The sequence below is a fragment of the Robinsoniella sp. KNHs210 genome (assembly GCF_000686105.1).
GTDB lineage: Bacteria > Bacillota > Clostridia > Lachnospirales > Lachnospiraceae > Robinsoniella > Robinsoniella peoriensis.
Window position 1 is genome coordinate 1,441,788 of sequence record NZ_JMLZ01000001.1, and the last position, 230,686, is coordinate 1,672,473.

Annotated in this window: 185 protein-coding genes, 1 pseudogene and 1 riboswitch (1 of these 187 running past the window's edge); of the genes and pseudogenes, 136 read left to right on the top strand and 50 right to left on the bottom strand. The window is 41.5% G+C overall.

Going from position 1 to position 230,686, the window contains the following annotated elements; all coding sequences use genetic code 11:
• Positions 1-707, top strand: partial view of a helix-turn-helix transcriptional regulator gene (locus CD03_RS0105585; protein ID WP_027292783.1) — the 3' portion only. Its footprint begins 208 nt before the window's first position; 707 of the gene's 915 nt are visible here — the last part of the coding sequence; the start codon falls outside the window, past its left edge; it ends in the stop codon at positions 705-707.
• 71 nt (positions 708-778) lie between these two features.
• Positions 779-2,227 carry a serine hydrolase domain-containing protein gene (locus CD03_RS0105590; RefSeq protein WP_027292784.1) on the top strand — a complete coding sequence of 483 codons (1,449 nt, stop codon included), beginning with the start codon at positions 779-781 and terminating at the stop codon, positions 2,225-2,227.
• A 99-nt stretch (positions 2,228-2,326) separates the two neighbouring features.
• On the opposite strand, the gene CD03_RS0105595 is transcribed toward CD03_RS0105590, so the two are convergent.
• Positions 2,327-3,037 carry a FadR/GntR family transcriptional regulator gene (locus CD03_RS0105595; RefSeq protein ID WP_027292785.1) on the bottom strand — a complete coding sequence of 237 codons (711 nt, stop codon included), beginning with the start codon at positions 3,035-3,037 and terminating at the stop codon, positions 2,327-2,329.
• A gap of 379 nt (positions 3,038-3,416) precedes the next feature.
• Here CD03_RS0105595 and CD03_RS0105600 point away from each other — a divergent pair, with 379 nt between their 5' ends.
• From CD03_RS0105600 to CD03_RS0105615, 4 genes are all read left to right on the top strand, one after another.
• Positions 3,417-4,766, top strand: coding sequence for a GntP family permease (locus tag CD03_RS0105600; protein ID WP_242849048.1), 1,350 nt, complete (start codon positions 3,417-3,419; stop codon positions 4,764-4,766).
• Positions 4,767-4,925: 159 nt separating this feature from the next.
• Entirely contained in the window at positions 4,926-5,990 is a 1,065-nt protein-coding gene (locus CD03_RS0105605; protein ID WP_027292787.1) for a uroporphyrinogen decarboxylase family protein, read from the top strand.
• A 92-nt stretch (positions 5,991-6,082) separates the two neighbouring features.
• A complete protein-coding gene (dgoD, locus tag CD03_RS0105610; RefSeq protein ID WP_027292788.1) occupies positions 6,083-7,231 on the top strand; it encodes a galactonate dehydratase in 1,149 nt (382 codons plus the stop codon).
• A 15-nt stretch (positions 7,232-7,246) separates the two neighbouring features.
• Positions 7,247-8,029 (top strand): HpcH/HpaI aldolase family protein, encoded by a 783-nt coding sequence (locus CD03_RS0105615; RefSeq protein ID WP_242849061.1) that lies wholly within the window; start codon positions 7,247-7,249, stop codon positions 8,027-8,029.
• A gap of 130 nt (positions 8,030-8,159) precedes the next feature.
• Here CD03_RS0105615 and CD03_RS32570 read toward each other — a convergent pair whose 3' ends face one another.
• Positions 8,160-9,410, bottom strand: coding sequence for a family 43 glycosylhydrolase (locus tag CD03_RS32570; protein ID WP_044288932.1), 1,251 nt, complete (start codon positions 9,408-9,410; stop codon positions 8,160-8,162).
• Positions 9,411-9,757: 347 nt separating this feature from the next.
• On the opposite strand from CD03_RS32570, the gene CD03_RS0105625 reads away from it, so the two are divergent.
• From CD03_RS0105625 to CD03_RS0105660, 7 genes are all read left to right on the top strand, one after another.
• A complete protein-coding gene (locus CD03_RS0105625) occupies positions 9,758-10,768 on the top strand; it encodes a LacI family DNA-binding transcriptional regulator (RefSeq protein WP_027292790.1) in 1,011 nt (336 codons plus the stop codon).
• 188 nt (positions 10,769-10,956) lie between these two features.
• Positions 10,957-12,651: an ABC transporter substrate-binding protein gene (locus tag CD03_RS0105630; protein ID WP_027292791.1), complete on the top strand. Its 1,695-nt coding sequence runs from the start codon at positions 10,957-10,959 to the stop codon at positions 12,649-12,651.
• Positions 12,652-12,794: 143 nt separating this feature from the next.
• Positions 12,795-13,670, top strand: coding sequence for a carbohydrate ABC transporter permease (locus tag CD03_RS32575; RefSeq protein ID WP_027292792.1), 876 nt, complete (start codon positions 12,795-12,797; stop codon positions 13,668-13,670).
• A 1-nt stretch (position 13,671) separates the two neighbouring features.
• Complete coding sequence (locus tag CD03_RS0105640; protein ID WP_027292793.1) at positions 13,672-14,508, top strand: carbohydrate ABC transporter permease; 837 nt, start codon at positions 13,672-13,674, stop codon at positions 14,506-14,508.
• A 5-nt stretch (positions 14,509-14,513) separates the two neighbouring features.
• The gene (locus tag CD03_RS0105645) at positions 14,514-15,833 is read left to right on the top strand and encodes an MFS transporter (RefSeq protein WP_027292794.1); all 1,320 of its coding nucleotides are present in this window, start codon (positions 14,514-14,516) and stop codon (positions 15,831-15,833) included.
• Positions 15,834-16,002: 169 nt separating this feature from the next.
• Complete coding sequence (locus tag CD03_RS0105655) at positions 16,003-17,739, top strand: alpha-L-rhamnosidase-related protein (protein WP_242849049.1); 1,737 nt, start codon at positions 16,003-16,005, stop codon at positions 17,737-17,739.
• Between the two features lie 48 nt (positions 17,740-17,787).
• A complete protein-coding gene (locus CD03_RS0105660; RefSeq protein ID WP_027292796.1) occupies positions 17,788-20,226 on the top strand; it encodes a beta-mannosidase in 2,439 nt (812 codons plus the stop codon).
• A gap of 186 nt (positions 20,227-20,412) precedes the next feature.
• Here the strand turns inward: CD03_RS0105660 and CD03_RS0105665 are convergent, their stop codons facing one another.
• Positions 20,413-21,948 (bottom strand): glycoside hydrolase family 43 protein, encoded by a 1,536-nt coding sequence (locus CD03_RS0105665; protein ID WP_027292797.1) that lies wholly within the window; start codon positions 21,946-21,948, stop codon positions 20,413-20,415.
• A gap of 209 nt (positions 21,949-22,157) precedes the next feature.
• Between CD03_RS0105665 and CD03_RS0105670 the strand changes: the two genes are divergently transcribed.
• From CD03_RS0105670 to CD03_RS0105680, 3 genes are all read left to right on the top strand, one after another.
• The gene (locus CD03_RS0105670; RefSeq protein WP_027292798.1) at positions 22,158-23,168 is read left to right on the top strand and encodes a LacI family DNA-binding transcriptional regulator; all 1,011 of its coding nucleotides are present in this window, start codon (positions 22,158-22,160) and stop codon (positions 23,166-23,168) included.
• Positions 23,169-23,270: 102 nt separating this feature from the next.
• Positions 23,271-26,345 carry a hypothetical protein gene (locus CD03_RS0105675; protein ID WP_027292799.1) on the top strand — a complete coding sequence of 1,025 codons (3,075 nt, stop codon included), beginning with the start codon at positions 23,271-23,273 and terminating at the stop codon, positions 26,343-26,345.
• Between the two features lie 102 nt (positions 26,346-26,447).
• Positions 26,448-28,931, top strand: coding sequence for an alpha-L-rhamnosidase-related protein (locus CD03_RS0105680; protein WP_027292800.1), 2,484 nt, complete (start codon positions 26,448-26,450; stop codon positions 28,929-28,931).
• A 17-nt stretch (positions 28,932-28,948) separates the two neighbouring features.
• Here CD03_RS0105680 and CD03_RS0105685 read toward each other — a convergent pair whose 3' ends face one another.
• Complete coding sequence (locus tag CD03_RS0105685) at positions 28,949-29,830, bottom strand: AraC family transcriptional regulator (protein WP_027292801.1); 882 nt, start codon at positions 29,828-29,830, stop codon at positions 28,949-28,951.
• Between the two features lies 1 nt (position 29,831).
• Positions 29,832-29,900, bottom strand: a pseudogene (locus CD03_RS39855) (DUF6783 domain-containing protein); the annotation flags it as partial.
• Positions 29,901-30,200: 300 nt separating this feature from the next.
• On the opposite strand from CD03_RS39855, the gene CD03_RS0105690 reads away from it, so the two are divergent.
• From CD03_RS0105690 to CD03_RS0105740, 11 genes are all read left to right on the top strand, one after another.
• Positions 30,201-31,565: an MATE family efflux transporter gene (locus CD03_RS0105690; protein ID WP_242849050.1), complete on the top strand. Its 1,365-nt coding sequence runs from the start codon at positions 30,201-30,203 to the stop codon at positions 31,563-31,565.
• A 127-nt stretch (positions 31,566-31,692) separates the two neighbouring features.
• Complete coding sequence (locus CD03_RS0105695; protein ID WP_027292803.1) at positions 31,693-32,544, top strand: ABC transporter ATP-binding protein; 852 nt, start codon at positions 31,693-31,695, stop codon at positions 32,542-32,544.
• Between the two features lies 1 nt (position 32,545).
• On the top strand, positions 32,546-33,196 hold the full coding sequence (locus CD03_RS0105700) for an ABC-2 transporter permease (RefSeq protein ID WP_027292804.1): 651 nt from the start codon (positions 32,546-32,548) through the stop codon (positions 33,194-33,196).
• A 518-nt stretch (positions 33,197-33,714) separates the two neighbouring features.
• A complete protein-coding gene (locus CD03_RS0105705) occupies positions 33,715-35,205 on the top strand; it encodes a sugar ABC transporter ATP-binding protein (protein ID WP_044289174.1) in 1,491 nt (496 codons plus the stop codon).
• Between the two features lie 18 nt (positions 35,206-35,223).
• Positions 35,224-36,183: an ABC transporter permease gene (locus CD03_RS0105710; RefSeq protein ID WP_027292806.1), complete on the top strand. Its 960-nt coding sequence runs from the start codon at positions 35,224-35,226 to the stop codon at positions 36,181-36,183.
• A 16-nt stretch (positions 36,184-36,199) separates the two neighbouring features.
• Complete coding sequence (locus CD03_RS0105715) at positions 36,200-37,378, top strand: sugar ABC transporter substrate-binding protein (protein WP_027292807.1); 1,179 nt, start codon at positions 36,200-36,202, stop codon at positions 37,376-37,378.
• A 31-nt stretch (positions 37,379-37,409) separates the two neighbouring features.
• Positions 37,410-38,384 carry an ABC transporter permease gene (locus CD03_RS0105720; protein ID WP_027292808.1) on the top strand — a complete coding sequence of 325 codons (975 nt, stop codon included), beginning with the start codon at positions 37,410-37,412 and terminating at the stop codon, positions 38,382-38,384.
• Positions 38,385-38,451: 67 nt separating this feature from the next.
• Entirely contained in the window at positions 38,452-39,972 is a 1,521-nt protein-coding gene (locus CD03_RS0105725) for a response regulator transcription factor (RefSeq protein WP_027292809.1), read from the top strand.
• Between the two features lie 4 nt (positions 39,973-39,976).
• Entirely contained in the window at positions 39,977-41,731 is a 1,755-nt protein-coding gene (locus tag CD03_RS0105730; RefSeq protein WP_081820133.1) for a sensor histidine kinase, read from the top strand.
• On the top strand, positions 41,724-44,429 hold the full coding sequence (locus tag CD03_RS32580) for an alpha-L-rhamnosidase (RefSeq protein ID WP_052377692.1): 2,706 nt from the start codon (positions 41,724-41,726) through the stop codon (positions 44,427-44,429). The genes CD03_RS0105730 and CD03_RS32580 overlap by 8 nt, the downstream gene beginning before the upstream one ends.
• 18 nt (positions 44,430-44,447) lie before the next feature.
• Entirely contained in the window at positions 44,448-45,593 is a 1,146-nt protein-coding gene (locus tag CD03_RS0105740) for a glycerate kinase family protein (protein ID WP_242849051.1), read from the top strand.
• Position 45,594: 1 nt separating this feature from the next.
• Here CD03_RS0105740 and CD03_RS0105745 read toward each other — a convergent pair whose 3' ends face one another.
• A complete protein-coding gene (locus tag CD03_RS0105745) occupies positions 45,595-46,485 on the bottom strand; it encodes an AraC family transcriptional regulator (protein ID WP_027292812.1) in 891 nt (296 codons plus the stop codon).
• Positions 46,486-46,710: 225 nt separating this feature from the next.
• Between CD03_RS0105745 and CD03_RS0105750 the strand changes: the two genes are divergently transcribed.
• The 3 genes from CD03_RS0105750 (at position 46,711) to CD03_RS0105760 (ending at position 50,512) form a co-directional block, all read left to right on the top strand.
• On the top strand, positions 46,711-47,925 hold the full coding sequence (locus tag CD03_RS0105750) for a uroporphyrinogen decarboxylase family protein (protein ID WP_242849052.1): 1,215 nt from the start codon (positions 46,711-46,713) through the stop codon (positions 47,923-47,925).
• A gap of 97 nt (positions 47,926-48,022) precedes the next feature.
• The gene (locus tag CD03_RS0105755; RefSeq protein ID WP_027292814.1) at positions 48,023-48,463 is read left to right on the top strand and encodes a hypothetical protein; all 441 of its coding nucleotides are present in this window, start codon (positions 48,023-48,025) and stop codon (positions 48,461-48,463) included.
• Positions 48,464-48,499: 36 nt separating this feature from the next.
• Positions 48,500-50,512: a KUP/HAK/KT family potassium transporter gene (locus CD03_RS0105760; RefSeq protein ID WP_027292815.1), complete on the top strand. Its 2,013-nt coding sequence runs from the start codon at positions 48,500-48,502 to the stop codon at positions 50,510-50,512.
• Positions 50,513-50,629: 117 nt separating this feature from the next.
• Here the strand turns inward: CD03_RS0105760 and CD03_RS0105765 are convergent, their stop codons facing one another.
• Positions 50,630-51,520, bottom strand: a complete 891-nt coding sequence (locus CD03_RS0105765; protein WP_027292816.1) for a helix-turn-helix domain-containing protein — start codon at positions 51,518-51,520, stop codon at positions 50,630-50,632.
• A 239-nt stretch (positions 51,521-51,759) separates the two neighbouring features.
• Here CD03_RS0105765 and CD03_RS38510 point away from each other — a divergent pair, with 239 nt between their 5' ends.
• Positions 51,760-54,630 (top strand): cobalamin-dependent protein, encoded by a 2,871-nt coding sequence (locus tag CD03_RS38510; protein ID WP_330377154.1) that lies wholly within the window; start codon positions 51,760-51,762, stop codon positions 54,628-54,630.
• A gap of 29 nt (positions 54,631-54,659) precedes the next feature.
• Here CD03_RS38510 and CD03_RS0105780 read toward each other — a convergent pair whose 3' ends face one another.
• Positions 54,660-55,508 carry a helix-turn-helix transcriptional regulator gene (locus tag CD03_RS0105780; protein ID WP_027292817.1) on the bottom strand — a complete coding sequence of 283 codons (849 nt, stop codon included), beginning with the start codon at positions 55,506-55,508 and terminating at the stop codon, positions 54,660-54,662.
• Between the two features lie 265 nt (positions 55,509-55,773).
• On the opposite strand from CD03_RS0105780, the gene CD03_RS0105785 reads away from it, so the two are divergent.
• Positions 55,774-57,249, top strand: a complete 1,476-nt coding sequence (locus CD03_RS0105785) for an alpha-L-fucosidase (protein WP_027292818.1) — start codon at positions 55,774-55,776, stop codon at positions 57,247-57,249.
• Positions 57,250-57,975: 726 nt separating this feature from the next.
• Here the strand turns inward: CD03_RS0105785 and CD03_RS38805 are convergent.
• On the bottom strand, positions 57,976-58,098 hold the full coding sequence (locus CD03_RS38805) for a hypothetical protein (RefSeq protein WP_255348041.1): 123 nt from the start codon (positions 58,096-58,098) through the stop codon (positions 57,976-57,978).
• A gap of 152 nt (positions 58,099-58,250) precedes the next feature.
• Here CD03_RS38805 and CD03_RS0105800 point away from each other — a divergent pair, with 152 nt between their 5' ends.
• The 15 genes from CD03_RS0105800 to CD03_RS0105865 all read left to right on the top strand — a co-directional run bounded on the left by CD03_RS0105800 (position 58,251) and on the right by CD03_RS0105865 (position 75,576).
• Positions 58,251-58,682, top strand: a complete 432-nt coding sequence (locus CD03_RS0105800; protein ID WP_027292820.1) for a hypothetical protein — start codon at positions 58,251-58,253, stop codon at positions 58,680-58,682.
• Between the two features lie 308 nt (positions 58,683-58,990).
• The gene (locus CD03_RS0105805) at positions 58,991-60,802 is read left to right on the top strand and encodes a sensor histidine kinase (protein ID WP_027292821.1); all 1,812 of its coding nucleotides are present in this window, start codon (positions 58,991-58,993) and stop codon (positions 60,800-60,802) included.
• A complete protein-coding gene (locus tag CD03_RS0105810) occupies positions 60,780-62,015 on the top strand; it encodes a response regulator transcription factor (RefSeq protein WP_027292822.1) in 1,236 nt (411 codons plus the stop codon). Before CD03_RS0105805 ends, CD03_RS0105810 begins: the two co-directional genes overlap by 23 nt.
• Positions 62,016-62,129: 114 nt before the next feature.
• Positions 62,130-62,486: a winged helix-turn-helix transcriptional regulator gene (locus tag CD03_RS0105815; RefSeq protein WP_027292823.1), complete on the top strand. Its 357-nt coding sequence runs from the start codon at positions 62,130-62,132 to the stop codon at positions 62,484-62,486.
• A gap of 73 nt (positions 62,487-62,559) precedes the next feature.
• A complete protein-coding gene (locus tag CD03_RS0105820; RefSeq protein ID WP_027292824.1) occupies positions 62,560-62,979 on the top strand; it encodes a pyridoxamine 5'-phosphate oxidase family protein in 420 nt (139 codons plus the stop codon).
• A 306-nt stretch (positions 62,980-63,285) separates the two neighbouring features.
• Positions 63,286-65,127: an extracellular solute-binding protein gene (locus CD03_RS0105825; protein ID WP_027292825.1), complete on the top strand. Its 1,842-nt coding sequence runs from the start codon at positions 63,286-63,288 to the stop codon at positions 65,125-65,127.
• A gap of 22 nt (positions 65,128-65,149) precedes the next feature.
• The gene (locus CD03_RS0105830; protein ID WP_242849053.1) at positions 65,150-66,082 is read left to right on the top strand and encodes an ABC transporter permease subunit; all 933 of its coding nucleotides are present in this window, start codon (positions 65,150-65,152) and stop codon (positions 66,080-66,082) included.
• A gap of 121 nt (positions 66,083-66,203) precedes the next feature.
• Complete coding sequence (locus CD03_RS0105835; protein ID WP_052377693.1) at positions 66,204-67,121, top strand: carbohydrate ABC transporter permease; 918 nt, start codon at positions 66,204-66,206, stop codon at positions 67,119-67,121.
• A 42-nt stretch (positions 67,122-67,163) separates the two neighbouring features.
• On the top strand, positions 67,164-69,617 hold the full coding sequence (locus CD03_RS0105840; protein ID WP_027292828.1) for a glycoside hydrolase family 95 protein: 2,454 nt from the start codon (positions 67,164-67,166) through the stop codon (positions 69,615-69,617).
• A 74-nt stretch (positions 69,618-69,691) separates the two neighbouring features.
• Positions 69,692-72,100 (top strand): beta-mannosidase, encoded by a 2,409-nt coding sequence (locus CD03_RS0105845; RefSeq protein WP_027292829.1) that lies wholly within the window; start codon positions 69,692-69,694, stop codon positions 72,098-72,100.
• On the top strand, positions 72,084-72,212 hold the full coding sequence (locus CD03_RS38810; RefSeq protein ID WP_255348066.1) for a hypothetical protein: 129 nt from the start codon (positions 72,084-72,086) through the stop codon (positions 72,210-72,212). The genes CD03_RS0105845 and CD03_RS38810 overlap by 17 nt, the downstream gene beginning before the upstream one ends.
• Before the next feature lie 232 nt (positions 72,213-72,444).
• Positions 72,445-73,296, top strand: a complete 852-nt coding sequence (locus CD03_RS0105850) for a TraX family protein (protein WP_027292830.1) — start codon at positions 72,445-72,447, stop codon at positions 73,294-73,296.
• 12 nt (positions 73,297-73,308) lie between these two features.
• Positions 73,309-73,677 (top strand): BlaI/MecI/CopY family transcriptional regulator, encoded by a 369-nt coding sequence (locus tag CD03_RS0105855; RefSeq protein ID WP_027292831.1) that lies wholly within the window; start codon positions 73,309-73,311, stop codon positions 73,675-73,677.
• Positions 73,622-75,253 carry a M56 family metallopeptidase gene (locus CD03_RS0105860; RefSeq protein ID WP_197041632.1) on the top strand — a complete coding sequence of 544 codons (1,632 nt, stop codon included), beginning with the start codon at positions 73,622-73,624 and terminating at the stop codon, positions 75,251-75,253. Before CD03_RS0105855 ends, CD03_RS0105860 begins: the two co-directional genes overlap by 56 nt.
• 113 nt (positions 75,254-75,366) lie before the next feature.
• On the top strand, positions 75,367-75,576 hold the full coding sequence (locus CD03_RS0105865) for a hypothetical protein (protein ID WP_027292833.1): 210 nt from the start codon (positions 75,367-75,369) through the stop codon (positions 75,574-75,576).
• Between the two features lie 230 nt (positions 75,577-75,806).
• Here CD03_RS0105865 and CD03_RS0105870 read toward each other — a convergent pair whose 3' ends face one another.
• The gene (locus CD03_RS0105870; RefSeq protein WP_027292834.1) at positions 75,807-76,910 is read right to left on the bottom strand and encodes a uroporphyrinogen decarboxylase family protein; all 1,104 of its coding nucleotides are present in this window, start codon (positions 76,908-76,910) and stop codon (positions 75,807-75,809) included.
• A 125-nt stretch (positions 76,911-77,035) separates the two neighbouring features.
• Here CD03_RS0105870 and CD03_RS0105875 point away from each other — a divergent pair, with 125 nt between their 5' ends.
• On the top strand, positions 77,036-77,839 hold the full coding sequence (locus tag CD03_RS0105875; RefSeq protein ID WP_027292835.1) for a helix-turn-helix domain-containing protein: 804 nt from the start codon (positions 77,036-77,038) through the stop codon (positions 77,837-77,839).
• Positions 77,840-77,904: 65 nt separating this feature from the next.
• Here the strand turns inward: CD03_RS0105875 and CD03_RS0105880 are convergent, their stop codons facing one another.
• The 6 genes from CD03_RS0105880 to CD03_RS0105905 all read right to left on the bottom strand — a co-directional run bounded on the left by CD03_RS0105880 (position 77,905) and on the right by CD03_RS0105905 (position 85,278).
• Positions 77,905-78,507 (bottom strand): response regulator transcription factor, encoded by a 603-nt coding sequence (locus tag CD03_RS0105880; RefSeq protein WP_027292836.1) that lies wholly within the window; start codon positions 78,505-78,507, stop codon positions 77,905-77,907.
• Positions 78,485-80,050 (bottom strand): hypothetical protein, encoded by a 1,566-nt coding sequence (locus CD03_RS0105885; RefSeq protein WP_027292837.1) that lies wholly within the window; start codon positions 80,048-80,050, stop codon positions 78,485-78,487. Before CD03_RS0105885 ends, CD03_RS0105880 begins: the two co-directional genes overlap by 23 nt.
• A 70-nt stretch (positions 80,051-80,120) precedes the next feature.
• On the bottom strand, positions 80,121-82,229 hold the full coding sequence (locus CD03_RS32590; protein ID WP_044288934.1) for an FtsX-like permease family protein: 2,109 nt from the start codon (positions 82,227-82,229) through the stop codon (positions 80,121-80,123).
• A 12-nt stretch (positions 82,230-82,241) separates the two neighbouring features.
• Positions 82,242-82,988, bottom strand: a complete 747-nt coding sequence (locus CD03_RS0105895; protein WP_027292838.1) for an ABC transporter ATP-binding protein — start codon at positions 82,986-82,988, stop codon at positions 82,242-82,244.
• 184 nt (positions 82,989-83,172) lie between these two features.
• The gene (locus CD03_RS0105900) at positions 83,173-84,351 is read right to left on the bottom strand and encodes a Gfo/Idh/MocA family protein (protein ID WP_027292839.1); all 1,179 of its coding nucleotides are present in this window, start codon (positions 84,349-84,351) and stop codon (positions 83,173-83,175) included.
• Positions 84,352-84,363: 12 nt separating this feature from the next.
• Entirely contained in the window at positions 84,364-85,278 is a 915-nt protein-coding gene (locus tag CD03_RS0105905; protein WP_027292840.1) for a sugar phosphate isomerase/epimerase family protein, read from the bottom strand.
• 408 nt (positions 85,279-85,686) lie between these two features.
• Between CD03_RS0105905 and CD03_RS0105910 the strand changes: the two genes are divergently transcribed.
• The 6 genes from CD03_RS0105910 (at position 85,687) to CD03_RS0105935 (ending at position 93,062) form a co-directional block, all read left to right on the top strand.
• Positions 85,687-86,502, top strand: a complete 816-nt coding sequence (locus CD03_RS0105910; RefSeq protein ID WP_027292841.1) for a sugar phosphate isomerase/epimerase family protein — start codon at positions 85,687-85,689, stop codon at positions 86,500-86,502.
• 29 nt (positions 86,503-86,531) lie between these two features.
• Positions 86,532-87,692 carry a substrate-binding domain-containing protein gene (locus tag CD03_RS0105915; RefSeq protein WP_027292842.1) on the top strand — a complete coding sequence of 387 codons (1,161 nt, stop codon included), beginning with the start codon at positions 86,532-86,534 and terminating at the stop codon, positions 87,690-87,692.
• A 117-nt stretch (positions 87,693-87,809) separates the two neighbouring features.
• Positions 87,810-89,315: a sugar ABC transporter ATP-binding protein gene (locus CD03_RS0105920; RefSeq protein ID WP_027292843.1), complete on the top strand. Its 1,506-nt coding sequence runs from the start codon at positions 87,810-87,812 to the stop codon at positions 89,313-89,315.
• Positions 89,293-90,258 (top strand): ABC transporter permease, encoded by a 966-nt coding sequence (locus tag CD03_RS0105925; protein WP_027292844.1) that lies wholly within the window; start codon positions 89,293-89,295, stop codon positions 90,256-90,258. Before CD03_RS0105920 ends, CD03_RS0105925 begins: the two co-directional genes overlap by 23 nt.
• Positions 90,259-90,315: 57 nt before the next feature.
• Positions 90,316-91,491, top strand: coding sequence for a Gfo/Idh/MocA family protein (locus CD03_RS0105930; protein ID WP_027292845.1), 1,176 nt, complete (start codon positions 90,316-90,318; stop codon positions 91,489-91,491).
• A 593-nt stretch (positions 91,492-92,084) separates the two neighbouring features.
• Complete coding sequence (locus CD03_RS0105935; RefSeq protein WP_027292846.1) at positions 92,085-93,062, top strand: Rpn family recombination-promoting nuclease/putative transposase; 978 nt, start codon at positions 92,085-92,087, stop codon at positions 93,060-93,062.
• A gap of 161 nt (positions 93,063-93,223) precedes the next feature.
• Here the strand turns inward: CD03_RS0105935 and CD03_RS0105940 are convergent, their stop codons facing one another.
• Complete coding sequence (locus tag CD03_RS0105940; protein WP_027292847.1) at positions 93,224-95,257, bottom strand: LacI family DNA-binding transcriptional regulator; 2,034 nt, start codon at positions 95,255-95,257, stop codon at positions 93,224-93,226.
• A gap of 137 nt (positions 95,258-95,394) precedes the next feature.
• A complete protein-coding gene (locus tag CD03_RS0105945) occupies positions 95,395-96,909 on the bottom strand; it encodes a xylulokinase (RefSeq protein WP_027292848.1) in 1,515 nt (504 codons plus the stop codon).
• Positions 96,910-97,330: 421 nt separating this feature from the next.
• Between CD03_RS0105945 and CD03_RS0105950 the strand changes: the two genes are divergently transcribed.
• From CD03_RS0105950 to CD03_RS0105995, 10 genes are all read left to right on the top strand, one after another.
• A complete protein-coding gene (locus CD03_RS0105950) occupies positions 97,331-100,126 on the top strand; it encodes an alpha-L-rhamnosidase (protein WP_027292849.1) in 2,796 nt (931 codons plus the stop codon).
• A gap of 15 nt (positions 100,127-100,141) precedes the next feature.
• On the top strand, positions 100,142-101,290 hold the full coding sequence (locus CD03_RS0105955; protein ID WP_027292850.1) for a sugar ABC transporter substrate-binding protein: 1,149 nt from the start codon (positions 100,142-100,144) through the stop codon (positions 101,288-101,290).
• 104 nt (positions 101,291-101,394) lie between these two features.
• The gene (locus CD03_RS0105960) at positions 101,395-102,885 is read left to right on the top strand and encodes a sugar ABC transporter ATP-binding protein (protein ID WP_156042792.1); all 1,491 of its coding nucleotides are present in this window, start codon (positions 101,395-101,397) and stop codon (positions 102,883-102,885) included.
• A gap of 1 nt (position 102,886) precedes the next feature.
• The gene (locus CD03_RS0105965) at positions 102,887-103,840 is read left to right on the top strand and encodes an ABC transporter permease (protein ID WP_027292852.1); all 954 of its coding nucleotides are present in this window, start codon (positions 102,887-102,889) and stop codon (positions 103,838-103,840) included.
• A gap of 14 nt (positions 103,841-103,854) precedes the next feature.
• Complete coding sequence (locus CD03_RS0105970; RefSeq protein WP_027292853.1) at positions 103,855-104,814, top strand: glycoside hydrolase family 88 protein; 960 nt, start codon at positions 103,855-103,857, stop codon at positions 104,812-104,814.
• A gap of 16 nt (positions 104,815-104,830) precedes the next feature.
• Entirely contained in the window at positions 104,831-105,907 is a 1,077-nt protein-coding gene (locus CD03_RS0105975) for a LacI family DNA-binding transcriptional regulator (protein WP_027292854.1), read from the top strand.
• Positions 105,908-105,953: 46 nt separating this feature from the next.
• Entirely contained in the window at positions 105,954-106,943 is a 990-nt protein-coding gene (locus CD03_RS0105980) for an aldo/keto reductase (protein WP_027292855.1), read from the top strand.
• A gap of 11 nt (positions 106,944-106,954) precedes the next feature.
• Positions 106,955-107,812 carry a glycyl-radical enzyme activating protein gene (locus CD03_RS32595; protein ID WP_044288936.1) on the top strand — a complete coding sequence of 286 codons (858 nt, stop codon included), beginning with the start codon at positions 106,955-106,957 and terminating at the stop codon, positions 107,810-107,812.
• A gap of 157 nt (positions 107,813-107,969) precedes the next feature.
• Entirely contained in the window at positions 107,970-110,048 is a 2,079-nt protein-coding gene (locus CD03_RS0105990) for a pyruvate formate lyase family protein (RefSeq protein ID WP_027292856.1), read from the top strand.
• A 129-nt stretch (positions 110,049-110,177) separates the two neighbouring features.
• Positions 110,178-111,170 (top strand): SMP-30/gluconolactonase/LRE family protein, encoded by a 993-nt coding sequence (locus tag CD03_RS0105995; RefSeq protein ID WP_027292857.1) that lies wholly within the window; start codon positions 110,178-110,180, stop codon positions 111,168-111,170.
• A 188-nt stretch (positions 111,171-111,358) separates the two neighbouring features.
• On the opposite strand, the gene deoC is transcribed toward CD03_RS0105995, so the two are convergent.
• Positions 111,359-112,054 carry a deoxyribose-phosphate aldolase gene (gene deoC / locus CD03_RS0106000; RefSeq protein WP_027292858.1) on the bottom strand — a complete coding sequence of 232 codons (696 nt, stop codon included), beginning with the start codon at positions 112,052-112,054 and terminating at the stop codon, positions 111,359-111,361.
• Positions 112,055-112,088: 34 nt separating this feature from the next.
• Positions 112,089-113,123 (bottom strand): zinc-dependent alcohol dehydrogenase, encoded by a 1,035-nt coding sequence (locus tag CD03_RS0106005; RefSeq protein ID WP_027292859.1) that lies wholly within the window; start codon positions 113,121-113,123, stop codon positions 112,089-112,091.
• Positions 113,124-113,289: 166 nt separating this feature from the next.
• Between CD03_RS0106005 and CD03_RS0106010 the strand changes: the two genes are divergently transcribed.
• The 16 genes from CD03_RS0106010 (at position 113,290) to CD03_RS32605 (ending at position 131,318) form a co-directional block, all read left to right on the top strand.
• Positions 113,290-114,042, top strand: coding sequence for a GntR family transcriptional regulator (locus tag CD03_RS0106010; protein ID WP_027292860.1), 753 nt, complete (start codon positions 113,290-113,292; stop codon positions 114,040-114,042).
• A 341-nt stretch (positions 114,043-114,383) separates the two neighbouring features.
• Positions 114,384-115,070 (top strand): TetR/AcrR family transcriptional regulator, encoded by a 687-nt coding sequence (locus CD03_RS32600; RefSeq protein WP_044288937.1) that lies wholly within the window; start codon positions 114,384-114,386, stop codon positions 115,068-115,070.
• Entirely contained in the window at positions 115,063-117,381 is a 2,319-nt protein-coding gene (locus tag CD03_RS0106025) for an ABC transporter permease (RefSeq protein ID WP_027292861.1), read from the top strand. Before CD03_RS32600 ends, CD03_RS0106025 begins: the two co-directional genes overlap by 8 nt.
• A 3-nt stretch (positions 117,382-117,384) precedes the next feature.
• Complete coding sequence (locus CD03_RS0106030) at positions 117,385-118,152, top strand: ABC transporter ATP-binding protein (protein WP_027292862.1); 768 nt, start codon at positions 117,385-117,387, stop codon at positions 118,150-118,152.
• Positions 118,153-118,316: 164 nt separating this feature from the next.
• Complete coding sequence (locus CD03_RS0106035) at positions 118,317-119,201, top strand: AraC family transcriptional regulator (RefSeq protein WP_027292863.1); 885 nt, start codon at positions 118,317-118,319, stop codon at positions 119,199-119,201.
• Positions 119,198-119,656, top strand: coding sequence for a GyrI-like domain-containing protein (locus CD03_RS0106040; RefSeq protein ID WP_027292864.1), 459 nt, complete (start codon positions 119,198-119,200; stop codon positions 119,654-119,656). Before CD03_RS0106035 ends, CD03_RS0106040 begins: the two co-directional genes overlap by 4 nt.
• Position 119,657: 1 nt before the next feature.
• Complete coding sequence (locus CD03_RS0106045; RefSeq protein ID WP_027292865.1) at positions 119,658-120,617, top strand: ABC transporter ATP-binding protein; 960 nt, start codon at positions 119,658-119,660, stop codon at positions 120,615-120,617.
• On the top strand, positions 120,611-121,360 hold the full coding sequence (locus tag CD03_RS0106050) for an ABC transporter permease (protein WP_027292866.1): 750 nt from the start codon (positions 120,611-120,613) through the stop codon (positions 121,358-121,360). Before CD03_RS0106045 ends, CD03_RS0106050 begins: the two co-directional genes overlap by 7 nt.
• A 164-nt stretch (positions 121,361-121,524) precedes the next feature.
• A complete protein-coding gene (locus CD03_RS0106055; protein WP_027292867.1) occupies positions 121,525-122,583 on the top strand; it encodes a GGDEF domain-containing protein in 1,059 nt (352 codons plus the stop codon).
• 333 nt (positions 122,584-122,916) lie between these two features.
• Positions 122,917-123,474, top strand: coding sequence for a GNAT family N-acetyltransferase (locus CD03_RS0106065; protein ID WP_027292868.1), 558 nt, complete (start codon positions 122,917-122,919; stop codon positions 123,472-123,474).
• Between the two features lie 154 nt (positions 123,475-123,628).
• Positions 123,629-124,432, top strand: a complete 804-nt coding sequence (locus CD03_RS0106070; RefSeq protein ID WP_027292869.1) for a response regulator transcription factor — start codon at positions 123,629-123,631, stop codon at positions 124,430-124,432.
• Positions 124,425-126,239, top strand: a complete 1,815-nt coding sequence (locus CD03_RS0106075; RefSeq protein WP_027292870.1) for a sensor histidine kinase — start codon at positions 124,425-124,427, stop codon at positions 126,237-126,239. Before CD03_RS0106070 ends, CD03_RS0106075 begins: the two co-directional genes overlap by 8 nt.
• A gap of 180 nt (positions 126,240-126,419) precedes the next feature.
• Complete coding sequence (locus CD03_RS0106080; protein WP_027292871.1) at positions 126,420-127,328, top strand: carbohydrate ABC transporter permease; 909 nt, start codon at positions 126,420-126,422, stop codon at positions 127,326-127,328.
• Positions 127,329-127,340: 12 nt separating this feature from the next.
• Complete coding sequence (locus tag CD03_RS0106085; protein ID WP_027292872.1) at positions 127,341-128,156, top strand: carbohydrate ABC transporter permease; 816 nt, start codon at positions 127,341-127,343, stop codon at positions 128,154-128,156.
• Between the two features lie 101 nt (positions 128,157-128,257).
• Entirely contained in the window at positions 128,258-129,784 is a 1,527-nt protein-coding gene (locus CD03_RS0106090; RefSeq protein ID WP_027292873.1) for an ABC transporter substrate-binding protein, read from the top strand.
• A 31-nt stretch (positions 129,785-129,815) separates the two neighbouring features.
• Positions 129,816-131,318 (top strand): sulfatase family protein, encoded by a 1,503-nt coding sequence (locus tag CD03_RS32605; protein ID WP_052377694.1) that lies wholly within the window; start codon positions 129,816-129,818, stop codon positions 131,316-131,318.
• A gap of 60 nt (positions 131,319-131,378) precedes the next feature.
• Here the strand turns inward: CD03_RS32605 and CD03_RS0106100 are convergent, their stop codons facing one another.
• Together CD03_RS0106100 and CD03_RS0106105 are read right to left on the bottom strand one after the other, a co-directional pair.
• Positions 131,379-132,671 (bottom strand): hypothetical protein, encoded by a 1,293-nt coding sequence (locus tag CD03_RS0106100; RefSeq protein WP_052377695.1) that lies wholly within the window; start codon positions 132,669-132,671, stop codon positions 131,379-131,381.
• Positions 132,672-132,746: 75 nt separating this feature from the next.
• Entirely contained in the window at positions 132,747-133,499 is a 753-nt protein-coding gene (locus tag CD03_RS0106105) for an AraC family transcriptional regulator (RefSeq protein ID WP_027292875.1), read from the bottom strand.
• A 426-nt stretch (positions 133,500-133,925) separates the two neighbouring features.
• On the opposite strand from CD03_RS0106105, the gene CD03_RS0106110 reads away from it, so the two are divergent.
• Genes CD03_RS0106110 through CD03_RS32610 form a run of 3 tightly spaced genes read left to right on the top strand, consistent with a single transcriptional unit; the run spans position 133,926 to position 137,102 of the window.
• Positions 133,926-135,335: an ABC transporter substrate-binding protein gene (locus tag CD03_RS0106110; RefSeq protein ID WP_027292876.1), complete on the top strand. Its 1,410-nt coding sequence runs from the start codon at positions 133,926-133,928 to the stop codon at positions 135,333-135,335.
• A 56-nt stretch (positions 135,336-135,391) separates the two neighbouring features.
• Entirely contained in the window at positions 135,392-136,264 is an 873-nt protein-coding gene (locus CD03_RS0106115; protein ID WP_160295798.1) for a carbohydrate ABC transporter permease, read from the top strand.
• A 13-nt stretch (positions 136,265-136,277) separates the two neighbouring features.
• On the top strand, positions 136,278-137,102 hold the full coding sequence (locus CD03_RS32610; RefSeq protein WP_052377697.1) for a carbohydrate ABC transporter permease: 825 nt from the start codon (positions 136,278-136,280) through the stop codon (positions 137,100-137,102).
• A 125-nt stretch (positions 137,103-137,227) separates the two neighbouring features.
• Here CD03_RS32610 and CD03_RS0106125 read toward each other — a convergent pair whose 3' ends face one another.
• Together CD03_RS0106125 and CD03_RS0106130 are read right to left on the bottom strand one after the other, a co-directional pair.
• A complete protein-coding gene (locus tag CD03_RS0106125) occupies positions 137,228-138,241 on the bottom strand; it encodes an IS3 family transposase (protein ID WP_027292091.1) in 1,014 nt (337 codons plus the stop codon).
• 11 nt (positions 138,242-138,252) lie between these two features.
• Positions 138,253-138,672 carry an HTH domain-containing protein gene (locus tag CD03_RS0106130; protein WP_027292090.1) on the bottom strand — a complete coding sequence of 140 codons (420 nt, stop codon included), beginning with the start codon at positions 138,670-138,672 and terminating at the stop codon, positions 138,253-138,255.
• A gap of 279 nt (positions 138,673-138,951) precedes the next feature.
• Here CD03_RS0106130 and CD03_RS0106135 point away from each other — a divergent pair, with 279 nt between their 5' ends.
• The 3 genes from CD03_RS0106135 (at position 138,952) to CD03_RS0106145 (ending at position 143,611) form a co-directional block, all read left to right on the top strand.
• A complete protein-coding gene (locus CD03_RS0106135; protein WP_027292878.1) occupies positions 138,952-140,742 on the top strand; it encodes a sensor histidine kinase in 1,791 nt (596 codons plus the stop codon).
• A 74-nt stretch (positions 140,743-140,816) separates the two neighbouring features.
• Positions 140,817-141,887, top strand: coding sequence for a response regulator transcription factor (locus tag CD03_RS35835; RefSeq protein ID WP_052377698.1), 1,071 nt, complete (start codon positions 140,817-140,819; stop codon positions 141,885-141,887).
• A gap of 191 nt (positions 141,888-142,078) precedes the next feature.
• Positions 142,079-143,611: an alpha-L-fucosidase gene (locus tag CD03_RS0106145; protein WP_044288940.1), complete on the top strand. Its 1,533-nt coding sequence runs from the start codon at positions 142,079-142,081 to the stop codon at positions 143,609-143,611.
• 154 nt (positions 143,612-143,765) lie between these two features.
• Here the strand turns inward: CD03_RS0106145 and CD03_RS39860 are convergent, their stop codons facing one another.
• The 3 genes from CD03_RS39860 to CD03_RS0106155 all read right to left on the bottom strand — a co-directional run bounded on the left by CD03_RS39860 (position 143,766) and on the right by CD03_RS0106155 (position 145,057).
• Positions 143,766-143,846, bottom strand: a complete 81-nt coding sequence (locus CD03_RS39860) for an FMN-binding protein (RefSeq protein ID WP_081820138.1) — start codon at positions 143,844-143,846, stop codon at positions 143,766-143,768.
• 41 nt (positions 143,847-143,887) lie between these two features.
• Positions 143,888-144,505: a TetR/AcrR family transcriptional regulator gene (locus tag CD03_RS0106150; RefSeq protein WP_027292880.1), complete on the bottom strand. Its 618-nt coding sequence runs from the start codon at positions 144,503-144,505 to the stop codon at positions 143,888-143,890.
• 300 nt (positions 144,506-144,805) lie between these two features.
• Positions 144,806-145,057: a hypothetical protein gene (locus CD03_RS0106155; RefSeq protein WP_027292881.1), complete on the bottom strand. Its 252-nt coding sequence runs from the start codon at positions 145,055-145,057 to the stop codon at positions 144,806-144,808.
• 310 nt (positions 145,058-145,367) lie between these two features.
• Here CD03_RS0106155 and CD03_RS0106160 point away from each other — a divergent pair, with 310 nt between their 5' ends.
• Positions 145,368-147,107, top strand: coding sequence for an ABC transporter ATP-binding protein (locus CD03_RS0106160; RefSeq protein WP_027292882.1), 1,740 nt, complete (start codon positions 145,368-145,370; stop codon positions 147,105-147,107).
• Positions 147,104-148,891, top strand: coding sequence for an ABC transporter ATP-binding protein (locus CD03_RS0106165; protein WP_027292883.1), 1,788 nt, complete (start codon positions 147,104-147,106; stop codon positions 148,889-148,891). Before CD03_RS0106160 ends, CD03_RS0106165 begins: the two co-directional genes overlap by 4 nt.
• A gap of 278 nt (positions 148,892-149,169) precedes the next feature.
• Here the strand turns inward: CD03_RS0106165 and CD03_RS0106170 are convergent, their stop codons facing one another.
• Positions 149,170-150,057: an AraC family transcriptional regulator gene (locus CD03_RS0106170; RefSeq protein ID WP_138003843.1), complete on the bottom strand. Its 888-nt coding sequence runs from the start codon at positions 150,055-150,057 to the stop codon at positions 149,170-149,172.
• A gap of 153 nt (positions 150,058-150,210) precedes the next feature.
• Between CD03_RS0106170 and CD03_RS0106175 the strand changes: the two genes are divergently transcribed.
• The 3 genes from CD03_RS0106175 to CD03_RS0106185 all read left to right on the top strand — a co-directional run bounded on the left by CD03_RS0106175 (position 150,211) and on the right by CD03_RS0106185 (position 156,508).
• Positions 150,211-153,018 carry a glycoside hydrolase family 3 protein gene (locus CD03_RS0106175; RefSeq protein WP_027292885.1) on the top strand — a complete coding sequence of 936 codons (2,808 nt, stop codon included), beginning with the start codon at positions 150,211-150,213 and terminating at the stop codon, positions 153,016-153,018.
• A gap of 201 nt (positions 153,019-153,219) precedes the next feature.
• Positions 153,220-155,595: a glycoside hydrolase gene (locus CD03_RS0106180; protein WP_027292886.1), complete on the top strand. Its 2,376-nt coding sequence runs from the start codon at positions 153,220-153,222 to the stop codon at positions 155,593-155,595.
• A gap of 223 nt (positions 155,596-155,818) precedes the next feature.
• The gene (locus tag CD03_RS0106185; RefSeq protein ID WP_044288943.1) at positions 155,819-156,508 is read left to right on the top strand and encodes an AlkZ-related protein; all 690 of its coding nucleotides are present in this window, start codon (positions 155,819-155,821) and stop codon (positions 156,506-156,508) included.
• A 91-nt stretch (positions 156,509-156,599) separates the two neighbouring features.
• On the opposite strand, the gene CD03_RS0106190 is transcribed toward CD03_RS0106185, so the two are convergent.
• Together CD03_RS0106190 and CD03_RS0106195 are read right to left on the bottom strand one after the other, a co-directional pair.
• Positions 156,600-158,432, bottom strand: coding sequence for an ABC transporter ATP-binding protein (locus CD03_RS0106190; protein ID WP_027292888.1), 1,833 nt, complete (start codon positions 158,430-158,432; stop codon positions 156,600-156,602).
• A complete protein-coding gene (locus CD03_RS0106195) occupies positions 158,429-160,165 on the bottom strand; it encodes an ABC transporter ATP-binding protein (RefSeq protein ID WP_027292889.1) in 1,737 nt (578 codons plus the stop codon). The genes CD03_RS0106190 and CD03_RS0106195 overlap by 4 nt, the downstream gene beginning before the upstream one ends.
• A 214-nt stretch (positions 160,166-160,379) precedes the next feature.
• Between CD03_RS0106195 and CD03_RS0106200 the strand changes: the two genes are divergently transcribed.
• The 13 genes from CD03_RS0106200 (at position 160,380) to CD03_RS0106255 (ending at position 174,163) form a co-directional block, all read left to right on the top strand.
• The gene (locus CD03_RS0106200) at positions 160,380-161,180 is read left to right on the top strand and encodes a MerR family transcriptional regulator (RefSeq protein WP_027292890.1); all 801 of its coding nucleotides are present in this window, start codon (positions 160,380-160,382) and stop codon (positions 161,178-161,180) included.
• A gap of 82 nt (positions 161,181-161,262) precedes the next feature.
• Complete coding sequence (locus CD03_RS0106205) at positions 161,263-161,742, top strand: helix-turn-helix domain-containing protein (RefSeq protein ID WP_027292891.1); 480 nt, start codon at positions 161,263-161,265, stop codon at positions 161,740-161,742.
• A 74-nt stretch (positions 161,743-161,816) separates the two neighbouring features.
• Positions 161,817-162,854, top strand: coding sequence for a LacI family DNA-binding transcriptional regulator (locus CD03_RS0106210; protein WP_027292892.1), 1,038 nt, complete (start codon positions 161,817-161,819; stop codon positions 162,852-162,854).
• A 419-nt stretch (positions 162,855-163,273) separates the two neighbouring features.
• Complete coding sequence (locus tag CD03_RS0106215; protein WP_027292893.1) at positions 163,274-164,317, top strand: NAD(P)-dependent alcohol dehydrogenase; 1,044 nt, start codon at positions 163,274-163,276, stop codon at positions 164,315-164,317.
• Between the two features lie 228 nt (positions 164,318-164,545).
• Entirely contained in the window at positions 164,546-165,688 is a 1,143-nt protein-coding gene (locus CD03_RS0106220; protein ID WP_027292894.1) for an aldo/keto reductase, read from the top strand.
• Between the two features lie 473 nt (positions 165,689-166,161).
• A complete protein-coding gene (locus CD03_RS0106225; RefSeq protein WP_027292895.1) occupies positions 166,162-167,076 on the top strand; it encodes a helix-turn-helix transcriptional regulator in 915 nt (304 codons plus the stop codon).
• Between the two features lie 3 nt (positions 167,077-167,079).
• On the top strand, positions 167,080-167,673 hold the full coding sequence (locus CD03_RS0106230) for a uracil-DNA glycosylase family protein (RefSeq protein WP_027292896.1): 594 nt from the start codon (positions 167,080-167,082) through the stop codon (positions 167,671-167,673).
• 358 nt (positions 167,674-168,031) lie between these two features.
• Entirely contained in the window at positions 168,032-169,300 is a 1,269-nt protein-coding gene (locus CD03_RS0106235; protein ID WP_242849054.1) for an alkaline ceramidase, read from the top strand.
• A 99-nt stretch (positions 169,301-169,399) separates the two neighbouring features.
• On the top strand, positions 169,400-169,630 hold the full coding sequence (locus CD03_RS39865) for a DUF6783 domain-containing protein (RefSeq protein ID WP_081820139.1): 231 nt from the start codon (positions 169,400-169,402) through the stop codon (positions 169,628-169,630).
• Between the two features lie 5 nt (positions 169,631-169,635).
• Positions 169,636-170,301 (top strand): response regulator transcription factor, encoded by a 666-nt coding sequence (locus CD03_RS0106240; RefSeq protein WP_027292898.1) that lies wholly within the window; start codon positions 169,636-169,638, stop codon positions 170,299-170,301.
• Positions 170,298-171,296, top strand: a complete 999-nt coding sequence (locus CD03_RS0106245) for a sensor histidine kinase (protein WP_027292899.1) — start codon at positions 170,298-170,300, stop codon at positions 171,294-171,296. Before CD03_RS0106240 ends, CD03_RS0106245 begins: the two co-directional genes overlap by 4 nt.
• 91 nt (positions 171,297-171,387) lie before the next feature.
• Positions 171,388-172,155 carry an ABC transporter ATP-binding protein gene (locus CD03_RS0106250; RefSeq protein WP_027292900.1) on the top strand — a complete coding sequence of 256 codons (768 nt, stop codon included), beginning with the start codon at positions 171,388-171,390 and terminating at the stop codon, positions 172,153-172,155.
• A complete protein-coding gene (locus CD03_RS0106255; RefSeq protein WP_027292901.1) occupies positions 172,145-174,163 on the top strand; it encodes an ABC transporter permease in 2,019 nt (672 codons plus the stop codon). Before CD03_RS0106250 ends, CD03_RS0106255 begins: the two co-directional genes overlap by 11 nt.
• 182 nt (positions 174,164-174,345) lie before the next feature.
• Here the strand turns inward: CD03_RS0106255 and CD03_RS0106260 are convergent, their stop codons facing one another.
• The 3 genes from CD03_RS0106260 to CD03_RS0106270 all read right to left on the bottom strand — a co-directional run bounded on the left by CD03_RS0106260 (position 174,346) and on the right by CD03_RS0106270 (position 177,244).
• On the bottom strand, positions 174,346-174,840 hold the full coding sequence (locus CD03_RS0106260; RefSeq protein WP_027292902.1) for a DUF2798 domain-containing protein: 495 nt from the start codon (positions 174,838-174,840) through the stop codon (positions 174,346-174,348).
• Between the two features lie 173 nt (positions 174,841-175,013).
• Positions 175,014-176,345 carry an MATE family efflux transporter gene (locus tag CD03_RS32620; RefSeq protein WP_044288945.1) on the bottom strand — a complete coding sequence of 444 codons (1,332 nt, stop codon included), beginning with the start codon at positions 176,343-176,345 and terminating at the stop codon, positions 175,014-175,016.
• 77 nt (positions 176,346-176,422) lie between these two features.
• The gene (locus CD03_RS0106270) at positions 176,423-177,244 is read right to left on the bottom strand and encodes a MerR family transcriptional regulator (protein ID WP_242849055.1); all 822 of its coding nucleotides are present in this window, start codon (positions 177,242-177,244) and stop codon (positions 176,423-176,425) included.
• 336 nt (positions 177,245-177,580) lie between these two features.
• On the opposite strand from CD03_RS0106270, the gene licT reads away from it, so the two are divergent.
• The 5 genes from licT (at position 177,581) to ptsP (ending at position 183,941) form a co-directional block, all read left to right on the top strand.
• Complete coding sequence (gene licT, locus CD03_RS0106275; protein WP_027292904.1) at positions 177,581-178,426, top strand: BglG family transcription antiterminator LicT; 846 nt, start codon at positions 177,581-177,583, stop codon at positions 178,424-178,426.
• Between the two features lie 87 nt (positions 178,427-178,513).
• On the top strand, positions 178,514-180,508 hold the full coding sequence (locus CD03_RS0106280; protein ID WP_027292905.1) for a beta-glucoside-specific PTS transporter subunit IIABC: 1,995 nt from the start codon (positions 178,514-178,516) through the stop codon (positions 180,506-180,508).
• Between the two features lie 11 nt (positions 180,509-180,519).
• The gene (locus CD03_RS0106285; RefSeq protein WP_027292906.1) at positions 180,520-181,971 is read left to right on the top strand and encodes a 6-phospho-beta-glucosidase; all 1,452 of its coding nucleotides are present in this window, start codon (positions 180,520-180,522) and stop codon (positions 181,969-181,971) included.
• A complete protein-coding gene (locus tag CD03_RS0106290; protein WP_027292907.1) occupies positions 181,958-182,215 on the top strand; it encodes an HPr family phosphocarrier protein in 258 nt (85 codons plus the stop codon). Before CD03_RS0106285 ends, CD03_RS0106290 begins: the two co-directional genes overlap by 14 nt.
• 103 nt (positions 182,216-182,318) lie before the next feature.
• Positions 182,319-183,941 carry a phosphoenolpyruvate--protein phosphotransferase gene (gene ptsP / locus CD03_RS0106295; protein ID WP_027292908.1) on the top strand — a complete coding sequence of 541 codons (1,623 nt, stop codon included), beginning with the start codon at positions 182,319-182,321 and terminating at the stop codon, positions 183,939-183,941.
• A 168-nt stretch (positions 183,942-184,109) separates the two neighbouring features.
• Here the strand turns inward: ptsP and CD03_RS0106300 are convergent, their stop codons facing one another.
• Positions 184,110-184,451, bottom strand: coding sequence for a YmaF family protein (locus CD03_RS0106300; RefSeq protein ID WP_081820141.1), 342 nt, complete (start codon positions 184,449-184,451; stop codon positions 184,110-184,112).
• A 322-nt stretch (positions 184,452-184,773) separates the two neighbouring features.
• Between CD03_RS0106300 and CD03_RS0106305 the strand changes: the two genes are divergently transcribed.
• The 15 genes from CD03_RS0106305 (at position 184,774) to CD03_RS32630 (ending at position 195,821) form a co-directional block, all read left to right on the top strand.
• A complete protein-coding gene (locus CD03_RS0106305; RefSeq protein ID WP_027292910.1) occupies positions 184,774-185,103 on the top strand; it encodes a hypothetical protein in 330 nt (109 codons plus the stop codon).
• A gap of 99 nt (positions 185,104-185,202) precedes the next feature.
• Entirely contained in the window at positions 185,203-185,577 is a 375-nt protein-coding gene (locus CD03_RS0106310; protein ID WP_141728593.1) for a GntR family transcriptional regulator, read from the top strand.
• 20 nt (positions 185,578-185,597) lie between these two features.
• Positions 185,598-186,458, top strand: a complete 861-nt coding sequence (locus tag CD03_RS0106315; protein WP_027292912.1) for an ABC transporter ATP-binding protein — start codon at positions 185,598-185,600, stop codon at positions 186,456-186,458.
• Positions 186,455-187,090 carry an ABC-2 transporter permease gene (locus tag CD03_RS0106320; protein ID WP_027292913.1) on the top strand — a complete coding sequence of 212 codons (636 nt, stop codon included), beginning with the start codon at positions 186,455-186,457 and terminating at the stop codon, positions 187,088-187,090. The genes CD03_RS0106315 and CD03_RS0106320 overlap by 4 nt, the downstream gene beginning before the upstream one ends.
• A gap of 155 nt (positions 187,091-187,245) precedes the next feature.
• Complete coding sequence (locus tag CD03_RS0106325; protein WP_027292914.1) at positions 187,246-187,869, top strand: DUF4317 family protein; 624 nt, start codon at positions 187,246-187,248, stop codon at positions 187,867-187,869.
• 50 nt (positions 187,870-187,919) lie between these two features.
• Positions 187,920-188,034: riboswitch (FMN riboswitch) on the top strand.
• A gap of 207 nt (positions 188,035-188,241) precedes the next feature.
• Entirely contained in the window at positions 188,242-189,354 is a 1,113-nt protein-coding gene (ribD, locus tag CD03_RS0106330; protein ID WP_027292915.1) for a bifunctional diaminohydroxyphosphoribosylaminopyrimidine deaminase/5-amino-6-(5-phosphoribosylamino)uracil reductase RibD, read from the top strand.
• Positions 189,336-189,977 carry a riboflavin synthase gene (locus tag CD03_RS0106335; protein WP_027292916.1) on the top strand — a complete coding sequence of 214 codons (642 nt, stop codon included), beginning with the start codon at positions 189,336-189,338 and terminating at the stop codon, positions 189,975-189,977. The genes ribD and CD03_RS0106335 overlap by 19 nt, the downstream gene beginning before the upstream one ends.
• Positions 189,978-189,988: 11 nt before the next feature.
• Positions 189,989-191,197: a bifunctional 3,4-dihydroxy-2-butanone-4-phosphate synthase/GTP cyclohydrolase II gene (locus CD03_RS0106340; RefSeq protein ID WP_027292917.1), complete on the top strand. Its 1,209-nt coding sequence runs from the start codon at positions 189,989-189,991 to the stop codon at positions 191,195-191,197.
• The gene (ribH, locus tag CD03_RS0106345; protein WP_027292918.1) at positions 191,198-191,659 is read left to right on the top strand and encodes a 6,7-dimethyl-8-ribityllumazine synthase; all 462 of its coding nucleotides are present in this window, start codon (positions 191,198-191,200) and stop codon (positions 191,657-191,659) included. It begins immediately after the preceding gene.
• 200 nt (positions 191,660-191,859) lie between these two features.
• Positions 191,860-192,399 carry a methylated-DNA--[protein]-cysteine S-methyltransferase gene (locus tag CD03_RS0106350; protein ID WP_027292919.1) on the top strand — a complete coding sequence of 180 codons (540 nt, stop codon included), beginning with the start codon at positions 191,860-191,862 and terminating at the stop codon, positions 192,397-192,399.
• Between the two features lie 163 nt (positions 192,400-192,562).
• The gene (locus CD03_RS0106355) at positions 192,563-192,886 is read left to right on the top strand and encodes a PadR family transcriptional regulator (protein ID WP_027292920.1); all 324 of its coding nucleotides are present in this window, start codon (positions 192,563-192,565) and stop codon (positions 192,884-192,886) included.
• A 2-nt stretch (positions 192,887-192,888) separates the two neighbouring features.
• The gene (locus CD03_RS0106360) at positions 192,889-193,233 is read left to right on the top strand and encodes a DUF1048 domain-containing protein (RefSeq protein ID WP_027292921.1); all 345 of its coding nucleotides are present in this window, start codon (positions 192,889-192,891) and stop codon (positions 193,231-193,233) included.
• 2 nt (positions 193,234-193,235) lie between these two features.
• Positions 193,236-193,574: a DUF1048 domain-containing protein gene (locus CD03_RS0106365; RefSeq protein WP_027292922.1), complete on the top strand. Its 339-nt coding sequence runs from the start codon at positions 193,236-193,238 to the stop codon at positions 193,572-193,574.
• A 77-nt stretch (positions 193,575-193,651) separates the two neighbouring features.
• Entirely contained in the window at positions 193,652-194,857 is a 1,206-nt protein-coding gene (locus CD03_RS35840; RefSeq protein WP_052377699.1) for a helix-turn-helix transcriptional regulator, read from the top strand.
• 367 nt (positions 194,858-195,224) lie between these two features.
• Positions 195,225-195,821, top strand: a complete 597-nt coding sequence (locus CD03_RS32630; RefSeq protein ID WP_197041640.1) for a sugar O-acetyltransferase — start codon at positions 195,225-195,227, stop codon at positions 195,819-195,821.
• Positions 195,822-195,840: 19 nt separating this feature from the next.
• Here the strand turns inward: CD03_RS32630 and CD03_RS0106380 are convergent, their stop codons facing one another.
• Together CD03_RS0106380 and CD03_RS0106385 are read right to left on the bottom strand one after the other, a co-directional pair.
• Positions 195,841-196,899: a tyrosine-type recombinase/integrase gene (locus CD03_RS0106380; protein WP_027292923.1), complete on the bottom strand. Its 1,059-nt coding sequence runs from the start codon at positions 196,897-196,899 to the stop codon at positions 195,841-195,843.
• Between the two features lie 144 nt (positions 196,900-197,043).
• On the bottom strand, positions 197,044-198,003 hold the full coding sequence (locus CD03_RS0106385) for a tRNA dihydrouridine synthase (RefSeq protein WP_027292924.1): 960 nt from the start codon (positions 198,001-198,003) through the stop codon (positions 197,044-197,046).
• A gap of 372 nt (positions 198,004-198,375) precedes the next feature.
• Here CD03_RS0106385 and CD03_RS0106390 point away from each other — a divergent pair, with 372 nt between their 5' ends.
• The 4 genes from CD03_RS0106390 (at position 198,376) to CD03_RS0106405 (ending at position 203,524) form a co-directional block, all read left to right on the top strand.
• Positions 198,376-199,134 carry a GntR family transcriptional regulator gene (locus tag CD03_RS0106390; RefSeq protein ID WP_044288947.1) on the top strand — a complete coding sequence of 253 codons (759 nt, stop codon included), beginning with the start codon at positions 198,376-198,378 and terminating at the stop codon, positions 199,132-199,134.
• Positions 199,135-199,218: 84 nt separating this feature from the next.
• Complete coding sequence (locus tag CD03_RS0106395) at positions 199,219-200,601, top strand: NCS2 family permease (RefSeq protein ID WP_242849056.1); 1,383 nt, start codon at positions 199,219-199,221, stop codon at positions 200,599-200,601.
• Positions 200,602-200,616: 15 nt separating this feature from the next.
• Entirely contained in the window at positions 200,617-202,380 is a 1,764-nt protein-coding gene (gene ade, locus CD03_RS0106400) for an adenine deaminase (RefSeq protein ID WP_027292927.1), read from the top strand.
• A 256-nt stretch (positions 202,381-202,636) separates the two neighbouring features.
• Positions 202,637-203,524, top strand: coding sequence for an aldose 1-epimerase family protein (locus CD03_RS0106405; protein ID WP_027292928.1), 888 nt, complete (start codon positions 202,637-202,639; stop codon positions 203,522-203,524).
• Between the two features lie 19 nt (positions 203,525-203,543).
• Here the strand turns inward: CD03_RS0106405 and CD03_RS0106410 are convergent, their stop codons facing one another.
• Positions 203,544-204,287, bottom strand: coding sequence for an EFR1 family ferrodoxin (locus CD03_RS0106410; RefSeq protein WP_027292929.1), 744 nt, complete (start codon positions 204,285-204,287; stop codon positions 203,544-203,546).
• A 270-nt stretch (positions 204,288-204,557) separates the two neighbouring features.
• On the opposite strand from CD03_RS0106410, the gene CD03_RS0106415 reads away from it, so the two are divergent.
• Both CD03_RS0106415 and CD03_RS0106420 read left to right on the top strand, forming a co-directional pair.
• Positions 204,558-205,100: a TetR/AcrR family transcriptional regulator gene (locus CD03_RS0106415; RefSeq protein ID WP_027292930.1), complete on the top strand. Its 543-nt coding sequence runs from the start codon at positions 204,558-204,560 to the stop codon at positions 205,098-205,100.
• 344 nt (positions 205,101-205,444) lie between these two features.
• Positions 205,445-206,275: a C40 family peptidase gene (locus tag CD03_RS0106420; RefSeq protein ID WP_197041633.1), complete on the top strand. Its 831-nt coding sequence runs from the start codon at positions 205,445-205,447 to the stop codon at positions 206,273-206,275.
• Positions 206,276-206,924: 649 nt separating this feature from the next.
• Here the strand turns inward: CD03_RS0106420 and CD03_RS0106425 are convergent.
• Complete coding sequence (locus CD03_RS0106425; RefSeq protein WP_027292932.1) at positions 206,925-207,920, bottom strand: choloylglycine hydrolase family protein; 996 nt, start codon at positions 207,918-207,920, stop codon at positions 206,925-206,927.
• A gap of 189 nt (positions 207,921-208,109) precedes the next feature.
• Between CD03_RS0106425 and CD03_RS0106430 the strand changes: the two genes are divergently transcribed.
• From CD03_RS0106430 to uvrA, 5 genes are all read left to right on the top strand, one after another.
• Positions 208,110-208,826 carry a PadR family transcriptional regulator gene (locus CD03_RS0106430; RefSeq protein WP_027292933.1) on the top strand — a complete coding sequence of 239 codons (717 nt, stop codon included), beginning with the start codon at positions 208,110-208,112 and terminating at the stop codon, positions 208,824-208,826.
• Between the two features lie 105 nt (positions 208,827-208,931).
• Entirely contained in the window at positions 208,932-209,690 is a 759-nt protein-coding gene (locus CD03_RS0106435) for an ABC transporter ATP-binding protein (RefSeq protein WP_027292934.1), read from the top strand.
• Between the two features lie 2 nt (positions 209,691-209,692).
• Positions 209,693-210,433, top strand: a complete 741-nt coding sequence (locus tag CD03_RS32635) for an ABC transporter permease (protein ID WP_027292935.1) — start codon at positions 209,693-209,695, stop codon at positions 210,431-210,433.
• Positions 210,433-211,449, top strand: coding sequence for an ABC transporter permease (locus CD03_RS32640; RefSeq protein WP_044288948.1), 1,017 nt, complete (start codon positions 210,433-210,435; stop codon positions 211,447-211,449). The genes CD03_RS32635 and CD03_RS32640 overlap by 1 nt, the downstream gene beginning before the upstream one ends.
• 114 nt (positions 211,450-211,563) lie before the next feature.
• Positions 211,564-215,268 carry an excinuclease ABC subunit UvrA gene (gene uvrA, locus CD03_RS32645; protein WP_027292936.1) on the top strand — a complete coding sequence of 1,235 codons (3,705 nt, stop codon included), beginning with the start codon at positions 211,564-211,566 and terminating at the stop codon, positions 215,266-215,268.
• A gap of 118 nt (positions 215,269-215,386) precedes the next feature.
• Here the strand turns inward: uvrA and CD03_RS0106455 are convergent, their stop codons facing one another.
• The 3 genes from CD03_RS0106455 to CD03_RS0106465 all read right to left on the bottom strand — a co-directional run bounded on the left by CD03_RS0106455 (position 215,387) and on the right by CD03_RS0106465 (position 218,599).
• Positions 215,387-215,962: a DUF1349 domain-containing protein gene (locus tag CD03_RS0106455; RefSeq protein WP_027292937.1), complete on the bottom strand. Its 576-nt coding sequence runs from the start codon at positions 215,960-215,962 to the stop codon at positions 215,387-215,389.
• Between the two features lie 314 nt (positions 215,963-216,276).
• The gene (locus CD03_RS0106460; protein ID WP_027292938.1) at positions 216,277-217,638 is read right to left on the bottom strand and encodes an MFS transporter; all 1,362 of its coding nucleotides are present in this window, start codon (positions 217,636-217,638) and stop codon (positions 216,277-216,279) included.
• A 1-nt stretch (position 217,639) separates the two neighbouring features.
• Positions 217,640-218,599: a nucleoside hydrolase gene (locus CD03_RS0106465; RefSeq protein WP_138002123.1), complete on the bottom strand. Its 960-nt coding sequence runs from the start codon at positions 218,597-218,599 to the stop codon at positions 217,640-217,642.
• Between the two features lie 182 nt (positions 218,600-218,781).
• Here CD03_RS0106465 and CD03_RS0106470 point away from each other — a divergent pair, with 182 nt between their 5' ends.
• Positions 218,782-219,462 (top strand): cyclic nucleotide-binding domain-containing protein, encoded by a 681-nt coding sequence (locus CD03_RS0106470; RefSeq protein ID WP_027292940.1) that lies wholly within the window; start codon positions 218,782-218,784, stop codon positions 219,460-219,462.
• A 108-nt stretch (positions 219,463-219,570) separates the two neighbouring features.
• Here CD03_RS0106470 and mmsB read toward each other — a convergent pair whose 3' ends face one another.
• The 9 genes from mmsB to CD03_RS0106515 form a co-directional block, all read right to left on the bottom strand.
• On the bottom strand, positions 219,571-220,728 hold the full coding sequence (mmsB, locus tag CD03_RS0106475; RefSeq protein ID WP_027292941.1) for a multiple monosaccharide ABC transporter permease: 1,158 nt from the start codon (positions 220,726-220,728) through the stop codon (positions 219,571-219,573).
• 3 nt (positions 220,729-220,731) lie between these two features.
• Positions 220,732-222,270: a multiple monosaccharide ABC transporter ATP-binding protein gene (gene mmsA, locus CD03_RS0106480; protein ID WP_027292942.1), complete on the bottom strand. Its 1,539-nt coding sequence runs from the start codon at positions 222,268-222,270 to the stop codon at positions 220,732-220,734.
• Positions 222,271-222,351: 81 nt separating this feature from the next.
• Positions 222,352-223,548, bottom strand: a complete 1,197-nt coding sequence (chvE, locus tag CD03_RS0106485) for a multiple monosaccharide ABC transporter substrate-binding protein (protein ID WP_027292943.1) — start codon at positions 223,546-223,548, stop codon at positions 222,352-222,354.
• A 148-nt stretch (positions 223,549-223,696) separates the two neighbouring features.
• Entirely contained in the window at positions 223,697-224,740 is a 1,044-nt protein-coding gene (locus CD03_RS0106490; RefSeq protein ID WP_027292944.1) for a substrate-binding domain-containing protein, read from the bottom strand.
• Positions 224,737-226,335, bottom strand: a complete 1,599-nt coding sequence (locus tag CD03_RS0106495; RefSeq protein WP_027292945.1) for a response regulator — start codon at positions 226,333-226,335, stop codon at positions 224,737-224,739. The genes CD03_RS0106490 and CD03_RS0106495 overlap by 4 nt, the downstream gene beginning before the upstream one ends.
• A 186-nt stretch (positions 226,336-226,521) precedes the next feature.
• Complete coding sequence (locus CD03_RS0106500; protein WP_044288951.1) at positions 226,522-228,030, bottom strand: sensor histidine kinase; 1,509 nt, start codon at positions 228,028-228,030, stop codon at positions 226,522-226,524.
• Entirely contained in the window at positions 227,984-229,006 is a 1,023-nt protein-coding gene (locus CD03_RS0106505; RefSeq protein ID WP_027292947.1) for a sugar ABC transporter substrate-binding protein, read from the bottom strand. Before CD03_RS0106505 ends, CD03_RS0106500 begins: the two co-directional genes overlap by 47 nt.
• A 135-nt stretch (positions 229,007-229,141) precedes the next feature.
• Positions 229,142-229,552, bottom strand: a complete 411-nt coding sequence (locus CD03_RS32650; RefSeq protein ID WP_052377700.1) for a rubrerythrin family protein — start codon at positions 229,550-229,552, stop codon at positions 229,142-229,144.
• Between the two features lie 82 nt (positions 229,553-229,634).
• Positions 229,635-230,684 (bottom strand): uroporphyrinogen decarboxylase family protein, encoded by a 1,050-nt coding sequence (locus tag CD03_RS0106515; protein ID WP_027292948.1) that lies wholly within the window; start codon positions 230,682-230,684, stop codon positions 229,635-229,637.
• Positions 230,685-230,686: the final 2 nt, after the last annotated feature.

Consider the following 230,686-nt stretch of genomic DNA (forward strand, 5'->3'; position numbering starts at 1 on the left):
CATTATTCTCTAAAGAAGAACAACAGAATATATATCAGGGATTGCAGATTTTACAGGCTTCCAAATATCCGAATGCCGAAACGGCACTCAGCAAAATTGGCTCTATTTTTAGAAATGTTTTAGAACCAGAATGGTTGGAAGTCGATTTTTCATTTTGGGGTAGTGATGAAAAGCAAAAAGTGGGTATATCAGAATTGCAGCATGCCATCATCAACAAGCACATGATAACATTTGAATATATTAATAATGAAATACAAAAATCAAAGAGGGCTGTGGAGCCGTTGCGGTTAGTGTTTAAATCACACGCATGGTATATTGTGGGATTCTGCCAGGGCAAGCGGGATATACGCATTTTTCGTCTGTCAAGAATGAAACATATCCGTGTAACACCAGAAGTCTTTGAACGTGATCTGCCTACGGACTATTTATTTGCATATAGTTATAAAGAGAAAATCAATATACCTGCTATAAAATTAAAGTGTTACTCGGAAATAGTCGGGAGGGTATATGATGATTTTCTAGTTCCAGAAAACGAAGTTTTAGCATGTACAGATGGCAGCTATATGATAACGGTTCAGAACGAATTGGATAATTGGTTATTTGACCGCTTGCTGTCGTATGGGAAATATGTTGAAGTCATTGAGCCGGAAGAAGCCCGGACTATGATCAAAGAAAAGGCTCTGGAGATAGCAGGACTATATGATTGAATTGGGGCAAGTTGACACTAAGTGAAAAGGTGATACCATTATTAACGGTATTTTACCCAACGGGAGAGTATATGAAAAAGGCAATTGTTCTTATATTAACAATACTAATCTTATTTTCTGGTTTTACAACACTGGGTTATGCAGCGCCAGACGCACAGTCTGCGGAAATACAAGCGTTGCTGGATGATGCCTGCCGTATATCAGGTGTGCCGGGAATGTCACTATCAATACGGGCGGATGATGAAGTGTCCTACTTTTCTTCCGGGTATGCAGACCGTGAAAATAAAGTGTCTGCGAGCGAAAATACACTATATGAGCTGGCATCGGTCAGTAAGGCTTTCACAGGTATGGGTATTCTGCTGCTGGAAGAACAAGGGTTGCTGTCAATGTCGGACCCTGTCCAAAAATATTTACCTTGGTTTACGTTAAAGTATGAAGGAAGGATTGTTGATATGGAGAGCCTTACACTCAATCACTTTCTTCACCATACCAGCGGCCTGGTTAATATCAGGCACACACAGCTTATCCCCCAGGGCAATACGCCGGATATGCTGCGAAGGACGGTGGAAAAGCTTGCAGATGCTGAATTGGCGTTTCCACCAGGCAATCAGTATGATTATGGCACTGTGAATTATGATATATTGGGTTTAGTGATTGAGACGGTGTCGGGACAACGCTATGAAGACTTTATGAAGGAAAAGGTATTGAAGCCGTTAGGTCTTAACCAGACGTATATGTATCAGGAGGATGCCAGGGCCACCGGACAGCTGGCACAGGGCTACCGTTCCTCCTTTTTTATGACTTTTCCATATAATGCGCCGGATTATGCCGGGAATAAACCCGCCGGCTACATCATTTCCTGTACGAAAGATATGTCTCGCTGGATGGACATACAGATGGGAATTGTGCAGGATATACCCGCAATATTCCACAGGATTATCGAAAAATCACATCAGGGTGACCGGTCTGTTCCCGCTGTCGACGGTATGTATTATGCAGCGGGCTGGTCGGTAAATGCCGAACAATCAATTATAGAGCACCAGGGGGTTAATCCCAACTTCACAACGGAAGCAGCCATCCTGCCAGACGAACGGACAGCCATTTGCTTGCTGACCAATGGTGTAAATACCAATATCAGCCTGGTGCTTAAAGTTAAAGATATATTGGACGGCAATCTAACGCAGTTTTATGAAATCGGCGGAACACAGTTTATGGACATTGTTTTGTCCGCGGTCACAATTACTTTTATCATATTAGCGGCTCTGTTCTTCCTCTTGGGATTGCGAAGAAAGAAATCGAATGAGCGTCAGCCTATGATAAAAAAGACAATCCTCGTAATAGCTGTTTTGCTGACCATAGCGATTGTCCTGTGTATGATATGTCTGGTACTCGATTGGTCAACGATACTTGTCTGGCAAACTTATAGCGTCCTTACCGCTTTGATTTCATCAGCTTTATTGAGCGCAAGTATTGCATGGTTTGTGTACATGCACCGCTACCATGCCACGCCGGGAAAATAAGTATATAGCCACCATGAGGAAGTATTTCAATTTAGAATCTTTTCATTTAAAAACACTATGGGATAGCTGCAGACGAATCTGTACTATTCCATAGTGTTTTTAGATGTTGTGATTGTCTTTTATCTCTAACTGCATATAATGCAAATTCGTGCTCAAATGCTCCACCATAGCTTTCGAAGCCGCCTGCTCGTCATGGTTAAGGATGGCGTCTACGATTTTTCTGTGGGTTTTGATCGTCTCATCTTTTAAAATACGCCGGGTAAGGGTCGTTATAAAATCAATACCGCTGCGGTCGATGATTGGGATAATGCTCTGCAGCACAATATTTCTGCTGGCACGTGCGATGCTGGCATGAAAAGCAATATCCGTTTCGGTATGATCTTTGTTGTTTTTGATTAATTGTTCTATTTTTAAACAAAGGTCACTTATTTCTCGCAGATCAGATTCGTCAGCATTGCGGGCGGCAAGCGCCGACATCTGTGGTTCTATCAGCATTCTTACGGAGATCAGATCCATTGCCAGTTGTTTTTTGTCTTTTACAAACGTAAAGCCAAGCGGATCATCTACAACACCGGGTTCCTGGCAGACAAATGTTCCGGAACCGCGCCGTATTTCCACAATGTTTCTGGATACCAGGATTTTGACCGCTTCCCGGATTGTACTGCGGCCTACCTTTAAACTTTCCGCCAACTGGAATTCGTTGGGCAGCTTTTCACCTGATTTGATCTTATTCGTTATAATTAATTCAATAATTGCATCGGAAACTTTTTCTGCCAATGGTTTATCGGCTATATTTTCAAATTCATACATAAGTAGCTTCTCCAAACTGATTTCATTAGATTATATATTATTGTTAAATTAGGAATTGATAAGCAAAGGTTAAGTTCAATTGCATTTATTGTATCATGTTTTTTTTGATTCAACAATTAGATAATTTGGAGTTTTAGAATGAAAGAACATCATGATGCACAAACTCCCATACGAAATACTATATATATATTTTAAATAGTCAAAATATATAAAAAAGCCCATTGACAAATCATTTCATTGTTGATATTATATAGTAAATACATCAGACGTCTGATGACATGACGTATATGAAAGGAGGGAAGCGCAACTACAATATATGGTGTTATAATATTCCTGATAAAAAAAGAAAAAGGGTTTTACAAAAGAATGGAGGAGAAGTATGTTTGAGAATTTGTTACAGAATCCCGTATATATGCTGGGGATAGTTGCGGCAGCAGTAATTATTTTAATTGTATTGGTTATGAAGTTTAAGGTAAATGCATTTGTAAGTTTATTGATCGTGAGTGTACTGAGTGCATTTGCAGCCGGAATGACTCCGGGAGATACGCTGGCTTCCATTACCGGGGGGATGGGAAGCACGCTGGGCGGAATTACGATTATTGTTGCATTGGGGGCAATGTTAGGTGCAATGCTGGAGGTATCCGGCGGAGCTAAGGTAATGGCGAATACTTTGATTAAGACCTTTGGAATTAACAAGGCGCCATTGGCGCTGGTTGCGGTTGGTATAATTGTAGGAACACCGGTTTTTCTGGATGTGGCGTTTATCATTTTGATTCCGGTGGTTTATTCTCTGGCAAAGCAGACGAAGAAGTCGGTGTTGTTCTTCTCGCTGCCGCTGCTTGCAGGACTGGCAGTAGGCCATACTTTGATCCCGCCCACACCGGGACCTGTAACGGTTGCAAATATCGTAGGTGCGGATCTTGGAAGCGTTATTATGATGGGATTTGTAGTTGGGATACCGGCAGCAATCTGCGGCGGAATTTTCTATTCAAAATTTATTGCGAAACGAATTAATGTAAATCCACCTGAAGTTCCGGAAGTAGCAGTGGAAGACGAGCGGAAACTTCCATCGTTTGGTATTGTGGTATTGAATATTTCCCTTCCATTAATATTAATCGTAATCAGAACGGTCTGTGATCTGGTTTTACCGGAAGAAAATTCATTAAGAGTTGTGTTGAACTTTATCGGTGCACCGGAAATAGCGCTGTTGATATCTGTTCTGTTTTCATTTTTAACTTTGGGACTCCAGCGGGGAATTTCCAAATCAGTTATTGAAGAAGTATGTTCCAAAGCACTTGGTCCGGCAGGTATTATTCTTGCGGTAACCGGAGCGGGAGGTGTATTCAAACAGGTATTGATTGACAGCGGAATAGGAACAAGCCTGGCAGATATGATGTCACAGGCAAGTATCAGCCCCATTTTTATGGCATATTTAATAGCTACTATAATGAGAATTTCGGTTGGATCTGCAACGGTTTCCATGACTACGGCAGCGGGAATAATGGCGCCAGTCATTGTTGCAACAGGCACAAATCCCACTCTGATTGTAATGGCAATTGGATGTGGAGCAATCAACTTTGTGCATTTTAATGACAGCGGATTCTGGCTGATCAGCAAATATTCCGGCACTAATGAAAAAGAAACATTGAAGACATGGTCAGCAATGGCTACCATTATTGGTATTACAGGAATTATCATTGTAATGATCCTATCCATATTTATAAAATAGTAAATTAGTTATATGGTGCGGGCAGAATAAAAGCGGATGGTTTCAGAAAATAATATTCCGTTATAAATGCAGATCTAACAGTGAATTGATGGAAAAAGGCTATGAAGTTTAAGGAAAATAATAACCTGTAATGAATTGTGGAAAAGATCGGAGGAATATATGAATTCTTATGAACGAGTAATGGCGGTATGTAAACACGAAAAACCGGACGTGGTTCCGGTAGGACCCTTCCTGGGAAATCACGCAGCGAAGATTTGTAAAGTGCCGCTGAGTAAATACTATACGGACGGAAAGGTAATGGGCGAGGTTTTGTACAAAGCCTGGGAGGAATATGGCTATGATATTATTTTCGCCCACTCAGACGGTTATTACATCTCCGAAGGTATGGGGGTGGAGACTAGAAAGGAAGGCGATGACCTTCCCATTGTAACAAAGCATGGGATAAGTTCCCTTTTAGAGGGGGGAAAGATTAAAGTACCGGATCCATATCGGGATGGCAGAATGACTGTTTATCTGGAGGCAATTGCTTATCTAAAATCCAAACTAGGAGGCAAAGTTGCGATTAGGGGAACCGGAACGGGAATGTTTTCTCTGGTTTCCCACATATACGGCATACAGGAGCTGCTTCTGGACATGGCTGAAATGCAATATGCAGACGAAGATGAAGATGCAAAAGAAATGGAAAAATGCTTTCATGAATTAATGGAAACCTGTACGGAAACCCTGATCCGTTTCACTACGGCAGAGCTGGAAGCGGGCGCCAATATTATTCATCTTGGAGATTCCCTGGCATCTCTGGATGTGGTTTCGCCGCAAATCTTCCGGACATATATCTATCCGTATCTGAACAAATTTTTTACCAGGATGAAGCCGCAGTTTGAGCAGCATAATGCATTCGGACTGCTTCACATCTGCGGAAATAATACGGCAGTTCTGGATGATTATGCATCAACAGGTGCCGATATTTATGAGGTGGATTATAAAGTGGACCTTCTGGAATGCAAACAGAAAATCGGGGATCGGATCATACTGATGGGAAATGTAAACCCGGTAGAGCTTCTGCAGGATGATGAAGAAAAAGTAAAAGAACTCTGCAGAAGATGTCTGGACGTGGGAACTGCCGGAGGAGGATTTATCCTGGGAACAGGCTGCGAAACGGCGATCAATACCCCTAAGGAAAACCTGAAGCGGATGGTACAGGAAGCCCATAATTACCGTTATTAAAATATAGCTCCCGGCTTTTCGTATACCAATGAATGGGCACCCGGAAAAGAAAATGACTAAATCATATGAACTACAAAGAAAGGATACAGCAAATGAAGATTACAAATATCAAACTATATAAGGTACAGCCCAGATGGCTTTTTCTAAAGGTTGAAACGGATGAGGGAATCTGCGGATGGGGGGAGCCGGTAATTGAGGGCAGGGCGGAGTCTGTAAAGGCCTGCGTGGAAGAAATGAAAACCTATTTAATTGGCAGTGACCCAAGGAGAATAGAAGATATCTGGCAGGTGCTTTACCGCGGCGGATTTTATAGAGGCGGTCCCATTTTATCCAGTGCAATTTCCGGAATCGAACAGGCTTTGTGGGATATAAAAGGAAAATATTACAATATGCCCGTCTATGAATTTTTAGGTGGCATATGCCGGGATCATGTTGATGTGTACTGCTGGATTGGAGGCGATCGCCCGTCTGATGTAGGAATGGAGGCAAAAAGGCAGCAAGATCTGGGCTTTAAATCAATTAAAATGAATGCAACGGAGGAAGTGGCATATATCGACAGTTTCGCCAAGGTAGATGCAGTGTGTGAGCGTGTGGCGGCTATCCGTGAGAAGTGCGGGAAATATTTTGGCATTGCTGTGGACTTTCACGGCAGGGTACATAAAAGTATGGCGAAAATGTTGGTCCAGGAACTGAATCAGTTTCATCTGATGTTCATTGAAGAACCGGTTCTGTGCGAAAATTATGAAGCGCTGCGGGAAATTGCTAAATACACGGCATCCCCAATAGCCACTGGTGAACGTTTGTTTACCAGATGGGATTTCAAGAAGATCTTTGAACAGGGGGTTGTAGATATCATACAGCCGGATTTGTCCCATGCCGGAGGTATTCTGGAATGCCGGAAGATATCAGCCATGGCGGAAGCCTATGATGTAGCGGTAGCACCCCACTGTCCCCTGGGACCCATTGCGCTGGCATCCTGTCTGCAGATGGATGCCTGCACGCCCAACGCTTTTATTCAGGAACAGAGCCTTGGAATACATTATAATCAGGGAAGTGATCTGTTGGATTATCTGGCTGATCCGAAGGTATTTGAGTACCGGAATGGAGTGGTTCAGATTCCATCTAAACCGGGGCTTGGAATTGAAATAAACGAAACCTACGTAGAAAAAATGGCAGAGACCGGTCATGACTGGAAGAACCCGGTATGGCGAAACAGCGATGGAACCGTGGCGGAATGGTAGAAAGGATGTGTTTTGATGGAAATGTGCTCCAGAGTTATTAAGGACTTTAAAGATAAAATTGCGAATGGACCGGTGCTCGGACCGTTTTGCAAAACCCTTGATCCTTCCTTCATTGAAATATTGGGATACAGCGGATTTGATTTTTGCATTCTGGATATGGAACATGGTCCGGCGTCAAGTTCAAATCTTGCTGATTTAATCCGGGCGTGTAATGTAACCGGGATTCTGCCGGTAGTAAGAGTGCCTGAGGTATCCGAGCAGGCAATCGGCAAGGCACTGGATCTTGGTGCCGGCGCAGTTCAGATTCCCCAGATCAGCAATGCCTTCCAGGCGAAAAAAGCTATTGAATTAGCCAGATTTTATCCCAAGGGTCAAAGGGGGGTTTGCAGATTTGTGAGAGCCGCACATTATTCAGCCATGCCCAGGGAAGAATACTTTGAAACATCAAATGAAATCCTGGTTACTCTTCAGATTGAAGGTGTAGAAGCAATCCAGAGTCTGGAAGAGATCATGGAAGTGGAAGGAATCGATATTATTTTTATTGGCCCTTACGACCTTTCCCAATCACTGGGGGTTCCGGGGCAGATAGACCATCCCAGGGTATTGGAATATATGAATACCATTGTGGATATGGGTAAGCGCAAAAATATTCAGATCGGCACGTTCGTAGATACGAGAAACGGTATGAACAGATGGATTGCCCAGGGAGTAAAGTATATTTCTTATTCTGTGGATGTGGGCATTTTTATGGATGCATGTAAAGATCTGGTAGGAGATTTTAAGGCGGCGAAGATTTGAGCATTACCGCGTTTTTATCGTTATATTTTGCCGGTAGATGGAGAAGTACCTTTTTGTGTTAAGAACTTCAGCTGATATATTGAAATTAGTTGGAATCTTAAAACAAAAAGGTACACTTTGTTGTGTTCTATTATGCGCGAAATGCAAATTCTTTTATTTCCATTAACCTTCTGTCTAAATCATTTCCACGGAATGTAAGATAAAGGGTTTTGACTCCTGTTACCGGAATTAAATTGCAGGAGAAGGACTGCCATGCATCCCATCTCCCTGTTGGCTGTACAAGACAGGAGCCAATGAGCTCATCATCCGCCCATATTTCAACGGTTCCCCCGTTTATGCGGGCAGCAGCAGTAATAGTAAAGGAATGGGGTGTTTCAAATGAAAAATAGCGGTAAGCAGCCCAGGAACCATTGCAGATATGAGTTAGGATTTCACCGCTGCCGTTACCGTCAGGACACAGGTATGGGCCATTTCTTATCTGGCAGGCAAGGGAAGCAGGATAAGTTCCTTTCGCTTTTAGCGGATTAGATGCACCTTGTGAAGTCATGGGGACTTCCGGGATTCTGCCGTTTTCATCAAAATAAATCTTTTCGATACACATTCTACGGTTGAATTTAGAGTTCTGGGATGAACGGTGGTAGAACACATACCATTGATCTTGGAATTCTGCAATACATCCGTGATTATTCCAGGTTTGGGGATCGCAGTAAATATTGTCGATAATCACGCCTCCTTTTTGAAAAGGGCCCAGGGGAGAGCGGGAAACGGCATATGACATACAGGTTGCACGGCCTCTGGCGGTATCGGTATACACCAGGTAATAAAGCCCGTTCCGCTTGCGCATACTGGCGCCTTCATGAAAACCATGGCGTTTTTCATCAATCAGGCAGGTATTTAAAGAAGACAGATCCAAAGACCTCATGTCTGGGTTCAGCCTGGCGCCTGACAGCTGGAACTGTCCCCAATAGTAGTAAGCGCTGCCATCATCATTGATAAAAACGGAAGGATCGATGCCGGAACCGTCTGCATAAGGAATCGGTACGGGATTTGTAAACGGTCCGCAGGGAGTATCAGACACAGCCACGCCTTCATAAGCGTTGGTCATACAAAAATAAAGATAATACTTTCCGTCTTTACAGATACAGTCCGGGGCATACATCAGGGAGCCTTCTTTTGCCCAGGGGATATCGCTGCTTTGCAGACAGATGCCGTGGTCTGTCCAGTGGAGGAGATCATTCGTTGAAAATACGTGCAGCACATCGCTGCAGTATGTAGTTTCGCCGCTGATGTCATAAGAACCATAGAGATACATGCGGCCGTCCGGCATAAGGCGGGCTTCCCCGTCGGGTACAAAATGTGTTAGAGGGAGTATAGGATTCATAAAATCAATTCCTTTCTTTTTATATCCGCTACACGAATAGCGAAAAAATAGTATCTTCACAATAACATATAAAATTGGCAGATGTCAATGATCTGTTTATAGAAATAAGTGTGAAAAAAAGGGATGAAGATTTAAAATATACTCGGGTAAATTATTTAGCAATTATGTATTGACAAAAACGCATTACTCTGATAATATCTACTTATACAAAAAGATCAAATTCGATAATATTTCACATAGAATTTTAAAATAACAATACATAATATACAAAAATACCAACAGGGAATGATTTTATCATTCCATTTATTTAAAAAAATAATTTACCCGAGTAAATAGGAGATGAGTGTATGAAAGCAACCAGATCAGATGTGGCAAAGCTGGCAGGAGTTTCAACAGCTACGGTATCAAATGCTTTAAGTAATCCGGAAAAGGTAAAAGACGAAACCGTTAAGAAAGTACTCGAAGCGGTTAAGGCACTGGATTACAGGCCGGATATGATAGCGAGAAGCATGTCCACAAAAAAGACAATGCAGATAGGAATTGTATTAGAGAATATATCAAATCCATTTTTTGGAGATATTGTCAGGGGGTTCGAAAGTGCGGCGAATGAAAAAAATTACTTTGTAAATATTTGTACCGGTTTTAATAAACTGGATGAATATTTTGACAACTTTATTACAAGAAGGCTGGATGGGGTATTTGTAACGGCAATACCTTATAAGTTCAATATGGATAAGCTGTACCATCTGGTTGACAATGGGATTAAAGTATTGGTCAGCGGCAACGTAGGAGCAGATTTCAGGAAAGTTTCTTCTATAGAAAATGACCATATGGCTGCGATGCATGAGGCAATGGAATATCTGTACAGCCTGGGACACAGGGATATTGCTTATTTGAGCGGACTTGGAAGAAATCTTCCCTATGATTTAAGAAGTATCGGTTACCGTCAGATGGTGGAACGTTTGGGACTCCCCTGCGGGGAAGATTTATTGTTTGATGGAAAGTATCCATATTCCACGGACATGACGGACGGTTATTATTACGCTAATGAATTGATGAAATCCGGCAGGAAATTTACAGCTGTGATCTGTGTCAATGATCTGATGTCCCTTGGTGCAATTAAAGCATTTAAGGAAAAAGGGTACCGGGTTCCGGAAGATGTGTCAGTTATGGGATTTGATGGGATTACTTATGGAGAATACTGGGAACCCTCTTTAACAACAATGAATCTGGATAAAGTGAAATTTGGTGAAAAAGCTTTTGAATTACTGTATTCGAATATTTCAAAAGGGAATACAGGATATTTTGAAAACAAGCTAAGCCTTATTAAGAGAATGTCAACTGCAAAATGCAGATGATATATAATGCGTGTGTAAGATCGGTGAAAGGAGGTAAAAAAACTGCTTCCCTCTGATAGGAACCGGTGGAACGATAGCCTAAAGGAAAACAGTGGATAAATTATAACATAGATACGAAAAACACGCAATGCATTCCATATAAAATTATAACAATATTAAAAAATCAACAATTAAAGGAGCGAAGTCATATGAAAAAGAGAAATAAAATGGTAGCATGCCTTTTGGCAGCAACAATGATTTTTTCAAGCTTTTTAACCGGCTGCAGCGCAAACGGAGGAGCAGGGGATACACAGAAAGAAACGTCAAAAGAATCCGCGGCAGGAAGTGAATCCGCAGCTTCTGATAAAAAGGATACAGAGAATGGCAGCGAGGGAACAACGAATGGAAGCGCATCTGACGCATCCGATGCTGGCTGGGATACCTCAAAAGAAGATACGATTACCTTAGCGGTTATTAATAATTTCTATACTGCCGGCGAGAAGAAGCTTGCAGAAGAATACATGAAGCTTCATCCGGAAACGAAAGTAGTTGTGGATGTTATATCTGACAATGATTCATACATAACAAAGATGATGACGGCAATGAGCGATGACAGAGAAAATGCACCGGATATTGTACATGGTAACTTCCTGGCTGCTGCAGTTGCAAATAATAGTGCTGATATTGCAGTGGATAAGGGGTATCTGATCGATATGACAGATATGCTGGACGAGGTAAATCCTTACAATGACGGCAAAAAAGTAAGAGAGGCTTTTGATGAAGATGATTTCTTGATTTCCATTAATTCATCCGGCGGCAGGCATCTGACATATCTTCCGTTTGATAAAATCGGTGTTGCATTTTATTACAATAAGACAATCTTTGACAAACTGGGATTATCCGTGCCCACAAGTTATGAGAATCTGATTGAAATCTGCGGAAAATTAAAAGATGCAGGTTATGATGTTCCGATTACAGCAGGAAATGAAAGCGGATGGCTGATCAATTCAATGGCTGATTCATATTACCGCACTACAGAAAATGAGTTTTTAGTTCAGCCTGGTGATGCAATCTGGGATGAAAATCTTATGAAAGCGAATATAGATTTCAAATTTGATGAAAATAATCTTGACTGCGATGCAAACGTAGTAGGCAGTGCAGAGAGACAGGCAAAATATGCAACAGAAAACGGCATTAACACAGAAGGCAACAAGAAAGTCTGGAGTGAATTCCAGAAACTGGCGCAGTATTTCCCGACAAACTGGATTGCAGCAGATGGTTCTCAGATTATTACAGATTTTGAATCACAGGTTTCCCCAATCTTATTTAATGGAAGCTGGAATGCAGGGCTGATTTTAAGTGACGTAAACCAATTGCCGGAAGATATGCAGTTTGAATGGGCAACTTTCCAGCTGCCATCATTTGAAAAAGCTCCGGAGGGCTTCAGCCAGACAATCAGAGGCCTTTACAGCCTTGGAAATGCTATCAGTATTGTTCCTAACAAAGATGATGACCATATGGCACGTGTTAAAGATTTCTACAAATTCTGGTATTCACCGGATCAGGCAAAATTATGTTTTGAAGAAACTCTTGCCAATGGAAACTATGTACAGGGACCATGCGTTGTAAAAGGTGTGGAATTAAGTCCGGAATTAACATCTAAATTAGAAGGTTTTATTGCTACCGGTGTCAGCCGCGGCGCTCAGTGGGTAACCGGGCAGGACATGGTAACACAGGCTGACAAGCCAAAATACAATGATTTAATTCTTCAGTTCTCAGAAGGAAGTCTCGATGTAGACAGCTTCCTGGAACAGATGGATCCTATATACCGGAATTACTACAAAGATGTAGTAGACAGAGCCGGTTATGACTTAGATCCTAAGACAGCAGATACTGCAAAATAAAGGAAAGCAGGAAAGGGTGATGGTAAGGAATTGCCTTCACCCTTTTCCAATTGCACATTGCAGCCATGTTGCAATACTGCAAATATAAGTGGTGTGAAAATGCTTTCCTGTCACACTGCTCAATCATAAACGAGGAGGACCCTATGAATAAATCTCTGAAAATGAAATTATTGCCATATTTGTTTATTGCACCAACCTTTATATTGCTGGCGGTTTTTTCTTATTTTTCTATTGGTAATGCATTTTATACGTCATTTACAGATTCTACGTTCGGAATTTCATCAAATTTGGTGGGATTTGAAAATTATATTGCAGCATTTAAAGATGAGATGTTCTTAACATCATTCAAAAACCAGGCAATTATCACCGTTGCAGCCGTTTTCTGCAGTGTATTTTTCCCGCTGCTGGCTGCAGAACTGTTATTTTTTATTAAAAGATCAAAGGTAGCAAATATTATTAAGACAGCATTTGTAGTTCCCATGTTAGTTCCTTCTATTGTTACAATTTTGATATGGAAATACCTTTATAATCCGAACTTCGGTTTTAACTCGATTTTAAAAGCCTTTGGTATGAATGGTCTTGCTCATAACTGGCTAAATGATAAATCTACGGCGCTTTTGTGTATCATTCTCGTTGGTTTTCCATTTGTATCCGGCATGTACTTTTTAATTTTCCATTCCGGATTGAATATGATAGGCGAAGAACTATACGAAGCAGCAATTGTTGACGGGGCAACCCAGTTTAATGTGGTGAAAGATATTCATCTGCCAAATGTAAAACCATACATGAAAATTGTGGTTACACTTTCCTTAATCGGAAGCCTGTCCGGATTTGGACTGGTTGCTGCCACCACAGGCGGCGGTCCAGGATATGCAACGATGATACCCGCCATGCAGATGTATAAAATTGCATTTGGTGATGGAAAGTTTGGATATGCTTCTGCACTAGGAGTAATTTTATTTATCGTAATTATAATTTTAACTTTGCTCACCAGAAGATTCTTGAAGGAGGAAGATTAGTATGCACAGTAAAAGAAAAATCGGAGTCGGGTACGTGATCAGCAGACTGCTTATTATTGCGTTGTTGATTATAACCTTCTTTCCCTTCGTTATGCTTATAAATATGTCGCTGAAACCCAATGTTATGATTGCAAATGATTTTCTGGGGCTTCCAAGAGAAATATATTGGGTCAATTTTGTAAAGGCATTTAAATTTGTATTCCGGCCTATTTTAAATTCCCTTTATGTATGCGGTATTTCCCTGGTATTAATCATTGTGATAGTAGCCATGTCCGGCTATGCCTTTGGAAGGATGAAGTTTAAAGGGAAGAATATTTTATTTTCCTTACTAATGGCTGTAATGATGGTTCCTTATACCTTGTTGATCATCCCTAATTATAATATTATTAAAAATCTCCATATTTTGAATACCTACTGGGGACTGATTATTCCTTATGTGGCGGGACAGCAGGTCTTTGGTATTATTCTGGCAGAGGCATTTTTTAAGGGACTGCCCAATGATATTTTTGAGGCTGCAAAGATAGACGGTGCCAGCGAGATTTATGCATTTGCCAAGGTTGCGGTGCCGTTGTCGAAGCCAATCCTGATTACAGTCGGGATTACATCGGTGGTTGCCATGTACAATGACTATATCTGGCCGACCATTGCCATGACCGGCGGAGATGAAGTGAAGACCTTCTGCCAGATCGTATTTAATAATGCGGCGGGCAAGGGAACTAACGATATGGGATTAATAGCAGCAGCATTTATAATAGGTACCATTCCGTTATTGATCGCAACATCCAGCTGCCTGAAATATTATATTCAGGGTATGATGGGTGGAGCTGTAAAAGGCTGATTGCCATGGATCATGATGTCAGGAAAAAGGGAATGTTTGCCCAGGTACGGTCCTTTAATGGGAATCAGAAGAAGTTTATGGTTTCCCAGATTGTGGGATCTGTGTATAACAGTATCGTATCCGGAGTTCTCATGACCGGATTCCTGCTCTACACAGGGGTGCCAGCCGCAGGGGTCGGCGTAATTCTGTCAATTCCCCTGTTGGCAAATGTACTCCAGGTACCTTTTGGGAAGATATGGGATTTTTTCCGCAATTCCAAGCAGGCGATTAACCGGATGGTTCTGCTTGCCAGATTATTAATATTATCCATTGTCTTTATTCCCCTGCTGGTGTCGGAGGGATCTCAATGGATGATGGGTGTCCAGGTAGAATTTCGGATTGCAGCGGTATCGGTGATTTTATTTTTTGCATATATTTTTGCATCCAGCTCCGGGATACGTTTAAACTACTGGATGGTAAATTCTATCCAGCCGGATATACAGGGTACATTTTTTGCATTCCGGGATAGGATCGTGGTGGGATTAACGACGCTGATTTCCTTTGGTGCAAGTACCTGTATTGATACACTGCAGCAAAAATCCAATGAATATATTGGTTTTGCAATTATCTTTTTTATTGCGGCTGTAATCGCGGTAATCGATTATATTGTAATCAGGAAAATTCATTATGAGGAACAGCTGGATGGGCAGTCCCGGATATCGCTGAAGCAGTGTGTCCGGATATTTCATGAAGATAAAAGATTTCTGCATTTTCTGATTTATATGTTTTTGCTTAGTTTCTCCATGAATATGGCAAATCCCTATTATAACGCCTACATGCTGGAAGAACTGCATTTAAATTATACAAATATTTTCATGCTGACAACCCTTCAGGTAGGAGTTCAGATTGCAGTTTCCTCGGGCTGGGGAAGGATCGCGCAGCATATTCCCTGGAAGAATATCCTGACGATTGTCACACTGGTTCTGGGAATCCAGTTTTTATTCTGGCCATTGGTTACGCCGGATTCCATTGGTTTAATTCTGGTCATCTTTATTACCAGCGGATTAATCGCTACAGGACTGGCAACGGCACAGTTTATGCTTCCTTATCACTATGTCAGACCGCACAATGCTATTCGGTATCTCAGCATTAATACGGCGCTTAGTGCATGCGGTGGATTTTTGGGAAGCCTTACAGGATCGAAAATCATATCGCTATTTAAAAATATGGACTTAAAAATTGGTACGGTTTCCATTGGATCTATGCAGATGAATATGATTATTTCCGGTTTGCTGATTCTGGGAACGGTATGTTACGCAAGATTAAAAATGAGGGATGAATCGTGAGGCCAGAAAACTGCAGACGGCAATACTTTTAAGAAGTGTTTATGGTTTTGGGTACCGGGTGATTCAGGAGATTCAGGCTGGAAAAAAATAAGCAATAGAAAGGAAGCCACGATGAGTTTTTTCAGCCATTTAATGTGTGGCAGTATTACAGGCATGCCTGTAATAGGAAATGGGTATAAATATGATCGAAAACAAAGGACAGAATAATAATATTTTCCGCATACTGGATAACAGTATTCTGGAGGATTGTGAAGAAGATAATAGAAAAAGGGTGTATATGACGCCCAGGAAAATACTGTGGGAATCGCAGGGAAATAAATGCCAGGTGGAGAACAGTTCTGCTTTGCTGGAAAACCGTTCTCCACAGATTTCCCTGGTTCCGGTAAATCCATGTATTTTAAAAAATAAGGGAGAAAGTGCCGGCATCCTTTTGGACTTTGGCGTTGAAATCCATGGCGGGATTTCCCTGCTGGTATGGAAAGCAAGCCTGACGCAGGGAATGCGGGTCAGAGTTCGTTTTGGAGAATCCGCCATGGAAGCCATGAGTGATATCGGGGGCGAAACCAATGCTACCAATGACCATGCAAACCGGGATATGATCGTTGAAGTACGGGATATGAGCATGAACCGCATTGGAGAAACGGGATTTCGCTTCGTTCGGATTGATTTACTTGATGAAGGAGAACTGGAAATTAAAACGGTGAAGTCTATCTTAATCTATAAAGATATTCCCTATAAGGGAAGCTTTTCCTGCAGTGACGAGATGTTGAACCGCATTTGGGATACCGGGGCATATACCGTACATTTGAATATGCAGAATTACATATGGGATGGAATTAAAAGGGACCGCCTGGTCTGGGTGGGAGATATGCATCCCGAAGTTACGACTATACAATCTGTATTCGGATATGATGAGAGTGTGCCAAAAAGCCTGGATTTTGTCCGGGAAGAGACACCCCTGCCGGGCTGGATGAATGGTTTTCCGGCATATTCCATGTGGTGGATCATTATACAGCATGACTGGTTTGTTCACACCGGTGATCTGGCATACTTGAAAACACAGAGGGAATATCTGAAGGGGCTGTACAGACAGCTGTCAGACGGCATTGATGAAAATGGCAAAGACAATACGCCGGAAGTACGGTTTGTTGACTGGCCGTCTTTCCAGAACCAGCCGGTTGTAGATGCGGGGCTGCAGGCGCTGCATGCTATGGCAACTCAGAAATTGCAGGAAATATTCACGGTTCTGGGAGAAGAAGAGTTGGTCCGCCAGTGTGAGGAAGATCTGAAGAAACTGGCATCATTTGATGCAGATTATAAGGATGCAAAACAGGCAGCGGCACTTTTGGTCATGGCGGGACTAAAAGATCCGGTGACGGTAAATGATCAGCTGTTAAAGGTTGGCGGAGCAAAGGGAATGTCTACTTTTATGGGGTATTATATTCTTACCGCCCGTGCAATGGCAGGAGATATCATAGGGTGTCTGGAATGTATCCGGGAATACTGGGGCGGTATGTTATCCCTGGGAGCAACTACTTTCTGGGAGGATTTTAATATAGACTGGCTGGAGAATGCAGCGCCTATTGACCGGATAGCAGAAGACGGGACAGAAGTTAATGTACACGGCACATACGGGGGGCACTGTTATGTGGGCTACCGTCACAGCCTCTGTCATGGCTGGGCATCGGGAGTAACTCCGTGGCTGATGGAAAATGTGCTGGGAATCCAGATTCTGGAGCCGGGCTGTAAAAAGGTAGCGGTAAAACCAAATCTGGGAGATCTGAGCTGGGCAAAGGGAAAATATCCAACCCCATATGGAGAGATCCAGGTAACTTGTATAATCCGCTCGGATGGAACTATGGATGTCCAGGTGGAGGCACCGGAAGAAATTGAAATCATTCAATAAACGGGAAAGGCAGTATTGCAGACAGCCTGCAATATAAAGGGTATCCGTATGATAACACAGAAGCTGAACGAAAACTGGTTTTTGCAGATCATGGACAGACGGGACAGGATTCCCGCCTCCGTACCCGGGTCTGTCTACAATGACCTGCTTTCTGCAGGCCAGATGGAAGATCCGTTCTGGCGGGATAACGAAATACAGGCTCTTAAAATAATGGAAAATGATTTTATTTACAGCTGTGAATTTTCAGTTACAGACGACTTATTGAAAGCAGATGCCAATATGCTGCATTTTGACGGAATTGATACTATTGCGGATATCATGCTGAATGGAAGCCACCTGGGACATGCCAGGAATATGCACAGAATCTGGGAGTATGATGTGACCGGGATATTAAAAAAAGACGGAAATCTGCTCACTGTGCATATCTATTCTCCCACCAAATTCATTAAAAAGTGTATGGAGGAAGTCATTACTTTAGGTACGCCGGATTGTATGGAAGGTTTTCCCCAGATTCGAAAAGCCCATTGTATGTTCGGATGGGATTGGGGTCCCAGGCTTCCGGATGCGGGAATCTGGAGAGAGGTATCCGTAATCGGGATATCCCGTGGGAAAATTGACAGCGTGTATATTACACAGGTACCGGAAAACGGCGGTGTGAGGCTGGACTATGAGGTGGAACTGGCAAAACTTCTGGAACATAAAGAAGTGGAATTCACTTATGAGGTTCATATTACAGATCCCAATGGGAAAAAGACTTCATATACCCAATCGCCGAAAGAATCGTTCATAGAAGACCCCATGCTCTGGTGGCCGAACGGTTTTGGCAGTCAGCCGTTGTATACCCTGGAAGTGGTTTTATCGGCAGAGGGCTGTATAGTTGACTCATGGAAGCGCAGAATCGGTCTGCGGACTATGGGAATTCAGAGGAAAAAGGATGAGTTTGGAGAAAGCTTTGCCCACGAGGTGAACGGTATTACAATCTTTGCTATGGGGGCAGACTACATTCCGGAAGATAATATTTTTTCCAGAATAACGAAAGAGCGTACCCGGAAATTACTGGAACAGTGTGTTGCTGCTAACTTTAACTGTATTCGTGTGTGGGGTGGCGGTTATTATCCGGATGATTATTTTTTTGATATCTGCGATGAGTTGGGACTGATTGTCTGGATGGATTTTATGTATGCCTGTGCAGTGTACGAGCTGACGGATGATTTTGATGAAAATATCCGTGGGGAGATTGAAGAGAATGTAAAACGTATCCGTCATCATGCATCACTTGGGCTCTGGTGCGGAAACAATGAAATGGAAATGTTCGTAGATGCCGGGGACTGTGTGAATTCCCCAAAACAAAAGGCTGATTATATTAAAATGTATGAATATATTTTCCCTCAGATTATGAAGAAGTGTGATCCAAATACCTTCTATTGGCCGGCAAGCCCCTCTTCCGGAGGCAGCTTTGATTTCCCTAACGACCCGGACCGGGGTGATGTGCATTATTGGGATGTGTGGCACGGTGGAAAACCATTTTCGGAATATCGAAAGTTTTACTTCCGCTATGCCAGTGAATTCGGATTCCAGTCATTCCCCTGTGCCAAGACGGTGGAAAGCTTTACCTTGCCTGAGGACCGCAATATTTTCTCCTATGTAATGGAAAAGCACCAGAGGAATAATTCTGCAAATGGGAAAATTATGAATTATCTGTCCCAGACTTTTTTGTATCCAAAAGAGTTTCCCGTTCTGCTATATGCCTCCCAGCTGCTGCAGGCAGAAGCAATCCGTTACGGGGTGGAGCATTTCAGAAGAAACAGGGGAAGATGTATGGGCGCAGTCTACTGGCAGTTGAATGACTGCTGGCCGGTAGCATCCTGGTCATCGGTTGATTATTTCGGACGGTGGAAGGCGCTTCACTATGCGGCGAAAAGGTTTTTTGCTCCGGTTCTGCTGTCCTGCCAGGAAGAGGGATTTTTAACACAGAGTGCGAATATTAACGAAGAACCAAAAGAATATGAGAAGAGTATCCGGTTCAATGTCTCAAATGAAACCCTTACGGAGAAAAAACTGACTGTTGTATGGTCTGTGAGAGACGCCCTGGCTAATGTATGCAGAGAAGAGGCACTGGAACTGGTAGTTCCGGCTATGGACAGTGTATGGTGTGAAAAGATTCTCTTGCCGGATGTAAATATTTATGAGGAATATGTCAGCTATGAACTTTTGGAAGAGGGAAAAAGCGTGTCTTCCTCCAGTGTTATTTTTTCCGTGCCCAAGTATTTCCAATACAGGGATCCGAAGCTTTCCTGCCAGGTACAGGGGGATGAAATTATCGTGACGGCGTCAGCCTATGCGAAAAGCGTAGAGATCAGAAACAAAGAAGAAGATCTGATTTTATCGGATAATTACTTTGATATGGATGCAGGTATGAAAAAAGTCAGGATAATCAGCGGGGTACCGGATCAAATGGAGCTTAGAAGCGTCTATGATATCAGGTGACACCCTGTTGCCTGTTGTCTGAAAGCAACCCGGCGTACGCATCCTGGGGAATAAGAAATCCACATTCAGAAGATGCGGCTGGCTGCATCTTCTGAATGTGGCATGCTCCGATTAACCGGCTCATATTTCTAATCCGTGTATTTGCTTTGTATAATAGTGCAGCCTGTTCCGGTTTTAATTATGATGTTATGATTCCGGTTTGAAATGACAGGTGAAGGAGTTAAAGTGCCCGGTACCGGACTCGGTAAACATACCCAGATAGGTGCCTACAAAGGTTAAGGAATAAGTTCCTTCCGAGCAAAGGCCGGCAGTCATACCCTGACCCAGTGTTGTATAGGCAGAACCGTCCGTACTATATAGAAATGTATAATAGTTTCGGTCTGCGATGATTTTCAGATAAATTTGTCTAAAATCTTCTTCTATGGGCCGTGATGTGATGGCTTCCATATCATGTACCTGCCTTCGCAGGCATAGCTGAAAGCTGGTGTCTGATCTCTCCAGGTAGAGGTCATAGTGGTAGGAATCATTATAATAGGCTGTAATACCGGTTCTTTGTCCCGGAATGAAGTGATTTAAGACAACACACTCTGCCTCGGTACAGAATTCTTTTTGCCGGATTCCAAGAAAAGCCGGACTTTTTGTATGGGTTGAAAGTGAGACACCTTTTTGATCCTTCATTTCCAGATACTGTCCGCCTGCATGGATCTGATAATCTAAGAGGTCTGGATTTCTGATAAAATTGTACTGCAGATTTATCATATTGTCCCGGAAATAGTCTGTAAATACAGTTGTTTCCGGAAGCTGCGGGGATGTGATGGGTCCGTCCATGGAGTAATCTATGGTTCCGTTTGTACCAATTACGGGCCAGCCCTCGTCATCCCAATAAAGAGGAGTGAGGAAAGTTTCACGGCCCAGATTATGCAGAGAAGGGCCTAGCTGGCGGATTCCAAGACAAACCATCCACCAGTTGCCGGCGGGGTCAGTAACCATATGGCCGTGTCCGACGCACTGAATGGAGGAATCAGAATCTTTATGGGACAGAACGGGATTGCGGGGACAGCTTTCATAAGGACCATAAATGTCTTTGCTGCGCAGGATCGTTACCATGTGTCCGTAGCCGGTTCCGCCTTCTGCCATAAGCAGATAATACCAGCCGTCTTTCCGGAATATATGGGGACCTTCCGGTGCGATACCGCCGTTGCCTCTGGAAATCAGCCGGCTATCCGTAAGCATTTCCCCTGTCCGGATATCAATTTCACAGAGATAAATGCCGTGGGTTCCCCCAATTAGTGCAGAGGTAGTGAAATAAACATGTCCGTCTTCAAAGAAAAGCGAAGGGTCGATGCCACCTTGTTTTACAAAGACAGGATCAGACCAGGGGCCTTTCATGTCGCTGGCTGTTACGATAAAATTCCCGCCGTTGGAGACATTGGTGACAGTCACATAGAAAAGCCCATTTTCAAAGCACAGAGAGGGGGCATAGATTCCTCCGCTGGCATTGTCGGGGATGGGGACATAGGATGTCCGGTGCAGAAGGTCCAGCTGGGAGTCCCGGTCCAGACAGTAACTGATTAACTGCCAGTTTACCAGGTCTCTGCTGTGGTAGACTGGGATTGCAGGAAAATATTCAAAGGAAGAAGTTACCACATAGTAGTCTTCCCCGACTCTGCAGATGCTTGGATCCGGGTTAAACCCTTTTATAATAGGATTTTGATAGTTCATAGGATTTGTCCTTTCCTGTTACTGTTATACGTGTAGCGATTTTTAAAAACATAGCATATCCATAAGAGAAAGTCAATATAAAAACGAAAAAATTCTTTTGATAGTTTACTTGACGCATCCAAATCTCTCTTTTATAATAAAATAATAACGACACGTATAGCTGAAAAATCAGTGATGAATTCCGTCACATAAGTAAAGGATAAAAACCCATGAAAGTAACCAGGTCAGATGTAGCAAAAGCAGCGGGGGTAGCACCGGCAACCGTATCATATGTATTGAATAATTCCAGGCAGATTTCTGAAAAGACCAGGAAGAAAGTTATGGATGCCGTTAACGAGTTAAATTATCAGCCGGATTTAATTGCCAGGGGGCTGGTGACGAACCAGACGATGCAGCTAGCTCTGATTTTAAGTGATATCGGCAATCCTTTTTATGGAGAAATTGCCAGGGCATTTGAACAGAGTGCTTTAGAAAAAGGATACTTTGTAAGTATCTGTTCCGGTGAAGGGAATCTGGACCACTATTTGGAGAATCTGGTGCGGCGGCACGTGGACGGAGCTGTAATATTTGCAAATCCCACTCATTATCAGATGGAGAATGTAAGGAAGCTGGTTGACAATGATATTAAAGTTGTAATCAGTGGAAACCAGGTGCCTGACCAGATTGCATCGATTGAGAATGATTACATTTCGGGAATGGAGCAGGCGCTTACCCACCTGTCAAAATACGGGCATAGAAGGATTGCCTACTTCAGCTGTTTTGGAAACCAGTCACGATACGATACCAGAATCGATGGTTTTATAAGTGCAGCAGAAAAACTTGGACTGCATCAATCCGATATTCTGTTAGTAGAAGGAAAACCCCCATATCATTCCGATCTGGAAACCGGTAAGGAAATGGCACAGGAAATTATACGCAGGGGAATGCCGGTGACAGCGGCTGTTTGTACAAATGATCTAATGGCTATGGGTGCCATTCAGGAATTCCATCAGGCTGGTATTAAAGTACCGGAGGATATATCCATAATTGGCTGTGATGATATTATGCTTGCTTCAGCCATGATTCCTGCATTAACAACCATAGGAATTGATAAAGAAAAGCTTGGAAGGGGTGCTTTTGCATTATTATACCGTCAGATAAAAAGCGGAGAAATTAAACATGAAAAAGTGACTGTGGAGTTAAAGGTACGCAGTACTACATCTAAGCCGGCAGTCAGATAGACCGCCGGGCAGTACCTGACAGATGAAGATTAGAAACATATTATTTTTTTAACCAAACAGCTACACGAGTAGCGAATAATGAAATCCAGAGGGGAGAAAGCTATGACAATCAAAGAGAAACAGAACTTATTTTCAAACCCACCCGCAGAATTCCGGGGAAAGCCGTTTTGGGCGTGGAACGGAAAGCTTGAGGAACAGGAGCTTTTACGTCAGATCGATATTATGAAAGAAATGGGATTTGGCGGATATTTTATGCATTCCAGAACAGGGTTGGAGACGGAATATCTGGGAAAAGAATGGTTTGAACTTACCAATGCATGTGCCGGTTACGGAGAGAAACAGGGAATGGAGTCCTGGCTCTATGATGAGGACCGATGGCCATCGGGCAGTGCGGGGGGTATGGTGACAAAAGATGAAGCTTACCGTGCCATGTTCCTGGATATGGTGGTAGTAACAGACCGTGATGCTCATAAGCATATGGATATGTATCACTTAGAGAAATCGTCTGGCGAACCGGATACCGTCATTCGTTTTGCCTGCAGATTAACGGAATTAGGTTACAGGGAAGAGAGAATTCTAACGGATGGAGAATTGCCATTATCAGGGGAAGCTGAGGTGATTTTTCGCATCAGGTATTCAGAATGTAAAGATGTGTATAATGGTTTTACCTACCTGAACACAATGGATAAGGCAAGTGTAGAACGTTACCTGGATGTGACCCACAACGCATATGCCAGATCCTGTGAAGGCCGTTTGGGATCATCAATAGCCGGAATTTTCACGGATGAACCCCACAGAGGCGCTTTATTTTCTACTTTTTCCGAAGGACGGGAAAATGCAGTTCCTTTTACACCGGGGTTATTTGAAGAATTCCAGAAAAGGTTTGGTTATGATTTAAAAGAACATCTCTTAGAATTGTTCCTGATCCGGGGGGAAAACCGGATACGGAAGGTTTCCAGAGACTATATCGAACTTTGCCAGGAACTGTTCCTGGAGAACTTTGCAATACCAATGCAGCGCTGGTGTCAGGAGCATCAGCTTAAATTCACCGGACATGTGCTTCATGAAGATTCTCTGACCACACAGACTGTTATGCAGGGATCACTGATGCGCTTTTATGAATATATGGATTATCCCGGGGTTGATGTGCTTACGGAAGAGAATGAATGCTGGTGGATTGTAAAACAGGTAGTGTCGGTGGCTCGCCAGCTGGATAAAAAATGGGTCCTGTCTGAACTGTATGGCTGTACAGGCTGGCAGATGGACTTTGAGGCCTATAAAAATACAGGAGACTGGCAGGCGCTGTTTGGCATCAATCTAAGATGCCCTCATTTATCCTGGTATACCATGAAAGGGGAAGCGAAGAGGGATTTTCCAGCCAGTATCTTCCATCAATCCGCCTGGTATGAAGAGTATCATTATCTGGAAGACTATTATTCCAGAATCCATGCAGTGTTATCAGAAGGAGAGCCGGATCAGGAACTATTGGTGTTAAATCCCATTGAAAGCGTGTGGGCAAGGGCTTATTCCGGTGCTTTTTCCGGTCTGGAACCCAGAGATACGGAGATATTGAAATTAGAAGAACAATACCAACAGGTCTTCCATACTTTAGTGAAGAGCAGAATAGACTTTGATTATGGAGAAGAAGATATCTTATCCCGTCATGGCAGGGTAGAAGATGGCAGGCTGATTGTTGGAAGATGTGCTTACAAAAAAGTCCTGGTTGCAGGAATGGAGATAATCCGTTCATCCACAATTCAGCTGTTAGAAGAATTTGTAAAGCAGGGAGGAACGGTTATTTTTGCCGGTGACGTGCCGGGATATGTAGACACGGTGCTTTCTGACAGGGCCAAAAAGCTTGCAGAGTCTGCCATTACCGTACCATTTCAAAGCGAAGATATTGCAGGGCAATGCAGAAGCGGAAATGAAATCGGCATACAGGGTGAAGGAGAAGAGTACATCTTTGCACAGGTGCGGCTGGATGGCTTCAGTAAGACTGTTATGCTGCTCAATGTGAACCGTAAGAAAGGATTCCGGAATCTGACAATTTGTCTGGGTAAGGGAGAATCAGCTGAATTATGGGATGTAAGAACAGGGATGGTTTCAATACCGGAACAGTACCATAAGGACGGGAAGATTTTTGTTAAGACAGATATAGAAAAAGGAGAAGAAAAGCTGTACATCCTGACTTCAAGTAAGAGAGATCTGCCGGAAGAAAAACAGAAGGATGTAAAATTGGATCGGATTTTATTAGAAAACAATAAGTTTTCCTATAAATTGGGAGAAGCAAATATTTGTGTGCTGGACATGGTATCTATAGAGACAGAAGCAGGTGATGTAATTCCATATATGGAGGTTCTGAAAGCAGATCAGGAATTGCGGGATATCTATGGTGTTCCTCATCGGGGCGGCGAAATGCTGCAACCCTGGTATGAAAATAAAAATGGCGGTGCCGACGGAGCTCTTGGTAGGATCAGACTCTGTTATACATTTGAAGCAGACTATATACCGGACAGTTTAACAGTTGCCGTGGAAGATCTGGAACATATATCCGGGATGAAAATAAACGGCCAGCCTGTTTTTACAAAATCTGTCGGAAAGTGGCTGGATATCTGTTTTGATAAAATTCATATTCCCGGTTCACTCCTTCAGACAGGGAAAAATCAAATAACAATGGAATATGATTATTACAGAATCTGCGGCGTGGAAGCAGTTTATCTGCTTGGGGAATTTGGTGTCAGGACGGATAGCAAGGGAGCATTTGCAAAGCTGACGGCATTGCCGGATAAGCTTCTCATTGGTGATATCACCAGCCAGGGACTGCCGTTCTACAGCGGTTGCCTTTCTTATTATATTGAAGGTACGGATGAAAAATACATGCAGGTAAAGATACCGAAGTGGGAAGGCGCATGCCTCAAGTGCATAGGAAAAGAGGAGAAAACCATTGCATTTGCTCCTTATGAAGCAGATATCCACAGTTTAAAGGAGATTCAGCTGTATCTGACCAGGAGAAATACTTTTGGTCCCCTTCATCAGCTGCCGGCTAAATCCATTGCCTACGGCCCGGATAATTTCCTGACCAGAGGCAATGAATGGTCGGATGCCTACGTTCTCTATCCTCAGGGAATTATGGAATCCCCTGAATTTTACCTGATATCTGAAGATGGAACTAAATAAAGGTATGGTATAAAATATATGATTGAGCATTTATGATTGAAAATACACATTGATAATGCATGATTGGAAATGCGTTATGGAATTTGATAAAGGAGAAGTGATATGGAAGAAATATTTAAAGCGGCGAAACAGATATTTATAAAAGGTATGGAGCAGCAAGCAAACACATATGCCTGCTTTTCCAAAACTTTTGAAGTTAATGATATTCAGGAGGATCTGATTCTTCTGATCAGTGCGCACGTCTCCTACCGGGCATATATAAATGGAACATTTATTAGCCATGGGCCGGCACCGGCTCCGTTTGGATATCTGAGGGCAGACAGGATCAAGATAAACGGACAGGTCAAACTTGGGAGGAACCGTCTGTCTGTGGAAGTCATGGGATATGCGCCCAGAGAGAATAATTATGCGACTTTTGAAAGCTCCTGCCTGTGTGCAGAAATATATCAGGGAAGTGAGATCGTAATTTATACGGACAAATTATGGGAGTGTAATATTTTTGAACAGAAGTATCTGAAGACGGAAACACTGTCCTTTGGAAGGAGGGTGCCGCTGGAATGGTATAGGCTGGATCATGGCTATGGCAGATGGAGGGCAGATGGTATCAGCGGCGGGCTGGTATGTGAAGAGTTAGACCGTCCCTGTACCTTTTTGGAAAGGGGCGTATCCCTGCCGGAATTCAAAATAGATGATTCACCTGTTTTCTCAATGGCTGTCAGTATGATGAAAGGAACCGGTGAGGGTCCGGCAGTAGATTGGTGGGAATCGGAAACATATTATGGCAGTGTAGGTACTAATGATCTGTGCAGGCCCTCTGCAGAATGCAGCGCACTAAAAAATACAGCATTTGACGGGACTATTTTCATAGAAGACAATTTTGACAAACAAGGTGCTGTTGTCCTTAGTGATTATACGGCGCCGGCAGGGCTGGAATTTGCATTTGAAGAAGCGGAAACAGGTTTTATCGGGATTATATTTGAAAGCAAGGAGCCTGTTCAGGTGGATATTCTCTTCAATGATTATCTTACGGAAGACGGCGGGGTTCCGGCAAAAGCAGATAGTGTCAACAGAGTAATCCGGCTGCAGACAAAAGGGGGAGAATATGCATTTGAAGGGTTTGAAGCGCATTTTTTAAAGCATGTAAAGCTGATTGTAACGGGTGGAAATACGTTCACTGTGAAGAAGCTGTATCTGCGTTCATATCGCCATCCGGATCAGTACCGTGCAGATTTTCGCTGTGATGATGATCTGCTAAACCGCATTTACCAGTCCGGAAGACAGACCTTACTGACCAATTCCCTGGGATTTTTCCTGGATTCACCGGAAAGAGAACGTGCAGGATGGGCAGGAGACAGCTATTGGACCGGTAGAGCTGCGCAGGTGCTGCTGTCTGACGTAAAAATAGAACGAGCCATGCTGGAAGATTTTCTGCTGGCTGAACCTACTAAGATGATGCCCTATTCCTTCCCTAGCTGCTGCTGTGGCGGTGACCGGCAGGAAGAAGTGATGATGCCAACCTGGAATATGTTTGTTCTTCTGGAGCTTACGGATTATTACAGACGTACAAAGGATGATGAGCTTCGGGAAAAATATAAAGCCCGTGTCTATGGCTGGATGAATGCCATTACAGATTATGAAAACGAAATGGGATTATTGGAAGATCTCCCAGGCTCCCTTTTCCTGGACTGGTCCGCTTCAAATCAGGAGGACTATAACAGACCGATATCCACAGCAATTAATGCATTCTATGCATTTTTGCTAAAACGTACTGGAGAATTGTATGAGGAAGTACGGTTTTTGGAAAAAGCAGAACGGGTTTATAGGACCTTAAGGGAGAAGTATGAAAGCATAAAGGCTGCCAGACATGAAGTATTCACCATGTATCCTTATATTGCCGATTCACTTTATACAGAAAACAATCAGCTTAAAGAGAAGAAATTTTACAGTGAAGCCGCCCAGTATTATTATTTCTGGAGCGGTATGCTGGATGAAAAACGTGCACCTGAGCTTGCAAAGAGCATTCTATCCCAGCTTGGCCCTGCACCGTCAGAATTTCGCGGTACCGCCCATTTATCCCTGGGTAATGCGGGGATCTTCTTCGGTTATATGCTGCGGTTTGAGGTTCTGAGTATGCTGGGAGAATTCCAGCAGCTGAAAAAAGATCTTATGTATCTGGGAAATTATATGGTGTCAAGAGACCCTCATACGTTCTGGGAGACTTTAGGTGGAACAGACAGCAGAAATCATGGATTTGGGGCGCATTTAGCTGTAGTCTGCGTAAGAGATTTCCTGGGAATAGAAATTCCGGACCGGGTAGAAAAAAAGGTAAAAATAACACCGCATCCCAGTGGACTGAAATGGGCAAAGGGCGGTTATAAAACGGTTGACGGACCGGTACAGGTACAGTGGTACCAGAACAAAACAGAGTTCCGGCTGATTGCAACCATTCCACAGGATTACCAGGCAGAGATTACGCTTCCGAAAGAATTGATGTATGCAGAAAAAGTCCGGGTAAATGAAATCCTGCAGGATATGGAACAGATTGTAACCGTAAAAGGGAACGTCTCAATCTGTATACCACTGTAGAATGTATAAACCTGACACTATTTTCTGCTGCGGTATTCCGTGGGAGAGCAACCCATAAATTTACGGAATACTTTTGAAAAGTAGTTGGAATCTGCAAAACCCACCAGAAATGCTGCCTCTGTAATGGAACAATTGAAATTCATCAAATGGGGAAGACTCTTTTCAATGCGGTATCGCAGTAAATAATCAAACAGGGATTCATGCATGTGTTTTTTAAATAGCCTGCAGCATTCGCTTTTACAAAGATGTATGGATCCCGCAATATCTTCCAGGGTGATTTTGGCCGGGTAGTTATCCTGTACAAAAGAAAGAATGATTTTCAAACGGTCCAGATTCTTTTCGTTAATGTAATTATCATGTAATAAATCAGAATAATGTTCTAAAATGATAAGCCACAGCTGATGCAAAATTAACTGAATCTGCATTTCAAAAAAATCCCCTTTTTGGCGGCTGTGCTGATGAATTTGGATAAGTGCTTCAATCACATCATGATGCCACGCTTCCTGCAGGTCAAGGCAGATGGAAGATAGCTTTTGGTTTTGCAGCAGCGGGGCTACGTACTTTGTGTGGAGCAGGCTTTTTTCATATCCGTAAATCAGCTTGGGGTCAAAGGTGAGGGAGATATAATGACAGTCTTGCCCATCTTTCATGTATCCCGTATGTAAAGTATTTGCGTTGCCAAACAGGGCCTGCCCTGACTTTAAATGAAATTCTGATTGATTAATCCGGTAAAGCATTTCTCCTGAAACTACCAGGGTGAATTCTATTTCCGGATGCCAGTGCCACATAAATGATCCCGCTTCGTAGCGGGATAAGATCTCGTCACTTACCAGAACGGGAAAAGGAAAATTTCCATGTTCTTTCATTTCTTTTTGATCTTGGTTAATCTGTATCTGCATTCTAAGCCTCTTTATATTCCTGGAAATTCATTCCCGTCATCTGCACATCCCACGTTGCGGCATATTTACCATAAAGTTAGATCACGCAGCCGTTTGCTCTGCTCGATCTCCATCCGATACAAATTTTACAAACTGTGATGTACATTTTTCAGAAAGCAATTTTAACGCCCTCTTGTAATTGAGATGGTTTTTGTGTCTGCCTTTTCATTACCATTATAATAAATTCATGGATATAGTCAATAGTTCATTTTCTCAATATATTCCTTGTCTGTCCTATGATCGTCAAGGTTGTTTTTTTACATTCCTTTATAATAAATTCATAACAGATCTGAGAAATCAATTATTATGAAAGGGTTTAGGGGATGAGAAAATGACAGTGAAAAATAAAATGAAAAGCGTAATAAAAATGAATAAAAAGTGTGCGGATAAAGTAAATGATCCTCAATTATTTAAAATGTCACTTCCAATCTTTATTGAATTGATGCTGCAACTGCTGGTGGGGAACATAGACCAGGTAATGATGAGCCGGTATTCCCAGAATGCTGTGGCAGCGATCGTAAATGCCAATCAGGTAATGAACCTGGTAATCATTTTTCTAAACATGGTCAGCATGGCTGCGGCAGTGATATTATCCAGGTACCTGGGTGCTAAGGACGATGATAATGCTTCCAGAACCTGCATGTTATCGCTAGGTTTCATTAGCGTGATCAGTACGGTAATTACAGTAATTATTCTTTTTGTCAATAAGCCAATTTTTTCTTTAATGAAAATACAGCGGGAAATCATGGGTGAGGCCAGGCTGTACCTGATGATTGTCGGAGGTTTTATTCTGATTCAGGGGTTATATCTGAATTTTGCGGCAATCCTCCGCGCGTATACATTAATGAAGGAGGTCATGTATGTATCAGTGGCAATGAATCTGCTTAATATTGCAGGAAATGCCGTTTTAATTAACGGATTGTTCGGTATGCCGGTGATGGGACTTGCAGGTGCTGCAATCTCCACGGTTATCAGCAAAATCATTGGCCTGCTGATACTTATATGGATTTTCAGAAATAAGATCCGTCTGTCTTTTGGGGCAGGGCTGTTAAGGCCTTTCCCTTCCGGTTTATTAGGAAATATGTGTAAGATTGCAGTTCCCTCCGGGGCGGAATGCCTGTCCTATCAAATGTCGCAGCTTTGCATACTGGGCATTATCAATACCTTTGGAACTGTGGTAACGGCGGCAAAGGGTTATTGCAGTATTCTGGCTAATTTCTCTTATCTGTATGCTCTGGCGCTGTCACAGGCAACTCAGATCCTCACAGGTTATCTATGTGGGCAGAAACGCATGAATGAAATAAAGAAAAGAGTATTTTCTACAATGAGAGTTTGTATAGTCATATGTTTTTGCGGAACCTTTTTACTTTTTATTAACAGTGATCTGGTTCTTCGAATCTTCACAGATAACACCGAGATTCTCCAACTGGGAAAAAAGATCCTGTTTCTGGAATTCTTTTTGGAATTTGGAAGATCCATCAATAATATTCTGACCAGAAGTCTGATTGCTGTTGGTGATGTAAAGACACCAATGATCGTGGGGATTACCGGTCAGTGGATGATTGCATTTACCCTGTCATATGTGTTTGGAAAGGAACTGGGACTGGGTCTTCCTGGGGTATGGATTGCCATGGCACTGGATGAATGTATCCGTGCACTTATATATGTAATCCGGTTTGGGAAAAAGAGGTGGTAGAGATTACCGTTTAAGGACATTGAGATACCAATTACGGACATTTCGGCACAATGGACATTTTTGAGGTAAGATTTCTTCATAAAGTACATAACAGAAAAACAACAGGCTATATGAGGAGGTAATTATTGTGAAAGATGCATTGTGCGTAACGAATTTGTCAAAATCATTTGAAGATTTTACACTACAAAATATCAGCTTTTCGATTCCAACAGGCTCTGTAATGGGGCTGATTGGAAAAAATGGTTCCGGTAAAACCACAACCATTAAATTAATCCTGAATTTACTGAAATGCCAGACGGGTTCTGTATCTGTATTAGGAATGGACCACATAAAGCAGGAACAGGAATTCAAAGAGCGCATAGGTGTGGTTTTTGATTCCCACTTTTTTGTAGACGAGTGGAAAATGTCAGATGTGGAAAAGTCAATGGGTATGTTTTATAAAAACTGGAACAGGAAAATATTTTACCGGTATCTGAGTGATTTTAACATTGGTAAAAACAAACGTGTAAAAGAGCTGTCAAAGGGAATGCAGATGAAACTCATGTTAGCCTGCTCCTTTTCCCACAAGGCTGAACTTTTGATTCTGGATGAACCCACCAGCGGGCTGGATCCTGTATCCAGGGATGAGCTTCTGGATATCTTAGCGGATTATACGGAGGATCAAAATCACAGTGTACTGTTTTCAACACATATAACACCGGATCTGAATAAAATTGCAGACAGCATTACGTTCATTAACAATGGCAAACTGTTGTATACCGGAGAAAAAGAAGATTTTACAGAGATGTACCTGATAGTTTCCGGTGACAAAGGACAATTAACTAAGGATATCAAGTCCCTTCTTTTAAGTACAAAAATATCTGGAGATCACTTTGAAGGGCTGGTCAGAGCAGATCATCTGTCAGAAGTATCCCATTTAAAGAACAGGCATGCAGACATTGATGACATTATCGTATTTATGGATAAAGGAGACTTTTAATATGGATAAGATTTATAAAGCTTCAAAACTGGATTTCATGCTGATACGCTATTATTTAAAATCAATCTGTTTCACGGTCTGTATTCCCTTTGTTTTTGTATTAGTCTACCGCTCCCTGATAACGGGTATATCATTTGCAATGTTTATGATGGCAATGTCATCTATTTACACCTTTACCGTAGCGGAAAAAAATGATATGCACCGACTCTATGGTACGTTACCCATTTCAACTGCTGAACTGGTATGCGGGAAATATCTGCATCTGTTCTTGCTGGGTGCAATTTCATTGGTGATATCCAGTATTGTGCAGCCCTTGATTTTAATTTCACTGGGAGTGGCCACATCGATTTCAGAGGTGCTTGTGGCTGCCCTCATAGGAAGCATCCTTTTTATTACTTATACAGCATTTCAAATTCCGGGCTATTACAAATTTGGACCTATTAAAGGAAGAGTTTTTATGTATATACCTGTTGTAGGGGTTCTTCTTACCATGTTTGTACTGGAAAAAGCAAATTTAAAAAGTATGGAAATCTTGGATGCCATCGGTCAGAATAAGTTAATTCTTCCCTGCTTCATTTTGATTTATATAGTACTGATTATTGGGATTTCTATAATGTCTTCTAGTAAAATTGTAAAGAATAAGGAATGGTAGGTGAATCATATGGGAACCGTTTTGTTGATAGGGGCGCTTCTGGTATTTGTGGCAGTACCAAGGAGAAGGAGATATCGTGATTATTATGAGTGGAAAAAGAAGAATAGATAGAAAGGTTTCATAAATCAGTTGCTCATCCTAGCTGCTCATTGAAAGTGTCTATAAATCGGGATATAATCAGTATAAAATTATATTATGGAAAAAGGAGCATTAGATATGGAGGAATATATTGCACAACAGGTACATAAAACATGCTTGTGAAGAGATAATTGTAAATGCGATTATGTTTAGTTATAATTATATTCAGAGTATATATTAACAATTTTAAAAGAACTTGCAGAATAGTAATACTTATTCTTCAAGTTCTTTTTATTGTAAAAGGATTGAACCCAAAATAAAAGCTTTCTCCCTTCTGAGGCCAGGTTCTGCATGATATTCTATTATCAGAAATGAAACAACCAATACGTATTGTAAATAAGTAATTTCAATTTAAAGAAAAGGAGAAAATGCAATTGGACATGGAAGTGCTTTTAGAAGTGAAAAATATCCATAAGTCCTTTGGACCTACGAAAGCGCTCACAGATGTTTCTTTCCAATTAAAAGCTGGAGAGGTGAGAGGTTTGATTGGAGAAAATGGATCGGGTAAATCTACGGTTTCTTCTATTATTTCAGGAATGCAGAAGGCAGATCAGGGCGAAATGATATATCAAGGTGCGCCTTATGTTCCGGAAAACGTAATTGATGCAAGTCAAAAAGGGGTTTGTATGATCGTTCAGGAACAGAGTACGGTGGAAAATATATCCGTGGCGGCAAATATTTTTTTGGGAAAAGAGGATTTATTTTCTAACAAAGGATTTGTAGATGTCAGGAAGATGGAATCTGAAGCTGGTAAAGCATTGCAGAAGATTGGTGCAGATCACATATCGCCCCGGGAACTAACGAAGTATCTTAGCTTTGAAGACCGAAAGCTTATGGAGATTGCAAGGGCATTTTATATGAATCCCAAGGTACTGATCGTGGATGAAACGACCACTGCGCTATCCAGAATGGGAAGGGATATTTTATATAAATTAATGAGGACACTTTGTGTGGGAGGCGGTTCCGTAATTTTTATATCTCATGATATCGAAGAGGTGATTGATAAAAGCGATGCGGTAACTGTGCTAAGAGATGGGATTCTTACAGCAACTCTGGATAAGCAGGAATTTTCAGAAGACAGAATCCGAAATCTGATGGTGGGAAGAGAAATCAAAGATGATTATTATCGAATGGATATGGAATGCAAGTATAGTGATGAAGTAGTCTTAAGAGCGCAGCATGTCTCTTGTGGAATATTAAAAGATATTTCTTTAGAGCTTCATGCAGGTGAGATCTTAGGGGTTGGAGGTTTGACGGAATGTGGGATGCATGACCTGGGTAAGCTCTTATTTGGTGTAATGAGGCCGGAAAGCGGAAGGGTTTTGTATAAGGAAAATACAGAGGTCCGAAATCCCGGCATTGCAATACGAAATCACATTGGCTATATGTCAAAAAACAGAGATAAAGAAGCGCTGATGACAGCGTCCAGCATAGAAGATAACATTTGTGTCTCAGCGTATGACTATATCAGTAACATTTTTTATATCCCAAGAAAAAAAGAAAAATCGTTTGCAATGAAATGGGCAGAAGAAATGAATGTAAAGATGCACTCCACTGCTTCTAATGTCAGCAGCTTAAGCGGAGGTAACAAGCAGAAAGTCGTTTTAGCCAAATGGATGGCAAATGAAACAGAGTTATTTATTATGGACTGCCCTACCAGGGGAATTGATGTAGGAGTTAAAGCAGCAATATACCGGCTCATGGAAAAAATAAAAAAAGAAGGGAAGGCAATTCTGATGATTTCAGAGGAATTACCAGAACTTTTGGGAATGAGTGACCGCATTCTGATTTTGAAAGATGGAAAATTGTCAGGGGAATTTCGCAGGAATGACAAATTTACGGAGCAGATCCTGATAGGATCCATGATTTAGAAGAAGGAGGCTATGAATGTGAAAAGTATTACAGGTGTTTTTAAACAGGAAGATGCAGATTTCCGCCAGTATTTTGTGACATTCGTTCCGGTGATAGTGCTTATTTTGATAACAATATTTTTTCAGGCAGTAAGTCAGGGCAGACTATTGTCGGGCAAAAATATCAATGCATTGTTAAACTCGATGTTTTCCATTGTATTGGGGGCGGCAGGCGTATCGTTTCTAATGGCGCAGGGGAACCTGGACTTTTCCCTGGGAGGAATTGTAGGGCTGACCGCAGTTTTGTCAGGCTATGCAGCTCAGTTAAATCCAATTCTGGCAATTGCAGCGGGTATTGCAGCCGGCGCGCTTTGCGGGTGTGTAAATGGCATCATTCATAGTAAGTTTGGAGTATCCTCCATAATTACTACTCTGTCTACAGCTTATATATTCAGAGGAATACAGTGTACGCTCATCACCAGTGGCTCTGTGGGACTTCCGGCATCTATGATGAAACTGGAAAATACTGCATTGAAGGTAGTGCTGATTGCTATTTTTCTGGTGGGAGGTGCCATTCTTTATACAAGAACAAGGTTTGGAAAGTATTGTAAAGCAATTGGTTCAAGAGAGGAAGCATCTTTTCAGTCTGGAATAAGGATTTCCAAAATGAAAATCGGGTGTTTTATACTTACAGGAAGTATTGCAGGATTAGTTGGATTTTTTTATCTGGTTAGAGCAGCATCTGCTTCAGCCAATACAGGAGCAGGGTTTGAATTTGACGTGCTACTGGCATTATTGCTGGGAGGTATGCCAATTTCCGGCGGAGCAGGTGCCAGGTTCCGCAGTGTACTGCTGGGAAGTCTGATTATGGCAATTTTATCAAATGGAATGATCTTATGGGGATTAGACTCAGTGCTGCAGCAATTTATCAGAGGAATTATTTTCCTGGTATCTGTGTCTATTTCGTTTGATCGCAGAAATGTAACTGTGATAGAATAAATTTGGAGGATGAAAGATGAAGAAGAAAGTTGTTTCATTATTATTAACAGTTTGTATGATGACAGTGTTATTGACAGGATGCGTAGGAGAAAGTGAAGAAAATGCAAAAGCAGAGACGACAGAAGAGAGTGCAAAAGGAACGGAAAAAGCAGGGGAATTTACTATCGGGATGCGTTTTCCAATGGCAATCGACCAGATGCAGCAGCAGACAATGGATAATGTAACGGAACTTGTTGAGACGGCAGGTGGGAGTCTTCTGGTAGAAAATGCGGCATTAACACCGGAAGGAAACATTCAGGCATATGAAAGGCTGATTGCAGCAGGAGTAGACGGGCTGGCTGTAATTCCGGCTGCAGATTCAGTACTCCCCCGAATCAAAGAAATGTGTGAGGAAGCACAGATTCCCTGGAGCATTTATTATCGTAGTATTATGGATGAAAATATAAAGTCAGAAATTGAAGCTTCGCCATATTATCTGGGAAATACATATGAAGATGAATATCAGGCAGGATATACCTTGACAAAAAAAATGGGAGAATCAGGATGTAAAAATATTGTATTATTTTCTACGGCGCTGGGAGATACCACAGGAGAACAAAGAGAGTCCGGGATGAATGATGCATGCGCAGAATACGATATGAAGGTTGTGAATGAATTTCGTGCAGTTGCTCAGGCTAGCGATGCTACACAGTCTATGGAAAGTGTTTTAACCACCCATCCGGAAGTTGATGGAATATTTATTTCAGCGGGTACATTAACTCCTGGCATTTTGCCGGCATTAACCAGTCTGTTAGATGAATATAACCGCAAAGACATTAAGATTACCATAATAGATTTCCCACAGGGATTACAGGATGCATTTGCAGAGGGGTATATGCTGGCAGCATGCGGAGGGCATAATGTAACCGATCCGTTATTTTCTGCAAGCCTCGTTATTAATAAAATAAAAGAAACACCGCTGTTTGACAAGTCAGAGTCTATTCGCATTAATCAGATGATTCTGGAAAGCGAAGAGGACGTGGTGAATTATTTTAAATATTGTGAAAATGGAATTTCAACATATACCCCAGATGAGGCGAAAGAGATGTTTTTTAAATTTGACAATAAAGACATTACATCTGAATCATTTAAAAAGACTGCAGAAGAGTATAATATTGATACTGTTGTAGAGCGGCATAAAGAACTTGTTAAATAGGCTGGACACTCTGGAAAGGAACTTACATATTATGAATAGAAAAGTAAAAGGCATTTGCCTCACACTATTTTTACCCCTGGGAATTTACATTCTATTTCTGATTTTTTCACCCGGGCGGTTTGGTAGTTTATCAGTATTACGGGCAATTTTTATCCAGTCTTTTATACCGCTGCTCTGTGCTTTTGGTATGGTATTCGGACGTTCTATGCGAATGCTGGATCTTAGCATTGGAGCCAGAATCATAGCTGCAAGTATGGCGGGGGGAATTGTTGCAATGAAGTACCATACCGGTCTTGCAGGCCTCATAATCGTGACGATAGCAGTTAGTATTGTATTAGGAATTATATGTGGACTGGTATTTAAATATTTTAAAATTCCTTCTATTGTGGTGTCTCTGGTTATTGCTATGATATTTGAAGTAATCGGTGCAAAAGTAACCGGCGGACAGGGTTTTTTGAAACTGGATAAGGATCTGACAATTTTAGGAGGAATGCCGTATAATCTGATTGTTGTAATTATAGCAGCTATTTTGTTCTATTTAGTTTATTATAAAACAAAGTTTTGTTATAATGTTAGAGCGATCAGTGGAGATGAACTGATCGCCAAAGGTAATGGAATAAATGTGCCAAGAACAAAATTCCTGGCATATGTAATTGGTAGTTTTTTTATAGGAATTGCCGCAATTGTACAGATTAGCTATGCTTCTTCCATGTCTGCAAAGTTGAGCATGGAGAGTTTATCTATGGCATTTAAACCGCTTATGGCAATGATTATTGGGGTACAGCTTCAGAATTATGTTGGTATTCCTTTTGGTATATTTATAGGTTCATTTATGATATCAACCCTGTTTTCTGGTTTAGTGGCATTGGGCTTTCCTGCTCCGTCACAGGATATTGCGCTGGGAATATTCCTGGTAATTGTCATATCCATATCTACGAATACGCAAAAACTGTCAATGATATGGGAACGAGTGTTCAGAAAAAGAAACCAGCTGGAACATATTTGAAAATCAATAATGCGATTGCTACTAAGCACAAATTATGAAAACTTAGTTGAAAAAGAGGAGGATACTTGTGGAACAGTTAAAAGTAATGATTGTGGACGACGATATGCTGTCAGTAGATTATATAAAGAATCTGATTCAATGGGAAACTTATGGATTTGAAGTATCCCAGACAGCTTATAATGGAAAACAAGCTTTAAAATTATTTGACAAGTGTCCGGTTCAGCTGCTGATCACGGATATTAGTATGCCTCTTATGGATGGAATTGAACTGATCCGGGAGGTAAAGAAGCAATATCCAGAAACCAGAACAATTTTGCTGACAGCATACAGTGAATTTGAATATGCCAGAGCCGCAGTAACAGCAGGAGTTGACTATTATATTATTAAGGACGAGATGACTAAGGAAGTGCTGGCACAGAAACTGGCTTCCATAAAAAAGACAATTGGTAATATAAAACATATCTCCGGTATCCTTTTTCAAAAAGCATTGATTGATTTTTTTACAGAAGGGGAGGACTTTGTAGCGGAGAGATATCAGAATCAGGAAATCCTGTCTTTTTTTAGCCAGTCATATCCATGTATTCTTCTGGAACAAAATGAAGCGTGGAGATCGTGGGATGAAGGGGAAAACCATCTGGATACGTCAATGGCCGAGATCCTGAAAATTATTTTGGAAGAAATCGGGAATAATAACCTTATGCAGTATGGCATATTACCTTTTCACCAGATCTTGCTGTTTTTCAGACCGGATGGATCAGGTTATGATTATAAGCAATACCAGAGAATTATTCAAATGAGTAGTCGTTTGGTTGATCTCCTAAGAGAAGATAAAAAAGTTTTTACCGCTTATTATATGTATTTACCTGTTTCAGTAACTTATATCAATAAATTTATTAAGAACCGGTTAGACAGCTATGCTTTTCTTCATGGGTGTAAAAAAGCTTATTGCATGGAGGAATGCACGGTGACAGAGTCCCGGGAAGGAAAATCAGTTAGAGAAGAACAGGTAAAAAAGTATTTGGATGAACAGGATGAGAAAGGATTTTATTTATATGTGGAGGAGTGCCTGGCAGTACAATCCGTTGGTATAAGTATGATTTTTAAAAATCTGCAAGAGTTTATGCGTATACTGGATAAAATACTGCAGAGTGACGGTTTGGAACAGGCAGACGTATTTGAAACAAAGAGCCTGTATGATATTAAAGAGATCAGAAAGTGGATACAGGATGGATTTTCCCGTCTACTGCGAAGGCGGGGAAGCATGGGGGTTCGCTGGGAGGTCAGCGAGGCTATGCGCTATGTGAGGAAACACTATCAAAGGGAGGATCTTGCAATTTCTGAGCTGGCAGGCCATGTGGGAATCAGTAACAGCCGGCTGAGTGTTCTATTTAAACAGGATACGGGAATAACAATCAACCAGTTTATTACCGGGATACGTATTGAAAGGGCTAAGGAATTATTGCTTCAGGGTAATTATAAAGTATATGAAGTAGCGGAACAGGTGGGATATGTGACCAGTCAGTATTTGAGTAAGATTTTTTATCGGGAAACAGGCTGCTATCCGGCGGAATATAAGCGAAAGGGCTGAATAAATGTCGAAATTACAGAAGAGAGCAGTTCGAATGGTGATATGGATGTATCTGGCAGTACTGATAATCGGTACATTTTTTTCATACCTGATGATATTCAAGCCGCTGAAAAAAGAAGCAATTGAAAGATATCAGGCGCAGAATAATTATGTGTTGGAAGAAATGGATTCAAATCTAAAAATCATTGAGGAGTATGCAAACAGCATTGCCTATGCAAAGGAACTTACGAATGAATTGGAATGCTATGAGAAGGATAGCGCCAACAAGAACTATGAGTATGATTTAAGCAATACCTTAAATACGCTGGTCTATGTAAAATCAGGAGTAAGAAGCATTGCTTTACATAGTTTTGAAGCACCGGTTGTATATTCCCTGATACCTCCATCAGAAGCAGAGCAGGAAGTTCTTACAGGCAAATGGTATGAGGAACTCAGGGAGAGGAAAAGGGGCGGCGGATTTTCTCAGGGATTTTATGTCAAACAAGAGAATTCAAAAACCGTAAAGGTACTGGCTTACGGCAGGAATTTCCGGGTGCATGGACAGCGATTTACTGTAACAATTTTTCTGGACTATACAGAACTTTTTGGAAAAATAGAACGGTTCCGGGGACGGGAATTTGATAACTCGGCATGGCTGACATCCCAGAGGGAACCTCTTTTTCCAGAGCAGAATCATAAAGGGCAGGAACAGTTAGAAGAACTGATTGCTACTGGGCAGGAGGTTGTAGAAACATCCAAAGGGGTCTGCTATATTCGTCATATTTATCAGTATCCTTATATTTCTGTAGCTTTTGTTTCAGAAAAGAGGTTATATGGTGTTTTCTCTGAATATATCAGCATGATTTTTCTGTTTCTGGCAGCATTTTTTCTGGCTTCACTTATCGGTATATTGCTGATGATACGAAAAATTACGCGTCCTGTCTCTGATCTGTCACAAGTAATGTCAGAGGCGGTTAATCAGGATCTCAATGTCCAGCTTAATGTGGATTCTGATGACGAAATAGGAGATTTAAGCAGGATCTTCAATAATATGATGGTAGATTTAAAGGATTATGTGGAAAGACTGGTCGAAAAAGAAAAGAGAGAGCAGGAGATGCGCTTTGGACTTTTGGCAAGCCAGATAGATCCACACTTTGTGTGTAATACGCTCAATACAGTGAATTACCTTGCAAAACAGAAGCGGGATGAGGATGTGATTGTTGTCAGTACTGCACTTTCAAATATATTGCGGGACAGATTGAGGCTGAAAGATTTTCAGATATATGATACGGTGAAGCAGGAGGTTCTGACGGTACAGAGGTATCTGAAAATTCAGGAATACCGATATGGAAAAAAGGTAGAGGTCAGTTGGAATGTGAGCCAGGAAGTGAAGGAATGTAACATACCTAAAAATCTGATACAGCCTCTGATAGAAAATTCTCTGTTTCACGGATTAGCAGATGAAGATACAGGAGAAATTGAAGGATACATAAAAATAGATATATATCAACGGGATAATGACCTTTTGATTCGTGTAACGGACAGCGGAAGAGGGATGACCCCTTCCAAAGTACAGAAACTTAGGGCAGAGCAGGCTGATACTTTCTTAAAAGGCAGAGGAATCGGCATATCGGGAATACGGGAAAGACTAAAGATTTTATATCACGACAAATATGCATTCAGTATCGAAAGTACAATAGGCAGGGGGACTGCAGTGCAGATAGAGATTTTAAATGTGTGTAAATCAGAGGAACTTATGGAGGTGGATAGTATTGAATAGTACAATGAGAATTGTAAATACCTATGTGGAGTACAGGGAGAATCCTTTGGGAATTGATGTAGAGAAACCCAGATTTTCCTGGATACTGGAAGATGAAAGACGCGACAGCTTCCAGGAAGCTTATCAGATTCAAACAGCAGCAGATGATGAATTCGGGCATATATTATGGGATACCGGAAGGATTCATTCAAGCGATTCTATACAGATACCCTATGGTGGAGAACCTATGAAATCCAGAAAACGGTACTATTATCGCATTAAGGTATGGAATCATAAGTGGGAGGAAAGCGAATGGAGTAAAACGGCATGGTGGGAAACCGCTTTTATGGATTACCGGGAGTGGAATGCAGACTGGATAACACCGGAATATGATTTTCAAGCACCTAAAAGCGCCTGCCCCGTCATGCGTACTGAGTTTCAACTAACAAAAAAAGTAAAGGAAGCCAGGGTATATGTAACTGCAAAAGGGGTATATGAACTTCGCTTAAATGGAAATAAAGTTGGTGAGGATTTTCTTACTCCAGGATGGACTTCTTATAATAAACGGATTTTATATCAGACTTATGATGTAACAAAAATGCTTCAAACAGGAAATAACGCAATTGGTGCAGTGATTGGAAGCGGATGGTATAAAGGGGAACTTGGATGGAGATCCAGAAGAAATCTGTATGGTGGTAGGGAAGCTTTGATACTGGAACTTCACATCATTTATGAAGATGGGACTTCTCAGGAAATTCTAAGCGGACCAGACTGGACTTCTTCTTACCGGGGACCGATTCTTTATGCAGAAAATTATCATGGGGAGACATATGATGCGAGGCTTGAAATGCCGTGGGATATTTCCGGGATTGAGAGGGAAGCATGGTTTGGAGTACGACCAATGGGTAGAATGCCAAAAGATATACTAAGGGCACAGGAATGTGAGTGTGTGAAAATCCGGGAGATCCTCAGACCAAAGGCACTATTCCGTACCCCCAACGGAGAAACTATACTGGATATGGGACAAAACATGACAGGCTGGATACGTTTTCGAGTGAGTGGGAAGCCTGGCAGCAGGGTAGTTTTAACCCATGCGGAAATTCTGGATACGGATGGAAATTTCTATGTTGATAACTTAAAGGGAGCTAAGCAGAGGATAGAATATGTCTTAAAGGGCAAAGGAACAGAAGTATTCCAGCCTCACTTTACATTTCAGGGTTTTCGTTATGTTATGATAGAAGAATTTCCAGGTGAACCTCAGATAGAACAATTTGAAGGCCTGGTTTTATATTCAGATATGGAACGGACTGGATTTTTTTCCTGCTCAGATACACTATTAAATAAGCTTTATGAAAATGTGCTGTGGAGCCAGAAAGGCAATTTTTTAGATATTCCAACGGACTGTCCTCAGAGATGTGAACGTCTGGGATGGACAGCAGATATACAAATATTTGCAGCAACGGCTGCAATGAATATGAAAATTCCGCTTTTTTTAACGAAATGGCTCCGTGATCTGGCTGCAGAACAATTCGAGAGTGGCGGAGTACCCTGGGTGGTTCCTGATATTTACGATGATACTTATGCTTATGATCTCGCCGGATATACCGGTCAAAGTGAGCAGGTAGCTGCTGCATGGGGAGATGCGGCTACAATATGTCCCTGGACACTGTATCAGCATTATGGAGATATCCGTATTTTACAGGAACAATATGACAGTATGAAAAAATATGTTGATTACATATACCATCAGGGCGACAATCCCTTTTGTTGGGATACTGGACATCAGTTGGGAGACTGGGTGGCGCTTGATGCACCTTATGGCAGCTTTGTAGGTGCAACGGATACGGCCTTTGTTGCTACAGCCTATTATGCTTATTCCACCCGCATTCTGTATCAGGCGGCTGAAATAATTGGAAACCTGAAAGATGCAAGAGATTATCGTCAGTTATATGAGAAGATACGGAGTGAATTTCAAAATAAATATGTGAGGAAAGATGGCAGCCTGAGTGTAAAAACACAGACGGCAATTGTTCTGGCACTTCATTTCCAGTTAGTGCAGAACGAATTCAGGCAAGGCCTGGCAGATGAATTGGCAGCCTGGCTGGAAAGAACTAATTATGATCTGATAACGGGATTTGTAGGTACACCTTATATCTGTCATGTGCTCACTGCATATGGACATGCAGCTACTGCGTATCGTTTGCTTTTGAAACAAGATTATCCGTCTTGGCTTTATCAGGTTACAAAGGGAGCCACTACGGTTTGGGAACATCTGGATGGTCTAAAACCGGATGGCACTTTATGGAATCCGAGAATGAATTCTTTTAATCACTATGCATATGGTTCTGTAGCCGAATGGCTTTATAAAGGTGTTACAGGAATTAGTATTGGTGAGCATGGAGCAGGATACAGACATTTTCAGTTTGCACCTGAAATAGGAGGTGGTATCAACTGGGCAGAGACTGTTTTAACAACGATGTATGGAGAAATACGGGCATTCTGGCGACGATGTGAAGATAAAATAGACTTCCATTTGAAGGTTCCTGTAAATACAACAGCACAAATCATACTTCCGGTAAGTCAATTGGAAAGTATCAGGGAATCAGGGAAGAGGCCGGAGCTTGGAAATGGCATACACCATATTAAAACAGAAGGCGCTCAAATTTATATCTATGTTGGTTCAGGGAATTATAATTTTGAGTGTATGGAAACTAAGTAGGCAAGGGCAGGTAGAAAAATGAGTTTTAATTTGAAGAAATGTATTGTTATCCCCGACTCATTTAAAGGGACAATGACATCTATGGAAGTGTGCCGGATTATGGAGCGTGCAATCAGAAAACATTTTCCAAACTGCCTGATACACAGTATTCCGGTAGCTGACGGAGGTGAAGGGACAGTAGAATGTTTTGTGGCAGCGCTTGAGATGGAAAGGATAAAAAAGGAAGTTACAGGACCTTATGGAGAAAGACTGACTGCGGCTTATGCCGTAAAGGATACCATTGCAGTAATAGAAACTGCCAGTGTGGCAGGGCTGCCATATGCGGAGAGTATTGGCCATCTGTCTCCCAGAGAAGGAATGACCTATGGTCTGGGAGAGCTGATCAGGGATGCTGTGGGACGGGGATGTAAAACTATTATTTTAGGGCTTGGAGGAAGTTGTACCAATGACGGAGGAACCGGGATGGCACTGGCTGCAGGCGTAGTATTTTATGATAGCCATGGAAGGGAATTTACTCCCCGTCCCGATACGCTATGCAGGATTGCCGGTATAAACACGGAAAAAGCAGAAGAGCTTTTGGCAGGCTGTACAGTTATAGGTATGTGCGATATTGATAATCCCATGTACGGAGAATCTGGAGCGGCTTACATATTTGCTCCGCAGAAAGGAGCAGATTCGGCGGATGTCAGAATTTTAAACGAGAATCTCATAATATTGGGTCAGGTACTGGAAAAACATACTGGAAAGCAAATTGCACAAATGAAAGGAAGCGGTGCGGCAGGTGCCCTGGGAGCAGGGATACTGGGATTTTTAGGAGGAAAACTAGAATCCGGAATAGATACGGTTCTGGATCAGATTGAATATGAAAAAATGTTACAGGGGGCTGACATGGTTTTCACAGGAGAAGGAAGATTTGATAGTCAGAGTCTAAGAGGAAAAGTCATTGCCGGAACATCGAAGAGAGCAGGTGCATGCCAGGTCCCTGTTACGGCTGTGGTTGGCTCTATAGAGCCGGATACGGAAAAAGCATATTCCATGGGCGTTACATCCGTATTTTCCATAAACCAGAAAGCCGAAGATTTTCAAACCTCAAAATATTCCAGTAAAGAAAATCTGCATAAAACAATGGATAACCTGATGCGCTTTTACAAATCTGCAAGATAAGTTACAGCTTTAACAACACCTGCGTTTTCTTCCGATATGCGCTGGGCGAAATCCCAATGTATCTGGTGAAATATTTATTATAGTGGGAATGGTCATAGAACCCTAATGTGTGGGCGATTTCTGTGACAGGAGCATCCGTCAGAAGCAGGCGGATGCTTTTTTCAAGTTTGCATTCAATAATATAATTACTCAATGTGGAGCCGCTGATTTTTTTGACAATGCGGTTGATCTGCTGGGGATGCAGCATCAGGGTGTCAGAAATCAGAGAGATAATATCACCGCTCTGTTCATAAATATGTTCATTAATCAGCTCAGTTATCCGAATGATCCGTTCGTCAAGCTCATCTTTTTGAAAAGAATGGGATTGATAAAAGTTATCGCATAAAAGCAGTAGGATATTAAACAGACAGTTGAACTCATATAAATCAGATAGTTCTCCAGTTATCATTTTTTTTCCAAAATAAGCAGTAAAGAAGGCATCTGCAATAGACATGGTGTTTTCTTCTAATTCCAGATGGAGCGGAGCAGAAGAAGAATTTCCATGTTTTAATAAAAAATATTGCATCGTAGAGCAATGCAGCGATGCTGATGATAATTCATGAAACAACAATTTTGGCAGCAGATAGATATTTTTAACATGCCAGTTTTGTACCTGGGAAATGGCATGGGTTGAGCCTATGGGGATGAAGTAAATGCTCCCACGCTTCAGAGGATATACCCCATGGGAGGTGTGGTGTAAAGCACTCCCGTGGGTAGTGATGCCGATTTCAACAAATTCATGGGAATGTTCTCCCAGCCGCTCTGAATTCTCAAAAGAATAATCTTCTGAGAATATAGGGAGCGATGTGTAGTTATGTATATAATTTGTAGTTAAAATATTTTCACTTTTCATAATTGAATTATATATATATTACCATAAAAAATCAATAGTTATCATTAAAAATAAAATGAAAAGGCATTATTTTACACAAAGAAATACTTCATTTACAAGCAATTCAAATCCTTCTTTATTATAATAGAGTAAGATATCCCGAGACATGAGCAGAGAGGTATCTTACCCTCGCGGCAGCAGCCAGATGTCCCGCAAGCGCGCCCATTTGACTTGTTGTTCGCGGAAATGAAAAAGGAGAAAAATAATATGACGGCTGCGGAACGTATGTTTAAAACACTGAATTTTGAGAAAATGGATGGGGGAGGGGCTTTTGCGGAAACCTTCTTTCCCTGGGACTTAAGTGTAGACCGGTGGGTGCAGGAAGGGCTCCCGGAAAAATTCACTTCCTCGTATTTATATCCTATGCCCAAGGAGCGTTATATGAGGTATTTTAATGACTTAATGACAGAACACGTTTATGAATATGAGCAGTTTCTGGGATATGACGGAGTAAAAAGAATGTCATTTTGCATTCCGTTTAAAGGCTTTGACGAGAAGATTCTGGAGGATAATGATGAATATATTCTGAAAATGGATGAAGATGGCTGGCAGAGAGCTTATTATAAAAAGCGCTCTCTGGTAAAAGAGATTAAACCGGTTGTGGATGGGGAAGAGGCCTGGGAGCGGTTAAAAGAAAATACTTTGCGGGAAATTGAAAAATACTGTACGGACGAAAATCTTCAGCGTACATATGGCAAATACAAAGAGGGGCATGAACGGGGAGACTTTTCTATCCGGTTCCGGGCTTCCGGATTTTTCTGGACACCCCGGGAACTGATGGGTGTGGAAGAACAGCTAATGGCATTTTATGAAATGCCTGAATTACTCCACGAGATCAATGACTTTATTCTGAAAATATATTTACACTTTTTTGATAAGATTTTTGACATCATTAAACCGGACGTTCTCTTATTTCCTGAGGATTTGAGCGGTGCAAACGGGCCGATGATATCACCTGGAATGTTTGACGAATTTGTAGGTTCCTATTATGAAAAATTAATTCCGTTTTTGAAGAAAAAAGGAGTAAAAAATGTATTCGTAGATACCGATGGTGATTTCCGGCAATTAATTCCTAATTTCAGAAAAGCAGGTGTGGATGGATTTCTGCCAATGGATGTTAATGCAGGAATGGATATCGTGAAGGTCAGAGAAGAGTTTCCGGACATCAAATTTATCGGGGCATACAATAAATTAGTGATCGCAGAGGGAGAAGAAGCAATCGACCGTGAATTTCAGCGGCTGCTTCCGGTAATCCGCCAGGGAGGATATGTGCCTGGAGCGGATCATCAGGTGGCACCTTCTACTTCTTTTCAAAATTATATGTACTATATAAAAAGATTAAAGGAAGTGATGCAGCAGGCTGGGGCTGACAGTAAAAAAGTAAGTGAAAGCTGCGGGTGAATTGCAGGATAATAATGAAGGTTGACACCAGGCTCTATTTGTGCTAATATGCCGATGAAATGAATATATTACATGCAAACATAGTAAGGGAGAAAAAATGAAAAATAATATCTGGTCAATTATTTTATTGATTGCATTGTTTTTATGCCTCCCCGTTCTTTTTTATAGCAATAAGCCTAAGCAGCCCGACAGCATAAATCAAAAGCTGAATTCTCAGGAGTCAGTAGTTATCGGTATGAATCATGCAATACAACAGCTGGATACGCCGGATTTTCAAAAAGCTGAGACTATATTTAGGACCTGTTCAGTGGGAAATGAGGGGAAAAGTATTCAGGAGGTTTTAAGAAGCCAGAATCTTTATTTAAGAGGGCTTTGTGCACTGCTTTTCTATACACTCTTTTTATTTGTATTTGGAGGTGTCTGGGGCAGGCCTTATGTTTTTTTATGCAATTGTTTTCAATTGATGGAAAAATATATGTTGATGATACGAACGAACCATCGAAAGGATGGAAAAAAAAGAACCCTTTCTTTTAGCTGATTCATTCAAAAGCAGTAAAGAGAAAGGGTGAATAATATGAGAAAACAGGAGAGTTCTGCGAAAATTCCTGTAAGTCTTGGCGCAGTTTTAATATCGATTGGAGTGGTTTACGGGGACATCGGGACTTCACCGATGTATGTAATGAAATCAATTATATATGGCAACGGAGGTTTGGCACATGTGGATGAGGAACTGATTCTGGGTTCATTGTCCCTGGTCATCTGGACGGTCATACTGCTGACTACGGTGAAGTACGTATTGATTGCCATGCAGGCGGATAATCATGGTGAGGGAGGAATTTTCTCTCTTTACAGCCTGGTGAAAAAATATGGAAAGTGGCTGATTGTACCGGCAATGATTGGTGGAGCTGCCCTGCTGGCAGATGGTGTGCTTACGCCGGCAGTTACGGTAACTACGGCTATTGAAGGACTTCGCAGTATTCCGGCGATGCATTCCTTATTGGGGAGCGGTCAAAATAAAATCGTAGTGATAACGCTGATTATCATTGCCGGTTTATTTCTGGTTCAAAAGGCGGGAACCAGCTCGATAGGTAAAGCATTTGGACCGGTTATGACGATTTGGTTTTTCTTTCTGGCAGCGGCAGGTATTCTAAATATTTCCGGCAATCCATTAATTTTTCGTGCACTTAACCCCCTGTGGGCTGTGAAAATTCTGATCAGTCCGGCTAATCATATGGGGTTTATGATTTTGGGAAGCGTTTTCCTTGCAACCACAGGAGCGGAAGCACTGTACTCGGATATGGGGCATGTTGGAAAAGACAATATCTATATAAGCTGGCCATTTGTAAAAATATGCCTGATACTGAATTATCTTGGACAGGGAGCATGGCTCATGGGAAATCAGAAGCAGAGTGCATTATACAGCATTCCCGATATGAATCCCTTTTTCCAGATGCTTCCGGAAGGAGTTCGTCCTCTGGCTGTTTTACTGGGAGCGATGGCTGCAATTATTGCTTCCCAGGCGTTGATCACAGGTTCATTTACCCTGGTATCCGAGGCAAGCCGGCTGGACTTGATGCCCCATATGCAGATATCTTATCCGTCTAAGACAAAAGGACAGCTTTTTATTCCGCTTGTCAATATGGTAATATGGTTTTTTTGTTCCATTGTCGTGTTATATTTTCAAACCAGCGAACACATGGAAGCGGCATACGGGCTGGCAATTACACTTACGATGCTGATGACAACGCTGTTGCTGTTTATTTATTTAAAAGATGAAAAGAAACAGAAGATTCCTGCATTTATTTTCCTGGTATTTTTTGGTGGTCTGGAAGGGACATTTTTTATATCCAGTCTCAGCAAATTTTCCAGGGGCGGATATGTAGCACTTTTAATAGCCCTGCTTTTGTTTGGTATTATGCTGGTATGGCATCGTGGAACTGCAATAGAAGCGTCTCAGGCGGTATGCTTTAATATCCGTGATTATCTGAAACAGTTGGGAAAACTCCGTCAGGATGTGGAATACCCAATGCAGACAGATAATCTGGTCTATATTACAAAGGAACCGGAAATGGAGGAACTGGATCGTGATATTTTATATTCCATTCTGGATAGAAAGCCTAAGAGAGCCCAGGCTTATTGGTTTGTGACGATTAAAGTAACAGATGAACCGTATACCCGTGAGTATAAGGTAGAAAATTTTGGAACCGATTATATATTTAGGGTTCAGTTAAGACTGGGATTCAAGGTTGATCAGAGAGTAAATGTATACCTGAGACAGATCGTAGAAGAATTAATTACAAGTGGAGAGCTTCCTTCCCAGCAAAGAGAATATTCAGTATATGAGCCTGGTGAGGTAGGCGATTTTGAGTTTTGCCTGATACGGAAACTATTAGTTCCGGAAAGTGATATTACAGCTTCGGGCAGAGCGGCAGTATCTTTAAAATATGCGATTCGCCACATTGCAGGATCTCCGGCACGGTGGTACGGGCTGGAAAATGCATCTCTGATGATTGAATATGTTCCGCTGTTTATTAAAATGAAAACTTTACGGCCGTTAAAACGGTTAACAGAGGAGACAGGAAAATAAAAATAAGTTAAAATTGAAACAAATATAGTTATACAATGAGAAACGGGCAAAGAAGAGGATCAATACTGTTCTTTGCCTCTTTTTATGGTTGTAAATTTTGCTGCATACGGGCTTTGGCTAATCCAATAACCCCTTACCCTCTTTATACCGTTTCCGCTCATCTCCCGGAGCATATCCGGTGTATTTCCGGAAAAGGCGGTAAAAATTAGACATATTGGAAAACCCACAGTCTTCAGCAATGTCTAAGATGCCTTCGTCAGATGTGCGCAGCATTTCCCTTGCTTTTTGAATGCGCATTTCGATTAAAAATTCCTGAAACTGCATATTCGTCACTTTACGGAAATAGGAAGAAAAATAATTTGGACTCATGCAGGAAATCCCGGCCACATCCTCCAGTTTTATTTTTTCACAATAATGTCTTTTGATATACTGAAAGGATTTTTCCAGCCTTTTCATGGCCTCTTTTTTTCCACCCAGTAATTCTCCTGAGGCATAAGAACGCTCACAGTTTCTGTACAATATGGTGAGAATTTTCAAGATATCGGATTTGATCATTAAAGCATACCCAACTTCCCGCTCCGTGTATTCCCGGTTAATCTCGTTCATAATATGGATAATCTCTCTGGCATATGGAAGAGTTCCGGGAATTTTATTTTGAAAATTACTGCCGCGTTCCACAAAAGGCAATAAATAATCATAGTCAAAAATGCTGGTCCGATCTGCAATAAAATCAGAACCAAAAATCAAGACAAGCAATGTCATTTCCTCACTTAATACTTCCCATCCATGGGCTTCAATATGGTTAAATAAGATAATTTCTCCTTTTTCCACTTCGTACTGTTTGCCATTTACAAAATATCTGGCATGCCCATCTAAAATATAAGTGATCTCAAAAAAGTTATGCCAATGATATACCTCTGGTTTTTTAAAAGAATGCTGCTCAATATAAGTCCTTACTTCAAAAGGTTCCGCCTTATTTAATATAGTTGTATCCTGTGTAATGATCATCCGCAAATACCTCTCCGCAAAATTAATTCTCGCTGTTATCTGTATCTATTATAACGCTAATAATAAGATTTGTCTCATAATATTATTATCTGATCCATCGTAAGATAGTACATTCCCATCATAATAAAACAGAGGTTATTTTTACGTTTTCTATATAAAATAAAATGGTAAAAATTAACCAAGAGACTTGTGAAATAAAGTTTACAAAACTCATTGCGAACATGTTTAGGAGGTAGAACATGATTATAATTGGTGAAAAACTAAATGGGTCCATACCAGCGGTAGCAAAAGCAATTGCATCGAGAGATGCACAGTTAATCAAAGAGCGTGCAAAATTACAGGCCGATGCGGGGGCTGACTTTTTAGATGTATGTGCTTCTGTAGAAGAAGAGGAAGAGATAGAGACACTTCGCTGGATGATCGAACAGGTTCAGGAAGTAACGGACACACCGATTTGCGTTGATAGTCCAAGTGCGAAATCCTGTATTGGTGCACTGCCTTTTTGCAAGAGACCCGGATTGCTGAACTCCGTATCACTGGAAGGAGATAAGATTGATACTATATTTCCACTAATTGCAGATACAAATTGGGAATGTGTAGCTTTGCTTTGTGACAATGAAGGGATTCCGGATTCCGTAGAACGCCGCATGAAGGTATTTCATGGAATTATGGAAAAAGCCAGGGAATACGGGATTGATCCTTCCAGATTACATATAGATCCTCTGGTTGTAACCCTTTCTACAGATGAAACAGCATTACAGGTTTTTGCCAAATGCTGCAGATTAATAAAAGAGGAATATCCGGATATCCATATTACCAGCGGGTTGAGTAACATTTCCTATGGATTGCCCGTTCGTAAAAATATCAATCAGGCTTTTATGGTGCTGGCCATGAATGCGGGAATGGACAGCGCCATTGTAGATCCGACCAATAAAAATATGATCGGCATGATTTATGCGACTACAGCGCTGCTGGGGAAAGATGAGTTTTGCCTGAATTATATAAAAGAATTTCAGGAGAAGAAAGAAACAGGAGTAGATATCAATGAGTTAACAAAGGACATGATTCCGGAAATGAAAGATGTCTTTTTGGCAACACAGCATGGTAAAAATAAGGAGATTGGAAGCCTTGTACAAAGCGCGCTGGCTGCTGGGTGTGATCCGGTTGATGTATTAAATGATGGCATGATTGGGGCTATGGCTGTGGTAGGGGACCACTTTAAAAAAGAAATTATATTCGTACCCCAGATGCTGTCTGCTGCCAGAGCCATGAAAGCGGGCGTAGAAGTTTTAAAGCCTCATCTGGCGACCGGAGGCGCAGGAAGTGCGGGAAAAATGATTCTGGGAACGGTGGCAGGTGATTTGCATGATATCGGTAAAAACCTGGTTGGTATGATGATTGAAAGTGCCGGATTCGAAGTAATCGATCTGGGTGTTGATGTACCAATTGAAGTTTTTATCAAAGAGATTGAAGAGCATCCCGATGTGACTATTGTTGGTTTATCCGCGCTTTTAACCACAACAATGCCATCGCTGCGCAATACGGTAGCAGCATTAAATAATGCTCCGTTTCGAAGCCGGATTAAGATTATGGTGGGCGGTGCGCCTATTTCACAGGCATTTGCTGATGAAATCGGAGCGGATGCTTATACAGCAGATGCTGCAGAAGCAGCTGACAAAGCAAAAGAGTTGGCAAAAGCTGGAACTGGTTCGGTACCAGTCTCTAGAACGGCAGTTATAAAAAGCATTGCAGGAGAAGATGGCTCAGTGACAGCTGGAGCTGAGAGCGTTGAAGCTGAGAGATTTAAAACTGAGAGTGTTGGAGCTGAGAGTGTTGGAGCAGAAAGAGTTGAAGCTGAGAAAGAGAATGTCTTGCCCCAACTGGTTGGTATAAAGTTCACCGGAGTCAGCCCGGCAGTATCCGGTATCCCCTACAAAGAAAATATGGATGCAGTAAAAGAAAAGTTCACAAATTACTGGAAGCATAGAAATATAGGACGACCGCTTATGTGTGTCATAGCCAGAAAGCCGGAAATGGAAGCGTTTTCTGATGGAACTCCGGTAGAAGGCGGTTATCTGGATCAGATTTGCCAGGGTAAATATTATAATATGCCGGAAGAACTTAAGTGGAAGGATATGGAGGATAAATATCAAAATCCGGAGCAGATTGTAGCCCGTTACCGCTATTTCTGTGAAACACATGATTTTCTGGGCGAAAGTTTTCCTAATTTGAATGTGGACTTTGGTCCCGGTTCGCTGGCGGCTTATCTTGGTTCCGACATTGGATTCAAAGAAGACACGGTTTGGTTCAAGCCCTGTCTGGACAGTTGGGATGGTGTATCCCAATTTAATTTTGACCCGGAAAATGAGTGGTACAAAAAACATATTAAACTGGTAACAAGATGCCGTGAACTGGCTGGTGATGATTTTTATGTAGATATGCCCGATCTGATGGAGAATATTGATGTACTGGCTTCCTTGCGGGGAGCACAGGAGATTTTGTTCGATATGTTAGATGAGCCAGAGACTATCGGTGAACGCATTGGTGAAATTACGAATCTTTATTATGACTATTACAATCGATTTTACGATGTAATTAAAGATGAAAAGGGTGGTAATGCTTATACAGTATTCCAGATATGGGGACCCGGACGTACGGTAAAACTGCAGTGCGATTTTTCCGCTATGATGTCACCGGATGACTTCCGACAATATATTCAGCCATCTCTTAAGGCACAGGCTGATCAGGCAGACTATGTTCTGTACCATCTAGATGGTCCCGCTGCAATCAAGCATCTGGATGCACTTATGGAAATTGAAGGAATAGATGCACTACAATGGACAAGCGGCGATGCCGGACCGGATGGCACCTTACCGGATTGGGATGTCATTTACGATAAGGCAATCGCTGCAGGTAAATCCATCTGGGTGAAAGTATATTCCGGAAACTTCGAAGACTGGATTAAAAACGTAGACCGCCTGGTTCAGAAATACGGCTCTCACAGCCTGTTCCTGCTTTTCCCGGAAATGTCACGCAGGCAGGCGGATACACTTTTACAATATGCAGAAGAACATTGGAAGGATGTTCCGGGAACATTTTACGTTCGCTGATTTTCTAGTTAAATGAAAAACCTCCATTTTTATAAATGGGGGTTTTTGTCCGCTTTCCGATATTGTGAAGTAGTCATATGAAATTCTTTTTTAAAACAATTACAGAAATATTCTGCCGATGAAAAGCCTACTTTTTCAGCGATGGAAGCAGTAGAATCTGTGGTATTGCGAAGGAGAATACAGGCTGCATTTAGTTTTGCCCGCACCCGAAGTTCCTGGAAAGTTGTATGATAATGTTCCTTTAATAACCGCTGCAATTGCCTTATACTCAAACCCACCATATCCGCCAGTGATTCAGGTGTGATATCAGCGTAATAAGAGAGAAATGCCCGTTCAATCATCAGATACTTTTTTTCATCCGGCTGAATATCCGGTATTTCAGAGTGTGAGGTATAGCATGGAGAATAATCCCTTGCAAGGCGTATTAAAAATTCTGCGGCAAGATGAGGAAGAAGCAATTGGCTGCCGGTTGATTTTTGCTGTTCTTCTTCAAAAAGCCTGTCCAGTGCATTCCTGGTTTCGTAAGAAAGATTTCCAAACCAAAAGTTCTGTCCGATAAGAGTCAGGAGCAGAGGATCTTTTTCAGGAACCTGTTTTTGGCTTACGGTATAGTAGACTCCGATTTCATGCATGGTATCCGTTGAATCCGGTATTTGTTCATGGGAAACACCCGGTCCGGTCAAATAAAAGTCTCCGGCAGCCAGCTGATAGGTTTCTGAATCAATATGAACCAAACCCCGTCCCTGTGTTATGGCATGCAATTCATAGCTGTCACTGCTGTGAACGTGCATGGGCATATAGGGCATTGGGCCGGAAGTTAGCGAGAGTACATGGAATTGGGTATTACCAAGGGAAAAGTGGATATTGACATCCCCCATAAGAGCCTCCTTAATGCAGATGGCGGGAATGAATGTTCAAACACGCTCTAGCCTGCGTTAATATAACAATAAATCTATTCTAATACAAAAGACGCTGGAAGGAAAGACAAATAGTTTTCTAAAATTGACACCTTATTGTAAAATGACGACATTATATCTCAGAACATGCCGTTCATTTCCCTGTTAATTATTTTGAAATTTACTATAATGAAGCTATCAAAACAGTAATTAAATGTTGTTTTTATTTGTAAATAAGGAGGATAAAATGTACGATTTAAAACCATATTTAGAGGAAATTGATAAAGTAATTGCCCGGGGACCATTTGCGGACAGCTGGGATTCACTGCAACACTATCAGGTGCCGGACTGGTACCGTAAAGCCAAGTTTGGAATTTTTATTCATTGGGGCGTTTACAGTGTTCCGGCATTTGGAAGCGAATGGTATTCCAGAAATATGTATATACAGGGAAGCCCGGAATTTGAACATCATGTAAGGACATATGGAGCACATAAGGATTTTGGTTATAAAGACTTTATTCCGATGTTTGATGCACCGAAGTTTGATCCGGAAGCATGGGCAGATTTATTCCAAAAAGCGGGAGCGAAGTATGTGGTACCGGTGGCGGAGCATCATGACGGATTCCAGATGTATAAAAGTGAGATTTCTCATTGGAATGCTTTTGAAATGGGACCTCACAGAGATATTTTAGGTGAACTGGACCATTCATTTAAAGAGAGAAACATGGAAACCGGAGCTTCCTCACATCGGATTGAGCACTGGTTTTTCATGGGACGTGGAAAAGAATTTGACAGTGATATCAAAGAACCCATGGAGCGGGGCGATTTCTACTGGCCTGCAATGCCGGAAAGAGACCATTACGATCTGTACAGTCAACCGGAACCTACAGAAGAATTTTTACAGGACTGGCTTTGCCGTACCTGTGAAATTATTGATCAGTATCATCCGAAGATTCTATACTTTGACTGGTGGATTCAGCATCACACGGCGAAACCCTATTTGAAAAAATTGGCGGCCTATTATTATAACAGAGCAGCTCAGTGGGGAGAAGAGGTTGTAATCAATTACAAACATGATGCATATATGTTTGGCAGTGCGGTAGTGGATATCGAAAGAGGACAGTTTGCGGAAATGAAACCGTATTTCTGGCAGACGGATACAGCAATTGCGTTAAATTCCTGGTGCTATACGGAAAATAATGAGTTCCGTCCAGCGGAAGATTTAATTTGTGACCTGGTTGACATTGTGAGTAAAAACGGATGCCTGCTTTTAAACGTAGGACCGAAAGCAGATGGATCGATTTCGCCGGAGGATACCAAAATATTACTTGAAATTGGAGAATGGCTGAAGGTGAACGGAGAAGCAATATATGATACCGGTGTGTGGAGAAAATATGGGGAAGGTCCTACGGAAATAGTGGAAGGACAATTCTCGGATAGTATTAAGAAGAACTTCACCCACGAAGATATCCGCTATACGGTAAATGGCAGTTATCTGTATGCAACCGCATTAAAATGCAGCCCGGATGGGAATTATACCTTAAAGGCACTGGGCATCCAGGATGCCTCCAGACAGGCAAACTTTCATGGAATTGTTTTAGATGCAGATGTTTTAGGATTCGAAGAAAAACCAGAATGGGTACGGGATGAAAACGGTCTGCATATTCATGTGAACACTGTACAGAGCCTCAAACCTGTTGTATTTAAAATTAGAATCGATTAAATTTGGGTTTAGCTGAGTAAGGACGCTTTGTAGATGTAGGTAGTGTACGGAAAGAGAAGGGGGCGAACCAGGACATTGGTTTGGAAGGCTTACCGCAGAACTGGCATTTTCTAACCTTCCCGGAGAACTTTTTGGCGGCACGCGGGCATTCGCTCCGAAATCCTGATGCATTTCGCAGCTCACTGCCCGCTTACAATCCGATGGGAGCCAGTCGAATTGTATCCGCCAAAAAGCACTCCGGGAAGGTAAGTAAATGCTCAGCTCTGCTATACGCCTCCCAAACCAATGTCCTGGTCCGCCCCCTTCTCTTTCCGAGATAGCATTCGTTGATACAAAGCTGGTTTTCTCAGCATGATGGGACCCCGGGGTTGTGGCATGCCGGACGCAACTGGCATAAAGCAACTGATCTTGAGAACGAATTTGTTTTTCATTCTGTAACCAGAAAAAGGAGCAAACTTTCATCTTCTTTTACGCAAACAGCCGAAACATACTACGCAGCATCCAATAAAGAACAGCCTGCCACAGCCCAGGGGTTCCAACCTGCTGAGAAAACCAGCTTTGTATCAACAAATGCTATCTCGGAAATATGGGTGTGTGAAACTGGTATGGGCGGAGGAAGCGTAGAGCAGAGCTGAGTATTTACTTACCTTTCCGGAGTGTTTTTTGGCGGATAGTATTCGACTGGCTCCCATCGGATACTAAGCGGGTACTGAACCAAGAAATGCATCAGGATTTCTCGGTGAATACCCGCGTGCCGCCAAAAAGCGCTTCGAAAAGGTTAGAAAATACCAGTTCTGCGGCCAGCTGACGGAGCCCATGCCAGTTTCCCACACCCATCTTTCCGTACACTACCTACATCTACAAAGCGTCCCCTTCCTCAGCAAAACCCAAATATACATACCATACCATGTATATTTATGGCTCATATGGTAATCATAGGTATTGCAGGACAGGCCAATTTGTGCCTGATGTAAAATGTACGGAAAGGCAGATGGAATATTATGAATGCAAATGCAGAGTTATTAAATTTTATTTATCAGAATTCGGGAATGGGCGTGGATACGCTAAATCAGCTGCTTGATATTGTGGAAAGTGATGCGTTTCGCAAGCAGATCGAGAGCCAGTTAAAAGGATACCGGGAATTCAATGAAAAGTCGAAAGCAATGCTGAATGAGAACGGATACAATGAAAAAGATATCAGTGCTTTTCAGAAAATGACATCCAATGTTATGATTAATGTCAAAACAATGACAGATAAATCAAACAGCCATATCGCGGAAATGATGCTGACAGGAAGTAACATGGGCATTATAGATGCAATTAAGAGCATCAAAAAATATGAGCATGATGCAGAAAAAGATATTGTTTCACTGATGAAAAAACTTTTGGATTTTGAAGAAAAAAATGTAGAGAAGTTAAAAGAGTTTTTATAATTAAAAATAGAATTGACGTAAATCGATAAGCCGGAAATTTGTACATTGAGTAAACTTTTACAAATTTCCGGCTTTTCCTTTGTCTATTCATAGGAGGCCATTTTCTGTCCGGAGTGAAAGGCTGCGCTACGCGAATAAAGTAGAAAATACAGAAAATTAAAGGAAAAGCAAGCTTTGTTTTGACAATAAAATACCCCTATGCTATCATAAATTTTATAGACATCCTGCATCTATCCGTGGGTCTGTCGGCACATAAGCGGTCAGACACGTTCCGGTGCAGGAAATGGTTACTATTGAGGGTGGGGTAAGTGAAGATTAAGGATAAGACAGCGGGAAAAAACAGCTTTTTTAACAAGATATTTCTGGTGTATGCGTTGATTACCATCATATCCAGTTTTGTCTTGTTTCTGATATTAACAGAAAATCTGATAACGATTAAGAAGGATCAGGCGTTGGAGATGAGTGGACAGGTCATCGAATCGGTTGATTCTTTTTTGCAGTCTAAAATTGTAGATGAAAAATCTATATATCAAAAATTATACAGAGATGATGAGAAGTGGGCTCATCTGATTGAAGAGATTATCAATGAAGAACGGCAGGATTATTATACGGAGCACTTACAGGAAGTCCAGAAAAATATCACACAGACGGTATATGCCGTAGATAACCAATTTAACGGCACTTTTTTGTATGGAAAAAATACTGGGAAGATATTGCAGTTTGGGTCATTTCAAAACTCGGGGGAATATCAATTTTTTGTGAATACGGTCCATGATTTTGCATATCTGGAAGAGTCAAAGACAAAACTGGTATCCGCACGGAATGAATATACAGGTAATAATTCTTTTTCTATTTTTATTTTTGACCCGATCCGTGATCCTGCAAATTTTGCAACTAAAATCGGGACGATGGCTATGTGTTTTAATGCCAAGAATATTCGCAATTGTTACCGGAGATTTGATAAATATATCAAGGGAAGTGTTTGGGTGATGGATGAAAATGGAGGTCTGATATATGATTCGTCGTCAGAATATCAATTAGAAGGAGCATTTCCCCAAATGGATCTGCTGATTGAAAGGGACAGCACTTTATCCGGTAAGGATATGATCTATAATTCTGTTTATAACAGTGAGGGCGGCTATTATGTGATCAATCCCATTCCTATGGCGGCGATTATGGATGATGTCAGGGTCTTGCAGTACAATATTTTCAAAGTTATGATTCTGGTGCTTTTATGCGCCGCACTTTTGAATTTTATCAGTACAAAGTTTTTTGCCAACCGGGTGAGGGCCATTAAGGAAACCATGGATCAGGTGAAACAGGGGAAGCTTACTAACTTTAAGAAACAGCGCAGATACCGTGATGAAGTGGGATATATACACTCGGAACTGATTGAGATGTGCTCCGTGTTGGATGCCCACATTAAGAAAGAGTATGTCTATCAGCTTCGTCAGAAGGAGATGGAACTCTATGCTCTGCAGGCGCAGATTGATCCGCATTTCTTATATAATTCACTGGAGGCAATTCGGATGAACCTGTATATGAAGGGCGAAGAAGAAGCAGGAAAAATGATTTGGATTCTCTCTGATATGTTCCGGAATATTATGAAAAAAGATGTGGTGGTAACAAACAGGGATGAAATGAATTATGTAAAATCTTACCTGGAGCTATATCGGTTCCGTCTGGGGGACCGCATGGAGTATGAGATAGAAGTCCATGAGGAGGTTTATCGCTATGCTACCATTAAGCATATTTTACAGCCTATATTAGAAAATGCACTGGTACATGGAATACAGGATGTAGGCACGGAGGAACATCCCTCCAGAATAAAAATACTGGCAGAGAAACAAGGGGAAGATATTGTATTTACCATTTCTGACAGCGGAAGTGGAATTGAAACTGAAAGGCTGCAGGAAATCCGGGAGAACCTGGAAAAGGATGAGCTGTTTCAGAAATCCATCGGAATCTATAACGTAAATAACAGGCTGCGGATTGTATACGGAGACGATTATATGCTGCAGATTTTCAGCAAGGAAATGGAAGGTACAGAAGTAATATTAAAAATAAAAGCAATGAAGAAAAAGGAGTTGGAGAGTTATGTACGGGATATTAATTGTTGATGATGAGCCAATGATCTGCGAGGGACTGAAAGCATTTGCTGACAGATGGGACTATTCTTTTGAAACGGTGCTGACTGCACGCAATGGGGAAGAAGCCCTCGCGGTCATAGCGAAAGAGTCACCCCAGATTCTCATTACCGATATCCGGATGCCGAAAATGGATGGTGTGGAGCTGCTGCAAAGAATCCGGGAGTTAAAAATGGACATCCATGTTATCGTACTAAGCGGATATGATGATTTTGAGTATGTGCGGGCAATGGCGGTTCTGGGAATTGAAAATTATCTTTTAAAACCTGTCAGTCATGAAGAACTGGGACAGACATTAAAAATTGTGATCAAGCATCTGGATCAGGAACGCAACCTGAAAATGAAAGCCCAGCTGGACATTAATCTCATCCGTGAAAATATAATCAACCGCTGGATGTATGGATCCATTGGAGAAAATGAACTTCAGGAAAGAGCGGATTTTTTGGAACTGGATTTAGAAGCAGCGTCTTATCAGCCCTGTATTCTGCGTCTTCTTGGAAAAGATATGAAACGGGAGATCGAGCTTAAAAATCAAATACACCGTATTTGTGTTTCTATTTTGTCTGAAAGATGTGTCTGTTATTATTCGCGTAATTACGATGGGGATACCATAGTGGTCTTCTGCCGGAATGAGGAAGAAAAAGACCAGTTACCTATCATACAGGCAATTAACCAATGTGTGGAAATGGTATTAAATGAACTGCAGGTTAAATTGTATGTATTGCTGGGAAGTCCGGCTGAAGATTACTGGAAGGTGGCAGACAGCTTTGCAAAAGCAGTGGCTGGAGGCATTTATCTGGATAAAATTCCGAATGGGTCAGCTGGGGATGACCCGGAAGAAAGCAGCAACTCTTCACCGTTTTCCCTGCGATTGGCAAATTATGTGCTGGAGCATTATGAGGAAGATCTGTCCCTGAAATCCCTGGCTCAGCATTTCCGGGGCAATGCAGCCTATATCGGCCAGATCTTCAAAAGAGACATCGGCAGATCGTTTTCCGATTACTTAAAAGAAATCCGGATTGAAAAAGCAAAAGAGCTTTTGAAAAAGGGAAATAGCAGTGCGAAAGAAATATCCGCCAAAGTTGGTTTTCAGAATACTACATACTTTTGTGCTGTATTTAAAAAAGAGACAGGGGTTAGTCCCGCAGAGTATAAGAAAATATTTGGAGAAAATGCCCGTTTGTAAGGACTGGTACATCATTGCGTAATTAACAGTGAATTTAACAATGAATTTAACAATCCTCTGGCTTTATCCATTCAGATAAGAAACCGGAAAATAATTATACAGGAGGGATGCAGCGTGAAAATACGAGGTGAGTATACATGTCCGTTAGAAATGACACATGATATCATAAAAGGAAAATGGAAGCCCATTATTTTGTGGCAGCTTAGTAAAGGCGGATTTTCACTATCCAATCTAAAAAAATCCATTCAGGGGGTCAGTCAAAAAATGCTCGTACAGCATCTGAATGAGCTTTTAGAGTATGGGCTGATAGACAAAACAATAAATGACGGTTACCCGCTAAAATCAAACTACTTTCTTACAGAGCGTGGGAAAAAGATTTTTGAAGCAGTATCAATTATGCAAAGCGTGGGAATAGAAATGATGATAGAAGATCATCGGGAGGATTTTTTGAAAGCACAAGGATTTTTATAGTTACAAAAAAGTGACTGATTTACGATTCTCCATGTCTCACTTATAATAAGGGTAAAAATAAGGAGGTGCTAAAGTGAAAGATCCGGTAAAAACAATTGGAAATTTAATTGATAAGCAAAGCGTTTCATTTATAAGTTCTGTGGATGAATCTGGCTGTCCCAATACGAAAGCCATGTTACCGCCACGAAAAAGAGAGGGAATCAAAGTGTTCTATTTTACAACGAATACTTCATCCATGAGGGTGGGGCAGTATAAGAACAATCCTCAGGCATGCATATATTTTTGCGATAAAAGATTCTTTAGGGGCATTATGCTGACTGGCACAATGGAGGTTCTGGAAGACCGTGAACACAAAGAGCTGATATGGCAGGAAGGTGATACCATGTATTACTCAAAAGGTGTGACTGACCCGGATTACTGTGTATTGCGTTTTACTGCCAGACAGGGCAGATATTATAGTAATTTCAGCTCAGAAACATTTGAAATTGAATAATTTTTGTATAAAAGTCTCTGTATCGCCTAACGGCAGGACAGAGACTTTTTTGTTTATAATATGCTGGGTATGAGCGCAAAAACACTATAAAATATATACGATATTCCTAACAATAATTTTTGTAACAATATATAATTATTTAAATTGTATATAAAAATAATATGTTCTATGATATTTATAGTAAATAAATGCATGGCACTGCAAGGTTAGACAAAACGCATGTCTTGATGCATATTCTGGATTTTGGCCAATCAGAAGGAGTGTATTTACCGGGAAAATAAAAGATAAAAAGGTGGAGGTAAGTGGATGAAAAGAAGAATGAAATCTGTCGTAAGTATTTTGTTGGCAGCAGCTATGGTTTCAACTATGGCAGGATGTGGAGGCGAACAGGAGTCTGGAGCAGATGCCGGAAAAAAAGTGGATACGGGTGGGAATGCAGATTCCTCGGAAAAAGGGAACGATGATGTGGTGACTTTGAAGATGTTCATACGGAATCAGTCCAAATACACAGGATTGCAAGAGGATCCCGTGGCAAAATATATCGAAGATAAATTGGGAATAAGAATTGAGCTGACCGTAGACTCAAGTCTTGGAAATACAACGGCACAAACAAGTACCTTTAATGAACTTCTGGCGACGAAGCTGGCAAGTAACGATCTGGATGATATTATGGATTTTGGTTCACCTGCGGGAAATCCGGAGATTCTAAATAATCTAAACAGGGCAGTGGAAGCCGGGATGATTATTCCATTAGATGATCTGGCAGCTAATACAGAGCATATCGGAAAAGATCCAAGGCTTACCATTCGAAATGAATACCGCAGAGACCATATGTATCAGGACGGACATTTTTACAGCCTGGGCGGCTGGGGCGGAATGGGACTGGATCAATTGCCCGGAAGTGCCAACTGGGTGCGCTGGGATTTATACAAAGAGATGGGATATCCGGATATTAAGACAGATGAAGAGTTTCTGGATATGTTAAAAGAAATGCAGGATAACAATCCACAGACGCCGGCAGGTGAAAAGATCTATGCTCTGGGCGGGGGTTTTGCGGATCCGCAGGGGATGGGCGATGGATTTGTCAACCGGGATTATCCTCTCTCCAAAGGTTACGAACCTATCGAAGGAAATTATGCAGTATATTTGAACCATGGGACGAAACAGGTAGAGGCACCATTATTAGATCCTGACAGTTTTTTCTGGAAAGGTGTAGACTTCTACTATAAAGCTAATCAGATGGGATTGATTGATCCGGGTGCGGTGACCATGAGCAGTTCCGAGTACAAAGAAAAAACGGACAAGGGCGGTTATCTTGCTGCTTTAAACGGCTGGCAGGTCATGAATAAAGAAGCACTTTTAGATGGTTTGGGTATGAAAGATTCCGGATATATGCCGATTAAGATGCTGGATGATGTGCAGTCTATGTCGATTTACTGGGAATCAGTTGTGGGTGGAAATGAATTTGCGATTACCAGTAAGTGCAAATATCCGGAGAAAGCAATGGAATTTCTGGACTGGTGCTTCTCGGAAGAAGGATCCCGCATGATTACGCAGGGAGCAGAAGGCATGGCATATGAAGTAAAGGACGGTATTCCCACGGTTACCGATCAATACGTAGCAGATAATCAGGGCGGCGTGGTAGATATGGCGGAAACATACGGAAAGTGGAAATATGCCGGAATTAATGCCTTCCAGCACATCGATGTAGATTCTGACGGCAATTATATCCAACCTGAACAGACGCCGAATCTGGATAATTATACAGCGGTAAAGAAAGATGCCCTGGCATTCTACGGAGCGGACAGTTTTACGGATTATTTTAAAAATTATAAAACCAGAAGCGGTGAAAAGCTTCCAAATGTGATCTGGTCTACCTACACCAGCGGTATCGGCTCCAAACCGGATGATATCAAACAAAAGTATGCCCAGATTAATGAATATATGTATAAAGCAGTATTTAAGCTTGTTTATGCAAAAGATGAAAATGAATTTCAGACTTTAAAGCAGGAAACCATGGATAAGGTTGCAGGAATGGGTGTAGATGATGTAGTGAAATGGTACACGGACCGTTTTGACCAGCTGCACAAAGATCTGGATCCCATGATCGACAAAGCTATGACTGCTTATAAAATAGATTTAAAATAATAAGGCGAAAGGAGGTAGTTGTTTGAAAAATTTAATATGTAATGTCAGCGGCAGAAATGGCGCTACAAAGCGGAAGCTCTTGCTGATCAGCCTGCCCTTTATTATGTTTATATCGGCATTTTGCTATGCCCCTCTGGCAGGCTGGATTATTTCTTTTTTTAAATACTATCCGGGAATTCCCCTGAATAAGCTGGAATTTGTAGGTCTGCAAAATTTCAGGATGTTTTTCAGCAATGGAGAACAGGTATTAAACGTAGTGAGGAATACATTTGTACTCAGCGGGCTGATTATTATTACATTGCCGGTACCGGCATGTTTTGCAATTTTATTAAATGAACTTTCCACCAGGCGGTTAAAAAAGGTGGTGCAGACATTTTCCACCATACCATATTTTATTTCATATGTATTGTTGTATCTGGCTTTTGTGACGATTCTTTCTCCTTCAGATGGAATGCTAAATACACTGCTGTATGAAAAACTGCATCTTATTGACCAGCCGTTAAATGTACTTACCAATCCCAAAACGGCATGGACAGTGCAGACCTGTACTTATTTATTTAAAAATATGGGTTACAGTGCCATTTTATATCTATCGGCAATAGCCAGTATCGATACCCAGCTGTATGAAGCAGCTGAAGTAGATGGTGCAGGCAGATTCCAGCGGATGCTTCACATTACGGTTCCCGGGCTGGTCTCTACTTTCGTTGTATTATTGGTTCTGGGACTTGGAAATGTGCTCTCGGGAGCAGGATTTGAACAGTATTATGTCTTCGGAAATGCCATGGTATTGGATAAGCTGGAAGTAATTGATACCTATACTTATAAAATGGGAATTGTACAGGGAAATTATTCCTTTGGTACTGCAATGAGTATGATGAAATCGCTGTTAAGTGTTGGGTTATTGCTGTTTTCTAACTCTATCGTGAAGCGTATTCGGGGCAGTTCTATCTTTTAAGATCACACTGCTTATTTAGGAATATCGTAAACCGGTTTGCGATATTCATGGGTTAAAAGTTGAAAGAAAATTGCTAAGTAGAAAGGAAGCCACACTGTGATTCTTTCAACTTGATTTATTTGTGGCAGTATTGCAGCAAGGCCTGCAATATGCAATGGGTGCAATAATGAAAAAAAAGATGACTGTATTCGATGTTATCAATATTATATTTATGCTTCTTGTGCTGATAGTCTGCATCTATCCCTTTTACTGCCTGTTAATCAGTTCATTCAGCGATCCCAAGCAGGCAGAAGGGTGGTTTTTCATATTTCCCACCAATGTATCGCTGAACAGTTACCGGGAAATCTTTGGCAATAACAGGATACTGCAGCCAATTGTGATTTCCCTGTCAAGAGCAGTAATTGGAACCGTGATCACGCTGGTGTGCTGCAGCATGTTTGCCTATCTGGTAACCCAGAAAGAGCTGCCATACCGCAAAGGAATCTATAAATTTGTTGTAGTTACCATGTATCTGAATGCAGGAATGATCCCCTGGGTAATCACCATGGTAACTTATGGATTGAAAAATAATTTCTTTGTGTATGTAATACCTACTGCCATGTCAGCGTTTTACATTATACTAATCAAAACATATATTGAAGGAATTCCGGCAGAACTGGAAGAGTCTGCAAGAATGGATGGGGCAGGATTTTTTACCACCTTCTTTAAAATAATTCTTCCGGTATCAACCCCGATTCTCGGCGCGGTAGCAATGTTCAGTGCGGTTGCCCAGTGGAATTCCTGGTATGATAACCTGATGCTGGTGCAGGATAACGGTTTAAAGACACTGCAGCTGATGCTGTATCAGGTAATTCAAAACATGAACGTAGTTATGAATGACCCAAAGACGGCAGGAACGGCAATGGTAATGAACCGCCCGTCTATTCTGTCGGTACGTTCCGCTATTGCAATGCTCACCATCATTCCTGTCCTGGCAGTATATCCGTTTATGCAAAGGTATTTTACAAAAGGAATTATGATGGGAGCAGTGAAAGGCTAATACAGCATCGCAGGCGGATCCCGCTATAAAGGGGGTTTAAGGTTGAAAGAAAATTACGATGCAGAAAGGACGCCACGATGTGATTCTTTCAATCTGTTTGATTGTGGCAGTATTGCAGCTTGCCTGCAATATGCAATGGGAATAAATATGAATAACAGAGATATATTATGGTATCGGCAGCCGGCAAAGAAGTGGATTGAGGCGCTGCCCCTGGGAAATGGCAGAATAGGGGCTATGGTATATGGAGGCGGGCTTTCGGAGCGGATCCAGATTGATGAATCTACGTTCTGGTCAGGAGAGCCTTCTTCGGAAAACAACCGTCCTGGTACAAAAGAGCTGTTAGGTCAGATACGGCAGGTTTTATTAAATAAGGAATATGAAAAGGCAGATCATCTTGGCAGAAATCTAACCGGTAATAAAAATAATTATGGAACCAATATGCCTGTGGGGGAATTAGAATTAGACCTGTGTATGGAGGGGGATGAATGTAAGTCGTCTGATTTACGAAGAAGCCTGGATATCAGTGCCGGTATTGCAAATACAGAATTTACTATTCATAACAATCCATTTGTCCGGGAAGTATTCGTATCCGGTCCCCACCAGATCGTATTGATGAAGTTTTATTCCTGGCAAAAAGTAAATTTTCAGATTAAAATCCGTTATGACGGAATCGGAAATAATACCGGAATAACAGGAATAGAAGATGAGGATTACCTGATTAACGGGGATGCATTGGAAGACCTCCACAGTGATGGAAAATGCGGTGTTCATTTAAACGGCAGAATCCGTGTCCTGACCGATGGGAAATCCAGATATGAATCCGGGTGTATTGTAATAGATCAGGCGACGGCAATAGAGCTGCGGATGGGGCTGGCAACCAATATGTTTATGGATGACGCGGATCATATGGTAAAAGAACAGCTGAATGCAGTGCAGAGCCAAACTTATGAAGAGCTAAAGGAAATCCATATTCGTGACGTGAAGGATCGGTATCGTAGAATGGATATCCGGTTGGAGGGCGGGAAAGAAACAGCTGTGGCAGAGAGAAAAACCGCAGGAATGGCAGAACCAGATACAGCCGCTCCTTGGAATCTTCCTACCGATGAAAGAATCGAACAGGCAGCAGCAGGTGCAAGTGACCCTGATCTGTATGCCCTCATGTTCCAATACGGAAGATATCTGCTGATCGCTTCCTCCAGGGAAGACGCACCGCTTCCCACTCATATGGGTGGTATCTGGAATGATAATATTTACAATCGGATAGACTGTACCCAGGACATGCATATTGACATGAATATACAGATGCAGTACTGGCTGGCAGGTGCCTGCAACCTTACGGAAGCATACTGGCCGCTGTTTCACTGGCTGGAGCAGACGCTGGTCCCCTCCGGCAAAAAGACAGCCAGGGAAGCATATGGGGCGAAGGGCTGGACTGCCCATGTAACGTCAAACCCCTGGGGTTTCACTTCACTTGGCTGGTCTTATAACTGGGGTGTTTTCTCCTTTGGGGGTGCGTGGACAGCCGTACTGTTATGGGATTATTACGAGTTTACAAAAGACAGGGCATTCCTGAAAGATTTCGCGTATCCGATTCTGGAAGGTGCAGCTCAGTTTGCAGTGGATTATTTATATTTTGATGAAGTTACTGGCTGGTATATGACAGGACCCTCCTATTCTCCGGAAAATCAATTCTCCATAGATGGTAAAAACTATTTTCTGTCCCTGTCCACCACCTGCGATGTAGTGCTGGTCAGGGAGATTCTGGAAATTGCAAGAAAGGCTTCAAAGGAACTGGAGAGCGCCGACCTGGAATTGGTGGGGCGCATAGATCAAATATTGCCAAAGCTTCCGCCTTATCAAATCGGAAAAAAAGGGCAGATTCAGGAATGGATGGAAGATTTTGAAGAACCGATTCCAAATCACAGGCATACTTCCCATCTGCTGGGGCTGTATCCATTTCATCAGATTGATGCCCGGACAGACCAGGATTTAAAGCATGCGGCTCAGAAGACATTAGAGCTGCGGTATAAAAATTTTGAAATCACATCCTGGGGAATGGCGATGCTTGTGGGATATCATGCCAGAATGAACGATGGGGAACAGGCTTGGAAAATACTGAATGATACGGTTAAGAGACTGGTAAAACCTAATCTGGCATCGGTTATGAGCGATGAGACATCCATGTGGTGCGGTACCTGGGAACTTGATGGAAATACCGGAATTACAGCAGGGATCGGTGAGATGCTGTTACAGAGCTTTGAAGATCAGGTAGTAGTTCTGCCGGCACTTCCGGCGGATTGGAAGCATGGGCATTTGAAAGGCAGCCGTATCAGAGGCGGACATACCGCAGATGTTGAATGGGAAAATGGAAAGCTCATATCATTTCAGATAATGGGAGCGTGCAGTGATAAAAAGAGAATCCGCTATGGTGAAAAAGAGATGGAGGTCCAGCTGCAGGAGGGCATTTGGGCAATATTAGATCAGTTGAAGGATTAGGGCATGTCTGAAAAATCATTGCATCTATCTGCACGTCCCACTTTGCGGGTTAGATCTGAACAGGAGAACTCAAAATGATAGAATTAAATTTAAATGGAACCTGGGAAATGAGAGCCAGGGGAGAAGAAAGATGGATTCCTGCAGTGGTACCCGGATCCGTATATGAAGATCTGCTGCGGGAAGGAGAGATACAGGATCCCTTTTACCGGGATCATGAAGCGGGAGCCAAAGCAGTTTCCGAAAAAGATTACGATTACAGGCGCAGGTTTCTGGTGAGTCCTGAATTGTTAAGCATGGACAGTATCCAGCTGGAATGTCAGGGGATTGATACCATTGCAGACATTCATATCAATGGAATATTGGTGCGGCATTGTGAAAATATGCATATGGTGCTGGAAGCAGAGGTAAAAGCAGCGTTAAGAATGGGAGAAAATGAAATTACCGTATCCTTTACCTCACCTTACAGACAAATCGAGAACATAAAAGCAAAACATCCTTATATGGACCTGGACCGTCACCTCTTCCAGGCAAAAATGCAGATGAGAAAAGCAGCCTGTATGTTTGGATGGGACTGGGGACCTGAACTTGCAGATATGGGAATCTGGCGTCCGATTTCCCTCAAAGGATACCGGGCTGGCAGGATTCAGGAACTGCAGATACGACAGAACCACCGGTTTGGAAAAGTAGAATTGGTTTGTGATATAGAATGGGAGACCTTTTTGCCGGATACGAAGTGCGGGATCAGTATTTTATCCCCGGAGGGCGAAGTGCTCTGTGAAGAGGCAGCTGTTGATGGACACCTGACCTGTATGATAGAAAATCCCCGGCTTTGGTGGTGCATTAATTACGGAGAACAGCCGCGCTATATCGTATGTGCAAAGCTGTGGCATGAAAATGAAATCGTTCATATGCTGGAAAAGAAAATAGGACTGCGTACCCTGACAGTGAAACAGGAAAAAGACTGCTTTGGTGAAACATTTCATTTTGTAATCAATGATGTTGAAGTCTTTGCAAAGGGCGCAGACTACATACCGGAAGACAGCCTGTTTGGAAGAATACGGGAAGAAAAATCACGGCAGCTCATTGACAGCTGTATAAAAGCAAACTTTAACATGATTCGAATCTGGGGCGGAGGAGTATACCCCGCAGAAGCATTTCTGGATTATTGCGATCAGACCGGTATAATGGTATGGCAGGATTTTATGTTTGCCAATATCGTTACTATCTGGGAAGGAGATGAACGGGCAAATATGGAGGCAGAGGTAGTTCAGCTTACCAGAAGACTGCGGCATCATCCCTGTATTGCATTGCTTTGCGGAAATAATGAAACGGAGCTGATGGTCTGGGACACGATGGAACAGAAGTATAAAGATATGTATGTACAACAGTTTGAAGTGGATATGAAAGCCCTGGTCTCAAAAGAAGCACCGGATATCTTCTATTGGTCCAGTTCTCCGTCTTCTTCCGGAAGTATGCAGGACGTGGAAAATATGGATATAGGGGATACCCATGACTGGAACGTCTGGCATGGACAGAAACCATTTACGTATTTCCGGACAACTTTTCCCCGCTTTAACTCTGAATTTGGATTGCAGTCCTTTCCCTGCATGAAGACAATCGAAAGCTTTACCTTACCGGAAGACAGAAATATATTTTCTTATGTGATGGAGGGCCATCAGAAGAGTAAAAACGGAAATGAAGTGATAAATGCTTATATTGCACAGTATTTTAAATTTCCAAAAGACTTTGCATCCTTTGTTTATCTGTCACAGATGATTCAGCTGGAGGGCATTCGTTATGGGGTGGAGCACTGGCGGAGAAACCGTAATGACTGCCGCTGCATGGGGGCGTTATTCTGGCAGATCAATGACTGCTGGCCGGTTGCCTCCTGGGCAAGTATCGACTGCTTCGGAAGATGGAAGGCACTGCAATATGGAGCGAAGCGATTCTTTGAGCCGGTACTTGCCTCTGCCTGTGAAGAGGGGACAAAAGTAGAACTCCATCTTACGAATGAGACACTGGTGAAGGTACAGGGAACTTTAAAGTGGCAGCTGCGCCACGTGGAGCGGGGGCTTATCAAAGAAGGGGAGTTTCTGTGTTCGGTAGAAAGGCTGCATTCTGAGTGTATCAAAGTAATAGATTTTCAGGAGGAATTGCAGCAAGAGGAAGATTACCGCAGATATTATGCAGCATATGTCTTTACCATGGAGGAGAAAACAATTGGAAGCGGAACAGTCATCTTTAAGCCTGCAAAACATTTTGATTTCCAAAAGCCAGAGATTCACTGTGAAAAGCTGGACGGAAATACCTACCGGATTACCGCAGGGCAGTTCTGCAAATTTGTAGAAATCAGTTTTCAGGAGGATTTGTTGCTAAGTGACAACTATTTTGATCTGGTTCCGGGTATGGAGAAGATCATCACGACAGATAGACAGACCCGGGAAATACCGGTGATTACCAGTCTGTATGACAGCTATGATTAAGCTGTCCGTTAATATTATGCCTGAATTTGAACACGGATATAATGATTTTTCAGCCATATTTATTCCCATTTTGCAGGCAAGCCTGCAATACTGCCACAATCAAACAGGTTGAAAGAATCGCATAGTGGCATCCTTTCTGTATCGTAATTTTCTTTCACACTTTATTTTCTGAAGATATCTTTCCATTCTATTTCTTATCTTAATCTCAAGCCGTTTAACAGATCGTGACTAAGAACGTATCTGTCAGACGGCTTATCTGGTACAGTACACAGAAATGATATTTTATACTTGAAAAGATTTTCTTGACATTCTTATTAGACAAATGTATAATTCAAATAAGACAATTGTCTAATAAGAAAGAAGGTGTAAATATAAATACAAGAAAAATAAAAATAATTGCGGTACTTGCTATGCTGACCGATCATTTAATCTGTCAGTACTATGGTCCTGATTTTTTCTGTATCAGGGATGTGGTAAGAGGAAACCTGTATGATTTCTTTGGAAGCTTTCCGGCAATAGAGGGAATAGCAATTAGATGTATTCAGGCACTGGCTTATTCAGTGGGAATCATCGGCAGAATGGCGGCAGTCCTGTTTTTCTTTCTGCTGGCAAATGGATTTCAACACACGAAAGATGTAAGAAAATATATCGGAAGGCTCCTGTTTTTCGGTGTGCTTGCTCAAATACCATATACGTTATTTGGTGAAGGCCATCTGATACCAATAACCGAAATGCGGTTTAACATTATGTTCACTATGGCAGTGGCTTTATTCGCTCTCTGGTGCAGCCGGCGCCTAAAATCCAGGCCGGTAATTGCCGCAATGGTGGTTCTGTTCCTTACATGGGTTACAGTAAAACTGGATCTGGAATATTCTTACCAGTGTGTTGCATATGTGTTTTTCTTCTATTACAGCAGGAATTTGAGCAAAGCAAAACGGGGTACTATCGGCGTTCTGCTAGCAGCAGGACTTCAGCTTTGGCGTTTCCAAAGTTTTCTATTTGATTTTGATATCCGGATGGTTACTACAATCGGAATGTACATAGCAGGGCATTGTCTTGCGGTTTTGCTAACTTTAAAGTACAATGGAGAAAAAGGAAAACAATCCAAAGCATTTCAATATTTCTTTTACGGATTTTATCCCGGACATCTTCTGGTGCTGGGATTGATACAGATGATGCTTTATCGAGTTGGTTAGGAGGATACAGACATGAAAAAATTACCGGATGCGGAATTTGAAGTTATGAAACAGGTGTGGGAATGTGAACAGCCGGTCACGGCTCCCATGCTAATGGAAAGAATGGAGGAAAAAGGCTGGAAGGCACAGACGCTGATCAGCCTGTTGATCCGACTGACAGAACGGGGGTTTCTAAGAAGTGAGAAAAGAGGCAGGGAGCGGATATACTGGACCCAGATTCAAAGAGACGAATATCTGGCATTTGAAACCCAGAACTTTGTAGAAACCCATCACAGTAATTCTATCAGCAGCTTGATGGCATCGCTGTATGATGGGGGAAAGCTTGATGACAACAGTATTGGGGAACTGGAGGCATGGCTGGCCGATTTGGAAAAGAGGTGAAACTTACCGGATGTTTGATTTATTAATTTCTCTTATCATTTCTTCTGTTTTAATGACTGCAGCAGCGGGGATATTATTAATTGTATTGCGTAATGACCTGCTGCAGTGGGTAGCTCCTTCCGGGCGGGCACTTTTATGGATGGTTTTAATCACCGGATTGTTATTTCCTATGAAGCCTGTTGTATTTACTCCCATGGTGGAAGTAAAAGCGCCGGAATTTTTACAGAGTACATCCGTATTTAAGTCTGCAGAAGCTTTTACGCAGGATCGGGGGGCAGAAAAAGAAAACTATACATCTGGGGGAGTCACAACTCAGACCGGTTCATCTTTGGATTATGGGGTGCTTCTGTTCTGGGGAATCGTTGTGGTCTGGATATCAGGAGTGATGGTGGTGACAGTCCGGGGGCTTGGGAAATGGGTTTCTTTTCGGAACATGCAACGCAGATGGTGCCAGGAAATTAACGATCCATGGATGGATAAATGCCTGGAAGCAGCAGGCAGGCCCCTTGGTATAAAAAAATGCCGGAAGATATACCGTTGTCCTTTTGTGGAAACGGCTTTGCTTACCGGTCTTATTCACCCTGTTATTCTGGTACCGGAGAAAAACTATACCGAATTGGAAACAATTTTGATTTTACGCCATGAACTGGCACATTATATGAGATGGGATCTGTGGGGGAGAACAATTGCGGCTCTGGCATCAGCCTTACATTGGTTCAATCCTGCCGTTCGTTGGATATGCAGGGAATATATGCATCAATGTGAACTTGCATGTGATACACTTGTTTTAAATCAGGCAGATAAAGGACTGCGGTTTCAATATGCGTCGATTCTTATTGGTGCGGCAAGGACACCGGTCAAAAAATATCCCGTGTCGGTAGGTTTTCGCCTATCGGGGAATTTAGTTCATATGAAAGAACGTATCCGTGAGACTACAGAACATCTGCCCAAGAAGAAAGGAATACTGCCAGTCGCTGTTTTATGCAGTCTGGTACTGTGCTCCGGATCTGTTATGGCACTTGCACAGGACAAAGAGGGAGCAGATATTTTTCCGTACCAATCCATATCAGGAGGTATCGCAATCGTCTCTGATATAATGGGTGGTATCCAATCAGAAGCATATCCGGATACAGATTCTGATCCGGTAAAAGTACCCGAGGGTTATAAAGAGGTGAATGCAAATGTGGATGATGAAGGGATAACCTATCGTCTGGTTGCTGCCTTGTATGAGCAGGAAGGTATGGATATCCGCAATGATAAAATGGCAATCCGAATGAATAACGAGGATCTGGCATTGATAGATCCCAATGAGAAAATTCCGGTCAGCCCCATGACAGGAGGGACGCCGCCCTGGCTGGTAAAGGCGTATGTAAATGGCCGGGATGTTTGGGAGCTTATAAAGTACGGGTCAGATATGTCCGAAATAAAACAGAAGATCAGCAATGCTCTGATGGAAGCAGTAGGCGGAGACTATGACAGTAAAGAAGCGTTCAGTAAAGCAGCGAGAGAAAAAATTACCCAGAAGATAGGAAATTTAGGAGATTTTGTAGAATTAGATATTTTGAACCAAGAATAATAAAAAAGGCAATAAATTTGTATGAGTTTTCAGTAAAAATACTAGACAAAATCCTCATTTGGAACTAATATATTCATATAGAATAAATAAGTGAATTTGAGGAGGATAATACTATGGCAAGAGGACAAAGAAAATCAATTGATGATCAAATCGAAGTATTGGATGGACAGATTGAAAAAGCGCAGGCGAAACTGGATGAACTTTTGAGTAAAAGAGAAGAACTGGAAGGCAAGAAGAGAGAAGAAGCGCTGGGTTATCTCTATGATATGATCCAGGAAAGCGGAAAATCCATCGAAGATATTATGATGATGATTACGGATTAGTACTACATTGCATCTTATAATTAGGTTTGTCTGAGTAAGGGACGCTTTGTAGATAGAGATGGTGCCCGGAAAACTTTAAGTAACGTTTCAAGTAAGGTTAAGCAGTGCTTCATACAGGCACTGCTTTATTTGTGTAAAAAAGTGACACAAGTGACAGAGCCGCAGACTATGAAGAAATTTCTTCTTGAGTCTGAGGCTCTTTCTTTAACCGGTATGGATTAGAAATAGCCTTATTTATAATACCCATAATCATGTGCAGCCTGGTACATGGCAATGATATTCTCTACGGGTGTATTATCCTGGATGGCATGTGTGGGGGCAAAATGATATCCTCTGCATCCCATCATAATATCCAGGGTTTCTTTGCAGACGTTTGTTACATCCTCACAGGACCCATAAGCAAGGGGGCCGGCGGTGGAGATACATCCTCTGAAATTAAGCCTGCCTCCAAAATGTTCCTTTAAATATTGGGGAGACATATTTACGGCTTCGGGCTGCAGGGTATCCACTCCTTTGATTCCGATTTCTACAAAATCTTCATATACCCAGCTTGATGATCCACAGGTATGAATCAGGGAGGGAATGTGGTAGGAGTCAGCCAGGTCCGCAAATTGCCTGTGGATTGGTTTTAATACTTCCCGGTAAAGTTCCAGGCTGATCATAGGGCCGATCTGTGTTCCCAGATCTTCACCCATCCAGAGAAAGTCAATCTGCCCCTTACATGCATGGAGCAGACGGTCTAACATTTTTAACTGAAAATCAGCACGTCGGCGGATCAGTGACATGGCAGCTTCGTCTTGGTCCAGCAGATGGCAGAGGATATCTTCTACGCCCATAATGCGGCCGTTAGAATTAATGATATCCGGCATACCGGCATGTCCTGTGAACAGTGCAAATTGATTACCGTAAGATTTTGCCAGCTCACATGCCGCCTCATAATCAAAACAATCCGGATCCGGTACCGGAAAATTCTCAAAAGCTTCATCACAGGCATCTTTTAATGGAAAATCACAGAAATCCCAATATCCGCCGGTGTCATGTTCCACCCAGCGCATGATGCTGCCTTCCAGTTGGTCGACCCTTCTGTTGTCTGGGACAGAGAATAATTCGGGTCCGGTATAGGGTGCCTGGATGGGACGGTAGTCTACACCTAATATCTGGAGAAGGGTTTCGTCATCGCATCCGTCAATGCCCAGAGCCTTTTTTAATCTTTCATGAACTGCAGGGTTTGCATCGTATCCGATGGTAACCCGGTCTGTTTTTTCATATTGAAAAGTGCGTTTTACTCTTTCCTTAGCGGTCATGGATTCTTTTCCTTTTTGAATTTTATACATAAGCACACTCCTTTGTATTTCTTTTTATGAAATTATGATATAATAGAATCGAATCAGTTACAATGCAGTAAAAGACCAAAAAATAAAAGAAATGACTCATATATATAAAACATGGGAGGTTAGAAATGAAGCTGAAAATGAATGTAATTAATCTATATCAGTGTGACAGCGGGTTTGAAACATCACGCAGGGTATTTGATTACCATTATATGCTCTATGTTCACAGAGGAAAAGGGCGGTATGTCATAGGAAATAAAACCTGTCCTGCAATTATGGGGGACTTATTTTATGTGCCCCCGGGTGTGGGAAATACAATTTTAGCGGATGTGGAAGATCCCTTTTTATTATCCGGTATCGAATTTGTATTGCAGGATCAATCGCCGGAAAACAGAATGGCACTGGCAGGACTTTGTCATAAGACGAATATTCTGAAAAATAGTTTTTTAGTGGAAACGATTCAGCAAATGGTAAAGGAGTATCACATCGGGCGTATGTATTCCAGCCAGATTTGCAGCAGCCTGTTAGGATCTCTGGTTATGAAACTGCTTCAGTCACAGGTTATGGGAGGTCAGGAGCAGGATCAGATGAAGGGCCAGATCCTGGATTATATTGTGGAACATATGCAGGAGGGTATCACTCATCAGGAATTATCTGCTGTTTTCGCCTGCCATAAAAGCACGATTAACCGGATATTAACTGCCTCCACCGGAATGAGCCTTAAAAATTATCTGATTGATCTGCGCCTGAAAAAGGCCGGGGAACTGTTAAAATACAGTAATAAATCCATGAGTGAAATTGCAGAGCTCTGCGGGTACCAGAGCAGTATATTTTTCTCGCGGCAGTTTAAACAGAAAATGGGGGTAACCCCTTTGCATTTTCGCAATTGCAGCGGTAATACGCCTGTGGGAATAATAACAGATACCAAATAAAAAGCAGTAATAATTGAGAAAGCGTCAGAGATCGGGCAAATCCCAATATCTGACGCTTTCTGGTTTCAAACAGGAGGAATATATCCGTGCTGCAGCCCCTTTGCAATTGCCTCCACAGAAGAGGAGACCTGTAATTTATCAAATATATGCTGCAAATGATTGGAAACGGTACGTTCACTTATAAAAAGATGGTATGCTATCTCTTTTCGTTTCAAGCCTTCTGCCATCAGTTGAAGCACCTCTTTTTCGCTGTCGGTCAATTCCTCGATATAAGAATCTGTATTTGGAAAATAAGTATTTCCCAAAGTAATGATCTGGAGTATACGCAGCAGTTCATCCGGAGAAACCGTTTTGCTGATAAATCCTTTTGCACCTAATTTACGTGCTTCTCTCCGGTAAACAGGCAGATCATACCCGGAGAGCATCACCAGTTTCTGCTGTGGAAATTCTTTTAAAATGCGCCTGGAAAGTGACAGTCCGTCTTCACTGCTGAGATGGTTCAGATTGATATCCATAAGGATGATATCCGGATTCAGCCGTATAATATCATCCCGGATATGTCTGGTATCCCGGATAGATGAAAAGGACTCTATGCCATCCTGGCCTTCTAAGGCGATTTCAAGGCTTTTGGCAAACAGGATATGGTCATCGACTAACAAAACTTTCATAAGAATGTTCTCCTTTCATAGGCATGGTTATATGAACCGATATCCCCCGGGGAGTGTTATCCTGAATCTTCATTTCACCGCACAAGGAAAGTGTCTGTTCCTGAATGGAGGAGATCCCTTTGTGATCGGATGTGGGAGAAAGCAAAATGGTATCTGCGCAGGAAGTGCCGTTGTCACTGACACACAGATGAATAGTTCCTTTGTCCTGGGACAATGTAACCCACATATAGTTTCCTTTGGAATGCTTATATACATTGGTGGCAAGCTCTTTTATAAATCGGTATATGATCAGGTGATAGGGTTCGACTAAAAATAAATCGTCCGGGCATGTAAAGGTGGTGATAATGGTACGGTAAGGAAATGACCTGCCCGTTTCTTCGATCAGGTTCTGATAATTTTCCTTCAAAGTCAATGACTTTACGAGCGCCGGATGATAGTCCTGCATTTGTTTCCGGATATTTCCGTTTAGTTCATCCAGAGTACTTAAAATGAGCTTCTGCACTTTTGGATCACCGGATTTACTCATCAGATTCTTAAGGGATAAGACATCCTGCAGCACCTCATCATGAAGGTAGTTGGAGAAATCAGCTTTTAACTGTTCTTCCCGCCGAATCTGTTCCAGTACTTTATTGTAGGAACCGGGATGGAGAAAGGAAAACTTCTGTATACGGAAATTCTGCTCCAGCATAATATTACACAAAAATACCAGCCAGATGAACAGATTAATGATAAGAAAATATCCCCGGAAGCTGAATTTCAATAAATAGGAAATGAGTATAACGGCTAAAGCAAAAAACAAGAACATAATCCATGCCTGTTTTTTATGAAATACAGATGATAAAGGAGTACTTTTCGACTTTTTAAACGATATGGCATGAATGTTAAAAAAGAACAGAAGTACAATCAGGTAAACACCAAAATTCTCAAGATGCCCCGGCACCTTAGCCGTGAGGATGCAGTATAATGCAAAACTTCCAAAGATCAGGAAAAACGAGGTAAGTATAGATTTACGCTCATTTTTCCAGACAAAACCCATCCGCTTGTGATGCTTGATCAGGATCAGGAAAAAACAAAAAACAGTGATGAGAAATTGAATTCCGAACATAAATGCAAATACCCGGGGAGAGATAAAAAGCCCGATAATGGATCCAATACAGGTAAAAAACATCAGTATTCCGGTAAAACGTTTATATTGATATCCGGTATCCTGAAAAAAGAATACCAGAGTAAATCTGGCTGAAGCGCATAGAATAACAGGACCCAAAGCGGTCAGTGCCACAGCGCCTGCCCGGGAAGGGTCCAGTGTAAACACAATGTACCAGCAATTTAAAGCAAGCAATCCACAGAACAGATTCAGCATCTTGTTATTTTTAAGGTTGCAGGTAACAATATAGGAGATATCAAGCAGTATCAGCGTTGAAATAAGATATGGAACTAAGCTTGTGGACTCGGATAATCGGCCCGGCCCGGTAATGTTTGCGATATATAACATGGTAATCAGGTGATTTGCTAAAAACAGCAATTTGATTTTTCTAGGTTTCATTCTTTATATCTCCATTTTTATATTCAGACACGCTCCAGAGCAGATTAAAACAGTATCAAACGAAACAATTTTAATTAGGACTTTGGGGAGCATGATGCACAGAACTGCTGAAAATAATCTTATAGCACGTTCTTTTGGTGATCATATAGTAAATCAGGTATATGGCGGCAGTCACTCCTACGGAGACTGCAACAGGTAAATATTGAATCAGTGTATCTCCCAATAAATTCTGCATCAATCCCCGCTTATAAACAAGCAGAGCAAATAAACTGTCTGTTAATCCAATTATAAAAGGGATGCTAAAAAAAGTGAACACCTGATTTCTGATTATTATCTTAATTTTTTTGCTGCTGTAGCCCATTTTCTTTAAAATATCCAAGTCTTCTCTGGAATCAGTTATGGCTGAGACGTTATTAAAGTACAAAATGCTTCCTGTAGCGATGAAAAATAAAACCACCAGAAATCCGATCAGAAGAAAAGTTGAGCTGTTCAGGGTAAGTAATTCTTGAATCCGATGGGAATTACCCTGAAGATAAGGGCTGTTATCTGTGATTTTTTCCATGGCTGTATAGATAGACTCATTATTTTTTAATCCCGGACCATTTAGGCTTAACACAGTAGTCCTGGGATATGTCATCTTAACAAGCCGGTTATAAGCTTCATCGCTGATAATCAAAGTGCCGATACTGTTGGCAAAAGAAATGGGATTGGCCAGGGTAGTACTTTTCACTTTCAGATTCAGGGGGCCTTTATCGGTGAGCAGCGGATATACGCAGCCGGTTTCATCGGAACCATCTGCATTGGGTTCGTATTTCACCAGGATGCACTGGGTTTCTGTAAGAGGAAGTAAACCTTCCAGAGAATCAGATCTGCCCTGGGCAGTCATTAACTGCTCATAAGAGGATGCAGAAATACATTCAAATCCGGGCACTCTTGTGAGTTTTTCGTTATTTGCATCTCCTTTTGCACTGCCAATCTGATATTCTATGGGAAGTACGCTGGCGTCGGAGGTTACTTTTATAATGTCTGTAAGTGTATGTGTAACGCCGGAAGAATCCATATTGTCCAGAAGGGAGTGATTTGATTCAAGGGAGTAATTTGTCGCAAGGGTCTGATTTGATTCAAGGGACTGACTTTCCGCAAGGATGTGTTTGACTGCCGGGATCTGCTCCGTATTTTCCACCCGGAATTCAATCTCGGAAGGTGCAATGCGGGAAACAGCTGCAATGGGATAGTATAATGTAAGTGCCATCACTCCCGTAATAGTCAGGGTAGCGGCGGAAAAAAGAGTCAGCATTATGATGGTTCTGGCATTGCTTCGAATACGGTAAATAAAATTCGGGATAGTAATAATGCGCACTTCCGTATAAAAGCGTTTGCTGCGCCTGGTAAGAGACATAAAGCAGGGCAGGAAAGAATTGATAAAAAATATGGTTCCGAATGTTACAAGCAAGAGGGTCAGCATACCGATTGGAGTGAATCCGGCAGTAATCCACAGGGAATCTTTTCCCTGTAAAATATTTAATGCTAAAAAGTATCCGGATAAAATCATCAAAAGTCCCAAAATGGAAGGAACGATCCGGGTTTTCATATTCTTTTCTGCATGTTTCTCCAGGCGTATCAGGTTCAAAAGTGAAGTCTGCCGGATTACTTTTCCATTTGAAAGAAACATTGCAGAAATAACGGCGAGGACAAATATAGCTGTCTGGACTATAGCCCCAGGGTTAAAAAGTATCATTTTTTCATCTGATAAAGACAGATTCAAAAGTGCAGTAATAAAGGCAACGACACCTTTGTGCAAGAATCCGCCGGCCAGAACGCCGATGATCAGTGAAGCCGTACAAATAAAAAAGTTCTCCAGGGCTAACAGGCGCATGATAGCTGATTTTCGGTATCCCAGCAATGCATAGATGCCAAGCTCTCTGGTCCTTCGACGCAGAAAAAATCCATTAGAGTAAGTCATGTAGAAGACAACAAATGCCATAAGAAAAACAGAAACCGTACGGCACATCATTTCCACTCTTCCATCAGAAGAGATTTTTTCCAGCATTACGTCATTCATAGAAAAAGAGGTAAAAGCAAAAAAGATCGTTATTACTAAAGATGCTGATATCAGATATAGTGTGTAAAAGGAAAAGTTCTTTTTCAGATTTTTTATAGCTATCAAAATAATATTCATAAGGTTCTCCTGTCATGCATGATTTATCCGGGTGGTTTCTTCCATGATGGTTCCATAGAAGTCATTTCGGCTGATGCCATGATTCCAAAGTGTTTTCAGTATGCAGCCATCTTTAAAAAAGAGGATTCGTTTTGCATAACTTGCAGCAAATGCATCGTGGGTTACCATTAAGATCGTGGTTCCCAGATCTTTGTTTGCTTCGTACAGAGTATCCAGAAGCTCTGCTGCGGAACCGGAGTCTAAGGCACCGGTGGGTTCATCGGCAAATAATATGCTTGGATTTTTAATAACAGCCCTGGCGGCTGCGGCACGCTGTCTCTGCCCGCCAGAAAGCTCACCTGGATATTTGTCAAGCTGGGAAGCAATGCCAAACCGTTTGGCAAGCCTGAGGACATTGCTTTCGATTTCCCCAGGGGACATTTTCTTCAGGGTCAGCGGAACTGCTATATTTTCCCTGATCGTGAGACTGTCCAATAAAAAGTATTCCTGAAAAATAAAGCCTAAATGATCCCGGCGGAAATCAGCGGATTTCCGGTCTGATAAACTGTTTAAAAGAATACCATTGATGATGATCTCTCCGCTTGTAGGAGTGTCTATTGTGGATAATACGTTTAATAAAGTGGTTTTTCCAGATCCTGACGCTCCCATAATACCGATAAATTCTCCGGATTCAGCCTGGAATGAAATATGGTCCAGCCCCGGACGTTGGTTTTTCTGGTATATCTTCGTAACTTCATTTGCAGATAACAAAATACTCATAATAAAATCTCCTTTTAGAATTGGTATATGAGACAGTATAGAAAAGGGAGAGGAGGATTGCATGAGTAATTTGCGCAGGGTTATGAAAATATAATGCAGATGAGACCGTATGAAGCGCGGGTGTCTTTAACTGAAATATAAGAATTAAGCCAGGGTACTGCTTAAAAAACAGTACCCTGGCTATTTAATTTTCCGCTACCTCTTTTACCTTCGTCCATAGCCTTGTCTTAGCTGATTCTAATATGGCGTCTGAGATCAGCTCAATGGCGTAGCCATCCCGGAAATTAGGGCTGACTTCCTGGTCCTGCATGATGGCTTTGCAAAAATCATAACATTCTATAATTTTTGTTTCCGTATAACCAATGCCAAGTGCCGGAATTGGCCACAATCCTTCGCCATAGGGATGGCAGGGGCCCGTGTAAACAGTGCGGAAACCACGTCTGTCATCCCCGTCCTTAGCAAAGCATACCTGAAGTTCGTCTCTCCGTTCATAATTAAAGCAGATAGATCCTTCAGAGCCGTGTATTTCAAATGTAATATAATTATTCCTACCCCAGGCATTTCTGGTGGCTTCGATCGTACCAAATGCACCATTGGCACACTCAGCCATAAAACAGCATTGGTCATCTACATCTACTGACTGACGGATGCTGTCTGCACCTCCTTTTGTATTGCCGAGGCTGTCAGACATACCGGATTGTACCGGTCGTTCAGGAATGTAGGTAGCAGTCCTGGCATTCACACTGGTAAATTCTCCAACGAGATACCGGAGCATATCTACAACATGGGTTCCGATATCACCTAAGGTACCGCTGCCACAGATGTCTTTTTGAAAGCGCCAGGAAAGAGGTGAATCCGGATCAGCTGACCAGTCCTGCAGGTAGGTGCCACGGAAATCTAAAATTTTACCAATTGCTCCTTCTTCAATATATTTTTTAGCCAGCTGTACCGCAGGAGTTCTTCGATAATTAAATGCGACCATGGTTTTTACGTGATTATTTTTCGCTGCAAGATACATTTCTTTAGCCTGGCTGGTGGTCAGTGACAGGGGTTTTTCACAGAGAATATGTTTTCCGGATCGGGCAGCAGCGATTGCGATTTCAGCATGCACATTGTTGGGTGTGCAGATATCCACCACATCAATATCCGGGTCATTGATGATATCGTGCCAGTCAGTAGTATAGGATGCAAATGCAAATTTTTCTGCTGCGTCACGGGCAGCAGCTTCATTGATGTCTGCTATCGTTTTTTTGAAAGGGATAGCAGGTGCAGGCCAGAAGAACATAGGCATTCCGGCATAAGCTACAGAGTGGGCTTTTGCCATAAAGCCTGCTCCGATTAATCCGATATTTAAAGTTTTCATAGATCGTCCTCCTTAAATGATGAACTGACGCATATAGCGGTAACTAAGTTTCAGGGAATCGATGATTTTTTCCTTTGATCCTTCAAATGCTTTGTCTTCAATTTCGATGCAGGAACAGCCGTCATATCCTATGTCGGTCAGAGCAGATACATATTTACCCCAGTCCACATCCCCAAGCCCGGGAAGCTTTGGTGACATATATTCAAGAGGGTATGCCATAATACCTGTATCCTTTAATTTCTCCGGATAGATTTTAATGTCTTTATAATGTACATGAAAAATTTTCTCCCGGAATTCATAAAGCGGTCTCAGATAATCAATACCCTGCCAGATAAAGTGTGAGGGATCGTAATTAAGTCCAAAATGTCTGCTGGGTATCAGAGAAAATACTTTCCGCCAGATTGCAGGAGTAGTCATGAGATTCTGTCCGCCCGGCCATTCATCAGGACCAAAAAGCATGGGGCAGTTCTCAATTGCTATTTTCACGTCGTGTTTTTCAGCCAGCTCTATAATTGGCTTCCAAACCTTCTGAAATTCAGTAAGATTTTCTTCTATAGTCTTTGTCTGCATTCTTCCGATAAAAGTTGTAATCATAGGTACGCCGAGTCTGGGTGCGGCACAAATCATATTTTTTAAATGTTTAATATAGCAGTTTCTTTTTTCTGGATTTTCCGTAAGCATATTGGGATAATAAGCCAGGGCGGAGATTTCTATGTTTTTTTCGGTACAGTAAGCTTTGATTTCCTGGATTTTTCTTTCGTTCAGATTTTCGATATCAATATGGGTTACGCCGGCGTAGCGCCTGGATGCTTTTTCCACAGGCCAGCAGGCAACTTCCAGGCATTCATAACCAATGGAAACAGCAGTGTCTACCACTTCTTTAAAATCTTCCTGATCTAATATAGCAGTTACAAATCCTAATTTCATAGCAGTAATCCTTTCTTTTAAATGGGAGTATTCATTGAGATTCCACGAAGAGAATCTTGTGATCAGTGACCATACAAAAAAAATATTTGCGCAAATTTTACTACAAATCCATCATAAACCGAAATACCTCTCTTTGTCAATGATAAAAACCAGTTAATCATAGAAAAAATAGATGGTTCAGAAAAATAAGAGAAAAGGAATAACAGGGGAGATAATAAAAATACACAAAAATAAAGGTGGGATCCCCCTATTTTCGATACTTTATTTGAGGAAAATATACAAAGTGATGATTTAGCAAGAGAAAAAAGAGAAATAATATTGACAATGCACAAAAGATAAGTTAATATAAAACCACAAAACAAATTTGCGCAAATAAATAAAAATTTAGCGAAAAAGGAGAGGTTTATTATGAAACTAGGATACATGACAAATGCTTTTGGTCCATTGACAGGTGATGGAGGCGGCGTTACCAGCATGAAAGATGTAGGTTACGTGACAATGTGTGATGATGAAGATGCGATTTCTAAAATTGCAGCCAGAGGATACCAATACATAGAAATATTTGAGGGCAATATACGCGCTTACAAAGATAATCCCGGTAAGTTCCTGGATATCTGCAGGAAATATGGTGTATCTGTTTTAGGCGTGTACGCAGGATGCCATTTTATTTATGAGGACGCGCTGGAAGACGAATTGTATAAATTAAAAGAGGTAACTTCCATTGCTAGTCAGCTGGGAGCCAGGCATATCGTACTGGGAGGCGGATCTATACACGGTTCGGGCATCAAGGAAGAAGATTATCCCAGATTGGCAAAAGGGATTGATCAGGCTGCTGAAATTATTTCAGAATACGGTTTAATCCCCAGCTATCATCCGCATTTGGGCTCACTGGCGGAAAAACCGGATCAGATCCATAAATTATTTTCCTTAACGGATATTTCTTTCTGCCCGGATATTGCGCACTTGGCAGCAGGCGGGTCTGATGCCCTTCAAATGATAAAGCAGTATTATGACAGAATTAAATATGTACATCTTAAAGATTTGAATTCAGCCGGTGAGTTTGTACCATTAGGAAAAGGACGCATCAATCTGGAAGAAATTATTTCCTATTTAAAGGATAAGGGGTATGAGGGCGACTGGCTCGTAGAGATTGACGGGTATTCCGGAGATCCCTGTGAAGCTTGTGAAACATCTTATGAATATTTAAAAGGAAAGCTACTGTAATCACAGAAAGTACGAGGTAGAAAGATAAGATGAAGAAGAAAATATTAAGTGTATTATTATCCGCAGTTATGGTTTGTTCTTTGGCAGCCTGCAGCACCACAACCGATACAGTGACAACAACAGAGGGAAATAAGGAAACAGCCGCAGGATCTTCTATACAGTCAGAGGATAATAAAACGGCCGCAGCCGGAGAAATCCTTTCCACGGGCCCTAACGGAGAGAGTGCTACTCCAGCCAGCGAATTGACGCTGACGGAGGAAGAAATTGCAAAAGTGAAGGAAGGCAAATATACAGCTGCCATTTCTTTTCACTATGGTGGAAATGACTGGTCTACTTCACAGCTTAAAGGTTTGACGGAGCGGTTTGCAGAGCTTGGTATTGAAATCGTTGCTACAACAGATGCTAATTTCTCCGCAGAACAACAGGTGGCTGATATTGAAACCATTATGGCAAAAAGCCCGGATGTTCTCGTAAGTATTCCAACAGATGCCACAGCGACTGCGGATGCTTTCCAGCGTGTTGCCGATGCCGGTACGAAACTGGTATTTATGGATAATGTGCCGAAAGGTTTTAAGGCAGGGGAAAATTATGTGGGAAGTGTTTCGGCAGATAACTACGGAAATGGAGTAATAGCAGCAGATTTAATCGGAGAGGCATTAAATGGCGAAGGAAAAATTGGTGTTGTCTATTATGATGTGGATTTTTTTGTGACAAATCAGAGGCTGGAAGCATTTGAGAAAACCATGAAAGAAAAATATCCCAATATAGAGATTGTATCCAAAATGGGATTCCAGGATGAAAATGGCTGTGATGCGGTAGCGGATGCCATGCTGACACAGAATCCGGATATACAGGCTATTTTTGCTCATTGGGATATCCCTTGTGAAGGTGTGCTGTCGGCATTGCGTGCAGCAGGCAGGGATGATATTCTCCTGGCTACCATTGATCTGGGAAATAATGTGGCAAAAGAGATAGCAGCAGGCAAAATTTTAGGTCTTGGTGCACAGCTTCCATATGATCAGGGTGTGGCGGAAGCTAATATGGCGGCTTATGCATTACTGGGTAAAGAAGTGCCTGCTTATGTGGCGGTTCCGGCAAAAAGAGTAGATCATTCTAATATACTTCAGGCATATGAAGATGTATATCATGTACCTGCACCGGATTTTTTAAAGGATGCATACAAGGAATAGTCATTTCGGCGGCTATAGCGGGAATGAATTTTTAAATATGCTATAAGCCGCTTTGACAGAAACAGTTAATTTTCACAGGACGCATGAAAGGTGCCTGTGATATACATGGAGGTCAATATGAGTCAATATGTATTAGAACTAAAAGGGATAAAAAAGTCCTTTGGAGCCGTATCGGTCCTAAAGGGGGTGGACTTCTCTCTTACAAAAGGAGAGGTACATGCTCTGGTGGGAGGGAATGGTGCCGGTAAATCTACGCTGATGAAGATTATGACAGGCGTCTACACCAGGGACGATGGGGAGATCTATATAGATGACAGACAGGTAATGATTCACAGCACCCATGATGCGAAGGATAACGGGATTGCCATGATTTTTCAGGAACTGTCACTGGTGCAGACAATGACAGTGGCGGAAAATATATTTCTGGGAGAGGAAGTAACCAGACATGGCATCCGGGATACCGCCTATATGAATAAAAAAGCCAAGGAAGTTCTGGATGAGCTGGGGATTGCTGCAGATCCTGATGTTCCGGTCAATAAACTCAGCGTGGGGATGAGCCAGATGATTGAAATTGCCAAAGCAGTTTCCAAGCAGGCACGTATACTGGTTTTGGATGAACCAACAGCAGCGCTTTCTGATTCTGAGACGGCAGAATTATTCAAGATGATAGGGGATTTGAAAGAAAAAGGGGTATCCATGGTATATATTTCCCATCGAATGAATGAGATTATGCAGATAGCCGATTCCATTACCATATTAAGGGACGGTGTCAATGTGGATAACGATGCAGTCTGTAATCTGACCCTGGATGATATTATTGCACACATGATCGGCGGGGCAGGTGTGAATAAAAAGTTCGATTGGATAGAGCGCAAATATGATAAAAAGGGTGCGGATATTCTTACGGTTCAGCATCTGAATATTAACAGTAAGCTTCAGGATATTTCCTTCTCCCTTAAAAAAGGTGAAATCCTGGGTTTTGCCGGACTTATGGGAAGCGGAAGGACTGAAATCCTGGAAACTTTGTTTGGCGTCAGAAAAAAAGAAAGCGGTACGGTTTTGTTAAATGGAAAGGTAATCGAAGTGAAGAGTACCAGGGATGCTGTTAAAGCGGGGTTTGCCCTGATCCCGGAAGACAGGCGGAAACAGGGGCTGGTGCTGATTCATTCTGTTAAGGAAAATGCTATTTTGCCCATCGTAACGAAACTGAGAAAGAAGAAGATTCTGGTTGATGAAAAAGCAGCAGACGAAATGGTTGCAAAGAACATTGAGCAGCTGAATATTATCACGGATGGTATACAGAAGAGAATTAATCTGCTGTCCGGTGGAAATCAGCAAAAAGTTGTAATTGCCAAATGGCTGAATATGAATCCTCAGATCATGATGTTGGATGAACCCACAGCCGGTGTGGATATTGGAGCGAAGACGGAAATTATTGAACTGATCCGTAATTTTGCTGATGAGGGTAAGGGAGTAATTTTCGTGTCCTCGGAATTGACAGAGCTGATGGCGGTCTGTGACCGTATTATAATCCTGTATGATGGAAGGATTACGGGAGAAATAGAACGTAAAGAGATAAAAGCAGAGGAGGAGTTACAGTATGCAATCCAAAAAGGGGAATAGACTTGGGAATTTGCAGTGGGATAAGTATATGGTTTACATTATCTTTGTTGCCGTATTTATTGTATTCAGCGTAACGCTGGGAAATAAAGGGTTTTTAGGTGCGAATAACCTATTGAACGTACTAAGGCAGACGGCAATGATATCCGTAATGGCAGTTGCCTGTACCTTTGTTATGGCTGCGGGACAGATTGATTTGACGGTTGGAGCAGTTGCGGCAATGACAGCAATGATCGTGTCATTGATCCTGAAGAGTACCAACTCCATTTTACTCGCTTTGGCAGCCGGACTTGGATTCGGATGCCTGGTAGGTCTGGTAAACGGTATATTAATCACAAAACTTCGTCTGCCGGCATTTTTGGCGACGATGGGTATGATGCAGGTAGTAAGGGGAAGCGCAATGTGGATAACGGATACGGCGGCAGTTCCCATTGAAAATACAGGATTTAATTTTATCTTTGGAGTGGGAAATATCGCCGGCATTCCGGTTTTGATTTTATGGACGGTTTTATTTTACATAATCGGCATTCTGATATTTAACAAAACAGCGTTTGGACGCCATACACTTGCGACAGGAGGTAATGAAGTTTCGGCAGGGTACAGTGGAATTAATACCGTAAAAGTGAAGATCACCGCTTTTATTATGTCAGGTGCATTTGCAGCATTTGCGGGAATCATGTATGCAGCGCGTCTACAGGCAGGCCGTTATTCTTATGGAGACGGGGACGAGATGTCTGTCATTGCTGCAGTAGTACTGGGCGGAACCTCTATGTCAGGCGGCACAGGATCCGTAATCGGTGCATTATTTGGATCTATTTTAATGGGACTTATTAACAACGCATTGATTCTGGCTGGACTTAGCAGCGCACAGCAGACAATTGTCAAAGGGGCAATCATTGTTGTTGCGGTTGCACTCAGTAATCTGGCGCAGAAGAAAAAGAACTGACAATGATAAGGATAAAAATTGAGCGTTCAAACACATTGAACAGAGAGGAAAATGACAATGAAAAAATTAAATGTAGGTTTAATCGGAGCAGGATTTATGGGAAAAGCACACGTAGTGGGGTATTCAAATTTGCCAAAACTATTTTGGCCGGCACCGGCAATGCCTGTTATGAAAACAATTTGTGATATTGAACCGGAAATTGCTGCGGATGCAAAAGAAAGATTTGGTTTTGAAAAATGGTGTTCCGATTACCGGGAAATTATTCAGGATCCGGAAATAGATGTTGTAAGTATCTGTACGCCAAACAATGCCCATGCAGAAATCGCCATTGCTGCTCTGAAGGCAGGGAAACATGTGATCTGTGAAAAGCCTATTGCTTCTACTTTGGAAGATGCAGAAAAAATGGCAAATGCAGCAGAAGAAGCGGCGAAACAGGGGATTATCAGCATGAATGCGTATCAGTACCGCCGGGTGCCTGCCCTTGTACTTGCGAAAAAGTTCATCGATGAGGGTTCTCTTGGCAGGATATTGAATGTACGATGTACTTATCTGCAAAGCTGGTCTGCGGATCCTTCCTCACCGTTGTCCTGGAGATTTCAGAAAAAAGTGGCCGGAGCAGGTACTCTGGGAGATATTGCATCCCATGTAATCGATATCGCGCAGTATCTGGCAGGAGATATTGATGAAGTAGTGTCTATGATGCAGACTTATATTACTGAAAGGCCGGTACAGGAAGGGGGAACGGACCTTCTGGGAACAGTCAAGATGGATTCCAATGCAAAGAAAGAGGCGGTGGATGTAGATGATGAAGACTCATTTCTGGTTCGTTTCAAGAGCGGTGCAGTGGGAAGCATTGAAGCCACCAGAAATGCATGGGGAAGGAACAATTTTATTACTGTGGAACTTCATGGAACACTTGGCAGCGTATGTTTTAATTATGAGAGGCTTAATGAACTGCAGGTTTGCTGGGCAAACGATCCCGATGACAGGCGTGGATTTAAAACTATTTATACGGGTCCCGCGCATTTTTATGGAGATGCAACCTGGAATATTCCGGGCATGAATATCGGCTATGGAGAGCTGAAGGCGATTGAAATGTTTGACTTTGTAAGTGCTATTGTAAACGGAGAGCAGCCTTCTACCAGATTTTCCGTGGGATATGGAGTTGAGAAAGTTTGTGCAGCGGTAGCAAAATCTGCGGGCAGCAGGCAGTGGGAGAAGGTGCAGGAATAAGCGCTGAAATAAGGGCAGGATTATGAATAAGTAATGGGATAATTATTTAATGCCGGAGGATTTAATGATAAAGAAGGCGGGATAGGTTATGTACGGGTGAGTGTACATGATCTATTTCGTTTTTCGCGTTTTCTGATGACATATGCGCCAATACAGGCGAACAGTTTATAAGGGAACAACTATTCATATTATATTTGGGTTTAACTAAGTAAAAACGTTTTGTGTTTTGGGAGCGTATGGTAATGAACAAGTGCAGAATGTTCCTTGTTCTTTGAGCAGATCAAGGCTTTAACCAGACTATTCATTTTAAAATACGCAGAAAGAATGATTGCTGTATACGGACAAAATATAACATATTATTTATAAAAAATCTATTGAGAAAATGTTGCAATTAAAAATAAAAATAGAACTTGAAATAATGATATAAGTGTTGTATAATGTAAAAAAGAAATACAGAGATACATTTCAAAAACACTTCTACTTCAAAAATTCTTAAGGCTCATCACTAATCTGGTACATTTTCAGTACAGTTTCCCTTTAGATTTGATTATTAATTTTTGTGTCTTTGTATTCGGAATGAATAGGAGGAATTTATGACACAAGAAAAAGATATCGCAGCAAAAATATTTCTGGGCAAGCCGGAACACTTCGCAGACTTATATAACGGAGCGTGTTTTAACGGAAATCAAATCATACACGCCGAAGATTTGGTTCCGCTGGACTCAGCACAGGAATATCTGCCGGGTAAAACGGATGCCGCTAAAAGGTCAGTACGTAGAAACCGTGACATCATTAAGAAAGCAACTCTTGGGGCAGATTTTCTAATTCTTGCCTGTGAAAACCAGGAGCATGTTCATTATGCAATGGTAATTCGTAATATGCTGTATGATGCTATGAATTATGCAGACCAGGTAAAGCAATTACAAAGAAACTATAAACAAACAGGGAAATATGGAACTGCAGAAGAATTCTTATCAGGCATGAAGAAAAAGGATAAGCTGCATCCGGTTTTTACATTGGTGGTATACTTTGGAGAAAAACCCTGGGATGGCAGCCTGAATTTACACGATATGCTTCATTTGTCCGGTGATCTGGAGAAGTTCCTTCCATATTTGCCGAACTATAAATTAAATGTTTTGGATGTAAAACGGATAGCGCATCTGGAATATTTTCAAACAGACTTAAGAGAAGTATTTGGCATTATAAAATATGCTGATGACAAGTGCCAAATGAAAGCCCATGTGGAGAAGAACAGGATCAGATACAGTAAGTTGCTTCGGGAAACGATAGAGATAATTTTTATCTTATTGGGTGAAGATTCAAAGATGGAAGAGATAATAGAACAGGCGCAGGTAAATGATAAGGAGGAATACGATATGTGTAAAGCATTTGAAGATATGAGAAGTGAAGGCCGAATGGAAGGGCGTGTGGAAGGTCGGGTGGAAGGAGAACGGATGTTTGCAGAGCTGACGTTACATTTAATAAATGATAACCGAACCATAGATTTGAAAAAAGCGGTAACGGATAAAGATATAAGAGAAAATCTATATCAGGAATACAGTTTGGCATAACAGTATATCCCTTGAAATGGATATTACTGAGGCTGTAAAGCCCTCTGGCTATGCATGATATGAGCACCGGTTTCCGGTGCTCTGCTTGGGTTTAGGACAGCATCACTTACTCACCTGACCCCAAATTATTCATAATGTTTTGCTAAAAGTGCGCTGCAAGGCTACTCTTTCGAAAAAATATAATTAGGATTTTCCTTCAGTGCCAGCTTTAATGCAGAAGAAGGCTCCGCTTTGAACACCTTCTTCCAGGATTTTAAAAGGTTTTCCGGTGTGACAACAATTGGTTCAATGCCGATAAAAGAAGGTGTCTTTTTATGAAGCAGAGCGTTGGCGGCTGCCATGGCGATTGCCTGTCCCTGCTCATAGGAACATTGGGCGCTGATCATTTTGATCATCCCTCCTTTTGCCAGATTCTGAGCGATAGAATAATCCAGATCTCCGGTTACGATGGCGATGTCCGTGCGTTCCATCTGGGTTAAGGCAGCCATTGCTTCCATAGCAGGCCCTTCCCATGAAACATAGAGTGCTTCGATTTCAGGATGCCGTTTTACCAGATCCAGTGTTTGCTTAAATACGTCTTCTTCGGAGCAAAATGCAATCGTACCGCAGACCTGGAGATCGGGATATTCTTCGGTTATTACCTGTTCGGCTGCCCGGTCTCTCTGGTTGGTAGCGTAAAAATTGGCGCCGTGTTTGATAAATGCCAGCTTTGTGAATCCGTGCTTTTGCATATATTCGCCCAGACCGTGTCCCATATTGCGTCCGTGAGAGTGCTCGTTGACAGAAACACAGCAGACATAATCATCCGGTGTCAGTCCATCCGGGACATTGGTAATTAAAATCAGCCGGGAAGAGCTATGGGGAATATTTTGAAAGGCATGGGCAGTTTTTTCATTATCTGTCGGTATGGCGATCAGAATATCGGGTTCCAAAAGCTTAAGGCTTTCCAGTTGTCTGCATTGCAGTTCCGGGTTAAAGTGGGCATCAGTAATCGCTATGATAGAAATGCCCAGATTGTCAAAGATATCACGGATTCCTTTCTGGTGCAGCTCCATCCATGCTTTGCCGGCATAGTGGAAAGAAATAGCAGCTGTGTAATTTTTCTCCCGCAGGGTCTGTTCTTCGGAAGGCGTCAGAGCCAGGGATTCAATAGTTTCTGCTTTTTCCCCGAAAGGTCCCCGTCCAATGCCGCAGGTGGAATCTCTGACGTTTAACTTGGAGGGAATGACTATTTTTCTGCAGGGCAGCAATGTAGGGGAATTAATGCGCTCGATCAGTGCACTAACTGCCAAATTTGCGATTTCAGCAGTATTCTGCTCTACCGTTGTAAGGGGGGGATTATGCAGTGCCGCCCAATCAAACTCATTAAATACCACCAGGGAAACATCATTCGGGCAGCTGATATTGTGCGAATCCATATAGTGCAGCAATGGAAGCAGAATAGAATAATTTGCTGCCAGTATGGCAGTGGGTGCATCATATCCTGTAAAAAGCTGGTTCAGCACATTATATATATCCTGTGAGTTGTGCAGATTGGTCACGATATATTTGGAGTTCGCATCGATTCCGTACTTCTGCAGCGCCTGCATAAATCCCATCAGCCTTTTTGGTGAACGGTCCTGGGAAGATCCCAGATAAGCGATTTGTTCGTGCCCGTTTTTAATTAAATGTCTGGTTGCCTTATATCCCCCATCACAGCTGTCAGATACAATAGTGTCCGCTTTATAATTTTCCAGTTCTCTGCCCAGAATTACAACAGGGAAATTTACATGGTTCAAAAAGGATTCCTGAATGGTTTCTTCTTCATCAGGAAAGACAATGGCACCTGCGGCTTCCGGTGCATTAGTTAAGTAACGGTTAATAATATCCAATCTGTTTGGATCGTATGAGTACTCAAAGGATAGCAGAGAATAGGGCGTATTTTTTAAAAGCGCTTCTGCCTGTTTCTCAATCTGCTGTTGAAAGTTACTTTTCCTGTTAGATTTCAGGAAGAGGACATATTTGGCATCCGTTGAGGACTGAGTAAGAGATTTGTTCTTCTTGATAACGAAATTAGGCGGATGATCCAGCTCCTGGATTGCTTTTTCCACCCGTTCAACAAGTTCCGGACTGACGAAACGGGTCTTGTTTACAACATGGGATACGGTAGAGGTGGATACACCGGCCATTTTAGCGATGTCTGTTATTGTTGCCATAGCAGTAGCTCCAATTCTTTAAATTTTATGTAAGCATCTGTGATTCCTGTTTACTTTATTATAAAATAGGAGAGCAAGGCTTGTCAATGAAATTTGCGCAAATTTTATCGAACCATTGTATTGTATCAAATATATATTTACATTTTCTGAAATACATTTTTTAAAGCTTCATAGCAATCGTTAAATAATTCTTTCGCAGGCAGGTATTCAGTTACTGCCTGTTCATCCGGCATGTGCACCGATCGGATTTCAAGAAATCGGCCAATGGCACTGAAGTTTTCGAAAATACCGGCACCTACCCCGGCATTTACCGCTGCGCCCATAGCACCTGCTTCGTCCAAAAGTGCAGGTACTGTTATCTGCGTATTAAAGACATCTGCCATCATTTGGCGCCAGACGGCTCCTTTGGCTCCGCCGCCAAGAACCATTATCTGAGAGACCGGAGTCTGCAGCCGGAGTACATCCAGTATGAGGGACAGGTTCATGGTAATTCCCTCCAGTACACTGCGGCAGATATCGTTTCTGGTGGTTTCCGGTTTTATCCCAATCCAGGCGCCTTTCGCCCGGGCATCCCATCGGGGAGCACGCTCGCCCAGAAGATAGGGCAGGAAGATCAGATTGTTGGAGCCGATTGGACTTTTGCTGATCTCTCTGTTAATAAAATCATAAGCAGAGATTTGGGCTGATTCAGCATCTTCAGACTCCTTTTGACAGATGACGGATTTCAGCCAGCTGTAGGATCCTCCGGCATACTGCATTGTTCCATTAGGGGCATACATACCCGGAACCATATGTGCCCAGGTGACTGTGCGCATTTGCTCATCATACAGGGGGGCGTCTGAAGTAGTGGTGATCCATGCGGAAGTTCCCAGACAGCAAAATGTCTTTCCAGGCGAAATAGAACCGGCACCCACATTGGTGGCAACACCGTCCCCCGCTCCGATTATCACCGGAGTCCCGGCGGACAGGCCCGTTAGAAGCGCCGCCTTTGCAGTTACGCCACCCGCACAGAACGTGGAAGGTTTGGGGTCAGGCAGCTTATCAATGGGTATTTCTGCATAGGATAAGAGTTTCTCCGACCAGGAAAATGTTTTAATATCAAAAAAGCCGCAGCTGTTTGCGTCTGAGTAGTCGGTGCAGAAGGTACCGGTCAGTTGAAAGACAATGTAGTCCTTCGCATTCAGGATTTTATAAGTCTGATTATAAATTTCGGGTTCATGGTCTCTGATCCACATAAGCTTCTGAATGCCATAGGAGGCAGTGTTTGGGTGCCCTACGATCTGATAATAGTCCTTCTGGCTGATCTTGCTTTCTACTGCTTTGGATTGGGATACGGCACGCTGGTCGGCCCAGATGATAGAAGGGCGAAGCGGTTGTCCGTACCTGTCCACACAGAGGCAGCCCATCATCTGGCCGCTGAAGCTGACAGCCTTAATCTGTTCCGGTGCAATTCCGGTCACTGCAATAAGTTCCCGGGTACTGCGGCAGACGGCCTGCCACCAGTCATCTGCATTCTGTTCAACCCATGTGTCATTAAAATAGTGAGTATTGTAAGTGACAATCCGGCTTTTTTCAAGTGTTCCGTCCGTACAGAATAGCGTAGCTTTATTTCCGGAAGTGCCTAAATCATGTGCCAGCAGATATTGTTTCATATAAAGTCCCCCATTTCTATTTTGTTAGAATATAATGTAACTATGTAGGTACATTATAAAACGAAACAATGGAGATAGTCAATCATAAAAATATTGAAAACGAAATAAATTTTATATATTTTTAAAAACCATTTTTTGCTAATGTTACAACATTGGTTATTTAGAAAACGGTTATTTATTTGTTAAATATGCACAAAAATAGCATGTATAAAAATTATGAAAACGACAAAGATAACAAAAATATTTGACAAACAACAAAAAAGGGAATAATATGATGACATAATAAAAAAACGATTGCATGAGAGAAACAAGAAATAGTTGGAGTTATCCCATCGATTCTCAGCGGCATGTATCAGTAAACTAGTATTTCTTTTTTTTGAATTAAAAGAAAACGATTTTATGATGTACACACGAAGAGGCGATGGAAGATAAATATACTTCAGATATGACAGGCATGCTTGAAGGAAGTGAAGGAATGAATATAAGAGATTTAAGATGCAGCGGTAAACGGCGTCCGCTTCAGGCAGATCCCCGAAATATCACTTTCAGCTGGAATTTAACAGCTAAAGAAAATGGGCAGATACAGACTGGGTATGAAATTTGGCTTGGGCAGGGGGAAACGACTCTTTGGGAATCCGGCAGGAGAACCGGCAGCCAGTGTCTGTATATTCCTTATGAGGGACCAGAATTGAATTACGGGGAGCGTTATGAATGGAAAGTACGGGTTTGGGATAAGGAAAATAAATCCGGTGGCTGGAGTAATCCTGCATGGTTTGAAACCGATTTGGGAGAAGAAAACTGGAAAGCCCTGTGGATTGGATTTGATAAGGTAGTGGGAGAACCCTTTGACAGGGAAAAGCCTTTTTACTGCGCAGATGACTTTCAGTCACAGAAAAATGAATATTATCTGCCTCCGGTTCCCTTCCTGAGGAAGGAATTTATGGTTTCTGGAGGGAAGAAAGTAAGAGCAGCCAGGCTATATGTAAGTGCATTGGGAGTGATAGAGGCTGAGATAAATGGAAGAAAGGTTACAGAGGATGCTTTTATCCCCGGATTCTCTGATTACCGGAAGACCGTGTATACCAGAGCTTATCCGGCAGAGGATTACATAGAGGCAGGCGGTAATGCGATTGGTATCAGGCTGGCAGACGGATGGTATGCAGGTTATATGGGGCTGAATAACCGGGAGTGGTACGGTTCCAAGCCAAGGGTATCCGCAGAACTGCATATTCGTTATGAGGACGGAAGCAGCGATGTCATAAGAACTGATGGCAGCTGGAAGGCTTCCTACGGACCGATTAGAGAGGCTGATATTTTTCAGGGAGAAACTTATGATGCAAATTTAGAACAGGAAGGCTGGTCTTTGGCAGGATTTCAGGATGGGGAATGGGAGCAAGCAGAGACGGGGGCTGAAGTAAATCCCCGAAAACTGCCGCATCCAGGGCCTCCGGTGACAGTACATTGCCATATTATTCCAGAAATTATTAGGTATAAATATGATAAAATTCTTTTAAAGTTTCCTCAGTATGTATGCGGCGTATGCGCCTGTACCGTTACGGGAACTAAAGGCAGCCGATTTACACTGCGTCATGCGGAAATGCTGGATGAACATGGAAAGCTTCATCTGGAAGGAAACCGGTCAGCCAGATGTGAGGATACCTATATATTAAAGGGTGAGGGAAAGGAACATTTCCGTCCGGTATTTACCTATCATGGATTTCGATACGCGGAGATTACGGTGGAGGGGCAGGTAGAGTTTTTATCAATAGAAGGCATTCAAATAGGAAGTGCTCTGCCGGACCCAACCAGATTTCACTGTTCGGATCAAACGGCTAATCAGGTATTTGAAATGGTGCGGATCACGGAGAAGGCAAATATGTTTGAAATTCCCACGGACTGCACAGCCCGGGACGAAAGGCTTGGCTGGGGAATGGAGGGAAACCATTTCATGTATGCCATGGCTTATCTGAATGACCAAAGTGAAGCCATACATAAATGGTGCCGGGATATTTTTGACGGGCAGCGGGCGGACGGGGCATTGGAAGCCATTGCTCCTGCTGTTGTAATGAAGGATATTGAGCCCTTTATTGGTGATCTTCAGTCTAACCACGGACTTTATATGGTACATGCTTTATATAAAATATATGGAGATCTGGATGCAGTCAGGCATTACATAGAGCCCCTGAAGAGATACTTTGAATTTCTGGAGAAGAACAGTGATCGCTATCTGCGCTACGCCACAAGCTGTGACTGGCTGGGGATTTTAGAGGAAACAGATCATTCGGACACGAACCACGGATATGGAGAATGCTCATCCCTGATGTTGGGAACAGCCCACTATGCAGTGGCGGCAGATATGATGGCAGAACTGTGCGGGGCTGTGAAAGATGAAGCGGAAACTGCCTACCGCCTTCTGCATAAAAACATTATAAAAGCATACCAGAAAAACTTCATCGAACGCAGCGGCATGCTGCGCAGGGGGAAACAGGGGGACTATCTGATGGCGCTTTATGGGGATATGATACCCCGGGGAGCATTGCCAAGGGTGTTGGCTTATTTTAGAAAACAGCTGTTAAAATCCGGGTATATCCGGTGGTTCGGAGGAACTCCGACCACGCCATATTTTCTCAAAACTCTCAAAAAATATGGAATGAATGACCTGGCTAACCAGTTTCTCACAGCCACGACCTATCCAAGTATTGGTTATATGCACAAAATGGGATTCGATACGATCTGGGAGCGGTGGGATGCAGTTTTTGAAGACGGCACGATACATCCACAGGTTATGAATGCTATTTCCCATGAAGGGTATGCGGCAGTAGGTGATTATTTTATATCCGGGCTTGCCGGAATTGAGGCAGTGGAGCCAGGATTCAAGAAGATTTTATTCGAACCCGGCATATCCACGGAAATTACGTCAGCAAGCGCCAGGTATCAGAGCATTTACGGTGAGATTGCTGTGAACTGGGAGTGGAAACATGGAATATTCTCCATGAAGTGTCAGGTACCAGTTAACACACAGGCGGTAATACATCTGCCGAAAGGCAGCAAAAATCCCGGATTTAATTCCGGAAAGCCGGACAGCATGCAGCAGGAAGGAAACAGAATAAGGATCTGGATTTCCTCGGGTGTCTATGAACTGAAGGCAGAGCTTATGAACCTGCAGGATTATTATACACGACAGTGTATTAATAATAGAGAACTATTTATAAATTAAACGGAGGTAAGGAATATGAAGAAAAAAATGGTAAGCATGGTACTTTGTATGGCAATGGCAGTTTCTTTACTGGCTGGATGCAGCGGTGGGAATGCAAAGGAAACATCAGCAACGGAGACAAAATCGGCAGATACAAAAGCAGCAGAAACGAAAGCGGCAGAGACAAAAGGGGAAGCAGAAACGGATGCAGCGTCTGAGGCTGGTGGCACTGAAGTGGCTGATACGCAGCAGGAAGCTGGGAAGAGCTACAACATCGGCTATTGCAACCAGCAGTTAAAGGAAGATTTCTTCATCACAGTGGAAGCAGGGCTTAAAAAAGCTTGCGAAGACTTAGGCTATGAGTACAACCTGGCAAATACAGACCGGGATTCCTCCAAGATGAAGACGGGGATTGACAGTCTGGTAACGATGGGCGCGGATATTATCGTAGATTTTAACTGCCTTCCCGAACAGGGAGCAGCCAGCAGTGAACAGCTGGAGGCGGAAGGTATCCCAATGCTTTCGGTAGATTCCGATTACGGTGATGTTGCTTATTTCTTTGGTGTAAACAATTACGATGCAGGTGTGGCTTTAGGAGAAGGCCTGAGTGCTTATGTGGACAGCAGATTCGGCGGAAAACTGGACTATATTGTGTGCCTGTATGACTCCCAGGCAGGTGATGCGGTAAAAGCACGCTGTGACGGTGCGGCAGAAACACTGGCTAAGGCATACAGTGTCAGTGAAGATAATATCGTATGGCTGGATTCCATGGCAGATGATACGAAGACAAAGACTATGACCCAGGACTGGCTGGATTCTCATCCCGATGCTGAAAAGGTTGCTTTTGTAGGACAGAATGATGACCGTGGATATGCCATCACACAGGCTGTTGAAGTCAGCGGAAGAATAGAAAACTGTATCATCGGTTCTCACAATGCTGATCCGGCATCTGTTGAAAACTTACAGAAAGCAAAAGATGATCCCGATGCTAACCCATGGGTAGTAACGGTTTCCTATGAATCCTTTAATTATGGTAAACAGATTGCTGCATATGCAACGGACATCCTGAATGGAAAATGCGCGGATGAAAAGGAAAGATATGCAAAGACAACTGTGGTTACTACAGATAACGTAGATGATTATGTGGCTGAAAGAGATGCAGCACAGTCAGAATTTACAAAGTAAAATAATCCGGCTGGAGAGGAAGGGCGGGGGGATGTTCTCCCCCCTTGCAACTGAGAAATAAGAGACATGCTTCAGAGTAAATTTGGTAAAGCGGGTGATTAGTGGTGGAAAAAATTTTAGAAATGAAACAGATCTATAAAGCGTTTCCCGGTGTTGTGGCGGTGGACAAGGTAGATTTGGATCTGTATAAGGGTGAAGTATTGGCACTCATGGGAGAAAATGGTGCTGGAAAATCAACGCTGATAAAAATCCTTTCCGGCATGTACAGTGCAGATGAAGGGGAGATCATTATCGAAGGGCAGTCCCACAGGGGATTTGACACAAAGGAAGCTATTGACCTGGGAATTGCAGTCATCTACCAGGAGTTGAACTATTTGGACGACCTGTCTGTGGCTGAGAATATTATGCTGGGACAGGTTCCGGTAAAGGGGTCCCTAAGGAGAGTAGACTACCAGGCGCTCTATGCCGGCGTCAAAAATATTATGGAAGACGTAGGGCTGGGACACAGAAAGCCCACTGATATGGTCAGCCGCCTGTCGGTAGCGGAAAAACAGCTGATTGAAATTGCAAGGGCATTTTCACATCATGTAAAGGTACTGGTGATGGATGAACCCACTTCTGCATTAAATGACACAGAGACAAAGAGGCTCTTTCAGCTGATTCGTAAAATAAAGGCGAAAGGCGTGGGGATTATCTATATTTCCCATCGCATGGATGAATTGTTTGAGATAGCAGACCGCATTGAAATTATGAGGGATGGTAAATATGTAACAGCGCTGAAGGTAGAAGACACAAACACCGATGAAGTGGTTTCCCATATGGTAGGAAGGGAAATCAAAGATATGTATCCGGGGCGTTCCTGTGATATTGGAAATGTGGTATTTGAAGTTAAAAATCTGAAAACCAGATTCTTAAAAAATATTGAATTTCATGTAAAAAGCGGAGAAGTAGTGGGATTTTTCGGATTGATGGGGGCAGGCCGTTCTGAAGTGGCAAGGTGCATTTACGGAGCCCAGACTCCGGACTCCATTGAGCTTATTATGGATGGAAAACCCATTGAAAATAAAACCCCTCTGGATTCCCTGAACCATAAGATTTCTTATGTGCCTGCTGAGCGAAAGACCGAGGGTGTCAACCTGATTATGTCAGTAAAAGAGAATATTACCCTTTCTGACATTTCGGGACTTATAAGGAAGAAAAAACTGGACCTGAGGTATGAAAAAGAGATTGCATCCGGATGGAAAGAAAAACTCAGCATCAAAACTCCCAGCATTGAAACAACGTCGGCAAGCCTCTCGGGAGGAAACCAGCAGAAAATAGTCATTGCAAAAGCACTGAATACGTCGCCGGAGTTCATGCTGTTAAACGAGCCTACAAGAGGAATTGATGTAGGAGCCAAGGTAGAAATTTATGACTTAATTAATGGACTGTGCAAAGATGGAAAGGCTGTACTTATGATTTCTTCTGAGCTTCCGGAAATCATGGCAATGAGCGACAGAATTTATGTAATGTGCGAGGGCAGGATTACAGGAGAAGTACAGAAACAGGATTTTAGCCAGGAACATCTTTTGAAATTAGCGATCGGAGAGTGTTGATATGAATAAAGTAAAAAATCTTTTTAAAAATGCCAGCGGTGAACTTAGCGCATTGATCATGCTTCTTATTCTGTGGATTATTTTTGCCATTGGTTCCAGGTATTTTCTTACATTCAGAAATGTTATGAATATTGGTTCTTATATGTCAATTATGGGTACTATGGCGGCCGGCCTTACCGTAGCCATGCTGCTTGCAGGACTGGATGTCTCCCAGTATTCCTTGGCTGCACTTGGGGGAATGGTTCTGGGAATGTGCTATGAAGCTGGACTAAATCCCGTGCTCTGCATCCTGATTACTCTGGTTGTGGGGGTTGCAGGCGGAAGCTTCAATGCATTTATAATTACGGTAATGAAAGTAAACCCCATTATCTGTACGATGGGTACCTCCTTTATTTTCCGTGGGATTGCCTATCTGCTAACCAATGGGCGTTACATACGGCTGGATAACGATGTATTTGATTTTATTGGAAACGGAAAAATCATTGGTGTTCCTGTTTGCCTGATTATAATGGTATTGGCATATCTGTTGATCTGGTATGTATTGAAATACACGAAGTTTGGACGCTCCGTATTCGCGGTAGGCGGCAACATCCAGGTTGCAAAGCTGGCAGGCATTAATACCAACTCTATTCGTTTTCGATGCCATATCCTTGCAGGTGTTACTGCTGTCATGGGCGGTATTATCACGGTAACACAGGCTTCTTCCTGTATGCCGAGCCAGGGATACGGTAATGATATGAACGGTATCTCAGCAGTTATTCTGGGCGGAATCTCCATGGCGGGCGGACGCGGTAATGTCTGGGGAACACTTCTTGGTGTGGCGATTCTCTCTACTTTAGTAAATGGCATGACTCTGGTTGGGCTTCAGGCTTACTGGCAGCAGGTGGTACAGGGCATGGTACTGGTAGTGGCTGTATTTATCGATGCTATGAGAACATCCAAGAGAAATAACTAAAGGAGTCGCCGGATATGATGGGAGAGGTAATGATGAATGTAAAACAGGCAATGTTCTGTATGACAAGGCAGTGTTGGGAGCAGGGGATTTTTGCCCAGGCTATGCTGGAAACCGGTGACTATGAAAACCTTGAACTGGTGGCATACGATATCGTACTCAGACAGAGCACAGACGGTAGACTATGTAATGTAGAGAATACCCCTGCGGTAACGGACAGCAGCTTTTGCGTTCCTGCCATCCTGGCAATGGGCAATCGGACCAATAATGAGGAATATAAGAAAGCAGCGGTTAAAAATATCCGTTATCTTTTAAATGAAGCGCCCAGAAGCCGGGACGGAACACTGTTCCATATGCAGGGGAGCCAGGAAGTATGGGCGGATTCAGCAGCTTTCACCCCCTATGCACTGGCACTGGGAGGTTTTTATAAGGAAGCCTGTAATCAAATGCTTGGTATATTGCAAAAACTTTACGTTCCGGGTAAAAGGCTTTATAATCATATATGGGATGAGAACGAAAGAGCTTTTAAACGTCCACTCGCGTGGGGGGTTGGCAATGGTTGGATTCTGACCGGTCTGCTGCGGCTGCTTTTATGCCTGCCGGAGAAATTCAGGAAAGAAAAAGAGGTTCTGCAGGAACGGTTTACAGAACTGCTTGACAGTATTCTTTCTTATATGACAGAGGACGGAAAATTCCATGATATATTAGACAGCCCCGAGACGTTTTTTGAGACAGAGGTCTGCGCTATGACGGCATACAGTATCTTCCTGGCATACCGGAAGGGACTGGTGGAAAAGGCATACCTTACCAAGGCGTTCGTGATCAGAAAGTATGTATGGAGTATGGCAGGTGCAGACGGACTTGTTCAGGGATGTGCAAGCTCACCGGATTTTATCTATCCGGGAACCTCTGTGGAGGGTCAGGCGCATACGCTTATGATGGAAAAGGCTTTTTCTGATCTCACAAAAACGGAGTAAAGGTTAGGTGAGGAAAATGAAAGCAGAACGATTACAGAGTGACAAAGTAACAATCAGTGATGTGGCAAAACTGGCAGGTGTGGTACCAAGTACGGTATCACATGTACTTAACGGGACGGCGCCTATTTCCGCCGCTACAAAGGAGAGGGTACTACGTGCCGTAGAGGAACTTAATTATTCCCCCAATGCTCTGGCAAGAGCGCTCAGGCAGAAACGGACCCGTCTGATTGGTGTGGTGATGCAGGATGTTTCCAGTGAATTTTATGCACACTGTGCAGCCAGTATGCTGGAGGAGGCCAGAAAAGATAAATCCGTAGTACTGCTGTGTGACGCCGCATTTGATAAAAATAATAAAAAAGATGGAGTTGCCGCATTGATTGAGCGCAGGGTAGACGGACTCATTTTCATAGGCGGCGGTAATGATGAAGATATCATTCAGGAAGTACAAAAAGCAAATATACCATTAATTTTAGGCGACAGAAAGCACGAAAAGCTACATTGTGTCCAATTTGACAATGAAACGACGGTGAACCATCTTGTTCACGCATTGCACGATTCCGGTTACCGGCGGTTTGTATATCTGGGTGAGACCATAGATATCCAGACGAACCTGCTGGACCGTTACCAGGGATTTCAAAAAGGCCTGGAGGAATGTAAAATTCCCGAGGAAAAGGTGCAGGTGATTCTGGACAGAGGATTAGAGACACTGAAAATACAGAAGAGCCATGAGGTCTACGAAAAGTATTTTAAAGATTATAAAACAATTAAAGAAGAACCGACAGTAGTCATTACATCCAATGATCTGATTGCGCAGGGATTTATCACGGCAGTACTGCAAAACGGGTGCAGAGTGCCCCAGGATATTGCGGTGGTGGGATTTGATAACAATGTGGCATCGGAGTACTTCTATCCGGCGCTTACCACAGTAGATCAGGATGAAAAGGCATTTGGACAGAAGTGTTATGCCGCTTTAAAGGATTTAATTAACGGTAAAAAATTGAAAAAAGAACCTATGATGCCACAGAAAATAGTAGTGAGGGAATCCGCTGCTATTGCAGATGACGTCTTAATGAAATATCAGGGAGACATCTAAGTAATTATAAAAACGCGCTTGTCCGAAGTGTGCAGGAGGTATAAAAATGATTTGTTCAGACAGATATCAGAATATGGCATATGGCAAATGCGGCAGCAGCGGATTGTACCTTTCAAAATTTGCCATTGGATTATGGAATAGTTTTGGCGGAACCTCTTCCTATGAAAAAGGGAGAGAAATACTTCTGACAGCTTTTAACGAGGGAATTACCCATATTGACGGAGCGAATAACTACGGACCGCCTCCCGGAACTGCAGAAGAATTCCTGGGCAAAATCCTGAAAGGGGATTTAAAGGGATACCGTGATGAACTGATTATTACAACTAAGGCCGGCTATGAAATGTGGTCAGGCCCATATGGCAACTGGGGTTCCAGAAAATCTCTGATGGCCAGTCTGGATCAGAGTTTAAAGCGGATGAATCTGGAATATGTGGATATATTTTACCACCACAGACGGGATGTTAATACACCAATGGAAGAAACGATGGATGCCCTGGCTGATATAGTAAGGCAGGGTAAAGCCCTCTATGTGGGAGTTTCCAACTATGCTCCCCGGGAACTGGAAGAAGCATGCGAAATATTGGGAAAAAGGGGAATTCATCTGCTGATTCATCAATTCCGTTATAATATGCTGAGCCGGGAACCGGAAAATGAACTGTTTGAAACCATGAAAAAGAAGGGTATTGGATCTATCGCATTCTGCCCCCTGGAACAGGGACTTCTCACAGAAAAGTATCTGGATGGAATTCCGGAGGCGTCCAGAGTAAGAGATGAAAACAGTTGGTATTTCCATGAGGAGGATATTACCAAAAAACGTATAGAGAAAATCCGTCTGCTGAGCGGTCTTGCCCATGAAAGAGGCCAGAATCTGGCACAAATGGCTCTGGCGTGGAATCTGCGTGAAGGGGGCGTGGACAGTGTAATATTGGGAGCCAGCCGTAAGGAGCAGATTCTGGAAAATGTAAAGTCCCTTCAGAATGCTTCTTTTGACAGGGAAGAACTGAACCGAATTGAGCAGATTTTAGGAGATGAATAATTCACAGGAAGATGGAACAAAAAGGATTGGTATTTGATATAAAGGAATTTGCTGTTTATGACGGTCCGGGAATCCGTACCACTGTATTTTTAAAAGGTTGTCCGTTACGGTGCCAGTGGTGCCACAATCCGGAGGGACTCAGCTTTCATAGAGAATTGATGGTCAGTAAGAATGGATGCCTGCATTGCGGCAGATGTGAAAAAAGCTGTATTTATGGAGGATATAAAAACTGCCGGCTGTGCGGAAAGTGCATTTTGGCATGTCCCTTACGCCTGCGGAAAATATGCGGTCAGGAATATACATCCCAAGAGTTAGTCCAAAGGCTTAAAAAGGACGAAGAATTTTTAAAGAAAAACAATGGAGGCGTAACTTTTTCCGGAGGGGAAGCTTTTGCTCAGCCATCTTTTTTAAAGGAAGTATTATTGAAGCTGCCGGATATGCATAAAGCAGTGGAGACCAGCGGATACTGCAGCCCCGTGCTGTTTCGGGAACTCACAGACCTGCTGGAGTTGGTTATTATGGATATCAAGCTGGCTGACGAGGAATTACATAGAATCTATACTGGAGTCTCCAACAGACAGATTTTAGAAAATCTGGCTTACCTGAAGCAGGGGAAAAAGCCTTTTATCATAAGGGTTCCCCTGATACCAGGAGTGAATGATACAGATGATAATCTAAGGCATACGGCAGAGCTGCTGGCAGATGCCAGGGGTCTGGAGCGGGTGGAACTTCTGCCTTACCATACTACAGCCGGTGCAAAGTATGGCATGGTGGGAAGAGAGTACCGGCCTGCGTTTGATACCATGGGAAACATACATGAGAATGTAGGTATTTTTCAAGATCACGGCATTCCATGCCGGGTTTTATGAGGAGGAAGTTTGAATCAAAAGCGTTTCAAACTACTTATTAATGCATACCGCAGACTTGTCAGTGGTATGCAGGGGTATAGGTTTGAAAGAAAAATCGTTTCAAACTACTAATTAAGGAATAGCACAAGCAAGCTTGCGCTATTGAGGGGGTATAAACATGAATCAGAGAATAAATCAATTACTGGATTATTACATCCGTGATAAATCCCATCACCGGTACCGAAAACCCGGACCGGAGGATCCTTATACACTGGCTGGGCAATTTGAAAAAGAAGGTTTATCAGATGTGCAAAGAAGCATAAGGCGTCTGCAATATATATTGGAACAGGAAACGCCTGTAGTATTCAGGGAAGATAAAATTGTCCTGATGCGTACCGTAACCGGACTGCCCGAGCTGTATACCAGCAAGGAATGGAATGCGATCAAAGAAATCCACTATATTCATGAGCAGGGAAAGATCTGTAATATAAACCCCGATTACAGCAGTTTAATAGATGCCGGGTTTGACCAAAAAAGAAAGGAGATCGCAGAAGCACGGCTGGATGTGTCCACAGGTGAGGATGAACAGGCGGAGGCGTATCTGGATGCTCTGCTTGAGACACTGGATAAGATTGAGGAATTTGCAGGCAGGTATGCCAGGGCTGCAAAAGAGGCAGGTAATGAACGCATGGCTGGTATTTTGCAGAAGATACCTGCACATAAACCAGAATCCTTTCAGGAAGCACTGCAATTTTTCCGCCTGATTCATTATTGTCTCTGGTGCAGCTTTAACTACCACAATACGATAGGGCGGTTTGACCAGTATATGTATCCTTATCTGAAGGCAGACCTGGAAAAGGGAGTGCTGGATCAGGACAGCGCACTGGAACTGCTGGAGGAATTTTTTATCAGTTTCAATATAGACAGTGATTTGTATACGGGCATGCAGCAGGGGGACAATGGACAGAGTATGGTTCTGGGCGGACAAGACCAGAACGGCAAGGACCTCTTCAATGAACTTTCTGAACTTTGCATACAGGCAAGTCTGGAATTAAAGCTGATTGATCCGAAGATTAATTTAAGAGTGTGTAAAGATACACCGCTTTCCAGATACGAACGGGGGACGGAACTTACAAAACAGGGTCTTGGTTTTCCACAGTACTGCAATGATGAGGTAGTAATACCGGCGCTGCTCAGATGGGGATATGAGGAAGCGGATGCCTATAACTATGTAGTTGCGGCATGCTGGGAGTTCATTATACCCGGAAAGGGCATGGATATTCCCAATATTGACGGGCTGTCCTTTGCACAGGTTATATCCTCCTGTACGGAACTGTTGCCCAGGTGCAGGGATTTTTCGGAATTTCAGAAAGAAGTAAAAAGCTGTATCCGGCAGAACATACATAAAATGACTGCGAAGTACCAAAATATCTATCTGGAACCTTCTCCGCTAATGTCACTTATGATGGATGGATGTATACAACAGGGGAAGGATGTGTCCCGGGGCTGTAAATATAACAATTATGGTATCCACGGGAGCGGAATTTCCACTGGAGCTGATTCTCTGGCTGCTGTAAAGCGGTTTGTATTTGAAGAAAAAAGCATTACGGCAATGGAATTGACAGAAGCCTTGCAGACTAATTTTAAAGGGAAAGAAAATCTGCGCAACCGTCTGCGTTATGAGGGTCCCAAGATGGGAAATGACGATGACGCGGCAGACAGTCAGGCAGTCTGGCTTTTGGATTGTTTTGCAGATAGTCTGGAAGGAATCGTCAATGACAGGGGAGGAATCTACCGGGCGGGTACCGGATCAGCCATGTATTACATCTGGCACTCCAGCAATTTACAGGCAACACCGGATGGCAGGGATGCGGGAGAGGAATTTGCCTGTAATTATTCACCCAGCCTGTTTGCCAGATGTGAGGGGCCGGTGTCTGTCATCAAATCCTTTGCCAAGCCGGATCTGGTGAAGGTATCAAACGGAGGGCCTTTGACAATAGAACTCTATGACCGGTTATTCCGTAATGATGACAGCATCCGCAAAGTGGCAATGTTTGTCAAGTCATTTATGGATATGGGCGGACACCAGATGCAGATCAATGCAGTAAACCGTGAGAAGCTTATAGATGCAAAAGCCCACCCGGAAAATTACCGGAACCTGATTGTCCGTGTATGGGGATGGAGCGGCTACTTTGTGGAGCTGGACGAGGTTTACCAGGATCAGATTATAAAACGGATGGAACTTATGGTGGAGTAAACAACTTGTTTGAACGTCAACGAAAATAATAATTTCTATATTTATTATAGAATTAAAATTACATGTATTTAACAACTTATCAGTAATTAATTAGGAATTTATTAGGAATTATATGAAGGAGGATAAACGATGCAGACACCCAGATTATTTACGGTATTACCGGATTATGTATGTACACCGGACGGAATGGAAATAGACAAAAACGGAGATTTAATCCTATCCTGTCCCAATTATGCAGAAGATGCTTTGGCAGGATGCGTGATACGCATTGACAAAGAAAAAAAGATTACAAAATGGTTTGACGTTCCCGTTCACCCGGAAACAGGAATTGCAAGAAATATGGGAATTGCTTTTGATGATGCTTATAACATCTATATCTGCGATAACCAGGGCTGGTCGGGAAAGGAAGAACTGGCATTTAAGGGACGGGTATTGAAAATTACGGCTGATGAAAACGGCATCAAAAGCTGGCATACCGTTGCCACAGGTATGGAACATCCCAATGGCATACGGATCCGGGGAGACTACATGTATGTCACCCAGAGTTATCTGACAAAAGTGCCTGCGCCGGACGGAAGCGGACATTTAGTCAGCTGCGTGTACCGTTTTGGCCTGGATGAAGAAAACATACAAATTACCAATACAATGGATGATGAGCATATTTTTACGACTTTTATTACGGAGAACGAAGATTGCCAGTATGGTGCAGACGGCATAGTGTTCGGAAAAGACGGCAGTCTCTATGTAGGCAATTTTGGGGACGGCGCCGTACACCGGATTACATTTGCCCCGGACGGAAGCTGTAGTGGAAATGAAATATTCGCAAAGGATGCTTCTCAACTGAAGTCTACGGATGGAATGGTTTGTGATGAGAAAGGCAATATTTACATTGCGGATTTCTCGGATAATGCCATAGTTAAAGTACATCCGGACGGCAAGGTTGAAAGAATTGCCCAAAGCCCTGACTGTGATGGCCTGGATGGTGGCTTAGACCAGCCGGGAGAACCGATTATATGGGAAGGAAAAATAATTGCTTCCTGCTTTGACCTGGTAACAGGCGAGGGAAAGGTCAATACGGCACATGAGATGCCGGCAACTATGGCTGAACTGGATCTGGAGTAAAGTTATAGTGGGGTTTCGCGCTTTTTGGTGGCACGCGGGCATTCACCGAGACTCCATCTACAAAGCGTCCCCTTCCACAACTAAACTTCAAAATAATGCGAATAATTGATCCCATCTCAACCGTTCACACCAGTAATAAAATACCCTGCAGCCCGGATTAAACCAAATCTGCAGGGTTCTTTTTGTTCCTAATTTCCTTTTTCCTCAAGATACTCCTTTAATATTTTTAAAGAGCTGCTGGTACCAATCCGTTCTGCTCCGGCATCGATCATAGCCTTACAGTCTGCCCAGGAACGTATGCCGCCTGCAGCTTTAACTTTAACTTCGCTGCCTGCTGTTTCTTTCATCAGACGTACATCCTCTGCAGTGGCACCGGAGGTGCCAAAACCCGTACTGGTCTTAATAAAGTCCGGCTTTACTTCTTTTGCAATTGCTGCCACCGTCCTGATTTCGTCCTTTGTCAGATAACAGTTTTCAAAAATCACTTTTATCAGCGCATTTCTGGAATGGCAGGCACTTACCATTTCTTTCATTTCCCTTTTAATATAATCCGTATTGCCATTTTTTAATTCTCCGATATTTATCACATAGTCGATTTCATCTGCCCCGTTTTCAATCGCATTTATGGCTTCAAATACCTTGGTTTCGATGGTGGTCTGTCCAAGAGGGAAGGAGATGGCAGCACCTACGTGGATGCCGGTATTTTTTAACAAATCCCTGCAAAGCGATACCGGAGAGGAATTGATGGCTACCATGGCACAATTCAGTTCTTTTGCTTCCCGGCAGAGATCCTCAAACATAGAAACGTTTGCATAAGGGCTTAAGTTGGTATGGTCAAATAACTTGCATAATTCGTTTTGGGTTATAGTTTTGCTGTTGTACATAGCTGTTCTCACTTTCTTTTTTGATATCCTGTTATTAGAAAATAATAATTCCTTTTTTGGAAATTTCTCTGCGCTCCAGACGCGCAAAGGCATCTGAAATCTGGGAGAAGGAAAAGTAGTCGGAGATGTAATCCTTGAGACGGATAGTACCCTTTTTCAACCATTCATTGATCTGTTCATTTACCTGTCCTTCTTCTGCTTTAGAGGGAAACTGCTGGAACTGCAGCTGCCAGTTGTAGCCGGAACGGCTCCAGTCCAGGTTCATCTCACAGGTGGGAGAAATGCCATAACAGCATATTTTTCCACCGTCACAGATATATTCCATAGCCTGGTTAATCAGAGATGTCATGCCCACTGCATCCAGCACATATTGCACTCCGGAAGGAAAAATTTCGTGAATTTTTCTATTGACACTTACTTTCTGGCTATTAAAGGCATATGCGGCGCCTCTTTCTTTTGCTTCTTGTAATTTCTCATCTATGATGTCAAAGGCGATGAGGTTTTGGATGCCCAAAAGAGAGAGGAATTTAATAAATGTCTGCCCCACCGGACCGCAGCCGAAGACTGCAACGCTGTCTCCCTCCTTAATACCGAACCGTTTGATGGAACTCAAAACCTCCCGCAGAGTGATAATCATGGCTCCGTCAACCGGATCCACAAAGTCCGGGAGAATGGTCTGGGCATAGGCGCATTCCGGTGCAGTTCCTTTGGGGTATGCGGCAAGGTCATGTACCACTGCGTATTCGCTAAAGGCACCCCAGGCGGACTGCAGACTGCCATAAAGCTCCGGGTCAGGATCAACAAAGGGGAGAAGAACTTTATCCCCTACATGAAAGGACGTGACTTCACTGCCCAGTTCCACGACTTCCCCCACACCTTCATGACCCAGCATCAGGGGATACATTTCTGTGTTGAAGCCCTTGAACTGCCGGTGGATCAATTTGGCATCGGTGCCGTTACAGATCCCGCAGCTGATGGTCTTTACCAGAGCCTGTTTTGATGAATACCTGGGAACCGGAATTTCCTTTACCAATAGAGTACCGTCTTTTTCTACGATTAGAGATTTCATTTTGTATTGCCTCCTTTTTTGAATTGCATTGCTATAATGTTGGTATGTACCTACATACCAACATTATAGCAGAAAGAATTGAAAATGTACAGAAATAATTATTGCTTTCTATGTAGGAATATTATAAAATAATGACAATGGAAATGTGATTCAGGAGGTGGGAAAGATGATTTTAGAAGAAGGTAAGTTAGATAAAAGTGTGCCGATTCCGCTGTATTTTCAGTTGAAAGAATTAATTATGGAAGAAATCCGCCAGGGTAATTATGAAAGTGGTGCAATGATTCCGACTGAGAAAAACATCAGCGATTTTTATCAGATAAGCAGAACTACTGTTCGACAGGCGATTACAGAGCTGGTTCAGGAGGGCTGGCTTTACCGGGTAAAAAGCAAGGGAACATTTGTAACCCAGAAGAAAATTCAGCAGGATTTTATGCAGAAGCTGGAGACATATGAAGAACAAATGGAACGGCTGGGGATGAAGCCGGGGACAAAAGTATTGGAATTCCGGGTGCTTTATGCATCTCACATGGTAGCGGAGAAGCTTCAGATACCTGAGAAATCAGAGGTGATCTACCTGTACCGGAAGCGTTTTGCGGATGATATCCCCATTGTGCTGGTGGAAACATACCTGCCCCTTGAGGGCTGCGAGTTCCTGCTGGAACTGGACATGGAGCAGGAATCTCTGTATAAGAATCTGGCAAACAGAGAGGATAAGAAGATTTGCTATGTAAAGAGGATCGTAGAGGCTGTGGAGGCTACTACCAATGATGTGAAACTTATGAATATTCGTAAAGGAAAGCCTATCCAGAAATTTGAGACCACGGGCTATAATGAACTGGGAAAACCTGTGGAATATTCCATTGCCAGATACCGGGGCGATTATAACCGCTTTGAGGTAACGATATTTACTCAGGATTAATGAATGCTTTCAACCCCATTTGCGATGCGTATTTTACCGGTGTTATTCAAATAAAATAATCAGACTGTAGACAACTAGCCTCCTACGGAGGCGGTTGTCTTTTTATTCTTTGACGAATAACGGCCAAATGGTAATTAGATTAAGCAAAAGAAAAGGCAGGTGTTTGTAATGATGGGGAGAAAGGATTATCCAAACGATTTGAAGGCACCGGCTTATTTGAAAAAATCTAAGTGTGAAGAATTATTATTATTTACCTTGACGTTTCCACATGAACATGTTACTATCACCTTACCGACAGACAGTCGGTCTATAAAATGAAAAGATAAAGTGGAGGAAGATAAATGAGGGTCGTTAAAGAAGCTGAGGAACGCAGAAATGAAATTTTGGATGCTGCAGACGAGTTATTTGGAGAGAAAGGATTTGACGGAACAAGTACGAATGATATTCTCAGCAAGGTCAATATAGCAAGGGGGACACTGTATTATCACTTTAAGTCCAAAGAGGATATTATGAATGCTTTGATTGACCGCTATAATGTGCGTCTTTTAAGCAGAGCCAGGAAGATTGCAGATGATAAGAGCATTCCGGTGGATGAACGCATGGTACGCGTTGTTATGGCATTGAATATAGGAAGCGGGAGCGGTAAGAAAATAATTGAACATATACATAAACCGCAAAATGCGCTTATGCATCAGAAAATACAAAAGGTTGTACTGAATGGTGTTCCGGGGATATTATCCGGTATTATCTGCCAGGGGATTGAGCAGGGGATGTTTTACACACCTTTTCCCTATGAATGTATGGAAATGATTATTGCATATACCAATATGGTTTTTGACGGTGATATGGTGGATCTGTCCGAAGAAGACCGCATTTCCCGCATCCAGGCACTGATTTTTAATATGGAAAGGCTCCTGGGAGCTAAAGAGGGTAGTCTTATGTATGTGATGCAGATGTTTGGCATAGACAAGGAAAATATGGGGGAAGTTCCCATGAAAAAATCGGAAAGCAGGGAAATTTATGAATGACAGAATTATCCGAAACGACATGTTAAAAAGTAAGGCAATAACTCTGATGACTGTAATTTTTGTGGCGGCGGCAGCAATGCTGGTTTCTCTGGCAGCAATACTGGGGGTCAATCTATTTGGTGCTATTGATACCCTGATGACCCAGGCGAAGACGCCTCATTTTATGCAGATGCATGCCGGTGAAATTAATATGGAGCGTCTGGCTGAGTTCGCAGCCGCTGATGAAAATGTAGAGGAATTTCAGGTGCTGGAGTTCCTGGGCATAGAAGGATCACAAATGGTATTTGGTCAAAACTCTCTCTCCGATAATGTTCAGGATAATGGGTTAAGCGTGCAGAGTGAAAAATTTGATTTTCTGCTGGATCTGGGCGGTAATGTTATTCACGTATCGGATGGAGAGATTTATGTTCCGATTTGCTATGGGAAGGATCAAACGGTAAAAGTGGGTGACAAGGCGGTGATAAGCGGTAAAGAGTTTATCGTTGCAGGGTTTCTACGGGATTCACAGATGAATTCTACCCTTTCATCTTCCAAGCGTTTTCTGGTTAGCAAACAGGATTATGAGGTTCTGAAAGGTACAGGAAGCAGTGAATATCTGATCGAATTTCGATTAAAAGATGCTTCCAAATTATCCGCATTTGAAACAGCATATACCAATGCAGGGATGGAAGCAAACGGTCCAATGATTACCTACCCGTTATTTAAAACGATTAATGCAGTCTCCGATGGAATGATGATCGGGATTATACTGCTCGTTAGTGTACTGGCAGTGGCAATTGCATTCATGTGTATACGTTTTACGCTCCTTGCAAAAATGGAAGACGATTATCGGGAAATTGGAGTGATGAAAGCCATTGGCCTTCGTGTATCGGAAATCAAAAAAATTTATCTTATAAAATATATCGTAATTGCATTGACCGGATCAATTCTAGGATTCGCCTTGTCTTTTCTATTTAAAGGGGTACTGCTTGAAAATATCCGGCTGTATATGGGAGAAAGTGAAAATGAATTTGCTGCCCTGCTTTTTGGCATCATCGGGATACTGGCTGTATTTTCAGCGATCATAGCCTATGTAAACGGCGTCTTGAGACGCTTTCGGAAAATATCTCCTGCCCAGGCAATTCGTTTTGGAACTTCCCGGGAGAAAGCCTCCGGGACGAAATATTTTAGTCTGAGCAAGAACCGGCTGCTGGATACAAATCTGTTTCTTGGAGTGAAAGATGTTCTGGCAAGAAAGGGGATTTATGGTACGATGCTGGGTGTGCTGGTTCTTGCGGCATTTATTGTTATTGTTCCACAGAACCTTTACAACACTATTTCAGGAGAAAATTTCTTTACTTATATGGGCATCGGAAAATGTGATATACGGATTGACCTGCAGCAGACCGACCATATTCCGGAAAAAACAGCAGAGATTCTTGATACAATGAAGTCAGATCAGGATATCGAAAAATATGTGGTTCTGACAACGAAAACCTTTCCGGTTAAGTTGGATAATGGACTGGAAGAACGCATAAAAGTGGAGCTTGGAGATCATTCGGTTTTCCCGGTTCAGTATTCAAAAGGCAGAGCACCTTCCGGTGATAACGAAATCGCACTGTCTGTTCTGAACAGTGAAGAGCTTGGAAAAACGGTTGGTGATGTGGTTACATTGATAATAGATGGAAAGGTAAAAGAACTAACTGTCTGTGGGCTGTATTCGGACATAACTAATGGAGGGAAAACTTCAAAAGCCTCTTTTCGCGACCAGTCACCGGATATCATGTGGAGCATGTTTTCCGCAAAGCTTGCTGATCATTCTTTCGTTGCGGAAAAAGGAGCCGAATATGCGCAGAAATTTGCATATGCGAAAGTTTCAGAGATTGATGAATATGTGAATCAGACGCTTGGAAATCTGATTAGTTCCGTTGGAAAGGCTTCATTTGCGGCAATGGCTGCATCTCTTTTCATAACCGCATTAATTACGCTGATGTTTATGAAAATGCTGGTTGCAAAAGACAGATATGACATTGCTGTAATGAAAGCGGTAGGATTTAAAAATTCAGATCTTATAAAACAGTATATTTTCCGATCAGTATTCGTTCTGCTAATTGGAATTGTACTTGGTACTATTTTGGCAAATACACTTGGCGAATTGATCGCTGGCCTGGTAATTTCTTCATTTGGCGCTTCGTCTTTTCAGTTCGTGGTCAATCCATTTTCAGCCTACCTTTTATGTCCGCTGATGATGGTATGCACGGTACTGATCGCAACGATTATCGGCACCAAAGGAGCAGGACAAATCAAAATATCCGACAATATAAAGGAGTAGCGCATGAAAGAAAATAAAAATATATTATCCGGTGAAAATATTGTTAAATCTTATGGAAACGGAGCTGAAAAATGTAATGTTTTAAACGGAGTTTCTCTTTCTGTAAAAGAGGGAGAGTTCGTTGCAATTATGGGGCCGTCCGGATCCGGAAAATCTACACTGATGTTTGCGATGAGCGGCATGGATGAAATCGACAGCGGAAAGGTTCTGTTTGATGGGATAGATTTAGCTGGGTTTCGGGAAGAGGAACTGGCTGATATCCGCAGAACCAAAATGGGATTTGTATTTCAGCAACCGACTCTGCTGAAAAACCTCAATATTCTGGATAATATTATGCTTCCATCCATGCCGGGCAGGAGAAAAAATGTAAAACAGCTTACAGAAAAAGCCAGGATGCTCATGAAGAAGACTGGAATCGGGAAATTGGAAAATCGTGATACTACACAGGTATCCGGAGGACAGCTTCAGCGTGCCGGCATATGCCGTGCCTTAATGTGCGATCCCAAAATTATTTTTGGGGATGAGCCCACAGGTGCACTTAATTCCAATGCGGCGCAGGAAATCATGGATATTTTTTCTAAAATCAATAGAGAAGGAACGGCGGTAATGATTGTAACCCATGACCCTAAAATAGCAGCCAGGACAGAGCGTGTCCTGTTTATGCAGGATGGTAAAATAGACAGTGAACTGCGGCTACCCAAATTTGACGGAAGAGATTTTGAAAGCCGTACGGAGGAAGTGACAGGGGAGATGCTGAGGATTGGGATTTAATGCAGCTGAATTCTATTAAGCTGCCGGAGATAGAAGCCGGCAGCTTTTTCTATGGGTAAAGCAAGACAGATTTCGTTAATTTAATTCTTACCGAAGATGACATCAAAAGAGAGGATATAAAAATTATATTATGCTAAACTGTAAAACAGAAAGGAGGCGGTGAGATGGAATGGCTGCGGCAGCTCAGCAGGGCAATCGATTATATAGAGGAAAATCTGGAAGGTGAGATATCTTATGACGAGGCGGCAAAATTAGCCTGTTGCTCCACGTACTATTTCCAACGCATGTTTTCTTACATAGCAGGAATTAGTTTATCCGAGTATATCCGCAGGCGGAGAATGTCTCTGGCGGCATTTGAATTGCAGGCAAGCAATATTAAAGTTATGGATGTTGGGATGAAATATGGGTATCAGTCACCCACATCTTTTAACCGTGCATTTCAGAGTGTTCACGGTGCAGCACCAACGGCAGCCCGGGTAAAAGGGACAATGCTGAGTGCTTATCCCCGGATTAGCTTTTCCATAACAGTAACAGGAGGTGAAAATATGAGGTACCGTATAGAGCAAAAAGAAGCATTTCGTGTAATAGGAGTAAGGACAGCCTTAAAAGAAGATTCAGAATATAATTTTCATATGGTACCAAAGTTTTGGAAAAAGATGCTGGATAGTCCGGCATATCAGGAAATATGTTGTCTGTCAGAAAAGAATGGTTCTGACATTTTTGGAATCTCTTCTTATGAAGATCCCAGGAATATCTATTACTATATTGCGGCCCGCTCAGACAGGGTGGTGCCAAAAGGCATGACGGAGCTTGAGATTCCTGCGGCTACCTGGGCAGTTTTTGAAGGGAATGATCCATATCGGGATTCGATACAATCAATATTTAGGCGCTTCCTGACAGAATGGCTTCCATTTTCCAATTACGAATATGCCCACCTGCCGGATATCGAGGTGTATCCCATGCAGACCGGTAACAAAATGAGCAGCAAAGCAGAGATCTGGATTGCAGTAACGAAGCCGGACGAAGAAAAATCGGAGGATAACAGATGAATTATAGCATAGAAATAAAGGAATTTGAACCGATACGCATTGCATTTATGCGCTATAAAGGTATGTCAGATAAAGCGAATAAAGTATTTCCCAATGTGTTCAAGTCAATCAGCGGCAGGTCCAATGGAGCTCCATTTTTCTGCTTTTATAAAATGGACCCGAATACAAAATATGCCGAGATGGAATTATGTGTTCCTACGAATGAACAACCAAAAGGAAATGGGATTGAAATAAAAGAGATGCCCCGGATACGTGCACTTTGCACAACCCATCTTGGTCCTTATGAAACATTGGGAAATGCATATGCTGCTATGGAACAATATGCAAAAGAGCGCGCTTTGCCTATACAAATGCCATTTCGGGAGGTTTATATAAAAGGTCCCGGAATGTTATTAAAAGGAAATCCGGATAAGTATGTGACGGAAATCATTTTTCCGTTAGGTGAGGAGGAATAGTATGTTTGCAATTGAAATCCGGGATTTGGTCAAAAAGTACAAAAACGGTGTCTGTGCCTTAAATGGATTGAATATGAACGTAAACAGCGGTGAAATCTTTTCTCTGCTGGGTGAAAATGGTGCAGGGAAATCATCCCTCATCCAGATACTCACCACATATTATACGCCTAGTTCCGGAAAGGTAATGGTATTTGGAAAAAATTTGTGCAGTGAGGCAGACTGGATCAGGACGCAGATTGCCTGCGTTTCCCAGAAAATATCAGTAGATGAGCACCTTTCCTTAATGGAAAATATGATATTTCAGAGCAGGCTGTATCGGGTTGAAAAGAAAACTGCCGAAAAGAGAATCGAAGAGCTGATAGAAACATTCCAGTTGTCCGGCTATAAAAATTATCCGGTTTCTTCTTATTCAGGAGGGGTGAAGCGCAGGCTGGATATTGCAATGAATATGATTTCCAATCCCGGAATTCTTTTTTTAGATGAACCTACGACAGGGATGGATGTTATGTCCAGAAATGCGCTGTGGAAGATGCTCCTCGCTATCCGTGAGAAATATGGTACTACCATCTTCCTTACAACCCATTATTTAGAAGAGGCAGAGCAGCTCAGTGATTCTATCTGCATTATCAGGGAGGGAAAAGAATTGATCCAGGGAACACCTGACAGTCTGAGAAAGTATCTGCGCAAGAACCTGATTCGTATCACCTTTCCAACTTCAAAGGAAGCAAAAGAACATCTGCCTTTATTAATGGAAACCGGTTTCGCTTTCGCGTCAGACAGAAGAGGCCATATGGTTACCCTGAGTGTCAGCAATAAAAGGGAAGCATTTACATCGCTAAGTCAATGGCTATTAAAAGAGAAAATCTTATTTGACGCAATTGAAATAGCAGAACCAAGCATGGAAGATATTTTTCTGGCATTCAATGGTTCCCAAAACAGTGAGGAGGGGTTATTATGCTGAATCTGCTGTGGAGAAATGTAAAATGGAGATTTAAAAACAGATTTACCATAATTATTACCATTCTTCAGCCAATGTTATGGCTGGTTTTATACAGCGTGGTTGCCGATTCTACGATGAGAGGAACAGGCATCAAGAACTATACGGCGTTTATATTGCCGGGTGTAATGTTCCTGGTAACATTTTCATCATGCAGCAGCGGCGGAATCATGAATTTCCTCATGAAAAATAACGGCAGTTTTTACCGAATCCTGATTTCACCGGTGAGGCGCAGTTCCATTGTACTGGCACAAATGCTGGAAGCGATATTCGTATCACTTTTGGAAACTTTTATCTTATGCGTGATCAGCCTCCTCTTTTCAGTACGTTTCCAAAATGGGATTCCGGGAATATTGCTCATTGGAGTTTTCGTGTTTCTGACCGCTTTTTTTCTGGCGGGAGCTGCATATACAATCAGTCTGTGCCTGCCAAATGAAGTGATATATGAAACTATAATGACGGCTATTGTTTTGCCGGTCTTTTTCCTGAGTTCAGCGTTATTTCCGTCTGAAAATCTTAAGGGTGGATTGAAGATCCTGGTGAATATCAATCCATTTACCCATGTTATAAATGCAATCCGTGGATTGATCATGGGGGAAACAGTTTCTGCTGTGCGGATACTGCCTGTGCTTCTGCTTTTTACAGGATTATGTGCCTGCAGTTTTTTACTTGCGATGTGGAAGATGAAAAGGGAAACGGCAAGCTGATAATTTAATATTGATCATTTAATATTGAATGACAGAATAGTAAATGTAACCGTCCCAATAAATACTGGATGACAGATGAATCTTATTTTGATATAATGATCAAGACCAATATATGGTAAATACAGAGGCGGATTTAAATGAGAAGCCCAGAGAGCAGGTGTATTATGAGTACGCTTATATATTCGTATGCCGTTCCCCTGACCGGTTTGTTGTTCTTGTTATATCTGATTAGCATTAATTACTTATTTAGTAAGGAACAGAACCGTTTATTCAAGAGTGCGGTCATTATCAATCTGGGTTTGATTGTAATCACCTCATTAGATTATATGTTCAGATGGGAAGCCAATCTTTCTATCTGGTATTTGCGAAGAATTACATCATTTCTAAACTTTTCATGCGGTCCTATTATACCCATGCTGCTGATGCGAATATTTTATAAAGACAAATTTAAAAAGATATATTATATACCATTATTTATTAATGCAGGAATTTGTTTTATCAGTATCTTCGTAAACATCGTATTTTACATAAGCACCGATAACAGCTATGACCGGGGAATATTATTTTTTCTGCCTGCTGCGACCACTTTATTTTATCTGATGCTGATGATTTTTTTTCCGGCACAGAAATATGATCAAGGAAAGAAGACGGAGCAGATAACCATCGCAGCCATCATGGCAACCATTATTCTAAGTATTTTTTTAGAAGTTAATTATGGATACTATTGCTTGAATTATGGATTTTCTGCTTTAGGCATTATTATTTATTACATATCGCAGAATATTAACTTCTTTGCTGTTGATTCCTTAACAGGAGCATATAACCGTCAAATGTTTAATCTGGCAGTCAGCAAAATCCAGAGTAAACAAGATTGCATGTTATGCTTAATTGATATTAATAATTTTAAATATATCAATGACACATTCGGACACGAAGAAGGAGATAAAGCCTTAGTATTTTTTTCGGAAGTCATTATTAAAAACATGAGGAAAATTGCTACCGTCTACCGCACCGGGGGCGATGAGTTCATGCTGATTGCTAAAAAAGAAAATGAAACAGTGTTACTGGACGCAATTGAAAAATCTATCAGAGAATTAAAAGAACGCAAGATCAGTTTTGCCTATGGTATGACTCATTATCGGGCAGTCAATGATATCCAGGATGCCCTGCGTGAAATAGATAAAAAAATGTATGAAAATAAAAAGAGGGCAACAGAATTATAATATAACTTCTAAGCTATCGCATAATTGCACGCTATACAAATAGTGATAAAGCGATAGCTCAGAGGTTATATTTTTGCGTAAAAATGCTGATGTATATTATTTACTGGTTGGAACAGGAAGGCTGCTATCTGAGTACATCAGCGGCAATTCCTCCTGAGCTTTTGTTTTACCTTATTATACATTTGCAGAAAAGAAAAAGACAGTAAATAAATTATGCAACATCAAAAATAGTCTTTACATCGAACAGATGTTCTGTTATACTTGAAATAAGTATCCGAGAATATTTAAATGTTGTACAACTGGAATATTTAATAATGGAAGGGTGGTTTTTATATGAGTAACAAAAATGTCTTTACGGAATGTCCGTCTTATGAAACAGAACATTTTTTCCTGAGGAAGATGGAAATAAGAGACAGTGAAGATTTGTTTTTATGCTATTCCAACAAAGAGGCTGCAAGGTATTTTAACGGGGACAGCTGCAATGATGATTTTTACTATACGGATTATGAATCCTTTTTAAAATGTATGGACTACTGGGACAGCCGGTATGAAGCTCAGGATTTTGTGAGACTAACCATTGTGGATAAGGAAAGGAAAAAGCCAGTGGGGACAATTGAAATCTGTCCTTCAAAGAAATATTCCGTGGATGATAAGTGGATGGGAATATTGCGCATAGATATTCTTCCGGAATATGAAAAGGAAGAACCTTTCGGGGAACTTATGCGTGAAATATTACTGCATATATATACCGATTATCAGGTTAAGTCTGTTCTGATGAAAGCCCAGGAGAGTGCAGTAACTCGCAGGGCTGTTTTGCAGAAACTTTTCTTTGTACCGGCAAAAGAGGAATGCAATATTTCTTATCAGGATTATTTTATTTGTTATTGTTAAAGCGTGTTTTAGTGACTCAGCGCACTACATCTATCTACAAAGCGTCCCTTAATCAGCGAAACACCAGAACGTGTTTATAAAATCAGAGTTACCGGTAGACATTCGGTAAAAAGCAGGATATAGTTAGTATAAAGTGTTTAAAGGAGAGATACATATGATAATTCTGGTAGCAGATGATGAGCGATGGATCCGTAAGGGTATTATAAAGATGATCGACCAAAGCCGGTTAGTGGGAGAAACACAGGTTCTGGAGGCGGATACGGTAGAGGATGCCCTGACACTATTTGCAGAGTACCGTCCCCAGATCGTGATTTCAGATGTGAAATTTCCCACAGAAGATGGATGTACCCTTTGCGAACGAATTTATGCCATAGAGAAGCAGACGAGAATTATTATGATTTCCGGGTATGATGAGTTTGAGTACGTGAAACGGGCATTAGCCTACCGGGCAGTTGACTATCTCTTAAAGCCGGTGGATAAGCAGGTATTGAATAATACGATTCAAAGGTGTATAGAGGAATTAACTGCAGATTTGCATATAACGGAAGAAGGGCATAAAGAATCGGCGGATAGGGAACAGTCCGCGGGAGATGCAGCCAGATCTGTAGATATTCAGGATGTGATCAAGGATATTGAGGATACGATCAGAAGAAACTACAGTGAAAAATATACTCTTTCCGGTCTGGCTTTAAAATATCATTTAAGTGAAGCCTATCTGTCCACGGTCTTTAAGAAAAGAACAGGGATTTCCCTGACCTCCTATATTATGCAGGTTAAGGTAGAACGGGCGAAGGAATTAATGATGACGACTCAAGGGAAAATCTGGGATATAGCAGCGCAGGTGGGGTATCCGGATCAGCATTATTTTACAAAGGTTTTTAAAAAGGTAACAGGAGAAAGTCCTACAGAATATAAGACAAAGCTGAACAGGGAATTGTATGGAGAAGAGCATGTTTAAGAAGATAAAGAGTAAAATGCACTGGAAGGTAATGTCCAGCTATATCATTCTGCTCCTTGTGATGCTGGTTGGGATTTCTACGGCGGTTAATTATTTTAATACTAAATTTGTAAAAACACAGATTATTAATTACAATTCACAGGCAATGGCGAAAGTCACCTATGATCTGGATGCAATATTTAATCGTGTGGCTCAGTATGTGGCTAACAGTAATAACCAGCAATTATTTGAGAGCATCTGTTTTTCCGGTGAAGAACCTTATACATTTCAGACCCTAAAAAGCCAGGTTGATTTTGAGATGGATTTAAAAGACAATATCTATATTAATAATCTGGGAAATGTGGTAAATGGAGTTTTGATTTACTATGATAAAGATCATCATGTCTATGTAGGAGAAGGAATGTACTTAAACCGTTTTGACGTTAAGGAAGCGGATTGGTACCAACAGTTTGCCCAAATGAATAAAAATGATTTTATCTATGGTCCGGTAAAAGAAGACTACAAACCAGCGGGCCTAAGTAAATCAGAAGTTCTGCTTTATATAAAGCGGATTCCAAGAAGTTCAAAGGGGATGGATGATTATGTTCCGTTTATCATGGCATCCGTAAAATTTTCGGAGATTTCCAGTATTTTTCGTCAGCTGGATTCACAGGACAGGGGAATTGTGGTTACGGATTATGAGGGAAATGTTATTTTCAGTCAGCATATTGCCCAGGAGAATGCCCATAAAATTGCCCTAAGAATTGAAAAACCGGAAGAAAAGGCGAAGGACCAGAATTATACTACCATTTCCGATAAAGAATCCTTTATTACCAGTATGTACATACCAAGATACAAGTGGGTGGTAACTACAGTGGACTCTAACAGTGTTCTGTTTGAAAGTGTCCATCATCTAGTACAGACCATTAATCTGATCTTTATTTCCTGCGCAATATTGGGGATACTGGTATCCGTGTATTTATCCAAACGGCTGATGCTGCCGGTTAAGGTACTGAATGACTTTATGGATACGATGGAGGAGGAACCGGAAGCCTTTATCAAAGTTTCCTCTAACGATGAGATCGGACATATTGCACAGCGGTTTAACAAAATGAAAAAAAGAATTCAGGAAATGGGGGCAAGGATATACCTGTCGGAAGTGCGGGAAAAACAGGCACAGATCAGTGCATTGCAGGCGCAGATTAATCCCCATTTTCTATACAATACACTGGATAATATCTACTGTATTGCCCAGATCGAAGAGATTGATACCATTGCGAATCTAACCCAGAATCTTTCGAATATGATGCGTTACAGCATTAATTGTAAGGAATCAAGGACTACTTTAGAAGCAGAACTGAATCACGTGAGATCCTATCTGGCGATCATTAATGAGCGTTATGACCATTGTGTGCAGTTGAAAGTGCATGTTACCAAGGAAGATGAGATGCTGGAAACGGTAAAACTGCTGATACAGCCGGTAGTGGAAAATGCGTGGGTACATGGAATTTTACCAAAGCCCGGGCATAAGGGAATAATTGATATCAGTGTGGTAAGAAGAGGGAATTATGTGGACCTTATTGTCTCGGATGATGGCAGGGGAATTGCAAAAGAGCAGTTGGATATGTTGAATAAATCGTTGAATTCATTTTCCAAAGAAATCCGTACGCCTGAGAATAAAGGGTTCGGGATTGCTTTAATCAATGTAAACGACAGAATTAAGCTTCTCTATGGGAAGGACTGCGGTATTCGGATTGAAAGTGAAGAGGGTATAGCCAGCCGCGTTATTATTACCCAAAAAGACAAAACATCATGCATTAAGAGATAAACGAATATTACGGTAATTGGATATGGACAAAAAGGTGTGTAAAATTATCATACACACCTTTTTTTTGTGCTTTCATATAAAAATAGTACACCAAACACAGAAAAATAATACAAAGATATATAAAAATAGTATTGATATAATTTAATTAACGTACAAGATGTACAAAAGGAGGAAAGAGAAGTGCAGAAAAAGAGAAACTGGATTAAAATGATTAAACCTTATTTGTTTTTGATTCCAATCTACATTTTTCTGGTTACATTTAAATACATTCCCTTTGGAATGGCAATTGAAAAGTCCTTTTTTAATTGGAACGGAGGTAACCTGAATGTGTTTGTGGGGCTGGATAATTATGCTGCAGCATTTAAAGACAGCGTATTCCTGGGATCATTAGTAACGGTATTGAAAGTAATGATCGCATATATCATAATCGTTGTGTCAATTCCGCTTTTGGCTGCAGAGTTGTTGTTTGCCATTAAATCGGCGAAAAAGCAATATGTTATCCGGACGGCATTTACTTTTCCAATGGTAATTCCCGGAGTAGTAATCATTTTGTTATGGAAATGGATACTGGCAGGAGATAACGGAGTTCTGAATATTCTGCTTCATAACATCGGCCTTTCTAATCTGGCGAGTCCCTGGCTTGGAGATACGAAGACAGCACTTGGATCTATTATTGCAATCGGCTTTCCCTGGCTTGGAATGTCTATGCTGGGAGGGATGCAGTTCCTGATTTACTTCGGAGCATTACAATCAATCTCCAGGGATGTATTTGAAGCTTCCAGAATCGATGGAGCAAATATTTTACAGCGGTTTATCAAAGTGGATTTGCCGTTAGTTTCCGGACAGCTGAAGCTTATGATTACATTGGCTATCATCAATTCCCTGCAGATTTTTGAATCGATCTATATTCTGACAAAGGGAGGACCAGTGACTTCTACCATGGTTCCGGCAGTTTATTTATACGAACAGGGCTTTACATACAAAAAGATGGGATATTCATCAGCTATTGGTATCATTTTATTTATCATCATAATGATTCTAACCGTTTTAAACAATAAATTCTTAAAGAGTGAAGACTTATCAGAATAGAAGGAGGGACGTATGAAATTATTTGCAAAAATCTCAGGCAGAGTAGTACTTGGCCTATTACTGCTCCTGACTTTATCACCGTTTTACCTGTTAGTAATCAATGCATTTAAACCTCAGAAAGAAATAATTATGAATCCTTTTATGTTTGCAGCGGAGTGGAGGTTCGTAAATTTTGAAAAAGCATTATCCCAGGTAGCAAGACCAATGATGAACTCCTTTGTTGTTACTTTTGCAGTGATTATTCTGACCATTATACTTTCGGTATTGGCAGCTTATGCATTTGTACGATTTACATTTAAAGGTTCCAGGGTATTATATTATGGTATTATAGCAATGCTGATGATCCCGGGATTTGTAATGCTGATTCCCCAGTTCATCCAGATATCGGAACTAAAGTTATATAATACGTACTGGGGGCTGATTTTACCGCCTACTGCCTACAGTGTTGCGATGGGGACATTTCTGACCAGAGGTTCAATGGAAGGACTGCCGAAAAGTCTGTTTGAAGCAGCAGAAATTGAAGGGGCGGGAGATATGGCAATTCTAATGAAGGTGGCAGCACCTCTTTCAAAACCCATCATAGCAACGATGACGATTATGACAGGATTATCTGCCTGGAATAACTATCTTTGGCCCCTGGTAGCAGCGACAGGAGAGAAAACCCAGCAGATTGCAGTAGCTTTGACGAAAATGGTAACCTCAGTGAATGACGGAAACGGTGTGTTGTTTTCGGGATACATTATTGCCTCCCTGCCGCTGATCATCCTGTTCTGTTTTGCAAGCAGATCTTTTGTAGCAGGATTGACCCAGGGATCCGTGAAAGGATAAGCGCGTCCAGAAAAAAGAGCGGATAGTTAAAGAAACTAATGAAAGCAGAAATAGGGTCGGTTCATGTGGGCCGGACTTTATATAAAAAGGAGGAAATGAAAATGAAGAAAAAAATAATTGCAGTTCTCTTAAGCGGGGCTATGGCGGTTGGATTGCTGGCAGGATGCGGAGCATCGGGCGGTGACAAAGAAACCGGTAAAGCAGCCGGTGCGGCTAAAGATACCCAGGCGGGAAGCGAGGCAAATCAGGGGGAGGAATCTAAAAAAGATGAGTCGGCGGATGGTGAAAAGAAAGCAGGCGGTGGAGAAAATGTGACGCTAAAGTTTGTGCAGGATCTGGGTACGGACGAAAAGGCTAACCAGCTTACCCAGGATATTATCAAAGCTTTCACAGATGATACCGGAATTCAGGTGGAGTTTGAGTCCATACCCACGGGAGATTACCGAACCTGGCTGACAACACAGTTTTCCGCGGGAGAAGGACCGGATGTGTATACAGATATTTTATATAATATCACTTCGGATTATGACAGTGGCTGGCTGTATAATTTTAAAGATCTCTATGACAAAGAAAGTGCTTATGATCCCGGACAGCCTTGGAGAGAGACCCTCCCGGATTCTATATTAGAAAGAATGGAACTTCCGGACAATGTGGTTCCGGGCTATCCATCTTCAACCAGTGTGGTTCGTATTTTCTGTAACATGGATTTGTTTGAAAAAGCAGGTGTGAAGAAACCGGAGACATGGGCGGAATTTATGGATGCCTGTAAAAAACTGAAAGATTCCGGAACGATACCATTTGGATTCCCCAATGCAACAATTGGAGATCTTTCCTGGCTCTGGTTTAACAACTCTGTTTCCAGTCAGCTGGATGAAGGGCTTGTTAAAGAACTGGACGAGTCCGGTAACGGCTATATTGAGTTAGGAGAAATCGCAAAAGGATTCGATGAAGGAAAAATTGATTTTACAAGTCCGCAGCTGGAAAAAGGATTTGATATGATGAAGGAATTTTCACAGTACTGGACCAGTGATTACAATGGACTGGATCAAAAATCAGCGCTGGATATGTTCATGCGAGGCGAAGTTGCAATGGTACAGGCACTTTCAACAAATCTCAGCCAGATTCAGGATGCCGTAGGGGATGACTTTAATTATGAAGTAATGCCGGTTCCGGTCATTACAAAAGATACATCAGAATATGCAATGGGGAAATCCGTAATTTTGGGCGGACAGCCGGATATCATTTATGCAATCAATAAAAACCTGGAAGGGGATAATGCCAGATTAGAAGCAGCAATTAAATTTGTTCAGTATATGTCTTCACCGGACATCCAGAAAAAGTTTGCTGACGGCATCTGTAGAATTCCGCTGGCAAATACAACAAAACTTCCGGACAGCTTAAGCGGATTTATTATTACGGAAGAACCCTTACGCATGGCTTATTATACAGGCATTAATGAAAAACTGCGTACTTATTTCCATCGGGCAGGACAGCAGTATCTGGAGGGCGGATTATCAACCGGAGAATTTGGAAAGATGGTAAATGATTCTTATAAAGAGGTGCTGGACGAAGTGAAGGTAGAAAATGGCTGGTCGGCTGAAAATAATTATGGAATCGTAAAGGAATAACCGTAATTTAATCGGGAAAGGAGAGAACAGGATGGGAAAACCAAAGAAATGCCCAAACTTGATTTATATTCTGGCTGATGATATGGGTTATGGAGATATCTCGGCTTACAACGAAAATTGTCCTTTTCAGACTCCTAATTTGGACAGATTGTGCGAAAACGGCATACGTTTTACGGATGCTCATGCATCTTCCGCAGTCTGCACTCCATCCAGATACAGTATTTTGACGGGACGCTATAACTGGCGTTCCCGGCTGAAATCATATGTTGTGGGAGGATATTCAGCCCCCCTTCTGGAGCCAGGCCGTATGACTGTGGCGAATCTTTTAAAAGAACAGGGATACCAAACGGCAATGATCGGAAAATGGCATCTTGGAATGGATTTTGCCAAATTCGAAGATTTCCGGGAAGCGGAAGAATTTGGGGCAAGCGACGGAGTGGATTACGCAGGAAAAATAAAAGGATCTCCGGTGGAACATGGTTTTGATTATTACTTCGGAATCAGCGGATCTCTGGATATGCCTCCCTATGTCTATATCGAGAATGATCATTTTACGGCAAAGCCGGATCATGAGACCCAGAATACAGGCAAGAAATTTTGGAGGAAAGGTCCTGCTGCACCGGGGTTCGTACATGAAAATGTTCTGGATGAACTCACAGACAGGGTACTGGATAAGATAGAAGAGTATAAAGAAAATCCCTTTTTTATTTATTTTCCCATGCCTGCGCCCCATACACCGATTCTCCCGGCAAAACGGTTCCTGGGCAAATCGGGAACGAATACTTATGGAGATTTTGTATTGCACTGTGATGACGCAGCCGGAAGAATTACGAAAAAGCTGGAAGAACTGGGGCTTTTAGAAAATACGGTTATTCTATACACCTCGGATAACGGGTGTTCCCCAATGGCGGATTACGAAGAGTTAAAAGCAGCGGGACACAATCCCAGCTATGTATTCCGGGGTACAAAGGCAGATATCTATGAAGGTGGGCACAGAGTTCCGCTGATTATGCACTGGCCGGAATTGATCCCGGCAGGAGGCGTATGTGACCGGGTGGTCTGCCTTTGTGATCTGATGGCCACACTGGCTGATTATTTTGATTATCCATTGCCGGAAAATGCAGGAGAAGACAGTGTCAGCAATCTGCCGCTTTGGAAAGATGCGAAAGGACCGGAGGTCCGCAGAGATGTGGTACACCAGAGTATCGATGGTTCCCTTTCTATCCGAAAAGGGATGATGAAACTGGAAATGTGTCCCGGCTCCGGCGGTTGGTCAGATCCCAAACCGGGAGAGGAGGACCAAAATCTTCCCAGGTTCCAGCTGTATGATTTATCAGAGGATATTGGAGAACGTGTAAATGTGATAGAGCGGTATCCAGAACTGGCAAAGGAACTGCGTCATCAGTTAAAAGAATATATTTTGAATGGCAGAAGTACTCCGGGACCACGACAGAAAAATGACGGACAGGAGGTATGGGAGACTATACTCTGGATGACAGAACCAGATGATATACAGCTAAAAATGTATCGATAAATGCATACCATAACAGGGATTTGTAATTGGGTAAAATTACAAATCCCTGTTATTTTAGTTTTACCCTGCATAATCATCTGCAACGCGCATAGCAATTTTTTCCCATTCCCAGAGTCTTTTCGGGTCATATCTCACCGTGGAGATGTCCTTGAAAATAAGTTCCACATGGCATCCACTATCCGTAAGGGCCATAAAGTCCCGCAGATCTTTTTCAGCCTGATTGGAATCAAAGGTATTTCCTGCTACAATTACCGGATTAGGCTTTCGGCTGATTACGTAATCAGAACCAATTGCATCTATTATTTTTTCACTGTTGTTCCAGGGAGATGCTGATACCTTTCTAAGGTTGGGGATACGACGCAGTATATCCATTTTAATATCCAGCGGTTCACAACAGCCATAATAGGTCAAGCCAAAGCGTTCCAGCCATTTCAAGTCGTGTTCTACGGCAAATTCCCAATGCATCTCGGGAGAGACGGTAGAGAAAATCTGTGCGTTGGAACAGCCCCACATGTTTTTCGCCATCACATGGGAAGAATCATAGTCAGCTCCGGGAAGTTCTGTCGTATAGCCATATCCTCCGGAACCGATTCTGGTATTGTTATTATCCAGTGAAAGCAGGTTCATGGCTTCCAGCTGGTCCATTTCCTTCATCCACGCCTGTACCATGCGTTCGTAAATGTCATGCACCATATCCGGGCGGAGAATCAGATCCATAATTGCCTCCTGTACACCCCACCATCGTACCAGGTAGTCCCAGGGTGTATACCAGATGTGCTTTCTTCCCACCTTTTTCACGGGAAGAATATCCGCAAATATTTCATTCATGGCGGCAAATGTTTCTTCGGTTTCTTTAATGTCATGTGTAACAACAGGCATTTTAATCTTTTCGATATCTTCCGGTTCCGAGATCTGGATTTTAAAATGCCTGGATACTACGTCGTTATCCTGATCAGTAGAAACGCAGGTCACATCTTCTTCAATTCCAAAACCGGTAGACGAAATTGCAAGTGGAGATTCCATATAAGGATTAACGACCATATCTCCAGGGAAATGATTCCACTGGTAGATTGTTTTTCGCAGGCTATCCTCTAACTTTCTGGCCCAGGGCTGCCGGCATCTCAACGTTAATTCATCATCCACATTCAATTCATGCCATGGAACTTCATTGATCCAGACCATTGGTTTTACGGATTTTTTGTCATTTAATAAAGCCCAGTTCTTTGCACGTAATGCGTTTCTGCTGTCGTCAGATATTTCTGCGATTCGATACCCCAGGGTGCGCAGAATATCTTTGTCCGAGTCTGTAAAACGGATCATATTAATTTTTGCACTCTTTTCTTCTTGTAACATATACCTACCTCCCGGTGTTGTTCTTTTCTAAAGGGTATCATGAATAGAAAAAAGCCACAACACTGTGGTGTGACTTTAAGGTTGCACGATGTGACTTTTGCGGTAGGTGCTAGGCGAAATGTCCATGTAGCTGTGAAAGGCTCTGGAGAAAGATTTTTCATCTGCATAGTCTGCGATCTGACAGGCTTCTGACACAGTAGCTCCCTGTGCCAGGGCAATGGCTGCCCGGTTCAAACGTGCGGAATAGAGATACTGGTTGGGTGACATTTGAAAAGTAGCTTTGAATTTACGTGAAAAGTAGGATCGCTCCATTCCCACATATGCTGCCAGATCACGCACTGTAATGCGGTCCGCTAAATGTGTATCGATATAATCCAGTACGCTTTTCATAGCAGGATGATCGGTTTTTTGCAGGGGAAGATCCTCATTAAGCAGTGTCAGGAATATATCAAAAAGCTGTTCTGTTTCTCTCTGATATCTGGATTGTCCCATAAATGAACGCAGACTTTGAAGGATATAATACATCGGCGTATTTTCTATTATTTTTACAATTCCCAGATCAATATAAAAATCCATCTTTATCTGAATGTGAAACCAGAGTACCTGCAGGGGATCTTCTTTGATATGCCAGAGTGTATACGGTTTCATTAAAGGCAGAATATAGAAAAATCCCGGTTCCAGTCGGATCTTCTGATCCCCTTTTTTGAGATATGCTTCACCACCGAGGATATAGTACATGCGGTAAAATAAAGCATTTTCATCTGTCATACCCCAGTCTTCCGAACAGACCGTATAATCACTCTGCAGCAGGGTAAATTCATGATTCATAAAAAGCAGCCTCCTTTACAAATCTCTTTTGTACCTTATTACTTTGCTGTTTCTTTCTTTACAGTTTAAGGTTTTGCAGATATTTAATATTTTGTTGTTTATAGTTTAGCATTTCGCAAAAGTAAAGTCACTTTCTTTTTAGTATCTGATTGCTGTATCCTGTTTGAATTCGCAATAAAGACACAGGGAGGACCAGACTGTAAGGCGGAGATTTGTAGTTAATCAGAATGAGTCGATTAGTTAGTATGTGAGAAAAAAATATAAAAACATATAAAGTATATTGACTTAAACATCATTAAAGTAAAAATATTAACGGTGAAGTAAATATATTTTATAGACGACATTATACATAATTGCTAAAATAGCATTATCAGTTAGCGCTAATGTGAAAAAAATATACGAAGAACCGAAATAGGAGGATTTAAGATGAAAAAGAGAATCATAAGTATTTTATTGGCGGTTACGATGTTGTCTGCAACACTTGCAGGATGTGCAGGAAATTCAGCGGATTCCGGGGAAAAGACCACCGGCAATAAGAAGGGAACCCAGGAGACAACAGCTGCAGGAGCGGATTCAGAAAAGGAGACAGGTGAAGAGCAGACGGCAGGAGAGGGCGAACCGGTCAAAATCAAATTCTTGAACCGCTGGGCGGAAGATACGGTTCTGGGAGCCGCTATATATAAAGCCTGTCAGGATTTTATGGAAAAAAATCCGAATGTTGAGATTGAATATGATGCCGTAGCAGGGGCGGACGATACGCAGTTTTATGAAAAAATGAAAACAGCGGCAGCTACAGGCGATATGTATGAATTGTTCCAGAATTATGGCGGCAGTACCATCTATTCCTACGTGGAAAGTGATGTTCTGTATGACCTTACCTCTGAGTTTGAAAAGGATAAGGAGTGGAAAGATAACTTTTTAGATCTGTTCAGTATGTGGGAATATCAGGCAAAAGAAGGTGTATATGGGGTTCCATTTACGGACTTTGCTACCGTTCTCTATTGTAACAAGGATATGTTCGAATCCAGAGGACTGAAATATCCGGAGACGATTTCAGAATTTGAAGCAGTCTGCGATAAGTTCCTGGAAGAAGGTATTACACCGGTTCCAATGTCAGGAGAAGGATGGCGTTTTGCACATCTCCTTTCCGGTCTGGTTATGAGAAAATATGGCGAGGATTATATTTATGACCTGGCAAATGGAAAAGAAAAGTACACCGGCGACAAGATGCTGGAGTTAGTAAATCTTATGAAATCCTGGCAGGACAAAGGGTATTTTGGCGAAAACATTGCATCCCTGGATTCTGCAACAGAGCAGGCACTTTTCTCAACGGAGAAATCCCCGATGATTGCAATCGGAACCTGGCAGCCGACCAATATTCTGGAAAACAATCCGGAATTTCTGGATAGAAAAGGAGTAGATGTAATCTGGTTCCCTGCATTTGATGACAAGATGGATTTAAAAGGAGGCTCAATGGGAGGTCCAAATGAAGGTCTGTCTATAGCTAAGAAAGATGAGGCAACTACCGCAGCAACCGTAAAGCTGGTAAAATACCTTACTTCACCGGAAGTCGTTACCGAGATATGGAAAGCAGATCCCACCCAGATCTTCGCAGTTAAGAGTGCAACACCGCCGGAAGAGATGAATTATTTAACAAAAGAATGTATTGACCTGATAAATAATACGGCAACTGGCTTAATGCAGGAAATTGACCAGTACAGCACAATTGCTTCTTTACAGGACAGACTGAGAAATTCCCTTGCGGGCATGGTAGCAGGTAATTCTCCGGAAGCTGCAATGAAAGAGGTTCAGGACGAAATAGACAGCCATAATTAAAAATGATGCGCGGACAGGGGAGAAGCCTGTCCGTGTCTATAAAGGGGGGACTTTCCGTGAAATGGATAAAAAAATATTATGTGCCGTTTTTCATGATTCTTCCGGCATTTCTATTAATCGCATTTATGTTTTTCACACCAATCATTCAGACTGTCTATCTGTCATTTGTGGAATGGAATGGCATCTGGCAGACGCCGAAAGAATTTGTAGGATTCAGTAATTATAAACGCATGTTCAGCGACCGTGTATTCTGGATCTGTATCCGGAATATGTTTATTTATCTGGCACAGGGTGTTTTAATTCAGGGTCCGATTGCATTTTTACTGGCTATGTTTATCTCAAAAAAAATACGGGGGCTGCGTGCATTTAAATTTGCATTCTTCCTTCCGGTTATTATTCCGATGACAGCGGTAGCAATTATGTGGAAATTTATTTTAAATCCAAACTGGGGTTTAATTAATGATATGATACGATTTTTTAATCCTGATTTTAACATGGACTTTTTGGGCAATCCCGATATTGCAATGTATTCGGTAGTACTGGTAAGTGCATGGGTATATATCGGCTTAAATATGGTTATTTTTTCAGCTGGTATGACAGCTATACCTGAAGAATTATATGAATCGGGCGAACTGGATGGAGCAACCGGAATAAAAAAAATTCTCTATATTACACTGCCCATGATGAAAGAAAGTTTAAAAGTATATGTCATTCTTATGATTACCGGAACCCTGAAGACCTTCGACCTGGTATTTGTTATGACAAAGGGAGGTCCAAATGAAGCCACGCAAGTGCCGGCAGTTAATATGTACCTGCAGACGTTCTCCTATGGAAAATTTGGCTATGGTGCCACGATTGCTACATTTATTCTGGTGGTGGGGTTAATTGGAAGTCTGATTGCAAATAAGTATCTGGTTGCAAAAGAGTAGAGGAGGCGAGATAATGAAAGTAAAAATCAAAAAGAAAATTCTCTATATACTGGCGATTTTGTGGGCATGTATGAATATCATTCCTTTGATTGTTGTCATACTGGGGTCTTTTAAAAATACCAACGAAATCTATATGGGGCCCTTTAAGCTTCCAGAGATATGGAGTTTTAAAAATTATGATAAAGCAATCCTGCGGTCCGGGGTTATAAAAGGCATTTTTAATTCTTTTACCTATGCCATTATATCCGTTATCCTGATTATGGTCATTGCACTGATGGCTGGATTTGTTTTATCAAGGTTCAAAGGAAAGCTGATTGATGGGCTGAATATTTACTTCATATTGGGAATTTTAGTTCCGGTACAGGCAACTTTTATTCCACTGGTAGGGACAATTGGGAAGCTGGGGATGCAGAACAATCCCGTTACGATGATTACCATATATGTAACGTTCAATCTACCCATGTCCATCCTGCTGATAACCGGGTATATGAGGGGAATTTCCAAAGAAATTGATGAGGCGGCAACCATAGACGGAAGCGGGACTTTTGGCATCTTCCGGAAGATGATTGTGCCATTATCCCTTCCGGCAATCTCTACAGCAGGTATTCTGGCATTTGTAAATATTTATAACGACCTCATCTTTGCGACGCTGTTTATATCAAAACCCAAATTTCAAACCATAACACAGGTAGTCAATAGTTTTTCTGCGCAGTATAATACAGATGTAGGAGCAACTTTAGCGGCAATGGTGGTAGCAATTATTCCGATGATTATCATTTTTATGTGTTTCCAGGAAAAAGTGATTGCAGGTTTATCAGCAGGGTCCGTGAAAGGGTAGGAATTGAACTGTACCCTTTGTCAAGGACATTTTAAAAAGTGGGGCACTTTTTTCGCACCTTTACTTCCAAAGTATCCTGCATACAGGTACACCTCTTTAAATGTCATGGTATTCTATGAAATTTTTTAACTATCCGTATTTTTCTGATATAATTGGCATCCAAGTTCTTCCGGTTTTTTGGCTATGACCGGATGCGCAGGTATTTTGGGAACATCCAGTGGATATTCTCCAGTGATGACAAATTTATAAAACTCATTGGGTGCAAGCTTCGCCAGATGCCATTGGTACCGCTGATTATTATAATAAGCCATGTAGTCATCAATGACAGACTGTACCTCTGCAAAGCTTACGCATTCAGCCAGTTTTGCCTTGATATGGTCCTTCATATGCCCAAAGAAACTCTCCTGGGGCGCATTGTCCCAGCAGTTGCCACGCCGGGACATGGACTGGCGCAGCTTCTTGTTATAAAGTATATGAAGAAAACTTTGGCTGGTGTAATGGCACCCCTGATCACTGTGGATGATTGTTTCTGCTTGAAGTGAGATCCCATGACCGGCCACCAGTTTATTGACCGTTTCAAGAACAAAATCCACTTCCAGGGAGTCACTGAGCACATAAGAAAGTATCTGCCTGGTAAAGGCATCCAGGATGGTTGACAGGTAGGCAAAGGATCCGCTATAGGACAGATAAGTGATATCCGTCAACAAGACTATTCTTGGTCCATAACATTCGAACTCACGGTTTAGCAGGTTGTCCGCTACATTGCTGGTCCTTAGTGCCTTTGCCATTCTTTTATATGGATTTGGGCCTCGGTATGGACAGGAGAGGTGGAACTTTTCCATCAGCCTGCGGATTTTTTTCAGGTTCATGATCACCGGCGGGTTCATATGGAGCAGTTCCATATAGATGCCCCTGGCCCCTTTGGCATAACCATGCAGCCTGTAAGCGGCCAGAACCAGATCAAAATCCTCACGGTCCTTCTGTTCCTGAAGCGAACGGACAGGAGCTGCCTTTATCCAGGCGTAATAACCGCTTCTGGAAACACCGGCTATGGAACAGAGTTCTTTGGCAGAAAGGGAATTCTCGCTTTGCCGGATCGTTTGCTGGATAATCTCAAATATACAGGAAGAGTCGTTCATAAGCAGAGCACCTACTTCCTTGTAGTCCTGAGTGAGGAAATTTTTTTTAAGAACTCAACTTCCTGTTTCAGATAATCAACCTCATGCCGAAGCAGTTTTAATTCATCCTTTTCGGATGGCGGCAGATCAGCAGCCGGGGAGACGGAGCTTTGCATCCTGTGAGGGGAATGTCCTTGGTGAAACCCGCCATATTTATCGTACTGTTCCCGAATGTGTCTGGCAATGCTCCATACCCTGCGGTCCCCAAGGACGGCAGGATCATAGCCATGATCTGCGAGGATCTGCCGCGGAATCTCCCCTAACTGGTATTCCGAGTAAAAGATCTCCTTGAACTCCCTGGTAAAGGTTAATTGGAATTTGGACACCTTGTAGGTGTAAGGATTTTGACGAAGCAGCAGCATTTGTTCATTGGTAAAAGGGTTTTTGGTCATGGTATTCCTCCTGTTCTTAGATAAGAATACCATAAGCCAAGAGAGGTGTCTAAGCCAAAAGAGGCCTCAGCAATCATCCAAGCCAGTTGTCCCAGAAGCAGGGTATACCAGCAAGGCATGTCCACAATTGGGGTTCTGAAAGGTGAGGGGGTGTCCATTTATATGGAACTAATGGGAAGGGATGTCTAAAAAAATGGGAGCCCCGCTAAATAATGTGTCCACACTTATGGGTACATTATAAATATAGAAAGGCGCGTACAGAAGGGGTATAGAGTGAGGATGAGATTACTGAGGAAGCTATTTAATGGGATTTCTTTAAAAAAGAAAATATTCGTATTGCTGGTACCTTGCATGGCGGGAATGCTTCTTATAATGCTGCTGCTTGCAGGGGTGTATTCCAACAATATGCTGGTAGAGAAAATGATTGACAATTCATATCAGAACCTGAATGTAATCTCAGAAAAATTAGATTTACTGACCCAGAATATAGAGAGCTATTCCGTATTGGTATTGACCAATAAAGATGTGCAAAAATGGCTGGAGGGACAGAAAAATGCCAATTATTCTGTGAAACAGGATGTATTTGCATATCTGCTAAATATCATCAAGTCTAATTGTATCAGTAATCTGATTATCCATACTTATCACGATACAGGAGAAGCCTTTTCTGTCAATAAGTTTATTGATCCCGACAGGAAAATAGAAGATACTGATTTTGTAAGGCAGTTTTATGGCATGCAGGAAAGCTATTTATGGAAACTCAATGAAAATTATTATTTTACATCCATGCCTCTTTCAGCCGGAAAATGTGTAATGTCATATTACAGGAAAATTTATAACGAAAACACGGTTGAAGTAGTCGGATGCGTAGAACTGATGGTGGATGAATCGGTAATTACAGAATTGTACGAGAATATTCGTCTGGCCGATACGGGACACTATGTGATTCTGGACCATTCCGGAAAAGTAGTTTCTTATAAAGACAAGGGAGAACTGGGGAAAGATTATTCGGATAAGGAATATTATAATGCTATCAGCCAGTCGGAAGGAAACCATAAAATTACTATGGGGAACCAGGAGTACCTGGTGACCAATAAAATGTATAAAAAGCTGGGCTGGAATATTGTAGGTATTGTTCCGGTTGCGGAAGTGGTTAAGGACAGCCAGCGGCTTCAGTTGTTTTTGCTTTTTCTGGGTGGTTTTTTTATCGTTCTCACGGTATTCATGGGAACTTTTCTTGCAAAATACGTATCGGATCCAATTATCCGTCTGAAGAAAATTATTATTCAGATCGGGGAAGGCAGACGGGATATAAAGATCAGCCAGGATCGGTCAGATGAAATTGGAGAGCTGTTTATCGCTTTTAGCAGGATGATAGAAAAAAACGATGATTTGATGAAAAACCTTTTAGAAGAACAGAATCGGAAAAAGGAGTATGAGTTAGCTCTGATACAATCCCAGTTAAATCCCCACTTTTTGTATAATACACTGGAATGTATCTGTGGTATGGCGTCTCTGAACAAGACGGATGACATTATTTTTGTGGTTAAAGAACTGGCATTTTTTTACCGGGGAGTTTTGAGCAAGGGAAATAAAGTCATACCCGTGAAGACAGAGTTAAATATTATCGAACGATATTTTAATATCTTAAAATACCGTTATCCCAATAAACTGAATTACGAAATTGATTGTCAAAAAGAAGCAGAAAACTGTTCTATTTTAAAGCTGTGCCTTCAGCCAATTGTAGAAAATGCAGTGCTGCACGGTCTCAGGGGAAAAAAGAATGACTGGAATATAAAAGTACAGGTTTATATAGAGAATGAGCGGGTAATACTCTGTGTCTATGACAGCGGCATAGGAATGGACAGCGAAAAAATCAAAGATGTTTTTAACCAGGATGAATGGGATAAAGAGAAAGTCAATTTTGGCATTAAGGCAACTGATGAAAGGATAAAATTGTGTTATGGAATGGATTACGGTATTCACATAGAAAGTGAACTGGGCAAATTTACAAAAGTATATTTTGTCTTTCCATACAATACCATAGACCACGCTCCAGAGTGTGTTTAAACATTGCTTTTATTAAGATGAGCGAATTATTTTAACGTAAAGACGTTATATAACAGGAAAGAAGTGAGGCTGACATGTATCAGATCTTAATTGTAGAGGATGAATTCTATGCCAGACAAAGATTGAAAAGCTGCATAGAATGGGAAAAGTATGGATTCACCATTGCCGAAGAAGCCGAAGACGGAGAAGAAGCTCTGCAAATATTGTCGGAGAAAAAGATCGATTTAATGATTGCAGATATTGAGATGCCGATTATCAATGGGATAGAACTGACAAGAAAATTATACGAACAAAACAGTACGGTAAAAATTATATTCCTGACGGGGTACGATGATTTTTCTTATGCCCAGAATGCCATCCATTATGGCGTAAAAGAGTATTTGCTAAAACCTGTGGAAGAACAGGAACTAAAAAAGGTTCTGGAAAAAATAAACGAAATACTGGATGGGGAACAGCAGGTGAGCCAGAGGGCGATTCTGGGAGAAATGTACTACAAGAAAATGAAAGAAGATTTGCTGGATAAAATGTATGAGGGGAGGCAGGAAGAAGTGAGCAGGCAGCTTTCGGAAATCTTTGCATATGCCCAGGAGCATTACACAAAGCCGGAAGAGTTTAACAGTTTATCCCAAAGCTTAATGGATGCGCTAAATGAATTCTGCGGTAAATCGGAGAGACAGAAAGAGAAGGCCCAGGAGATACCGCACTTTACCCCATATAAAGAATTTTTAATTAAGTTGTTTCTGGAAAAACTCTGTCAGCAGGGAGAAGAGAGAAATTCGGGTACAGAAATTATCATTGAGCTTGCCAGGCAATACATAGACCTTCACTATCAGGAAGCACAGCTTTCTTTGACTGTGATCTCAAACTCATGCTATGTGAATCCATCCTATTTAAGCCGGATATTCAATCAAATGACAGGCACTTCAATTCCATCTTATATAAAAGAACTGCGCCTTGCAAATGCTGTCCGGATGATAATGGACGGTGTCAGCTGTATAGATTTGCTGGCTGCTAAAAATGGTTTTCAGAATGCAGGTTATTTTAGCACCTGTTTTAAAGAGAAATTCGGTATGCGCCCCTCGGAGTATATTAAAAAAATGGAACAGGTGAAAGAGCATAATATGGGGCATAGTTCTTTGGGGTAGCATCTGGTATATCTGGTATTAAAGTGAGTATAAGAAGCTAATGTATTTGCAGGGCTTAGATATGTAGAAGGAATATAAGGAATTTAAGGAATTTAAAATAAGGAATTTAAAATAAGGAATTTAAAATAAGGAATTTAAAATAAGGAATTTAAAATAAGGAAGAAAAAATAAGAAAGATAGGTGAAAGTAAGATGGGTGTACAACAAAAAGTTCAAGAAGAAGGCAAAGGAAAAGTTCAAGAAAAAGTCAGGGAGAGACTGTATGAAGTGGAGCGTGTAATTGCACAGGGGCCATTTCAGGACACCTGGGAATCTTTATGCACATATGAAATTCCAAAATGGTATCAGGATGCAAAATTCGGGATATTTATCCATTGGGGTGTTTATGCGGTTCCGGCATTCGGAAGTGAGTGGTATCCCAGGAATATGTATCTGAAAGGAACGCCGGAATATGAGCATCATTTAAAGACTTATGGTCCTCATGACCAGTTTGGCTATAAAGATTTTATACCTATGTTCCAGGCAGAACATTTCAGGGCTGATGAATGGCTGGATCTCTTTGAACAGTCGGGGGCCAGATTTATCATGCCGGTTGCAGAACATCATGATGGTTTTCAGATGTATGAGAGTGAACTGTCTAAATGGAATGCCAAGAACATGGGACCCAAAAGAGACATAATCAAAGAGTTAAAAGAAGAAGCGGGGAAACGTGATATTATATTTACTGTCTCTGACCACCGGGCAGAACACTGCTGGTTTTTCAATGGAGGAAGGGAGTTTGCTTCAGATATCAATGATCCTGCTTTTGAAGACTTCTACTGGAAGCAGCAGGATGGAGGAGATCTGGATGGAAGTGTGACACATGATATATATTCGGTAGCTCCCAGTAAGGAACATATGGATGACTGGCTCGCCAGAATGTGTGAGCTGGTGGACAACTATCGTCCTCAGATTGTCTGGTTTGACTGGTGGATTCAGAATGTTGCATTTAAGCCTTACCTGAAGAAATTTGCAGCATTTTATTATAATCGTGCAGCTGAATGGGGAATAGAAGTGGCAATTAATTATAAATACGATTCTTATGCTTATGGAAGTGCGGTATTTGATCTGGAAAGAGGACAACTGGATGCCATCCGTCCCCAGCTTTGGCAGACAGATACGGCAATTGCAAAAAATTCCTGGTGTTACACCCATGGAAATGATTTTAAATCACCGGTAGACCTGGTTGGGGATCTGGTGGACATTGTCAGTAAAAATGGCTGCCTGTTGCTGAATGTAGGACCAAAAGCGGATGGTACATTTACGGAAGAAGACAGAAATGTACTGCTTGAAATAGGAAACTGGCTGAAGAAAAATGGGGAAGGAATTTATGGCACCACATTCTGGCAGATATTTGGAGAGGGACCTACCAAGGTTGCCGGCGGATATTTTACGGATGTGGACAGAGCTCCATTTACCCCGGAGGATATTCGCTTTACGTATAAAGCAGGTGTATTATATGCATTTGTGATGAAGTTTCCTGAGGATGGGCAGGTAACTATTAAAGCCTGCGGCATTCCAAAAGTCTGCAGTGTTTCTACCAGTACGTTTGATGTAAAAGGCGTTGCCGTATTGGGCTATGATGCAGCGGTTTCATTTACAAGGGATGATGCAGGAATGCATGTAAAGGTGGAAGAAAAGATAGAGACATCTTACCCTGTTTGCCTGAAAATACAGATTGACTAGTTAGTGAGGACGGGATAATAATATAAATTGAAAATAAAATGATGGCGGATGCACGGGAGTACACTTTTTTAGTGCATCTGCCAAATTTTATATACACATTTATTTGTTCTGCCGAAATCAATCAAATAACAGGAGGCGCAGCGGGCTACCCTGACTATTTCCCATTTAGCAAAGCATTTTCAACAGCCTTACGAATGGTATCGCTGCTGTAAGTGGCTGATGAGATGGCATCCACCTGAAGAGACTGTTCGGCTAAAAGCGATTAGTAAAAAAAAATTATTTTTTGCATTCATCTAAAATCCCCCCTAATAAAATTCCTGCAAAGTTTACGCTAAGTTCATTGAAATTATCCAGTTTATATAGACAGTTTTCGGATGCACACATAACAAAACCCAGCAGGGCAGTAACGATCATCCAGGATGTATGAGCGGCATTTTCTTTAAATATTTTTTGACGTATTCCTTCTTCCAAAAGGCTGTCCATCATTCGGATGCCTTCATTGTCAGGTATTGACCCATTTTCAGACGCAAAAATAACATTTTTTCCGCTATACATAACGGATTTTGTCATTTCCGCTTCTTCTGACAGGATTTTTATTACAAGAACCATAAGTCCCCGGACTTGCTGGTCAATCGGACAAGTCTGATGCTCTGTCAGATATTGAGCGGCATTTCTTTCTACCTTAGTATAAAGCATAGCAGCAATATCATCTATGATTTGTGACTTGTCTTTATAATAGAGGTAAATTGTTGTGGGGGAATACTCAATTTTAGCGGCAAGCTTTCGAATGGACAAGGCCTCATAGCCTTCTTGATTGATAATTTCGGTTGCAGCATCCATTATTTTTCTGCACATCTGCTTTTTTTCATTTTCTCGTCTTTCTTTTATTCCCATATGTAAATTCTCCTGTGGTTAACGGTGTTAATATTTTTGATAATGAAATTGTAAGTAATATCACCAAATTTGTCAACACAAATAAAAAGACATTAAATGACTATCAGTTATGGGCACTTTTTGCTTTCAGCGTCGGTGATCACGATGGCTGTGTTCTTTAAAGTATCCAGTTTGTCTGTTTCACCCAGAAGCAGATGAATCAGCTCAAAAGTCTGAAGATCAAGTTTACTGTACCGGTCTGGTATAATTCAACGCATCGTACAGCATGGAACGTATTACCATTGCATAATTTACGTCAGTTTAATTTTCGCATGCAAGAATAGCAAACTGAGCTCCCAAATGAGTTTTCTTGACCACATCGCGGTAGCGTCTAACTGCTTTTTTTCTTCCGGATTTATCCGGCAGGAGAATGGATTGATTGCATTCCGCAGGGGAAAGATCCTCCGGCTTTATGATTTGTTTACCACGGAATACAGTTCCGTTATAAATATCTGCAAAATGTTCAGGGTTTTCCAGATATTGATTGATGAATAAGTCTTTTTCTTGTGTCATGTTATCCTCCTCTTGAATAGGCAATACACGGACACTTGGAAATATTCATGATTCTGCACTAAAGGGAATAGGTACGGAAATTGTACAATAGAAAAATAGATGTCTTTAGAGAAAAAGAGAATTTTATATTTAAACAGTGACTATGCATTGCGTTTTTTTATTATACAATATCAGATTGCAAATATCAAGATAATATTTTCGAAATATAACTTGAATAGATATTTTTTCAATTTTAAGCAATACTACAGGTAGGAATAGATGATATTTAAAAGAATAAACTTTAGATTTTTGTAGAAGGAGAATCATGCCTATGAAAAAGGTATTTAAAGAGTTGGGTAAGTTTAAAGCGGCGGTTTTCTTCATTGCTCTGACGGTAATTGGGGGTGTACTTTGTAATCTGGGGCTGCCTGCTTATCTGTCAGACATTATTAATAAAGGAATACCAACAGGTGATGCGGCATTTATTATCCGTACCGGAGGCGCTATGCTTATTCTCACGATCGTGGGGGCATTGTGCAATATTGCAACGGGTTTCTTTTCGGCACGGGTTTCTATGGGGATTGGCAGGCGGTTGAGAAGTGCGGTGTTTACGAAAGTTCAGTATTTTTCCAGGGCAGAGTTTGACCGTTTTTCTACGTCTTCTCTTATCACCAGGACCAATAATGACATTACCCAGGTGCAAAATTTTATGAATATGTTCCTGCGCATAGTATTGATGGCTCCGGTGATGTGTGTCGGAGGTGTCATCCTGGCATATTTAAAAAGCCCTTCTATGTCTATGGTGCTGTTTATTTCTATGCCGGTTATGATAGCAGCGGTACTTGTGATCGCACTGAGGTCAATACCATTATCGAAAATCATGCAATCCAAGATTGATCAAATCAATCTGGTCATGAGAGAAAAACTCACAGGAATCCGTGTGATCAGGGCATTTGGAACAACAGAACATGAGTCCGGACGTTTTTATGACGTAAATGAAAGCTTTATGAAGAATTCTATGCGGATGCAGCGAATCATGGGAACCCTGACGCCTGTACTTAGTCTGGTTCTCTATGGTACCAATGTAGCCCTGCTGGCATTTGGCGGATATCAGCTTACCCGGGTGAATGGCATGCCGCTTCTGACCGGAGATGTAATTGCCGTGATTCAATATGTTATGCAGATCATGATGTCTGTAATGATGCTGGCTTTGATTTTTGTCATGTATCCAAGAGCTTCTGTTTCTGCATCCAGAGTCAATGAGGTACTTGATACTGAAGCAACTATTACGACAATAAATCCAAAAGAAGGATCAGCAGATAGAAGGGGATTCTTGTCATTTGAACATGTCACTTTTTCTTATCCTGATTCTGAAGAACCGGTTATACACGATATTTCCTTTGAAACGAAACCGGGCGAAACTACAGCAATTATTGGTTCTACTGGAAGTGGAAAATCTTCTTTAATTAATTTGATTCTGCGGTTTTATGATGCCCAGGAAGGCAGGATAATGGTGAACGGGATGGATGTAAAAGACTATGATTTAAAGGAATTACGACGAAAAATCGGGTATGTTCCCCAGAAATCTTTTCTGTTTAAAGGAACGATTGAGAGCAATATTCAATTTGGTGATGAGCTGGCATCGGAGGACCGGATCGAGGATGCAGCTAAGATTGCCCAGGCATATGAATTTATTACTGCGAAAGAGGAAGGATTTGATACCGATATAACCCAGGGGGGCAGCAATGTTTCCGGCGGACAGAGGCAGAGGCTGGCAATAGCACGGGCTATTGTCCGAAAGCCGGAAATTTATATATTTGATGACAGTTTTTCAGCATTGGATTTTAAGACAGATCTGGCTTTGAGACAGGCATTAGAGGAGGAGACCAAAGATGCCGCAGTGATCATCGTAGCCCAGAGAATCAGTACCATTATGAATGCAGACCGTATATTGGTTCTGGAAGATGGTTATTGTGTAGGAATGGGTACGCATAAAGAACTGCTGAATTCATGCGAAGTTTATAAAGAAATTGTACATTCCCAGTTAAGTGAAGAGGAGGCGGGAGCATGATTGAACAGACGAAGACGATTAATATAATGAAGATTTTCAGGAGACTGTTCTCTTTTATGAAGCCCTACCGGCGAGGTCTCTATTTTGCTATTGTGTCTATTATTGTGGCTTCTGTCTTTAACAGCCTCGGACCGTTTATACTGGGAAAGGCGACGGATGCATTAGCGGGAATTGTAGTTAACGGCGTTCCTGTATCCACTGGTATCCGGAAATTTATAACAATCTTAATCGTGCTGGGTGTGATTTATTTATTGTATTGCATTTTCAAGTATCTGAGTACTTTTATCATTGTAGGTGTGTCTGAAAAAACAATATTTGATCTTAGAAATAAAGTGGATGGCAAATTAAAGCAGCTTCCACTTAATTACTTTGATACAAACCCATACGGAGATATTTTGAGTCGGGTAACCAATGATATCGATACGGTTTCCACTTCTTTGCAGCAGTCCATTGATCAGATACTGACCTCTATTTCCACTGCTGTTTTTATATTAATAATGATGCTGGTGGTCAGCCCTGCTTTGACTCTGATCGGAATAATAACGGTACCGCTGGCACTGATTATTTCCATGAAAATAGCCCACAAATCCCAGTTTTTGTTCCAGGAACAACAGGGGACAGTGGGAAAATTAAATGGATATGTTGAGGAAATGTATACGGGACATACGGTAATCAGCGCTTATGGAAAAGAACCGGATATTATCCGTGATTTTGAAGAGACGAATGAGACACTTTACGCAGTTGGATGGAAAGCACAATTTTTATCGAGTCTTTTGCAGCCGATTACCCAGGCAATGACGAATCTTGGTTATGTACTGGTTGCGGTGATCAGTGGATTTTTATGCATAAAGGGTGCTTTGACAATTGGCATGATACAATCATTTATTCAATATTTGCGTCAATTTTCACAGCCGATTACCCAGACAGTTCAGATTACGAATATTTTGCAGTCTACAGCAGCAGCAGCTAACCGCGTATTTGAATTTTTGGACGAGAAAGAAGAAATACCGGAAGAAACCAATCCAGTTTTTCCGGAAAAAGTTTCTGGAGAAGTTACCTTCAGCCATGTAAGCTTTGGGTATCTTCCGCATAAAACGCTGATTAAAGATGTATCGCTGGAAGTGAGACCTGGAAGCAAAGTCGCTATCGTGGGACCTACCGGTGCCGGAAAAACTACGCTGGTAAATTTGCTGCTCCGTTTTTACGACATCAACAGTGGAAACATTTTAATTGACGGCATTGATATTCAAAAAATGGGACGGGAGTCTCTTCGTAGCATTTTTGGAATGGTTTTGCAGGACACCTGGCTTTTCAAGGGAACAGTTATGGAAAATATCCGGTATGGAAGGCTGGATGCTGACGATCAGGAAGTTGTGGATGCCGCAAAAGCAGCGCATGCAGATCATTTTATAAAAGCGCTTCCCGGAGGATTCCAGATGGTTCTGGCTGAAGGCGCTGCAAACCTGGCTCAGGGAGAACGCCAGCTGCTTACCATTGCCCGTGCAATTTTGTCTGATTCACCGATTATGATACTGGATGAGGCAACCAGCTCTGTTGACACCAGGACAGAAGTACTGATCCAGAAAGCCATGGCAAGACTCATGAAGAACAGAACCAGTTTTGTGATCGCCCATCGGCTTTCCACAATCCGAGATGCCGATATGATCTTATATATGCAGGAGGGTGATATTAAAGAAGTTGGAACTCATGAGGAATTAATCCGTAAAAAAGGATTATATGAAAAATTGTATAATAGCCAGTTTGCACAAAATAATGCAGGTTAAGATAGACTAATCAGATGTTATATAAATATAAAAGGGGCCTGGCAGTTCATAGGATTAAGCGCTAAGGACTACCAGGTTCTTCCCGGTTACTCAGGAGTAGTTCGCCATGATATTAAATCATAAGCGAACGAACTCTGGAGGGTAATCAAAATATAAAACTGATAAAATATGATAGTATGATTAAACTTATCATGTTAACCAAGTGATTTACTTTTTCGCTGACCGTTTCTTCATTAAACCTTAAACAAGTAACTATATACATAAAAATCCACATCTGACTAAAGCAAAGTCATCCGGAATTGCTTCGGCGATAGATTCTTATATATCTTAAATATTTTAATGAAATAACTGGATGTACTAAATCCAACGGTTACCGCTATTTCTGTGATGCTCAGAGGGGTGGAAATTAATAATTTTTCAGCTTCGCTTACACGGATGTAGTTCAGGTATTCATTAAAGCTCATTCCCATAAGCCGATTAAAAGAACGTGAAAAATAACTGGAGCTAAGGCTGCATAATTCTGCCATTTCAGAAGCCTTTACCGGTTTTTCATAATTGACCGACAGATAATTAAAAGCCGGGTTTAACATTTCGTACAGCTGCCGGTCCGGTTGTCTGTAATTATCCGGATGTTTTCCCGACCGGTGCCAATAGCGCAGTATCCATAAGAAAATGCTTCCGATATGGTTCTTAATGGCGAGCTCATATCCGTAGTCTCTTTCATGATTTTCTGTCATAATATTGTGAAATAACGTAGGAAGCATGGTGTCCCGGATCTCCGAATACGGGATTACTTTTTCATGTCTGGCATCTTCGGTGATAAATGGTAGGATGTATTCCAGCTCAAAGTGGTTTTGGGACATGCGGTTGTAAATCAAATCCGGCATGAACCGCACAACTATATACTCGCCTCCATTTTCAGACAGGGAGTCAATCTGATGCACTTCATGAGAGTTAATTAAAACCAGATCTCCCCCGGTAAAGGAGTGATAGGAACCGTTTAGATATACTTTAAATGTACCCGAAAGGCCATAAAGCATTTCTATATAATCATGGTAGTGCGCAGGATAGACGATTCCGGCACAATTCCTGGTTTCCAGATGGCACAAAAACTGGCACGGAACACCGTCTATATATACATTTTCTTCTTTCCAATAATGGATCATATTTGTTCCTTCCTTTTTTAGATCTATAAAGCATACACAAAGGCTGTATGACAAAATTTTGCTATTTTTGAATGGAATTATTATATCATATAACAAAAAAATGGGATATACTGATTTTACAAAAGATGTAAAAAATATCCCGGAGGTAAAGATATGAGTAAGAATACAATAGGAGTTCCGTTGCCGGAGCTGGCCGATTACAGCAGAATTGCAGCCGCAGAAGGAGCAGTGTTATTGAAAAATGAAAACAACATGCTGCCGGTTTTAGAAGACGAGGTGGTTTCTATATTTGGAAGATGCCAATTTGATTATTATAGAAGCGGTACCGGATCAGGTGGTGCGGTGAATGTAGAATATGTATGCAATATTATTGATGGAATCCGCCAGAACAAAAAAATGAAACTCAATGATGAACTGGTAAAGCTGTATGAAGAGTGGATAGCCAAAAATCCTGCTGACGACGGAGGCGGCGGATGGGCAGCGGAGCCGTGGCATCAAAAAGAAATGCTGATCACGGACGATCTTGCAAAAAATGCCCGGGAAAAATCTAAAAAGGCGATTTTTATCATAGGCCGTACTGCAGGAGAAGATCAGGATAATGCAGATGCAGAAGGCGGATACCGTCTGACTCAGGAGGAAAAATCAAACCTTGAAGTTCTGACACGTCACTTTGAACAAGTTGCAGTTTTATTGAATGTTGCAAATATTATAGATATGAGCTGGGCAGAAGATTCTGCTTATCAGGATCATATCAAGGCGATCCTATACATCTGGCAGGGAGGTATGACCGGCGGTCTTGCCGTTGCAGATGTCTTATCAGCAGAAGTAAATCCCAGTGGAAAACTGCCGGATACTATTGCCTACAGGCTGGAAGACTATCCATCTACCAGTAATTTCGGAAGTAAAGAACAGAATTTTTATCAGGAAGATATCTATGTAGGATATCGTTATTTCGAAACCTTTGCCCCGGAAAAAGTGCAGTATCCTTTTGGATTTGGATTATCTTATACAAATTTTGATATAGAAGTGGCAGAAGCAAAGTCCACAGGTGATGGTGTTGATGCCAAAATAGAACTTGCAGTCCGCGTTAAAAATACAGGTGCCTATGCTGGAAAAGAAGTCATTCAGGTTTACAGCGGAGAACCCCAGGGAGTACTGGGAAAACCTGTAAAAGAACTGCGTGCGTTTGCCAAGACTGAGAAGTTACAGCCAAATGAAGAAGCAACATTGCTTATTAGTTTTCCAGTTGCAGCTATGGCTTCCTATGATGACAGCGGCATTACCGGAAATAAATCCTGTTATGTACTGGAAGCAGGTGCTTATGAGATCTTTGTGGGCAACAGTGTGCGTGACTTAGTGAAAGCAGATGTAGATCAAAAAGGTGCATATATCATCGATTCTCTGACCGTATCTGAGACTCTGGAAGAGGCAATGGCACCTGTAAGGGCCTTCCAGAGAATAAAACCGGGCAAACCCGATAGCAAAGGAATTTATCAAATTACACAGGAAGAGACCCCGCTGCAGACAATTTTACTGCAGGACAGAATTACGGAGCGTTTGCCGGAAACAATGCAGCAGACCGGTGACAAAGGAATTAAGCTCAAGGATGTAGCGGAGGGAAAATCAGATATTGATGCTTTTATTGCCCAGTTAAACACAGATGAGCTGGCTTGCATTGTGCGCGGTGAAGGGATGAGCAGCCCAAAAGTAACTCCCGGGACGGCAGCAGCTTTTGGCGGTGTAGGTGATGCATTAGTAGCATATGGAATTCCCATCGCCTGTGCGGCGGATGGCCCTTCCGGAATTCGGATGGAAAGCGGATTAAAAGCTACGCAGATGCCCATCGGAACCTTGCTGGCTTCGTCCTGGAATATTCCGATGATGGAAGAACTGTATGAATTAGAAGGAAAAGAATTACGGAATAACGAAATTGATACCTTGCTGGGGCCGGGCGTGAATATACACAGAAACCCGCTGAACGGACGTAATTTCGAATATTACTCGGAAGATCCTTATCTGACCGGATGTTTTGCCTGCGCGGCAGTAAAAGGAATACGCAAATCAGGTTGTGTGGGTACAGTGAAGCATTTCGCAGGAAATAATCAGGAAACAGCTCGTTTCCATGCAGACTCTATTATTTCAGAACGGGCACTTCGTGAAATTTATTTGAAAGCTTTTGAAATAGCAGTGAAAGAAGGTCAGGCAACATCCATCATGACTTCTTACAATCCGGTAAATGGTCATTGGTCAGCTTCTAATTATGACTTAAATACCACTATATTAAGGGGTGAATGGGGATACCATGGAATCGTCATGACCGATTGGTGGGCAATGATGAATGATAACGTAAATGGCGGACCTGCAGATAAGAAAAACACTGCATTCATGGTACGGGCACAAAACGATATTTACATGGTTGTCAATAATAATGGTGCAGAAGTAAATGCCATGAACGATAATACACTGGAATATCTGGAAAAAGGATGTCTTACGATAGGCGAACTTCAGAGATGTGCAAAAAATATATGCGAGTTCCTGATGCAGGTTCCTGCCTTCGAAAGAAAACCGGAAGAAGCAGCCAGAATTCAAAAATTTGCGGCAAAAAAATCCGCTGCAGAAGGTATAACAGAAAGCATAACAGCAGACCAAACCTGTTATTTACTGTCTGAACTACCGAAGATCACACCGCAATATGGGGAAACCGTATGTCTGAAAGTAGAAAATCCTGGAATATACAGCATTGTAGGCGAACTTTCTTCACAGGGAACAAATCAGGCACAGGCAACTGTAAATATGATTTTAAATGGGGAAGTCATGACCACGGTCCAACTCAACGGTACCGACGGAAATAAAATCACGCAGAAGCTCATCAAGGTTGAACTGGAACCCGGTTATTATGAACTGCGTCTGGATTTGGTAAAGCCGGATATGACAATTGGCTGGATTGAATTCAGAGGGTAAAAAACAATAAATATTCATATATAATTTTACAATTATAGTACTTTCAGGGAAACTCCTGGGAAATTCATCCGGTATAAGCTTTCTGCTTAGCCGAAAGGATTTGCCTGGAGTTTTTCAATTTTTATTTTTTCATTTTGTCAAATGCCTGTCACATGAATCCTTTATGGTATGTAATGTACAAATTTAAAGGAGGGTTAATAAATGACAAAAAGAAAGCTTTTGAACCTATGTCTTGGAATTGGGGTCATCATGGGGGTTTTAACCGGATGTGCTTCAAAAATTTCAACAGATGAAACAAATGATAAAGTTCAGCATCAAGAAACAAATGATAACGTGCAGTCCAAAAGTACAAAGTTTAATGAGCCAGGGGATGAAAATGTTAATACATCATCGCCAGCCTATGAAGTGAATCCGGAAACTTTTACTTTGGAGGTAAAGAAGGGTAAGGAAACCGTGGTTGTTTCCCAACCCGGTGAACAGCGTCTGGTAGAAAATTTCACACAGGAAAAAGGTGTGACCAGTTGGTTATATCCCAAGGAGAAAATAGCAGTAACCATAACTCCTGCTGAAGATTATCTGGAGGTATCCGTACGTTCAGAAGAAGAAATGGATAATGAATTTAACTGGCCTGTTATTTCCGGAGATATGTATTATCTTCCTTTGGGGGAAGGAAAAAGAGTACCAAAAGATGATCCCGTCTGGAACAACTATCTGAAAGGAACATCCGTTTCCGTTATGGAGCAGCTTTCTATGCCATTTTGGGCTGCGGCACAGGGAGAAAACGCCGTAGTTACGGTTTTAGAAAATCCATATCGCAGCGAGCTTATGTTTTCAGAAACCAGCGAGAATATTTTTACCCTAAAACACGAATACCCGGAAATCGATCCGGAAAAAGAACAGCGATTCCGGTTTTACTTAACAGAAAATGACCCGGTTGCAGCGGCTAAAATCTATCGCAGTTACGTCATGGAAAAGGGACAGTTTGTAACTTTAAAAGAAAAGGAAGCACAAAATCCAGATATCCAAAAACTTTATGGTGCACCCCACATTTATCTTTGGGGGGAGTTAATCATTTCCTCGGAAGATGTGAATTGGCAGGCATTTCGCGGCTCCATTGACAGCAGTGTGATGGAGTGGTTAAAAACGCGTATTGCACAATTAGAATCGGGTGATGAAGCAATCAATGCATTAGATGAAATAAAGTCTCAGGATTATGTAGGTGAATACCAACAGGATATTGTCTGCCGGGCTTTGAGTGAAATTTTGAAACAGGATGATTTTTATCAGGAGGAAGCTTTACACATCCAGGATCCATTTATGCAAAGCTGCATTAAGAAAGGATTGGATAACCTTAGTGAATCAGAGCAGCTGCAATTTCATAAACATGCTCTGGCTGCTAATTTACCTGAGGTATTTTTAGAAGTGGATAATTGGATGAATCAGGAAACGGTAAATCTTGTCCGGGAGTTGAAAGAAAACGGGATAGACCATGCCTGGATCGGGTTAAACAGCTGGGAACAGGCATATGCCAAGCCGGAGCTGGTAGCAACTGCAGTTTCTAAGGACTATTTAATTGGACCGTATGACTCCTACCATTCCATCCACAAACCAGGTGAAGAACAATGGATTACGGCTGCATTCCAGGATACGTCCCTCTATGAAAATGCGGTAATTGAAGATAAGAATGGGGAAAAAATCACAGGATTTCAGAATGTAGGACGAAAACTGAATCCGACATTATCCATACCCGCCGTAGAGCAGCGCCTGCAGAGCATCGAAGGGAATGGAGTGGGATTTAACTCCTGGTTTATCGATTGTGATGCAACAGGAGAAATATATGATGATTATACACCGGAACATTTGACAACCCAGCAGGAGGATCTGCAGGCAAGACTGGAACGGATGTCATTGATACGGGACAGCAATAAAGTAATCGGTTCGGAAGGAGGCAGCGATTTTGCCGCTTCTACCATAGCATTTGCCCATGGAATAGAACTGCAGAGCTTTTCCTGGATGGATGAGGATATGAAGAACAATAAAGACAGCGAATACTATATAGGCAAATATTATAATCCAAAGGGCGGGGCCGCAGAACGTTTTACACGGCAAGTTCCTGTGAAAGAGCAATATGCACAGATATTCCTGAATCCCAGGTATGATGTTCCGCTGTATAAACTGGTTTACAATGATTCTGTAATTACCACATATCACTGGGACTGGTCAACATTTAAAATTAAAGATAAAGTGGAAGACCGTATGCTTAGAGAAGTTCTCTACAATGTACCGCCGCTCTATCATCTGGACAGCACAGAATGGGAAAAATATAAAACAGCAATTACAAGCCATACTGCTGCCTGGTCACAATTTAGTAAAGAAGCCGTACAGGAAGAAATGACGGATTTTGAATACCTTACTGATGATGGACTGGTGCAGATGACAAATTATGGAGAACAATTAACGGCAGTGGCTAATTTTACAGATGCAGATTTCCAATATGAAAATCAAAATATACCTGCGCATTCTGTGTTGATGAAGCAGAATGGGAATAGTGTAATCTATACTCCTGAAGCCGGATAATATTTATATGTGTATTAATTAAAATAGCAATTAATCAAATTCACCATGCAAAGACCATGCCATTAACCGGTATGGTCTTCTTTGGGAAACAGCGGCAGTGGATTTTTGTAGTGGTTTTGAAATCGCAACATGACATACAGTTGTCCTGTTTCCTGTGATATAATAAAGAAAAATTATTTCCGGTGCATGATACCGGTATTCTGTAAATGAAAGGATAAAAACAATGGATGAAATAAAAACAATCAAGTGTTACAACGATTTTATAAAATCACTTTTAATAACCGGAATGAGTATGGGTGGAACGAATGATGAACAAATCTTTTCCCTGTGCAATTATTTTGGTGAGGAGATTGAGTGGCATACGGAAAAAGCAGATACTGATCCCTGGGAATGGCGTATGAGGGTCTTAAATGAACGGGATGATATTGCCTATGGAAAGCTGTTTTTTAAAAAGAGTGGATTCATTACAAAAGAATGGTATCCCTATTTTTATGCCGCACGCCGTGACAAAACCAGTTTTGAAGCAGCGTATGCCCAGGGAAAGATCAGCCATCCAGCCAAAATAATTTATGAAATATTAAAAGAGCAGAGAAGGATGCCCCTGCATCTGCTGAAACAGGCAGGCGGATTCTCGAAAGAAGATAAAGCTGCATTTGAACGTGGTTTAACAGAACTGCAGATGAAAATGTATATTACCATGTGCGGACAGAAGAAGAAACTATCGGAAAAAGGAGAGGAGTATGGGTGGTCATCTACTGTATTCTGTCTTGTGGAAGACTTCTTTCCGGATGATATGTTAGAAGAAGCCGGACATATAAAAGGCGAAGATGCTTTACAGCGAATTTCAGACCAGATCATGCGTTATAATCCAAAGGCAGATTCGAAGAGGATAAAAAAATTTGTTTTGGGATAATGTTGTGTGTATGTAGGGCGTAAGTGAAGGATTGTATTCCTCCATTTACGCCTTTTTATCAGGAACAAAAAATAGAATATATCTGATAATTCTATGCAGATGCCTCAAACTGACTGTTATAAAGAGAAGCATAAAATCCATCCTGCATTATCAGGTCATTGTGCGTACCGCGTTCTATAATATCCCCATCCTTTACCACTAAGATTAAGTCTGCATTTTTTATAGTAGAAAGACGGTGTGCAATGACAAAGCTTGTTTTATCTTTCATCAGATCTGCCATGGCTTTTTGAATCTCCACTTCGGTTCTGGTATCTACGCTGGAAGTCGCTTCGTCTAATATCATAAAGGAAGGGTTGGTCAGCATCGCACGCGCGATTGTTAAAAGCTGCATCTGCCCCTGTGAGATGTTGGATGCCTCGCTGGATATTACGGTATCATAACCATTTGGCAGCGTACGTATAAAATGGTCACAGCGAGCAGCACGGGCAGCTCTTTTAATTTCTTCCGGTGTAGCGTCCATTTTTCCATAGGCTATATTTTCTGCGATGGTACCTTCAAACAGCCAGGTATCCTGCAGAACCATCCCAATGCGGCGGCGCAGTTCTCCGCGGGGCATGGCTGAAATATCCACACCGTCTACGGAGATGCTGCCGCCATTCAGATCATAAAAACGCATAAGCAGATTAATAAGAGTCGTTTTTCCGCCACCGGTAGGACCTACAATAGCGATCATTTCATTTGGATGCACTTCCAGATTCAGATTGTGCATTAATATTTTCTCCGGAGAGTATCCGAATTTTACTTGATTAAAACTTACATGGCCATTGGATGGAGGTAAATAGCCATTAGCTGCATCTGCCGGTTCTTCCTCTTCATCCAGAATGGTAAACACACGTTCTGCACCTGCAATTGCTGCCTGAAGAGAAGTAATGACATAAGATGCCTGAGTGACAGGTTCTGAAATTTGGTTTTCATATTGCAGGAATGCCTGGATGATTCCCAGGGAAATCTGTCCCTGCAGAACCAGATATCCTCCCACCAGGGCGGTTGCCACGAATCCCAGCTGATTAATAATACGGATTGCCGGATAAATGGCAAAATTTGCAAACTGGGCTTTCCGGTTAGCCTCAAACTGTTGATTGCTCAGTGCCAGGACTTCATCAATCGCTTCAGACTGCTGGTTAAATACTTTAATTATGCGGTTTCCGGTATAGAGTTCTTCCACCTTGCCATTTAACTCACCAACTGCCGCCTGATTCTGTGCAAAATAGCGCTGACTCAGATCCGAGACAAATTTGGTTGCCACCGTACTGGCAGCTACTGAGACAAGGACCAGAAGGGATAGACCTGGACTTAATAACAGCATCGCCACTGCAGTAATCAGAATGGTAAAGACTGAGGATATAAACTGCATCAATCCCACCTGCAGGACCTCCGAAACCTTTTCCAGATCATTGGTAATGCGGCTCATTATATCTCCTGTTTTATGGGAATCAAAATAGCGTAGCGGCAGTTTCGTGATTTTTGCACTGATGTCCTGCCGAAGTGATAACGTAAATTTTTCTCCAACACTGGCTATTATATATTGCTGTATATAAGAAAGGATCCAGGTTGCCAATGCAGCAGCACCAATCATCAGAACCGGAACCAGGAGTGCATCGCTAACTAAGAACAAAATGTCTGATCCTTTTTTATAAGCTTTTAAAGCCTTTAAGAGATTGTCTATCCCGGCACCTACCATAAGTGGCATCAATGCATAGGCTGCGCTGCTCAATAAAGCCGTAAGCAGAACTAAAATCAGTTTGCCTTTTTGGTTTGACAGACGTTTCAGCAGGCGTTTTACCGTTGCTTTTGTATTTTGTGGTATATCCGAAACCTCTATGTCAACAACGGGTTTCTTTTTTGTAAATTTATTTTGTTTCATACTGCTGTAACCTCCTCTGATGATAACTGGCTTTTTGCAATCGCCTGATAGACCTGACAGTTTTGCATTAATGCTGTATGCTTTCCGATTCCTGCGATTTTGCCTTCGTCCAGTACAATAATCTGGTCAGCATCCATAATGGTACTGATTCTCTGGGCGATAATTAACTTTGCTGTCTGTGGTGTTTCCTTTTTTAATGCTCTTCGCAGAGCCGCATCTGTTTTAAAATCCAAAGCGGAAAAGCTGTCGTCGAAGATCAGAACCGGTGATTCTTTGATCAGTGCACGGGCAATTGACAGTCTTTGCTTCTGTCCGCCGGAGAAATTGGAACCGCTTTGGGATACCGGGGCATTCAATCCATTGTGCAGACCGTCTACGAAATGTTCGGCCTGGGAAATACGAAGAGCTTTTCGCATCTGCATTTTTGTGGCTGTTTTACATCCCATGCGCAGATTATCGGCAATGGTACCACTAAATAAGAATGCTTTTTGCGGCACATATCCAATGTTTTCCCGCAGTTTTTCCTGTGACATTGTACGTATATCAGTTCCGTTTAAACTAATTTTCCCGGAATTTATATCATGCAGACGAAGCATGAGATTGGCAATAGTGCTCTTTCCGGATCCGGTGCCTCCAATGATTGCAGTCGTCTTTCCGGCATAACAGGAAAAGGACAGATCCTGTAAGACCGGTTCCTCTGCACCGTGGTAAGAAAACGTCACGTGTTCAAATTGAACCGCCGGTCCGTTTTGCAGGGAAGAGCTGTTTTTCATCTGAGCATCTTTAATCTCAGGCGTCATGTGGAGCACCTCTTCCAGGCGGTCAAGGCAGGACTTCATTTTTGGAAGGGTCACACTGGATAATGCAGCCATAATCAGATATCCCAACGTCATAATCGTATATTCGGTTACTGCGGTAATTTCCCCGATCTGCATGGTTCCTTTCAGAGACATTAAGCCGCCAAACCAAACAATCGCAGCCATAGAAAGTCCCATCACAAGCCAAACGGTGGGATTGAGGAGCGCAAACAGTTTATTCAGCTTGATCATATTATCCGCATATCTGGAAAAAGCCTTGTCACAGCGGTGTTGTTCATAAGTACCATTGTCAAAAGCACGTATAACACGGATTCCGGTAATGGATTCCCGTACAACCTGATTAATATTGTCCATTCTCAGCTGAATCTGTGCGGAAAGAGGACCTGATTTTTTCAGAATTATCCATGCAAGTATTAAGAAAAACACAATGCAGAGCACCGGAATCAAAGTAAGGGACAAATTTACCTTTGCAGTCATAATAACAGATGCAATAACCATAAGAGGAGCCGGAACAACCAGCTGGAAGATCATCCCTAGGCTTTGCTGTAAAACGGAAATGTCAGATGTTGTTCGTGTAATCATAGAAGAAACACCGATACTGTCAAATTCCCGAAGAGACAGCTCCTGGCTTTTGCAAAAAACGGCATTTCGCATATCCCTGCCAAAAGCAGCCGCCAGATCTGCAGAATAAAAGCTGCCAAGTACCGCAACCGCTGTAGTTATAACTGCAGCGATCAGCATCTGTATGCCTATTGACAGAATGGCATTCATATCTTCCTTCATAATGCCTTTATCTACGATTCCTGCGATTAAAAACGGTATATACAGAGTGCCTGCCACCTGCCCCAGAAGAAGGAGCAGCATAATGGCTGATTTTCCTTTGTTTTTTAGAAAAAAAGATTTTAAAAATGTCATAAATACCTCCATCATGTAATAAATAAGTTGCTAATTTTGCCACTAAATGGTACTATAAACTATGAAGTTACTTTACAGTCAAGTATTTTTTTTGAAGTTTTTTAGAAGAGGTCAATATTTTTATTTGGACTGGATCCAGAGAGAAAGAATGAAAAAACATAACTACTAATTTAGGGATGGCACAAGCCAGCATGCGCTATTAAGGGGTATAAAAATGAAGAATAAACAATATATGACAATCAGTGAATTTGCACGTCTTACGGGAATAAAACGTGCCAATCTGATTTTCTACGATAAGATTGGCCTGTTAATTCCCGAACACCGTGGAATGAATGAATACCGGTATTATACCCGTCGTCAGCTGGGTTCTGCTTACCTGATCGCAGCCCTTCGGGAACTGGGAATTGGAATTGAGGAAATCAAACATTACGCCAGAGGGCGGACACCCGAGCAGATGATAAATTTGTTTCAGGCACAGGAAGAAAAAATTCAGGCAGAAATCACAAAACTCAGCCGGATGCAGGAAATGATGAGATTATATACGAACATGGCAAACGAAGCACTTTCCGTAGATACTGATAAGATTGTGATTCTGAAGAAGAAGAGGGAACCTGTTTTTCTGGGGTGTCCGATTGAAAAGAGCCAGATTGGGGATGAGGAATTGATATCTTTCTATAACTATGCTGAAGAGCACGGGATGGAGCTGGGATATCCGATAGGCGTGGTGATTGCAAAACACATTCTGGAAAATAGATCCATCGATCCGGTCTACCGGTATTATCTGAAAGTAACGCAGGGCGCCAACGGCTACAAACCCGCAGGCTTATATGCAACCGCTTATGGCCGCTGCAGTTACGGACAATCACATAAGGTTTACGAAAGGTTATTTCAATATCTGAAAAGTGAAAATATAGAGATTTACGGAGATGCTTATGAAGAATATCCGCTAAATGAAATAGCTATGCAGGACGAAGAAGAATATCTTGTGAAAGTAGAAATTTTGGTGGGAAAATAGCTGATTCCACCTGAATTCTACCTCCAGGGGATCGGAATTTCAGGAAATAAGGGATATATTTATATGGAAAGGCGGTGTTTAAATGGAGCAGTTAAAAATCGGAAAATTTATTTCTGCCAAAAGAAAGGAACAAAATCTTACACAAGAAAAACTTGCTGAGATGTTAGGCGTATCCAATAAGTCTGTTTCCAAATGGGAAACGGGAAAGTGCATGCCGGACTGGTCTTTACATATGCGCTTGTGTGAAATACTGAATATTTCCATGAATGAATTGCTATCCGGAGAAGCAATCAATGAAGAAAATCTGAATCATATAGCAGATGAAAATGCATTAAAACTTTTAAAATTATTAGAAAAGCTTAATTCACAAAAAAATTTATTTATCGGTTTATTTCTTGTAATGGTTGGGCGTATACCGGTTTTTGAAGCAGGAAATAACGCTGGCGATGTGCAGCAATTTTTTGCGGGCCTTTCGGTTGGGCTGTCAGTTGGGATAACTATAATAGGTCTCGGATGGTTTGCCTATGCTTTAGTGCAGATGGGAAAAACGAATAAAGAATAAAAAAACGAAACATTCCCTCTTGCAATTTAGTAAAATATTTAGTAATATTAATTAAATTGCAATGGAGGTGAATTATGGCACTAAAAGCAAAAGATATTGCTGAGATGATCGGAGTTTCTACGGCAACGGTTTCTCTTGTCCTGAATAATAAACCTGGTGTGGGAGAGCTGCGGCGACAGGAAATTATCCGGAAAATAAAAGAACTCGGCTGTGAATACATGTTGAAAGAAAATGTGGTGAATAGCGGGAGTATTGGCTTTGTAGTGTATAAAAGAAGAGGGAATATCGTCAATGAATCTCCATTTTTTACCTGTATTCTGGAAGGAATAAATTATAGTGTCAGTAAATACGGCTATCACTTAAATTTTATTTATCTGGATAAAAAAATGTCCGCAGAAGAACAGGAATGCTTACTGGGGAATGCTCATTGTAAAGGGCTGATTATATTTGCAGTGGAAATGCAATATGAAGATCTTGCGGTTTTCAAAGAATCCGGGCTGCCCTTTGTGGTACTGGATAATTCTTTTCAGGAAAATGATATTGATGCGGTAGCAATTAACAATACCCAGGGTACGAGTAAGGCACTTTTGCACCTCTATGAAATGGGGCACAGGGATATCGGCTATCTTCGCAGCAAGGTGAGGATCAACAGTTTTGATGAACGGTATATGGTATATAAGAACCAGTTAAAACGGCTGGGACTGGCATTTAACCGAGAATATGTCGTAGATGTAGGGTACTCGGAAAATGAAGTAAAGCAGGGAATATTAAATTATCTCAAAAGTAATTCGAAGCATCCGACTGCATTTTTTGCTGAAAACGATCTGATAGGCTGCAGTGCAATCCATGGAATTCAGGAAGCAGGACTCAGCGTGCCGGATGATATATCGGTTGTCGGTTTCGATGACCGTCCCATCAGTGAAGTAGTGAAACCCGGACTCACCACAATTAATGTTCCTAAAAATATATTTGGACCTGCTGCTGTAGATCTGCTTATATCGAAGATGGAAAAAGCAAGGGAACAATCTATAAAAATTGAAGTCGGAACCAATTTAATTATAAGGGAAAGTGTAAAAAAGTTAGAAAACCATCCGGAGGTGAAAACAGAATAGATACCTGGAAAGAGGCAGATGGAGATGTAAACATCTGCTTCTTTTTTTATGCCTGTTCACAGTATGGACTCCGTCCGCTGGCCATAAACCTTATTGGCTGTAGTGCTGTAACTATTCTTTGCTAAACAATCTTTACTAAATATTATTTACTAAATAAGGGTAAAAAAGATATTTATTAATAAATTTTACTTAATTAAATTAAAACATATTCTTGACAGATAAAATATACATTGCTATAATACTTTTAATAAACATGGCCAGCAGATTAAACATATAGTATCTATATTACTTTTTTGTAAATCAAACAACACTTAATTAAATTTAGTAAATTAGTATATATGTAAAAAAATACATTCACATCCTGCAAATAGGTATTTATGTAAAGAAATACTATCACATCCAGAAAGAAGGGGTTTAAAATGGAAGGAACAATGAAAGTAGCAGTTATGACCGGTCCGTTACAAATGGAATGGGAGGAAAGACCTATTCCTCAGCCGAAAAGGGGAGAACTGCAGATTAAGTTAGAATATGTGGGCGTATGCGGGTCGGATCTGCATTTTTACTCTGAAGGAAGGCTTGCGAACTGGGTACCCGATGGACCATTGGTTTTAGGACATGAACCAGGAGGAGTAGTAACTGCAATAGGGGAAGGGGTTACCGGATTTATGGTGGGAGACCGGGTTGCATTAGAGCCGGGGGTTCCCTGCGGTCATTGCGAAGACTGCCTGAAGGGACATTATAATCTATGCAAAGAAGTAAAATTTATGGCTATACCTAAAGAAAAAGACGGGGTCTTTTCCGAATATTGTACACATTCTGCAAGCATGACCTTTAAACTGCCTGACCATGTATCAACATTAGAAGGAGCGCTGATGGAACCGCTGGCGGTTGGAATGCACGCCTGTGAACTTTCCAATGCAAAGCTGGGTGAGACAGCGGTAGTACTGGGTGCAGGCTGTATTGGATTGGTTACACTGATGTCCTTAAAAGCCAGGGGGGTCAGTGAAATTTATGTAGCGGATATTCTGGATAAACGTCTGGCTAAAGCAAAAGAACTTGGGGCGTCCAGAGTATTTAACAGCAAGACAGAAAATATCGAAGAGTTCGTAAAGACTCTTCCAGGCGGAGGGGTGGATCAGGTATATGAATGTGCCGGAAACAGGATTACAACCCTTCAAACATGCCGTTTGATTAAAAGAGCGGGGAAAGTAACCTTAGTAGGTGTGTCTCCGGAACCTGTGCTGGAACTGGATATTGCCACTTTAAATGCAATGGAAGGCACCATTTATTCAGTATACCGTTACCGGAATCTTTATCCCGCTGCAATTAGCGCAGTGAGCAATGGACTCATACCTCTAAAAGAGATTGTATCCCATACATATGACTTTAAAGACGTTATAAAAGGTGTAGATTATAATCTGAATCACAAAGACGATGTGATAAAAGCAGTGATAAAAATGTAACAAACAGCAGGTGAGATCATTCGATCTTATCTGCTGTTTTATATCTTGAGAACCATATCCGGTAAGTCGCTTTGTAGACTTATGTTAGAACACCACATAATAATCGACAGTGCAAAATTTAAAATTAATCAACAGAACTGCCTATATAAATGATATGAAAAAGCTCGTTTTTATGCTATACTGGACTTAAAATAAAAATACGGTAATACAGGAAAGTGAGGTTAAAAAATGCAATACAGAACTTTGGGAAAAACAGGTCTTCGTGTCAGTGAAATTGGTCTGGGTGCAGAATGGTTAGAGCGGCATACGTTAGAAGAAATTAAGGAAGTTATCAAGCGATGTGAAGAGAGCGGTATCAATATTTTAGACTGCTGGATGGCGGAACCAAATGTACGTTCCAATATAGGAACCGCGATCAAAGGCCATCGTGACAACTGGATTATTCAAGGACATCTGGGCTCTACGTGGCAGGACGGCCAATATCTCAGAACACGGGATATGGCAAAAGTAAAAGAAGCTTTTCAGGATTTACTGATCAGACTTGACACAAGTTATATTGATCTGGGAATGATCCATTTTGTAGATGAAACGGCTGAGTTTCATCAAATTGTACAAGGTGAGTTTATGGAGTATGTCAGGGAACTGCGGGATCAGGGCGTCATACACCATATTGGGTTGAGCACTCACAATCCGGATGTTGCAAAACTTGCTGCATTACAAGGCGAAATTGAGATGATATTATTTAGTATCAATCCCGCATTTGATATGCTCCCCGCCACAGAGGATATGACACAGTATTTCAGTGAGTCATATGCAGATGAATTAGGAGGAATAGCTCCCGAGCGTGCAGAGTTATATCAGATCTGTGAGCGTGAAAATGTTGGCATCAATGTCATGAAAGGTTATGCGGGAGGAAGGCTGTTTTCGGCAGAAGCTTCACCTTTTGGTGTAGCACTTACACCGGTCCAGTGTCTGCATTATGCATTAACCAGACCGGCTGTAGCCAGTGTACTCGTTGGATATGATACTACTGACCACGTAGACCAGGCAGTAGCTTATGAGACAGCTTCAGAAGAAGAAAAAGACTATGCAACTGTTCTTGCAGGGGCACCAAGCCATGCATATTCCGGGCAATGTACCTATTGCGGTCACTGTTTGCCATGTCCAAGCGGCATTGATATCGCAATGGTACATAAGCTTTATGATTTAGCTGAAATGCAAAAAGAACTTCCGGATACCATAAAAGCTCACTATTTCGGTTTATCTGCAAATGCAGAGGACTGTATTGCCTGTGGCGGTTGTGAAGAACGATGTCCATTTGGTGTTCCGGTTATCAAACATATGGAAGAGGCAAAATTATTATTTCATTAAATTTATGCTGTCTAATATTTGGGTTTAGATGAGAAAGGACGCCAGGCTGTACGCTGTCGGCAGTTATCACAGATGTTGAGATGGATATAAATGTATTTAAATTTTTTTAAGAACTACGTCTCAAAAGAACAGCTTACAATTACAGATTGTGATGCTGTTCTTTTTTTGATATGAATGGAAAGTTTGAATCCTCATCACAGTGATTAACCATAACTCCCGGGTTCCACCATGCTGATAAAGATAAATACAGTTTTGTATCGGAAAATGAGTATTGGAAAGATGAGGTGTGGAGTAATTGCATGGACGTCTGAAGCGTAGATCAGATCTGCAACTTCCAAGGTGATTTTAGAATAATAATATGAAATCACTTTTCGAAGGAAAAATTTGCAAAAAGTTTACAGTAAATATTGACACACATCGTCAGGGTTTTCATGATATGATAGAACTTATCTATAACGAAAGAGGTGAATTGGATGTCCGAGGGCCGTTTATTTAAAATTATCTATTATCTTTTAGAGAAAGGGCGGGCAACTGCTCCGGAACTTGCCGAAAAGTATGAAGTGTCCATTCGGACTATTTACCGGGATGTGGACATGCTCAGCAGTGCCGGAATACCTGTTTATGTCACAAAAGGCAGAAAGGGCGGCATTCAGTTGATGGATCATTTTGTCCTGAATAAATCTATTTTATCTGATAAGGAAAAACAGGAAATTCTGATGGGACTGCAAAGCCTTTGTGCAATACAATATCAGGACGCGGAAGATATTCTGACAAAAATGGGTGCTGTTTTCCAAACGGCTCAGACAAAATGGATCGAGGCAGATTTCTCACGTTGGGGAATTTCCAGAGAAAATGAACAAAAAATATTTAGTATTTTAAAACAGTCTATTTTTGAAAGCAGAGTTCTTTCATTTACTTATTATGCTTCCTCCGGCGTCCACCTGCAAAGAGAAGCCGAGCCATTGAAACTAGTCTATAAAGACAAAGCCTGGTATATTTATGCTTTTTGCCGCTATCGGTTAGAGAAGAGGCTTTTTCGGGTTTCCAGAATGAAGAAAATCACACTTACAAAAGAGCAGTTCTGCAGGAAGATTGGAACCGATGATCCGGTATTCCCCAAGTCGGCAGTTATGGGGCAGGTTATGGAAATAGAATTGCATTTTCCGGATGAAATGGCTTACCGTATCTATGATATTTTTGATGATCAGGATATTACAAAGCTTAAAAGCGGATATAAGGTGACGGCCGCCGTGCCGGAGACCCAATGGCTGTATGAGTTTATTATGTCTTTCGGGGACAAAGTGGATATCGTATCACCGAGACAGTTAAGAGAAAACATCATAAAGCGCTGTGCAAATGCATTACAGCATCACAGGAAGGAGCTATAATACATGAATATAAAAAATGAATTGGAACGTTTGCCGGGTAAAAGTGTAAATATGCAGTTTAGTAATGCTGATATTCAGCCTGAAAAAATAAGGGCGATTATGATTAATGAAGTGGTTCCTGCCGATCCCGGACAGGATTTTTATGGCGGTGGGATAACCGCTTATTTGGAAACGGCAATCCCCTTATTCCAGAAGGCAGGTGCTGATGTACACAACATAGACGATATTGTTGATTTGGGGGTTTATATCACCAATGCAGTGAAAATCCCAAAATTAGAATACGCAGTTAGCCGGGAAGATATCGAAAAAAGCCTTCCGTTTCTGGAAAAAGAACTATCATTCTTTCCTGATGTAAAAGTAATTATGCTTATGGGGGATGTTGCAAAAAAAGCATTCAATCTAATAAGTAAAAAGGAGACAGGGAAGAATGCAATTCCTGCTATCTCCACTTATAAAATGCGAAATAGTGAATTCTTCTACAAAGGGATTCGTTTAATGCCATCCTATATCATGACCGGACAGAATATCTTGATAGAAAAGTCTAAATTTCAGATGGCAGCAGAAGATATTGGAAACATGATTCAAATGATTCGGTAATAATTTAATTTCAATAAAACCTGACAGGGAGCTGCCAGGCTTTATTTTTATATTAGTCTCTAAAAAAAGCCATTTGAACAGGATCACAGCGAAACGAAAAAACTCTTTCCTCAAAAAAATAGGATAATAAACATTATAAAGCAGGCTTGGAATGATAAAAAACATTACCTAAATATTCTGTGTATTGCACATCAACGTTTCTTAACGGTATAATAAAAATCAATTGGTAATGTGCTGAAGAATACTAAAATTAATAGAACAGTACGAAAGAATCAGTACAAAAAAATCATATATTATCCAAAAACATAATACTAAAGGCATAGAAAGACACGAGGTATCTAAAATGCACACCATAAAAATGGGCTTTTCACAAAAAAACATCACCCCTTCAAATTCGATTCAAACCGTTGGATTTGGACGAACGGATGAATGGTCAAAAGGTATTTTACAGCCACTGTATGCACAGATCACTATCTGGGAATCAGATAACGGAATATGCTGCCTTGCCGCGATCGACCATATCGGTTTTTCAAAACAGCATGCCGACTTTTTGCGGGATGAAATTGGGAATCTATTATCTGTTTCCAGAGAAAAGGTAATGCTTTGCTTTTCCCATACGCATGCGGCTCCTAACGATAGCAGTGCTCCGGAATATTTTAAATTCCTCTGCAAACAGGTAAAATCCGGAGTATCAGAGGCAATCCGGGATTTGACACCTGTATATGCTGCCTGGGGCAATGCTTACACGGACATTGGTGTGAACCGACGCAGCAGTTGTGAGGCATTAGACAGAAGAATCGGTATTTTAAAAATCTGTGATGCAAAAGAAGGGGCATTGAAATTAATTCTTCTTCGCCTTACCGTTCACAATAATGTGCTGAAAGCTGATAATTATCTAATTTCACCGGACTTTTTCGGAACTGTCCGGGATGAATTACAGTCCCAATACGGGTGCCCGGTCATGGTAACTCAGGGTGCTTCCGGAAATGTGGCGCCAAAGTATTTTAAATCAAAGATTCTGCCTCCGGATGCCAATGACAGCCGATTTATCCGCTCTGATGCGGCATTAAACGAGATGGCGCAGACTGTGCTTCAGGAAACAGAACCGGTCATAGCATCTCTCATTCCCAGGAATTTGGAATCTATCTCCATGTATTCCGAAAAAATCACTCTTTTTTCAGATGTTCCATCCTATGACCAGGCACTTGCAATTGCAAAAGAAGCAGCAAAAGCCTGTGGCATAGATGGAACAGCATGGCTTATGGAAGTAGAGCGTCTTTTACAAAACCAGATTACTGTACAGGAGGAGGAAATAGAAGTTCAGTATTTTTTCCTGGACACATTTTGCCTTTGTGGTGTGGCGAATGAAATTATGTGTGAATTTGCACTGCGAGTTTCCGAAATGCTTCAAAATGAGTACTTCTATTTTGGCGGATATACCAATGGGTGCACCGGCTATTTCCCAACGGAAGAAGAATTCGATAAGGGCGGTTATGAAGTTTATTGGTCCATGCTTTTTTATTTTAGGTACCATGGCCGTGTCTTTCCGCTGCAGCGGAACTCCGCAGCAGAATTAATCCGATTTGCTGCTGATAATGCCAGAGGTATAAATTTCCCATTGTCATAAAGTTTTCACTATGATACTATCATTACAGAAGAGTAGTATTCCATAAAGCTTGAATTACCGATAAATACTTATATCTCAAACTTTTTGGAGAGCTGCGAAATGCATCAGGATTTCGCAGCGAATGCCCGCGTGCCGCCAAAAAATACTAGAGCGTGTTTGAAAATTCATTCCTGCCATCTGTACGCCCCACTTTGCGGCAGATTTGCCCCGAATTCAGGTTACGTAGCCCGCTACGCGCCCTTCATCCGGGACAAATCTCCCACAAACTGTGACGCACAGCTGCCAGAAAGCAATTTTAAAACACGCTCTAGACCATGTGATAGGAGCTAATACATATGAAATTGTTATTAATAGAAGATGACCGGATCCTGTGCCGGGAGCTTGCGCGGGAACTGGGCAGCAATGGGTATGAAGTTAAACTGGCAGATGATTTTGACCGGATAGAGGATTTAGTGAAAAAAGGTGATTTTAAGCTTATACTGCTGGATATATCCCTTCCTGGCAGGGATGGCTATGAAATCTGCAGAAGCATCCGCCATTTTTCAAAAATCCCTATTATGTTTCTGACCAGCAGGGATTCCGACATGGATGAGTTGTACGGGATGACTCTTGGAGGAGACGACTATATCCGCAAACCTTACAATATGCCGATCCTGCTGGCGCGCATTGCGGCATTGCTCCGCAGAAGCGGTTTTGGGTTATCTGAGGACCGCAGGCTGCTCTGGGAGGATTTTACCCTGTGGCCGTCCAAAGGGAAGCTGTGCAGAGGGGAGCGCGAAATTATCCTCACCAGGCAGGAAACCCTCCTTTTGTCGTATCTGTTTTCTCATCCACAGGAAATTGTTAAAAGAGTGGATTTGATAGAGGAACTCTGGGATAATCAGGTGTATATAGACGACAATACCTTAAGCGTCCATATGACGCGGCTCAGAAGTAAGTTAAAAGAGCTGGATGCCGGTGATCTCATCCAGACACGATACGGTCAGGGGTATCAGCTTTGAACGGGCGGTTATACTGGCAGCAGCGTCTGACCTATATTCTGATACAGCTGATCGGTCTGTCAGGTGCATGCATCTACTTAAAAGCGTTAAAGCTGGGATGGTGGCAGATTTTGCCGCTGTTTTTTGTATGTCTGGCGGTGATTTTCTGTTATAATCTGCTGCGTTACCGGAAACAGCGGGCATATTTTCGTAAAATGGCAGTTTTGGTTGACCAGCTGGATGAAAAGTACCTCTTCCCCCAGATATGGAAAGATGCGAAATCCTATGAAGAAACGGGTTATCTGTGCCTGCTTCGGGAATGTACAAAATCTATGCTGGAGCAGGTAGAGCTTAGTAGGCGTGAAGGCAGGGATTATCAGGAATGGCTGGAAACTTATGTTCATGATATGAAGCAGCCCATCTCCGCTATTAAATTAATTGCAGAACGGATGCGGACCGAAGACAGCAGGGATATTCTGTTGGAGTTGGAAACCATGAACCACCATTTAGAACAGGTTCTCTACTATGGGAGAAGCGAAAGTCCCCATACCGATTTTATATTTAAAAAGGTGAATTTCCTGGATGTTTTAAATGAGTGTTTATCCATGAATAAGCAAATGTTGATTCAAAACCGGGTGCGGATAGAAATCCCGGAGTTTTTTCCGGAAGTATATGGAGACGAGAAAGGTATTTTATTTTTACTGAACCAGCTGGTATATAATGCCGCTGTTTATCGGAGAGACCAGGATCCGGTCATTCAGTTTACTTATAGCATTCAGATGGATAATCTGCATTTTTTCATACGGGATAATGGATGCGGCATTACAGCGGAAGATTTACCGAGAGTTTTCGAAAAAGGTTTCACCGGAAAGAATGGCAGAAAAAATCTGTGTTCTACCGGAATGGGGCTCTATCTCTGTAAAAAGCATGCAGAGGATATGGGCATTGGATTAAGCATACAGTCAGAGGAAAATATCTATACGGAAGTCTGCATGGCATTACCTTTGCGCCTGTAGATACAATTCTTACGAAAAGGAAAGATTTCTGTAAGAAAATATGCTATGTTCTAAAGTGCACAGGCGGTATGCTATATCTGAGGTGATAAACATGAAAACATTATTAAAAATAGAACATATCTCTAAATATTATGGAGAAAATGCAAATGTAACAAAGGCTCTGAATGATGTGGACTTTTCGGTCGAAGGAGGAGAATTTGTAGGAATTATGGGTGCCAGCGGTTCCGGCAAAACAACGCTGCTTCAGTGTGTTTCTACTTTGGATGATCCCTCCGCAGGGAAAATATTTTTAAGGGACCGGGAGATCACACAGCTGACGGAACAGGAGATTGCACGTTTCCGGAGTGAGCATCTGGGATTTGTCTTTCAGGAATATAATCTGCTCGATACCCTTACCCTGGGAGAAAATATTGAACTGGCTCTTACCATACGCAAACTGCCCCAGGAGGAAATAACGCCAAAGGTAAATGCCATTGCGGAAAAGCTGGGCATTCGTAGTGAACTTCATAAATTTCCATACGAAGTATCCGGAGGGCAGAAACAGCGCTGTGCCTGTGCAAGAGCGCTGGTGAATGAACCGGACCTGCTGCTTGCCGATGAACCTACCGGCGCACTGGACTCCGCATCCAGTGCCATGCTCTTGGATGCTATGAAGGATCTGAATAAATCTCTTGGGATTACAATTCTAATGGTTACCCATGACGCTTTTACCGCCAGCCACTGCAGCCGGATCCTGTTTCTGCGTGACGGCAAGATCTTTACGGAAATGCTCAGAGGAAATAAAGACAGAAAGAAGTTCTTCCAGGAAATCCTGGATGTGATGTCCATGTTAGGCGGTGATGTTGCTCATGTACGCTAAACTTGCCTTGCGTAATGTAAAAAGAAGCCTGGGTGATTATGCCGTTTATGTTCTTACACTTATTTTAAGCATTACGTTAATATTCGCATACAATTCCCTGCTGTTTTCCGATGCAATAGCTTCATTTAACAAACTGATGGGGCAAATGATGAGTATCCTGTTATGCGTAACGATAATGGTTGTACTAATTCTGGGGTGGCTGATTTCCTACATAACCCGTTTTATTTTTGAACAGCGCAGCCGGGAATTTGCCTGCTATATGACAATGGGAATGGAACGCAGAACCATGAGCCGTCTTTTTCTGACGGAACAGCTGATAATCGGTATTTCCACTCTGTTTGTTGGAATTGTATTGGGTAATTTCTTTTATCTTGTTTTAAGCCAGGTGATTTTCCGGATGTTTGATAAGAGTTATTATATGGATTTATCGTTTCAATTACCGGCTGTTGGCTTGACCGTTCTCTGCTTTTTTATTATGTTTGCCCTTTCACTGCTGCGTCAGAACAAAATCTTAAAGAAGATTCGTATTAAAGAACTGATGCATTATGAAAGGAAAAATGAAAAATCTTCTACAAATAAAGGGAAACATATAAAAGCAAAGCTTATTCTCGCAGTTTTGACAGGTATTTTTGGAATCCTATGCCTTGGTACTGCATTTGTCCAGAAGTTGTCAGGCTTTTTCGGAATCTTTTTAATGGTTTCGGGTGTACTCCTGCAAGGCATCAGCCTGCTGCTATTTTACAGGCATCTGTCTGAAAATATTCTGATTCGCTATAAGAAAAATGAAAAACGCCGCCTGCATCATCTTAATATCTTTTTTTACAGACAGCTAACCGGAAGGCTAAAGACGAACGGAAAACAGATGGGCGTCATTTCCATTCTGTTACTTCTGACCCTGCTGGGACTTGGGGGAGCTGCCTTTATGGCAAATTCGTATGAGACTAGTCTGGCAAAATCAGTCCCTTTCGATATAGAGGTTTCCGAACGCTACGGGACTTTGGATGTAGAATCCTGCAGAGATTTTGTCAGACAGCAAAGTACGGTAACAACAGAGCATTCTTATCATATCTATAGGTTAAATGACAGTGAAATTATCGCTACGCTTCTGAAAAAGAAACGGTCCGAAGAAAATGAATTTGAAGATTTGGCAGACAGCCAGAATAAAGACCGTGCCATACGGCTTTCTGACTATAATGCACTGCTGAAAATGCTGGGCAGGGAAACAGTTTCTTTGAAAACAGATGAATATTACATTCAGACAGATGAAGAATATTATGCAGGAAAATTTGAAAAAGCACTTCCTACTCTGACAACCGAAGGAAAAGAGTATAAATTGAAGGCTGTTCAGAAGAGTGATTTTGCACAAAATATGATTAATGAAAGCGGTACTAACACGGGTTCTATCTTAGTTTTGCCGGATGAAACACTCAATACACTGACCGGAGAACGGCAGTGCTATTTTGCCATGACAGCAGATCGTGAACAAACGGAATACAAATACGAACTCAGGCAATTTTTAGAGGAAAAGAAAGTAAGTGAAGGTGCCAGTTTTATTGCAGTATACACTTATGCAGGAGAAAAATCAGAACTTCAGGCAATCTATATGATGCTGGCATTTATCTGTTGTTATGCAGCTTTTATCTGTATTTTTATCTGTGCGACGATTCTTGCCGTCCAGCTTCTGAGCAGCAGTAAAAAGTACCGCTACCAGTATGAGCAGCTCCAGCGAATGGGTGCGGGTGACGTGGAAATACGCAGGCAGATTTGGAAACAGACCCTTGTCTATTTTGCAGTTCCAATCATGCTCCCGTTTCTTTTTGTAATTATATATGTAGCGGGGATCAGTTACTTCAGCCCTGTAGTAAGCAAAACACTGCTATTATCATTTGCCGGGGCAAATGGAATCTTCCTGTTTATATATGGCTGTTATTTTATCATCACTTGTCTGCAATACCAGAAAAATGTCTTGCAGCAGCAGAAGAAGCTGCATCTGCGGAATTTATTATAGTATAATACTTTAACCTTCAGTGCTGATCCCTCGAATCATCAATATGAGTGTTTTACGCTGTACAAGGCAGACGCCCGATAGAAACTTGTACAGGGCACATCATCCCCTTGCGTTGTTCCAGCAGGGGATTGTTGGTGCCGGTACCGGCAGTGGTATATAAATAAGATATCATTCGCTTTGAATTAACATTCAGGTTCCGTTTGTGGTACGAAATTTGCAAGCTGCTTTTTGAATAAAGACCGGAAAACCAGTCTCACAAGCGGACCTGCAAAGAAAATCTGCCAGCACAGTGCCATTGGAAAGTTCATGGCTGTTGTCTGAAACCAGACTGCAACAATATCTTTGCCGGGATTTTTAAATAGAATGGTTGCTGCCAGACTCATAAGGGGGCACATCAGGCATACGATCATGGAGGAAATTGCCAGCAATATAAAAATCGGGCGGTCTTTTGGGGTTACAATACGAAATGCAAGCATGTGGGACAGTTTTTCGACTGCAAAAAATTCCAGTATAAATGCAAGCGGCCACATAATGACCAGTTCATGAAACGCCAGAAGGAATACCTCGTTTGTCATTCCCCCCCGATTGATTGCTATGTTATAACAGATCATAGCATAGACCATGGCGAAGGCCATGAGAATTGTGAAAATAATATTTTGTGCTTTGGTTTTTGGCATTTTTGAATCTCCTTTTCTAAAAATGGGCGCAAAAATACACGTGTGTTGTTCGTTAATCAGGCGAGCGTAATGCACACATGTATCGTTTCCAATTAAAACCAAAGTATTTTTGTCATATGAATTTTTAACGGAAGTAAGTATAACATACAAATTAGATTTTTGTAAGCATTTTTTTAAATTAATGGAAGTTCAAAAGACTCGTGATGTACTTTTACATCGGCGGGCCCTCTCTTATAGAGCCATATGCAAAATAGCAGTGCCAGAATCTCAGTAACCGGAAAAGTGAACCATACAAAGAAAAGACCTTTAAAATGAAACAGCCAAGCCAACGGTACCAGAAGAATTATCTGGCGGAGAATCGTAACACTGATACTGGCATTTCCTTTATTGACCCCCTGGAAGTAAACAGTAAACATGATTACAAAGGCAGCCGGAATAAAACTTACAGAGATAATACGAAGTGCTGAACGCCCGATTTCCAAAATCTCTTTGTTATTAGAAAAAATCAGTATCAGCTGTTCTGGCACGGTTATAAATATAATACATCCTGCCAGCATCACGATGCATGAAACAACGATAGAACAGCGAAGCGTCTGCTTCACACGGTCATGATCTTTTGCTCCATAGTTGAAACTGATTATAGGCAGGATTACCTGCTGTAATCCCATAAGAGGAATAAAAAAGAATGTCTGCAATTTATAATAAATTCCCAGCACCGTCACGGCACTTTCCGTAAATTGTTTTAATATCAGATTCAGCCCCACTATATAAAGTGTGTACAGGGATTGCATAATGATCGAAGGAAGTCCTGTTTTATATATTAAAATACAGTTTTGCAGACTTAAGTTTCCCTTTAACGAACATTTATGCATTACTGAAATAAGAACAATCATCATGGCACACCATTGTCCAATGACCGTTGCGATGGCAGCCCCCTGTATCCCCATTTCCGGAAACCCCAAACGCCCGAAAATTAAAAGGGGATCTAAAACCACGTTGATAAAGGCCCCCACAATTTGGGCATACATAGGGAGAAGCATATTTCCTTTTGCCTGCAGTATCTTCGTGCAGTTAGCTTCTACAAACATTCCCAGGGAAAAAGCAAAGATAATTTGGCAGTACTGAATTCCCAATTCCCGAACAATAGGCTGATCTGAAGAAAATTGACAATAGGTATTCATGCATAATAATCCTAGTATAGTAAAAACCAGAAAGTTAAATAATCCTAAAAATAATCCGCTCTTAATAATATTATTCTGGTATTTCAAATCACCTGCTCCGTCCATTCTGGATATCAGAATGTTAATGCCGGTTCCGGTACCCGTTGCAATGGCGGTCATCAAAAGCTGGATCGGAAAGATGATCGATAGCGCTGTCAATCCTTCCGCTGAATGCTGTGCTACAAAATAACTGTCCACAATATTGTAGACAGACTGAATCAATAAGGCAAGCATAACCGGTGGGCACAATTTTAATAATATTTTCCATATGGGTGTCTGTTTCATAATAACTCATCCTCTTTCTTTTTTGCAAAGGATAAAGGATGGAGTAACTACATTGTCAAGTATTTTTTTTATTTATGTTATTTTTTTACTAAATGGGCTTTTATTTCGCAGTAGTAATCGTCTATGTAATCGAATAACTGCAGCCCCAATTCTTCTGCGTATACTTCGTCCGTTGTGTATCCATTGACATTCATCCATTGTATCAGCGGCTGGAAATCTGCAGTATCCTTTATGATACGCACAATACAGACCGCATAGTCTCCCGCGGGCAGCACATAGAGATTTTCGGATTGGACATGTGAATAACTGGAATCCGCAATCTTTAAATATTCCCTGTACTTACATACCCTCCCATCTACCATTTGATCCTGGTCAATGAGATAGCCATATTTTCTCTGAATGGTACTTACATACTGCAGCTCATCTTTGGCGGCTTCCTGCAGATTGGCATGATAAGAACTTACATCTCTTTTCAAAACCCCGGCTATGACAGTTTCTTCATCGAGCCATTTCATCTGCACATCTGCAAGATTTACGCCGGAAGAAATCCGCCGGTTCTCCTGGTCATACCATAGAATATCATCCGCTACCTGCTGGTAATAGGCGCTTAAACGCAATGCTTCATTGCGATAGTCCAATAAAAGCTGTGTTATTTTCGCATTATCATGAAAATTAAGAAGCTGTTTTACTTTTTCCAGAGGTACACTTAATTTACGGCATGTTGTTATAATGTCCAGCTGCCATAAATTCCATCGGGAATAATATCGGTACTGATTCTTTTTATCTGTATAATCCGGTGTCAGTAATCCTATTTTATTGTAGAAATGCAGTGTATCTTTTGAAATTCCGGTAATTTTGCTGACTTCTCCAATCAGATAATATCCTTCTTTCAACTTCATCCTCCTTCAATAATTTATTTTGCCTTTCCTTCAGGCTGTAGAATTTTATTATAATACCGCAGAAACTTTGTAATTACAATAAGCAATGACAATTTAACCAAAAATGATAGTGAAAATTTGGAAGAAACAGAGAAACTACATGGAATGAGGCGGATACGATTGACTTCTGATTTGGTCTATGCTATGATTTCTGCAAGTAAAGGATAGTGATTGTGCAGACAAGCTAAACCTGTATGTAGAGATAATTTTGAAAGCCCATGCTTTCATGTTTATTTGTGCATATAGGTTTTTTTATTGCCAAATTACACTTTTGGCATCGTACAGGGGGAAAAGTAAATGAGGATATTTAAAGCTCTGAATAACAATGTGGCGGTCGTGGTAGATGATAAAAATCAGGAAAAAATCGTTATGGGCAGGGGGATCTGCTTTAAGAAAAAAGCAGGAGATGATATTGATCCGGAGATGATTGATAAAGTATTCTTTCTATCCGCTAAGGATGCACATAACAAATTCCAGGTACTGATTCAGGATATTCCGATAGAGCATATAGCTATCGGAGAGGAAATTATTTCAGAAGCCAGGGTACGTCTTGGAAAGAAACTTAACGATATGATTTATATTTCCCTCATTGACCATGTACATACTTCTATCCTCCGCTTTCTGGATGGAGTAACTGTAAAAAATGTTTTGTTATGGGATATTCGAAGATTTTATAAAGATGAATTTCAAGTTGGGCTCTGGGCTTTGGATCTGATTCAGGAGAAATGTAAAGTGCGATTACCCGATGATGAAGCCGGTTTTATAGCGCTTCACCTGGCAAATGCCCAGATGGACCAGGAAATCATGCACAATATGTATGAAATTACAAGGATTATGCAGGAAATAGCCAACATCGTCAAATATTTTTATCAAATTGAATTTAATGAAGATGATGTCTATTATTACCGTTTTATCACTCATTTGAAATTTTTTGCAAAACGTCTGATTGACCACAATATTTATGATGAAGAAGACAATGACGATTTGTGGGATGTTATTAAGTCGAAATATCAGAATGCTTTTCGCTGTGTAGAAAAAATTACGCAGTTTATTTTAAAGAAATATGAATATCAGCTGTCGAAAGAAGAGCAGATTTATCTGACGATTCATATAGAACGTGTGGTTAATAAGGCAGTAAGTTAATACCGCACATCATGCCATGTATGCCAGGATGGTGACATTTAGTTGGCCAAACCTTCAGAAAATAAAATTATTAATGGAGGACAAAAAATGGGTAAGTATGAGAATCTGGCAAGAGAAATTGTTAGTAATGTAGGCGGCAGGGAAAATATCAGCAGCCTGACACACTGTATCACAAGGCTTCGTTTTAAACTGAAGGACGAAAGCAAAGCAAATGATGAAATCATCAAAGATATGGATGGTGTCGTCACTGTTATGAAAAGCGGCGGACAATATCAGGTCGTAATCGGGAATCATGTGCCTGAGGTATATGCCGATGTTATGCCTCTGATTGACTTAGAAGAGGACAGTACAGACAAAGAGGATGATGCCCGGTCCCAAAATCTGTTTAACAGGGCGATTGATGTTATCTCCGGTATCTTCCAGCCAATCCTTGGAATTATGGCTGCCTGCGGTATGGTAAAAGGTTTTAATGCCTTGTTTATAGCACTGGGATTATATTCAGATACCAGCGGCGGTTATCTGGTATTAAATGCAATCGGAGACGGGTTATTTAACTATATGCCATTGTTCCTGGGCTACACGGCGGCGAAAAAGTTTCGTTTAAAACCGATGCTTGGTTTAGTAATCGGTGCCATTATGTGTTACCCCACCATACAAAACAGTGCTCTTGCAGCCGGAGGGGATGTGCTCTATACCCTGTTTCGCGGAACTGTTTTTGAATCCAGCGTGTACACGGAGTTCTTTGGAATTCCCCTGATTGCAATGAATTATACGGGAACCGTAATTCCGGTTATTTTTGTAGTATACTTTGCATCAAAATGTGAGAAGTTTTTTAATAAATTTATTCCGGATCTGGTGAAATTTTTCTTCGTACCAATGCTTACACTGGTTATCGCTATTCCGGCCGGATTTTTGCTGATCGGTCCTTTGGCTACATTCGGGTCTGCCATCATTGCTGAAGCGGTTATGTCCGTTCGTAATTTCAGTCCCATGTTAGCCGGAGCCATTGTAGGGCTTACCTGGCAGGTTCTTGTAATCTTTGGTCTGCACTGGGGTTTTATTCCGGTTTATATCAATAACATTATGACAAACGGTTATGATAATGTAATGATGCCGTTCTTCGCATGCACCTTTGCAACTTCAGCAGTGGTTTTGGCAATCTTCTTTAAGACCAAAAATAAGCAGCTCAAAGAAATGGCTCTTCCAAACTTTATTTCCGGAATTTTTGGTGTCACAGAACCTGCTATTTACGGTATTCTGCTGCCGCTCAAGAAACCTTTTATCATTAGTTGTATAGTAGGCGGTATCGGCGGCGGATTTTACGGAGCCTTTAACTTCCGGAAATTTATGATGGGCGGCATGGGCATATTTGAGTTTCCCGCCATGATTGAACCGGATGGCAGCATGGGCAATCTGATAGTGGCTGTTGCAGGAGTAGCAATAACGATGGTGATTGCTTTTGCGGCTACCATGATTTTATATCGGGATAAGGCAGTAATGGAAACAGTAAATAAAGATGGCAATGAAAAAGAAAATGCAAAAGAAAACGTTTACGACAGTGTACAGGATAGTCGGCAAATCCTTGTTTCGGCTAAGGCAGTGAATGAAGAACAGAAATCCATGTATAAACAAATGGATATTGGAAGCCCTGTCAAAGGGAAAGTCCTGAAGCTGGAATCCATCAAAGATGACGCATTTGCTTCCGGTGTTCTGGGGAAGGGTGCAGCCGTTTTGCCGGAGGAAGGTAATGTCTTCGCTCCTGCAAACGGAGTGGTTTCCACCCTGTTTCCAACACTTCATGCCCTGGGAATGGAAACGGAGGATGGTGTTGAAATACTGATCCATATCGGATTGGACACGGTGCAGTTAAATGGAGAAGGATTTGAAGCTATGGTCAAAGAGGGCGACCGGGTACAGAAGGGACAGCTTCTGATAAAATTTGATAAAGATTTTATAGAAGAAAAAGGCTTCTGCCTGGAAACTCCGGTGATTGTAACCAATTCAGATGATTATCTGGGTGTAATAGAAGTTGCCGGCAATCAGATAAATCCGGGCGAAAACCTGTTGAAAATACTGCGATAGGAGGTGAGGTTATGGGATTTCCAAAAGATTTTATGTGGGGCGGCGCTACGGCAGCCAACCAATGTGAGGGTGGTATCCTGGAAGGTGGAAGAGGTGCCGCTAATGTAGATGTGTGTCCGGCTGGCGAAGACAGAAATGCTGTTATTACCGGACATCTGAAGATGCTCGAGATGGATGATGTACATAGCTATCCCGCAGCGGAGGCGATTGATTTATACCATCATTTCAAGGAGGATATCCGGCTTTTTGGTGAAATGGGATTTCGGGTATACCGCTTAAGTATTGCCTGGACCAGAATATTTCCAAAGGGCGATGAAGAAGAACCAAATGAAGAAGGCCTGGGATTTTATGAAGAAATTTTTAAGGAATGCCAAAAGTATCAGATACAGCCGCTGGTAACCATTTCTCATTTTGATTGTCCCATCTGGCTGATCCAAAAATACGGCGGATGGCGCAGCAGAGGACTCATTGATTTTTATCTGCATCTTTGCGAAGTGCTGTTTACCCGTTTTCGGGAATATGTGACTTACTGGCTGACATTCAATGAAATTAATATGATTCTCCATGCTCCGTTTATGGGTGCAGGGATTTATTTTGAAGAAGGCGATAATGAAGAACAGATTAAGTACCAGGCCGCTCATCATGAATTGATAGCCAGCGCCCTTGCCACCAGGATGGCACATGAAATCAATCCGGAAAATAAAATAGGATGTATGTTTGCGGCAGGAAGTGCCTATCCTTATACCTGTAAACCGGAAGATGTATGGGAGGCTTTGCTTACAGATCAGGAAAATTATTTTTTTGTGGATGTTCAGGCAAGGGGATATTATCCATCCTATGCAGTAAAGCGCCTTCGTAAAAAGGGCATTTTCCCCCTGATAGAAGATGGGGATGCTGAAATTTTAAAAAAGTATCCGGTGGATTTTATATCCTTTTCATACTACAACAGCAGATGTATCGCAGCACCCGGGGGCGGGCAGGATGAGGCTGAGGGAAATCTTTTTAAATCAGCTAAGAATCCTTATCTGAAATTCAGTGAATGGGGATGGCCGATTGACCCTCTGGGTCTGCGGATTACCTTAAATCATGTATATGACCGTTACCAGAAACCACTGTTTATTGTAGAAAACGGGCTGGGAGCCGCCGATGTGCCGGATGAGAACGGATATGTAGAGGATGATTACCGCATTGAGTATCTGGATGCTCATATCCGCGCTATGATGGCGGCTGTGGAAGAAGATGGTGTGGAACTGATCGGATATACATCCTGGGCACCGGTTGATTTAATCAGTGCCGGAACCGGTGAGATGAAAAAACGCTATGGATTCATCTATGTAGATAAACAGGATGACGGAAGCGGGACTCTTGCCAGAACAAAGAAAAAATCATTTTATTGGTATCAGCGCGTAATAGCGACAAATGGAGAATATTTAAAGGAGGACAAGAACAATGAAGAATTTTAGTTATGTAGTCAAGGATGAGGTAGGAATTCACGCAAGACCGGCAGGTCTGCTGGTAAAAGAGGCAAAAAAATACGAAAGCAAAATTACGCTGTCAAAAGACGGCAAGTCAGCGGATGCAAATAAACTGATGGCTGTGATGAGCCTGGGCGTCAAATGCGGGCAGACCGTGGAAATCGTAATTACAGGATCCGACGAAGAAACTGCGTATCAGGGTATGAAAAAATTCTTTGAAGAAACCTTATAATCGCGACAAACGAGCCGGAGCGTATTTGCAAGTGTGACGTAAGTCTGTCCGGAAGCAATTTAACACACGCTCAAATGCTCTAAAAATATTGAGGAGGCAGAAAATGCTAAAATTATCAGGAAAATCGGTATATAAAGGAATCGTTATGGGACCTGTTGTGGTCTTCAAAAATAGCGATCACCAGGTGAAACGTAAAAAGATTGAAAATGCAGAATTGGAAATTGAAAGAGTGGAAACGGCTCTGGAAGCGGCAAAAGAGCAGCTCCAGAAATTATATGATAAGGCGGTAAAAGAAGTAGGCGAAGCCAGTGCTGCCATTTTCGAAGTCCACCAGATGATGCTGGAAGATGAAGATTATCTGGATTCCATACACAATTCCATCCGGACAGAAATGATCAATGCGGAGTACGCCGTTGCCGTTACCGGAGATAATTTTTCTGCAATGTTTGCCAACATGGATGATGACTATATGAAAGCCAGGGCAGCGGATATCAAGGATATCTCCAATCGCCTGGTTCAGAACCTGGAAGGAAAGGACGGGCTGGACTTAAGTACCATGGAAGCTGCAATCATTGTGGCAGATGACTTAAGCCCCAGTGAAACCGTTCAGATGGATAAAGACAAAATTCTGGCATTTGTAACCGTGCATGGCTCTACCAATTCCCATACGGCGATCCTGGCACGCATGATGAATATCCCGGCACTGATCGGAGTACCGGTGAATCTGGAAGAAATTCAAAGCGGTATGGAAGCGGTAGTGGACGGATTTACCGGGGAAGTAATATTTGAACCTTCCGTGGATTTATGCAGCCAGACCAAAATCAGAATTCAGGAAGAGAAAGAAAAGCTGGAGCTTCTAAATACGTTGAAAGGCAAAGAAAATGTAACCCTTGGCGGAAAGAAAATCAATATTTATGCTAACATCGGAAGCGTAGGGGATGTGGGATATGTACTGGAAAATGATGCCGGAGGCATTGGGTTATTCCGCAGTGAATTTTTATATCTTGGAAAATCGGATTTCCCAACAGAAGAAGAGCAATTCCGGGCATACAGGCAGGTCGTGCAGATGATGGCAGGCAAAAAAGTAATTATCCGTACATTAGATATCGGAGCGGATAAGCAGGTAGAGTATTTTAACCTGGACAAAGAAGATAACCCTGCCCTGGGTTACCGCGCAATCCGTATCTGCCTGAAACAGCCTGATATATTCAAGACGCAGCTCCGTGCACTCTTTCGTGCAGCCGTATACGGAAATCTGTCGATCATGTATCCAATGATTACATCCACGGAAGAAGTCCATCAGATTTATGAAATTGTAAATGAAGTGAAAGAAGAGCTGGATAAGGAACAGATTCCTTATAAACTTCCGGAACAGGGGATTATGATCGAAACACCTGCTGCAGTCATGATCAGCGATGAACTGGCTGAAATCGTGGATTTCTTCAGTATTGGAACAAATGATTTAACCCAGTACACGCTGGCGATTGACAGGCAGAATGAAAAACTGGATGATTTTTATAATCCCCACCACAAGGCGATTCTGAAAATGATTCAAATGGTGGTGGACAATGCCCATAAGTATGGAAAATGGGCGGGTATCTGCGGAGAATTAGGTGCAGACCCCGAATTGACGAAGAAATTCATCCGTATGGGCGTAGATGAGCTGTCAGTTGCTCCTTCCATGATTCTGAAACTCAGAAAACAGATTCGTGAGATGGAGGATTAAGTATTGATAACAAAAATGGGACTTTTACGCTAACAGCAGTGAAAAGACCGCAAAAGGATGCCGCAACAGCTTTTTGACCAGCTGCTTTGCGACATCCTTTTTTATTACTTAACCCCTGCATATTGCAGGCAAGCCTGCAAGCCTGCCATCAATAAATAGTTTGAATTTTTAATCACCAATAGGATTCTCGATTAAAGTAGCAGCAATAAATCTATGACAATGCCCATCTTCTATTTCTGTCTGAGAATCAATAAAGTGCACATGGCGCTCATCGCCGCATTTGCCAACCGGAACCTGCAAGCCCGTTGTTACACAAATGGGATGGAAGTGATCTTCATAAAAATCTGTTTTCGAAGTAAATTTGTGGATGTGTCCACCGGGGACTTTTATTATTTCTTCTGTCACACCTGCAAAGCGGTGGTTGTGTGGATCTTCATTCAGTTCGGCAAGGCGAACGCTTCCCAGCACCTCGTGAACGTGTGTTTGCATACATTTTCTGTTACAACTCATAATTACCTCCATTTCTGCACATTGTAGTGCATACAATTTTGTACCGCATCCGGAACAAAATTTTCTATATCAAATTATTCAATATCGGATAATACAATATAAAAGAAAAAAACAAATTTGTTCGATAAATTAGATTTATCTCAATATTATATGTTTAAAAGAGTAAATTGGTGATAATTATAAAATCCGTATTGTCCTTTGAATAATCAATAGAATAACAAAATTTATTGCGAATCCGGCTGTTGTATATTGACAGGTGTTATATAGTGTATTATAGTGTTATATATAAGAGGTGCAAATATGCAAGCCGGAGGTGAATTTTATGAACGAAAAAGGATTTGTTAAAATAGCTTCTGTGGGAAGTATGACGGAGGCTGAGCAAATGATCTGTGTTTTAAAAGAGAACGGTATTATGGCATGGCGCCAGGGCAGCATAATGGACATATATATGGGAGACTCCTATGCTGGTGAAGATATCATGGTCGCTGAAAGAGATGAAGATCCTGCAAAAAAACTATTGGAATGTTTCCCTCAGATTCAAACAAAAATGACTTATCAAAAGAGAAACCTGTCAAGGACGCAGCGAATTTTAGGATGGGTATTATTAATTATCATGATTCTGTGTATTTTGGTTCCGGTTATCCTGCTGTAAGTTGGGAAATAGTCGCTAAGTTGTACAGAGAGTTTAAAAATAGCCGAAAAGTCCTCAGCGAGTTTGAAAAAGAGAGGTGGAGAACGGAAATTGGAAATTATGATAAGCCACAAAAGCAGCAAACCAATATATGAACAAATAGGCTCACAGATTAAGGATATGATACTGACTGGCGAATTAAAAACCGGTGATATGATTACTTCTGTAAGAAGTCTGGCAAAAGAACTGGGAATCGGTGTGCTTACAGTCCAGAAAGCATATGACCGGCTTCAGAAGGAAGGTATTATTGAAACCGTGGTGGGAAAAGGAACCTATATCACGAATCATAATTCCGGTGGTCTGGAAGACCAGCGTAATCAGATATTGGAAGTCAAGGCGATGGAATTAATTGCACTTGCAAAGAAATATAACATAGAACAAGACAGCGTTATTGGATTGATAAAGCTGCTGTTCGATGACTCACTTATTGATTGATACTGAAAATGAGGTGCTATATGAAAAATATTCTTGAAATCAATGATATTACAAAAAAGTTTGCATCATTTACTCTTGATCATGTTCAATTTTCCTGTCCCGAAGGAGCTATTATGGGGTTGATTGGCCCCAATGGAGCCGGAAAAACTACTGTCATCAATTCTATTTTGAACATAATTAATTTAAACGAAGGAGATATACGGATTTTTGGCAAAAATTATCTGGAACTGACGAAAGAAGATAAAGAAAATATCGCAGTTGTGTACGATGATAATAACCTTCCGGAACATCTTACTTCCAAAGAGGTCAATAAAATTTTTAGTAAAATGTATCTAAAATGGGATGAAAATTTATTCCATCACTATTTACAGCGGATGGAGATACCGGAACATACTGCGGTCAAAGAGATGTCAAAAGGCAACAAAGTAAAACTAAATCTGGCGGTTGCGTTGTCCCATTGTCCCAGGTTGTTGATTTTAGATGAAATCACAGGATCGTTAGACCCCATCATGAGAGATGAAATACTGAAATTATTTCTGGAATTTATTCAGGATGAAGGCAATAGTATTCTTTTCTCATCCCACATTATTACAGATCTTGAGAAGATTGCAGATTATATTACCTTTATTAATAATGGCCATGTTATTTTCAGTAAAGAAAAGGATGAACTGCTCTATAATTATAATCTGATGCATTGCAGGGCTTCAAAATTTCATGAACTGGACAAAAGTGGTATGATAGCTTACCGGGCAGAAGGGAACCATGTAGACTTTATCCTGGACAATACCATGGGGAATCATTTCAATCAGGAAGAAATACTGATAGAACAGCCTGGCATAGAAGAAATTATGCTGATACTTGCAAGGGGGACAGTGGTATGAACGGATTAATAAGAAAAGATATTTACAACTTAAATAAAATAAAAAACATGTATCTGATTTTGACCGCCATTTTAATCGCCTATTGTTATGCAACAAAAAGACCTGCTTTTATTACTGCAATACCGATACTGATTTTCAGTACAACTGTAACTTCTACCTTTACAATGGACAATAATGTGAAATGGGATAAACTTGCTGTGCCGGCGATGTTGAGCAGAAATGAAATTGTTCTGAGTAAATACATTCTTCTTTTAGAGATTATAAGCGTGGGAATTCTGGTGGGCTTTCTAATAAGTTTGCCTGGGTTAATAACCCATCGTACCGATTTCATCCTGTTTTTGGAAATGACCATGGCTGCAGCCGCAATTGCGTTGTGTGCCGGCAGTTTGTCCATTGGATTTATATATCTGTCTGAAAATGCAGTTGAAAAGATGGAACTGCTTACAATATTTTCATATGCGGGATCTGCAGTTATCGTATTTGGCAGTTCAAAACTACTAAATATTTTAAATGACTCTCTAAAGCTTCCGAGAATCGGTCTTTCCATCATTAATCTTTTTATTGTATTTATTATTTATATTGTTTCTTATAAGACAGCAGTCAGAGCCTTCAAAGGCAGGGACATTTCCTGATTTTACGACAGATTGTTTAAACGTGTATTACACCTGTCAGCGTTTCTGATTTACAGCATTACAGTAACCGGTTTTATTTTGGTGACATAACCCCGGGAAGTATGTTAAAATAGGGCATGAAATATTAGATAGAAGGGAAAGACAAGATTATAATTATGATTAACAGAGAAGATATGCTGGAATTGACCAGACGAATGACACCTGCCAGAACGTCTGTGACGAGGATTGCAGGATGCTATATGGATGCGGACGGTGAAATCGATGGTACGTTTAATACTAATTTTTTAAAGCTTTCTGCTGGTGAAAAGGAAAAGAAATTAAAGATTGCAAAAGAGATTCCATTTTCCCGAACAAATGAGAATCTGAAAAGATATCAATTTCCAAGTGATTCTATGGGACCAAACAGTATGTGGCGGCTTCTTATGGGAATGAAATCCTGTGGGCTTAAGAATGATGTATTGATGGAAACATTCTATGAACTGATAGGGGAATCCTATCATTCCGACCATGATTATGCCGTGATGGTGTACCATGACCGGTATGATATACCGGTGAAAGCATCGGATCATGAAAGAGTGGGAGAGTCAGAAGAAGTCTACGAATATCTCATTTGTGCCATATGCCCGCTAAAAGGAGATTATGAGCCGGATAGTCCGGAGTGTGGATTCCTGTTTCCGGCATTTGCTGACAGAAGTTCAGACCAGAATTGTGTGGATGTGTTCCAGGCAGATACCCTGCATCCACATATGGAACTTTTGAAAATATTAAAGCGTGCCTGAAATAACTTGACTTCCAAAGAAAACCTGTTTATAATAAATTTCAATTGAATAGAAATCTTCAGGGCGGGGTGCAATTCCCTACCGGTGGTAAAGCCCACGAGCCGTAAGGCATGATTCGGTGTAATTCCGAAGCCGACAGTATAGTCTGGATGAAAGAAGATGTTAAAGCAGTTTTATGTGCTTTTTGTGCTCTGGAATGATATTATCATTTCAGAGTTTTTTGTTAAATGCGCATAGGACCTCCATTTTACATGCCTTGAGTAGATTTTATTCAAGGCATGTATTTTTTTGGAGGTGAAGTGTGAAAGAAAAGCATTTTTACTTATTAAGGCAGGATCGCAGGCAGATCTGCACTATGCAGGAGGTATAAAAATGAAGGATTTAGAATACATGAAGCAGGCCATAGAACTTGCGAAAAAGGGAAGTGGATTTACAAATCCCAATCCCATGGTTGGTGCAGTGATTGTAAAAGAGGGTGTGGTGATCGGACGGGGATATCATGAAAGTTACGGCGGTCTGCACGCTGAACGAAATGCTTTAAAGAACTGCAATACTTCATCCAAGGGGGCAGAAATGTATGTAACCCTGGAACCCTGCTGTCATTACGGAAAAACTCCGCCTTGTACAGAAGCTATTATCAATAGCGGTATTACGAGGGTGGTAATCGGCACACTTGACCCCAATCCTCAAATGTCCGGGAAAGGAGCCGCCATTTTACAAAGAAATAAGATTCGTGTAGAAACAGGTGTCCTGGAAAAGGACTGTAAAGCACTCATTCGTACCTTTGCAAAGTTCATTACAACCGGGAAACCCTATGTGATGATGAAGTACGCTATGACCATGGATGGCAAAATAGCCACGTATACAAAACAGTCTAAATGGATAACCGGTGAAAAAGCAAGATACCAGGTACAGGAAACCAGACATCAATATTCCGCCATTATGGCAGGCGTAAACACGGTTATCCAGGATGATCCGCTGCTGAACTGCAGACTGGAAAATGCTTCAAATCCGGTTCGCATTATCTGCGATACCCATTTACGGACACCCCTGGATTCCCGAATTGTTCAATCAGCATCAACCTATTCTGCTGAAACCATACTGGCAACCTGCTCCGCTGATGAAAATAAGATACAGCAATACCTTAATAAAGGCTGCCGTATTATACAAACCAGTGAAAAGGACGGACATGTGAATCTGCATGAACTTATGGGGGTTCTTGGAAAGATGGGCCTGGACAGCATACTTTTAGAAGGGGGCAGCATGTTGAATTGGAGCGCATTGCAGCAGGGAATTGTGGACGGGATTCAGGCATATATTGCACCGAAAATTTTTGGCGGCAGCCACGCCGTATCTCCTGTGGGCGGTATAGGGGTAGCCCTGCCGGCTGAGGCATTTCTGCTTGCAGACACCCGGTTCATACCAGTTGGCAATGATTTTTTGATGGAAAGTGAGGTGGTCTATCCATGTTTACAGGAATCATAGAGGAAACCGGCAGCATTTCAGCCATTTTGAAAAATGGAAATTCGATCCGTCTGACGGTGCATGCAAATAAGATTTTACAGGATATAAAAACCGGTGACAGTATTGCAGTCAATGGGATCTGCCTCACGGCAGCCGGTTTTACCGCATCGGCATTCACAGCTGACGTTATGCACGAAACCATAGCACGTACTTCCCTTTCACACTTAAGGCACGGAAGCATTGTCAATCTGGAAAGAGCCATGTCCGTGAACGGGCGGTTTGGGGGACACATTGTTACCGGACATGTGGACGGAACGGGTACCATCATCAAAATAGAAAGCGATGCAGCAGCCCAATGGTATACCGTCAAAACATCTCCAAAAATCATGCGGTATATTGTAGAAAAAGGTTCCATTGCAATGGATGGCATCAGTCTGACGGTAGCAAAGACAGACAGAGACCGTTTCTGTGTTTCCGTAATTCCCCACACGATGGGACATACGGCGCTGGCATCGAAAGCGGTTCATGATATAGTGAACCTGGAAAATGATTACATAGGAAAATATATTGAAAAATTCATCTTGGACGGAAACGAAAATTCTTCAAATTTAACGCGGGAACTACTTGCAAAATACGGATATTAGGAGGTATGGAAATGAAGTTTGATTCTGTAAAGGAAGCGGTAAGTACACTGCAGGCTGGTAAAATGATACTGGTACTGGATGATTGGGACAGAGAAAATGAAGGAGATTTAATCTGTGCTGCAGAATATGCAACAACGGAAAATGTAAACTTTATGGCAAGCTGTGCAAAAGGCTTAATCTGTATGCCTATGAGCTGGAAACTGGCGGAAAAACTGTGCTTGCCCCCTATGGCTGAAACGAATAACGATAATCATGGAACAGCATTTACCGTTTCCATTGATTATAAAGAAACCACTACAGGTATCTCAGCCGTGGAAAGAGGTATGACGGCCCGCATGTGTGTCTCTGATGGCGTTCTGGCAGCAGATTTCCGCCGCCCGGGCCATATGTTTCCGCTGATTGCAAAAGATAACGGGGTTTTGGAAAGAAACGGACATACCGAAGCAACCGTAGATCTGATGCGTCTGGCGGAATTAAAAGAATGCGGCCTTTGCTGTGAAATTATGAATGATGACGGGAGTATGATGCGATCCCATGACCTGCTGAAATTTGCAGAACAGTATCAGATTCCCTGCATTACCATAAAAGACTTACAGGAATACCGTAAAATCAATGAGAAATTGGCAGAGTGCGTATCCATTACCAAAATGCCAACCCGGTATGGTGATTTCATGGCACATTGTTATGTAAATAAATTGAATCAAGAACATCACATCGCTTTAGTTATGGGGAACATAGCAGATGAAAAAGAGGTTCTGTGCAGAGTCCATTCCGAATGTCTCACAGGAGATGTATTCGGTTCCTTAAGATGCGACTGCGGACAACAGCTTGATGCGGCTATGAAAATGATTGCAGATCATGGAAAGGGGGTACTGTTATACATGCGTCAGGAAGGACGGGGAATCGGATTAGTAAATAAACTGAAGGCTTACCATTTGCAGGATGGCGGTATGGATACCTTAGACGCAAATCTTGCATTAGGATTTCAGGGGGATTTGCGTGAGTACTACATCGGTGCGCAGATTTTGCGGGATTTAGGTATTCAATCGCTGCGCCTGCTGACGAACAATCCGGATAAGGTGTACCAGTTAGAAGATTATGGTATAGAAATCACGAAACGCATGCCAATACAGATTAAGGCGACTCCCTACGATAAATTTTACTTAAAAACAAAACAAACCCGCATGGGACATCTATTAAACTTAGAGGAGGAAAAATAAATGAGAATATATGAAGGTAATTTAGCAGCAGAAGATATCAAGGTGGGTATTGTTACCGCACGGTTTAATGAATTTATAACATCAAAGTTATTGTCGGGTGCCATAGACTGTTTAAAACGTGAAAATGTAAAGGAGGATCAAATTGAGGTGGCATGGGTTCCGGGGGCATTTGAAATTCCTCTGATTGCTTCTAAAATGGCACAGAGCAAGAAATATGATGCTGTCATATGTCTGGGCGCAGTCATTCGCGGAAGTACCAGCCATTATGACTATGTATGCAGCGAAGTTTCAAAAGGGATTGCCCAGGCCAGCCTTTCAAGCGGCATTCCGGTAATGTTTGGAGTGTTAACAACAGACAATATTGAACAGGCAATCGAAAGAGCCGGAACAAAAGCGGGTAACAAAGGGTTTGAATGTGCCCAGGGAGCCATTGAAATGGTTAACTTAATGCGTTCTCTTTAGTGAAAGTAAAATATTGTAATATCATTTTTTCTATACAAAAGGATTAGGCAGAGAAGAATCCTAAGTTCAGGAATACGGGATATGTTTTTTAGTGAACATGTGGTAAAATTATAATACAGGAATAAGAACGTACTTTAAATTGATTTGGGCTGCGCAGATTAAATCGACGCAATCGCTTTATACATCAGGAGGAGGTTAAAATGTATTATTTTACAAATGTTCAATCACCGCTGGGTATGCTGTCCATTGCCTGTGATGGTGAAAATATAACAGGGCTGTGGATAGAGGGACAAAAATATTTTTTGGGTTCCGTTTCAGATAAAATGGTAAGGATGGATGATCTCCCGGTGTTTCTAACCGTAAGAGAATGGTTAGACAGATATTTTGCCGGAGAGAAGCCGGAGATTTCCGAACTGCCTTTGCGCCCGGCCGGTGGGGAATTCAGGCAGGAAGTCTGGAAAATCTTATGTGAAATTCCTTACGGTGAAGTCGTAACTTACGGCTCCATTGCAAAAAAAATGGCAGAGATAATGGGCAGAAACAGGATGTCCAGCCAGGCAGTGGGCGGTGCTGTGGGACATAATCCAATTTCCATCATCATTCCCTGTCATCGGGTTGTGGGTACAACAGGCAGTCTGACCGGTTATGCAGGAGGTATCCACTTAAAGATAAAACTGCTGGAGCATGAGGGCGTGGATATGTCACATCTTTTTATTCCGAAAAAGGGAACGGCACTTTAAGAAAGCATGAATACATACCATTCAAAAAAGGGTATATGGGCTGTCATATGCCCTTTTTGGGTGGAAAAAATACCCCTTGACACCTAAGCTACTAAGTGTTACGATATACCAGTACTAAGTAATACTGCATACAAGTTATACCAAGTAGAAAGGAGCGGGACAATTGGAAAATTTAACCGAAATACTAAAGGGTGTTCTGGAAGGCTGTGTGCTGGAAATTATCAGCCGAAAGGAAACCTATGGCTACGAGATTACCAGGCACCTGAATGCACTGGGGTTTACAGATGTGGTGGAGGGTACAGTGTATACGATATTAATCCGGCTGGAAAAAAATAAATTAGTTGAAATAACTAAAAAACCATCCGACATGGGACCTCCAAGAAAGTTCTTTACCTTAAACGAAAACGGGCGGGAAGAGCTGCGGAAGTTTTGGGAAAAATGGGACTTTGTCTCTTCCAAACTCAATCAATTAAGAGAGGAGCAGTGAAAATGAAAAAATCTTTTATGGAACTGGTAATAGGTGACCTGAATGAAAAGCGTGCCTGGAGGCAATTTACAAAACGCGTGAATGCCCTTCCGAAGGACTATCGATATATGTTCAAAAAAATCCTGCATTATTTTTACAACTTTGGCTATAATCTGGAGATGCTCACGGACTTGTTGGAATTGTTTGAAGTAAATGCTGCCGAAGGGAAACTCATTCGCGATGTGGTGGGCAATGACGTGGCATCCTTCTGTGATGAGCTAATCCACGCAAACGCTTCAGACACCGTCACTCCAAGGGAACGGTTAAATCGTGAGATCTTGGAACACTTTCACAGGGAGGGAAAATAAGTATGGCTAATATCATCAAAAAAATGATTGGTGACAAAAAGGAATACCGTGACCAGATGGCCAGGGTGAATGTTTTGCCGGAAGACTATCGTTTTGTATATCAAAAGATACAGAACTATATGTGGAGCTTTTCAAGCGGAAGTGGATTTGATATGTTGAAAACACAGTATGACCTGATTGATCTGTTTGAGGATGGTGCGGCTCATGGCAAACACGTTCTTGATGTGACCGGCGAAGATGTGGCATCTTTTTGTGACGAACTAATGCAGGGAAATAAACTTTGGACAGACCATTACCGCAAACGCCTGAACCGTAAAATGAACCAAAAGGTAAATAAGTAAATTAATTGATGTATAAAAAATGCAGAGGTTTTTCACCACATATCAGGAGGTGCCCATCATAATGCGGAGGTTTACCAGTGACTAAAAGTAGTAATTACCTAAATAGATTGTCATTATTAACCGGAACAGGATTTTTTATCTTAGAAAATAATATTCTGGAAGAGTGCGGGAAAAGCAGCGGTTCAAATCCGATTGCCATATGTAAAAATTTTCAGGAAAAATTATTACATATGGCAGATGTCAAAAGTGTTCCTGTTTTATATCAGGACGGGTATCAGATCCTCTGGGGCTGTGTAAAACAAAAGGATCAATACATTTTAATAGGACCCATGAGCATCAAAAACCTGAGCAGGCTGGAATTGCATCACTATTACCGTGAATATGGCATACACGCAGGAGAGGAAAAAACGCTGCCGGTCTTTACGCTGTCACAGGCTTTGGCAATTGTGCAGATGGCTTCCGTGGAATCTCCTGTCATTACCTGTTCACAGGAAACAATAATTAGAGAAAATCATTTGGCGCAGGGATTGCACGATGGTATTGAGGAGGCGATACTTCGGTTTCAAATAAAAGAAGATACAGCCGGAATTTATCATCATACCTATCAGGAAGAACGCCAATTATTGGCATGTGTCAGAGAAGGAAGGACAGAAGATGCACTGAAATACAATATGGTTATCGATGAAGGAACCGGACGTCTGTCAAAAAGGGAAGTAAACCATTGGAAAAAAGTAGTGATCGTAGCCATTACTCTGTGCACCAGAGCCGCAATTGAGGGCGGCGTTTCACCCGCAGCTGCCTATCAGCTGAGTGATTTTTATATACAGAAATGTGATGAATATGACAACGTTCCGGCATTAGTGGAATGTAGAAATCTTGCGGTAAAACAACTGACAGAGCAGGTGAAAAGAAGAAATGAGGGACGAGGCAGCTCTAATTATGTAGACCAGTGCAAAGACTATATAAGCAAGCATTATAAGGAAAAAATATATCTGAATGATTTAGCAGATGCACTTGGACTAAGCAGTACTTATCTGTCACGCCTTTTCTCTAAAGAAACCGGAATGAAACTTCAGGATTATATCAATTGGTTTAAAGTAGAACGCGCAGCAAATTTACTTGCATATTCGGAAGAGACAATCGCACACATTGGGGAATATGTAAACTTTCCGACACAGAGTTATTTTGGGAAGATATTTAAAAGATATAAGCACATGACCCCTAAGGAATACAGAAACTATTATAAATCATCCGAATTTGCTTCCGAAAGAGATAATATATAGCAAATTAAGGATAAGAACAACATAATACTGGTATGCACATTACCTCCTTCAATCCTGTTTAAAATAAATCATCCAAGTTTCTGGAATAATAAAACCGATACATAATTTCGAAATTTATTTTATGCCTGTCCCCCATAGACCTTTTTGAAAAAATCTATGGTCGGGAAGCCACAACCCTTCTCGACCTTGAGCGGATACCACGCTTATGAATAGGTTTTAACTATTTAAATCTATCAAATATAAGTATTTGCTATATACGTGTGCCAGATTTATACTATATCTAAGGTGATGGCTGCCAAAGCCACATTGAGTATTAGGATATTAAAATAAAATTATTAATAATCAAGTTAATTGGAGGAGAAATATGATTGAATTAAAAGAATTTTTAGAATTTATGGACAGTGGAAAAACCATTACAGGTGGTACGAAGATACATGCTTATATGCATATGCTTTCTCAAGAAGCATTAAAGCTGACCGCAGAATTAAACGGGTGCTATCATGCCCCGGATGAAATCAGAGCGCTCATGGGACAATTGACCGGGAAGCCGGTGGACGAATCATTCTGCCTATTTCCGCCTTTTTACACAGATTGCGGCAAAAACCTTACCTTTGGAAAAAATGTGTTTTTGAACTCCGGATGTAAATTCCAGGATCAGGGAGGAATCTCCATTGGGGACGGCTCCCTGATTGGTCATAATGTGGTCCTTGCAACCTTGAATCACAGTCTGGATCCGGAACATAGGGGAGACTTAATCCCGGCACCAATTCGCATCGGTAAAAATGTGTGGATAGGATCCAATGCAGTGGTTCTTGCAGGCGTTACTATTGGTGATGGAGCTGTAATCGCGGCAGGAGCAGTTGTCACAAAAGATGTCCCTGGGAAAACAATTGCAGGCGGAGTACCAGCCAGGGTTATGAAAGCCATTGAATTAGAGAACGAAACTGTGGATTTGGATACATAAATGCCAAATCTGCAACGCACTATCTTTCCCGCAGCTTCACCGCTTTTGAAGCAGCCCTTCGCCTTTCATCTTTCAGTTTCGCATAATGCTTTTTCGTTGTATTTACATCAGAATGCCCCAGTACATCAGCAACGATATAAATATCTCCTGTCTCCTGATATAATGCCGTACCATAAGTAGAGCGGAGTTTATGAGGGGTAATTGTTTTTACCGTAACGGCAGAACTGTATTTCTTTACTAATTTCTCCACAGCATCTACACTAATGCGTTTTCGAAGATTGGAAAGAAATAATGCATCTTCGTGCCCCGCAATTGGCGTAATGGAATTTCTGGACAATTCCAGATAATCCTTCAGGCCATCTTCAACTTCTGACCCAAAATAAACAACCATCTCATTCCCGCCTTTTCGTATAATGCGGATTCCGTTGTTTTTAAAATCCACATCGGAAATATTAAGCCCCACACATTCAGACACACGTATTCCGGTTCCCAGCAGAAGCGTAATGATTGCCAGATCGCGGTATTTATGCTTATTATAATGATAAAGCTGAACACCGGATAATTCATTTCCACAGTTCTCTATGTGATCCAGCAGATTTGCCACCTCATCCGGATCCAGCTGGATAATCGCTTTATCACTGAGTTTGGGCATATCCACCATGCGGGCAGGATTGGCAGGAACCAGTTGTCTTTTGCACAAATATTCGAAGAAGCTCCGGATACTTGACATCTTTCTTGAAATTCCTGTTCTGGAATTCGTCTCGTATGAGCCGCTTTCATTGGTAGTATACGCTTTCAGATATTCCTGGTATTCTTCAAAATCCACCGGTTGAAGCAGTGAGAGATCATCCAGTTTGATATCTTTTAAATTTTTCCCCGCCAGAACGGGATTGGTAGACTGTAAGAAGCGGAAAAATACACGTAAATCATATGCATAAGAAATTCTTGTCTTATCACTGGTTGTCGGCTCCTTTGCCCGAAAGAAATCTTTTACATATGGCGGCAGCTCCAGAAGCATTTCGCGCAGCTTTTCCGTATTCATAATTTTTTCCTGATCTCTGTATGTAAGATTAGCCATTGAACCCTCCAAATGATTTCATTTTTTATTACTAAAGTGCTAAAATTATAACACATAGCTGAGAAAAATACCAGGTTAAGCGGTTAAACAAAATATTTTTCCGCGTAGCCTGCCAATACCAGCTTATCTGCTGATACAGACCACTTATAATGAAATAGAAGTTATATGTTCAATCAGATCCTGTTCCCGAAATAAATTTGAAACAGCAATTTCATAATCGGTCAGCTTTTCTGACTTTTTAATTTTTTTTAGATATTTATCGGGATTCGTAAACATACGTCCCATATAAAACCAAAGCTCTTTCATTTTAAATAGAACATTCTTTCCTCCAGAAATTGTCTCCAGATAACCATGGTATATTGTATCATGAAATTGCCGGAAACTGACTTTGCCAAGCACCGTATGAGTTTCAATACCATTTAACAATCCAGGATTCATCAGCAGCCCCCTGCCAAGCATAATCGTATGTATATCGGGGAATTGTTCCACAAAGTTTTCGAAATCTTGAACTGTAAATAGATCTCCATTATAGCAGACCGGATTACCGGATATTGCCAGAGCATCGCCAAATACTTCAAGATTAGGTGTATTTTTGTAATAATCTTTTTGAATTCTGGGGTGAATGATCAGTTCTTCCAAATGATATTTATTAAAAATCTCTATTAGTTCATAAAATTCTTTCGGGCTGTCTTTTCCAATTCTGGTCTTTATTGAAATCTTCATTTCTAATTCCGAGCATACTTTATCCAGAAACTGATCCAATTCATCCCGGAAGGCAAGAAAACCGGATCCTTTCCTTTTAGAAACCACCGTGCCGGAGGGGCAGCCAAGATTCAGATTTACTTCGTCATATCCCAATTGTTTTAATTCCAATGCCGTCCAGATGAATGCATCTGCCTGATTCGTCAGAATCTGAGGAACCAGATGAATTTGATTATTATGTTCCGGCATGATATCCTGCATTTCCCGGTATGAGAATCGCCGGTTCTGGTTCGGTACAAGAAATGGCGTAAAATATTTATCTACACCTGGGTAAAATTTATGATGGGCATTCCGGTAAATATATCCCGTAATGCCTTCCATCGGGGCAAAATAGTAGCGCATGATATCTTCTCCTGTTTATCGTTTGGGTTTGGGTTTGAGTTTGGGTTTGGATTTACTTTTAGATCATTATATACAAAGAATCTTAGAAAGACAACCTGAGATTTCAGTTTTGCGAACCCGTTCCCAGCTAAACACGGGTATAGCCCGGACGTGGGATCCGGGCTATGAGTCAAATATATTAACGTTAGTTGTTAATATACTCATAGTTTAATAGATACCGCGAAAAATGTCAATATATGGGATGACACGATTTGAAACACATAAAGTGTCATAGAGCATGTTATCAAGAGTGTTAGAAAATATCTTGACGTTTACTGTCAGATATGATAAAAGTAATAAGGTAATACCTTTAACGGGAAGGATGTGGGTGAAATGGAAATTCTGCCGATGGAAAAGGTTAATTTAAGCAATTCTGTGAAGGCATATTTAATAAAATACATCCGTGGAATGGACGCGAAACTTGGAACGAAGCTTCCGCCTGAGAATGAAATGGCGAAAAATTTTTCGGTCAGCCGCGTGACGATCAGGCGGGCACTGGATGATCTGGAAAAAGAGGGGCTGATCCTGCGGATACATGGGAAGGGAACATTCGTAAATCCGGATGCGCTTCAAATTAAGACCAGCTTATTGCCCGGTGGGGAATTCCGCCAGTTGATACGGGATTCGGGTTATGAAGCAAAATTCGAAATACAGCGGTTTGAAAAGCTGCTCAGCGATGGAGAAGTAAGCAGGAAACTGGAAATTCCGTTAGGAACTCCATACTATCTTCTGGAAAAACTTTATTTTGCGGATCAGCATCCGGCAATTGTCAGTATTGACAGAGTTCCCTGCGAATATTTTAATCAGGACCCTGATTCAGCGGAACTGAATGAACTATCTATTTTTCATATCTTGAAACATAAAGCAGGATGCATTATAAAGCGGGATAAAATTGAGATCGAAACCATGGATTTGGCAAAAATGAAACATTACAGCAGCTGCAGTGAAAAAATGGAATGCAGCAGTGTGTTGTGCTTTCATGGTATTAATTACGACCAGAATAACCGTCCGGTTATTTTAGATACAGAATTTTATAATACAGATTACATACGGTTTAATATGATTAGGGTAAAAGATGTTTACAAAGACTAAGGTTATTCTCGAATAGCCTTTTCTTATAGAAAAAGTAAAGGTAATACCATATTACCCATATTATCAATGAAGGAGAAAAGAGAAATGATGGAGAGTAAACAAAAACAAACCCCTGTGCTGGAGAAGATTTTTCATTTATCGGAACGGGGTACCAATGCCAGGACCGAGATGGTTGCAGGATTGACAACTTTTTTGACTTGTGTGTACATAGTAGCCGTAAATCCGGCTATATTGTCTGCTGCCGGAATGGACACAAAAGCAGTGTTCTGGGCGACTGCTTTAGCTTCTGCAATTGCCTGTATCTGGATTGGATTCTGGGCAAATCTTCCCTTTGCACTGGCGCCTGCAATGGGGCTTAATGCATATTTTGCCTATTACGTGGTTAATACTCTGGGTCTGACCTGGCAGAATGCTTTAGCCTGTGTATTTATATCAGGTGTCACATTTATGCTTTTAAGCATCCTGAAAGTACAGCAAAAAATTGTAGATGCCATGCCGGAATGCATAAAATTATCAGTCGGGGCAGGTATCGGATTTTTTATCGCATTTACCGGGCTGCATCAGGCAGGCATTATCGCAGCATCCAAAGATACGCTCTTAACATTAGGCGATTTATCAAATCCCGGTGCCCTCCTTGCTTTAGCCGGAATTTTTGTCATGGCTGTTCTTGTAATCAAACAGGTTAAGGGCGGCATACTCATCGGCATCCTTGCTATAACCGTTATTGGCATATTCATTACAAATCCACTGACCGGAACTTCTTACACGCAGCTTCCGGAAACCCTTGTTGCATTTGATAATCCGGTTAAAGCTCTGGCTCCAACTTTAGGCCAGTTATCCATAAAGGGAATGTTTACCGGCGCACCAGTGGTCGTCTTAGGCGTTATATTTGCAATTATCAGTTTTCTGTTTGTAGATTTATTTGACAGCATCGGCGTATTGCTGGGTGTTGCATCAAAAGCCGGGCTGTTGGACAAAGACGGTAACCTGCCATGTGCCGGAAAGGCTTTATTCGTATCTGCAGGAGGTGCCGCTATCGGTGCTTTGCTTGGTACTAATACCGTTACGATCTATGGTGCGGAAAGTACCACAGGTATTGCCGAAGGCGGACGTACCGGAATGACTGCCTGTGTTACAGGAGTGCTGTTTCTGCTGGCGCTGTTTTTCTCTCCGGTATTTTTAATGGTTCCATCCATCGCAACGGCACCTGCCCTCGTTATGGTAGGTATTTTTATGATAGAACCCCTCCGCAATATTGATCTGAAAGATATTTCCATTGCACTTCCCGTATTTTTAACTGTTGCATTTATGCCATTTTCCTATAATATCGCCTATGGTATTTTGTTTGGTATGATTGGCTACACCGTAGGTAAAATAGCAGCCGGAAAGTCTAAAGAATTGACTGGCACTGTAAAAGTACTGACTGTCCTGTTCATTATTTATCTCGTACTGGACATTATTTTATAAATCAGGAGGAACGCTATGCGTACATTTGAAGAAATAAAAAATACCATTGAAACAGGGCTTGGAAAATATCCCTGTGATTTAAAGCTGAAAGATGTCTGTCTTGTTAATGTATATACCAATGAAATTTACCGGACAGATATATACATCAAAAATAAACGTATTATTTCTATTGAACCAAATGCTGATCTTGAAGCAGAGGAATGTCTCGATTGCAGCGGTAAATATGCAATACCGGGATTTATTGATACTCATATGCACTTTGAGTCAACGATGCTGTCTCCCGAAGCATTAGCTTCTGTAGTAGTTCCGCAGGGCACCACCACCTTATGTGCTGACCTTATGGAAATTGCCAATGTAGCAGGCGAAGAGGGCTTAAGAGAGATGTTAGTATCCATGGACCGCCTGCCTTACCGTATGCTTATTGAAGTATCTTCCAGAGTTCCTACCGCTCCGGGCTTAGAAACAACCGGCGCCATCCTTGGGGAAAAAGAAGTAAAGAAGATCATGGAGTGGGAAGAGAGCATCAGTCTGGGTGAACTGGATCCGTCCAAAATCTTATTTGTCAAAGAAGAATACATCCATAAAGTTGCTGACACTCTTGCACAGAGAAAAATTGTGAATGGTCATGCCATCGGTAGATTAGGCCAGGAACTTAACGTATATGCCAGTTCCGGTATTTCCGATGACCATGAATGCGTGAATGCAGAAGAAATGCTGGCAAGACTCCGTGTGGGCATGAAAGTTCTGATTCGTGAAGGCAGCAGTGAACGAAACGTAGAAGAACTGATAAAGGGAGTTGTAGAAGAGCATATTCCACTGGAAAACCTCATGTTCTGTACCGATGATAAACATGCCAGGGAAATCCAGCAGGAAGGACATATTAATTACAATGTCAACCGTGCAATAGCACTTGGTATCCCTCCTATTGAAGCAATTAAAATGGCAACCATCTACGCAGCAAAACATTTCCGGATCGAAGATGAGGTAGGAAGTATCACTCCCGGAAGGCTCGCTGATATACAAATTGTCAGTGATATTACGAATATTAAACCTTCGGTTGTCATTTTTGAAGGAGAAATTGTTGCAAAAGACAATGCACTCCTAAAGGAATGTAAGGTAACAGAATACCCCGAGTGGATTAAAAACACCGTGATTCTGAAAAAATCGGTTACCGAAGAATCTTTTTTATTCAAGGCAAAATCCAGTGGTACACAGGCAAATGTACGTGTGATTGATTTAATTCCCAGCCAGATTATCAATAAAGAAATGATAGACATTTTGCCAATCAGGGATGGTGAAATTATTCCGGATACAGACCGCGATATTCTAAAATTAGCCGTAGTCGAGCGTTACGGAAAATCAGGTGATATCGGTATGGGATTTGTACATGGATTTGAACTGAAAAAGGGCGCTCTGGCATATTCAATGTCACACGACCACCACAATATCGTTGTTGTTGGTACCAATGATAAAGATATGGCGGCGGCAGTGAACGGAGTAGCGGAGATGAACGGCGGTCTTACCGTAGCATGCAATGGGACGGTAACACACCGGATGTGTCTGCCGATCGGTGGATTGATGAGTGAAAAGAACGCGGATGAAATCATGGAAGAACTGGACGTAATGAACGATGCGGCAATGAAACTGGGATGCAATATGCCTGCTCCCTTTATGTCATTGAGTTTTATTTCTCTGCCCACCGTACCGGAATTAGGCCTTACTGATAAAGGACTGATCGATGTATTAAATCATAAACTAATTGATGTTGAAATTATCTAAATAGAGGGTGTTTGAAAACAGGCTCTATTTATACAAATGCTAAATGTGCAAAATGACTGCCCCGCAAAAGCTGTTTCCGGTTTTAGCGCCAGTAATTTTGCATTTTTTCTATATTATGGCAGAAGCAGTTAAAACTAATAGAAAATCCGTCCGGGTTGTAGTAGAATAATATTAATGATGTGCATTCACAAATAGCTTTTGCAAATAGTGTAATTTGTACTGTACATAAATTTCTATTTTGAAAAGGAGACAGGTTATGAGCGAAACAAGAGTTTTAGAAAACGAAGCGTTACGGATAGAAGTGAATGATTTTGGTGCTGAACTTGCACGGGTTTATGATAAAAATGCCGGCAGAGAGGTTTTATGGAATGCAGACCCCGCTTATTGGAACCGCCACGCCCCAGTACTATTTCCTTTTGTTGGTGCACTCCAGGATGAACAGTATCAATATAATAATAAAAGCTACCGGATGGGACAGCATGGATTTGCAAGAGACAGTGTATTTACATTAGAAGAACAGCAGTCCACCCTCATTTGCCACAAACTCACCTGGACAGAAGACAGCTTTAAAAAATATCCATTTAAGTTTTCCCTTTATATAACACATATTTTATCAGGAAATGTAATCAAAGTCTGCTGGAAAGTAGTAAATGAGCAGGAGGAAGCAATGTATTTTGGGATCGGAGCCCATCCGGCATTTCTTGCCCCTGTTAAAGCAGAAGAGAAGCAAGAGGATTATTATTTAAATTTATACACTGATAAAGAGAATTACACATGCCTGCGCATTAACGAAAAAGGACTGGCACTCACAGAAACACCGGAAACGTTTGCGGCACAGGGTGGATTCTGTCCACTGAAAAAAGATCTGTTTAAGGATGGCGTATGGATTTTTGAAAATGCACAGCTGCAAAAAGCAGGACTTGCATTACCCGATAAAACCCCTTATATAGAAATCAATTGTGAGGGCTTCCCCTATGTAGGAATCTGGACGAAACCAGGTGCCCCCTTTGTATGCCTGGAGCCATGGTATGGCCGTACAGACGATGCCGGATTCAAAGGAAAAATCCAGGACAAAGCCGGGATTCAAAAGTTAAATGCCGGAGAAACTTTTGAGGCGGATTACACCATAACCGTATGCCATTGAAGTGGACTCACAAATTTAATCAGCGCCTGATATATGGATTTTGATAACGTCCCCTATTAATTGTCTTTTTGCCGCAATTGATGGCTTTTTGCGGACAATAGTGCAGGCAGGCAAAACAATATTCGCAGTTGTGATGCCATTCCGGTATCCCGTTTTCTATTGAAATATTGGATACCGGACAGATTCTTTTACATTTTCCGCATCCGTTACATGAAGATTGGACGGTAAAGTTTTTATCTTTTTTCGCAAGTTCTTTATGCATGAAATTGTGGTAAAGATTGAACAGCGGGTGGTAAAATTTCGGTTTTAATTTTCGCCGGTTTCGTACATCAGCAGCGATTACTTCGATTTTTTGCTTTGCTGCATGAAATAGCTTTTCCTGTTCAGAATTTGTCTGAGGTTTAAACATCGGCGTATAGTTCTCCGGCATTTTAATTGCGTATTCCGCCTGAAGGCAGACACCCTGAGCTTTCAATATCTTACGGGCAAATGGAAGAGCATTCCCAGTCATGTTTCCCATATTTGCCACTGCAAAGCAATAGGTTCCTTTTTGTATTTCCACATTTGTCAGAAATTCACGAACAATATGGGGCAGACCTAAAAAATATACGGGAAATACAATACCTGCACATCCGCTCATAGTAGTTCCTTTTGCCAGTTCCGGAGTTATGTTTTCTGTTTTACAATCAGGTAATATAGCAGCCAGTTCTTCTGCGATCATCTGGCTGTTTCCGGTGCCTGTAAAATAATAAATTGTGGTCATAAATTTTCCTCCTAATTTCTGTTTCTATATTTCTGTTTCTATATTTCTGTTTTTATTAAAATGTTACACTTGTGTCATTTGTTGAAGTCGAGTATAATCAAATTACACATTTGTGTCAATAGTTTTGCCCCAGGTTACACAATGGCATATGATTTGTGTCATTCTATCCGCTAAACTATGATCATGAAAAATATAGCAAAAAAATATAGGAAAACAGAAGAAAATGCAGAAAGGATTGCAGCTTTAGCTGCAATGTAAACCAGGTATAAGATGGAGAAAAGTAATAACCCGATTTCGATTCGTTCACGTCAAATGATTACAAACGCTTTAATGCAATTATTGAAAGAAAAGCCATATGAAGAGATTACCGTAACAGATATTGCAGAACGTTCGCAGTTGGTTCGCAAAACTTTTTATAGAAATTTCTCTGGAAAGGATGAGATTATCGAATGCTATTTGCATGATATCTGCAAGAAATTTATAGGTGAACTGGAGAAAAAACAGGTCTGTAATTATTATGAATATGCGCTTACTGTATTTCAGTTTTGGAAACCATATGCGAAGATGCTGATTTTTCTAAATAAGAAGAATTTATTTGATTATTTTGAAAAAGCATTTGATAAAATCACGCCGTTGGCAAGTAATTTTTTCCCTTGTGAGGTCATTGAGGAGAAAAGGTTTGAATATTACTGTTATATCTATGTATGCGGCGGATTTCGCCAAATTCTGTGCGAATGGCTTTTACACGGAACAACAGAAACACCGGAGACTATGGCTGAGTATTTTAATCGGTTTCGAAGCGGTATTTTCTGAACAGTTATTAACTGCTTTCAGAATAGGGAGGGAGAGTTGTTGTTATGAAAATACATAGGTCACACCTAATATTTATTTTTCTTTTCGCAATTCTATTCTTATTTTTAACGCAAAGCATACATACAGAAGCAGCCCGTAACAAAATTTCCATGTTTTCACACCGTACTTTCCAGGTAAAGTTTGGAACCAGCAATGAAATTCCTATTTTTTATAGTTCCGCAAATTCCAGGACACTGGGACTTAGAAATGTATCGAAGCGTTATCGTGTCATAGCCTCCAGCTCTAAGAAAAAAGTGGCAAGCGTAAACTATAGAAAAACACGTCTTCCCTACAGACTGCCATATATGAAACTTCAACAGGCTGGAAGAACACTCATTACCGTTAAAGTTTATAATACAAAAAATAAATTTATCGGAAAATACAGTTGCATTTTAACGGTTCAGGCAAATAAAAAAGTTGCGGGGCTATTGAAAAAAGCCAAAAATAATACGATACTTGCAGTTGCCAATGCTGCCAATGTTGTTGTTCATGCAAAACCTGCTGCTTCGGGAACAGTACTCGGGACTTTCGAGCGAAATTCTGCTGTTTTAGTTGCGGCATCCAGGTTAAACAGCAGCAAAACAACACAGTGGATTCCGGTTTATATGCATCACGTGGCGGGAACGAACGGACAAAAGAAAGTTGGTTATGTGCTTGCCACCCAGGTTAGTCTGGAAGGTGTGAAAACAAGTCGTTTTTCGGATGACAACCGGCGAAATCAAATATGTAAATTTGCGATGAATTACCTGGGGACCCCCTTTGTCCTGGGCGGAACATCGTTAATCTATGGCACCGATTGTTCGAAATTTGTCAAATATGCTTATGAATTGGGAGGCGGTGTGTATAGTGTATCTGCACCTGGAGGAAGAACCGGCATTTATCCCCATACCGATTCGCTTTTGAATTATGGAGTCCAAATACCCAAAAATCAGCTGCAGCCAGGGGATATCATATTATATAAAGACAATGATCCCTGCTGGGGGCCGGTCGGCCATGTAGGAATCTATATTGGAAGCGGATTTATCATAAATGAATCCGGACATTACGGCGAAATTTATCCCTCAGGCGGAGTCCGTATTTCTCGTATTAACTATGGTAACCGCATCGCTTACATGTTTCGTAATATTTTAGATTAAATGATGCGCTTTAAAATCAAATTCGGTTGATTAGATAGATAGTTACGCGGAAAAATCGGTATTTGTCCGCGTAACTAACGGGGGCTTACCTACCTCATGGTTACATATCACTCTGCGGTATGTTCACCATAGATCTTACTTAACCCATAACTTAAATAATTAGTCAAGATTTTAGTGCCCTATGATAAAAACTTTTTCATTCTTCTATCTCGTTTAATCTAATGCTCTTACGTTGAATCGTTACACGGCCACTATATATTATTTTCACGCAGCTATAAGTAATTCTAGTTAGTTTAATATTATATAATTGTTATATAATTACGTTTTGATTGTTATATAACTACGTTTTAATTGTTATATCATTACGTTTTATTTCATATTCAGTCTATATCATATTTTTTTTAAGTTTATATATAAATACTTTGCATTATTTTATAAGCGCGTATCTGTATATTACTGTCTGTTGTAATGAAAATTCAATAACATTATGTCCTTAATTCTACGTTCTAAATATTTATATTTTATTATTCTTTACTAGTATCATTTTAATTATATATCAATTTCACAATATCACACTGTCAGCCTCAAATAGTTTACATAATTATATTATGTAAACTATTTATGAATTTATACCCAATACTCACTCAAATCAGGAAGTACTGTTATACGAAACCGTTTTCATTAACTTTCCTAAAGATATCGGTTCCTTGCAATTAAATTCATCACGATATAGCTTAGCAGTCATAATCTGACTATTATAATAGGTTTTATAAAAATATTCTCCTGTATTGACATTCATAAATGCTGTGTACTGAGTAAAGTCATCGGTTCCGCGATGTGTAGCAACTACTCCTTTCGGTATGGATACCCCCTCCATGATATGAAAAGCCGTAATTACTGCTTCACTTCCACTGGACGGAATAGGTGTGTTGCTCTTTTGGAATGATGTTCGTACAAATCTTGAAGGCGGTGAATAATCTCCAGGTAATCCGATAGCTCCACTGCCCTGCCCAAACGGTGATAATACTACTTCTCCCCACTGTTCTTTTTCTGATTGATGCGGAGATACATTCATATAATTTCGCAAATTAGTCATATGCCATTCAAAATCAGGACTGTTGGATAGCACACCGATTGGATTATCGAATAAATGGATTCCGCTCTTTGTACATTCAATAACCATAGATTTTCCACTTTTATCTGTAATCATCCAGTGTAATGGCGCTATGGAATTCGTTAAGGAATCTTCTACTCCAATTATTCTGATTCTATGCATGATCGATTCCGCCTGTGATACGGATGCACACATTCCCAACAAAAAGTTCACCAGTTCAATAGCTGCAATGGAGATTTTCTTTACCTCCGGCAATACAGCTGTCTCGAAATGGGCATACCCCGGAAAATATAGCGCTGCTGCGGCAAAACCCATCTCATTCACTCCATCTACAAATATCAAATCGGAAATATCCTGACCGATTCCTATAAAACTATATTGATTATATATTTTAGCAGATTTTTTAGTGTTGCTCCAAACATAATTTCGGGGCACTAGGAAAAGCTCCGGATCTAATGTAAAAGAAAAATCCATTGTTCTGCCAAAAAAAGTTTCACCTTCAGCAGTTTGCATTGTCATTGCTGTACACATATGGTAACCCTCTTTTCTCAGTTATCTGGCAATATGCCTTCTCAAATAAATATTCTGCAAAGTTCATAGATATACCAGATTTTTTGATATTTCAAATCCAAGGTCAGCCGATGTCTTTAAAGAAATCGGTTGACAATATCCAATGTTGGTGATATGATTTATCCAAGATTGGATAGGAGGTGATCAAATATGATACGTTCACTGATTTTATACTATTTAAATGTGAAACCAACCCATGGATACGAAATCCAGAAATTTTTACAGGTCGCCGGGATTGATAACTGGGCTAAGATACAATCCGGTTCCATCTACTATGCTCTTACGAAACTGGAGAAAGACGGTTCTGTAGAGGTTTTGCGCGAAGAAAAGACGGGTGCCCGAATCCGTAAAATCTATGTTATTACCGAAAAGGGAAAGCAGGAACTGAGGGAAAATTTACAGATGGAATTGCTGACCCCCATCACCCCCATTGGTTCTGATAAATTTTTTATTAATAATATTCTTGACGAGTTACCGAAAGATGCAATCATTGCAGCCTTGAAGAAGCATCTTTCTGACCTCACCAGCCAAAAAGAATACTGGGAAAAATGGCGGCAGACAAAAGTCGTAAAGGACAAAACTCCCGGAGCGGAAAGAATCGCATTTGATATGACAATTGACAGTCTGAAATATCAAATTCTCTGGCATGAAGAAATTTTGTACAATATAGACCAGTATATATCTCTGGGCAAAGAAACCCGACGTATTATACAGTCAATTGACTTCTCTGCTGTTGACAATGAAGATACGGTTACGGCATCAGCCAAACTCGTAGATATCCAAAAACTGCGTGACGAAATTGTAAACAACCCGTCTAAGGCGATTGAAAATGTTGATAAGCTGATTGAGCAGTTAAAGCGAAAGTAATGTATTATAAAGCACGTTATCACAGCGTGCTTTATAATAAAATCATATATCCAATATTGGATAATAAAGTTTGATTAAAATACAATGACTATAGGAGGATATCAAATGAAACAGACCGTATTAGAGGTTAACAATCTCTGCAAAAGTTATGGAGAAAAGAAAGTGGTAAACAATGAAAATTTTATCGTGCATACTGGTGATATTCTGGGCTTCATTGGTCCCAACGGAGCTGGTAAAAGCACCTCTGTCAATATGATTACAACACTGGTGTCACCTGATAGTGGCTCTATCCTTTTTCATGGCAAAGACATCGCCAGAGAAAGTAACCGTTTCAAAAGATCTCTGGGGGTAGTACCTCAGGATCTGGCAATCTATGAAGATTTATCTGCATATGAAAATGTCCGGCTCTTCTGCTCTCTCTATGGTTTCAAAGGCTCCGAATTGAAAGACCGGGTAAAATATTCGCTGGAATTTGTGGGATTATGGGATCGGCGTAAAGATATTCCGGCAAAATTTTCCGGCGGTATGAAGCGCCGGTTAAATATTGCCTGTGCTATCGCCCATACCCCGGAACTCCTGATCATGGATGAACCTACTGTCGGCATTGACCCACAATCCCGCAATAACATTCTGGAAGCTGTTAAAACACTTCATGCCAGAGGGACAACTGTAATCTATACTTCCCACTACATGGAGGAAATTGAAGCTCTTTGTAATCGAATTGTGTTAATTGATAATGGTGTTGTGTTAGAGGATATGGAAAAACAGACATACAAAAATAAATATGCCAATCTGGGGCTTTCAACTCTGGAAGATATTTTTCTGCATCTGACTGGTACGGATTTAAGAGATATGGAGGGGTAAAAATGGGAGAATTTAACATACTATTTTACTTCGGCTTAAAACGCCGGATGAAAGATTTTTTCATTCTTTTTTATAACATTGTTTTCCCAACGGTCATTATCATGTTGCTGGGATACCTGACTTCAACATCGTATGGCGATGGATTTACGTCTTACAATTACTACACCGTTACGGTCATACCATTTTGTGCTTTAATGGGAATAAGTACGGTTTCCTATGCTTCTCAGGATGAAAAACTGCTTCATACTTCTTATCGGTATATTGCCGCACCAATCACTCCAAAACAGATTGTTCTGTCAAAATTCTGTTCCTGTGCAGCGGTACTGTCAATCTGCAATATTATTGCCTTACTTATTGGAAAACTTCTATTCCGGCTTGATTTTCATGGCAATATTTTGATAGTTATTATTCTTCTGATTTGCGAAACTGTTGCCGTTACAGGAGTTGGTTTATTTTTAGGGCTGGCATGTAAGAATTTGGATACTCTGCGTAATTTTTTAAATATCCCCATTGTTATATCCGGATTCCTTGGCGGCGTATTTTTCCCGGTCAGTTCATTCCATCCTGTGCTCTCAGCACTTATAAATCTCTCGCCTCTGACATGGATTAATCGTGGCATCATCTCCTGCCTGTATGATAACAGAACACTAATACTATACGTAATTTCAGCTGTACTGTCAGCAGTTGGCATCGCTATGATGCTGTTGACAATCCGTTTTTTCAAAAAGGAGGCCTTTATCTGATGACTATACTGAATATCTTACAAAGCAATTTCAAACGCAAACTGGCAAACAAAACACATTTTACCATCATGCTGGTGCTTCCAATACTAGTGGTCGTTCTTGGTATCGCAGCCAATATAGCAAGCAGGCCTTCTTTTACAATTGGCGTATTAAACCCGGTTCCAACTGTAAAATCAGAACAGATCATTGATACATTAAAGTTAACATCCGGAATAGAAGTAGAAAATGCTTCTCCCCTTACCATGAAAACAGATATCATAACCGGACGCTATTCAGCGATCATTGAGTTTTCCAATGAAACCTTTCATATCAGTTCCATAAAAGACCAGAAAACCACAGATATACTTTCTGTTATTGTTGAAAAATATTTCGAAAGTCCCACACCGATAGATATCAAACCGCTATTTGGATCTTCCCTGGGCATGGCGCAGCGTATCAGTGCATTTGTTGTCCTTTTTCTGATGATATCAGCAGCAATTAACGCTTCTTTTATCACAAAAGATAAAAGAAGCGGAACTCTGCGCCGTATCCAACTTTCACCATGCACCGCCACTTCCTATGTAGCCGGCAATGTACTTTTTAACTCTGTGATTACTTATTTTCAGTATTTTATCGCCGTGTCAGTGATTGAACTGTTCCGTCTGAATACAGGGATCAGCTATGGAAATTTCCTGTTTATGGGTATCTGGGTGACTCTTTTTGCTGCTGCTTTTGGCACATGTATGGCCTCTTTATTTCATCAGGAAATGCAGGTTAATCTGTTCTCCGCCTGCATTGCTATCATGCTCTCTCTGATCGGCGGAACATTTACTGCATTAGAAAGAATGCCCCCGATGCTGCAGAGAATCAGTATGATCAGCCCAATTCGGTGGTTTATCGACAATGTGAATGCTATGGTGCAGGGGGAGTCGTGGTTTCAGGGGATAAGATCAATTATCATACTGTCTCTGTTTATAGCAGGTTTATTTATAATAGCAGCAATTGGAAACCGGAATTACGCTGGGCAAAATCACTGAAATGGCTGACGCAGCATGGTGTTTTTCAATTGCTATTGACTCTCACATGATGTCAGGGTATAAAGTAGAAACGTTCCATACGATGACATTGAAAAACCGGAGGAGAGAGACGAAATGATTAAAAATCACAAAGATTATGTTATAACCCCAATCGGAACTATTTATAAAGAAAATGGAAATCAGCTGATTTCCTTAGAAAGCGAATATCGCAAGGGGCTGAAATTCATTTCCCTGTTCAGCCACGCAATTATCATTTATAAATCCATTCATTCCCCAGCCAATATTATACCTACCTGCCTCTCTCAAAAAACAGTGCAGATTTATGAAGCAGATGAAGATTCAGGCTTACTTACTATTAATGAACTCCAGTTAGAGGGGGATATTCTGACTCTATATGATATCAAGGCTTATTTTCCTAACGAGGATTGTGTCAAAAATGTTTCCATACCACAGTTCCCCGTAAACCTGGACACTCTGCCCCCTGTATCCTGCAATGATTTATTGCAGCTTGGAACCATTCATAAGGAAAAAGGTGAATATTTTCTGGAAATACCCGTAGATTTTCAATACTATTCCAAGCTTTTAAAGGGCTATTCCCATATAAAAATCTGCTGGTGGTTCCACAAATTCGATAAACCGGTCTTCCGCAGAACCCTGGAAGGCCAGCCGCCTTATGAAAATGCGCCCAGAACCGGGGTATTCGCATCCCGCTCTCCGGTTCGTCCCAATCCCATTGCCTTAACAACTGCACGGATCTTATCCATTGATGAAGCCCATGGAAGGATTCACGTATCTCAGCTGGACTGCTTTGACAAAACCCCTTTTCTGGGTTTTAGCCTGTATCATCCGCAAACCGATCAAGTAAAGGACTGCCGTCTGCCTGACTGGCTGGCACATTGGCCGAAATGGCTGGATGACAGAGGTTTTGAAAAAACCGGTGATGTGCGTATCCTTCCTTCTTCTATTGAAGTCCTGAAAAAATACACGATGAAACAGGAGGCAGAATCCCATCCTTCTGCCCATAATTTAATTTTTTCTACCGACGATGAGGATTTTGCCGGACATACCGATGGTATTGTCATAAAAGGTGCTAGACAAAATAATCTGAAAAATATTGACGTAACGATTCCCTATGGCAAAATAACAGTCATGACCGGCATGAGCGGAAGCGGTAAATCAAGCCTTGCATTCGATACGATATTTGCAGAAAGCCAGCAGCGCTTTTTTGAAAGCATGTCACTGTCTGAGCGTTCTCAGTTTAAGTTGATGAGCAAGCCTCAGTTTGACCAGATTACCGGTCTGCCACCTGCCATCGCAATATCCCAGCGCAATGCAAATAGAAATCCCAGGTCAACCGTAGGTACCATGACCGATATATATGATCTCCTGAGGTCATTGTTTGCAAATATCGGAGTCCGTCACTGTCCGGAATGCGGAAATTCTATTGAGCCCCTTACCGCATCTGAAATTATTCACCTGCTGCTTAACTGCATGCCGGGAACCGTTCAGGAAATACGGCCATTTCATTCTGATTCTGCACTGGCTACATTAATTGTACCTGAATTTCTAACAGAAAAAGAATGGAAAAATACAGATCATTATTACCGCAGATTAAAAGATTCTATAGAAAAAGCATTGAAACTGGGCAGTGGAGCCATAACCGTCAAACTAACTTATCCAGGAATGCCGGAAGATAAAATTCATTTTCAGACAACGCAAATGTGCTATCACTGTGACCACGTTCTGTTTGAGCTGACACCATCCAGCTTCAGTTTTAATAATCCCGAAAGTATGTGTCCCGTATGTAAAGGTCTTGGCCGTATCATGGAAGCAGATATTCATAAAATCATCACGAACCCGGAATTATCCTTATTGGACGGTGCTTCCCCATTTTGGGGGAATCTGCGGAAATTCCTGAAATCCCCCAATGCCAACTGGATGAAAGGAGAAGTACTCGCTCTTGCTATGGACGAAAATATTGATCTGGAACTGCCCTGGAGCCAACTGCCTGAGGATTTTAGAGAAAAAGCATTGTTTGGCTCAGGTGAGAAAGAGGTTTCATTTATGTATGAAAACCGTAATGGGCGAAATGGCACCATTACGCGAAAAGTGGAAGGTGCATACCATATCATTCACAGACTTTTTAAATCCAGTTCCGGAGATACGGCAAAACAGATTGAAGAAACATACATGACAGCAAAAACCTGTGATTCCTGCAAGGGGGAACGCCTGGCTGCGGAAAGCCGAATGGTGACCATAGCAGATACCAGATTTCCGGATGTGGTACAAATGTCTATGGAACAGCTGCAAAACTGGATCACTTCACTGCCTGCCAGTCTGGAACCCACAAAGATCAATTTAGCACTTCCTATTCTAAAATCGATGTTCAAGCGTTTAAGCAATTACATGGATGCAGGACTCTCCTACCTAACTTTGGACCGCTCTGCCCCAACTCTATCCGGGGGAGAATTGCAGCGTCTGTTATTAGTAACACAGCTAAGCAGCGGAATATCTAATATACTATATATTTTAGATGAGCCCACAACAGGTCTTCATTCAAAAGATACCCATAAACTTTTGGATCTGATAAAGAAACTGCGGGATATGGGAAATACCATGATTGTAGTCGAACATGGTGTTCAGGTAATGCTTGCCGCAGATAAAATTATTGATATTGGTCCTTATGCAGGGGAAGCCGGAGGTTATATAACTGCACAGGGCACCCCCGGGGAACTGATGCAAAATAGCGCGTCCCAAACAGGCGCTTACCTTTCCGGCAGGCAACGGGTAAGCATTCCCGGAAGAACTCTTTTACATGATAAAGATTCCTGGGTTCAACTGACAGGTGTTAAAGGCAATAACCTGAAAAATATCAGCATTTCATTTCCGGTACAGGCCATTACCTGTATTACGGGAGTTAGTGGCTCCGGTAAGAGTACTTTAGTGGATCAGGGTATTTTCCCGGGTATTCAGAACTATCTGGACGGTAAAAATGTATCTTGCTGCGGTTATGATTCCGTCATGGGCGCTGATCATTTTACAAAAATTATCCATATCACACAAAAACCAATCGGACGGTCCAGCCGCTCCACGCCGGCTACTTATACTGGCATTATGGATGAAATCAGGCTTCTATTTGCCCAGACTGATACAGCCAGAGAAAAAAGTTTTAAGCAGAGCCATTTCAGTTTTAACAGTAAAGATGGTCAATGCCCGGTCTGCCATGGATATGGCTTTCAATCCCTGGATACACAATTTATGCCTTCCGCTGCAGTTGAATGCCCTATGTGCAAAGGCAGGAAGTTTAATGACGGGGCACTGACCGTATCTTATAACGGGAAAAATATAGCCGAAGTAATGAATATGAGTACCCAAGAGGCTCTTCAATTTTTTTCCGAAAATCAGAAACTTCATACGATGCTGAATACCTTAACGGAGATCGGACTGGGATATTTAAAATTAGGACAGAGTTCACAGACATTATCCGGCGGTGAAGCCCAGAGAATTAAACTAGCCACAGAACTATCTGTAAACTCTTCCGGCAGAACACTCTACCTGCTGGATGAACCGACTACCGGACTCCATTTCAGTGATATTCAGAACTTACTTATTATGCTGGATAAAATCGTACAGAATAAAAATACAGTTATTTTAATTGAACACAACCTGCAGGTAATCAAAAATGCAGACTGGATTATTGACCTTGGCCCGGAAGGGGGAACGAATGGCGGAAATGTTGTATGCCAGGGAACACCTGCAAATGTCTCCAGATGTAAAGAAAGTTATACCGGGGCAATGTTGAAGGAAGTTATAGAATAAAAACACTTTAACCGCAGAGTCAGTTACAACATAAAAACCACAAATACACATCGCATGTACTTGTGGTTTTTTATTATATCAGGATTTCTAAGTTATCTTACAGTCTTGTTTTCTGCCTCTATTTCCCACCCCGGATATCATGCAAAGTACGAAGTTCTAAAGAAACATCCGCAAAATGACGCATGCCTCCTTTTCCGGCCGGCGATTGCGCAACCAAGCCTACCTGAATCTTTTTCTGCATGGGCAGGGAACAGATTCTTGCCATCATATAATTCTCACCATCCAATGAATAATGAACTGCAAAGACATTGTCTTTACGCGCCAGCTGCAGCCATACCTGAGTTCCCTCTATATTCACACCATTTGCATCATCAGAAGTCTGATTTGTCATAACAGTTACAACGGAATGGGTACCAATGTCTGTATACTCAAAGCATGCTTTTGCCCATAAACGCTCATTTTCTAATGCAAGAAGAATACAGGCATCATAGACATCGGTAAAATCATGGCTCACTTTTGAGCGCAGTACAAAGTCTCCTTCTACTTCCTGATAAAAAAACGGGGCATGTGTTTCAACGCTGCCATTGATTGGGTTAACAAAGTAATTTGTTTTTTCCGGTGCGTAAATATGTATTCCATTTTCATCTACTGTACTTTCAGTATCCATATTCCACTTAAATTTAGAGCAATCCATTATTCTTCCTCCTGCAGTTCCCTTATTTAACTATTAAAGTCATTGTATGTATCCAATATGCTGCTTATCTGTTTATGCTGCCATTCACAAGACCTCAGATTTACACTACGTTATCCGCTGGATACCGTTTTTGGGATTTTAGCGTGAAGTCTTTCTGGTAGAATCTATGGAAGTCATGCATTGCCTTGTTATTTTCAGATTCATGCAGCGTTATGCTTTAATAATACCGCGTATACTCCTGGAATGCAATAACAAAAAAGTTTGCTCTTTTTACAGCAGGAATATGGGAGTATCTGATCAGTCCGGCAAAATGCTTATTGATAAAATGCCTTCATCGATTTACGGAAACTTAGCAAACTGATGATAGCCGCCACTGACAAAATAATTAAAATATTACTGTAAACATACACGCCTTCTGATACAGGAGCAATCGCATGTATTTTTAAATAATCAACGATCATAAAACGGCTGCATACTGCAACACCAATGGAGGAACTGATATTGATCGTCAGATCATTGATGCCGATACCTCTGCCTACTTCAGCCGGTGGCAGGGAACTGGTTACGGTATCCAGCATTGGAGAATAAATCGTATTATACCCTGCAAAAAATAGTATACCCGCCACACTTAGAACTATTTTTCCTTTATTCATGAAGAAAGCAGCGCACAGAAGACCCAGGAAAATCATGAATGCCCCCAGGCTGATTGTCTGATATCTGCCAAGCCGTGCCGTAATTTTATCCCCATTGATGCCCACAACTGCAGCCGCAATATATCCGGGCAGCAGGATATAAGAAATAAGATCCAGAGACCGGGGATACAAGGTACTTACTATAAAGGTACAGATAAAAGCAAATACAAATTGTGCCAGGTACAGTGCAAATACCATTATTACTGCCTTTGTATATTTTTTGTTTTCTCTGAAAAATCCCGGTGTGACAAATGCATCTTCTTTCTTGCTGATATAAATTAAAAATACAATCAGCACAAGGATTTCAATCCCCGCATAGATTGGCCTGAAATCACTCAACATCAGCATAATCACTACAATGCATATGCTGAACAATCCAATTCCGAATACATCTACATGTTTTATTTTCCCTTCATTCTCTACCGGAGCATACTTCCATATAATTGGGATAAATACAACTGCCATCAGAGAAATAAAAAACAGTGCTTTCCAATTAACATAGGTTGCAAAAACACCTCCCGCCAGTACACCACATGCCTGGGCTATCTGAAAACAGGCTGTGAACCAGGCAAAGTATTTTAGCTTTTCTTTCCCTTTTGTATATCGTGATGTGATGACCAGATATAAGGAACTGATTGCCGCCTGTCCTACGGTCTGCAGCACCCTTGCAGCTACTACCATATAAAAATAATTTTGAAACAGCAATCCGAATGCAGAACCTGCCACAAATACCGTAGTCCCAAGAAGCAGCAGTTTTTTCACCGGTATATAATCGGAAAGTGTTCCATAAACCACACTGCATACACCCAGGGCTACGGTACTGAGTGTTACAATCATACTTACTTTACTGGCTGAAACATGAAATTCTTCCGCTAACACCGGAGAAACCGTTACGAATGCCTGAACCATTAAATTGGAAAGAACGAACAGAATTAACAGACAGGGCAATAGTTTTCTTGTATTCTTTTCATTATCAACGTCCATTTTATTCCTCCCGGGCTTTGCTGCAGCGTGTAAAAAGGTTCTGCATGGTATCATCCAGATCTTTTACCAATGCTTTATCATTTACTCCTATGCATACCTTTACATTGGGGTTCACATCCCTCAGCTTCTCCTGACTCCCTATGGTTCTTCCTGCTGCCGCACCTTCTGTGACCACGGTCATATGCATTGGAAGCATCTGAAACCAATGGGGATTTTTTGCTGCGGCAACCGCTGAAGGATCATGGAGATAACATCCCCCAATGGATATGTCATGTTCTCCTATATAGTAATCTGTCATGTCTGCAAATACGCTGCCTGCAGTGCTGCCTGTTTCTCTCCATTTCCTGGTAGACTCTTTTGTTAAGACTGACCGTTGTGTCACATCCAGCCCCACCATTGTAACATCTACTCCGCTTTCAAATAAATACTTTGCCGCATATGGGTCCTGTGAGATATTTGCTTCCGCATATGGGGTAACATTCCCCGGTATTGTCAAGGCTCCACCCATGATCACCACCGGTCCCATAAACTTCGCGATTTCCGGAGCTTTTATAAGGGCTGATGCCAGATTTGTCATGGGTCCCGTTGCAACAATCACAAGATCTTTTTTATATTTTTTTACAGAAGATATCAAAAAGTCAACACCCGGCATATCTTCTTTGTTTCTCTGGGCTTTTATCATTGAGACCTGACCAACACCATTTTCTCCATGAATTCTTGCACTCACTTCCAATCTTAAAAATCCAGGTTTCTTTAATGCATGTTTTTCACCTTCATAGACCGGAATGGATGCCTCATTACACATTTCCAGAATATTCAATACATTTTGTACTCCCATATCCGTATAGACATTTCCATAAGTTCCTACAACCCCCAGTAAATCAATTTCCTCACTTCCCAGTACATAAGCCAGAGCCATTCCATCATCAATCCCCGTATCCAGATCTAAAATCATCTTCATCTTTTCTTCTCCTTTCATTCACCCTGGAGCCTGTTTGAAAATAATAAAAGCAATTTTCAAATCCCTCTGGTGAATTCTGCATATTATTTGTTTTTCTGCGCTTTTATATTGTGCATATTTGTAATATAATATTTTTAAGATATTTTTTCACTGACAGTTGTCACTAACGAGGAGGTTTATTTTTGAAATTTATTGAAGATGCAAAACAAAAAAACTGGTATATTGAAAAATACCAGATTCACACTATGTTTCACTCTAATATCAGAGAGCATATGCAGTTAGCCGTTTATCAGGAAAAAGAATATGTTTATCATCAGGGGGATTTGCTGCAGGGATTGTTTGTTTTTCTCACTGGTGAGTGGAAAGTATATTATTCTCTCGAAAATGGCAAGGATGCTGTTTTCCGCCTGCTAAAACGCCCCCGCATCGTAGGTGAAATAGAATTTATACTGAACTCGCCAGCTACAACAACCATCCAGTCCACAAAGCTATCCTATGCTGTTTATCTTCCCTTTCAGCAGTGCCGCAGCCTGTTAAAAGCAGATGCCGTTTTTCTTGGAAATATTAGTTATAATATGGCTGAGGCTCTTTATATAACTAATAATAATGCATCTATTAACCAATATTATTCCCCAAAAAGCCGCATTGCATCTTTTATTTTATCCATAGAAAAGGATGGTCATTTTACATTTAACTATAAACTCCTTCCGGGGCTTACCGGTATGAGCGACCGCCATATGTTCCGTATCTTAAATGATTTTATTCAGGATGGATACATTAAAAAATCGGGGGATTATTATACTATTTTAGAATATGGGGCATTAGAAGAGATTTCATGCGAAGCATATATTTATGAGATCTAATTCTTTCATAAATAGTGCATTAAGTGAATACTACAAAAAAATGGACGGCAACCTGCCGTATTAAAACGTAATACGGCAGGTTGATAACTAAATGTCCAGAGAGTTTTATTATTTAGAACGATTTTTACTTACTACATCAAAGATAACTGCTGCCAGCAGTACCAACCCTTTTACCACTTTCTGGTAGTTGGCATCCACACCCATGATATTCATTCCCAGATTGATTACCCCCATCAGAGTTGCACCGATAATAACGCCGGGTACCGTACCGGTTCCGCCATACGCAGAAGCGCCGCCGATAAAACAGGAGCCGATGGCATCCATTTCATAGTTGTTTCCTGCTGTAGGATTAGCTGAATTTAATCTTGCAATGGTAACCATTGCCGCAACTGCCGCCAGTAATCCCATATTCAGATAAGCAATAAAATACACTTTATTCGTGTTGATTCCAGATAACTGGGTTGCCTTTTCATTTCCGCCTACGGCATAAAAATAACGTCCGATTGTTGTTTTCGATGTGATATAAGAGTAAATGAGTATCACCACTAAAACCCAGATTAAAACGTTGGGAATTCCTTTATATTGTGCAAGCCGGAACATAAAAGCCAGGATCACGATGCAGATAATAGCTGTTTTTATTACAACGCCTGCTAATTTCTCTGTCTCGTAGCCTTTTTTTATTCTGCCTGCACGACCTTTAAATACTACGAAAATGTAGATCAAAGAAGCCAGGATTCCTGCCAGAACACATATAATGTTAATGCTGCCGCCAAATGGGTCCGGTATGTAATTGTTGAACAGCGCAAGGTAATGCTCCGGCATTGGCGCTACCGTGCGGCCATTCAGAATTACGTTAGACAGTCCGCGAAAAACCAGCATACCGGCAAGTGTTACGATAAACGGAGGGATACGGACGAACGCAATCCAGAAACCCTGCCATGCTCCAATTAAGATACCAACTAAAATCATAATCAGGATGACCAGTGCCATATTCATATTTTTATTGACCATTAAGGTTCCGCCTACAGCACCTACAAAACACACAACTGAACCTACGGACAAATCGATATTTCCTCCCGTAAGGATACAAAGCAGCATACCGGCTGCCAATATGAATACATAGGCATTCTGGGCAATCAGATTTGTCACATTCTGAGGCAGAAGCATCTTACCTCCTGTCTGCCAGGTAAAGAATAAGGTTACCAGAACCAGAACGATTACCATGGTATATTTTTTTATAATTCCTGAGACTTTTGCTTTATCCATTGTCTACTCTCCTTTACTCGATTTTAAAATACATGCCATAATCCGCTCCTGGGTTGCTTCTTGCCTGGTAAGTTCCCCGGCTATCTTTCCTTCATTCATAACATAGATACGGTCAGACATTCCAAGTACCTCCGGCAGTTCCGATGAAATCATAATCACCGACTTTCCTTCTGATACCAGATCGTTGATAATACAGTAAATTTCATATTTTGCTCCTACATCAATACCTCTTGTAGGCTCATCCAGGATCAAGATATCCGGTTCTGCAAACATCCATTTTGCCAGCAGGACCTTCTGCTGGTTTCCTCCGCTTAAATTCCCCACATTTTGTTCTACGGAAGGACATTTTGTCTTCAGCCGTTCCTTATACTCCACAGCAACCTGATATTCCTTATCCTGATCTATCACCGTCCTTTTGCTGATGGCTGAAAGATTGGCAAGGGTCGTATTTATTTTAATGGGATTGGAAAGGATCAGTCCGTTTCCCTTTCGGTCTTCTGTTACATATGCCAGCTTTTTCCGGATTGCATCTCTTACGCTTCTCAGATGCACTTCTTCCCCATTCAGGAAAAGTTTCCCGGAAATATTAGTACCATAGCTTTTTCCGAAAATGCTCATGGCTAGTTCTGTTCTTCCGGCACCCATAAGCCCGGATATTCCAACAACCTCACCTTTGTGGACTTTAATGGAGACATTGTCGCAGACCTTGCGTTCTGTATACAACGGATGGTGTACCGTCCAGTCTTTTACCTCCAGAAGGACCTCTTTTTTTACAAATTCCGGACGCTTAGGAAAACGGTCGGTTAGGTCTCTGCCTACCATTCCTTTTATGATACGGTCTTCTGATATATCATCTGTCTTTTTATCCAGTGTCTCTATGGTTGAGCCATCCCGGATGACTGTAATTTTATCTGCTACATAGGCAATCTCATTTAATTTATGAGAAATAATAATCGACGTCATTCCCTGGCTTTTGAACTTTAAGAGCAACTCCAGCAATGCCTGTGAATCTGCTTCATTTAAAGATGCTGTCGGCTCATCCAGAATCAAAAGTTGCGCTTTCTTAGCCAGGGCTTTTGCAATCTCTACTAACTGCTGCTTTCCTACCCCGATATCTTTAATCAATGTTCTTGAGGATTCCTGCAGCCCTACGGTTCTTAAATATTTATCAGATTCTCCGTATGTTTCATTCCAGTCAATCGATAAACGGTTTCCTTTTTCATTTCCCAGATACATATTTTCCCCAATGGTCATATAGGGAATCAGTGCCAGTTCCTGATGTATAATTACAATTCCTTTACCCTCACTGTCCTTTATGTTTGAAAAATTACAAACTTCACCCCGGTAAGTTATATCTCCTTCATAAGTTCCGTGGGGATAGATGCCGCTAAGTACATTCATCAAAGTAGATTTCCCTGCCCCGTTTTCTCCTACCAGCGCATGGATCTCACCTTCTTCTACCTTAAGATTTACATTATCAAGAGCCTTAACACCGGGGAAGGTCTTGGTAATATTTTTCATTTCCAATAGTATACCTGCCAATTGAATCCCTCCTGTTCTTTTAAAAAGGACATTGCTTTCAAAGCGTGATACGCCTTTTGCAACGTCCTTTTGCATGGCATTTTATTTCAGGTCATCCTCCGAATAGTATCCGGAATCTATTAATAACTCTTTATAGTTATCCATAGTTGTAACAATTGGGTCACAGAGGAAAGTCGGAATAACACCGGTACCGTTATCATAGGATTTAGTGTCGTTAACTTCAGCTTCTTTTCCCTGCATGATGGCATCTACCATTTTAACCGCCTGGTTTGCCAGTTCTCTGGTATCTTTAAATACTGACATGGATTGTTTACCTGCAATTAAATTCTTCACATTGGCAATATCGCAATCCTGCCCTGTAATAATTGGCCATTCTGCCATACCTGCAGCTTCCAGAGCATTTTCAACCCCAAGAGCCGTTGAGTCATTAGAACAAAGTACTGCATCCAGCTTATTGGCACCGTCTGCATAATTACCGGAAATAATCGTATCCATTCTGTTCTGGGCTGTCTCTGTGGACCAGTTTGCTGTTGCAACTGTTGCAAAATCGATCTGACCTGAAGGAACTACCAGTTTACCGGAATCAATGTATGGTTTTAATACGTCCATTGCTCCATTGTAGAAGAAGTTGGCATTGTTATCACCGGGATCCCCAGTGAAGATTTCCAGGTTAAACGGCCCGTCAGCATTTTTCAGATCCAGTTTTTCTTCAATGTATTCCCCTTGTTTGGTTCCTACTTTATAATTGTCAAATGTAGCATAGTAGCTAACTGCATCGGAATTCATGAGAAGACGGTCATAAGAAATAACAGGAATTCCTGCTTCTTTTGCCTGCCCGAGTGGGGTTCCAAGTGATTCGCCGTCAATAGAGGCAATTACCAGAACTTCACATCCGTTGGAAATCATATTTTCCACCTGGGAAACCTGTGTAGCCACATCGTTGTTGGCATATTGTATGTCAACTTCGTAGCCTGCCTTTTTAAGCTGTGCTTCCATATTTGTACCATCCTGATTCCATCTCTGGAGATCCTTTGTGGGCATTGCTACGCCAACAAGCTTTCCGCCTCCAGTGCTGCCGGCTTCATCTGCCTGCGAATCAGCCTGACTGTTTTCCTGGCTTTCCGCCGCACTGGTATCTGCCGCCGCTGTTGCCTCCGTTGCCGCTGTTGATGTACTTTCCTTTGATGTTGCCGCCGTATTACTTGCAGATCCACATCCAGCCAGCATACCTGCTGCTACTACACCTGCTGCTAAAATACTCACAACTTTTCTTTTCATTCTAATACCTCCCTGGTTATCGTCTCGTTTTTCTTTACACCCATAATATACCACTTTAGAAACAGGACTTGTTTGCGACATCCTGCAGATTTTTATGATCATAAAAAAATGCCCTGAAAATACAGGACATTTTTGTTGCAAAAAAATACTATAAATCCTTCACATTCAAATATACATCTTCTGCCGAATGAAAATCGCTGTCTATAATTTCTTTTTGCATATTATCTTTATTAACTGCTATCGGCATGAGCTTCATATAAGGCACGTTATAAGATCCGTCATATATGGTTTCATCTGTCTTAATTTCTTCTCCTTTTCCCATTTTAACGGCATATTCAGAAGCCGTTTTTGCCAGTAAATCCACAGATTTGTATACGGTTACTGCCTGGGTCCCTTCCACAATTCGCTGACAGGCGCTTAAATCCCCATCCTGTCCCACAAGTACTACCTTACCTGCCATCCGGTTTTCCGCCAAAGCGCGAAACGCCTGATTTGCCAAATTATCATTGCCGCACATTACACCGGCGATATCTCTGGTTTTTTCCAATCCCTTATTTACTTCATCATATGCAATTTCAGAAAGCCATCCCTCACAATTGGCACTGTACACGATATTCAGCCCGGAGCCATCGATTGCCTTCAGAAATCCCTCCTCTACCATAGAAACATTATGGTCTGTTACCGGTCCTTTAATCATGAAGATATTGCCGCCTTTTGGCAGATTTTCTGCCATTGCCTCTCCCATCAGCCGGCCTACCTCTTCATTATCAAAAGATAAATAAAGATCCACATCTGCATTTTCAATTAACCGGTCATAGGCTATAATCTTGATTCCTTCCGCTTTTGCTTTTTGTGTTACTTCAGAAATTGCTTTTCCATCTACCGCTATGATCACCAGGACATCCACTTGTTTCTTAATGCAGTAATCAATTTGGGCAATCTGCTGTTCCACATCTCCATTGGCATTTTGGACATTTACCTCCGCCCCTTTCATTCTGGCAAACCGTTCGAACACGTCCCGGTCTCTAAGCCACCTTTCGATTACAAAGGAATCAAAACAAAACCCTATCTGGATCTTACTGCTTCCGGTAACCTCATGCTGTATATCTTTTTGATTTTTTCCTGCACATCCTCCCAGAAATATACAAAAGCATAAACAATATGCCAGTAATTTCACATAATTTTTTCTCATCCACCTAACCTCTCCCTATATTCACTGGGTGTTACCCCTTCCTGTTTTTTGAAAATACGGCTGAAGTAATTGGGATCCCCATATCCTGACATCAGACAGATTTCCTTAATACTCAGCTCTGACCTTTTTAAAAACTCCTTAGCATTTCCGATTCTGGTTCTCGTTAGATACTCTATAAAATTTTCTCCGGCTTCTTCTTTAAATACTTTGCTGAAATAATAGGGGCTGATATTTACCACTTTGGAGACATCGTCAAGGGAAATATCTCTGGAATAGTTCTCCTTAATATACTGCTTTGCCTTCCAAACGACACTTTCCGTCTGTTCTTCCTGCTTTCTTACAATATTGTGGCATACTTCTGTAATTTTATCTAAAAACCACCTGCGGAGATCCTGATAATCTTCAAATCCGGTCACCTGGGACAGATAGTCCCGTCGATAGCGGAATCCATAGGTCATCCCGCCATGTAAAAAGGCTTCTTTTTCTGCAACCATGACAAATTCCAGTACCTTGATCTGAATATCTTCTCTGCAGGCTTCATAATTTTGTACCATCCAGTCGAAAAAAACATTTGCCTGGGTTCTCGCTCCACCTATGTCTGCCTTGGCGATCATCTGAAACAACTTCTTTTCTGTTTCTACTGGATAATCTCCATCGTAATCGCAGCCGATTGGAAGATCCTCGATATGTGCCACTCTCCCCTTCCCCTCCTGGAGTGCTTTTACCGCTTCTTTGTAAGAATCCTGCAGTTCATCCATTGACTTTACTCTGCCTATTCCCGCTTTAAATCTTGCATCAATGCTTTTTTCCAGCCGCCGAATGAGATTCCTCATTTTCTCTATGACCTGAATCCGGTCGTCATATTCCAGTGCCGACTGGCTCCACGGAACATAAAGTGCGATTTTATTTGACATAATGGGACCGATACAGCAGCTGAAGTATCCTTTGACTACTTCCCTAAAATCATCATAAAAGCCCTGTGCTTTCACGCTCATTCCCACAGCATTTGTCAACATCCCATTTTCGATGGATTCCCCGAACTGGATTACCATCATAAATCCATAGTCATCTTCAATATCAAGCAGTTCTTTATAATTTCCGGTATCGGTGGGCAGGCCATCCTGCAATAACAGGTTGTAAATAAATCCGCTTTCAATAATAGGGATTACTGTTTCCAGCTTTTCCTGTATCTTCAGATTCTCACTGCGCTTTTTCCGCTCATCTTCTACCACGCCCATTGCTCTGACCAGTACGTCTATGATCACTTTCCGGTTTACAGGTTTCGTGAGATATTCCAATACGCCTAGATTGATAGATTCTTTAGCATAACCGAACTTATCATAAGCAGTAATTACAATAAATATGGTACTACTGTTAAATTTCTGAATCTCTTTCATTGCCTGAATCCCATTAATTCCGGGCATCTGAATATCCATAAATGCAATATCCGGGCGGAATGTTTCCGCCAGTTCAATCACTGCCCTTCCGGTTTTTGCACAGGCAATCTCTACCTGCCCCTTAAAATTAGATTCGATTGTAGTTTTGAGGGACTCAAGCATAATCCCCTCATCATCTGCCAATAGTATTCTATACATCCTGTTCCTCCTCTTCCCTTGTACACTAGTGCCTCCCGGCGTAAATATGCCACTATATAGCACCCGCTATCCGCGCCAGCTGCACGTCTGTGAATCTAGTCGTAGCCCGCTACGCCGTCGATTCACAGACGCACACCTGACACAGATATCAGGCACTATATATCGGCGTATTTACGCCGGGAGGCACTAGCAATTCTTCAGAGGGATTTTCAGCGTTACTTCTGTTCCCAGATCGATTCCTTCACTATGTATGGACAGTATCCCTTCTGTATTGTAATACAGTTCGAGCCGGTTGATCACATTATCCAGCCCGATTCCCGTTGAATCCGTTTCCATGCTGGTGCCAGCCGCTTTCTTCTCCATGACCTCCCGAATGCGTTCCTGCTCCATTCCCTTGCCATTATCTATAATGCGAATCTGTATTCCGTCCTCTGCACTTTCCACGATCATACGGATGGTTCCTTCCCAATCAATATTCCGGATACCATAATTTACCGCATTTTCTACAATGGGCTGAAGAATCATACTTGGTATCTTAACATCATGAAAAGAAGTGTCTACTTCTTTTGTAAAGTGAATATCCCCTGCAAACCGGACATTCAGGATATAGATATAGTTGTCCACGGTTTCGATTTCTTCTTCCAGTGTGGCATCTTCTGTCATTTTCCTTACATTATAGCGGAAGAAATCTGCCATGCGTTCTATAAACAGACAGGTCTTCTCAGCATCTTCCATCATTGCAAGCTGCGCTCCCGCATTCAGCGAATTGAACAGAAAATGGGGATTAATCTGTGCCTGCAGATATTTCAGCTGCACATCCTTGAGATGGGTCTCCATAAGCAGCTCCCGCTCCATCATCTTTTGTTCCTTCTCCATGCTTACCGTAATTTTGACAATGTATTCTTTAATGCTGAATACCATCTGATTAAAAGCCTTCGCAACAATCCCCACCTCATCATTTCCGCTGACCTCTAACAGCGGGGCATCCAGATTTCCTGCCGCAACTTCATTTGCAGTCTTTGCCAGGCTGGATAATGGACGGATGATACTTCTTGTAATCAAAAACAATAAAAAGGTGTTGAAAATACAGACCAAAACCAGGATTATGGTACTTGCAATCTCCATAAAATTCAAAGATCCAAGCAAAACCTGATAGCTGTTGGAATTTGCCTTGAACTGCATGTTATTCAAACTGTAAATATAGGCGTTAATATATTGGTAAAGCTTTTGCGCTTCCTGGTAAGAATCTTTATATTTCTGGGTATTACTGGCACGTTTTGCCTGAACGGTGGCATCCACAACTTTGAGATAGGTGTCGGACATATTTCTTATGTTTTTCTCCAGAAGTTTCATCTCGTTATCGGTAGTATCCGCATTCAGACGACTGATAAATTCCTGATAATTCTGGTTATTCCGATAATAATCTTCCAACGCATCAGAGCTTCTGGTCTTCAGATACTCGAAAATATCACCCTGCATATTTCCCAATGCATCTGACAGATCATTCAGACTTACATTACTTGCATAGATGCCGTCAATTTTCTGTATGGTCTGGTTTACTTCCCCATATAACAACAGGTTGCTGGTCAGCAATATAATAGAAGTAAAAGCAAAACTCAGCAAAAGCTTTGTACGGATGGATAAATTTTTAATGATTTGTCTGCTCTTCTTCACTTTCCAAATACTCCTGTACATTATTTTGGTTGATTAGATATAGGTCTACACTATTAAAGTCACTGACATACCCCATCTTGTCATACTCCAGCAATGCATCGATGCATTTTATTCCCATCTGTATTGTATCAATCTCAAAGGTGGCGGGAACCACATTTCTTTTGATTGCATTCAAAATCTTTTCCGAGGGGTGATAGCCTATGATTGCCACTTCTCCAACTTTATTATAATCAATCACAGCCTGATAGGCACATTCCGTATCCACCTCATCCAGGCAAACCAGAATATCCGGAAGCATATCTTCATCCCGGAAAATACTTCGAATGGTTTCTTCCGAGTCAAATGCAGTCTGGTTCTTTACCTGATAAGAAGCTATTTCTATCTTTGATTCCTTTCCCAATGCGTCCTTCACAGTTGTTTTCATTTGGGCAAACACAAGATTTTCATTTCCATTTTCCGTCTCTCCCTTTAATAATACCAATACCTTTTTGGTATCATCCTCTATGTTCCGAATGATCTCCTGTCCATACTCTTCACCCATCTGTACGCTGTTTATTCCAATGAAGCTTCTCCTCTTCGTCTGTGGTGCATCATCCCATACAGTTACAACAGGTATTGCCTCAGATGAGGCTTTGTTAATCAGGGTCTCTATCTTCTTACTTCCATCCGGATGGACGATGATTCCGTCTGCCTTTGCAGCAATTCCCACCTCCATCAGATCTTCTATTCCGTAATCCACCGACAGATCTGCACCTGCAAGTTCCAGATAGATTCCATTTTTTGCGGCTTCTTCTTTTGCACTGCTGTACACTGCCTGCCAAAAGGAGGATTTCATGTCTTCTGTAATAAGTACATAATGCTTCTCGTATTTTTGAAACTCATTTACCGGATCTAATTCACTTTGCCGGATCATGCGGTCATAATAAATCCAGCCTCCAGCCGTCACTGCCCCAAGCAAGAGTATTCCGGTAACGGCTGCGTATATTTGCTTTTTCATAATTTCCTCCGATTGTGCCATAAAATCCGCATTTATTTACTCATTATACTATATCAAAAATAAAAATAAAAGTGCCGGTTTACCTTATTGGTAAAACCGGCAAGTAATCTTTATTTCTATTTTTATTATTTTGTTTCAAAAAGTACCGCCTGACTTGATATTCTGAGCTATCTGTTCAAACCGGAAATCATGATGCCGGTCTGCTTCCGCAACGCCGCGGAACAGACGTGCCATATCATAAAATCCCTCTTTTCTTGCTGTATCTGCATACTCTTTATACCTCTGTGCCCAGTCAAAGTACTCTGTATGATAAGTATCCGCTACATTTTCATAAGTACCCGGTACTGCTCCCATATTCAGCTGCTCTAACCAGAGTCTGGCATTTTTCAGTTCATCATCGGCTGTCTCTGAAAAAGCCCCGCTGATATCCTGATATCCATCTGCTTTTGCTATCTCACTGTATATTCTGTATTTTGAACTGTTCTTTAGTTTCTCTTCATAAGCAGTCTGAAGATTTTTATATGTTTGGCTTTCTATAAATTCCATAATATCCGCCCAAATAATGATTTATAACATTGTATGTATTATTTATAACTTATTTACTAATATATACAAAATTACAAAAAATTTATTCACCCCTAAACTGTCGGACGATTTCAATCATATTCAGGTAACCTTCTGTGGGCACATAGTCCGGAATGGAATTTCCTGTTCCAGCGGCTATTCCGCCATGTCCTTTACACTGTTTCAAAATATCTGTTATATATTCTCTCATCTCTTCTTTGGAGGCATGACAAATTATATCCACATCAAATCCTCCGAAGTTCCCGATTCTGTTCCCGTAACGCTTTACCCATTCCGGGAATGGTGCGATCTGGTCTTCGTTGGAATGCTTTGCATCGATTCCTATTTTATCAATTATATCATCCATAACGGAAAATATACTGCCGCAGGAATGTAATAAAAATGGCTTATTGTATGAATGCACCAGATCCACAATTGGCTTATAGCGCGGCAGTATCAAGCCTTTGATATCATCAGAGGATAATAACGTATTACTCTTATAACCCAGATCATCTCCAAAACGGAGTACACAATAGATATCTCCAAATTCCTTCATAAACCGCGTCCATATTTTATAATTGGTCTCTCCCACTTTTTGGAACAATTCACGGTAAAGTTCTTCATCATCAGCCGCTATATAGCACAATTCCTGAAAGCCTGTCACTTCCTGGACGCATTCGAAAATGCCATTTCCCACACCGCCGATTGCTTTCATCCCTTCCGGCATGCATTTTCTTAATGCTTGAAAGTACCTGCTGTTCTTCTTAAAATAATATTCCGGTATCTCATCCCAGGGATAATGGTCAAAGTCATCCCGGTCCTTAATAACCGGATCGACCCGGCTGTCACCAAGGGCACCGCTTCCAGGCATAACAGTACCAATGCACTCTTCGAAAGTTACTACATCATACCCATATTTTTTGAAAAAGCTGCAATACGTGGCAAAAAACTCTTCTACATCTTTGTCATCTCCTTTATAAAGCCCTTCCATATCTTTTCCCATAATTTCTCCTATTTTTTTATAAGATACATTATGTTCATATAAAGGCAGCCTGTCTGCCTCCTGATTTTTGGCAGCCTGAACAACATATTGGTAATTAGGTTGAAATTCCATGT

Coding starts and splice junctions, on each gene's coding strand:
- CD03_RS0105605 (WP_027292787.1), top strand. CDS start 4,926: ATGAATTCTTATGAACGAGTAATGGCGGTATGTAAACACGAAAAACCG.
- CD03_RS0106395 (WP_242849056.1), top strand. CDS start 199,219: ATGATGGAGAGTAAACAAAAACAAACCCCTGTGCTGGAGAAGATTTTT.
- CD03_RS0106310 (WP_141728593.1), top strand. CDS start 185,203: ATGATAAGCCACAAAAGCAGCAAACCAATATATGAACAAATAGGCTCA.
- CD03_RS0105665 (WP_027292797.1), bottom strand. CDS start 21,948: ATGAACTATCAAAATCCTATTATAAAAGGGTTTAACCCGGATCCAAGC.
- CD03_RS32620 (WP_044288945.1), bottom strand. CDS start 176,345: ATGAAACAGACACCCATATGGAAAATATTATTAAAATTGTGCCCACCG.
- CD03_RS0106385 (WP_027292924.1), bottom strand. CDS start 198,003: ATGCGCTACTATTTTGCCCCGATGGAAGGCATTACGGGATATATTTAC.
- CD03_RS0106460 (WP_027292938.1), bottom strand. CDS start 217,638: ATGGACGTTGATAATGAAAAGAATACAAGAAAACTATTGCCCTGTCTG.
- CD03_RS0106150 (WP_027292880.1), bottom strand. CDS start 144,505: ATGGGAATAAAAGAAAGACGAGAAAATGAAAAAAAGCAGATGTGCAGA.
- ade (WP_027292927.1), top strand. CDS start 200,617: ATGCGTACATTTGAAGAAATAAAAAATACCATTGAAACAGGGCTTGGA.
- CD03_RS38810 (WP_255348066.1), top strand. CDS start 72,084: ATGACAGCTATGATTAAGCTGTCCGTTAATATTATGCCTGAATTTGAA.
- CD03_RS0106190 (WP_027292888.1), bottom strand. CDS start 158,432: ATGAAACAAAATAAATTTACAAAAAAGAAACCCGTTGTTGACATAGAG.
- ribD (WP_027292915.1), top strand. CDS start 188,242: ATGAAGGATTTAGAATACATGAAGCAGGCCATAGAACTTGCGAAAAAG.
- CD03_RS0105940 (WP_027292847.1), bottom strand. CDS start 95,257: ATGGCAACAATAACAGACATCGCTAAAATGGCCGGTGTATCCACCTCT.
- CD03_RS0105800 (WP_027292820.1), top strand. CDS start 58,251: ATGAATGCAAATGCAGAGTTATTAAATTTTATTTATCAGAATTCGGGA.
- CD03_RS0106260 (WP_027292902.1), bottom strand. CDS start 174,840: ATGCCAAAAACCAAAGCACAAAATATTATTTTCACAATTCTCATGGCC.
- CD03_RS0106010 (WP_027292860.1), top strand. CDS start 113,290: ATGATTTTAGAAGAAGGTAAGTTAGATAAAAGTGTGCCGATTCCGCTG.
- CD03_RS0105660 (WP_027292796.1), top strand. CDS start 17,788: ATGATAACACAGAAGCTGAACGAAAACTGGTTTTTGCAGATCATGGAC.
- CD03_RS0106270 (WP_242849055.1), bottom strand. CDS start 177,244: ATGAAGTTGAAAGAAGGATATTATCTGATTGGAGAAGTCAGCAAAATT.
- CD03_RS0105895 (WP_027292838.1), bottom strand. CDS start 82,988: ATGAGTATTTTGTTATCTGCAAATGAAGTTACGAAGATATACCAGAAA.
- CD03_RS0105755 (WP_027292814.1), top strand. CDS start 48,023: ATGAAAAATAATATCTGGTCAATTATTTTATTGATTGCATTGTTTTTA.
- CD03_RS0106390 (WP_044288947.1), top strand. CDS start 198,376: ATGGAAATTCTGCCGATGGAAAAGGTTAATTTAAGCAATTCTGTGAAG.
- CD03_RS0105765 (WP_027292816.1), bottom strand. CDS start 51,520: ATGATCATTACACAGGATACAACTATATTAAATAAGGCGGAACCTTTT.
- CD03_RS0106175 (WP_027292885.1), top strand. CDS start 150,211: ATGAGTAAGAATACAATAGGAGTTCCGTTGCCGGAGCTGGCCGATTAC.
- CD03_RS0106515 (WP_027292948.1), bottom strand. CDS start 230,684: ATGGAATTTCAACCTAATTACCAATATGTTGTTCAGGCTGCCAAAAAT.
- CD03_RS0106220 (WP_027292894.1), top strand. CDS start 164,546: ATGCAATACAGAACTTTGGGAAAAACAGGTCTTCGTGTCAGTGAAATT.
- CD03_RS32575 (WP_027292792.1), top strand. CDS start 12,795: ATGAATAAATCTCTGAAAATGAAATTATTGCCATATTTGTTTATTGCA.
- CD03_RS0105975 (WP_027292854.1), top strand. CDS start 104,831: ATGAAAGCAGAACGATTACAGAGTGACAAAGTAACAATCAGTGATGTG.
- CD03_RS0106185 (WP_044288943.1), top strand. CDS start 155,819: ATGGATGAAATAAAAACAATCAAGTGTTACAACGATTTTATAAAATCA.
- CD03_RS0105700 (WP_027292804.1), top strand. CDS start 32,546: ATGGATAAGATTTATAAAGCTTCAAAACTGGATTTCATGCTGATACGC.
- CD03_RS0105935 (WP_027292846.1), top strand. CDS start 92,085: ATGACACAAGAAAAAGATATCGCAGCAAAAATATTTCTGGGCAAGCCG.
- CD03_RS0105740 (WP_242849051.1), top strand. CDS start 44,448: ATGAGTTTTAATTTGAAGAAATGTATTGTTATCCCCGACTCATTTAAA.
- CD03_RS0106350 (WP_027292919.1), top strand. CDS start 191,860: ATGTATTATTTTACAAATGTTCAATCACCGCTGGGTATGCTGTCCATT.
- CD03_RS32640 (WP_044288948.1), top strand. CDS start 210,433: ATGACTATACTGAATATCTTACAAAGCAATTTCAAACGCAAACTGGCA.
- CD03_RS0106305 (WP_027292910.1), top strand. CDS start 184,774: ATGAACGAAAAAGGATTTGTTAAAATAGCTTCTGTGGGAAGTATGACG.
- CD03_RS0105595 (WP_027292785.1), bottom strand. CDS start 3,037: ATGTATGAATTTGAAAATATAGCCGATAAACCATTGGCAGAAAAAGTT.
- CD03_RS0105955 (WP_027292850.1), top strand. CDS start 100,142: ATGAAGAAAAAAATGGTAAGCATGGTACTTTGTATGGCAATGGCAGTT.
- CD03_RS0105930 (WP_027292845.1), top strand. CDS start 90,316: ATGAAAAAATTAAATGTAGGTTTAATCGGAGCAGGATTTATGGGAAAA.
- CD03_RS0105865 (WP_027292833.1), top strand. CDS start 75,367: ATGGCAAGAGGACAAAGAAAATCAATTGATGATCAAATCGAAGTATTG.
- CD03_RS0106195 (WP_027292889.1), bottom strand. CDS start 160,165: ATGACATTTTTAAAATCTTTTTTTCTAAAAAACAAAGGAAAATCAGCC.
- CD03_RS0106035 (WP_027292863.1), top strand. CDS start 118,317: ATGGAATGGCTGCGGCAGCTCAGCAGGGCAATCGATTATATAGAGGAA.
- CD03_RS0106205 (WP_027292891.1), top strand. CDS start 161,263: ATGGAGCAGTTAAAAATCGGAAAATTTATTTCTGCCAAAAGAAAGGAA.
- CD03_RS32570 (WP_044288932.1), bottom strand. CDS start 9,410: ATGAATCCTATACTCCCTCTAACACATTTTGTACCCGACGGGGAAGCC.
- CD03_RS0105630 (WP_027292791.1), top strand. CDS start 10,957: ATGAAAAAGAGAAATAAAATGGTAGCATGCCTTTTGGCAGCAACAATG.
- CD03_RS0105825 (WP_027292825.1), top strand. CDS start 63,286: ATGAAAAGAAGAATGAAATCTGTCGTAAGTATTTTGTTGGCAGCAGCT.
- CD03_RS0106105 (WP_027292875.1), bottom strand. CDS start 133,499: ATGAATCATGAATTTACCCTGCTGCAGAGTGATTATACGGTCTGTTCG.
- CD03_RS0106255 (WP_027292901.1), top strand. CDS start 172,145: ATGTACGCTAAACTTGCCTTGCGTAATGTAAAAAGAAGCCTGGGTGAT.
- CD03_RS35835 (WP_052377698.1), top strand. CDS start 140,817: ATGTATCAGATCTTAATTGTAGAGGATGAATTCTATGCCAGACAAAGA.
- CD03_RS0106160 (WP_027292882.1), top strand. CDS start 145,368: ATGAAAAAGGTATTTAAAGAGTTGGGTAAGTTTAAAGCGGCGGTTTTC.
- CD03_RS0106050 (WP_027292866.1), top strand. CDS start 120,611: ATGCTGAATCTGCTGTGGAGAAATGTAAAATGGAGATTTAAAAACAGA.
- CD03_RS0106290 (WP_027292907.1), top strand. CDS start 181,958: ATGAAGAATTTTAGTTATGTAGTCAAGGATGAGGTAGGAATTCACGCA.
- uvrA (WP_027292936.1), top strand. CDS start 211,564: ATGATTAAAAATCACAAAGATTATGTTATAACCCCAATCGGAACTATT.
- CD03_RS0105780 (WP_027292817.1), bottom strand. CDS start 55,508: ATGGGGGATGTCAATATCCACTTTTCCCTTGGTAATACCCAATTCCAT.
- CD03_RS0106225 (WP_027292895.1), top strand. CDS start 166,162: ATGTCCGAGGGCCGTTTATTTAAAATTATCTATTATCTTTTAGAGAAA.
- CD03_RS0105900 (WP_027292839.1), bottom strand. CDS start 84,351: ATGAAAACTTTAAATATCGGATTAATCGGAGCAGGCTTTATGGCAAAA.
- CD03_RS0105860 (WP_197041632.1), top strand. CDS start 73,622: ATGACAACAGTATTGGGGAACTGGAGGCATGGCTGGCCGATTTGGAAA.
- CD03_RS0105670 (WP_027292798.1), top strand. CDS start 22,158: ATGAAAGTAACCAGGTCAGATGTAGCAAAAGCAGCGGGGGTAGCACCG.
- CD03_RS0106340 (WP_027292917.1), top strand. CDS start 189,989: ATGAAGTTTGATTCTGTAAAGGAAGCGGTAAGTACACTGCAGGCTGGT.
- CD03_RS0106235 (WP_242849054.1), top strand. CDS start 168,032: ATGGGCTTTTCACAAAAAAACATCACCCCTTCAAATTCGATTCAAACC.
- CD03_RS0106145 (WP_044288940.1), top strand. CDS start 142,079: ATGGGTGTACAACAAAAAGTTCAAGAAGAAGGCAAAGGAAAAGTTCAA.
- CD03_RS0105640 (WP_027292793.1), top strand. CDS start 13,672: ATGCACAGTAAAAGAAAAATCGGAGTCGGGTACGTGATCAGCAGACTG.
- CD03_RS0106335 (WP_027292916.1), top strand. CDS start 189,336: ATGTTTACAGGAATCATAGAGGAAACCGGCAGCATTTCAGCCATTTTG.
- CD03_RS0106085 (WP_027292872.1), top strand. CDS start 127,341: ATGAAATTATTTGCAAAAATCTCAGGCAGAGTAGTACTTGGCCTATTA.
- CD03_RS0106130 (WP_027292090.1), bottom strand. CDS start 138,672: ATGACCAAAAACCCTTTTACCAATGAACAAATGCTGCTGCTTCGTCAA.
- CD03_RS0105910 (WP_027292841.1), top strand. CDS start 85,687: ATGAAACTAGGATACATGACAAATGCTTTTGGTCCATTGACAGGTGAT.
- licT (WP_027292904.1), top strand. CDS start 177,581: ATGAGGATATTTAAAGCTCTGAATAACAATGTGGCGGTCGTGGTAGAT.
- CD03_RS0105880 (WP_027292836.1), bottom strand. CDS start 78,507: ATGAAAGTTTTGTTAGTCGATGACCATATCCTGTTTGCCAAAAGCCTT.
- CD03_RS0105750 (WP_242849052.1), top strand. CDS start 46,711: ATGAAAAAGGAGAAAAATAATATGACGGCTGCGGAACGTATGTTTAAA.
- CD03_RS0106005 (WP_027292859.1), bottom strand. CDS start 113,123: ATGAAATCTCTAATCGTAGAAAAAGACGGTACTCTATTGGTAAAGGAA.
- CD03_RS0105950 (WP_027292849.1), top strand. CDS start 97,331: ATGGAAGATAAATATACTTCAGATATGACAGGCATGCTTGAAGGAAGT.
- CD03_RS0106125 (WP_027292091.1), bottom strand. CDS start 138,241: ATGAACGACTCTTCCTGTATATTTGAGATTATCCAGCAAACGATCCGG.
- CD03_RS32650 (WP_052377700.1), bottom strand. CDS start 229,552: ATGGAATTTATAGAAAGCCAAACATATAAAAATCTTCAGACTGCTTAT.
- CD03_RS0105615 (WP_242849061.1), top strand. CDS start 7,247: ATGGAAATGTGCTCCAGAGTTATTAAGGACTTTAAAGATAAAATTGCG.
- CD03_RS0105915 (WP_027292842.1), top strand. CDS start 86,532: ATGAAGAAGAAAATATTAAGTGTATTATTATCCGCAGTTATGGTTTGT.
- CD03_RS0105625 (WP_027292790.1), top strand. CDS start 9,758: ATGAAAGCAACCAGATCAGATGTGGCAAAGCTGGCAGGAGTTTCAACA.
- CD03_RS0106040 (WP_027292864.1), top strand. CDS start 119,198: ATGAATTATAGCATAGAAATAAAGGAATTTGAACCGATACGCATTGCA.
- CD03_RS0106215 (WP_027292893.1), top strand. CDS start 163,274: ATGGAAGGAACAATGAAAGTAGCAGTTATGACCGGTCCGTTACAAATG.
- CD03_RS0106155 (WP_027292881.1), bottom strand. CDS start 145,057: ATGACACAAGAAAAAGACTTATTCATCAATCAATATCTGGAAAACCCT.
- mmsB (WP_027292941.1), bottom strand. CDS start 220,728: ATGGATAAAGCAAAAGTCTCAGGAATTATAAAAAAATATACCATGGTA.
- CD03_RS0106230 (WP_027292896.1), top strand. CDS start 167,080: ATGAATATAAAAAATGAATTGGAACGTTTGCCGGGTAAAAGTGTAAAT.
- CD03_RS0106110 (WP_027292876.1), top strand. CDS start 133,926: ATGAAAAAGAGAATCATAAGTATTTTATTGGCGGTTACGATGTTGTCT.
- CD03_RS0106165 (WP_027292883.1), top strand. CDS start 147,104: ATGATTGAACAGACGAAGACGATTAATATAATGAAGATTTTCAGGAGA.
- CD03_RS0106455 (WP_027292937.1), bottom strand. CDS start 215,962: ATGGATTGCTCTAAATTTAAGTGGAATATGGATACTGAAAGTACAGTA.
- CD03_RS0106250 (WP_027292900.1), top strand. CDS start 171,388: ATGAAAACATTATTAAAAATAGAACATATCTCTAAATATTATGGAGAA.
- CD03_RS0105730 (WP_081820133.1), top strand. CDS start 39,977: ATGTCGAAATTACAGAAGAGAGCAGTTCGAATGGTGATATGGATGTAT.
- CD03_RS0105680 (WP_027292800.1), top strand. CDS start 26,448: ATGGAAGAAATATTTAAAGCGGCGAAACAGATATTTATAAAAGGTATG.
- CD03_RS0106090 (WP_027292873.1), top strand. CDS start 128,258: ATGAAGAAAAAAATAATTGCAGTTCTCTTAAGCGGGGCTATGGCGGTT.
- CD03_RS0106420 (WP_197041633.1), top strand. CDS start 205,445: ATGAAACTTCAACAGGCTGGAAGAACACTCATTACCGTTAAAGTTTAT.
- CD03_RS0105945 (WP_027292848.1), bottom strand. CDS start 96,909: ATGAAACAATATCTGCTGGCACATGATTTAGGCACTTCCGGAAATAAA.
- CD03_RS32600 (WP_044288937.1), top strand. CDS start 114,384: ATGAGGGTCGTTAAAGAAGCTGAGGAACGCAGAAATGAAATTTTGGAT.
- CD03_RS0106465 (WP_138002123.1), bottom strand. CDS start 218,599: ATGAAGATGATTTTAGATCTGGATACGGGGATTGATGATGGAATGGCT.
- CD03_RS32590 (WP_044288934.1), bottom strand. CDS start 82,229: ATGAATATTATTTTGATAGCTATAAAAAATCTGAAAAAGAACTTTTCC.
- CD03_RS0106200 (WP_027292890.1), top strand. CDS start 160,380: ATGAAGAATAAACAATATATGACAATCAGTGAATTTGCACGTCTTACG.
- deoC (WP_027292858.1), bottom strand. CDS start 112,054: ATGTACAACAGCAAAACTATAACCCAAAACGAATTATGCAAGTTATTT.
- CD03_RS0106490 (WP_027292944.1), bottom strand. CDS start 224,740: ATGAGAAAAAATTATGTGAAATTACTGGCATATTGTTTATGCTTTTGT.
- CD03_RS0105855 (WP_027292831.1), top strand. CDS start 73,309: ATGAAAAAATTACCGGATGCGGAATTTGAAGTTATGAAACAGGTGTGG.
- CD03_RS0105875 (WP_027292835.1), top strand. CDS start 77,036: ATGAAGCTGAAAATGAATGTAATTAATCTATATCAGTGTGACAGCGGG.
- CD03_RS0105675 (WP_027292799.1), top strand. CDS start 23,271: ATGACAATCAAAGAGAAACAGAACTTATTTTCAAACCCACCCGCAGAA.
- CD03_RS0106425 (WP_027292932.1), bottom strand. CDS start 207,920: ATGTGTACAGCAATGACAATGCAAACTGCTGAAGGTGAAACTTTTTTT.
- CD03_RS0105590 (WP_027292784.1), top strand. CDS start 779: ATGAAAAAGGCAATTGTTCTTATATTAACAATACTAATCTTATTTTCT.
- CD03_RS0106025 (WP_027292861.1), top strand. CDS start 115,063: ATGAATGACAGAATTATCCGAAACGACATGTTAAAAAGTAAGGCAATA.
- CD03_RS0105925 (WP_027292844.1), top strand. CDS start 89,293: ATGCAATCCAAAAAGGGGAATAGACTTGGGAATTTGCAGTGGGATAAG.
- CD03_RS0106505 (WP_027292947.1), bottom strand. CDS start 229,006: ATGAAAAAGCAAATATACGCAGCCGTTACCGGAATACTCTTGCTTGGG.
- CD03_RS0105745 (WP_027292812.1), bottom strand. CDS start 46,485: ATGAAAAGTGAAAATATTTTAACTACAAATTATATACATAACTACACA.
- ribH (WP_027292918.1), top strand. CDS start 191,198: ATGAGAATATATGAAGGTAATTTAGCAGCAGAAGATATCAAGGTGGGT.
- CD03_RS0105905 (WP_027292840.1), bottom strand. CDS start 85,278: ATGAAATTAGGATTTGTAACTGCTATATTAGATCAGGAAGATTTTAAA.
- CD03_RS0106360 (WP_027292921.1), top strand. CDS start 192,889: ATGAAAAAATCTTTTATGGAACTGGTAATAGGTGACCTGAATGAAAAG.
- CD03_RS0106300 (WP_081820141.1), bottom strand. CDS start 184,451: ATGAGTTGTAACAGAAAATGTATGCAAACACACGTTCACGAGGTGCTG.
- ptsP (WP_027292908.1), top strand. CDS start 182,319: ATGCTAAAATTATCAGGAAAATCGGTATATAAAGGAATCGTTATGGGA.
- CD03_RS0106280 (WP_027292905.1), top strand. CDS start 178,514: ATGGGTAAGTATGAGAATCTGGCAAGAGAAATTGTTAGTAATGTAGGC.
- CD03_RS0105760 (WP_027292815.1), top strand. CDS start 48,500: ATGAGAAAACAGGAGAGTTCTGCGAAAATTCCTGTAAGTCTTGGCGCA.
- CD03_RS0106030 (WP_027292862.1), top strand. CDS start 117,385: ATGAAAGAAAATAAAAATATATTATCCGGTGAAAATATTGTTAAATCT.
- CD03_RS0106320 (WP_027292913.1), top strand. CDS start 186,455: ATGAACGGATTAATAAGAAAAGATATTTACAACTTAAATAAAATAAAA.
- CD03_RS0106075 (WP_027292870.1), top strand. CDS start 124,425: ATGTTTAAGAAGATAAAGAGTAAAATGCACTGGAAGGTAATGTCCAGC.
- CD03_RS0105690 (WP_242849050.1), top strand. CDS start 30,201: ATGACAGTGAAAAATAAAATGAAAAGCGTAATAAAAATGAATAAAAAG.
- CD03_RS0106065 (WP_027292868.1), top strand. CDS start 122,917: ATGAGTAACAAAAATGTCTTTACGGAATGTCCGTCTTATGAAACAGAA.
- CD03_RS0106495 (WP_027292945.1), bottom strand. CDS start 226,335: ATGTATAGAATACTATTGGCAGATGATGAGGGGATTATGCTTGAGTCC.
- CD03_RS32605 (WP_052377694.1), top strand. CDS start 129,816: ATGGGAAAACCAAAGAAATGCCCAAACTTGATTTATATTCTGGCTGAT.
- CD03_RS32635 (WP_027292935.1), top strand. CDS start 209,693: ATGGGAGAATTTAACATACTATTTTACTTCGGCTTAAAACGCCGGATG.
- CD03_RS0105715 (WP_027292807.1), top strand. CDS start 36,200: ATGAAGAAGAAAGTTGTTTCATTATTATTAACAGTTTGTATGATGACA.
- CD03_RS0106430 (WP_027292933.1), top strand. CDS start 208,110: ATGATACGTTCACTGATTTTATACTATTTAAATGTGAAACCAACCCAT.
- CD03_RS0105785 (WP_027292818.1), top strand. CDS start 55,774: ATGTACGATTTAAAACCATATTTAGAGGAAATTGATAAAGTAATTGCC.
- CD03_RS0105995 (WP_027292857.1), top strand. CDS start 110,178: ATGCAGACACCCAGATTATTTACGGTATTACCGGATTATGTATGTACA.
- CD03_RS0106410 (WP_027292929.1), bottom strand. CDS start 204,287: ATGACCACAATTTATTATTTTACAGGCACCGGAAACAGCCAGATGATC.
- CD03_RS0106070 (WP_027292869.1), top strand. CDS start 123,629: ATGATAATTCTGGTAGCAGATGATGAGCGATGGATCCGTAAGGGTATT.
- CD03_RS0106380 (WP_027292923.1), bottom strand. CDS start 196,899: ATGGCTAATCTTACATACAGAGATCAGGAAAAAATTATGAATACGGAA.
- CD03_RS0106285 (WP_027292906.1), top strand. CDS start 180,520: ATGGGATTTCCAAAAGATTTTATGTGGGGCGGCGCTACGGCAGCCAAC.
- CD03_RS0105810 (WP_027292822.1), top strand. CDS start 60,780: ATGTACGGGATATTAATTGTTGATGATGAGCCAATGATCTGCGAGGGA.
- CD03_RS0105705 (WP_044289174.1), top strand. CDS start 33,715: ATGGAAGTGCTTTTAGAAGTGAAAAATATCCATAAGTCCTTTGGACCT.
- CD03_RS0106435 (WP_027292934.1), top strand. CDS start 208,932: ATGAAACAGACCGTATTAGAGGTTAACAATCTCTGCAAAAGTTATGGA.
- CD03_RS0106100 (WP_052377695.1), bottom strand. CDS start 132,671: ATGTTACAAGAAGAAAAGAGTGCAAAAATTAATATGATCCGTTTTACA.
- CD03_RS0106240 (WP_027292898.1), top strand. CDS start 169,636: ATGAAATTGTTATTAATAGAAGATGACCGGATCCTGTGCCGGGAGCTT.
- CD03_RS32610 (WP_052377697.1), top strand. CDS start 136,278: ATGAAAGTAAAAATCAAAAAGAAAATTCTCTATATACTGGCGATTTTG.
- CD03_RS39865 (WP_081820139.1), top strand. CDS start 169,400: ATGCATCAGGATTTCGCAGCGAATGCCCGCGTGCCGCCAAAAAATACT.
- CD03_RS0106210 (WP_027292892.1), top strand. CDS start 161,817: ATGGCACTAAAAGCAAAAGATATTGCTGAGATGATCGGAGTTTCTACG.
- CD03_RS0105970 (WP_027292853.1), top strand. CDS start 103,855: ATGATGGGAGAGGTAATGATGAATGTAAAACAGGCAATGTTCTGTATG.
- CD03_RS0105990 (WP_027292856.1), top strand. CDS start 107,970: ATGAATCAGAGAATAAATCAATTACTGGATTATTACATCCGTGATAAA.
- CD03_RS0106045 (WP_027292865.1), top strand. CDS start 119,658: ATGTTTGCAATTGAAATCCGGGATTTGGTCAAAAAGTACAAAAACGGT.
- CD03_RS0105845 (WP_027292829.1), top strand. CDS start 69,692: ATGATAGAATTAAATTTAAATGGAACCTGGGAAATGAGAGCCAGGGGA.
- CD03_RS0106135 (WP_027292878.1), top strand. CDS start 138,952: ATGAGATTACTGAGGAAGCTATTTAATGGGATTTCTTTAAAAAAGAAA.
- CD03_RS0106415 (WP_027292930.1), top strand. CDS start 204,558: ATGGAGAAAAGTAATAACCCGATTTCGATTCGTTCACGTCAAATGATT.
- CD03_RS0105600 (WP_242849048.1), top strand. CDS start 3,417: ATGTTTGAGAATTTGTTACAGAATCCCGTATATATGCTGGGGATAGTT.
- CD03_RS0106405 (WP_027292928.1), top strand. CDS start 202,637: ATGAGCGAAACAAGAGTTTTAGAAAACGAAGCGTTACGGATAGAAGTG.
- CD03_RS0106055 (WP_027292867.1), top strand. CDS start 121,525: ATGAGTACGCTTATATATTCGTATGCCGTTCCCCTGACCGGTTTGTTG.
- dgoD (WP_027292788.1), top strand. CDS start 6,083: ATGAAGATTACAAATATCAAACTATATAAGGTACAGCCCAGATGGCTT.
- CD03_RS0105870 (WP_027292834.1), bottom strand. CDS start 76,910: ATGTATAAAATTCAAAAAGGAAAAGAATCCATGACCGCTAAGGAAAGA.
- chvE (WP_027292943.1), bottom strand. CDS start 223,548: ATGAAAAGAAAAGTTGTGAGTATTTTAGCAGCAGGTGTAGTAGCAGCA.
- CD03_RS0106365 (WP_027292922.1), top strand. CDS start 193,236: ATGGCTAATATCATCAAAAAAATGATTGGTGACAAAAAGGAATACCGT.
- CD03_RS0105920 (WP_027292843.1), top strand. CDS start 87,810: ATGAGTCAATATGTATTAGAACTAAAAGGGATAAAAAAGTCCTTTGGA.
- CD03_RS0106315 (WP_027292912.1), top strand. CDS start 185,598: ATGAAAAATATTCTTGAAATCAATGATATTACAAAAAAGTTTGCATCA.
- CD03_RS38510 (WP_330377154.1), top strand. CDS start 51,760: ATGATTATAATTGGTGAAAAACTAAATGGGTCCATACCAGCGGTAGCA.
- CD03_RS0106180 (WP_027292886.1), top strand. CDS start 153,220: ATGACAAAAAGAAAGCTTTTGAACCTATGTCTTGGAATTGGGGTCATC.
- CD03_RS0105885 (WP_027292837.1), bottom strand. CDS start 80,050: ATGAAACCTAGAAAAATCAAATTGCTGTTTTTAGCAAATCACCTGATT.
- CD03_RS32595 (WP_044288936.1), top strand. CDS start 106,955: ATGGAACAAAAAGGATTGGTATTTGATATAAAGGAATTTGCTGTTTAT.
- CD03_RS0105685 (WP_027292801.1), bottom strand. CDS start 29,830: ATGCAGATACAGATTAACCAAGATCAAAAAGAAATGAAAGAACATGGA.
- CD03_RS0106170 (WP_138003843.1), bottom strand. CDS start 150,057: ATGATCCATTATTGGAAAGAAGAAAATGTATATATAGACGGTGTTCCG.
- CD03_RS0105645 (WP_027292794.1), top strand. CDS start 14,514: ATGGATCATGATGTCAGGAAAAAGGGAATGTTTGCCCAGGTACGGTCC.
- CD03_RS0105965 (WP_027292852.1), top strand. CDS start 102,887: ATGAATAAAGTAAAAAATCTTTTTAAAAATGCCAGCGGTGAACTTAGC.
- CD03_RS0105980 (WP_027292855.1), top strand. CDS start 105,954: ATGATTTGTTCAGACAGATATCAGAATATGGCATATGGCAAATGCGGC.
- CD03_RS0106500 (WP_044288951.1), bottom strand. CDS start 228,030: ATGTACAGGAGTATTTGGAAAGTGAAGAAGAGCAGACAAATCATTAAA.
- CD03_RS0105720 (WP_027292808.1), top strand. CDS start 37,410: ATGAATAGAAAAGTAAAAGGCATTTGCCTCACACTATTTTTACCCCTG.
- CD03_RS0106325 (WP_027292914.1), top strand. CDS start 187,246: ATGATTAACAGAGAAGATATGCTGGAATTGACCAGACGAATGACACCT.
- CD03_RS0105655 (WP_242849049.1), top strand. CDS start 16,003: ATGGGTATAAATATGATCGAAAACAAAGGACAGAATAATAATATTTTC.